The sequence below is a fragment of the Sphingobium baderi genome (assembly GCF_001456115.1).
GTDB lineage: Bacteria > Pseudomonadota > Alphaproteobacteria > Sphingomonadales > Sphingomonadaceae > Sphingobium > Sphingobium baderi_A.
Genome location: NZ_CP013264.1, coordinates 2,353,175 through 2,576,791 on the forward strand (window position 1 = coordinate 2,353,175; position 223,617 = coordinate 2,576,791).

Genomic DNA, 223,617 nt, shown 5'->3' on the forward strand with positions numbered 1-223,617 from the left:
ACGAGCGCGCGCGGTCACTGCTCCGGCTCACGGAGGCGGTAACCGACACCAGTTTCAGTAAGGATATATTGCGGCTGATCGGGCGTGGCCTCGATCTTCTGCCGCAACTGGCGGACATAGACCCGCAGATATTGGACATCGGTCGAGCCGCCCCACACATGCTTGAGGATGTGCTGGTGCGTGATGACCTTGCCAGCGTGCTGCACGAGAATGCGCAGGATTTCGTATTCCTTGGGTGAGAGCTTCACCTCCTTGTCTGCGACCTTGACGATCCGCTTCACCAGGTCGACCGAGAGATCGCCGACCTGGAATATCGGGCGTTCGCCCTGCTGCTGGAGCTTGTGCCTGAGCGCCACCCGAATGCGCGCCGCCAGCTCGCGCATCCCGAATGGTTTGGTGAGATAGTCATCGGCACCCAGTTCCAGCGCCTTGACGATGCCCGTTTCATCGGTCCGGCTGGAGAGGATGACGATCGGCAGTTCGACAAGCTCGGCCCGCCACCTTTCAAGCAACTCATGGCCGGAAATATCGGGCAGCCCGAGATCAAGCAGAATGAGATCGGGCTTTTCCTCTGTGAGCAGCGCGACGGCGTCCTCGCCGTTTGCAGCCTCGACCATGGCATAGCCCTCGGCTGTCAGGCCGACGCGCAGAAGTTTCCTGATCGGCGGCTCGTCATCGACGACGAGAATCTTGACTACGGACGTACTCATATCCTTCCTTCCAAAGTCGAGGGCTCCGGTCCGATCGGAAACCGCAGCGTGAAAATGGCGCCGGGTCTGTCGGCCCGGTTGGTCGCGAAAATCGTTCCGCCCATCGCCTCGACAAATCCCTTGCAGATGGAAAGTCCAAGCCCGGTTCCAGCCTGGACGTGGTCCTTCTTCCGGACGCGATAGAAACTGTCGAAAATTCTGGTGAGATCGTCGGGCGGAATGCCAGGCCCTTCATCGACGACCTGCAATGTGACGTGGCTTTCGTCGGCCCACGCCCGAAGCCCGATCCGCGACCCTGAAGGTGCGTATTTGCGGGCATTGTCGAGCAGATTGAACAGCACTTGCTCAAACAAGACCGGATCGAGCCGGACCATCGGCAGATCGGGCGGCACGGCAAGGTCGACCCGATGGAGAGCCAAAATCTTCTCAGCTCGGCGCAGGGCGCTGCCGACGCTGTCACCGATGAACAGTGGCGTCAGCGACACCGCCGCAGCGCCGGATTCCAGCCGGGTCATGTCAAGCAGGTTCGCGATGAACCGGTTCAGCCGTTCGGCCTCTTCGACAATCGTCGTTAGCAGTTCGACCCGGCCGGAGTCCGTCAGGGACGTCGAATAGTCTCTCAGCGCTCCCGCCGAACCGAGGATCGACGCCAAAGGCGTCTTGAGGTCATGCGATAGTGACGTCAAAAGCGCGGAGCGCAGCTTGTCCGCCTCGGCGGCCAGACGCGCATTGTCGACATCGGCGACAAGTTGGATCCGCTCGATCGCCAGAGCAGCCTGATCCGCCAGAGAATCGAAAAGCCGCTGTTCTGCGGGCGTCAGAACCGGCCCTTGCTTGTCATTGTCCAGACCGATGACGCCGACCCGTGTTCTGCCGGTCTTCAGAGGGAGGTAAAGGCGCTTCGCTCCCGGCAGCGTATCCGCCCCACGCCCTGCAGGCTTGTCATGCTCCCAGGCCCACTGGGCCGCCGCAATATCGGCATCGTCGAGCGTGTCATCGGGCGGGAAACCCGCCTGGACCGCGATACGGCCGTTCTCAGGCAGCAGAGCGACGACCCTGACCTGAAGCATGGAAGCGATCTGATAGACCGTGGCCCAGAGAACGTCGCCCAAGGTCCCGGCGCCGGCGAGCTTCTTGCTGAAGAGATAAAGGCCCTCGGTCGTTTTGGCCCGCTGGCGCGCCGTCACGGCTTGCCTTTGCACCCGGCCCGCCAGATTGCTGGCAACAACCGCAACGCCGAGAAAAAACGCGAAGGCCACGACGCTCTCGGGATCGCCGATATCCAGCGTGTAGCGCGGTTCGAGGAAAAAGAAGTTGAAGACTAGCGCGCCCAATACGGAAGCGAACAGCGCCGGCCAGAGGCCGCCGCCCATCGCCGAGGCCAGCACGGCCATCAGAAAGACGAGGGCGATGTTGCGGACATCCAGAAAGCGCGACAGCGCCGTTCCAATACCCAACGCCATGGCGACGTAGAGCGAACTCCACAGATAGTCGCCGAAGTCGACTCGTCGTTTGGGCCGCGCGCTGACTGTCGCTGGAGATCGCGTTTCCTCGCCGTTGCCCGGCGAGATGACATGAACGCTCACATCCGTCTTGGCGCGGATCAGATCATGCGAAACGGAGCCCGCGAAGATCTCCCGCCACCTGGGCGAGGTCGGCATGCCGACGATGACGTGTGTGTAGTTGTTGGTGGATGCGTAGGCCAGGATCTCTTGCGCAACGTTCTCGCCGGGCAGGGTAACAGTCTCGGCACCGAGCTGCTCGGCAAGACGCAAGGCGCTGGCAATCTTGTCCTTATCCTGCTCGGAGAGTCGGGCGTCCTTGCTCGTCTCGACGTGAACCGCGGCCCATGGCGCACGAAAGCGGTCCGCCTGACGCCGGCCAGAGCGCACAAGCGCCATCGCTCCAGGGCGTTCGTTGATGCAAACCAGGACGCGTTCGCCGGCCGACCACGGCCCGGCGATCGCATGCGCCTGCATGTGCGTCACCAGTTGATCGTCAACGCGCTGCGCTGTCCGCCTAAGCGCAAGTTCGCGCAGCGCGGTCAGGTTGCTCGGCGAAAAGTAGTTCTGCGTCGCACGCTTCGCGGTCTTGGGCAGATAGACCTTGCCCTCGTTCAAGCGCTTGATCAGGTCGCCCGGCGTGATGTCGATGATTTCGATATCGTCGGCGCGGTCAATGATCGAATCCGGAACGGTCTCGCGCACCCGAATCCGTGTGATCTGCGCCACCACGTCGTTGAGGCTTTCGACGTGCTGGATGTTGAGGGTGCTGTAGACGTCTATGCCGTTCGCGAGCAGTTCCTCGACATCGAGATAGCGCTTCGGATGGCGACTGCCCGGCGCGTTGGTATGGGCGAGCTCGTCCACCAGGACCAGCGCCGGCTTGCGCGCCAGAATTGCGTCGATATCCATCTCATCGAGCACATGCCCTCGATACGGCACAGTGCGGCGCGGAACGATCTCGAACCCCTCGACCAGAGCCTCGGTCTCCGCCCGCCCGTGGGTCTCGACCACCCCGATGACAACATCGACGCCGTCTGCGCGCTGGGCCCGGCCCGACATGAGCATCTCGTACGTCTTGCCCACACCCGGCGCCGCCCCAAGAAAGATCTTGAGGTGGCCGCGCGTCTCCCGCTGCGCACTTTCCAGCAATGCATCGGGCGATGGACGGCTCTGCTCTCGTATTGGGTCGTCAGACACTTCATGAACTCCGGATCAACGGTCAGGACGGCTATTATAGCCGTCCTGACAACTTCATTCAGCCTCTATTGGCGCTGTCGAGCGCCAGGTTCAGCTTGAGAACGTTGACCACGGGTTCTCCCAGGAAGCCGAGTATGCGCTGCTCGACGTGCTGATCGACCAGTACGCGCACCGTGGCCTCATCGATGCCGCGCGCTCTGGCGACACGGCCCACCTGGAAGTAGGCGGCCTCAGGCGTAATATGGGGATCGAGGCCGCTGCCAGAGGCCGTAACAAGGTTCATGGGGACCGCTGCGCCACCGTTCGCGGCCCGCTGAGCCTCAGTATCGGCTGCGACGCGATCACGAAGCGCCTGGCTGGTGGGGCCAAGATTGGAGCCGCTGGAAGCGCCGGCATCGTAGCCATCTGAACCGGCAGCCGAAGGACGCGGGTGGAAGTAGCGCTCGCCGGCAAAGTTCTGGCCGATGAGTTCGGAGCCTATGACCACGCCTTCACGTTCAATGAGGCTCCCATTGGCCTGTTGGGGAAAAATGGCCTGCGCGATACCGGTCACGCTAAGGGGGTAGATGAGACCGGTGATGACGGTTAGTGCGACAATAAAGAAAATCGCGGGTCTGATTTGCTTGAGCATCGTTTCTGTCCTGAATGGTCCGCTGCTGATGGATATCGCTTCGCGGATTGTGTCTCTGGTGACCGCTTTCGACTAAACGAGGCCAGCGGCTGTGATGGCCATGTCGATGAGCTTGATACCGGCGAAGGGCACGAGAATGCCGCCCAGCCCGTAAATCAGGAGATTCCGGGACAGCAGCGAACCGGCTCCGATCGCGCGATACTTCACGCCTTTCAGCGACAGCGGGATCAGCGCCACGATGATGAGGGCATTGAAGATGATCGCCGACAGGATAGCGCTCTGCGGTGAAGCAAGGCCCATGATGTTGAGCGCACCAAGCTGCGGATAGAACGCCAGGAACATCGCCGGGATGATCGCGAAATACTTCGCGATATCGTTGGCGATCGAGAACGTCGTCAGCGCGCCGCGCGTCATCAGCAACTGCTTACCGATTTCCACGATTTCGATCAGCTTGGTCGGATCGCTGTCGAGATCCACCATGTTGCCGGCCTCGCGGGCTGCGACCGTGCCGGTGTTCATGGCGACGCCGACATCCGCCTGGGCGAGCGCCGGGGCGTCATTGGTGCCGTCGCCGCACATGGCGACCAGCTTGCCCTTGGCCTGTTCCTCACGGATCAGGGCCAGCTTGTTCTCCGGCGTCGCCTGCGCCAGGAAGTCGTCGACACCGGCTTCGGCAGCGATAGCCGCCGCGGTCATCGGGTTGTCGCCGGTGATCATCACCGTGCGAATGCCCATGCGGCGCAGCTCGGCGAAACGTTCCTTGATGCCGCCCTTGACGATGTCCTTGAGATAGATGACGCCGAGCAAGCGGCCATCCTTCACCACGGCGAGCGGCGTGCCGCCTGCCTTGGCGATCTCGTCGGCGATAGCCTGGAGCTCACGGACGCTTTCAGCAGAAGCACGGGGGCTGCCTGTCGCAACCGTGGCAAGCTCGACATGCTTCAAGACCGCATCGACCGCGCCTTTACGGACGGAAGAGCTCTCCAGGTCGACGCCGCTCATGCGGGTCTGCGCCGTGAACGGCACGAACGTCGCGTTGAGGCTCGCCATGTCGCGTGCGCGGATGCCGTATTTTTCCTTAGCGAGCACGACGATCGAGCGGCCTTCGGGGGTCTCGTCGGCAAGCGAAGCAAGCTGCGCTGCATCGGCGAGTTCCTTTTCGGTGACGCCCCGGATCGGCCGGAACTCGCTCGCCTGACGGTTGCCGAGCGTGATCGTGCCGGTCTTGTCGAGCAGCAGCGTGTCGACGTCGCCGGCGGCCTCAACGGCGCGGCCGGACATGGCCAGAACATTGAAGCGGACCAGCCGGTCCATACCGGCAATGCCGATGGCCGACAGCAGCGCGCCAATGGTGGTCGGAATCAGCGTGACGAACAGGGCGACCAGAACGATGATGGGAACATACCCGCCCGCATAGGTCGCGAAGCTCGGAATGGTCACCACGGCCAGGACGAAGATCAACGTCATTCCCGCAAGCAGGATGTTGAGCGCGATCTCGTTCGGCGTTTTCTGGCGTTCGGCGCCTTCGACCAGAGCAATCATCTTATCGATGAAGGTCGAGCCGGCCGCAGCCGTGATCCGGACCTTGATCCAGTCGGAAAGGACCTGGGTGCCACCTGTGACGGCAGAGCGATCCCCGCCAGACTCGCGGATGACCGGAGCTGACTCGCCCGTAATCGCCGCTTCGTTCACCGAGGCCACACCCTCGATGACTTCGCCATCAGAGGGGATGATGTCGCCCGGCTCGACGAGAACGACGTCACCGACCTTCAGCGTGGCGCCCGGCACCATTTTGTAGTCGGAGCCGCCGTTCGAGAGCAGCTTGGCCTGGGTCTCCGTGCGGGTTCGCCGAAGCGATTCAGCCTGCGCCTTGCCGCGCCCTTCGGCCACGGCCTCTGCGAAATTGGCGAACAGCACGGTGAACCAAAGCCACAGCACGATCTGCAGAGAGAAGCCAACGCTTTCGGCTCCTGTAGCAATGTCCTTGAGCAGGAGCACCGTCGTCAGGACCGACACGACGGCGACGACGAACATGACCGGGTTTTTAGCGAGGCTTTTCGGATTCAGTTTCCGAAACGCATCTCCTATGGCCGGAACGAGTATGCGAGCGTCCAGCATGCTCGCGGATTTGGACTGGTTCATAAGAAACTCCAGCGAGTTTGTTCTTGGGGGCCAACCACTCGGTCACGCCGCCGCGAGCAATTCAGTGATAAGTTTGGCGAGGAGCACCACGCCCCCCAAAGCCAGTGTCATGCCGAGAATGATCGTCGATGCCCTGGGCGGTCTGGCCGCCCCTCGCTCCTCAAACCAGGAGCGAGGGTTCACGACAAATCGGATCGATCTCAGCCATTTGGCCGTCATCGCGGCTCTCAGAAAGTCTGGCCCGCCAACATGGCGAAGTGCTCGACGATCGGACCCAACGCCAAGGCAGGGAAGAACGTCAGGCCGCCGACGATCAGGATCACGCCCACCAGAAGACCGACAAACAGAGGCCCGGTCGTAGGCAGGGTGCCGCTGGATTCAGGAACCGTTTTCTTGGCGGCCAAGGAGCCAGCGATAGCCAGCGCCGGAACGATCACCATGAAGCGTCCCATCAACATCGCCAGGCCAATCGTGATGTTGTACCAGGGCGTGTTGGCGGAAAGACCTGCAAAGGCCGAACCATTGTTCGCCGTGCCGGATGTGTAGGCATAGAGAACTTCGGAGAACCCGTGCGGACCTGCGTTCGCCATCGAAGCCACGCCCGTGTCGAGCACTACGGCTATCGCGGTGAAGCCAAGTATCGAAAGAGGCAGGCACAAGACGGCCAGCATGGCCATCTTCACTTCCTTCGCCTCAATCTTCTTGCCGAGATACTCGGGTGTCCGCCCGACCATGAGCCCTGCCACGAAGATCGCGACGACGACGAACAGGATGATGCCGTAGAAGCCTGCGCCGACACCGCCAATGATGATCTCGCCGAGCATCATGTTGATGATCGGGATCATCCCGCCCAGCGGCATGAAGCTGTCGTGCATCGATATGACCGCGCCGCACGATGCAGCGGTCGTAACGACTGCAAAGAGTGCCGACGTGAGGATGCCGAAACGGGTTTCCTTTCCTTCCATGTTGCCGCCCTCAAGGCCAAGCGAATGGAGAAGCGGATTGCCCGCGGCCTCGGCCCAATAGGTGATTGCGACACCGGCGAGGAACAGAACGCCCATGGCGGTGAAGATGGCCCAGCCCTTCTTCTCGCTGCCGACCATGCGTCCAAACACGTTGGTCAGAGCCGCGCCAATGGCAAAGATCGAGACCATGTGGATGAGGTTGGTGAAGGCATTAGGATTCTCGAACGGGTGCGCGGCGTTGACGTTGAAGAAGCCGCCACCGTTGGTTCCCAGATGCTTGATCATCATCTGAGATGCGACCGGACCCTGAGCAATGGTTTGCTGCGCGCCTTCGACGGTCGTTGCGATAGTGTATGGGTTGAGGTTCTGCGGGACGCCCTGCCATACAAGCACCAGGCTGCCGACAAAGCAGATCGGCAATAGGACGTAGAGCGTGATGCGGGTGAGATCGACCCAAAAATTGCCGACCGTTTTGCCAGATGCCCGAGAGAAGCCGCGGATCAATGCGACCGCAATCGCGATGCCTGTCGCTGCCGACACGAAGTTCTGCACGGTAAGACCGGCCATCTGGGTCAGGTAGCTCATGGTGGTCTCGCCGCCATAGCCCTGCCAGTTGGTATTGGTCATGAAGCTGACAGCGGTATTGAAAGCGCTGGTCGGCTCAACCGCCCCCAGACCCTGAGGGTTGAACGGCAACCCTCCCTGGAGACGTTGAACGAGGTAGAGAACCGTGAAGCCGGCGAGGTTGAAGAGCAGCATGGCCAGCGCATAGGTCGTCCAATGCTGCTCCTCTTTCTCATTCGTTCCAGCGACGCGGTACAGTCCCCGTTCGAGCGGTCCAAAAATGACCGAAAGGAGTGTACGCTCGCCGTTCAGGACGCGGGTGAGATAGCCGCCGAGCGGCTTCACCAGCGCGATGATGATCCCGGCGAAGACCAGGATCTGTATCCATCCATTTATTGTCATCGGTGGTTTCTTTCCGAGCTACTGTCTTGATCAGAACCGCTCGGGACGAGCGAGGGCATAGAGCAGATAGCCAGTCACAAAGACCGCAACGGCTGCTCCGAGGAAGTATTCCAAGATCATGATTGATTTCTCCCGGTCAGAGCTTTTCGCAAACTCTGATGTATCCAAACATCAGTGCGAAAAATCCAACACCTATTGCCAGCACAATAACGTCCATTGCTTTCGCCTCCGGCGCCGAAGTTGATACGAATGACCAGCCAAGACGGAAGACCTGGCAAGCCACAGCTATAATTCTTCCAGCGCGCCCTTGCGTACGCACGGGTGCCGGAGGAGGAATTTGGCGGAAATATGGACGCGAACCGCATATAGGTTCGAGAGAGGACGGGGCCTCAAAAAATAGGAATCCAATAGTTATTTTGGCGGCGCGCATAAAAATTCCATAGGAATTTCTGCCAAACCGCCCATTGGCAAGCAAAAAGCCCGCCGACTCGGTAGAGGCGGCAGGCTTTGCTTATGTCAACGAGAAGAGTTACTTCTCCATCTCACTCGTCACGGTAACGTCAGCGAGCGTGAGCGGGTCATCGATAGCAACCGGCTAGGCGGCGGCCCGGCGTCCAAACAGCGGGTCAAGGCTCAGGCGCTGGCTTTCGGCCATGCAGATCACAGCCCCTGGCGCGTTATTGGTTTCCTGACGGGCGAAGTGAATCGCCGCATCCTTGCTGACAAAGCAGCCGCCGACGAGGTTACGCTCATCGCGGACGGTCCAGCATCCTCGGTTGTCCTGGCCGACGAAAAAATGGTTCAGAGGTTGGGGAGGCTCTTTCGGCTGAATGGCGCTTGCCATGGAAGATGATCCTGATTGTTCGTTGAAGAGTGAGCTGTGGACGTCGTTGGCGCGCTAGCCGGCCAACGCGGTGACTGTGGCGACAGCCGCAATCACGAGGGCCATCACGACTCCGAGCCGCAGGAACATTCCAACGTCGGCCATCGGCTCATCCGAGCGCACGGCAACCTTGGCTTCGCCATCCGTCCGCCCAGGGTTGGCCTTGTTCTGTTGTTGCATCGCATAGAAATAGTAACCACGAGGGTACATCGCAGACATCCTTTCTCGGTATCGGCAGGCCATTCCACGCGTCGAGTCAAATGATGCCTTTTGCCGATACGTTGAATTTAAAGATGTCGGGATTTGTTCTCCATTTCACGGACAGCCGGATTTCATAGTATTTTCATTGGAGAACACAGCAGCATCATGCTGTTCTTATAAGGAGACCCGGTCAGGCCGAGAGGGGGACGAGAGACCTCTCGGCGACCAGAGACGTATCGATCTCCAAGGAGTCGATCTCCGCCACGGTCGCGCGTATTCTTGCTGCGGTGCCATCGGAAACCTCGACCAGCGGAAGGCGGACGGCGGGCGAGTATCCGCGCGCGCAATGCAACGCGAGCTTGATCGGGCATGGATTGCTTTCAAGCTCCAGCGCCTCGATCAGCGGGAAAAGATGGGCGTTGATGCGCCGAGCTTCCAGATAGGCACTCTTCCGCACCGCGCCGATCATCGCCGCTGTCAGCATCGGGGCGACGTTCGACACGACCGAAATGGCGCCGTCGCCGCCGGTCGCCATGAAAGCCAGCATGGATCGGTCATGGCCGGAAAGCTGCGTGAAACGATCGCCGAAGCGGACGGCCATCGTGCTTACCCGCGTCGGATCTCCGCTTGCGTCCTTGACGCCGACAAGACCGGGCAGGTGCGCAAGGCGGTCGAGCGTTTCGATCTTGATATCGACGGCCGTCCGGGAAGGCACATTATAGATGATGATCGGCAGCTCGGCAGCTTGCGCGACGCTCTCGAAATGCCGGAACAGGCCCTCCTGGCTCGGCCGACTATAGTAAGGCGTGACGACCAAAGCTCCGTCCGCGCCAAGGCGAGCCGCCTCGCAGGTCAATTCGACGGTACGCCGGGTGTCGTTGGTGCCCGAGCCGGCGATCACCGGCACACGGCCATTGGAGACCTCGACGCACAAGCGGATCACCGCCGCCCATTCCGGATGAGACAGGGTCGGCGCCTCGCCCGTAGTGCCGCAGGCGACAAGACCCTGTACGCCCTGGTCGATCTGCCAGTTGGCCAGCTCCGCCAAGGCGTCGAAATCGATAGCCTCACCCCTGTACGGGGTGACAAGTGCGGTCATCAGACCGCCGAATAACGGAGGGTCGCCACTGGGTTTCATGCTGCCTCTTCTCCACCTTGCGAGAGTTCTTTCGGCCGGCGCCGGCGACGATCGAGGGAGCCCAGCAATGCGATCAGCATGGCAGCGGCCAGATCGTCGTGTCGGCCCACGCACCTGCGCAAATTGCCGCGATCGTTCCAGGCCATGCGACACCGCCACCGATCTCCCGAGCGGCCCATCGACCAAGGGTGCCGCGTTGGCTGCAGATGCGCTCCGAGTTCGAGAACCGCTTCAAGCAACGCATTTGCTTCGAGCAGATCCCGGAGCCGGCGGTGCCGTCGAAACTGCGGCTGGTCTTCGCGCTCCTCGATAATCCTCACAGCCAGCCAGATGTGGTGCTCCTTGAGGACTCTGGCCATCTCCAACTGCGTCCTCAGGCCTGGCAACTCAGCCAGACGGCTTTCACCGATAGCCCGCCTTCGGTCGTCGGGTTGGAGAGCGGGAGCAGCAGGGCGTGTCATGCCGCTCTCAGAAAAACTATGGCGACGACCTGCACCGCGGCACAGCTCGCAGCAAACATCAGAAGCAGGTATTCCGATCTACGGCGTCGCTCGCGTTTGCTGAACCTCGGTTTCGGTCGTGGCAACCTGGGGTGAGCAGGACGGCCCGAAAATCTGCATTCAGCCGCCATTTCTGAGCACCAGGTAGATGCTGGGGCCTGCGGAAGCAAGAACAGCGCAACCGGCGATCACCACCAGAGCGATGATCTCCACGGCGCAGCGGAAGACGTGTCGGGAGACTTGGCGCTTGCTTGGTACAGCCCGGCTCAATTTTCGCCCTCGCTCCCCATCTGACGCGGCTCGCGCCGCCGACTGAGGTTCATCATCTCCAGGCAGAAGCGACCGTCTGTCAGTTGAAGATAGAGGCGGTAGCAGCCGTAGCTCTCGCCTATCAGCCTTGCCGCACCGACCGCATCATTGCGCGTCGGGTGGCACCATTCGGAGTCTTCACCTTCAAGATGCACAGTCCAGCGATCATCATAGTTCCGATAGACCCAGAGAACGGGCAGGACCGGATACACAGTCGCTGTGGCTTGAGGAGCCTCCAATTTCGATATGATCTGTTCCAAACCCATGTTTCACCTAAGCTCGCAGTGGGTCTGCGGAGCCGGTGGCTCCGCATTTCCGCCCGCGCCCGTCCTAGAAAAGCACCCCGGCCTCAAACATCCCGCGTACCTGGTCGCGCTTGTCGAAGTTGGACCCAAAGCCGTAGCCTTCGGTGACCCGATCGATGCGGGTGTACGAAAGCTCGGTACGCGCGAAGAAGATCCCGCGCTGGTAGGTCGGCGTCACCGTCAGCGACCACGCCCTGCTTTTCGGCCCGTAGAGCAGATTGGTGGGGGCGCAGTCTGCGGCGACGCCGCAATCTCCTCCGCTTAAAGCGATGTACTCGGCACGTCCAGCGATCGAGAAATTCTCATTGATGGCATAGCGAGCCAGCAGCGCTCCGCCGAATGTTTCGGCCGAGCGATCAATACCGATGTCCCTGTTCGAGCGGACCGTTGTGTATTGCAGGTAGGGCTGGAGCGTCAGCGGGCCGTCGACATAGGTGTAGATCACATTGAAGATGCTGCTGTTGTTCTGCGCCAGTGGCGTCGCGGCGCCGGTCTTGCCCGACTCTGCAAAGTTGCCTGCGGCGACCAGCGTGATCGTGCTCGACGGCGTCGCCGCATAAGACACCAGACCGGATACCCAGTTGTAATCCCCTGAGTAGAAACCATCATTGACCGACACCGAGGCGTTGACCGGTCCATTGCTATAGTTCACCTGAACACCGCGGCTGATCGCCGGCTCCTGGTTCCAGAGCAGGCCGCGCGCGATATTCATATTCTGGAAGGTGAAGGTCGATTCCGCGCCGATCAACGTCGGCAGCAAACCCGCCTGCACTGAGAAATTCGGCGACAGCTCGAGCTTGCCATAAGCAACCGGCACCGGCCCGTACAACTGATCGGTGACGTCGGTTGCGCGGGTATAGGCCGAGCCCAAAGAAGGCAGCGAGTAGACACCGCCCTGGACGAAGAACGTCAAGGGCGCCCCGGTTGTCTGCACCTGAATTTGGGCATTGCCGATATCGACGAGGGGATCTGTCGTTCGCGGATCGACGCCGGGAATGCCGTTCGTCTGCGCATTCCCGATGCCTGTGAGCTGGCCGGTGATATGAAGGCGACCAAACACGCCCGCATCCATGCTCATCGGATCGGGGTTCGGGCGCAGAGGGCCACCAAAGCTCGGCGCGCTCAGGGGTTCGGCCGCTGCCTGGCCAAGACCCATCATCGAACCGGCCATGATCGCGACCGCGCCAACCGCGCTCCGGCAAAGCGTCTTCCGACGCTCCGACCCCGGTCTTGTTGGACGACCGGCCTCGGCTGTGGCCGTTGCGGCGGGTGCGAGGGACGGTTTAAGCGGCTTCATACCTTCAGGTCCTTCCGGTTTGGTGGGACCCTCAAGCTAGATAGAGCCGCATATTATTTCGACGGGAGCTCAGCCGCGCTGCGATAGTATTTTCATAAGAAAAGGACCTGACAAAAATATACGTACTTATATAGTCGGATTTTTATTTGACTGAGCACGACTTTGCGCCCTTTCTCGCGCGGGAGTGTGCTTCTATGATTGACCAGAATCTCGACTATCTCGCTAACTTGCTTTGCCAAAACCGTCGGCAGGGAATTACCTCAGATATCCCGTTCGATCTGCTTCGAAGCGAGGATGACGCCTGGGCGGTGCAGTCAGCAGCAATCTCGGCCTTCGCCAATGACGCGGTAGGCTACGCCCTGATAGGCACTTGCCCCGCCATCCGCGGCACGCTTGGCCTTGCCAGTCCCATCTACTGCCCGATCCCTGTCGGAACAGTTCTTCAGGACTCCCACGGGCCGTTCCGGCTTCCCCAAGGCTTCATCGGGGCACAATGCGAAATCGTCTTTACGATGGGCGGTCCCCTGGGGGCGGACCATTGGCCCATCACTCGCGATCAATTTTGCAAGGCGATCCTGAGCTACCAACCGTCTATCTGTCTTGTCGGGCGACGTGGTCACCTGACTGGGCAACCACACCTGGCCGCCATTGCTGACTATGCGTTCCATGTTTCGACGATCGTCGACAAATATCATGAGCCAACAGGCCTGGAGGCCATGGACAGAATCGACATGCGAGCGTCGATCAACAACGTTCCAGTGTTTCAGTCGGCATCGGGAGAGGGGCTGGTTGATCCGATCAACTCTGCGCTCTGGCTCGTGAATGACCTGATCGCCAGAGGCAATTATCTCAGCGCCGGCGATATCGTAGCAACCGGATCGATCATCCCGATGCTGCTGCAAGTCCTTCCTGGTCAGGAACTGAAGGTCGAGTTGTCAGGCGTTGGCGACGCATCCGCACGGTTTCTTTGAACCAACAGAAGCAGCCGATCAGACGGCCAACTGATGGCCACTGAAAATGTAGAGACCCAACGCCGTCGCCGCCAACCATAGAGCCTCATCCCAATAGGTGAACCTGGTCTTGCCGAATCGTTCGCCGCGATGAACTGCGTAAGCGACGGCCATTACGCCGTATATGCCGGTCCACAGCGCGAATGTGGCAAGGAAGTTCTCGCTCTTCAGAATGTAGGCGATTGCCGCAGCGACGACCAGCTTGATGCCATAGCGCCCAATGTGCTCTCGCGACTGCTCGTCTAACCGCATAACACGCCTGGATCGTTCGTTAGATCAGGCCGAAGACGAGGGACAGCCGGTAGCCGACATACCCAACGCCGATCGCGGTAATCGCCAGGACAAGCAGCAAGCCAAGCCCACCATTCCCTGGCTCTTTCTGAGGGTGCGGCGCCTCGTTCTGATTCTTCCGGACCCTATCATTTCCAGCCATTTGCGATGAGCGCTCCCTCGGCGCTCCAGTGCGCAGCTATTTCTAGGATGCTGCTGCATAGGAATTCGAGAGGGACGGCACGTCAGCGAAGTAAATGGATTTTACTTCTGAGCCAGCGTATGACTTTACCGGAAAAAGCTCATTGGGCGGTGCCGATATCCCACGATTCGTTGCTGTCGAGCCGTCGCGTATATGTGCTTGGCAATGCTCACGCGCGCATAGCAGCGGCTAAAGCAATCCGCAGTTTCCACGGCCAGCTTTGGTCACGCTAAGGGAGCGCCATCAACGGTTCGCTCACCTGGGTGGACGAAGCCGTCGAATGAAAACACGCATTTCGCAAGCCTTCACATTCTGACAGGCTGACGAGCATCACCCGCAAGTGCAATCAGCGCGGACTGGCCCTCTGGGACGCGAAGCGATGACTCGATTGAAGAGATGGTGCGGGTGGTCGGAATCGAACCGACACTCCTTTCGGAACCGGATTTTGAATCCGGCGCGTCTACCAGTTCCACCACACCCGCACACTTGCCGCCGATTCTAGCCGACGCTCTTTGCACCTATACTGCACCTAGAGCGAAAACCGAATATCCGCAGCGAATTTTCCTTCTTTCCCAAGCCCCTGAAAATACGACGCTTTAAACTCGCCGTGATTTTTTGTGGATTGGTAGACAAACCCCTTTTTGAGTCCGGCGCGTCTACCAATTTCACCACGCCCGCGCATGGTTGGGGAGCGCCAGATGGCAAAAAGCGCGGCAGGCGTCCAGCCAAAAATCATCCTGCGGGATTTGAAGGGATAAATGCCGCTCCTCATATTGCGGGAGCGGACGCGGCCCGATAGCCTGCGCGTGTCTCGAAAGCGGCCCATTTGGCGGCACGCTTCGCGTAGACCTGACACTCCAACGGAAAAGGGCGTCCCTTTTGACCGAACCGTCTGCCACATTCCTGCTATTCGGCGCCACTGGCGATCTCGCGCACCGGATGATCTTTCCCTCGCTCTACAATCTGCTGGCGGACGGATTGCTGCCGGACGACTTCCTCGTCATCGCGTCGGGCCGTTCCGAGATGAGCGACGATATGTTTCGCGCCGACATAAAGGACAGCCTGCCCAAATTCCTGCCGGCGGATCGTTATGATGCCGCCGTGGCCGACCGGCTGACCGCCATCATCTCCTATCAGCCGGTGGAGGCGGGCAATGCGGAGCAATTCTCGGCGCTGGCCAGGCGGCTGGACGGGCGGCTGGATCGCGGCCTTTGCGTTTATCTTTCGACTCCGCCTTCGCTATTCGCGCCCACCGCGCAGGGGTTGGCGCAAGCGGGGATCATCACGCCTAAAACCCGCATCGCCATGGAAAAACCCATCGGCAAGGATCTGGCATCCTCGAAACAGGTGAATGACGGCATCGGCGCGCTGTTCGCGGAGGATCAGATTTTCCGCGTCGACCATTATCTCGGCAAGGAAACGGTGCAGAACCTGCTTGCGCTGCGGTTCGGCAATGTGATGTTCGAGCCGCTGTGGAACGCCAGCGCCATCGACCATGTGCAGATCACCGTGGGCGAAACGGTCGGGCTGGAAGGCCGCGTCTCCTATTATGACGGCGTGGGCGCGTTGCGCGACATGGTGCAGAATCATGTGCTCCAGATCCTGTCGATCATCGCCATGGAGCCGCCCGCGCGCATGGACCCCACCTCCGTGCGTGACGAGAAGGTGAAGGCGCTGCGCTCCCTGCGTCCCATGACCGCCGAAACGGTCAAGACCCACAGCGTGCGTGGCCAATATACGCCCGGCGCGGTCGGCGGGCAGATCGTCACCGGCTATGCCGACGAATTGGGGAAGCCCTCCGACACCGAAACCTTCGTGGCCCTGAAAGCCCATATCGACAACTGGCGCTGGCAGGGCGTGCCCTTTTACCTCCGCACCGGCAAGCGGATGCCCGCCCGCCAGTCGGAAATCCTGATCCAGTTCAAGCCGGTGCGTCATTCCATCTTCGGCCGCGACGGCCACGGATCGGGGCTGGAACCCAACACGCTCATCATCCGCCTTCAGCCGGAGGAATATATCCGCCTGCTCATCATGAGCAAACGCCCCGGCCTCGAACGGCAGGTGCATCTGGAGGAGGTGACGCTGGACGTGTCGCTGACCGCCGCCTTCGCCGGGCAGCGCCGCCGCATCGCCTATGAGCGGCTGATCCTGGACCTGCTGGCGGGCGACCAGACGCTGTTCGTCCGCCGCGACGAGGTGGAGGCGCAATGGACCTGGATCGATTCCATCATCGACGGCTGGAAAGCCGCGGGAATGAAGGTCGCTTCCTATGCATCGGGGAACTGGGGGCCGTCCTCAGCCATTGCCCTTATCGAACGTGATGGAGCAAGCTGGCATGACTGACCTCAACCCGGTGATCGCCAAAGTCACCGACCGCATCATCAGGCGCAGCGCCGCGCGCCGCCGCCAATATCTCGACCTGATCGAGCGGGGCCGCGACGCGGGCACCAACCGCGCGCAGCTCAGTTGCGGCAACCTCGCCCACGCCTTCGCGGCGAGCGGCGACGACAAGCCCGTCATCCGCACCGGCCGGGCGATGAACATGGGGATCGTCACCGCCTATAACGACATGCTCTCCGCCCATCAGCCCTATGGCCGCTATCCCGAAGCGATCAAGATCGCCGCGCGCGAGGTCGGCGCCACGGCGCAGGTCGCAGGCGGCGTCCCCGCCATGTGCGACGGCGTGACGCAGGGGCAGGCGGGCATGGACCTGTCGCTCTTCTCCCGCGACACCATCGCGCTGGGCACGGCGGTGGCGCTCAGCCACGCCATGTTCGAAGGCGCGCTGCTGCTCGGCATCTGCGACAAGATCGTGCCGGGCCTCCTGATCGGCGCGCTGCGCTTCGGCCATTTGCCCACGATCCTGGTTCCCTCCGGCCCCATGCCGTCGGGCCTCGCCAACAAGGAAAAGGTCCGCATCCGCCAGCTCTATGCCGAAGGAAAGGTCGGCAAGGAGGAACTGCTGGAAGCCGAAAGCGCCAGCTATCACGGCGCGGGCACCTGCACCTTCTACGGCACGGCGAACAGCAATCAGATGATGATGGAGGTGATGGGCCTCCACATGCCCGGCGCGGCCTTCATCAACCCCGGCACGAAGCTGCGGACCGAAATCACCCGCGCCGCCGTCCACCGGCTCGCCGATATCGGCTGGGACGGCGAGGATTATCGCCCGCTCGGCCATTGCATCGACGAAAAGGCTATCGTGAACGCGATCATAGGCCTGATGGCGACCGGCGGCTCCACCAATCACGCCATCCATGTGCCCGCCATCGCGCGGGCGGCGGGGATCAGCGTCGACTGGACCGATTTCGCCGAACTGTCGGACGTGGTGCCGCTGCTGGCGCGTATCTATCCCAATGGCTCGGGCGATGTGAACGCGTTCGAGGCGGCGGGCGGCATGGCCTATGTCATCCGCGAGCTGCTCGACAATGGCCTGCTCCACCGCGACATATTGACCGTCGCCCGCGCCGACCTCACCGACTATGGCAAGGAACCCGTGCTGGAGGATGAGGCGCTCTTGTGGCGCGACGTTCCCGCCTCCCGCGACGAAGCGATGCTGCGTCCCGTCTCCAGCCCCTTCAGCCCGGACGGCGGCATGAAGCTGCTGTCCGGCAATCTCGGCCGCTGCGTCATGAAGGTGAGCGCGGTCGATCCGTCGCGCTGGACCATCGAAGCACCCGCGGCGATCTTCCACGATCAGGACGATGTGCTGCGCGCCTTCAAGGCCGGGGAACTGGAGCGCGACGTGGTGGTCGTGGTCCGCTTCCAGGGGCCGCGCGCCAACGGGATGCCCGAACTGCACAAGCTCACCCCCGCGCTCGGCGTGTTGCAGGATCGCGGCTTCAAGGTCGCATTGGTGACGGACGGCCGCATGTCCGGCGCGAGCGGCAAGGTGCCCGCCGCCATCCACCTTTCGCCCGAAGCGCTGGGCGACGGCCCCATCGCCCGACTGCGCGATGGCGATATGGTCCGCGTCTGCGCCCAGACCGGCTCTATCGAGGCGCTGGTCGATGCCGCGCAATGGGACGCCCGCACCATGCCCCAAGCTCCGCCGCCACCCTATGACACAGGCCGCGAATTGTTCGCCCTCTTCCGCCAGCACAGCGATCTGGCCGAAGCAGGCGCGTCGCCCATCCTCGCGGCGATGGAAAGTGAGCTTGGATCATGACGGACATCATCGCAGCCGACATCGGCGGCACCAACGCCCGCTTCGCCCGTGCGAAACTGGACGCACAGGGCGTGCCGACGCTTGGCGAAATCCGGAAATATAAGGTCGCCGACTTTTCCAGCCTGCAAGCCTGCTGGGCGGCCTTCGCGGCGGAGGAGGGGGGCGACCTGCCCAAAGCCGCCTCCATCGCCTTCGCCACCGCCATCGGCCGCGACGTCATCAAGCTCACCAACAGCAACTGGGTGATCCGCCCCGACACGCTGGACGAGGAACTGGGCCTCGACCAGATGCGCCTCGTCAACGATTTCGAGGCGGTCGCCCATGCCGTCACGCGCCTGCCGCCTGAAAACCTGCCGCTGCTTTTCGGTGAGGACCGGCCTTTCCCCGCCGATGGCGGCGTGACCGTGATCGGCCCCGGCACGGGCCTTGGCGTCGCGATGATCGCCTATGACGACGGCGTCCCCCATGTCATCGCGACAGAAGGCGGCCATCTGGATTTCGCCCCGCTCGACACGATGGAGGAGAAAATCCTCGCCTACCTCCGCGACAAGTTCCTCCGCGTATCCGTCGAGCGCATCGTCTCAGGCCCCGGCCTCAACAATATCTACAAGGCGATGGCCACCATCGGCCATGAACGCATCCTGCTGATGGAAGACGCCGAACTGTGGCAGGCGGCGTTGGAGGACAGCGACCCGTTCGCCCGCGCCGCCTTCGACCGTTTCTGCCTCTGCTATGGCGCGGTGGCGGGCGATCTGGCGCTGGCGCACGGCCCTCATGCGGTCGTGCTGGCGGGCGGTCTCACGCAGCGGATGCGCGACCTGTTGCCGCCAAGCGGTTTCCACAGCCGTTTCATCGCCAAGGGCCGTTTCGAAAGCCTCATGAAATCCGTGCCCATCCGCCTCGCCCTGCATGACGAGATCGGGCTTTTCGGCGCCGCCGCCGCCTTTCGGGAGAAGAAGTGAATGTCGCTCAGCGTTGAACAGGTGATGGCGCTGGCCCCGGTGATCCCTGTGCTGGTGGTCGAACGTGTGGAGGACGCGCTCCCCATCGCGCAGGCGCTGGTGAAGGGCGGTCTTCCCGCGCTGGAAGTGACCCTGCGGACCCCCGCCGCGCTGGATGTCATCCGCGAAATGGCCAAGATCGAAGGCGCTGTCGTCGGCGCGGGCACCGTCCTTAACCCACGTCAGCTCGACGCCGCGATGGAAGCAGGCGCGCGCTTCATCGTCAGCCCCGGCCTCACCGATCCGCTGGGCCGGGCAGCCATCGCCGCGAAGATCCCCTTCCTCCCCGGCACGGCGACGGCAGGCGACATCATGCGCGGCATGGACATGGGCCTCACCCACTTCAAATTCTTCCCGGCGGAAACCTCCGGCGGCCTGCCTGCATTGAAGGCGCTCGCCGCCCCCCTCCACGAAGCCCGCTTCTGCCCCACCGGCGGCATCTCGCCGGAAAGCGCGCCCAAATGGCTGGCCGAGCCCTTCGTCCAATGCGTCGGCGGAAGCTGGGTCGTGCCCAAAGGCCCCATCGACCCCGCAAGGATCGAGGCGCTGGCGCGGGAGGCGGCGGCGCTGCCGCGTTAGGCGGGATGTTGAGGACGAGCCGCTGCTTTAAGGACCGAGAGTGACTAGTTTCAACCTTCGGCGGACTCCATCACCACGCCCATAAACTGCCGTTTCATCCTGCCGGTAGTGCCCATCGAAGCTTAGTCTGAAATCGTACCCCAAGCGCGCTTCTACCATCCTTTAGCTGCTCCTTGATGATCGCACCTCTAAATAGGTTTTCAGCTTCGCCAGCGAAATACGACGCGTTTTCCGGCGGTTCGAATGACTCACCGCGACAGATGACCGAACGGTCTAATTGAACTTGGCATTCTGCCGTCTGAACACCCTGTCGCTTTTCACGCATGGCTCGCGCCGGGTAATTCATGCTGCCTCTGACTTTGCCGGATTGGATGTCGATTTGCATCATATCAACCAACGGACCCGTGGTGAGGTTAACGGACAACGGGACTGCGTCGATCAGCACCGTTAATCTTGCCAACCTGAAAAATGGAGGCGCCTTACCGGGTGCGGCAGCAAAGCGCACCAGTTTGCTCCATAGAGGATCGGCACCTGCCGGGCTAAGACCAAGTGCTGCGCGATCAATGGCGGGAAATTTCGGGAATGCTGATGGTGGTGAAGCACGTGCCACCATCATCGCTAGTATCTGCTCGCGGTTTCGCCAACTCTCAGCCTCGCAGGTCGCCTGTTTTACCGTGCCATCATCCGCGATCTCACAGACGAGATTTGTATTAAACGCTGGAATTGATCCGCCCCACTTGGCGGTTTGACGGTATCGCTCCGCAATGGGCAAAATTTGCAAGCTGAGCTCAGTCGGCTTCGCTTCATAAGTCTGCGTCCTAAACGGTGCGCCGGTACTATCCTTGTTAATTTCGATTGGCGGTTCTGCAACTGTGGTTCCCGAAACGGGAAACGCAAATGCAAAGAATAGAGGCGTGAGAATAACCCGCTGTCCAATCACTTGTGCTGCCCCCTGCCGATCGAACCAAAAGATAGCTGCTTTGCATACCGATTTAGCGTCAGTAAAAGGGAATATCCGGCGCGAAGCGGATTTTCCGCTCTCCACCCGAACCATGTGCCCCAATTGCCGCGCATACAGGCTCAATCGCTGATCCACACCTCCACCGGCACCTTGTCCTGACAAAGCGCCAGCCGGATCGGCAGTTCCTCGACAGACCCTCCCGCCAGCGCGCGGTCATAGACGGCTTTCTTCGCCGCCCCGCCGATCTGGAGGAAGATATGACGGCTATCCACAATCGCGCCGGCGCTCAGCGTCATGCGCTGGTGCGGTGCGGCGGGCGGCGTCACCGCCAGCACCCGCGCTTGCGTGGAAAGCCCCTCCGCCAGTTCCTTCGCCTGCGGGAAAAGCGAGGCGGTATGTCCATCCTCTCCCATGCCCAGCAGCACGATGTCCAGCGGCCAGGGCAGTGCCTCAAACGCCACCTCGCAAGCCGCCGCGCCGGCATAGGCATCCGCCGCGTCATTCTTCATCGGCACGAACCGCGCCTTGGTCGCCGCTCCGGTCAACAGCGTCTCGCGGATCAGCTTTTCATTGGAATCGGCATGGTCCGGCGCGACCCAGCGTTCGTCCACCAGCGTCACGACCACCTCGCCCCAGTCGAGCGGCAGTCCCGACAGCGCCTTCAGCACCGGCCGGGGGGATCGCCCGCCCGACAGCGCGATGCCCGCCACGCCCCGCGCCGCGATCGCTTCGCCCAGCACCGCGCCGATCCGCCGCGCCAGATTCTGCGCCGCCGCCGCGCCATCGGCAAAGACATGCTCCACCGGTCTGCTCAAGCCACTTCCTCGGGCAGTGTGCAGGCGTCGATCCACCGCGCGTCCGTCAGTTCCGCCAGCCGCGTCGGCGTCAGTTCCACCGAAGCGGTGCGCGATCCTGCCGCCGGAAACACCGTTTCGAACGCCTGCAAGCTCACGTCGCAATAGACGGGCAGGGGGGCGGCCAGCCCAAAGGGGCACACGCCCCCCACCGGATGCCCGGTGATCGCTTCGACCTCTTCCGCGCCCAGCATCCGGGGCTTGCCGCCCAGCGCCGCCTTCGCCTTGCCGTTGCTCAGCCGCGCATCGCCCCGCGCCACCACCAGCGCGACCTGGTCGCCCACCCGCAGCGACAGCGTCTTGGCGATCCGCGCCGGTTCCACGCCCAGCGCGGCGGCGGCTTCCACCACCGTCGCCGTGCTCATGCCTTGGTCGATGATCGGCACATCGGGCGCATGGGTCGCGAAAAAGGCCCGGACGCTCGCTTCGCTCATGCCCCGCGAATCTCACTGAGCTTGCGTTCCCACGCCAGAGCGTGCGTCACGATCTGCTCCAGATCGGCATGACGCGGCTCCCACGGAAATTCATTCATAATCGCCCGGTTATCGGAAATCAGCGAGTCCGGATCGCCCGCCCGCCGTCCTTCCATCCGCCGCTCGATCTTGATGTTGGTCACGCGGTCCACGGCGTCCAGCACCTCCAGCACGGAAAAGCCCCGGCCATAGCCGCAGTTGAGGAGATAATTCTGCTCCGGCTTCGCCATCAGCGCCTCCAGCGCCAGCACATGCGCGGCGGCAAGGTCAGTCACATGGATATAGTCGCGCACACCCGTCCCGTCGGGCGTATCGAAATCCGTCCCGAACACGCTGACGCCGTCGCGCTTGCCCAAAGCGGCCTCCACCGCCACCTTGATGAGATGCGTCGCGCCAGCCGTGGATTGCCCGCTGCGCCCCTGCGGATCGGCCCCCGCCACATTGAAATAACGCAGCGCGCAGAAGTTCATGCCATGCGCCGCGCTCACGTCGCGCAGCATATATTCGGTCATCAGCTTCGACATGCCATAAGGGTTGATCGGTCGCTGCGGCGTCGTCTCCCTGACCGGGCTTTCCTCCGGTATCCCATAGGTCGCCGCCGTCGAGGAGAAGATGAAATGCGGCACGCCAACCCGCACCGCGCTTTCGATCAGGTCGCGAGTCTTGGCGCTGTTATTATGATAATATTTCAACGGGTTTTCGACCGACTCTGGCACCACGACTGAACCGGCGAAATGCATGATCGCCTTGACGCCATGGTCCCGCAAAGCCGCCTTCACCAGCGGCTGGTCGGCGATGTCGCCCCGCACCAGCGGCACGCCATCGGGCACCGCCCAATCGAAGCCGGTGACGAGGTTGTCGATCACCACCACGCCATAGCCCGCGTCTTTCAGCGCCAGCACCGCATGGCTGCCGATATAACCGGCCCCGCCCGTCACCAATATCGTCGGCTTTTCGCTCATAAAAAGAAGGTCTCCCCGGATGTTCCGGGAAGACCTAGCCGAGGGGGAGGGGGATTGTCAGCCTGTTTATGCCGCGGCGCGGGACGGAGCGGGGCGATAGAAGGTCGCGCCGCTCGCCGCCATCTCCCGCAATTGCTTCGTCGGCGCGAACCGTTCGCCATGCGCTGCCGCCAGCCGGTCCAGCACCGCCACCACATGCGCGATGCCGACCGTATCCATATGGCTGAACGGCCCGCCGGTCCAGGGCGCAAAGCCCCAGCCGAAGATCGCGCCGATATCGCCATCCTCCGGCGTCTCCAGCACGCCCTCCTCGAAACAGCGGGCACATTCGATCAGTTGCCGATAGAGCAGCCGCTCCTTCACGGCCTCCACATCGGGCTGATCGGCGGCCAGCGGGAACAGATCGGCCAGACCCGGCCACAGATGCTTCTTCCCGCCTTCGGGATAGTCATACCATCCCTTCGCGCTCTTGCGGCCCAAACGGCCCAATTCCACCATCTGCGCCATCAATTCGTCGGACCGCTGCGGGACATAGGCATCGCCCAGTTCCTTCTTCGCCGCGAGCACGATCTTGTTGCCCAGCTCGATGGACACCTCATCGCCCACGGCCAGCGGCCCCACGGGCATCCCCAATTGCCGCCCGCCATTTTCGATCAGCGCCGGATTGACCCCTTCGGCCACCATCTCCACACCCTCCTGCACATAGGTGCCGAAGCAGCGCGAGGTATAGAAGCCGCGCGAGTCATTGACGACGATGGGCGTTTTCTTGATCTGCGCCACGAAATCCAGCGCTTTGGCGATGGCGGCGGGGCCGGTTTCGCGCCCCAGGATGATTTCTACCAGCGGCATCTTCTCGACCGGCGAGAAAAAGTGGATGCCGATGAAATTCGCCGGCTTGCTCCACGCCTTCGCCAGCTTGGTGATCGGCAGCGTCGACGTGTTGGACCCGAAGATCGTGTCCGCGCCCAGCACTTCCTCGACCTTTTTCGTGACTTCCGCCTTGATGGCGACATCCTCGAACACCGCCTCGATCACGAAATCCGCCCCGGCCAGCGCCGCATAGTCGGTCGTCGGCGTCACGCGGGCCAGCGTCTCCGCCATCTTCTCCGGCGTCATGCCCTTGCCGAGCCGCTTGCTTAACTGCTCCTCGACATGCGCCTTGCCTTTTTCCGCATAGGCCAGATCCCGGTCGAACAGCACGACCTCCATCCCCGCCTGAGCGGCGACCGTGGCGATGCCTGCGCCCATCATGCCCGCGCCCAGCATGGCGAGCTTCCTCGTCGGCGCCTTGGGCTGGTCCTTGGGGCGGCGCGCGCCGCGTTCGGCGGCCTGCTTGTTAACGAACAGGCTGCGGATCATGTTGCTCGCCTGCGGGTCGGCGGCGACCTTGGCGAAATATTTGCTCTCGATCCGGATCGCCTGATCAATGGGCAGTATCGCGCCTTCATAGACTGCTGACAGCAAAGCGATGGGCGCGTTCATGTTGCGCTGCGTCTGCTTGAGGGTCATCGGCACGGCGCCCGCCATGGTCTGCACGAAAGCGGGGTTGAACCCACCCGCGCCGCCCGGAATTTTGAAGCCCTTCACATCCCATGGCTGCACCGATGCGGTCGGATTCGCCTTCACCCACGCCTTTGCCGTGTCCAGCGCCGTGCCCTGCGGCACCACTTCATCGACAACTTTCAGCATCGCCGCTTCGGCGGGCCGGAACAGCTTGCCTTGCAACATATACATCAGCGCCGCCTGCACCCCCATCAGGCGCGTCATGCGCTGCGACCCGCCACCGCCGGGAAACAGGCCGATCAGTATTTCGGGCAATCCCAACTGCGTCTTGGGGCTATCCCCCACCACGCGCCGATGACAGGCCATCGCCAGTTCCAGCCCGCCGCCGACGCAGGTGCCCTCAATGGCGCAGGCGACCGGCTTGCCGCAGGTTTCCAGACGGCGGAAAAGCTGGTTCAGCACGAACACCTTGTCGAATATATCGGCGGGGGCGGGGCGTTCGCCTTCCGCGCTTGCCAGCATCGCGCCCAGAAATTTCAGGTCCATGCCGGCCATGAAGCCGCTGTCCTTGCCCGACGCGATGACGGCGCCCTTGATGGCTTCTTCCGACGCGATGCGCGTGATCGCCGCGTCCAGATCGGTGATGAAATCCGGGCCGATGACGTTCATCGACTGACCGGGCACGTCGATGGTCAGCGTGGCGATGCCGTCGCCGTCAATGTCGAATGCGATTGTGCTCATATCCTGTCTCCTTCCCATTCTCCGTTCGCCCTGATCCTGTCGAAGGGCGCTCGCAAACCGGGCTTCAACAGCCCGAACGGGGTGTTTTGAATGCCTCAAATACGCTCGATGATCGTGCCGGTGCCCATGCCCGCGCCCACGCACAGGTTGACGAGCGCGGTGCCCTTGCCCGTCCGCTCCAGTTCATCCAGCGCGGTGCCCAGCACCATCGCGCCGGTCGCGCCCAGCGGATGCCCCATGGCGATCGCGCCGCCATTGACGTTGATCAGGCCATGGTCGAGGTCCATCGCCTGCATGTAGCGCAGCACCACGGCGGCAAAGGCTTCGTTCAGTTCCCACAGGTCGATGTCGGCCTTGCTCATTCCCGCGCGCTTCAGCAGCTTGCCCGCGACGAACTCCGGCCCGGTCAGCATGATGAGCGGTTCGGACCCGATGGAGGCCGCCGCGCGGATGCGCGCGCGCGGTTTCAGCCCATATTTCTCGCCGATCGCCTTGCTGCCGACCAGTACGCCCGCGGCGCCGTCGACGATGCCGGAACTGTTGCCTGCATGGTGGACATGATCGACCTTCTCCAGTTCCGGGTAGCGCAGCAGCGCCACCGTATCGAAGCCCGGCATGTCCTCGCCCAGCGCGGCGAAGCTGGGTTTCAGGGCGGCGAGCGACTGCATCGTGGCGTCGGGCCGCATATGTTCGTCATGGTCCAGCGCGATGCGGCCGATAATGTCTTTCACCGGCAGGATGGATCTGGCGAAGCGCCCTTCGTCCCATGCCATCTTCGCGCGCCGCTGGCTCTCCACCGCATAGGCGTCGACATCATCCCGCGAAAAGCCGAATTTGGTCGCGATCACGTCCGCGCCGATGCCCTGCGGCGCGAAATAGGTTTTGTAGGCGACGGCCGGGTCCATGGCCCATGCGCCGCCATCCGACGCCATCGGCACCCGGCTCATGGATTCGACGCCGCCCGCGACGACGAAATCCGCTTCGCCCGATACGACCTTGCCCGCGGCCATGTTCACCGCTTCGAGTCCCGAAGCGCAAAAGCGGCTGATCTGTACGCCCGGCGTGGTCTGCGCGTAACCCGCGTTCAGCACCGCGACGCGCGCGATGTCCGCGCCCTGCTCGCCCACCGGCGTGACGCAGCCCAGTATGACGTCGTCCACATCTGCGGTGTCGATGCCGTTGCGATCACGTATGCCTTCCAACACCTGCGTCGCAAGCTGGATGGGGGTGATCTCATGCAGCGACCCGTCGGTCTTGCCCCGGCCCCGGGGCGTCCTGACGGTGTCGTAGATATAGGCTTCCATGGATTAAGTCCTCTCCGATGACCGGGACGCGATGCGATTTATACCCGCAAAATGTATTTACGTTTACGTAAAGTGCAAGGGGAAGATGCCCGAACGTCCCGCTTCCCAACCTGCCGTAGGGTCAGCAGACTAACAGGAACCCCGTTCCCTTCTTCATCTCCCTCTTGGTCTCCCGTGATTCGCCGGTTTGACGCCTCCGCCATTTTCGGCTTCACCGTTGATGTGTCCGAGGCTGATTCCCCCACCGCGCCGTCGCCCCTTTCCATTCCCATCTTCCGCGCCATCTGGCTGGCCAGCCTTTCCTCGAACTTCGGCGGTCTCATCCAGTCGGTCGGCGCGGCGTGGATGATGACCTCGCTTTCCGGCTCTTCGATGATGGTGGCGCTGGTTCCCGCCGCAACGACGCTGCCGATCATGCTGCTATCGCTTTGGGCCGGGGCGGTTGCGGACAATCTGGAACGGCGCAAGGTGATGCTGGCCTGCCAGTGCTTCATGCTGGTCGTCTCGGCCGTTCTCGCCATTGCCGCGTGGCAAGCCATGCTGACTCCGTGGATATTGCTGGGCCTGACCTTTTTGATCGGTTGCGCCACGGCGGTGAACGGCCCGGCATGGCAGGCGTCGGTGGGCGACATGGTGCCGCGTTCGGTCCTGCCTAGCGCGGTGAGCCTCAACAGCATGGGGTTCAACCTGGCACGCAGTATGGGTCCAGCCTTGGGCGGCGTCATCGTCGCCGCGGCTGGCGCGGCCGCCGCCTTTCTGACTAACGCTATCAGCTATATCCCGTTGATCTTGGTTCTGGCCCGCTGGAAACCGGAAAGAGCGCCGCAACTACTCCCGCGTGAGCGTCTGGGCGTGGCGATGCGGGCCGGCGTGCGTTATGTGGCGATGTCGCCCAATATAAAGCTTGTGCTCGTGCGCGCGCTGGCTTTCGGATTTGGCGCTAGCGCCGTATCGGCCCTCATGCCGCTTGTCGCTCGCGATGTGTTGGGCGGCGGCGCGCTTACCTTCGGTTTGCTCAGCGGCGGCTTCGGTATTGGCGCGGTAGGCGGCGCGTTGAGCACTAGCCGCCTGCGCGTGCGTTATTCCATAGAGCGGATCGTGCAGATCGGGACATTCTCCCTCGCTGTCGGTACAGCCATCATGGGGTTGAGCGCCTGGTTGCCGCTTGCCATCCTGGGTTATCTGGTGGCCGGTGCGGGCTGGGTGGTGGTGCTCGCCACTTTCAACGTGTCGGTGCAGATGTCCGCACCACGCTGGGTGGTGGCGCGCGCCGTTGCCTTTTACCAGATGGTGGCTTTCGGCGGCATGGCGGTTGGCGCATGGATATTCGGAACCGTCGCCGAAGGGCACGGCGTTGTCCTCGCGCTCCATGCCGCCGCGGCCGCGCAATTCGCCGTCATGCTGATTGGGTTGGTCCGCCCGTTGCCGCAAACCAGCGAGGACAATCTCAACCCTCAGAATCTCTGGCGCGAACCTGAAACGGCGGTGCCGGTGGAAGCGCGGAGCGGGCCTGTGGTGGTGACGATCGAATATCGCATTCCGCCCGGTTCGATCGTGCCGTTTCTTACAGCGATGAGCGAACGCCGCCGGATCAGGCGGCGGGACGGCGCGCATGGATGGTCGTTGATGCGCGATCTGGGCGACCCGGAATTGTGGATCGAACGCTATCATGTGCCCACCTGGCTCGATTATGTTCGGCACAACCAACGCCGCACCTTCGCCGATCAGGCGAATAGCGAGGCGATACATGCGCTGCATAGCGGACCCAACCCGCCCACCGTTCATCGCATGCTGGAGCGGCAGACGGGTTCGCTACCGCTCAGCCGCGCGCCCGATCCGCGTGAAATGGGCGATCCGATGACCGACCCCACCCGGTCGAGTTAATCAGGCCCGTCCGTCGCGGGTTGCCAAGCCATCAGATCCTCTGGCGTATCGATGTCGCGCAACAGATTGCCGTGGGTTTCAATCTGCACCCCGTGGCTCAGCAGCGCGCGTGCCCCCTGATCGCCGCGCAACGTCAGCAATTCCCCAAAATGTTTCCGGCCGATGAAGGCAGGCGGGGAGGAGGAAAAGCCATCGGTGCTGGCGACGACGGACCGGATGTCGATCGCGGCCATGCATAGGCGGTTATAATGGGTCTGCGGCACTTCCGGCATGTCGGCCAGGCATATGAGTATGCCGCGGATGCGCCGGATCGGCATGACATGTTCGACCGCGCGCACGATGCTGCTGGAAATGCCCTCTTCGGGCTGTTCATTGACGAGAATGGTGTATCCGCGTCTCTCAAGCTTGCGATGGATGACCGGCGCTTGCCCGAGGGGGCGAGTCACCGCGATCAATTCGCCAAAGGCCATGGAGGCGACTGTTTCCAGCACATGCTGGACGACTGGTTTGCCGCGCAGGTCGGCCATCAACTTGTCTTCCTTGCCAAAGCGGGAGGAAGTGCCCGCCGCCAACAGCACGGCCGCGATGCGTTCAGTTCGCATGGAAGGCCGCAATGGATGGCATATGCTCGATCAAGCTCCTTGAACTCCCGGATTTGCCACTGAAGCGATCCGGTGTCCAGCATGCCCGAAAGGGCTGGCCTTCGCGAGTACGAGACGCCATATGCAGGGCCGAAACCAAGGAGCGGTCTTTATCATGATATATGATCCCGATGCGGAATCCGTTGGGGAATCCTCGAAAGAGCCCGTGCCGACCGAGGTGTCCGATGCGATCCGCACTCTGATCAGATGGTCTGGTGACAATCCGGAGCGGGAAGGGCTGATCGAAACGCCCGAGCGGGTGGCCCGTGCCTGGCGGGAATATTGCCGCGGCTATGGAGACGATCCGGCCTATCATCTATCCCGCATTTTTCATGAAGTCGGCGGTTATGACGATGTCGTGCTGCTCAAGGACATTCCCTTCCAGTCGCATTGCGAACATCATATGGCGCCGATCATCGGAAGGGCGCATATCGCCTATCTGCCCGGCGATTATGTCGTGGGCATATCGAAGCTTGCACGCGTCCTGCACGCCTTTGCCCATCGCTTGCAGGTGCAGGAACGGCTGACGTCCGAAGTCGCCAATTGCATCTGGGAAAATCTGAAGCCTCAGGGCGTAGCCGTGGTGATCGAAGCGACGCACGGATGCATGACGGGCCGTGGCGTGCGAACGCCCAACGTCATCATGAAAACCAGCCGTATGCTTGGTGTATTCCGCGATGATGAAAAGAGTCGCGAGGAAGTGCTGAAGCTCATCGGCTCGTGAGTGGACGGGACGCATCCTATCGTCCGCTGGGACGTGCGCGGCGCGAAGGTGAAGGGGGCGCGGCCCCTCTCGCCGGGAAGCGGCTTGCACTGGTCACAGGCGGGCATCGCAGGTTGGGCGCCCATATCGCCGCCGCGTTCGCCGGAGCGGGATTTTCGCTCGCCATTCATGGCAGCCACGATACCCGGCTCGACTCTCACCTTGCCCTGGCACTGGAGGAGAACGGGACGGAATGGGAAGGCTTCGTCGTCGATTTCTCCGATCCCGAAAGTGCCGAGGAACTGATCGCGCAGGTCGCGGAACGCTTTGGCCGTCCGCCCGATGTGCTGGTGAATGGTGCGGCGCTGTTCGGGCAGGACCGGCTGGGCGACGTCACGGCCGATGATCTGATGCGACATTATGCCGTCAATTGCGCGGCTCCGACCTTGCTGACCAAGGCCTTTGCCATGGTTCCCGCAGGGACGGGCGATCGATGTATCGTCAACATACTCGATCAGAGGATCGATCATCCGCATGAAGATCAACTGGCCTATACGCTTTCCAAACTGGCATTGGCGGGCCTGACCCGATTGAGCGCCAACAATCTGGCGCCCCGGATCAGGGTGAACGCGGTGGCGCCGGGGCTGACTATTCCGACGCCGGATTATAATGAAACGCAGATGGAGCAACTGAAGAGCCTGATGCCGCTGGACAGCCTGCCGCAGCCCGAACAGATCGCCGAAGCGGTTCTGTATCTGGCGCGGGCGACTGTCGTGACGGGGCAGACCCTTTATGTCGACGCCGGCGCGCATATGCGGAGCTATGACCGGGATTTCATGCATTTGTACCGTTAAGATTTGCGGCTTTGCAGAGATTTTTTGGTGGTGATGGGAAAAGAGCCCGCCTAGAGCGCGGGGCATGGTGGGCGCTTTCGCGCTGTGGGCAGATCGAAGGAGACAGCAATGGCTTATGAAACGATTTTAGTGGAACAGCGGGACGCGGTGACGCTCATCACCCTGAACCGTCCGCAGGCGCTGAATGCGCTCAACACCCAGGTGCTTGCCGACCTCGGTGCGGCCTTTGCGGCTTTCGATGCCGATCCGTCTCAACATTGCGCGGTCGTGACCGGCAGCGAAAAAGCCTTCGCGGCAGGCGCCGACATCAAGGAAATGGCGGACAAGCCTGCGGCGGATTTCTTCCTGGAAGATTTCTTTTCAGGCTGGCAGTCAAAGGTAGTGGCGACGCGCAAGCCATGGATTGCCGCCGTGGCCGGCTTCGCCTTGGGCGGTGGCTGTGAGCTGGCGATGATGGCCGACTTCATCATTGCCGCCGACACGGCCAAATTCGGCCAGCCCGAAATCAAGCTGGGCGTTGCGCCGGGCATGGGCGGGTCGCAGCGCCTGACGCGCGCGGTGGGTAAGGCCAAGGCGATGGAAATGTGCCTGACCGGCCGCATGATGGACGCGCAGGAGGCGGAGCGTTCCGGCCTGGTCGCGCGGATCGTGCCGGCGGCGGATTTGCTCGACGATGCCTTGAAAACAGCGACCACCATTGCGTCCATGCCCCCCATGGCAGCCATGGTGAACAAGGAAATGATCAACGTCGCGTTTGAAACGGGTCTGGCGCAGGGATTGCTGACCGAGCGCCGCTTTTTCCAGATACTGACCGCGACGGAAGACAAGAAGGAAGGCATGGCTGCTTTTGTCGAGAAACGTCCCGGCGTTTGGAAGGGGCGTTGATTCACATTCGGCCCGCCACGATCTGTAGATGGTGGCGGGCTGATCGCTTTGGCCCGTGGAATGGTTAATTGACTGGGGCCATGCCGAAACAGAATCGACGCGGCTTTATCTCACGGTTAAGAGGGCTCGCAACGGAAACGGAGCGGTCGCATTTCGCCCATGCAGCATAAGTCAAAGCGCAGTCGGGCGATCGCTATGCCCCAGAGCGAATTTCGCACCCGTGCATCCGAATATCTGGATTTCCTCGGCGCCTGGTTGAAAAAGCCGCGCCAGACGGCGTCTGTCGTTCCGAGCAGTCGTTATCTGGCGCGTCTGATGGTGTCGCATATCGACCCTGCAGATGGCCGTGTGCTGGAATTGGGCGGGGGCACGGGCGTCTTTACGCGGGCCATATTGGAAACCGGCCTCCCGACGGAAAAGCTGGAAGTAGTGGAAATCAACCCGGCATTCGCGAGAGGATTGCGGCGGCACTTCCCCCATGTGGAGATTTTGGAAACCCCCGCTCAGGTCGTGTCGACCGTCGCTGCTGGAGAACCGGGCGAATATCAGACGGTCATCAGCGGGCTGCCACTGCTGGCCATGGATCGCGCCATGCATGTGGACATATTGACCGAAGCCTTCCGCATGTTGCGTCCAGGGGGCTGTTTCATCCAGTTCACCTATGCCATGCGCCCACCAGTCAATCGGGACATTCTCGATATGCTGGACCTGGATGTCGTTCGGGTAGGGCAGACGGTCAGGAATTTTCCTCCCGCGACGGTGTTTCGGTTTTTCCGCCGGGGAGAGTGAGCGGACGCTTGTCTGGCGGAGCCAAGCGCCTATGTTCCCGGCAAAGCGAAAGGGGCCTTGCCGCACATGGCATCGATCATCACTATTTCCGGCCTGACGAAAAGCTATGCGTCGGGCTTTCAGGCGCTCAAAGGCGTGGATCTTTCGATCGAAGAGGGTGAGATTTTCGCGCTACTGGGCCCCAATGGCGCGGGGAAAACGACCCTCATCTCGATAGTGTGCGGCAATGTGCGGCCTAGCGGCGGTTCTGTATCGGTCGCGGGTCATGACATTATCCGTGACTACCGCGGCGCTAGGTCCGCCATCGGTCTTGTGCCGCAGGAATTGTCCACCGACCAGTTTGAGCGCGTTTTGGACACGGTCGCCTTTTCCCGCGGCCTGTTCGGAAAACCACGCAATGACGTCTTTATCGAAAAGGTGCTGCGCGACCTGTCCTTGTGGGAAAAGCGGCACAACAGGATATTGGAGCTGTCGGGGGGCATGAAGCGTCGCGTCATGATCGCCAAGGCGCTCAGCCATGAACCGCGGGTCCTGTTCCTGGATGAGCCGACGGCGGGCGTGGACGTGGATTTGCGGCGTGACATGTGGAAACTGATCGGGGAACTCCGCCAGATGGGCGTCACCATCATCCTGACCACCCATTATATCGAGGAAGCCGAGGAGATGGCGGATCGCGTGGGTGTCATCAACAAGGGCGAACTGGTGCTTGTCGAGGACAAGGTCGCCCTAATGCGGAAACTCGGGAAAAAGACGCTGACGATCACCCTCGCGGAACCGCTTGCGAAAGTGCCGGACGAACTGGCTGAATGGAGCGTATCCCTGAAGGCCGAGGGGAGCGAAATGGAATATCTGTTCGACACGCGGGTCGAGCGCACGGGTGTGTCTTCCCTGCTTCGCAAGCTCGGCGATCTTGGCATAGCCTACAAGGACCTCAACACGCAGCAGAGCAGCCTGGAGGATATTTTCGTCAGCCTGGTGCATCAGGAGAAGGCGGCATGAGCGGCCCCAATCTGCGCGCCATATGGGCGATCTACAAATTCGAGCTGCACAGATTCCGGCGCACGCTTCTGACCGGGCTTCTGGTGCCGGTCATCACGACATCGCTCTATTTCGTAGTCTTCGGCGGTGCGATCGGTTCGCGCATGACGGAAATCGACGGCATTCCCTATGCCGCCTTCATCGTGCCGGGCCTCATCATGATGTCCATGTTCACGGAAAGCATTTTCAATGCCAGTTTCGGGATATACATGCCGAAATTCACCGGCACCATCTATGAACTGCTGTCCGCGCCGGTTTCAGCGACGGAAACCGTGACCGCCTATGTGGGGGCGGCGGCGACGAAGGCCTTCATCGTCGGCATCATCATCTTCGCGACGGCGCATCTGTTCGTCGATCTACCCATCGCGCACCCCTTCGCCATGGTCGCTTTCATGGTTCTTATAGCGATCAGTTTCTGCCTGTTCGGTTTCATTCTGGGCATATGGGCGCAGAGTTTCGAGCAGTTACAGGTCATTCCCATGCTGCTCATCATGCCGATGACCTTTCTGGGTGGCGCTTTTTATTCCATCCACATGCTGGGCGAGCCGTGGCGAACGATTACGCTGTTCAACCCGATCGTCTATCTGATCTCCGGCTTTCGCTGGACCTTTTTTGGCAAGGGCGATGTGGGGATCGAATTCAGCATCGCGTTCATCGGGGCGATGCTGGTGCTGTGCATTGCGATTGTGGGATGGATATTCAGGACGGGCTACCGCCTGAAGAAATAGCCTCCGGCGGATCAGGCCGTCGCGTTTTCGGATTGGACAGCGAACAGGGTCACGCCCTTATATTTGTCGTCCGTTTCATCATAAAGGCCATGCATGGCTTCAAACGGCTCATCGACTACGCCGATATTGCCCAGGCCCGACAATTTGAACGTGCCCAGCTTCAATTCCCGCGGAGACCTGCCATCCCGTTCGATCGTCACCGCGTCGATGAACATTTCATCATGGCGGGTATAGAGGATGTGCGGCGCCAGCTTCACGACCATCTTGTTATAGGTCGCGATCAGGCATTTCTGCAGGGCTATGGCTTCAAAGATGTTAGTCGGCGCTTGCATGATGCCGCTGAGCATTACCGATTCGTCCGGGTGTCTTCAATTGTTTTGTGCGCTGCGTCATTGGGTCGCGGGAAATCGTGATTTATCACTCCATCGCTTTCGCTAATGGGAAAGAAGGCCCAGTTTTTCGCGCCTTGTCCAGCGAATCACCAGCAAAACCGCTACGACGCTGAGCCCGCTCGCAAGACCGATCCAGATGCCAAGGCCGCCCAGGCGAAGGGGAAAGGCAAGGAATGCGCCCACGCCGATACCGATGATCCAATAACCGATCAGCGCGAAGACCATGGGAATCTTCGTGTCCCGAATACCACGCAGCACGCCTGCTCCAACGGCCTGTGTCGCGTCGACGAGCTGGAACAGGGCCGCAACACCCAGAAACGTGACGGCAAGGGCGATGGTCCGACTATTGGCGGGATCCTGAACGTCAAGGAAAATGGCTATCAGCGATCGCGGGAAGATGACCAGTAGTGCAGCCGCGATGAATGCGAAACCGACGCCGATCATCAATGAAAGCCAGCCGGACCGGGCGATCGCCGCTTTGTCCCTGCGACCATGGGCGAGGCCCACTCGCACGGTTGCCGCCTGTCCCATGCCCATCGGCACCATGAACAGCAGGGACGCGATCTGGATGGCGACGGCATGAGCTGCCAGCGTTTCCCGGCCAAGAAGGCCCATCAGCAGCGCCGAGGCGTTGAATACAGCGCTTTCCAGCCCCAGCATCACCGCTATCGGTAATCCCAGCCGCCATATTGCGCGAAGCCGTTCCTTGTCCCTCTTCCAGAAATGGCCAAGCAGCCGGTAACGGCGGAAACCCCGGTCGCGCAAGATAACGAACAGCAGGGCGAAGAACAGGAAGGAGGAGGAGAAGGTGCTCGCCAGGCCCGCGCCCAATATGCCCATGGCAGGCAATCCGAGATGGCCGAAGATGAGGACCCAGCCCATCAGAATATTGAACGGAATCGCGCACAGCATGATGATGACGGCCCATATTGGCCGTTCGAGTGCTGAAATGAAATTCCTGAGCGTCGAAAAGCCGAGAAATGGCAAAAGCGCCCATTGCAGGCCATGCATCAACTCGCCTGCCTTCTGGGCGAGAGAGGCATCCTGCCCCATGGCCCGCAGGATGCCTTCGCACTGCCAGAGGATGACCCAGGCCGGCACGGCGAAAATCAGGGCGGCGCGCAATGTCTGATGAACGGTGCGTCGAACATCCCGCACCGAATGGCGGCGGCGTCCGCGTTCCTCGGCGATCAGTGGTGCGGCGGCCGTCACCAGTCCCATGCCGAAAATCAGCATGGCGGCGAACAGGTTGATGGCAAGTGCGCCCGCAGCGACCGCATCGGTCCCCAGCCAGCCGAGCAGCAGCAGGTCGGTGGCGGCAATCGCGGACCAGGCGATGTTGCCCGCTATCATGGGCAGGGCAAGCGTCAGCAAAGCCCGCGTTTCATAACGCCATGCCAGATTCATCGCCAGGGCTTCAGTGCTTTGCGGGGAGAAGATGGAGCAGCGCGACGATGATAGCGCCAATCGCCAGTCCCACGATGCCAGACCCGATCGCGCTGACTACCCATTCGATCACAGCGCCCATGGCGGGAAGAGCGAGGGCGGCGCTTTCAGCCATGCGTTGAATGGCGCCAGGGATCAGATCCCAGTGGAATTCATGAAGGCCATGCACGATCAGGCCACCACCCACCCAAAGCATCGCGGCGGTGCCGACGACGCTCAATATCTTCATGAGGACCGGCATGGCCAAGACCAGCCCACGTCCCAGCATCCGCGCAAGGGCGGAAGTCCGTTGCGCCAGATGCAGGCCGATATCATCCATTTTCACGATGAAACCGACGACGCCATAAACGCCTGCCGTTATCAGGACGGCCACGACCAGCAGGATGATGGCCTGCTCCCACAGCGGTTCGGTAGCGACCGTTCCGAGCGCGATGGCCATGATTTCTCCCGAAAGGATGAAATCGGTGCGGATGGCTCCGGAAACTTTCTGGTCTTCCAGTTCCTGCGAACTATGCGTCGCGAGCGCTTCCTCAGCCAGATCATGATCGCCCCGCAACGCCTCGACCAGCTTTTCGGTCGCTTCGAAACAGAGAAATGCGCCGCCCAGCATGAGAAGCGGAGGGAGTAGCCAAGGGGCCAGCGCGCTGAGCACAAGGGCGGCTGGAAGAAGAAAAAGCAGCTTGTTACGCAGCGAGCCCTTGGCGATCTTCCATATGATCGGAAGTTCGCGATCCGGGGTCAGCCCCATGACATAGCGAGGCGTCACCGCCGTATCGTCGATCACGACCCCGGCGGCCTTGGTTCCGGCCTTTCCCGCCGCCGCCGCGACATCATCCAGCGACGTTGCCGCCAGTTTCGCTATGCCCGCTACATCATCCAGCAGCGCGATCAGACCCGAGGGCATGAATTTTCAGCTTTCCCCTGTGGGAAGCTGGCAATCAGCTTCCCTGCTTCGCGGTCATAGAAGGGTGTGGGGAAAGGAGCAACGCCGCAACGCTGCCTCAGGCCACCCCACGGAAATTGGCGGGCGGATCGCTCGCGGGGAAGGATTCGTCGGATTGTTCGTCCACCAGATCCCAATCTTCGGCATTTACATGTTGTTCGGCCGGGCCGGCGTCCCGGATGATACCTGACGATCCGGCACCGCCCCGATCGTCGCGACCCCGTTTCGCTTTCCAATCCCGCCAGCCTTTCCAGGCCACCGTTCCGATGCCCGTCAGGAAAGCCAGCTTCAACAATGATTTCATGGTCATTTCTCCCGCGATTTTTGAAGGTGAATCCAATCCGCCGGATCGCCGCCAACGGCCTTCTCCGATAGCGTAAGTTCGCCTTCTTCATCCGCCCCGGCAGGCAGTTCTGGATGGGCTTTTTCTCTTGTCGGTGCTGCTTGCCAGCGTTGACGCAAGGCCGCCTCAATCATGGAGCGCCAGATCTCGCCAGCACCCGCTTCCATCATGGCGGCGTCCGGTTCCTTGAGGATGGCGAGGATGCTGGCCGCATCTTCCAAGCGGTCCGTCCATCGGTCCGGCTGATCGGCGGAAAGATGACGGGCCAGGCGTTCGATGAGGGCGCGTTGCTCCATGACGGGGGAACGTCCTTGCCCTGCTCCTGTTCCGATCATTTTGTGACGCGGTCGCAGCGATGTGAACCGATGCGCGTCTCACGGGTTCCGCTGGGGTCGGGGCTGGCAGGAGAATGACGATGCCGCAGGGCGACAAGAGCAGCTACACGGACAAGCAGAAGCGCAAGGCCGAACATATTGAGGAAGGCTATGAAAAGCGCGGCGTATCCAACAAGGAGGCCGAACGGCGCGCATGGGCCACGGTGAACAGCGAATCGGGCGGCGGCAAGAAATCCGGATCGGGACGCGGCAAGCCCGAAAACCATGCCGCTTCCCGCAAGGGCGGCCGCAAAGGCGGTGGGGCATCGGCGCGGCGTTCTGCGGCCGATCGCTCGGCCGCCGCGAAAAAAGGATGGGAAACCCGGCGCAGGAAAGCAGGCGGATGACTACGGAAGGGAAGTCTGGACGAGTGATGGAAACATTCCCACTCAGTTAGGAAATGTCACCTTGTGGCTGAAAGCAACCATCCCAGGATCGGGAGGCGTGAACTATTCAATAAAAAAAGCCGCCCGGAGAAGGGCGGCTTCTTTTTTGTCCCGTCGGGAAGCTCAGGCTTCCTCGACCGGAGCCTCTTCGGCTTCCGCGGCGATTTCGCCCGGTTCGGCGTTCGGATCATAATCTTCGGTGAAGCCTGCCTCGTCCTTTTCGAACAGGTCAGCCATCACGTCTACGCCCTGCGCCTGCAGATCGGCTTCTTCCGGCGAGCGGGCGACGTTCACCTGAATGGTGACGGCCACTTCCGGGTGCAGCGCGACCTTGACGTCGAAAACGCCCAGCGTCTTGATCGGACGTTCCAGCACGACCATCGCCTTGGTGACGTTGTTTACGCCATCGGCATGCAGTGCATCCACCACGTCGCGGACGGCGACCGAACCGTAAAGATGGCCGGCGTTGGACGACTGGCGAATGAGGACGATCTGCTTGCCGTTGACGCCTTCGGCAGCCTTTTCGGCGTCGGTGCGGCGAGCGGCATTGTCAGCCTCGATCTTCGCGCGGTTGGCTTCGAAGACCTTTTTGTTGGCGTTGTTGGAACGCAGCGCCTTCTTGTTGGGCAGCAGGTAGTTACGGGCGTAACCGTCCTTCACGGTGACGACATCACCGATCGCGCCCAGCTTCTCGATCCGTTCGAGGAGAATGATTTCCATGATTTCTACTCCCTCACTTCACGATGTAGGGCAGCAGGCCCAGATGACGGGCGCGCTTGATGGCCTGGGCCAGTTCGCGCTGCTTCTTGGCGGACACCGCCGTGATGCGGCTGGGAACGATCTTGCCGCGTTCGGACACGAAGCCCTGCAGCAGACGAACGTCCTTGTAATCGATCTTCGGCGCATCCTTGGCGGCGAAGGGGCAGCTCTTGCGGCGGCGGAAAAACGGGCGTGCCATTGTTCAGATCTCCTTATTCGCCAGCCGGGGCTTCGTCGCGGTCGCGACGCGGACCACGATCGCCGCGGTCGCCACGGGGGCCACGCTCACCGCGTTCGCTACGCTCTTGCTTGCGCATCATGACCGACGGGCCGGTTTCCAGCTCATCGACCTTGATGGTCATATAGCGAATCACGTCTTCGTTGATCTGGGTCTGGCGCTCCAGCTCGGCGACCACGCCAGCAGGGGCGTCGATGTTGAGCATGACGTAATGCGCCTTGCGATTCTTGGCGATCTTGTATGCGAGCGAACGCAGGCCCCAGGTTTCAACCTTGGTCACCTTGCCCTGCATATCCTCGACGATCTTGGTGGCGGTTTCCGCCAGCGCGTCCACCTGCGCCTGTGCCAGATCCTGGCGCGCAAGGAACACATGCTCGTAAAGAGCCATGGGTATTGCCTCATCTGTTGGCCGATCGCTGACGTGCGCCCCATGCGCAGCGCCCCTCCGGCTGTCGTCTCAAGCATTCTTCCGCACGCGATCGAGTCACCCCTATCCCGTGCGAAGCGGCGCCTATGACGGAAATGCAGGGGAAAGGCAAGGAGGAGTTGGCTTGCGCCGCCGCACGGCATAGATAGCCGGATCGGAAGAGCAAGGAAGAGGGAGGGGGCTATGGCTGTCGGCATTGCGGCGCTGTCGCTGATATTGTTGATGCTGGCGGCCTATCGGGGGATGAGCGTCATATTGATGGCGCCCCTGCTGGCGATGCTGGCGGTGTTCCTGACGGACCCGTCCGCCGTGCCCGCTGTCTTTTCCGGCCTGTTCATGGAGAAGGTCGCCAGTTTCCTTAAGCTGTATTTCCCGGTTTTCCTGCTGGGCGCGCTGTTCGGCAAGCTGATCGAGATTTCGGGCTTTTCCCGCGCCATCGTTACGGCCGTGATTGGCTTTGTGGGAGCGGAGCGGGCGATTCCCGCCATCATGCTGGTGACGGCCCTGCTGACCTATGGCGGCGTTTCGGTTTTCGTCGCGGTGTTTGCGGTTTACCCCTTCGCGGCGGAGATGTTCCGGCGCGCCGACATTCCCAAGCGGCTTGTGCCCGCGACCATTGGTCTCGGCGCGATCACCTTCACCATGGACGCCATGCCGGGCACGCCGCAGATTCAGAACATCATCCCCACCAGTTTCTTCGGCACGACTGCCTGGGCCGCACCTGTGCTGGGGTTGATCGGATCGGCCTGCATCATGGGGATGGGGCTGGCCTATCTGGGCTGGCGCCGCCGGTCGGTCATGGCGGCCGGGGAGGGGTATGGCGCGCCAGAAACATTGCTCAACGAGCCGGAACCGGTCGCTGACGATGTAAAAACACCCGCGCTTATCGCCCTGCTGCCATTGCTGGTGGTGGGATTTGGCAATCTGGCGCTAACCATATTGATCCCGCGCATCTGGGCCGGAGATGAAATCAGCGTGCCGCTTGCTGGCCTGGCCGAACCGGTAACGGTCAAAGTGGCGCAAATGGCGGCGCTTTGGGCGGTGGAAGGCGCGTTGCTGCTGGGCATAGCGACAATCCTGCTCTTCGCCTTTCCTGTCGTGGCGAAGCGTTTTGCCGAAGGGTCGAAGGCGGCGGTCGGTGGCGCGCTGCTGGCGGGTATGAATACGGCGGTTGAATATGGGTTTGGCGCGGTAATCGCTGCGCTGCCTGGTTTCCTGATCGTCAAGGAGGCGCTGAAATCGGTGCCCAATCCGCTGCTCAACGAAGCGATCACGGTCACGTCGCTGGCCGGGATTACCGGATCGGCCTCCGGCGGACTTTCCATCGCGCTGGCCGCGATGGCGGACCAGTTCATGGCGGCGGGCGATGCAGCGGGCATTCCGCGTGAAGTGCTGCACCGGGTGGCGTCCATGGCGTCGGGAGGGATGGACAGCCTGCCGCACAATGGTGCGATCATCACCTTGCTGGCGGTGACGGGCCTGACCCACCGGCAGGCTTATAAGGACATATTCGCGCTGACGCTCATCAAGACGCTGACCGTGTTCATCGTCATCGCCGTTTATTATCTGACCGGATTGGTGTGATACGCAAAAGCGCCCCGGGGAGGAGAATCCCCGAGGCGCTTCCCGCCGCTCGGAAGGCTGATTAACGCAGGGCGCCTCCGATCACCGCGCCGATGATGCCGCTGGTGATCGCAACCAGCACCGCATCATTGCCCGACCGCACCCAGTGATAACCACGCGGCGGAGTGGAGAGGCGATAGTTGCGGTAGTTGTCGACCACCCGATAGTTGTTCGCATAGCGGCGGTCGAAACGCTGACCCTTCGCCCAGTGGCGGTTGTTGTTGCGATAGTCGTTCTTGCGGACGACGGTCTTTTGCCGAACCACGGTGCGGCCGTGTGGACCCTGCTTCACGACGCGGTGGACTTCGCGATGAGGGGCGGCCTGCGCCTGTGCTGTGACCATCGGGCTGGCGATCATGGTGGTGGCGGCCAGGGCCATCAGGAACTTCTTCATCATCGTAACTGCTCCTTCTTCGATCTCGGGCGCCGTTCCGTGGCGTCGAAGACAGAATTAGGATGGGCTTGTCGCAAGCATGTGCCGGGCGGAGTGCGATTGTGTCGGAAATTGTATCAGGAAGCGATCCAGTCTGAATGGATGTTCATAAGTCCGCGAAATCTGCGGGATAGCTTGCGTCTTCGCCGCAAACAGGCGCAAGGGAAACGCCCCGGAATGTTCACCGGGGCGTTTCCTGCAAATGTCGAAACCATATCGCCCCTATTCGTGGCGCAGCGCGTCTATGGGATTGAGCGCGGCGGCGCGCCGGGCAGGGAAATAGCCGAACACAACGCCGATCGCCGCTGAAAAGAGGAAGGCGATAAGGTTTACCTTCACGTCGAAGATGAAGGGCACCTGCATCAGCGGCGCGATGGCGATGGATGCGATCAGGGCGAGGAACAGGCCGATGACGCCACCCAGGCAGGATAGCACGATCGCTTCCACCAGAAACTGCATCAACACTTCCCGCGCGACCGCCCCGATAGCGAGGCGGATGCCGATTTCCCGTGTCCGCTCCGTCACGGACACCAGCATGATGTTCATGATGCCGATGCCGCCGACCAGCAGGGAAATAGCCGCCACCGCCGCCACGATCTGCGTCAGGATGGTGGTGGTGCCGGTCAGCGTGTCCGAAATCTGCTTGGTGTCGAAGACGTTGAAATTATCCTCCGCCCCTGCCTTGATCTTGCGCCGTTCGCGCATCAGTTCCTCAAGGCTGCTCTGCACGGCGGAGGTGTCATAGGCGTCGTCCACCGCGATCATGATCTGGCTGATGTCGCGGTCGCCGGTGAAGCGGCGCTGCACGAACTTGATCGGCATGACGACGACATCGTCCTGATCGCCAAAGCCGCCTTGGCCACGCGTGGCGAGCACGCCGATGACCTGGCAAGAAACGCCCTTGATCCGCATCCGCTTGCCGACGGGATCATTGCCCTGGAACAGGTTGGTGCGGACGGTATTGCCGATGATGCAGACGGGTTTCCCGGCCTCTTCCTCATCCGGCATGAACAGGCGGCCTGCATCGGCCTTCCAGCTTTGCACCTCGAAATAGGCAGCGGTGGTGCCGTAGACGGTGGTGGACCAGTTGCTGCCTTCATAGATGCCCGTGCCGCTCGACTGCACCAGCGGCGCGACGGCGCGCACGCCGGTGAGCTGGTTTTCGATGGCGGTCAAATCCTGCGGCTTGAAATCGGGCGGGCGAGGACCGCCACCGCCGCGGCCGAAGCCCTGGCCGGGACGCAGTTGCAGCACATTGGCGCCCAGCGAACTGATCTGCTCGCGCACGGCCGCCGTGGCGCCATTGCCCAGCGTCACCATGGTCACGACAGCGGCGACGCCGATGATGATGCCGAGCGTCGTCAGGAAAGATCGCATCTTGTGCCGGTTGATTGCGCGAAGGGCGAGGATGACGGTGGTGCCCAGCATCAGGCTGCCTCTCCTTCCTGAATCCGCTCGACCAGCCCGTCCTTGAAGTGGACGATGGTGTGGGCAAAGGCGGCCATGTCCGGCTCATGGGTGACCATGATGACCGTGATGCCGCTGTTGCGGTTGAGGTCGGTCAGCAGCTCCATGATCTCCACCGACCGTTCGGAATCGAGATTGCCGGTCGGTTCGTCGGCGAGCAGTACAGCGGGCTGGGTCACGATGGCGCGCGCTATGGCGACGCGTTGCTGCTGCCCTCCTGAAAGCTCAGCGGGCGTGTGGTCCCACCACTCCTTGAGGCCGACCTTGTCCAGCGCGGCCATGCCCGCTTCGTAGCGCATTTTCTTGTCCTCGCCCCGGTAGAGCAGCGGCAACTCCACATTCTCCAGCGCGTTGGTGCGGGCAAGCAGGTTGAACCCCTGGAACACGAAGCCCAGATAGCGGCGGCGCAGCAATGCGCGCTGGTCGCGGTCAAGCGTTTCGACATGTCGCCCCTTGAACAGGAATTCTCCCGCCGTCGGCACATCAAGGCAGCCCAATATGTTCATCGTCGTCGATTTGCCGGAGCCGGACGGCCCCATGACGGCGACAAAATCACCTGGCCTTATGTCGAGGTCTATGCCTTTGAGTGCCTGAAACGCGGTGGGGCCGCTGCCGAAAACCTTGGTGATGCCGCGCAGCGAAATGATCGGCGCGGCGGTGCGATCCGGAGTCATGCCGTTAAGTCCCGTTGCCCCGGCTCGTGCCTCGTTGTTCATTCCGCTGGCCTTGCGGCGTGGCGGGGGAGGGGCTGACCGGAGCCGTTTCCGGCGGCGAATCGCCGGAGTTGCCGAGTTTTCCAATCGTGGCGGGACTCCCGTCGGCCGCCTTGTTGCGGGGCGCGGCCTTGCGCGCGCCATCGCCCTGATCGGCCCTTTGATCCTCGGCGGGCTGCTGCTGCCCGGCGGCAAGCTGACCCGTGATGACCCGCATCCCGGCTTTCAGGTCGCCCCCGATGATGGCGGTGCGGGAACCGTCGCTTGCCCCGATCGTGACCTGCACGGCCTTGGGCTCGCCATTCTCATCCTGGACATAGACGGTCTGGCTGCTGCCTGTGCCGAAGCTCACCTGCCGGGTGTTGCCGCGACGGAAACGGCGCGGACCGGGCACGATCTGGCTGGTGATGCCGCCGCCCTGGCTGGCGCCGGTGCTGGGCTTGAAGCGCAGCGCGGCATTGGGAACGAGCAGCACGTCATGCAGTTCCTGCGTCACGACATCAGCGGTCGCCGTCATGCCGGGGCGCAGCGTTTCATCCTGATTGTCGACTGCAAGCACCGCCGTATAGGCGACGACCGTGCCTGCGATGGTGCTTGTCGTGCTGCTGGACGTGGAGGATGAGGATGAACTGCTGCTGTTCGATCCGACATTCACCCGCGTGACCTTCGCCGGGAAGGTGCGGCCGGGGAAGGCGTCGACCGAGAAATTCGCGCTCTGGCCTTCCTTCACCTGTCCGACATCGGCCTCGTCGACCGACACCTCGACCTCCATCTTGGTAAGGTCTTCGGCGATGGTGAACAGGACGGGTGCGTTCAGGGACGCTGCGACCGTCTGGCCCGGTTCGATGTCGCGCGACAGCACCACGCCGGTGACGGGCGAAACGATCTGCGCGATCGACAGGTTGGTCTGCGCGGTGGAAAGCTGGGCCTGCGATACGCGGACCTGCGCCTGCGCCGAATTGAGATTGCTGAGCGCGGATTGGTAATCGGCGCGGGCCGCATCCAGTTCCGTCTTGGCGGGGACGCGTCCGCCCGACAGCTTGAAGACGTTCAGTTGCCGGTCCAGCGTCGCTTTTGCGAGGGCGAGTTGGGCCTGCGCCTGCGACACGCCCGCCTGCGAGGAAACGACCTGCGCGCGATTCTGGTTGATGGTGTCGACCAGACGGCGCGTATCGAGTTCGGCCAGTTTCTGGCCCTTTGTCACGCGATCATTCACATCGACATAGACCGCCGTGATCTTGCCAGATTGTTCGGAACCCACATCCACCTGATTGATCGGCTTGAGGTTGCCGGTGGCGGAAACGGTGACGGTCAGGTCGCCCTTGCGTACCTCGCGGGTCGCATAGTCGGGCTTGTCATCGCCTGAAAAGCAGCGCGCCAGCAGCAGGATCACGATCAGCAATACCAGGCCGATGCCACCCCGGATCGCCCATTTGCGCCACGGCTTTTCCGGCTTGGCGCCAAGGAAGTCGTTCAGATCCTGATCCTGATCCGTCGTCACATCATTGCTCATGATTTTGCTCATTGGGGGGACGGTTTTCCATGTTCTGCCAGCCGCCGCCCAGCGCATTATAGAGCTGGGCGATGGCGAGCACTTCATCGGCTTGCGCGGAAGCAAGACTGTTGCGGGCGTTCAAAAGCGTGGATTCGCTGGTGGAAAGCGTCTGAAAATCGATCAGTCCCGACTGATATTGGCTGCGGGCCATGATCGCGGCGTTGTTCGATGCTTCGAAGGCGGTGGCAAACTCCGTCTTGCGGGCTTGCGCGCTGCTGAGCGCCGCCATGGCGTTTTCCACATCCTCCAGCGCGGTCAGCACGCTTTGCTTATAGAAAGCAAAAGCGCCATCGGCGGCCGCTTTCTGCGACCGGAGTTGTGAGGAAAGACGGCCACCATCGAAGATCACCTGCGCGACATTGGCAAAGACGCCGCCCGTCACCAGATCGAACAGGTTTTTGAACGCGTTGGAGGTGGTGCCGATATTACCGCTGATCCCCAACGAGGGATAAAGCTGCGCCTGCGCCACGCCGATCCGCGCAGTGGCGGCCGCCAGAGCGCGCTCCGCCGAACGCACGTCAGGCCGCTGACGCAGCGTGTCGGCGGGAATGCCCGTGGCGATCTGTGTCGTGGCGGCCGGAATGGGGGAAGGGGCTTCAAGCGTGCGCGTCGCTTCGCCGGGTGCTTGTCCGGTCAGGACCGCGATGCGGTTGAGGCTGCCTTTCAGACTGGCCTCGAGCTGGGGGATGGATGCTCTGGTCTGCGCCAGTTGCGCCTTGGCCTGCTGTTCGTCGAGGGAGGAGACAAGCCCTGCCTGCAACCGCCAGTTGGCGATGTCGTAATTATCCTGCTGGATGGTCTGCGTTTCCCGCGCCACCTGAAGCTGCGCCTGCGCCAGCCGCGCCTGCACATAGTTGGTGACCAGTTCGGAAATGATGGTCATTCGCACATTGGCAAGATCATAGCCGGAGGCGGCCAGATCGGCGCGAGCGGCTTCTGCCGAGCGCGAGAGTTCGCCGAACAGGTCGATCTGCCAGCTTGCATTGGCGCGCAGGGAATAGCTGCTTGACCAGTTGCCCGTTCCGCCGCCGATGGGATTGCCGCTGCTGTCGAGCCGTCCGCCCGCATCCTGGCTGCTGTAATTGCGCCCGCCGCTGCCTGACGCGTTCACTTGCGGCAGAAAGGACGCATTGGCCTGCCGCAGCGATTCCCGCGCCTGCCGCAGCCGTGCCTGCGCCTGCACTATGTCGAGATTTCCGGCGATCGCCTGATCGATCAGGTGGCTGAGCGCGGGATCGTTGAGTTGGGTCCACCAGCTTGCCAGATCGGCCTCGCTGACCGGGGCGGACGTGCCCTGACTATAGGCGGCGGGAAGCCCGAGCCCCGCCGTTTCAGGCGGGCGATAATCGGGGCCGGCGGCGCAGGCCGCCAGCGTCAGCGTCGTTCCGGTGATCCAGGCTATGCGATATCGCACCTTTTCCTTGCACTCCGTCATCGTTAAAGGGGCCGCAGACAGCTGCTCAGGGGCGATGTTGCGGCGCTTGGCGAAATAACTGCCTAAATCGCGAGGGCGCCTCAACGACAATGTTGTCGTAAAGTGTAACGGTCTTGGAAAACAGCGTTTTCCGCCATCGGGTTCAGAAGGTGAAGCATGAGGGCATTTCTATTTCCGGGTCAGGGGAGCCAGTCGGTTGGCATGGGCAAGGCGCTGGCCGATGCGAGCACGGCGGCGAGGGAATTGTTTCAGGAAGTCGATGACGCGCTGTCGCAAAATTTGTTCCGCATCATGGTGGAAGGACCGGAAAGCGACCTGACGCTTACCGAAAATGCCCAGCCCGCGATCATGGCCAATGCGCTGGCGACGCTGCGGGTGATGCAGAGGGAAGGAGGCTTTTCGCTGGCCGACAAGGGCGATTATGTCGCCGGGCACAGTCTGGGCGAATATAGCGCCCTTTGCGCGGCGGAGGCGTTCGATATCGCGACCGCGGCGAAGCTGCTCAAGCTGCGCGGCCGGGCGATGCAGGCTGCCGTGCCGGTGGGTGAGGGCGCCATGGCGGCTCTGCTGGGCGCGGACATTGAAAAAGCGCAGGCTCTGGCCGATGCCGCCGCGCAAGGCGAAGTCTGCACCGTCGCCAATGACAATGATCCCACGCAGGTCGTGATCTCCGGCCACAAGGGCGCGATCGAGCGGGCCGTGGCGCTGGTCAAGGATCATGGCATCAAGCGCGGTGTTCTCCTGCCTGTATCGGCTCCCTTCCACTGCCCGCTGATGCAGCCCGCCGCCGAAGTGATGGAAGAGGCGTTGTCGAAGGCGGTGATCCATGCGCCGCTATTGCCGGTTTACGCCAATGTCCTGGCGGCTCCCATTGCCGACCCTGCCGAAATCAGGGCGCGACTGGTGGAGCAGGTGACGGGCCGCGTGCGCTGGCGCGAATCCGTGGCGGCGATGTGGGACGCGGGCGTCTCCGAATTTGTCGAACTGGGCGGCAAGGTGCTTGGCCCGATGGTGAAGCGCATTGCGCCCGACGCCACCGTCCGCAGCATCGTGACGATGGACGATATCGAAGCGGCTCTGGCCGAATTCTGACGAGACGGGGATAAAAAATGATGTTCGATCTGACAGGCATGACCGCGCTGGTGACGGGCGCTTCGGGAGGCATCGGCTCCGCTATCGCAAAATCGTTGGCAGCGCAGGGGGCGACGCTCGCTCTTTCGGGCAGCAATGAGGAAAAGCTGAAAGCCTTCGCGGCGGAGCTGGGCGGCGATCATAAGGCGCTCGTCTGCAACCTGTCCGACGCGGCTTGCGTCGATGCGCTGGTGCCGCAGGCGGTGGAGGCGTTGGGCGGCAGGATCGACATCCTCGTCAACAATGCGGGCATCACCCGTGACAATCTGATCCTTCGCATGAAGGACGATGAGTGGTCAGATGTGATCGCGGTGAACCTCGAAGCCGTGTTCCGCCTTGCCCGCGCCGCCGCCAAGCCGATGATGAAGGCGCGCTTCGGCCGTATCATCTCCATCACCTCGGTCGTGGGCGTCACCGGCAATCCGGGACAGGCCAATTATGCGGCGTCCAAGGCGGGCATCATCGGCATGTCCAAGTCGCTGGGGCAGGAACTGGCGAGCCGCGGCATCACCGTGAACTGCGTCGCTCCGGGTTTTATCCGCTCCGCCATGACCGATGCGCTGAACGAAGCGCAGAAGGGCGCGATCCTCCAGAAAATCCCGGCGGGCGATCTGGGCGCTGGCGAGGATATCGGCGCTGCGGTCGTCTATCTGGCGAGCCGGGAAGCAGGCTATGTCACTGGCCAGACGCTGCATGTGAATGGCGGCATGGCGATGATCTGAGATTGGCGAGCGCGCCGTCGAACCGGACGGCGCGCCGTAATGCGATGAAGAGCACGGCGATGGCCGCGATCATATCCACTGGAATACCGGTCGTCGCATTCATCCAGCGGCCAAAAAGGGGCGCGACCCAGGCATAGGCCAGCGCCGTGCGTTCCCAAGGCAATTCGCCGCGTTTCAGCATGTCCGCCGACAGGAAGGCGATGGCGACGCCAAGCAGCACGAAATCATAGTCCAGCACATAAGGGGTGCACAGCAGCGCGGCGGACAGGGCTGCGCCTCCGCGTGCTTCCACGGACCCGCGCCGCGTAATGAGGGCAGCGGTTGCAATCGCGGCGAAGGTCACGACCCCCTGAACGGCATAAGCCGCTGGAACTGAGCCACCCCATTGCCGTATCGCGGAAAACGGGCTTGGAATCTTCTCCCAGCCCGTATTGCCGCTTTCGATGACGATGTGGCGCGTCAGGGGCAGGGAATCGAGGAAGGCTTGCCAAACCGGCCAGCCCCAAATGGCGAAAGTCAGCAGGCAAAGGCTTACGCTGGCCATCCCGGCGGCGGCGAACGCCCGCCAGTTTCCCCGTGCCGCGATCAGCACCGGGATTAACACGGCAAATTGCGGTTTGTAGACGAGCGTTCCCAGCAGGATGCCGGCAATCCACGGACGCCGGTCAAGCAGTAACATCCCGCCGCCCAGCAGGCTGGCCGTAAGAAAAGCATTCTGCCCATGGGCAAGGCAAATCAGGACGACAGGCGCTCCTATCGCCGCCAGCCACGCGTCGCGCTCTTTGGGAAGGATTTGGCGGATGAGAAGGAATGCGAACGCGAGCGTCGATCCCTGCCACAGGATCAGCGCAGCGATATAGGGAAGCTGCGCGAGCAGGACGGCCAACAGAAGGAAGGGCGGGGGATAATGCCAGCCATAGAAGGGGATGGCGGCGTCCTGGTGCAGCGCCTGCTGGACAGCATAGTGGGCGCGCCAGTCCCAGACATCGGCGGCGCGGCCATGATCGGCCAGCCATCCGGCAGTCCAGACGTTGGAAAAATCCGTTCCGATCGGTCGCCCCAGAAAATCCACGGTTCCTTGCGCTGTCAGGAAAAGAATCGCGATTGCCCCGATCGTCATGACGGCCATCAAGCTGGCCGTTATCCGGATACGTTCGCGCGAAATATGGCGGTCTGGGCAAAGCCGTTCGATCATGCGCGATATGTCGCAAATTCGATTGAACTTTTGGTAAATAGACGGTTATCGCCTTGATTTCGGGATTGGGTGTCGCCGGATTGCAGCCCGTAGTGCATGTAGGCACTTGGCTCTGTTGCCTCTTGCCTCTATCGGAGCTTGGCTTTAGGGCATCCCTTAACGGATATTCATACCAACCAACGATACCCAGTAAAAAGGACCACTCATGAGTGAGACCGCGGATCGCGTAAAGAAAATCGTCGTCGAGCATCTGGGCGTCGAAGCCGAAAAGGTGACTGAGGACGCAAGCTTCATCGACGATCTGGGCGCAGACAGCCTGGATATCGTCGAGCTGGTGATGGCGTTCGAGGAAGAGTTCGGCGTCGAGATCCCTGACGATGCGGCTGAAAAGATCGCTACCGTCAAGGACGCGATCGACTATATCGACAGCAAGCAGTAAGGGCGTTTTGCGGCTCGCCCCACCGGCAGGCCGCTGCGCTTGAAGGAAAACGGCTCCTCCTGTCCGGTCTTCCGGGTCTTGGGGAGCCTTTTCGTATCTGGCGCGCTGGTTCCCCGTGTCAGCTTTCGACAATCGGTTCGCAAGCGGCTAAAGGGACTGGCGGAAGCCAATAAGGAATTTCGGAGCAAGATATGCGTCGTGTCGTCGTAACCGGTCTCGGCATGGTGAGCCCGTTGGGAGCGGATGTCGAAACCACCTGGAAGAATATTCTCGCGTCGAAGTCCGGCGCGGCCACGATCGCGCGCTTCGATGCTACCGATTACAAATGCCGCATCGCCTGCGAAGTGAAGCCGGTTGGCCATGAATATGGCTTCGATGCGAATCTGGAGGTCGATCACAAGATTCAGCGTCAGGTCGATCCCTTCATCGTCTTCGGCATCGCTGCCGCGAGCGAGGCGCTCAAGGACGCGGGCCTGACCGACATGAGCGAGGAGGAACGCCTGCGCGCGGGCTGCTCCATCGGTTCGGGCATCGGCGGCCTGCCGGGTATTGAAAGCGAATCGCTGGTTTTGGCGAACAAGGGGCCGAGCCGCGTTTCGCCGCACTTCGTTCATGGTCGCCTTATCAACCTGATCTCCGGTCAGGTGTCCATCAAATATGGTCTGATGGGGCCGAACCATGCCGTCGTCACCGCCTGTTCGACTGGCGCGCATTCCATCGGCGACGCGGCGCGCATGATCGCGATGGACGACGCCGACGTCATGCTGGCGGGCGGCGCGGAAAGCGCGATCTGCCCCATCGGCATTGCCGGTTTCGCCCAGGCGCGGGCGCTCTCGACCGGCTTCAACGACACGCCGGAAAAGGCTTCGCGGCCCTATGACGTCAACCGCGACGGCTTCGTCATGGGTGAAGGCGCGGGCGTGGTAGTGCTGGAAGAATATGAGCATGCCAAGAAGCGCGGCGCCAAAATCTATGCGGAAGTCGTGGGCTATGGCCTTTCGGGCGACGCCTATCACGTCACCGCGCCGCATCCCGAAGGTTCGGGCGGCTATCGTTCGATGGAAATGGCGCTCAAGAAATCTGGACTGTCGCTGGCCGACATCGATTATGTGAACGCGCATGGCACATCGACCCCGCTGGGCGACGAACTGGAACTGGGGGCGGTCAAGCGGCTGTTCGGCGACAATATCGCCACCATGTCGATGAGCTCGACCAAATCCGCCATCGGACATTTGCTGGGCGGCGCGGGCGCGGTGGAGAGCATCTTCTGCATCCTCGCGATGCGCGACCAGATCGTGCCGCCGACGCTCAACCTTGACGAACCGAGCGAAAGCTGCGCGGGCGTGGATTTGGTCCCGCACGTCGCGAAGGAACGCAAGGTGCGCGCGGTGCTGAACAACAGCTTCGGCTTTGGCGGCACTAATGCATCGCTCATCATGAAGGCGGTCTAAGGACATAATCATGCGGCGGCTGGGCTGTGGCATATTGCTGATCGGCCTTGCCATCGCGGCTTTCGTCGCGTTCCGCTTCGTCCATGGATGGTCGGAAGCGGGACCGGCGACGCAGAATATCACGATTGCCGTGCCGGAAGGGGCAACCCTTTCCGATGCGGCGGTGCTGTTGAAGCAGGCAGGAGCGGTGCGTTCCGCCGATGCGTTCCTGACCCGCGCCAAGGTTTTCGGGCGGGGGACGCCGATCAAGGCCGGTGAGTTCGTAATTCCCAAGGGCGCGAGCAATTCGGAAATCCTGACGCTCCTTCAGGGCGGCAAGACGCTTACCCGTCTCGTCACCATTCCCGAGGGGATGCCCTCGATCCTCGTCTATGAGCGGTTGATGGCGAATGACGAACTGACTGGCGAGATCCAACCCCCGGCGGAAGGCAGCGTCCTTCCCGACAGCTATGCCTATGACAGGGGCGAAAGCCGCGCCGCCGTGCTGAAACGCATGCAGGCCGCGATGGATCGCACGCTCGCAAAGCTATGGGCGGAACGCGCGCCGAACACGATGGCGAAGTCGCCGCAAGAGGCCGTCACCTTGGCCAGCATCGTGGAAAAGGAAACCGCTCTTGCCAAGGAAAGGCCCATGGTCGCGGGCGTTTACGGCAACCGCCTCAAAGCCGGAATGATGTTGCAGGCCGATCCGACCATCATCTATCCCATCACCAAGGGAAAGCCGCTGGGACGCCGCATCAAGAAATCGGAAATCGCCGCCGTCAACGATTACAACACCTATGCGATGGTCGGACTGCCAAAGGGGCCGATCGCCAATCCGGGGCGATTGTCCATATTGGCCGTGCTGCACCCCGCTGAAACCAAGGCGCTCTACTTTGTGGCGGACGGCAAAGGAGGGCATATCTTTGCCGACACCTATCAGGAACATAATGAGAATGTGCGTAAATGGTTCGAAATCCGCCGTGCGCGCGGCGAGCTTTGACCTTTAGCGCGCGGCCTTGCCGGTGCCGCTGATCTCATGATCGGCCCCCCGTCCGTGCCGATCATCGTTACCGCGTTGATGGGAAGCGGAGACTTTGCCTGGCTGGATCGTCAACGCCGGGCTTACTATCCCCCGGATCGTAACATCCTGCCCGCTCATCTGACGTTATTTCGCCATTTGCCGCCGTCGGCGCTTGAAGAGGTGATAACGCTTATCAGGCGCCTGTGCGCGATGCCTCCGCCTGAAGCATCGCTGGCCGCGATCCTGCTGCTGGAGCGGGGCGTGGCCTATCGGGTCGAAAGCCCGGCTCTCATGGAAATATGGTCGGAACTGGCGGAGGCTCTTTCCGGCCTTCTGATGCCCCAGGATCGCGCGTGTCCTCGTCTGCACGTCACGGTGCAGAACAAGGTCACGCCGATGGAGGCAAAGGCTCTTGCCGGGCGGCTGCGGGCCGGATTCCGCCTGCGTCCGCTTGCAATCACGGGACTGGCGGCCTGGCGCTATTGCAATGGCCCGTGGGAACTGGCCGCCCAGGCGTCCTTTCGCGGCTAGGCCAGCCCGACTTCCTTGAGCGGCACGGATGAGTCAGCCAACTGCGCCTGATCGAGCAGGGCGCCGGACAGGACATGGGCGCGTCCCTGGACGTAATCCTTGACTGCGTTGACGCAATCCAGCGCGATGAGTTTCCCGCCCTTGAGGTAAAGCACGGAAAAGCTGCGCGTCGCCGGGTTGCCGCGCAATATCGTCTGGTCGTAGCCGATCGAAAGTCCGACCGTTTGCAGCTTCAGATCATATTGATTGGACCAGAACCAGGGCACCGCATCATAGGCATCTTCCTTGCCCAGTATGTGCGTGACGGCCGTTTTTGCCTGATCATTGGCGTTCTGAACGGATTCGAGGCGAAGCTGCGCGCCCCGCGCAAAGCGGTTGGCGTGCGCGGCGCAATCGCCCACGGCATAGATGTCGGGCAGGCTGGTGCGGCAATATTCATCCACGTCGACGCCATTGCCGCCGACGGCTCCCGCCGCGATCAGAGGTCCGGTTTCCGGTACGATGCCGATCCCGACGATGACCATGTCCGTTTCGATGCGCTCCCCGTCCGCCATCAGCACGGCGGTCGCCTTGCCGTCCTTGACCTCGATGCAGTCCATTTTGGCACCGGTCCGCAGATCCACGCCATGAGCGCGATGTTCGGCTTCGTAAAAGCGCGAGAGTTCCTCTCCCGCCACGCGGGCGAGTACGCGATCGAGCGCTTCCAGAAGGACGACCTTCTTGCCGAACTTGCTCAGGACGGCAGCGGCTTCCAGGCCGATATAGCCGCCGCCAATGATGGTCACATGGCTGATCTGATCCAGCTTCGCCATCATGGCATCCACATCGTCGCGACGGCGCACGGCATGGACATTGGATGCGTCGGCGCCATTGCAGGTCAGCATGCGCGGACTGCCGCCGGTTGCCCAGATCAGCTTGCCATAGCCGATTTCCTCATCCCCGGCCGTCACGAATTTGCCGGATGGATCGACATGCTTCACGCGCTTGCCCAGCAGCATGTCGATCTTGCGTTCCGCCCAAAAGGTCGCGGGCCTGATGAGAATGCGATCGAAGCTCTTGTCGCCCGCGAAATATTCCTTGGACAGCGGCGGACGTTCATAGGGCGGATCCTTTTCGTCGCCGATCATGCCGACCGACCCTTCGAATCCAAGCTGCCGCAGGGCAATGCCTGCCTGCGCCCCGGCATGGCCGGCTCCTACGATCAGAACGTCATAATAGCTCATCCGCGCTCATCCTCTGCACTGTCGAGCGCGTGATTGAACGGCTTTGGCTCTGCTTTCAAGAGTGCAAACGTAGATTTTCGTCCGGTCCTGTTCGCGAAAGGGAACGCATCGGTTGTCCTAGGCTGCACGGCTTGCGGCGCCCGATCATGAATCATCCATTAGTTTGACTCGAACTTCTTCACATGCCAAGGCATGAAGCCATGCACATGTGGGCTGATTATATACGCTTCCGCCACCAAGGGGGGCAGCTTCTAGCGGGCACCTAGCCCCGGGTTCTGTGCGCTATGCTCCGAACTCGGGGCACATCGAAAGAGTGACTTGTGCCCTCATGTAGGCGCGCGATTGTTCCTTCTCGAAAGCCAGCAGCACCATGACAAAAAGCACCAGAACGGGGCGCCCCCCCGTCCATCTCATCAGCACCGAAGCCGACAATCTGACCAATCTTGCATTGGGCGTGGCCGAAACCATGCCGCAGGTCAGCGAACTGCTGTTGCGTGAAATTGCCCGCGCCACAATCCATGGCCCAGCGCATATACCCTCCGACATCGTCACGATGCATTCGACCGTCCAGTTCAGGGATGAGGCGAGCGGTGCCGAACGCACGGTCCGGCTCGTCTACCCTGCGGAAGCGGACATATCGGCCGGACGAATCTCGATTCTCACGCCGGTCGGCGCGGGCTTGCTTGGATTGCGCGAAGGCCATTCGATCAAATGGCCCGATCGCGAAGGTCGCGAGCGGCGGTTGACCATTCTAAAAGTCATACAGCCAGACCGGGGCCTATAGGGCTTTATTGAAAGTCCGTTTGCGGCGCCGTCCGATCAGCGGGCGGGCCACGAGCCTGCCCTTTTTTCATGACAGCATAGGAGCCGAAATTTGTCCCGAATCGACGAGAAACTTGTTCCCATTTTCGAAGATGTCCTGAGAAGAAATGCAGGCGAGACGGAATTTCATCAGGCCGTCGAGGAGGTGCTGGAAAGTCTTGGCGCGGTCGTCGCCAAGCATCCGGAATATATCGACAATGCGTTGATCGAGCGGATTTGCGAACCGGAAAGGCAGATCATCTTTCGGGTGCCCTGGGTCGACGACAAGGGGCAGATTCAGATCAATCGCGGCTTTCGCGTTCAGTTCAATTCGGCGCTCGGCCCCTATAAAGGCGGCCTGCGTTTCCATCCGTCGGTCAATGTCGGGATCATCAAGTTTCTCGGCTTCGAACAGACTTTCAAAAACGCCCTGACCGGCCTTCCCATCGGCGGTGGCAAGGGCGGGTCCGATTTCAATCCGCGCGGCCGTTCCGATGGCGAGATCATGCGTTTCTGCCAGTCGCTCATGACCGAACTTTACCGTCATTTGGGCGAATATACTGACGTCCCCGCTGGCGATATCGGGGTAGGCGCGCGGGAGATTGGCTATCTGTTCGGCCAGTATAAGCGTCTGACCAACCGCTATGAAGCCGGTGTTCTGACGGGCAAGGGGTTGATCTACGGCGGCTCGCGCGCGCGCACCGAGGCTACTGGCTATGGCACGGTTTATTTCATCGACCAGATGATGAAGACCAGGGGCGAAAGCCTGGAGGGTAAGCGCGTCGTCGTTTCGGGATCGGGCAATGTCGCGATCTACGCGATTGAGAAGGTCAATGCATTTGGCGGCAAGGTGGTCGCATGTTCGGATTCCTCCGGTTTCATCGTCGATGATGCGGGGATCGACCTCGAACTGCTCAAGGAGATCAAGCTCAGCCGTCGCGAGCGGATTTCAGACTATCCGCGTCTCAGAGGCGGCGGCGCCTGCTTCTCTGAGCAAGGCTCGATGTGGGAAGTGCCATGCGACGTGGCCGTCCCCTCGGCGACGCAGAACGAACTCAACGGCAATGACGCGGCGGCGTTGATCCGCAATGGAGTGATGGCGGTGGGCGAGGGGGCGAACATGCCATGCACGCCTGAGGCCGTCCGCCTTTTCCAGGCGGCGGGCATCCTTTTCGGCCCGGCAAAGGCGGCCAATGCCGGGGGCGTCGCGACATCGGCTCTGGAAATGCAGCAAAACGCGTCCCGCGACAGCTGGACTTTCGAGGAAACCGAAGCGCGTCTGGAACTGATCATGCGCCGTATCCACGATAGCTGCGCGGAAACCGCCGAATCCTATGGTGCGCCGGGCAATTATGTTCTGGGCGCCAACATCACCGGCTTTGTGCGCGTTGCGGAAGCCATGCAGGCAATGGGGGTCATTTAGGGCCGTCGGCCATTATGTTCGCACCGCGCGGAAAATCGCATTCCGCTTTTCCGCGCGGTGGTATGAAGATGTTGAGGCTGGTCACGCCGGAATCGCCCACCGACGAACTGGCCGAACAGCGGCTTTCAGGATGCCAGCATCGCCTCAAGGCCTAGCATCACGCATTGTTCCGGCCGGTCGGGAATATGGACGCGAAGACCGGTTTCCTGCGTGATGGCTTGACCGATGCAGGGAATTGTGGCGCTCCCTCCGGTAAGGGTCAGCCCCTTTTCGTAAATATCGTGGCTGAGTTCGGGCGGGGTCTGGTTGAGAATGTCGCGCACGACTTCCACGATTTGCATCACATGCTTGGTCACAACCGGCCGCAATTCGTTGACCGGCACCTGTTGAACGCCGGGGATGCCCGACGTCAGGCTGCGACCCTTGGCTTCGATCATCTGGTCATCGCCGTCGGGAGTGCCCAGCAATCGCACCAGATCGCATTTCAGGCGTTCCGTCGTGATCTCGCCGATCAGGAACTTTCTTCGGAAGTGGAAGTGATCCGCGAGCGCGGCGTCCAACGCAGCGCCGCCGACGCGGACTGATCGGGTGAGGCAGATTCCGCCGAGGGAAATGACGGCGACCTCGGTGGTGCCCGCGCCACATTCGACGATCATCGAGCCTTCTGGATGATGCACGGGAAGGCCTGCGCCGAGTGCAGCTGCAAAAGGTTCGTTTATCAGGTTGACAGGGCCCAGCCCTGCGTCCCCTGCCGCCGTGAGCAGCGCGCTCCGTTCCGCCTGCGTCGCATCGGCCGGAATTCCGATCGCCACGGCTGGTGATCTGAGGCGACGGCGACTGAGAGATGACGAGGTGGCATAGGCAAGAAGTTCGCGGGTGGCGTCGATGTCCTGGAGAACGCCTCGACGAAGCGGGCGCGTAACTTTGAGGGAATCCGGAGTCCGGTCGACCATGGGGCGAACGGCTTCGCCCGCCGCCACAAGCCGGGGCCGGGTGCCGCCGCTTGAAAAGCAGCACAGCGACGGTTCGTCGAACACCATGCCCGATCCTCGGGCGACGACGCGCGTATTCGCGGTTCCCAGGTCGATAGCTATATCTGCGCGCCGACCATTCCATGAAATCATATGAGCCATGGATGTGCCTTAGCGGCGAATATCGCAATTGTCTCGCAGACCTGTACCGATAGACGCGCGCAGCAAAGCCCGTTCTACGCGCTCGATGATCCGGCCCTGACGAAACCCAAGGCCAGTCTTTGTCATGACTCCAAAGGGAAGCTCAGCTCCACCATCACATCGTTAGGATCGCGCACAAAGATCAGATGCATGGCGATGGCGGGCACGTCCTGCCGCGTGAAGTCGCAACCATGCGCTGTCAGCCGCTCAACATACGCCTCCGGATCGACGCCGCGCAGGGCAAAATGGTCGATCATGCCGCGCTGGGCAGCGCCCCGCACCGGCTCCGAACCCTCGATAACCTTATCGGTCCCTATCAGGTGGACGATGGCAGCGCCGCGTTCGTCCAGAACATAGGCGCCCCGCGTCAGGTCACTGGCCATTGGCGGAGGCGCGATCGTCAGGCCCAGAACATTGCCGTAGAATTCCACGCATTCCGCAAGGCGCGCCGTGCGGATGTTGACATGATCCAGCTGAACTGCGGCCATGATGATCTTCTCCTGTGATTGCCGCTCACGCTTCGGCGGCGGCTACAACCTTGCGCGCTCCTTCAACGGCAAGGCGCACGCGTTCCGTTTCGGACATGCCCGCCTCTTTCAGCGATCGCATCGGCACTTCTATGCTGACGATGATATCCCGCCGCATGGCCCGGATCATTTCGACCAAAGGCATCTCTCCGGTGCCCGGCACCATGCGTTCGTTCATCGCTTCGTTCATGTAGTTTAGCGGATCGGGAACGGACAGGGGGCCATCGCTGATCTGCACATAATCAATCAGCATCGGATCAAGGCGGGCGATATCCCCGCTCTCCCCTGAACGAGTGATATGCATGGTGTCGATCAGTAACTTGAAGTTCGGCAGGTTCACGGCGGAGATGACCTCCAGCGCCTGAGCCAGCGTTTTGACGGTCAGCATGGGACAGGATTCGATCGTCACCGTGACATCATATTCCCGCGCCATGGCGACGATCTCCGCCGTTTTATCGATCATGCGCGACCAGTCTTCATCGAAGGAAACCGTGTTCACTCTTCGGACGCCCAGCTCAGCGAGTATTTCGAAAGCCTGACGGTGATTTTCCGTGGGTTGGCCGGGATAGACCGCAAAACCGTCCACAAGCGCAATGGACACGTCCCGATCGCGGAGGCATGTCACCGTTTCCCGCCGCAGCGCCGCATCATCGATCAGCGAGAACCAGGGGTATCCGTCCGGATTATAATCCGGCCGCGTGAGGATGAGGCTGATGTTGTGGCATCCCGCATCCGCCGCTGCTGCGATCATCCCCAGCGGCGATATGCCGATCAGGCTGATATAGTCTACGCCGATCCTGTTCATCTCAATCATCCTGTCCGGCCATAACCCCTCCGAACAATCAGACGGGACGGCATCTTATGCAATCGTCCATCAATAGGGATGGAGCGCCATATTAGCGTGAATCCGCCAAATGCAGCCGGTCTGGATTGACGGACGCGCTACCGTCTTGTCTGATACTCATAATCAGGTCTGGAGGGGATCGGGATCATGCGATCTGGGCGATATGTGTCAGCGGCGATCATTTTCGCAGCGGCTTGCGGTGCTTATCCCACCCATGCCGCGGATAGAGCGATAGGGGGGCTTCCAAATATCGAGGACATGGTTGTCGCCCCCGATCACTCCTGGGTCATCGCCAGCTCGATGGTCGGCGGCACGCAGTCGCAGGGCGCGCTCTATCTCGTTGATGTCGAAACCAGCAAGCCCACCAGGATAGCATTGACCGCCGCCGAAGGGACGCCGCTTTGCCCCGGCGGCTTTCAGCCCGAGTCGCTCGCGCCGCACGGTCTGGCGCTTCGGGCTGAAGGGAAGGAGTGGGCGCTCTATGTCGTCAATCATGGTGGGCGGGAATCCATCGAGCGTTTCAGAGTGAAGGCGCAAGGTTCCACGCTCTCCGTCCGATGGAAGGACTGCATTCCCCTTCCAAAGGGTGGCTTTGCCAACAGTGTGGCGGCCGCTGGCGATGGCACGATTTTCGTCACCAATATGGGCCAGGCGTTCAAGGCGCAGGAGGGCGAAACGGGAGATCTGCTGAAATGGTCGGCCGAAACAGGCTGGCAGGCTCTGCCCGGCAGTCAGCAGCCCGGTTGGAACGGCATTATAGTCTCGAAGGATGGGAACCGCATTTACGCCGCCGCATGGCCGGACAAGCAAGTGGTGGAATTCATGCGCGGTCGCTCAGGGCCGGTGCGATCGGTTGCGGTCGATTTCCTCCCGGACAATCTCCATTGGGCCGATAACGGAACGATCATTGTCGCGGGACAGGATTCCGCAGCCAAAGCCGCCACAGACTGTTACTTTTCAGCGGCGACAACATGCGGTCTCAATTCCGGTATCGCGCGTCTTGACCCCGGCAGGATGCGACTGACGTGCGCGCACAAGCTCAAGGCCGCTGACGGCTTTAACACAGCCACCACCGGCATTGCAGTCAAGGGTGCGCTTTGGTTGGGTACGATGCGCGGCCAGTCGATCCTTGTGACGGATGCGTGCGCTGCGGATGTGCCGCCAAGGCCCGAAGAATGAAAGTGGAGATCGGCGCTGGTGCCGGAAGGGAGGGATGCCAAAAGCGCGGTGGGTTCTGTGGCGCTTTTTCATCGACGTGTCTCTCTGCCTGTCGATCACAGCGGGCTTTGCTGCCCTGACTGAAGAGCGCCAGCCATGAACGTGAGCAATGAAGCGCGACAGGCCGCTGCACGTTGGGCAAAGATCAATGGTCGTCACCATCAGGCCGCTAATATCCCGCGCGGCAGTTGCGATGGTGCGCCTATCGTCCAAGACTTCGCCAAGTTCGAAGCCGAGATAGCGCAGCGCGACCGTGACGAGGCGCTGGAGGCGGCGGCGAAGGTGGCCGATAGCTGGTGTGCGTCCGATTACAGCGAAGAATGCCATATCCTGGCCGATAGCATCTCAGGAAATCCGCCAGATGATCGGAAGCAGGGCACTATGGGGGCCCGAACGAGATTTGGGACGTGGTGCGTGAAATAGCTAACCGCCTCAAGTTGGCCGAGGCGTTCGCCAAATACTCCATCGTAGAATCCTGATAATCACCATGAGGCGCACAACGCATCCCCTTTCGCGTTGTGCGCCTCGATCTCCTTCTTCACCGTCGCATCCGATCCGCCTTGTTCCCCGGATCGTCTAGGACGCCAGCAGGAAGCTGAGCATATGCCCGGCTGCTGCTCAGCGAGGTGCGCGTGAACGACCGGAAAATCCGCACAGCGGCTCGAAAGCCGTGCTGGCCCGGACTGCTGCAGGGGGCGTGGCCAACACCACGCCCGCAGTTCTCTCTTTTGTTCGAGATTGGCGCACCCAAGAGGATTCGAACCTCTGGCCTCTGCCTTCGGAGAATTAGAACATGGGCCACGCCACGGTTTGATGTTCTATGCCAAACTACGAAAATCTACGCTAATACGCTATATTAATTAGGTTTTTTATCAAATAGAATGCGCCGCTGGTACGCTGTTCTAACCGGGACTTTGCTCCCACCTGCTTCCGTGGTGCTTCCGCGGAAGCAGGCCAGATGCCGGAGGTATTTCGCAATGGCCAAGATCAACAAGCGCAATGTGGATGCTGCTGAGGTCCGTGAAAGGGACTATTTCGTATGGGACGACGATCTTCCCGGCTTCGGGTTGAGGGTCTTCGCGTCCGGCAAACGCAGCTATCTCGTTCAATATCGTGCGCTTGGTCGAACGCGACGGTTCACGATCGGATTGCACGGCGTCTGGACGCCCGAAATGGCGAGAAAGGAAGCCAAGGTTCTTCTTGGTCGGATCGCGCAGGGCGAGAACCCGGCTGAGGCGCGGCAGCTCGACCACAAGTCGATCACGGTCAAGGAACTGTGCGATCTCTACCTCAAGGATCTGGAGGAAGGGTTGATCCTGGGCAAAGGCGGTCGGCCCAAGCGGCCCGGAACAATCGTGTCCGATAAGGGACGCATTCTTCGGCATATCGTGCCACTGATCGGCACGCGCCGGGTGAAGGATTTGACAAAGGCCGACGTCACCAAGGTTCTGAAAGACGTGATGGCGGGCAAAACCCGCCGCAACATCAAGACCAAGAACTTAAGAGGTCGTTCCATCGTCAAGGGCGGTGCCGGAACAGCGAACCGCACGGTCGGCCTGCTCGGCGGCATCCTGACCTATGCCAAGGACGCGGGCATTATCGATGTCAATCCGGCAGCGGGCGTGAAGAAGCCGAAGGACCAGGTCCGCACTCGGCGCCTGACCGAAGCCGAGTATCGCCTTTTCGGCGAGATACTGAACGAAGCGGGCCGAAACCCCAACTATGCGATGACGGTAGAGATCGCTCACAACATCGCACTGACGGGCGCGCGTCGCAGCGAGATTATTGGGCTGGAATGGAGCGAGTTCGACGGAGATGAAAGCTGCCTGCGATTGATCGATAGTAAGGAAGGCGCATCGGTGCGGCCAATTGGATTGCGCGTGATCGAACGGCTTGAAAATCTACATTACGCTGAGGGGCAGACATTTGTCTTCCCCGGAATCAGAAGGCGCGATCAGGCATTTGGCGGATTCCCGCGGCAATGGCGGGCCATTTTCAAGGGAACCGACCTGGAATGGATGACTCCTCACGTCCTGCGTCACAGCTTTGCCAGCATCGGCAATGACCTCGGTTTCACCGAAGCGACTATTTCCGCGATCGTAGGCCACTCGCGCAACAGCGTGACGAGCAAATATATCCATACGCTGGACACGGCGCTCATCATGGCCGCAGATACCATCTCCGGCTACATTCATGGCCTGATGGACGGCATGGCGCTGAAGCACACGTCGTACGCATTGGATCGCTTTTCACGCCAAGCCGCCCTGTCGCGATTCCTCGGGCTGGGCGAGGTTGACATCGAGCGTGGCGCTAATGATGCAACAGGGCTGCCGAAGGCAGCCTAGCTGAGCCAACTGGAACTGAGGTATGACCGAAGTTCAGGGCTGATTTTCAATTCAGACTGGCGGAAGACAATCTGGATTATGGCCGGTAGACGCACACTTTTGAGCGAGTGTCAGTCGTTGACCTTGTCCTTGAGCGCCTTCGCGGCGGTGAAGGTCACACGCCTGGACGCACGGATCGTTATCGTTTCACCGGTAGCGGGGTTGCGGCCCTCACGCGCAGCTGACTGCTTTACGCGGAACTTCCCGAACCCGTTGAAGGAAACTTCCTCTCCATTGGCGGCCGCATCGCCGATCAGCCCAAGGATGGCATCGAAATATTTCTTGGCATCAGCTTTCGAAATACCCTGCGAGGCGGAAAGGGCTTCTACAATGTCATTTCCAGTCATTCGCACTCATACTTTCATTGGTGATGAAAATCTCTTCGGTAGCGGCCCGCGGGAGAGAGGTCGGCGCGCCTTGAAGCGGGCCCGCTTCAGCGCCTCGTCGCCATAATCGCGCTGGATCTCGTCCAGCGCTCGGGCAACGGCCTCGTCGAACCGAGGGGAATGACGCCAGCGGTAGCGATCAAGCCAACAGGACAGCATGATCGCAAAAGGCCGATAAGGAAAAGAGCGAGGGTCATGTCCGGTTGAGCGACGCACTCTGGCCATCGGTGGGAGCAGAAGCTGGTGTCGGCGCATCGAGCTGGACCGCGATGCGCATCGGCAGCAGCATATCGCGCGGCGGTATAGAGGCGAGCTTCTGGCCGACGATGAGCGCCTGCATATCCGCATTGGCCTGCTCGTGTGCGAAAGGTGGATAGTCGATCCGCGACACCATTCCCTCGCCATCGACCCAGATCTTAACAACCAGCAGCGCGGTGGGCTGATAGGGCGCGGGTCGCGTCGCATCGAGGTAGGTCCGCAGCCGGCTGGCAATTTCGCTATCAGCCTGAAGCAGCTCAGTGATGCTCCTCGTAGCCGTTTCGGCATAGGCGATCCATGCTGCGGGCGCCTGTTCAGGAGAGACAGGCTGCGCGGCAACAGGTGCGCTGGCAGCAAGCCCGACACCGACAAGCGCCGCCGTCCAGCGGCCGATACGCGCAAGGATCGAAGGATTGTGCATGGTCACGCCGTGCCTCCCAAAATGAGATACCCATAGAGAAGGGCAACGCCACAGGTTAGCAGCCCGTAGAACCATAGCTGTACTGGCGTGATTGGCTGCTCCCGCTTGCGCAGGCTACGGCGTTCTTGTTCGGCACGACATGCGCGATGGCTCGTCTGTATGTCCCGCCACCAGCCTGACAACCCGCTCGCGCTGGAAAGGGGCTGCTCGTAGCGGATCAATTTACTGGTTGGCATGGGACGATCCCGACGGGGTTGCTTTTCCGGCCGCCGAATGAAGAACCATGGGCGCCGCCATTGCGAACATATGGCTGTCGACGATCCGCACCGCCTCGCGATGGATGACGCCAATCACCAAACAGGCCCCGGCGCCCGCGAGAAGAACGCCCAGCACGAATCCGACAACGACCAGGCCGATGGCCGACAGCATGATGTTTTCCTTTCCCGTCGCGGCTTACTGGACCGTCGGCGTGACGGGCTGCTGCGGCAGTCGCTCGCGTTCGAAGGTGATCGTCTGGATGCGGCCATCGAGCGCGCGCACGACATCGGCGGTCAGATCATTGGCGAAATTGCCGCCAAGCGCCGCGCCGCGATCGAACAGCAGGCCGCATTTCTTGCTGCCATAGACCTGGGCGATCACTGGCTGTGCTTCATTGGCGATGCGTTCCAATGCCTTGGCGCGGGTCGCCTCGATCTCGCGGCTGGAATGAGCGGCCTGCTGCTGGAGCGTCTGCCAACGGGTCGCCAGAGCCTGACGGCGCTGCCGCATTTGCGCGTTGTCCGGCTGCCCTTCGAGCGCCTTGGCTTCGGTTTCGAGCGGCGTGCGCTGCTGGTCGATGCCGGTCTGTGCGGCGCGGGTCAGTTCGGCAAGCCGGGCCGACGCCGCCTTGCCGACCGCAGCATTGGCGAAGATCGCCTCGCGCGAGAGCAGGCAGACGCCGGGGATCACGGGGCCGCCGAGCGGCTGCGCGGCGGGCGCCTGTGCGGGCTGGGCGCCGCCCACGGTCTGCGCCGACGCGGCCGAAGCGGAAGCAAGAAGAATGGCGGAGAGGATAAGTTTACGGGACATCAGGAAGCGACTTTCTTGGACTTGGTGGATGCGGGCACGGCGGCGGGATCAGCAGAAGCAGGTGCTTGTGACTCCGGCGCGACAGCCACGGCGAGCGCCTGGCGATTGAGCAGCGCGGTGAAGCGATCGAGCGAGGCCATGTGGAAATTGATCCAGGGGAGGTAGCCGTTGTTGTGCCACTCGAGCACCACCTCGTCGGGGAGCTGGGAGTATTTGGCCGGGTCAATGACCTGAAAGCCTTCGAGCCCCAGCTTGCGGCCATCAGGCAATGTCGCGTCGGCACGGCGGTCGACCAGCAGGTTCTGTTCACGCAGCGCGTTGGCGAACGCCATCGTGTCGCGCGCCTCGGCCTGGAAGGCGTTGCAGAAGTCCAGCGCCTGCTTGGTCAGCGCCGAAGGCGCGCCATTCTCGAAAAGCGCGGCGCCATCACTGCCCGTTTGCAGGACGCGGTCTGACCCGGTGTCGATCGCCAGCGCAAAGCCGTTGGGTCCGTCCTTGCCGGCCTCCATTGTGGCGAGAAAGCCGAAGGGATAGCGCCGCACGTAGGCCGGGACATAGGCGTCCGCGATCCAGCGGCCATCCTCGATGAAAAGATTGCGCCGTTCCAGACCCAGAATGGCGATCGGCTGCGCATCACCGGCAGCGAACACGATCGGGTAATCGCGCGCGGCCTGCGCCAGCTCGCCCACAACGATTGGCACATAGGGCGCTTCAGCCGCAAAGGACGCATCGCCCTGCGCCAGCCGCCAGTCTGCGTGACGCTCGATATGCAGGGGTGCGAGCGCCTTGTAGAACAGCGGGAGCCGCGGCGCGGTGCTTGTCGCCGCTGTGGTGGCGGATTGGTCAGTCATATGATCTCCAGGAGGAAAATGGCGGGGCGGCAGCGCCGCCCCGCAGGGGATTACTCGCCGAAGCCGAGGAAACGGACGTTGAGGATCGTCGGAATCTCGGTGCGCATCTGCGGGCGCGCCCGTTCCGCGAGGTCCGCTGCCTGATTGGCGACGGCGCTCGCAGCCGAGCTAGCCGAGGTGAGGGCGCCTGTATTGACCGCGACCACTACCGGGATGCCGGTCGCTTCGCCCTCAACCTTGATGTTGGCGGCGTTTAGGATCTGCAAGGCCGCCAGATTGATGTCGCCCGACACGCGGATGCCCGCTTCGCCCGCGTCGATCACGCCCAGCGGCGCGATCAGGTCGATATCGCCTGGCGGGATTTCCGGGATCGGCGCCAGCGTGGCGATGCCCGCCCCGGTGTTCTGCGTCGGTGGCGACAGGGTGACGTTGCCGAACGTGTCATAGACCCGGCGCGGCGGCTGATAGACCACCGTGCTCTTGGCCCCGCGCCCGGCGTTGATGTCGCCCTGCGCCGACCACATCAGCAGATCGCCGCCGAATGTCGTGAACACGCGGCTTTTCCCCAGCAGGATCGAGCCCAGCGAATAGATGTCGATATTGCCCGATCCCATGGAGAGCACGCCCGCCGTGGAAGGCGGCGCGATGCCGCCCACGCCCAGCGTCGTCTGGCCGCCGGCCACCAATATCTCGACATCGCCGCCGAATTCGGTGCGCGTGCCCGATGCGCCGAACATCGTCAGGTTGCCGCCATAGGATATGGCGTTGCCGTCCGCGTCCGTCTCCGGGAACAAGGCGGCGATGGCCAGACGGCTGCGCAGATAGCTGCTCAGGCGCCCGCTTTCGATCTTGCCGCTATATTCCCGCCCGCCGATCTTCAGCTCGTCGAAATAGACCTCCCGGGCGAAGATCGCCTGCTCCTGTTCGGTGCGAGTGGCGAAGAAGGCGCGCGCATCCTCCGCATCCGTCGCTTCATAGCCGAAGCGCGCCTCCAGCCATGCGGCCAGTTCCTCGCCATAATTCTTGGCGACCTTCTGCACGTCTTCGACGAAGCCTTCGTCATTGACGACATTCTGTTCGCCAAGTCCGCGACCAGCGTCCGCCAGATTTTCCGGGTTCAGATAGAGGTCGAGGAAGCGGGCATAGTCCGGCCCGCCCGCGCCCACGCCGGTCAGCACGGTGATGGCCGCGCCGCCGTTGCGGGTTTCGGGCGACAGGTCGAACAGCGGGCCGACGCTTTTGAACATGCCGCGATCGGCCTGATAGATGTCGCGCCCCGCCTCGATCACCAGATTGCCCGCCCCGGCGACATTCATGCTGGAATAGATGATGTCGCGCCCGGCGGACATGATCGAGATGTCGCGCGGATCGTTGTGGACCACAAGGCCCCGGATCATGCCCACGCCGGTCAGATAGTAATTGGGCGTGGTCCGGCAACTGGCCGGGCCGCCATAGCCGCAGCCCAGTTGCGGGTTGGAGCCGAAGTTCACGATATCGCGCCCGGCGCGGATTTCCGCCGGTCCGGCCCCGATATAATGGGGCATCATATCCTGCCAGCCCATGAAGCCGACGCTGAAGTTGGAGATATCGCCATCCACCGCATAGAAGCGCATCGGATCGCGCTGGCCGTCATAGAGCCGACCGAGCGCTGTATCGCGCTGGAACGCCACCAGGCTGTTGGCAGCGGTGCCGGGAGCGTTGAAGAGCGTCGGCAGGCCGTGATTGGCGGGCGCGCCCCAGGTGCGGACATAGTGGCTTTCCCAATTGGGCCGGAACGGATTGGGCACATCATTGGGGTTGAGCGCCATGCCCGACATGCCGACCGCGAGACCGGATGCGTGAATATTCTGTTCCGTGCCCGCCCCGCGGATCGAGCCGCCGATCAGGAATTCAAGGCTGCCATTGGGCGATGGCGCCAGTTCCAGCACCGGCAGGCCAGAGCCAGTGGGACCGCTGGAACAGGACGAACTGGACGCGCTGCAAGAGCCGACATCGACAAACAGATCGCCATGGGCCGCGATCACGCTGAGCGTGCCGGGGAACCAATAGCGGCCATCGTCCATCTTGCTGATATTGCGGGTGCTCACATTGGCCGTGTTGTCATACACCAGCGGCGTCAGATCGCCACCGGCCGAGAACAGGCTGATCGAGGTATCTTCCCGCCACAGGCTGAAGCCGGTGCGCAATATGTCGCCGGCGACGCGCCCGAAGGTCGGATCGCCATCGGGATCGAAAGTTTCGATGGTGCCCATGACACAGGCGCCCGGATACAGGTCGCAGACTGGGAAGCCGGGGTCGAGCGCCCATTCCTCCACAGGCTGGCCGGCCGTGCCCCACCCGCTGTTATTGTTCGACCAGACGAGGGTCGGGACGAGGGTGGTCGGTGGCACGAACCGCCCGAAGGAAACGCCGGCATTGGCCGACTGGCCGACGCGGCCCGGATCGACGACGCCCGCGATCACCATGTCGCCGCGTGTGTTCACGCTCACATGGCCGTCACCCGGCGCCAGCCCGATGCCGCCCCGGCTGTAGGCGTTGGCCGGGTGCAGCGGATCGGGAACGCGCGGGTCGATCGTCGTGGTCAGGATATAGGGCTGGATGACGCCGATGGAGCCGGCGGCGATGTCGATATCGCCGCGCAGATTGACGAACGTGCCGTTGAGATCGCCGGCATGATTGGTGCCCGAGCCGGGGTTGAGCCCGCCGCCGATCTTCACGATCATGTCGCCGCCGCCGGTCTGCACCAGCGTGCCGCCAGTCACGCGCCCTTCCACCATCGTCACCTGCGTCACTCGCCCGGTGCCGCCCACCGAAAGGTTCAGCCCGCTCGATGCGATCGCGCCGAGCCCATTGTCGTTGGTGCCAGTGGCAGTGGTCGCCCAATTCTCCATCACGCCAGCATTGCCGCCCGCCGTCACGGTAAGATTACCGCCGCCCAGCGTACCGATGCCCATGAAGCCTTCCAGCAGCGGCCCATTCTGGTTGTTCGGGGCGGTCGCGCTGTTGGCATAGGGGTTATTGGCCACATAGCCGCCAAAGTTGATCCACCAGGCCGTGGGCGTATCCGCCCCGCCCATGATGTCCGCCTGGCTATAAGCGCCCTGCCGCCACAGCCAGTTGCCCATGGCGGCGCTGCCCACCCGCATATAGGCGGAAGTGCGCGTGGTGGTGTAGGATCGGATATCGCCCTGCACCGCCAGCAGCAGATCGCCGCCGTGTTCGGGATACCAGGCGCGATAATCCTCCATCGCGGTGCGATATCCGGCGAACGCTGCATCGCCCAGCCATGGGTTGGCGGGATCGCCGCCATTCAGCGTGGCGCGCGGCTGGTTGAACTCATTATAGCCATCCGGCGTCAGCCCGCCGATATCGGCCGTGGGCGTGCCCGCCGTATAAATGCCGTAGAGCGAGGATTGCTGATAACCGCCGCCCGCCAGCAGATCGAGCGATCCGGTGCCGGTGCGGATCACCGAGAAATTCTGCATCCGGTTGAGTGCGAGCGCCCAGGTGGGGCTGATGCCGAAATCCGTCTCCGCATTGGGGTTCACATAGTGCCGGTCCGACAGCAGGAGATCGCCGGACAGCCCCTGTTCCGCCAGCGCGGTTTCGGAGCTGAGCGTGCGGCCATCGGCGGATGCGATATCCGCTCCCGCCACCAGCCGCATCGACCAGCTTTCGGAGCCTTGCGGCAACATCGGGGCCACGGCCCAGATGCGTCCCTGCGTGCCATCGGGCAAAGTGGGCCGCATCGACGCGCCGCCGATCTGCCGCACAGTGGTTCCGGCGGGCAGCACCGTGCCGGCCGCTACCGTTACCGGCGCATTGAGGTTGATCGCCTCGCTGAAGACATCGAGCGGCGTTCCGGCGGGCAACGTCATGGATTCGATATTCATGGTGCCGGGGCTGCCTGCGTTCTGCCGCGGGAGCACCGTGCCCGCTCCAAAGCGTGAGCCGGACGGAATGTTGAGCGTAATCAGGTCGCCCGGCCGATAGAGGAGCGTACCTTGGGCGTTCCAGATATTGGCCGTCGCCACCCAGCCATCGGCCATCCATGACGGCTTCGACATCGAGATGCTGCTGACGAACTCGAACGGGATCACCACATCGCGCCACAACCGCGAGGATCTGCGTATCTCGATATCGAAATCGAGCGTGCCGCGGTTGGCGAAGCTGCTGACCACGCCCGATGTCCCGCCGGCCAGCGTCAGTTCGCTGTCAAGCGTCAGCGGGGCCGCAAGCAGGCCGGAGATCCGGTCCAGCGCCACATTGCTGTTGCGCGGGATGATGTCGCCGGCCTGCAATTGTGCCGGGCCTGACAGGGTGAGCATGGCGGGCAGTTCCGCGCCCGCCGGCCATGTCATCGCTTGCAGGCTCACCTGCTGCGGCAGCACCGTGCCCGTGCCCAGCACCGTATCGGCAGGCAGCAGCGTGCCCGCCGGCAGGATCGCGCCGCGCGCGTGAATAGTGCCATCGGGCAGGGTGACGGGGGCCGTCAGCACCCATTCGCGGTTCAGCGTCAGCGCGGTGTTCAGTCGGCTTTCCGCGCCGATCACCCGGTTGGCGACGACGTTGAAGCCGTTGACCTCAATGTCATAGCCCAGCACCGCGCCCAGCGGCAGCACCGCGCCGGCGCCCAGCCGCATCGCGCGGGGCACATGATAATCGGCGGGCCAGGCGTTGCTGGTGGCGTTCTGCCCCCCGGCATAGAGCACCCAGCCATTATCGTCCGGCGTGCGCGCCGGCTCGGCGAAACCATCGGTGATGGAGCCGAAGATATTGAGATCGTCGGCCGCGCGCACCAGCAGCACGCCCGCCTCGCCCGAACCGTAAACGGCGGTGCGCTGCGTGTCGACGTTCAGGCTGGCATAGCGATACCCGGCAAGGTTGAGATCGCCCGAGACGCTGAGGCTTTCGCCTGCCGCGCTCACCAGCTCCACTCCGGGGCGCAGGTGGAAAGCATCCGCATAAGCGCGCAGGCCCGCCATGCGGCCCAGCAGCGCGGCATTGCCGATGGCGGCGTTGATGAAGGCGTCGCTATCGGCATGGATACCGTCCATCAGCGCCTGATTGATGACGCCGCCCGCCGGTTCATAGCTGCGGAAAGCATTGACCGCGATGCTGTCCGCGCCGCTGATATTCACCGCCTGCGCGGCGGCGATCGCGACATCGTTGCTGCCTCTGCGCTGCGCGTTCAGCTCGATCCGCCCGCGCGCCACATCGTCGGCGGAGGACAGGTCGATCGTCGCGCCCTGTTGCAGCGCCAATGTGCCGCCCGCCGAAGTCAGTTCGACGAGGCCGCGATTCTGCGCCTCGACCGGCGCGCCATAGCTGTCCACCCACAGTTCGCTGGCGCTGGCGTCCAGCACCGCGCTGCCGGCCAGCGTCAGATCGTCCCTCGCGGACAGGCGGATGGTGCCGGGCTTCGCGCCGCTGGCGTCGATCCGGCCGTTGACCGTCAGGCTACCGCCATCGGCCGAGATGGTGACATTGCGCGCCACGATCTCGTCGCCGATCGCCAGATCGCCGGTCTTGACGATGAAGCTGCGGCTATCGGTGACGCCGCTTTCGGTGAGCCCCGTGTTGAGGCCCGCGAAATCGGCGATGGTCCCCGCGCGGATGTCGATGGAGCCGTTGCGCAGTTCCGGGTCGGCTTCGTCGTCCGCGCCCGTCGCATGGCCGGTGATCGCGCCGTCCAGCGTGACCGTGCCTTCCACCGCCGTCACCTTGAGAGTGCCCGCATGATTATGCTGCGCGCCGATGGCGATGCTGGCCCCTTGCGCCAGCGAAACATCGCCATGCGCGCTTTCCAGCACCACGTCGCCGCCCCAGCTATAGCGGGTCTGGTCGAAGAACTCGGTCGGACGCCCGGCCATGTCGATGACCGCGCCGTCGCCCAGCACAATGTCGCCCTGCGTTGCCGTCATCACCAGCCGCCCGCTGGGCAGCGCCACATGGGTATCGGCGGCGATGCTGGCCCCGGTCAGGCGGATTTCCCCGCCAAGTGCCGCCTCGGCGCTTTCCGCCGTGCCGCCTTCGGGCGCGCTCAGCGTCAGCGCGCCGCCGGTGCGGTAATCGAACACCGAACCCGCCTTGCCGGTCACGACCGGCGCGACGAGGTTGAGCGTGCCGCCCGTCCCCGCCTCGCCATACACGGCCTGCGATTGCCAGACGGACAGGCTGCCCTTCTCGCCGGTCACGATCCGGTCGGCCGCCACCAGGTTGACGGTGGAGAAGCCCAGCGCCAGCCGGTCCAGAGTCTCGTCATGATAGACGGCCGACCCGTCCTGATAGCCGAGCAGGATGGTGTCGGCGATCAGGTTCAGCGTGCCGCTGCCATGGCCGGGGCCGTTCAGGATCGGCGCGCCGGGCTGAATGGAGCCATAGTTGGCCGAGGCCCCGTTGCCCGCCTGCGTGACGATGCCGTTCCACACCAGGGTCCCGGCGCTGATCGACACCGCATCGCCATCGCCGCCATGGCCATAGAGCGCCGGCGCGTTCAGCACCAGTTGCAGCGCTTCCTCGCCCGATCCATTGCCGGTGTCGAGGTCGACCGAGCCATAGAAATTGATCTGCTGGCTGGCGGTCAGGATCAGCCGTTCCACCGCCGGCACGCCGCTGGTGCTGCTGCCTTCCATCAGCCGTGTCAGCACATTCTGGTTCAGGCTGATGCCGAAGGGCATGATGCCATCGGCTTCCGCATCGGCCAGCGCGTCGCTTTCACCGATGTTGAAGCTGCCGGTGGACAGGCTGACATAGCGGCCGCCATAATCGGCCTCGCCGCTCAGTTCCACCGCGCCGTTGGAAACGAAGGCCAGCGTGCCGTCGCTGTGCAGTTGCGCGCCGTCTTCCACGCGGATGGTGCCGGCGGTTGCCGTCACCGCCGTCACGGAAAGGTCCAGCAACCCGTTCGACACCGCCAGCACATTCGCGCCGGTCTGCGCGACATAGCCGGAGGCGGCGTCATAGGCCGGCTCGCCCTGGCCGATGCTGCTGATGCGCGCGCCGTCCTCGACCACCACATGATTGTTCGCACCGGCGATCAACATCACCTGCGGCGCTTCCAGCACCGCGCCGTCGCGCAGGGCGACGGTCGTGAAGCCGGAACTGTCGACGATGTAGGAACTCAAAGTGCCCGTGGCCAGGAACAGGGGAAGCGAGCCGCCCCCCGCGCGGATGTTCATGATCTGCGGCTGCAACGCGGACAGCGGCTCCATCTCGCCGCCGATGGTCACCAGCGTCGCGCCGATGGCGTTGAGGTCGGACGCGTTGAGGGCGATGAAGCCTTCGCTCGCCACCGCGCCATCCGCCACGATCTCCAGCCCGCCGTTGAAGGCATTGCTGGCCACGCCCTTCACCACCGCCAGCGATCCGCCGCGCCCGCCTTCGCCCGCACCGAACAGGCCGGTGCCGTTGAAGCTGAGGACCAGGCGGTCGCTGTCTTCCTTCTGCGGCGTCACCGCCAGCAGCAATTGCTTGCCGTCCTGCGGCAGCGCCGGCATCGGATGGTCGAACAGCGCGCCACGCGGCGCCTGCGCGAAATAGGTGGCCAGGTCGGTCTGGTTATACTCCGTATAGGTTTTCACCACTTCGGCCGGCGTCAATATGGCGGAAAGCGGCTGGCCGTTCCGCTCTCCGGTCAGTGCGTTGGCGCTGTTCACGGCGGCGAAGAAAGACCCGTCCGCCAATTGCGAAACCGCCGCGCCGGGCTTGATCGCCGCGCCCAGTTCCACCCGGAACGCGCCTTCCATCAGCGCATATTCGCCCGGCAGCAGCGTATAGGTGCCGGCGGGAAGCCCGGCGACGCCGTTGGGCACCACGATCTGCTGACCCACGCCCGGCTGGTTGCGCCCGGCCTCCGCCACCGGCGCGGTGGACGCGCCATAGGACGGCACCAGCGCATAGACCTTGTTGCCGGGGCTGCTCAGGTCGCGATAGGCGGGGCTGATATTGTAAAACGGGTTCGACAGCACGTCGATCGAGCCGCCACGCCCCGGAATGAAGCCCGCGCCCGCCACCGTGCCGCCGCCCGACAGGTCGAGCGTGGAGCCTTCATCGGCCCGCAGCGATCCGATGATCGCAATGCCCTGATGGGCCAGCGTCGTGTCCATTTCGCCATCTTCGGCGGGCAGATCGTTCACATCCCGGCGCACCCAGGTCAGCCCGTCGACCGTACCGCCATAGGGGATGACCAGATCGGCGGCGCTGACGGACGTGACGCTGCCGGGCAGCAGATTGACCTCGCTGGTGCTGACATAGGGGCCGTTGTAGGTATAGCCGTCGCCATTTTCATTCGGCACCGGCAGCGGTGCGTTGAACTGGTTATGCGCGCCCGATCCCAGCACGATCTTGCCCAGCGGCGCGCGGATGTTGCCTCCCTGCTCGATGATGTCGGCGGACAGCGTCAGTTGGCCATAGAGCGACAGCGGTGCCGCAGGCGTGACGCCTTCGATGCCGTTGATGGTCAGCGTGCTGCCCGGCAGGATGGATTGATAAGGCGCCGTCTGGTTGGGGCGCACATATTCCAGCCGGCCGGCATAAAGCGCGGCGGTCGCGTCCGTCAGCGGATAGACTTGCGCGGCGGTCAGCGTCAGGTCGCCCGACGTGCCGATCCGGCCGCCGGTCAGGCGGATGTCGCCGCTGCTGGAAAGATGCACATCCTTCCACGACGCATATTCGAACGGCAGCATCTGCGCGTTGTTGCGGAAAATCTCGCCATTGGCGCCAAAGCGCGCATGGCCGGCGTCGATCAGACTGCCCTCGATAGTCAGCGTGCCCTTGCCGATGGACGGCCAGTCGCCTTCCAGCGCGGACTTGCCCGATTCCCGCACCGGGTGAAGCTGAAGGCTGGAGGGACGCGCTCCGCTGCCGTCCATACGGACATAGCCGGCGCGAAGGATGGAATCATTGTCGGCATTGGTCGCGCCGCTAAGGTCGTCTTCACCCGGCAATGCGCCGCGCAGATCGCCATCCGCCGCGCCGATCGCGCCATCCAGCGTCAACGTGCCGGCCAGCGTCAGGTCCACCGCGCCGTTGATCAGGACCACGTCCTGGGCGCGCAGCGTCAGGCTGTCGAAGCCGGAATCCTCGATCTTGTCCGCCCCGATCCGCGCCAGCAACAATATGTCAGGTGTGCCTTCATTGGCGGCGTCTGCTTCCGCCAGCGTCTGCCCCGGCGTCCAGCAGGCGGCGATACAATCGCCGAAATCTATCTCGCCCATGTCGGTGGCGACATGGCTGACGTCCAGCACCGTCTTCGACAATTCGCGCAGATAATCGGGCAACGGATAGGTGGGCAGTTGGGGGCCGAATGTCAGCCCCAGCGCCCGCTGGTCGATCGACAGCAGGCCGCCGATCGCCCCTTCGCCGCCGCCGGCGGCGCGCAATTCGGCATCCAGCACGATTGCCCGCGCCGACGTCAGTTCCAGCGAACCGCCATTGGTTGCAACGTCGGCCGTCCCCGACCCGCCCAGGACCCCGGCGACCGCATAGTCGATCTGTGCCGCCGCGCCCGAAATGTCGATCAGCGCGCCCGGCCGGGTGATGAGGAAGGCGTGGCCATTGGCGGCCAGCTGCACCGCGCCGCCCGCCGAAACATCGGCATAGCGGCGGCCGAAACGGTCGCTGGCCGTCTGCGCGCGGCCCGATACGTCGAGCACGGCGCCATCGGCGATCCACAGCGATTGGGTGGGATCATAGCTGGCATGGTTGTCCCCCACCGCCGGCGGTGCGCCCAGCGCCTCCAGCGACAGCGCGCCGCCATGCGCTTCCAGCCGCCCTTCAACCAGCATGGAGGTATAGGAATGGAGCGCGATGGACTGTCCGTCATCGACGCGCAGGGTGGAATCCCTGCCGACATAAAGCGCGCCCGCCGGCGGCGGCGGGTTGCTGCCCGTGCGCTGGTTGCTGGCCGTCAGGCTGATGCCCGCGCCCGTGCGCTGGATGAAGCGGCCGTTCGCCATGTCCTCGCGGAACATCTCCGGCAACCACAATTCCAGCGCCTCGCCGGGCGCGGCGCCCGATGCAACATCGGCGCTGTCGGCGGTGAAGCGGCGAACCGGGGCAGCCACTTCGATCGTCGCGCCATCCGCGACGGCGATGTCGCCGAAACTGCGGACATCATATTGGCTGAAGCCCTGCTGGAAGAAATCCTGTGTCAGCACGGTTTCGCGCACCTTCGCCGCCACGCCCAGCGCGTTGCCGCGCTCGATCGCCGTGCCCGCGGGAACCGTTAGATCCTCTGCCAATATCGTGCCGGCCGCATAAGTGGTGCTGACCGGCGTGGTCAGCGCAAGCCCGGTGGGATAGAGCAGTTCGGGAAGCGGCGTGCCGATGGGTATGGTGCCCGATATCTGCCGGACGTCGGTATTGGCCTCGATAAAGGTGCCAGCCCGATATGATAGCTGATTATGGCCATAGACCGTCACGCCGGTCGGAACCGTCCAGCCGCCTTCGGGGATGAGGAAACTGCCCGGATTCATGTGAAAGATGGAAACCCGCGTGATTTCCGTCGTGATCTCGCCGGGGCCGACCCGCATTTTGGTGACGGTGACATCGGTGGGCAGTTCCAGCCCGGCGGGCAGCACCGTATCTTCCGTCAGAGCCAGCGCGAAGGGCGCGCGTTCGCCCGCCCCCAGCACGCCATTTTCGGCCAGCATGGAACCGCCGATCACCACGGCATCGTTGGTGGCGAGCGTCAGCGTGCCCCCGACGCCATCCTCGCTGCCATAGGAGCGGATCGTGCCGTCCATCTGCACCCGGTTGTGGCTGCCGACCGGCGTGCTGGCGACGGACAGCGTCACGTCGCCGCCATCGGCGCCCCGCATCTCGCCGTCGATCAGGATCGCGCCGCCCGCCGACGCATCCAGCAGGCTGCCCGCGCCCAGCACGATATCGCCCTGATTGCTGGCGATATGGATGTCGCCGCCCGCGATATGGGCGACATCGGCCGCATTGCCGCCATCGGGCAGGTTCACCCACAGACCGCTGGTGTCCAGCGCCACGCCCTCGCCGATGATGACGCTGCTGGCGCTTTCGGAACCGATGCTGCCATCCTGCGTGCCGAACAGCGCGATCAGCCCGCTGCGCGCCGTCACATTCCCCTGCACATTGATATCCTGCCCGCGCAGGCGCAACTGGCCGCCGTCCTGCAACGTCAGGGATTCCGCGATGGTGATCGAATCGCTGGTCAGCACCCGCAAGTCGCCCAGGCCGAAACGGTTGAGATCGGCAGCGGAAAATTCGATCCGGTTCACCAGATCGTCGGACAGCGCCGTGTGGCTGTCGAGCGAGCCGGCAACATCGCTGCCCGCGCCGATAACGACGGTGCTTTCGAACGGAATCGCATTCTGGTCCAGGCTGCTCAATACGCCCTTGAAGCCACCCACCCCGACATAAAGCTGCCCGGCCAGCGGCGCGACATCTTGCGGCACCTTGTAACCATCGACCCGGTCCGGCAGCATGTTCTGTTCCACCGGCTTGGGATAGCCGGGCCGCTCGGCGGTCTGCCGGTCGCCGGCGATGACATCGGCGACGATCTCGCCCTCGAACACCACGGTCGGCGCGCGCAGCGTCAGCACGCCGGCGTCCCGCCCCACGGTATAGCCTTCTTCCCAGCGGGAGATGCCCCGGCTGCTGAACAGCGGGTTGGACCAGACCTGCGTATAGGCGTCGCCCCAGCGTTCATGCTTGCGGACGAAGGCATCGCCCCAGGCGACCATTTCCATGCCGGCGGGCGCATTGGCGATGTCATAGAGCTTCCCGTCCGCGCCCATCACGCGGGTGGAGCGGATCAGCCCCGCCTGATAATCGATGCTGCCGCCGGAAATATCGAAGATCGCGCCCTTCTGCGCGACGATCTCGTCGGAATAGATGGTGATGTTGCCGCCCTGCGCCGTCCATTCGCCGATGCCGCGTTCGACATTGCCCAGATGGCCGCCGACTTCGAGGAAGCCGTTGCCGGTATAATAGCGGTCGCCATCATGGCCGCCGGTGCCGTCGGGCATCAGCACCAGGCTGCGCACATCGACCCAGATGTCGGTGCTCTTGAGGTTTTCATTTTCCCGGTTGAGCGCGCTGTCGCGCATCTCATAGGGCTGGATGTTCACCAGCAGGCTGTTCGATTCCATCGACAGCGCCACGCCTTGCGAGCCGGATACGTCGAGCAGCGCGCCGTCTTCCACGAAGACGCGCTTCAGCGCGGTGATCGCCATCTGCCCTCCGGTGGCGATGGTCTGCGAATCGCCCTCGAAAGTCACCGTCCCGCCAGTACGGATGTCGATGCGCGACAGATCCTTGCGATCGGGCAGGGTATAGACGAGGTTGCCGATCGCCTTGTTGTTCCAGCCCCGGCCATCGACATCGACCCCGACCTGCTCGTTGGTCATCGCATTGCGCTGGGCGTCGGTCGCGGTCGTCTCGCTGTCGTAATCGGGGACGACCAGCGTCAGGCTGTTTCCGGTGAGCGTGACGCTCGCTTCGCTATCGGAAAGATCGGTCAGCAGATGGACGCTGCCGCGCGCAGCGACGGTGGTGGTGGCCACGGCCACGCCATTCTGCACCACATGCTTGCCGACCAGCGTGATATCGCCTTCGGCCGCTTCGATGATGCCCCGGTTCGTCACCGTGCCGCCATCGGCATTGACGCTCAGTTCGTTGCCGCGCGTGGTCGCCCACAGATTAGCGTCGGTGCCTTGCCCGGCGCGGACGGCGAACTCACCGCCGGCGGCCAGCAGCGCCTGGCCGCGCGGCGTGGTGATCGTGCCTTCATTGACCGTTTCCGCACCCATCAGCAGCACATAGCCGCCGCCCTCGACGACGGAGGCGGGTTTGATGGTGTTGATCTGCGCGCCGGCCTCCACCTTGATCGCGCCCAGCGCATCGGTGAAGCTGGAATTGAACCGCAGCGAGGCGTTCGCGCCCGTGGTGCCCGAATAGTAAATCCCATATTCGTTGAACTGCGTGTCGGTCATCAGGGCGGCGGCGGCGACAAGGTTGCGGACATTGACCGTGGACGTGCCGCCGAACAGCACACCGTTCTGGTTGAGGATCAGCACGGTTCCCGGCGCGGTGATGCTGCCGTGGATCTGGCTGGCGCTGGCGTCATGGACGCGGTTCAGGACCACCCAATCGGAGCCGCCCTGCTGGAAGGCCAGATCAGTTTCGCGGCCGACGTTAAAGCTGTCCCAGTTGAGGATGGCTTTCTGCTCGGTCTGCTCGACCGTCACATTCGTGCGCCCGTCTTCACCGGCGCTCTCGATCGGGCCGTTCGCGCCGACCCACAGGCTGGGGTCCAGGTCCACGCCATTGGCAATCTGCAACCCGCCGGGTTTCAGCCCATTGGCGATCATATTCTGTGCCGCCATCGCGGCGGCGCGGGCCTGCACCTGCGCATCCATCGCTGCGCGACGGGTTTCAGCGGCGCGGCGGAAGGTTTCGATCGCTCGCTTGCTCGCGGAATTGGTCTGCGTGGCCCGCACGGCCTCGGCCTGCGCGGCGCGCGCGGCGGCGGCGGCCGGATCGGCGCCGCCCCGACCCGAGAAGACGCGACCCGACCGGGCCTCGGCCACGCCGGTCATCAGCATGGCGCTGAGCGATGCGCCGATGAGGAGCTTGCGGCGGAAGGAAGAATTAGTGGTCATCGGGTCATCTCCGGCAGGCTGATGGCCGCCTCCGCAAAGCGGGCGGCTGCATTATGGGTGGTGTTCGGAAAGGCTTGGCAACGGGCAGGGACGCAGCCGCCCCGACCGGAAAACTCGTGGATCATGGCCGGCTGCCTCTCGGCGGCCGCGATGGGGGACGTTCGGAATGGACCGAACGGCCGAGCGCATCACCCATGCGCAGGCGCGTCGCGCCCTGATGGGCGACGCCGGTCTGGATATCGGGCGATCCCGCGCCGACGACCGGCGCGTCGATCCCGGCGCGGGCCTGGCTCTGCGCGGTATCGGCGGCGGCTTGCAGGCGATCGGTGGCGCAATCGAGATGACCGGCCTTGTGACCGGCGATATCGACGATCACGCAGGGCGACGCCCCGGGCGCTCCACCGATCCGGCGGGCCGGCTTCGGCTCGGCCTGACGATCGGCTTCGACGACAGCCGGAGTCAGAATGAGCATTGGCGCATTGTCAGTCTTTCGCTCGCCTTCTTGCCGGGCGGCAGCGCTCTGCGTGGGCAGCAAGGGGGCGAGAATGAAGGCAAGGCTGGCTGTGATAAGGGTGCGGATACGCGGAAAGGGAAAACGCGTATCCGCACAGGCCAGTGGACGATACCGCGTGCCGGGGAGTTGTGGCCGCGGTGCCTTGCCGGCATTGCTGCGCCGGATTGGGTTATGACCAGGCGCGCTCCGCGTGGCCCGGCTCCGCTCACCGAGGGAAGCGGTCGGAGCCGGGCGTCGATTCCCGTCTGCCTGTGCGATCTGGCGCAGACGGGTCGCGAGCATTAGGAGCGTTGCGGTGGACATCAGGATCGCGCCGCCCCTCAGAACCGCGTCATCAGGTCGATGAAGCCGCGATCGACGCTGAACGGCACGCCGGCGATTTCCTCGGCCGCCAGCCAGCGGAAGCCCAGGACCGTATCCTTGGCGATCGCGTAATTGCCACCGATCTGCCAGCCGCGATTGTTGGTGCCGCCGATGTGGAAATCGCTGTCGGCAAAGGCATCGACCACCGCGTCGCTCTCAAGGCGGCGGTAAGCGATATTGGCGTTCCAGTCGCCAGCCTTGGCCTGCCATGCGCCGGCGCCCGCGAGGTTCAGCAGGGACCCGACCGTCAGGCGCGCCTGCCAGCCGGTATCGCCGCCTTCATAGGGACCATCGACGGTCAACGTGCCGTTGGTGTTGTCCGGGTCGGGAATGGTGATCTGCGGCCCGAGATTATTGACCGCGCGCGCCATCAGCGTGGAACGATCCCAGCCGAGATTCTTGACGAAATCGCCTTCGAGGCGGACGCCGAAGCCGTTGGTCGGCCTGTATTCCACCTGACCCCGCACATGCAGAATCTCGAATTTCGACGCTAACCCGAAATACTGGTTGTTCGGCGACTGCGGAATATTGTTCGGATTGGGGATGACGTTTCGGATCGGGAACAGGGTGTTGCCGAACTGCTGGAACGCGGGACGGGTGATGTCGGTCGAGCAGACCAGTTCGTCCCAATAGCAGGGCTCGGAGACCTTGCCCGCGATATTATCGAAGTGGAAATAGCCGCCGGCGAGGCTCAGCGTGACCTGATCGCTCGGCTTGAACTCGATGCCCGCCTGCGCGGCGAACAGATATTTGTCCTCGCTCTTGAACGGGCGGCCGGTGCCGGTTTCTGCGCCCGTGTCGGGATCTCTTAAGGTGGGCGCGTTTTGCGTCCCGAAATTGAGATCGGTGTTGAACACCGGGAAGGCGCCCAGCGTGCCGAACAACCGCACGCCGTCCGAAACCGCGCCTGCCGCCGAGAGGGCGACGCCGTCAAAGTTCATGTCATTGTCGAAGATCAGGTCGCTCGACCAGAAGGGGTTGGCGAAGCGGCCAAGGTCGATCGCGACCCCCTCGACCGGCGCGAGCCGGATCGAGGCGCGGTCGAGCCACAGACCATAGTTGCTGGTGCCGTCGCCACCGAGCGTCTGGTTGGTGGAGATCGGCGAGCGGCCATTGCCGGTGGCGATCCGCAGGTCGGCAGTGATCCAGTCGGTGATCTGCGCCTTCAGCCCCAGACGCGCGCGCAGCTGGAAGCGCTGCCGGTCCTCCAGGCTGTTGATATAGGGCGGGCCGACATAATCGGGCGAGGCGTCATTGATGTTGAATGGGTTGCCCGCGTTGATCGCGCCATAATTGGGGAAAGCATCCAGATTGGCGTCGTCATAGCGCAGTGCCTCGCCGCGCACGCGCACATCGCCGTAAAGCTGGATGCGGCGGGTCCATTCCGGCGTCTCGCCGGGGCGCGACCAGCCCTCGGCTTGTGCCTGCTGGCCCAGCTCGCGCTTCAGGTCTTCCTTGATCTGTTCGCGCACGACCGGCGAGACATAGGTGACAGTCTGGGTGCCGTCGGCGGCTACGCCGGCCTGCGGCAGCGGTGCGGGCGCCGGAACTGCCTGTGCAGCCTGGACCTGCTGAACCGGAACGGTCGCCTTCTCGATCATCCGGTCGGCCTGGGCCTGGGTAATGATGCCTTCGGCGACAAGCTGCTCGACGAGCAGGCGCGGATCGACGGCGCTGTCCTGAGCGAGTGCCGGCGATGCGACGAGCGCGCCGCCGAATGCGCAGGCCATGAGCGCGGCCCGAAGCCGCCGTTTATGCGTGGTAAGACTGGTCATGTTGATCCCTTTTGAAAGAATGTAGGTCGCTTCGCCCATGCTCAGCTGCGGGCATCGAGCTGGATGCGCATCACCGGCAGACCGGCGGGCGGACGTCGCGAAAGCTGAAGGCCGGTCAGCACCGCGCGCAGCCGCGCGTTGCGCTTCTCGTCACCGCCATCGATGATGCGCACATCGGTGATGCGGCCATCGCTATCGACGCTGACGGCAAGCTGGACCGTATAGCGGCCGCGTGACAGTTCCCGGTCGGACTGCGCCGCCTGACGGATGCCGTTCAGCGCGACCGCCGCATAGGCCCGGAACGCGTCGCCGCCGCCGGGACGTCCGCCGATCCGGGTGCCGCCGCCATCGCCTGCGGCGAGGCCGTAGTTGGACGGCCCCGCACCTTCGCGGGCGGTCAGCGCGCTGTCGCCCTGAACCGGATCGTTGCTCGCGGCTTCGGGCGGTGGGGGAGTATCGAGCGGCTGCTCGATCGGCGGGGCGACCGTCGGTTCGGGCGGCTGTTCGACCGGCTTGGGTTCGGGCGGTGGCAGAGGTGGAGGCGGCGGCAGGATGACCTGCGTCGTCTTCATCTCGTTGGGCCGGTCGCTGACCGATTGCCAACTGAGCATGTTATAGATCACCGCGATCGCCATGGCGACGCCAATGGCCGCGATCACACGGCCGAAAGTGACCGGGGAACGCTTGCGGCGACCGCCCGGACCGCCCGCCATGAAGGTAGCGGCAGCCATCACAGACCTCCCAGCGACGCGTCGCGCTCTTGGTCGAAGCCCGCCAGCCACAGGCGAAGGCCTGTCCAGTCCGCGTCCCAGCCCGAGACGCTGACGCCATGCCGGAGCGCTTCGCGCCGAAGGTCGACGCCGGCCGTCATGGCGAGTCCGGGCTGTTGTCGGAGGGCGCCTGCGATGCCGCCGGAGCCGATGCGGCGGCAGGCATCTCCTCGATGGCCGTTGCCGGAGGGAGCACCAGCAGGATCGTGCCGATCAGCGCCAGCATCAGAGCGAGCAGGCGCCAGGCCCGACCGCTGCGCCGCCACCAGGGCTTGCGGAAGCTGTGCCGCGAACTGCGCACGACCGGTCTGCGGTCGATCATGCGGTCGAGAAGGCGGCGGATGGGGAGCATGATGCATCTGTCCCTCCCGGCTCACGCGCCACTCGGCGGTCGCGTGGACGCCATGCCGAGGCTCGGCACGCCGACCTTGGAGCACAGGTCGAGCACCTGCATGATGCGATCATACTGAACGGCGCGGTCGCCGCGCAGGATGACCGCCAGGTCGGGCGTGTTGGCGATCGACGTGCGCAGCTGGCTTTCCAGCTCGCTCATCGACACCGGGATGGCATCGATCGACACCGTGCCGTCATTGCTGACCGCGATCACCCGCGACTTTTGCGCTTCGAGCGCCTGGGCCGAGGAGGCGGACGGCAGGTCCACCTTGATCCCCTGCACGGCGGCGGTGGTCATCAGGATGAAGATGATCAGTAGCACCAGCACCACGTCGACGAACGGAGTGATGTTGATCTCGTTATAGGGCTTCTTCCTGCCCCCGACTTGCATGGCCATGGCGTGAGCCTCCTTCCTGTCCGGGGCTCAGGCCGCCTGGGCCGCGGCGGGAACGTCCTGCCACGTCTCGGCGATGCGCTTTTCCAGCTCGTCCACGAAGATGTCGTGATCGGCCTGGATCTCTTCGATGCGGGAAAGCAGATAGTTGTAGCCGAACAGCGCCGGGATCGCGACGGCAAGGCCGGCAACGGTGGCGAGCAGCGCGGCGGCAATACCCGGCGCAATCGCGTTGATATTGACCTCACCGACAGCAGCCACGGCCGCGAAGGTGATCATGACGCCGAGCACCGTGCCGAGCAGGCCGATGAAGGGGCCGCCGGAGATGGCGATGGTCAGGAGCACGAGCCGCGCGTTCAGCTTCTGGCCCTCACGCACCCGGCCGGCATCGAGCGCCGAGCGGATCGCGGCGATCGACTGGCCGCGCAGCGCGAAGCGGCTGCCCGTCGCCTTGCCTTCGTTCAGGCGCTCCGTCAGTTCGCGCCGGCCGATATTGTAGAGCCGGCCCAGCGTCGAATCCGCCGCCGTCGCGCCCGGATCGAAAGCGGGCAGCCCGTCATGGTCGCCGGAACGCCGCGAGATCTGGCGATAGGCGTCGAGAAAGGCCTCGTTCGCCTGCCGCACCCGGCCGATCAGCAATCCCTTGCTGATCATGATCGCAATAGATAGCGCGAGCATCAGCCCGCAAATGAGGATGACGACCCAGGCGTCGAAGGTCAGCGCCGAGAACAATATGCCCATATAGCCGTGACCGCCGCCGGTCTCGACCTGCTGCGCGGTGTCGGTGGTGATAAGGCGCGCATTCTGGCCTTCCGATGCGGCCGCCAACTGGAATGCGGACTGCGGCAGCGCCGCGCCCGCAACACGCAGTTCGTCGATCTCGCCGGCAAAGCCCTGGCCGAGAAGCGGCGCAGCGGTCGCAGGGGCAAGCGCGCCTGCGACTTCGCCGGCAGGCTGGCCGTTGATGAAGAGCAGGCTCTTGCCGCCGTCATTGACCAGCGCGACATTGGCCCAGCTATCCGCCGCCAGCGCCGCGCCGTTGCTGCGCGTGCCGTTCGCGTCGATGAAGAGCTGGCCGCCTTCGTTCACGAGGCTGATGCTGCCCGGCAGGTCGAAGATGGCGCCATCGCCACCCGGCTTGACCCAGAAGCTCAAGGACAGCGGGCCGCCGGAAAAAGCGGACGCGGGCAGCGTGACCGGGGTGGTGCCGTCCAGGACGAGACTCGATCCGATCAGGCCGCCCGCGTTCCGCGCCTCGCCGCCGCTGGCATTGTTGCCGTTGGCGGTTGCGTCCCGAGGGCTTCCTTGTTCGTTGAAATGATAAACCAGCCGGTAATCCGGCCCGAAGGTGCCCGCGACGTCCTGGCCAGCGCTTGCCGCTTCATTGCCGTAATAGGCATAGATGGCGCTCGCCTGGCCCGGCTGAAGACCCTGCACGTCGACCCAGACCAGCGCCTGTTCTTCGGCCGGGCTCCACTTCTCGACATGGAACTTGAGCGGCGTGCGATCGTCGCCCGCGACAAAGCGCAGGTCGGAGCCGTCGGCCTTCACATCCTTGAAGCTGAAATTGCCGCTGTGCAGGCGGATGAGCACCGGCGCACGCGCGACCTCGCCAGTGACGCCGGCGGCGTCGACATTGAGGTTGATCTTCGTGCGGTAGCTGAAATCGCTCTCCCACCAGGCATGAGCCGGTGCGGAAAAGGCGGTAAGGGCGGCAAGCGCGACGGCGCCCGCCACCGCGCCCTTACGGGCACGCTGGATGATCGACATTAAAATTCCCCCATGATGCGGAAGCGGACGAAGATGTCGCCGGATTCGGTTTCCGGCCCGGATGTCAGCGGAACGCCCACGTCGAGCGCGCCGGTGAGATGATTGAAGAGTTTGACGCGGCCACCGATGCCGGTGCTGACCAGATGCTGGTCGCGCGTTGCGCGCTGGCTGGGCAGCGGCAGGTGGATGCCCGAATAGCCGCTGTCGAGAAATGCGTGGAAGCGCAGTTCGTTGACGAGATCGGCGCTCAGCAGGCTCGCGAGGTCGGGCGTGCGCAGTTCCGTCTGGAGCGCAAACCCATAGTCGCCGATGGCCTCGGACTCATAATAGCCGCGCACCGAGGACATGCCGCCCAGGCTGAATCCTTCGTTCGAGATCAGCGGATCGGGCGACCACTGGCTGGTCAGCCGTGCATTGAGCTGGATGTCGCTGGCGGCGGTCTGGGTCGTTTCGGCGTCGAGCTTCAGCGCAATGAAGCTCTGGCGCGCCATGTAGCGCTTGGCGTCGAACCGCTCCCAGTTGTCGCCAAGACCACGGATACCGAAGGTGCCCGAGAAGGTAATGCTGCTGGTCGAGCGCTCGCCCATCCAGTCACCGCGCCATGACGCGATCAGCGGTGCATATTTGATCGGCGCCGAGGCCCGGTCGGAGCCGAGCAGCACGTCTTCTGAGAAATCCTTCCAGTCGATCCCCAGCGTCAGGCTGTGATAAAAGCCCTCGCTCGACCCCAGCGACTGGATCAGTCGCCCGCCGAACAGATAGCCCTTGCCGACCACGCTGGTGCCGCCGACCACCGCGATGTCGCTATCGGAATGGACGCCATAGAGCAGAAGCTGCGTGCCCTGGCCGAGCCGCATCAGATAATTGCCTGAAATTACCGTGCCGTCATCGGTGCGCTCGGGCGCGGTCTGGGCGGAGAGGCTTAAGGAGTCACCTCGACCCCACATATTGTCATAGCGGATCGTGGCCGAGGCGCGCAGGTCCGTGGTCGCCGACGAATGGAAATTGTTGAGTTCGGCGGAGGCGTGGAAAGGCGAGCTTTCCTCGACGTTCAGCACCACATCGAGCGTGCCCGGCGCTTCGCCGGCGCGCAGTTCGGGCGTCACCCGCCGCGTGGGATTGCTGTTGAGCGCCACGACATCGCGCTGAAAGTCCTGAAGATTGGGCGTCCGGCCCGGCGCGACCGAAGGCGCCAGCGCACGCACGGCATCCGCATTCTTCGTATCGCCTTGCACCAGCAACTGGCCGACCGCCTGCGGCTGCACTTCCAGTTGCAGCACGCCGCCATCCACCGACTGTTCGGGGATGAACACCGAGACGGCGACATAGCCCTGGTCCTCAAAGACCTTCTGCAGGGCAGCGCGGGCGCCCTCGACATCGGCCTCGCTCTTGCCCGGCCCCATGAACGGCAGGATTGCGCGCTCGACGTCATCCGGTTCAAGCAGTGTGTTGCCGCGCACCTGGAACGCCAGAATGTCGAAGCGTGCGCCGTCTGCCGACGTTGCGGGAGCGCTCGCATCCACGCCTGCGTCCTGCGCGAAGGCAGGCGAAGCGGCCAGCGCCATGAACAGTGCGAGCGCGGCATGGCTCGGCGCCTGTCGCCAGTGATTATTCTCGAACCTCAAAACCTTCACCCCCTGCCGGAAGCGCCGCCACGGCGCTGTGGCCGGACGGCGATCGGTCGCTGTCATCGCAAAGCTGGCGCACACTTCGAGTCGTGCTGCGATGCAGCGCCAGTTGTCGATTGAGGTCTTAGGAAGGGTGCAGGCCTAATCTCAAGCTGAAATGCCTACGCCTATGCGTTTCGTCTCGATTAGGGCGGGTAGTGTGTAAGTTGTGTTACAAATAGAAATGACTTATGGATTTCTGTAAGATACGATTCGAGTCATATGTAAGCGAGTTATGCTAACAGATACTTTATTATTATTTACAAGCAGCACAAATAGCGCCCTGATGTTTAATCAGGACGCTCAGGGTATCTCGGTTCCTCCCCAGCGGGAGGAGCTGCTAGCCGCGCGTTGCGCGAAAAGTCCGTGTGCGGGTCTGAGTCGGCGTTTCCCCAAATCGGCGTTGATAGGCCCGGCTCATTCCGACCGGCGTTCCGAAACCCACGGCCAGCGCGATCTCGCTGATCGAGCGGCTCTCATTCACGCTTTCGAGGCGCAAACGCACCCAGTCGACGCGAATGTCCTGAATGAGCTGAATGACGGTGAGGCCAAGGCAGGTCCGGAAGTTCCGGCGCAGTGTCCCAGCGGTGACGCCTGCGATCTGCCCCAGTGCGTGAATGGTCCAGGCCTGCTGCGGATGGGCGCGGATATGCTCAACCGCCCGCTGCACCGATCGCGCGACCGGAAACAGAGTTTCGGCCTCCGGGTCCGCCTGAAGCGTTGCGACCAGCCCTTCAAGCGTGCGCTTCTCAAGCAGCACGTCGTCGAAACTGGCGCGGGGTCCGGGGCCGGGTATGATCGCGCACGGCAGTTTGACGCCCAATTGTTCAATCGACCAGCGAAACAGATGATCGGCGGCGGCGAGCCGCCGAGGTTCGCCCGATGCGCGCGAAGCCTGCACCTGGATGTCCGCGCGAGGAATATGCAGGAAGAGCGCGCTCGACCCGGCATCCCAGGCCATCGACTTGCGCTCGCCCGCGGCGAGCAGCAAGGCGGACCCCGGTCCGAGAGGCTGGCGGCTTACGCTCTCCACTTCGACGAAGCCGCTCAGTGGCATCACAATGTGGACCATCGTATCGGTGGAGGCGAACGTCACGCTGCGTTGGCGGGGAAAAGCACGATAGTCGAATTCCAGCGATCCCAACTTGAATCGCTGGCGCTGGATGGCCGGGCGCACGGGATGCCGCGCGGGCAAGGTCTGCTGCCGCGCCTTCGGAGTGCGCGCGCAAACCGGGACATTCGTCCTGTTTTCCGCATCCTGCGCGTCTCGTCTTGTGGCCAAAATCGTGTTCATGGTCATGGTCCTCGACTGGAAGACCAATCTCGCGAAATCGAACGAAAGACTTTTTCGCCCGATGACATTTTTTTATCCGCGGCTCACTGCGACCCGCGCATCGGCTCGGTGTGCTGATCGACTTGTCACATAGACGCGATAAGTGCGCCCTAAGGGTCGATAATTTGAATGACGGAAAGGTGACAAAATCGCGATGAGTCGAGAACTCTCGACACGGCTGATGAGCGGTTTTCTCTCGCTTTCCCTGCACGCCGCGGCGGGTCTTGCCCTGTTGTGGGCGTGGGACGAGGGATTGTCGGTGCGCGACCAGGCTGGCGGCGACAAAGGATCAGTTCTCGTGGTCGAACTGATCCCGCTCGAACCCAATGACGGAATTGCGCGAGAAGACCGCGCACAACAGGGGGATGAACCCGCGGCCATGCCGGAGGAGCGGCCACCACTTGCACCGGCCGGGACCGGCAATGAGGAGCCAATGCCACGCGCCGCCGGCCCCGACTCAAATGCGGTCCAAGCCAGCGCCGCTGCACAGGGCGATGCCCAAGACCTTGCCGATCTGCCCAACGCCGATGTTGTCGCCTACCGCCGCCGCCTCGAGGCGCATCTGGCGCGCTACCGTATCTATCCGGCGCGTGCACAAGATGCCGGGCGAGAGGGCGTCGTTATGCTGCATTTTGTGATGTCGAAGGACGGCAGGGTGATCCAGGCCTGGGTCAGCGAGAGTTCCGGTGAGTCCGATATCGACCGGGAAGCCGTCGCCGCCGTCATGCGCGCGCAGCCGCTCCCCGCCTTTCCCCAGGGCTGGCCCGGCCAACTGAGCGTCATCCTTCCCGTGACCTTCAGGCTCGGATGAGGACGATTGCGCGATACGGGTTCATGTCAGTGCGAAGCTTGCGGCTTCCGGCCTTGCTGGCCGGGACGCTCTGCGCGCTTTGGCTCGTCTTCGCGCAATCCGCGTTCGCCCAGGCCGCAAACGCCATGGATGAGCGCCGCTATGATATCCCGGCGCAGCCGGTCGCGCAGGCGCTCGCGGAGTTTGCGACCGTGAGCGGCGTCAGCATCCTCTATCGCCAGAGTCTTGCCGGCGACCGCCATTCGACCCCGCTCGAAGGCATCTATGCCGCCCCCGCCGGCCTGCGCCACTTGCTGCAAGGAACCGGGCTGTCCGCCCGCTTTACCGGCCCCAATTCCGCGGTCATCTTCGTTGAAGGCCAGCAGCCGCCGCCCATTGCTCCTGTCCCTGGGACGGCCGCAGGTCTGACTGCGCTTCGTCTCGATATGGCGGAAGTGCGGGCGCCGCGTACCATCGGTGGAACGGATACAGGCGCCTTCAGCCGCTACGCACGGCGCGTCCAGGCTGAAATTTTCGAGCGTCTGAAGCGCGATGGCGCCTATGAAGGACGGAGTTTCAACATCGAGATCGCGGTGCGCGTCGATTCCGCAGGCAGGATCGATGATGTCGCCTTTCTGCGCGGCAGCGCGGAACCCGATTGGGACACGCGCGTGCGAGACATATTGGTCGGGGCGCATCTAAGCAGCCCGCCACCCGCCGGGTTCAACCGTTCCATGCGTTTCGAAGTCGAGACCGATCGGCACGCCAGCCGCAATGCGCCACGCCGAGGGAGATCACGGCCATGAGCGCGACGCGGTCCAGCCTGAAAACCTCGCTTGCGACGCACTATACGCAGCTTCGCGACCGCCTCGCGTCCCGACTCGGTTCGCAGGATCTGGCCGGCGAAGCGCTGCACGAGACCTGGATCAAGCTCAGCGAGTTGAACGATGACGCTCCGGTCTCCGACCCGGACGCCTATATCTATCGCGCCGCGATCAACATGGCGGTGACTATGGCGGCCCGGCACCGCCGGGTTCTCGGCAGCCAGGATATCGAAGACATATTGAAGATCGCCGACGATGCGCCGGGCCCCGAGCGGATCGCCATCGCGCGGAGCGAGCTCGCCCATGTCTGGAAGGTGCTGGGCGATCTGACACCCCGCCAGCGCCATGTGTTCATCGAGAGCTTCACCGGCACGATGAGCCATGACGAGCTGGCAAACCATTATGGCGTCAGCGTCAGGCTGATCCAGATGGACCTACGCAGCGCAATTTTGCACTGCGCGCGACGCACAAGGCGAAAAAATCCTTTCGCTCAGCGGGCCTCTCGCGTGTCTACCCGATAAGGAGGATTGGAAGTTTGAGGATGTCAGCCGCGCGCGAGCCGCGCCAACAGGCCAGAAAATGCGGATGACGGATCGCGAGATCCAGGATGATGACGCCGACGAGCTGCTCGTCGAGGCGGCGGATTGGCTTGTGTGCCTGACGTCAGGCACGGCAACGCAAGAGGATGCCGCCCGGCTCGAGGCCTGGCGCGCGACCAGTCCGGCTCATGAAGCGGCCTTCCGCGAGATCGCAGGGGTCCACCGATACGCGGCGGTGGCGAAACAGCACAAGAAGCCGGCGATGGTCAGCCGGCGGGCGGTGCTGGCGGGCGGAACCACCGCGGCGCTCGGCGCAATGATGTTCGGCATCGCCCGGCCGCCCTTGGGGTTATGGCCATCCTTCGCGGAACTCACCGCCGACCATCGCACAGCAGTCGGCGAGCGCTACGCCTTCGCCCCGATACAGGGCGTTAACGTCGAGATGAACTCGCGCACGGCCCTGTCGCTGATCGACAGCGTTGCAAAGGGTGCTCATGGCGTCAGCCTCGTGACCGGCGAGGCTTATGTGACGGCTGCCCAACTCGGAGAGCCATTTCGCGTCAAGGCGGGGAGCCTTGTCGTCGCCACTCGCGCAGCCGAGTTCAATGTCCAAAGCCTTGAAGGCGGCGTGCGCGTCGCCTGCGTGTCGGGCCAGGTGGAATGCAGCGGCACCGGTCGCCCGATCACGCTTCGCGCCAACGAACAGATATTTGTCACGGTTGACGGCGCGATCCAGCGTAGCGCGATCGATGGCGGCAAGGCGACAGCCTGGCGGCGCGGCCTGCTGATCTTCGAGGGCACGCCCCTCGGCAATGTGGTCGATCAGATCAATCTTTACCGCTCTGGCCGGATCGTTCTCGCCAATGCATCACTCCGCACCTTGCCGGTCAATGCTGTCTTTCACACCGACCGGATCGAGGAAGCCGTGCCGCAGATCGAGCTGCTTCTGGGCCTACGCGCCCGCGATCTGGCCGGCGGGGTAGTGGTGATGAGCTGACACGGTAAAATATTTCAGATTAATGACAAAATCTGTTTCGTTCGGAACAGCCGGCACGGGTCTTCCAAGGAGGAGGAAGCAAAGACGACGAACGGGGTATGGCCGCTAAGGGCCTGCTTCCCAACGTCCATCTTCCTCCTAGGGAGGTTGCCCGTGCCGCTTGAGACCAAACAATTGCGCTATGCCGTGCTTGCCGCGGAGACGAAGAGCTTTTCGAGGGCCGCGGCATTGCTGCGGATCAAACAGGCGACCCTCAGCCGCAATGTGCTGAATCTGGAACATCGCCTGGGCGTGAAGCTGTTCGAACGCCGGACACGCGGCGCGATCCTCACGCCCGAAGGGATGCCGATCATCGACACAGCCCGGCGAATATTGACCGAGGTTGACAATCTCAAGGATCGCGCGCGGGCGATGCGCAATGGCGACGCAGGCGAACTCACCATCGGCTTTTGCAGTTCGCTCACAGCAGGCGACCTGCGCTTCGCCATTGTCGAGTTTCAGCGCCGGTTCCCCAACGTGCGGTTGAACGGGGTCGAGCGCGACCGGGGCTTTCTCCACCATGCGCTCCACGCCGGGGTGATCGATTTGGCCGTCGTGACCGGCGATCTCGTCGACCCGGAGGTCAAGCGACGCTCGCTCTGGTCCGAGCGGGTGCTGGTGGCTTTGCCGGAACACCATCCGCTTGCCGAGGTCGAGCGGGTTCATTGGCACGATCTTCGCCGCCAGACCTTTGTGCTGGGAACCCAGGACCCCGGCCCTGATCTGATGAGGCTGCTGCGCGCCCGTCTCGCGGAACCTGGATATGAGCCCGATATCGAAGTGCAGGATATCAGCCGGGAGAATGTTGTCGCGATGGTTTCGGCGGGCAGGTTCCTGACCCTTGTGTCGGAATCGGCGCTCGGCTTCCATCATCCCGGTAGTGTCTTTCGCGAGGTGCATGAGCCGACCGGTCAGGCGCGCATCGACTATGGCTGCTATTGGCGCAGCGACGACAGCAGCCCGGCGCTACGCCGTTTTCTCGGCCTTATCCGCGAGCGCTATCCCGACACCTGATCCAGACGCTCAACCAGGGGCGTGCCCCCTGACAGTATCGAAGGAGTGACCATCATGAACGGCAAGACAATCTTCATCGCCATCGCCGCGCTGGTGATCGGCTTTGGATCGGGTTTTGTGCTGCGCCCGGTCATTGTTCCGCTCGACGTTACGCCAGGCGCCAGTCACGGAGCGGGACTAGCCGCGCCCCTCGGCGAAGGGCGCGGCACGCAATATTTCGAAGCCCATCTCGAAGAGGCCCGCGAGGTCGTCGCACAATGCGCTGTTGGCGCGGTGCGTGGCCAGGAATGCGCCAATGCCGAGGTTGCGATCGTCGAGGCCGAAGGCAAGGAGCGGTTCGACGCCTTCATGGGGCGATAGGCATCCGCCTTGCTCAGTGGTTCGCCACAGGTGGCCGTTGCTCCCTGTCAGCGACCAGAAGATAGCTGGTGCTACGCCCGCCTGCGCTCATGTCCTTTTCCAAAATGCCGCGATGGACGAGGTCATTAATGTCTCGCAGCGCTGTGTCCGACGCCGTCTTCGTCAGCGCAGCCCATTTGGCATTGGTGAGTTTGCCGTCAAATCCATCGAGCAACCGGTTGATGACTTTGCGCTGCCTGTCATTCAGCGGCATTTGCGTAACGCTTTCCCAGAAGCGCGCTTTTCGCATCACGCTGGCAAGCGTTGTTTCCGCGCCATCGAAGGCTCGATCAAGACAGGCAATGAACCAGGTCAGCCATGGCGTGACGTCAAGTGGGCCTTTCTGGGTCGTCTCGAACATATTGTAATAGTCTTTACGCTCAGCCCTGATCTGCGCCGACATGCTGTAGAACCGCTGGGGCGTCCCATCCCCTCTCGCGAGCGCAAGGTCGGCAATCGCCCGAGCAATGCGTCCATTGCCATCATCGAATGGATGAATGGTCACGAACCACAAGTGAGCCAAGCCGGCCTTGATTACGGGATCAATTGACGCGGCCTCGAACCAGGCGAGAAATCGGTCCATTTCTTCGCCGAGCCGTTCCGCTGCCGGCGCCTCATAATGAACCCGCTCGCGCCCAATCGAGCCGGAGACCACCTGCATCGGACCATCCTCCCCGGTCCGCCATGCACCCACCGTAATCCGGGATATCCCACTACGCCCCGTGGGGAACAATGCAGCGTGCCACCCATGGAGCCGCTCCGCGGTCAATAGCGTTCCGGCGTTCTGTGTCGCATCAAGCATCATTTCGACGATGCCCTCGACATGGCGATCCGCCTCGATCAGACCCCCAATGTCCATGCCGAGCCGGCGGGCAATGGAGGATCGGACCTGCTCGCGATCGAGATGCTCGCCTTCGATCTCGCTGGATTTGATCACATCTTCGGTCAGCGTCCGCAAAACGGCTTCTTCCCGAAGGGGAAATCCGAGCGCCTCCATATATCCGATCAGGCGTCCCTGACGGTGGCGTACCTTGGCCAGGGCTTCGGTCAGCGCCTCGCCCCGCCAGGTCATATCTGGCCAGCCTTCACGTTGATGGATATAGACCATATTCGCCGCATCCTCTGCGGGGATAATAACTGCCATTCACCGCAAAATGCAATTGTTATTCACCGCATCATATGCAGCGCTAATCCAGTTTAATCCCCGCACAGGCGTTACGCCGGACCTGATGGCGCGGACTGACGCCGGGCCTTAGCGAACGCCCGGTCCGTCGCCATGAACCGCTCCAGCATCGGCGCGATCAGGCGCGCGGGCGCGACAGGCTGGGCGCCGTCACCCGCCAGCACGCGGCCATAGGCTTCAAGGTCGCGGTGGACCGACGCCGGCAGTTCGATGGTGAGTCGCACGGGCTTATCCTGAGCAAGATCGCCAAGTTTGAGTTTGGTCATCGTGTCGGTCTCCAGGGGGCCAGTACGAGGTCGCGGCTGATCAGCACGCGGACCGGATAGCCGGGCCGCACGGTTAGCGTGGGCTGGATGTTGAGCTGGCGGCGGACGATCTCCTGACCCGCCTGATTGAGCGTGTTTTGCCCGCCGTCCCGGATGGCGCGGGCGATATCGTCCTCGGAATCGGTCCCCAGTTCGGCGCCGATGCTCAGCAGCGTCGAAAGACCGGCGGCGCGCAAGATGCCGCCCCAATGTTCATCGACCCGGTCCTCCAGCCCGGCATAGCCGGCAGGGTCGCCGGCAGGCTGGCGGTCGAGGGTGATCGATCGTCCATCAGGCAGGATCAGGCGGTTCCAGACCAGCAGCACGCGGCGCTGCCCGAAAGCGACGTCCGCATCATAGTCGCCGATGAGTCGGGAACCTTGCGGAATGAGCAGGATGCGGCCTGTCGGGCTGTCATAGACGCTTTGCGTCACCTGGGCTGTGACCTGGCCGGGAAGATCGGAGCTGATGCCGGTAATGAGCGCGGCCGCGATCACGCTGCCCGCCTGCACGACATATGGTGAGATCGGCCCTGCCAACTGACCGCTGTTGATCGTGCGGCTTTCGGGTGACCGCTCCATGAATTCACGCTTTGCCCGCTGCATATTGGGACCGTCCGGAGCTTCTGGAGCGGCGGGCACGGCAGCTCCCAGCGCCGCGAGATCGAGACCGGGCGCCGCGCCACCGGCGGCGCTCACCGTTGCCGGGCTTGCAGCTTGGCCACCCAGGAACAGCCGGCTCGCAAGGGCGGCCTCACGTTCCTGCGCCGCACGCTGCGCCGCCAGTTCCTCCGGCGTCATTGCCTGCGTGCCGCCGGGTGGCGACGCGGTGGGATCGACCACCGCGTCGCCCTGCTGGGCAGCAAGGATCGGACCGCCGAGATCGCCGGGAAGCGGTGCGCCGAGCGGCGGCACGCCAGGCGGCAACTGGCTATAGTCGCTCGGCGCGGTTGCAACCTGCTCGGTCACAGCGCGGCTATCGGTGTTGTAGAGTTCCTCAGGTGCGGCCTTGTCCCGGCTCTGGAGCGCGAAAGTGAGCGCACCGCCGACCGCCAGCGCGCCAACAGCGCCGAGCGTCGCCATGGCTTTGCGCGAGAGACGCATCACGCGCGGCGGCTCACCGCGCAGCTTGAACCCCGTTGGGTCCGCCAAGGTTTCCGGCCCCTCAAGCGGTGCTGCATCCTCCCGTCCGTCCAGCCCGCTATCGGGCTCATGGCCGCCATCGGCCTCCGCCGCCTCCGGCGCGTGCAGCGCTGACGCGCCTTCCTCCCGTTCCGGTTCATCGACCGCGGAGCGCCGGTTCTCGTCGCTGCTCATCGCGGGTTCCTGCGCTCGGTCCGCCCATCATTGCGGACGATGCGGACACGCTGTTGCCGCTCGCCCCCAAGGCGGAGTTCAGCGGCGGCGAAGAGGCGATCGACAATGATATGACGTTCGGCGACACGGTAATTGACCAGTTCACCGCCGCCTTCGGGTCCGATCACGAACAGGGGCGGCATCTCGCCCTGCGCGATGCCGGTGGGAAACTCGATGAACACCTGCGCCCCATCATCGAACGCGCGCAGCGGCCGCCAGGGCGCGTCGTCGCCTTCGATACGGTAACGGAAATTGAGCCGGGCGACGTCGACGCCGGTGGCGACGGGCGCCGCTCCGGCGGCCCGGCTGTTCTGCCCGCGCAGCGCGATCAGCCGGTCGTGTGGATAGGCCCATGAGACCGAAGCCATCCATGTCGCGCGGGTGGCGCGCAGTTCGACATGGTAGGTTCGCCGGTCGGTATTGATGACCAGATTGGTCGCGAGGTCGGGCCGGGTCGGCTTGACGAGGATATGGACCCGTGCCGATGCGCCGGACCCGCTCACCGTGTCGCCGATGATCCAGCGCACCGTATCACCGGCAGCGACCGGTCCCGGTCCCACGAGCTGCTCGCCGTCCTGCAAGGCGATATCGGTTACTTGTCCGGGCGCTGTATAGACCTGATAGAGTGCGCCGTCCGACCAGGGATAGACCTGGATCGCATTGATGAAGCCGTCGCGCACCGGCTGCATCCGCGCCGCGGCATTGGCCTGATTGACGCGGGCCGATGGATCGCCGGCTTCGGGCGCGGGCGTGCGATCGCCAACCGGCTTCAACTGGCCCGGCAGGGGCAATGGTTCGGGGATGGTGACGATTTCAACGGGCGCGGCTGCTGCGGGCGTCTCGATCGCGGCGATCGCCGGCGCATCGTCATAGCGTATCGCGGGCGGTTTCGCGGAACTGGTGGCGCAGGCGCCGAGCGTGGACGCGGAAATCAGCAAGGCCGGAAATGCGTAGATACGCAAAGGCGCATGGCGGTGTGCTGGGGACAGGGTCATTGGCCAAGCTCCTTCGACCAGTTGATTGCGTTGACGTAGATGCCGAGGGGATTCTTCCGCAGCCGCTCGGGATCGCGGGGCGGCTGCACGGTGATGGTGAGGATGGCCGACCAGCGCTCGGTGGCGGCGAGGCTGCCATCCTGAAAGCGGCGCTCGACCCAGGCGACCCGGAAACTGTCGGGCGAAGCCCGGATGACGCTGGAAATTTCCGTGGCGATCTGGATGCGATCAACATTGGCGAAGGGATCGTTCGTTCGCGCATAATCATTGAGCGCCATGGCGCCGCGGTCGGTCGTGAAGTCATAGGCGCGTAGCCAGTTCTCGCGCACGATCACCGGATCGGCGGGGGTGCCGCGGACCTGCTCGATAAACCGCGCGAGATGAAACGCGATCTGCGGGTCGCTCGGCCGATAATCGGCATTGGCCGGAGCGACCGTCTGGGCCTGGCCGAGCTTATCGACCTCGACGATCCACGGCGTGATCGTGCCCCGCGCGCCCTGCCAGACGAGACCGCCCGCGAGCCCTGCCGAGACGGCGAGGCAGCCAAAGGCGATCAGCCGCCAGTTGCGGGCCTGGATGCGCGCCGAACCGATGCGGTCATCCCAGACCTGGGCGGCGCGCTGATAGGGTGTTTCCGGTTCGGCGGCTTTGCCATAGCGGATGGAGGGTCGCTTGAACATGAGCGGTCAATCCCTTTCCTTGATGTCAGGCGACATGCCGCCGCCACCGCGATCTCCCGATCGCACCGCGTGACTGACGGAGGACATGCCGCGTTGCAGATTCTGCTCGCGTCGGAGCGATCGCGCCCAATCGGGCGCGGACCGTGCGCCGGACGCGGCAGAGGCGGTCGATGCTCCCGCGGCTGACGAAGCAGCGCTTCCCGAAGTGCTTCCACCCGTGACGGACAATCCCGCGCGCGCTCCGGATCGGAAGCTGGATTTGACGGCATCGCCTGCCTTGGCGGCAGCATTTCTGATCGGCGCTGCGACGGCTTTCGCTGCTCCGCCGGCCGCCTGCTGGCCTACGGCGGACAGCCCGCCTGCGACCGCTCCCGCGCCGCTCTTTCCGTGGGAGCCGAGACTATAGCTGCTGGCGGCGGCGCCTGCGGCAAAGGAACCGCCGCGTACTGCTGCGCCGCCGGCCTTCATACCGCCGCCAATGGCCGAGGCCGCGCCGCCTGCCGCCATCCGCGCGCCCATTGCGCCGCCCACTGCGAGACCACCCGCCGCAAGCACCGTTCCGACCGCTGCGCCAGCGCCAAGCTGCGGCGCACCCGAGACGAGTCCGGTCGCAATGCCCGGACCGAAGATCGCAAGACCAAGCAGCGCCAGTGCCGCGAGCGCGACCGACATGGCCTGTTCGGCGCTCGGCATTTCACCGAAGGCGCTTTCGAATTGCGCGAAAAGGCCAGTCCCGATGCCGATGATGACGGCCAGCACCAGCACCTTGATGCCGGAGGCGACGACATTGCCCAGCACCTTCTCGGCGAGGAATGCCGTCTTGTTGAACAGAGCGAAGGGCAGCAGGACAAATCCCGCCAATGTGGTCAGTTTGAACTCGATCAGCGTCACGAAGAGCTGGACGCTCATGATGAAGAAGGCGATCAGGATGATAACCCAGGCGATGAGCAGGATGGCAATCTGAACGAAGTTGGTGAACAGGCCGACTGGCCCGGTCAGCTCGCCCGCGGATTCGAGCAGCGGTTCGCCGGCATTGAAGCCTGCCGCCGCGACGCTTCCCGGCCGCATGAACTCTGAGAGGCTGATCCCGGCGCCACTGGCCTTGAGGCCGAGGCCCGCGAAGCTTTCGAAGATAATTCCGGCCAGCGCTGAAAAATTGCTGATGATGAAGGCGAAGAAGCCGACATAGAGCACCTTCTTCACGAGGCGGTGCATCACGTCTTCGTCCGCGCCCCAGGCCCAGAAGAGTCCGGCAAGCGTGATATCGATGATAATGAGCGTGGTGGTGAGGAACGCGACCTCGCCGCCGAGCAGCCCGAAGCCGGAATCGATATAGCTGTTGAAGGTATCGAGGAAATTATTGATGACGCCGGTATCGTTCATGGCCGTTGATCCTCGCGGCCCAGAAACCGGCGGCGATGCTCCTCCCATGCGGCGTCGCAGCCGGAATCGGGCATAGTGATCGTTCGGCAGCGGGCGAGTTCGTCGCGCAGCCCGTCGCTGGACGCCGGCACTGCGGCCGGCGTTAGCGGTGCGGCCTGCTTGCGCTCATCGACGGCAATCGCGATCGCGGTCGCCATCAATATGCCCCCGGCAAGGGCGACCCCGGCTATTCTGGCGCTGCGGCTCATCGTCCATCCTCTCCGATCAGCGCGGCGTCACTGACCGCTGCGCTTCATGAAGCGGCGGAAATGCTCGCGGCCCTGTTCTTCGGTCGCAGCATTGCGCGCGGATTCGAGCGCCTGCGCGCGTCCCTGGGCGGCGAGCAAAGCAGTCAAGTCAGCGATCTGGCGTGATTGCAGGGCGAGAAGCTGATTGCCGGCCTGTGTGGCCTGAAGCGCGCCGGTCGCCGACTGGCTGGCGCCGGCGATATTAGCCATAGCGGTCTGCGACCCGTCGATATTGCCGACGACGCCGGCCTGCACGCGAAGCGCATCCTCGAAACTGCCGACGCTGTCTTTCCAGCGGTCGCGCGCATTGGCGATCAGAGTCGCATCCGACGCGCTCATATCGACATTGCGGTAGCGCTGGGTGAAGGCGTCCTCGATCGTCTGCACATCATAGGCGATGCGCTGGGCTTCGCTCAGCAACTGCCGGGTCTGCTGGATCTGGGCTTGAAGCTCATTGAGGCTGCTGAACGGCAGCGAGGCGAGATTGCGCGCTTCGTTGATGAGGCTCGTCGCCTGCTGTTGAATCTGCTGGATCTGATTGTTGATCTGCTGGAGCGAGCGCGCCGCTGTCAGCACATTCTGGGCATAATTGGTGGGGTCATAGACGATGCCGCCGAAGCCGAGCTGGGCGCTGGCCGGAGCGGAAACCGCACTCAATCCCAGCACGGCGATGCCGGCAATGAGGCTGCGACGAACATTATGGCGGGTCATGACAGTTTCTCCTCGGTGAAGGCTGGCAAAAGGTCGGCGGCCCAATGGAGGCCGCAATGCCGCAGCCAGGCGGCCGCGAACCCGTCCGCCCCATGGGCGTCCATGAGGTCGCCGATGGCGATCTGGTCGGTCTTGGAAGAAGCGGCGGCGAAGGCGAGTGCGACATCGCCCAGGCCCAGCTCGAACAGCCGGTTGCCGCGCGGGGACTGACAATAATAATCGCGCTTGGGCGTCGAGCGCGCGAGTATCTCGATCTGCCGGTCGTTGAGGCCGAAGGCGCGGTAGATGCGGGCGATCTGCGGTTCGAGCGCGCGTTCGTTCGGCAACAGGATGCGGGTCTTGCAGCTTTCGATGATCGCGGGCGCGACGCTGCTGATCTCGATCTGGGCGAGCGACTGGGTCGCGAAGATGACGCTCGAATTCTTCTTGCGGAGCGTCACCAGCCAGGTCGAAAGCTGGCGGGCGAAGGCCGGAGAATTGAGCGCGAGCCACCCTTCGTCGATGATGATCAGCGTCGGACTCCCGTCGAGGCGATCGGCGATGCGGTGGAAGAGATAGGCCAGAACCGCGGGCGCCGCGCCGCTATCCATCAGCCCCTCGGTTTCGAACGCCTGCACCGTTGCGCTACCGAGGCGTTCCAGCTCCGCGTCGAGTAGCCGGCCCCATGCGCCGCCGACGCACCAGGGCGCGAGCGCCTGCTTCAGTTCCTGTGACTGGAGCAGCACGGCAAGGCCGGTGAGCGTGCGCTCGCCCGGCGGCGCGCTGGCGAGCGAGGTCAATGCCGACCAGATATGGTCCTTCGCCTGCGGATCGATCGTCGCGCCTTCGGCCTCGAAGATGCCGGCCAGCCATTCGGCCGCCCATGCGCGTTCGGCGGCATCGTCGACTCGCGCCAGCGGCTGCAACAGGACGCTGCCATCCTCTTGCCTATCGGCCTCATTCGCGAAAAGGCTGCCGCCAAGATCATGCCAGTCGCCGCCCATGGCGAGCGCGGCCGCGCGGATGCTGCCGCCAAAGTCGAAGGCGAAGATCTGGCTGCCGGGATAGCGGCGGAACTGGAGCGCCATGGTGGCGAGCAACACGGATTTGCCCGCCCCGGTGGGACCGACGATCAGCGTATGGCCGACATCGCCGACATGGAGCGACAGCCGGAACGGCGTGCTGCCCTCGGTTTTCGCGAAGAGCAGCGGCGGTGCCTTGAGATGCTCGTCGCGCGCCTGTCCTGCCCAGATCGCCGAGAGCGGGATCATATGGGCGAGGTTCATTGTCGAGAGCGGCGGCTGCCGCACATTGGCATAGACATGGCCGGGGAGCGATCCGAGCCAGGCCTCGATCGCATTCATGCCTTCCGGGATGCAGGTGAAGTCCCGGCTCTGGATGATCTTTTCAACCAGCCGCAGCTTTTCAGCCGCGATGCCGGGATCTTCATCCCAGACGGTCACGGTCGCCGTCACATAGGCCTGGCCGACATCATCAGCGCCCAGCTCCTGTAACGCTGCATCGGCATCGGCTGCCTTGTTCGAAGCGTCGCTGTTCATCAGCACGGACGCCTCGTTCGTCATCACCTCCTTGACGATGGCGGCGATCGACTTGCGCTTGGCGAACCATTGCCGCCGGATCTTCGAGAGCAATTTGGTTGCATCGCTCTTGTCGAGCATGATCGCGCGGGTGGACCAGCGATAGGGGAAGGCGAGCCGGTTCAGCTCGTCGAGAATGCCCGGCCAGGTCACCGTCGGAAAACCGATCACGGTCAGGACGCGCAGATGATGCTGTCCGAGCCGGGGTTCGAGACCCCCGGTCAGCGGCTCATCGGCCAGCAGCGCGTCAAGATACATCGGCGTCTCCGGCACGCGCACAAGCTGGCGCCGTGTCGAGATCGTCGAGTGGAGATAGGTTAGCGTTCCGGCGTCATCGAGCCAGGCCGATTCCGGGACGAACCCGTCGATCAGATTGAGTAGCTGGGCGCAGCGATCGGTGAAGCTCTTGACCAGTTCCCAGGGATCGATCCCATCGCTGGCCTTGCCTTCATAGAGCCAGCTCTCAGCGCGCGCGGCGTCCTCGGCGGGCGGCATCCACAGTAGCGTGAGATAGTAGCGGCTCTCGAAATGCGCTCCGGCATCGACGAACTGAGCGCGGCGCTCCTCATCGACCAGTGCCGAGACCGGGTCGGGAAACAGCGATGCGGGATAGTCGTCGGAGGGGATGCGCTGGGCTTCGACAAAGATCGACCAGCCAGAACCCAGTCGGCGCAGCGCATTGTTGAGCCGGTGGGTGACGCCGACCAGCTCGGAGGGTGTGGCGGAATCGAGATCGGGGCCGCGAAATCGCGCGGTGCGCTGGAAGGAACCGTCCTTGTTGAGGACGATGCCCTCGGCGATCAGCGCGGCCCAGGGCAGAAAGTCGCTGAGCCAGGCGGCGCGATGGCGATATTCGGCGAGGTTCATCATGGTGTCGGCTCCTCGTCACACGCGCAAATGGGCGGGGTATCGAAGATGGCGGCGGGCGACGTCGGCGAACTGCGCGTCGCGCCGCGCGGCCCAGACGGCGGAGAGATGGCCGACCAGCCAAAACGCGCCGCCGGCGATCCAGAGCTGGAGGCCGAGACCGATCGCGGCCGCCAGCGTCCCATTGGCGATGGCGAGTGTACGCGGGGCGCCGCCCATAAGAATGGGCTCGGTGAGCGCCCGGTGGACGGGGGCATAGAAGCCCGCCACCTCATCGCCGCTGCCCTGCATCAGATAACGGCCCCGCCGCCGAAGCTGAAGAAAGAGAGGAAGAAGGAACTGGCGGCGAACGCGATGCTGAGACCGAAGACGATCTGGATGAGCCGCCGGAAGCCGCCATTGGTGTCGCCGAACGCCAGCGTCAGACCGGTGACGATGATGATGATCACTGCGACGATCTTGGCGACCGGGCCTTCGATCGACTGGAGGATCGACTGAAGTGGCGCTTCCCAGGGCATTGAAGAGCCGGACGCTTTCGCGGCGCTGGACATGGCAAGTGCGACGGCGACGCCGATGATGGCGGTGTTCGCCGTGCTGCGCATACGGGAAAGTGCGTTGGTCATGCGAGTTCTCCTGGCTGATGGATCGGGAGTTCTGCCGCGGTGCGGATGGGTTCGAGTGGCCCCGGAAGTTGACGCAGCGCATATTCGCCAGCGGCATTGAGCCCATCGACGCGGGCGAGTTCCGACAGGCGGCGGCCATGGCCATCACGGACGAGGACCGCGACGAAATTGATGGTCTCGGCGATCAGGGCGCGTGGCACGGTCACCACCGCTTCCTGGATGAGCTGCTCCATGCGCCGCAGCGCGCCGATCGCGGTGCCAGCGTGGATCGTGCCGACGCCGCCGGGATGACCCGTCCCCCAGGCTTTCAGCAAGTCGAGCGCTTCGGCGCCGCGCACTTCACCGATGGGGATGCGATCAGGACGCAGGCGCAGCGAGGAGCGGACAAGATCGGAGAGGCTGGCGACGCCATCCTTGGTCCGCATTGCCACCAGATTGGGGGCGCTGCATTGCAATTCGCGCGTATCTTCGATCAGCACCACCCGGTCGCCGGTTGTGGCGATCTCGGCGAGCAGCGCATTGGTGAGCGTGGTCTTGCCGGTTCCGGTGCCGCCCGCGACAAGGATATTGGCCTTGTCCGCGACCGCGATGCGAAGCGCCGACGCCTGCAGCCGCGTCAGAATCCCGTCGGCGACATAATCATCGAGAGTGAAGACGGCGACGGCGGGCTTGCGGATCGCAAAGGCCGGCCCCGCGACGACAGGTGGCAGCAAGCCTTCGAACCGCTCGCCGCTTTCCGGCAGTTCCGCCGAGACGCGCGGGCTGCCCGCATGAACCTCCGCGCCGACATGATGCGCAACCAACCGGATGATTCGCTCGCCATCCGCGGGTGCGAGCCGATCGCCGGTATCGGAAAGCCCTTCGCCCAGCCGATCTATCCACAGGCGGCCATCGGGGTTCAGCATCACCTCGACGGTCTTAGGGTCCGCCAGCCAGCCCGCGATCGAAGCGCCCAGCGCTGTGCGAAGCATTCGTGCGCCGCGAGACAAGCTCTCCGATTTGAAACTGGTGGCCAAGTGATCGTCCCCTGATTGCGCCTGCGTGCAGCCCGCGCGTGGGCATGGGGACAGTTAGAAGAGACAGAAAAAATGCTATCGCAACAATAATTTGCGTTTAGCGTAGGACGTCGAAGCAATAGAAAGACGGGCGTAGGCCGCGATCAGTCCTCGAACCCGGACGCGGTACTTTCTCGCTGCGAATTCACGTCGAGCGATATTTCCCGCGCCAGACTCGATCCCGTTTCAACACGGCGACCCAGAGCTTCGATGAAGCCCTTATAGCGCTCATTGCCACTCGCCTTGGCAGCGGCCTGCGCCGAGTCCGGCAAGGGCGGCGTGGTCGTCAGCCAGAAGCGAACGAAGAGCGCGACCGCCTCATTGGATATGGTGATATTCTGCTCCAGGCGATCGAGCTGGCGCGACAGCCGGTCCAGCCGCCGGGCCAATGCGGCTTCGAGACGTTCGGGGCCATCCGGCGACAGGAAGGACAAGAGCGCCGCTTCGAGGATGCGGGTCTGCGGCACACGTTTGCGGGCAGCATAATCCTCGATCTGGTCCGCGAGTTCCGGCGGCAGCCGATAGGTGCGTTTGACGCGCATGATCTATGGTCTCCCCATCAGAGTTGAATCCCGTCATCGGGATCGAGGCTCGCGATCCGGGCAATTCGGTGCATCCGACGCTGCGCGGCGGCATCGTCGGCGCTGGCGTCTGGCTCATCGAACTCGAATTCCTGCACGGGCGCGGGTTGCTCGCGCACGATCTCTTCATGATCGGGCAATCCCGGCTCGCGCCTTATATTGGCATTGGCATTGTCGCTGTCCGCCGCGTCCGCAGGCTGTGCCGCAGCCCCGGACTGGCTGGGGGGATTGTCGTCAGGGGACGGCGGTGGTTCGATCCCGGTCCAGTCGTCGGGACGTGGCGGCTTTGGCGACCGATTGGGTTTGGGCGCCGGGAGCAATCGACGGGTCAGGCGCGGGTCCGTGAAATAGCGCGCCTTCTTCGCTCGGACCGGCGGCGTGCCTGCCAGCATCACGATTTCATCGTCGGGCGGAAGCTGCATGATTTCGCCGGGCGTCAGGAGTTGACGCGCGGTTTCCGAGCGCGAGACCATCAGATGGCCGAGCCAGGGCGACAGCCGATGCCCGGCATAATTCTTCATCGCCCGCATTTCGGTCGCGGTGCCGAGCGCGTCGCTCACGCGCTTTGCGGTTCGTTCATCGTTGGTGGCGAAGGACACGCGCACATGGCAGTTGTCGAGGATCGAGTGATTGACGCCATAGGCTTTCTCGATCTGGTTGAGGCTCTGCGCGATGAGGAAGGATTTGATCCCGTATCCCGCCATGAAGGCGAGCGCGGACTCGAAGAAGTCCAGTCGCCCGAGCGCCGGAAACTCGTCCAGCATCAGGAGCAGGCGCTGGCGTTTGGCGGTCGAGGCCAGTTCTTCGGTCAGCCGGCGTCCGATCTGATTGAGGATGAGCCGCACCAGCGGCTTGGTGCGGTTGATGTCTGAGGGCGGGACGACAAGATAGAGCGAGACCGGATGCGGACCGCTTACGAGATCGGCGATGCGCCAGTCGCATTGCCGGGTGACGGCCGCGACGACCGGATCGCGGTAGAGCCCCAGGAAGGACATGGCCGTCGAGAGAACGCCGGAGCGTTCGTTGTCGCTCTTGTTGAGCAGTTCGCGTGCGGCCGAGGCGACAACGGGGTGAACCCCGGCCTCGCCCAGATGCGGGGTCAGCATCATCGCGCGCAGCGTTGTCTCGATGGGGCGACCCGGATCGCTGAGGAAATTGGCGACGCCGGCCAGCGTCTTGTCGGGTTCGGCGTAGAGAACATGGAGAATGGCGCCGACGAGAAGCGCATGGCTGGTTTTTTCCCAATGGTTGCGTTTCTCCAGCGACCCTTCGGGATCGACCAATATGTCGGCGATATTCTGAACGTCGCGGACTTCCCATTCGCCCCGGCGCACTTCGAGCAACGGGTTGTAGGCCGCGCTTGCCGCATTGGTCGGGTCGAACAGCAGCACCTTGCCGAAGCGGCGGCGGAAACCCGCGGTCAGCCCCCAGTTCTCGCCCTTGATGTCGTGGACGATGCAGCTACCCGGCCAGGTCAGCAGACTGGGTACGACCAGCCCGACGCCTTTGCCCGACCGCGTCGGCGCGAAACAAAGAATATGCTCCGGCCCATCGTGGCGCAGATAGTCGGTTCCCAGCTTTCCGAGGATCACCCCGTCTTCGCCGAGCAGCCCGGCTGCGCGCGCCTCCTTCTCGGTCGCCCAGCGCGCGGACCCATAGGTCTCGGCGTTTTTGAGTTCGCGCGCGCGCCACACCGACATTCCGATGGCGACGGCGATCGAGATGAACCCGCCCGATACGGCGATATAGGCGCCGTGCAGGAAGGTTTTGGGCGCATAGGCATCGAAGGAAAACCACCACCAGAAGAAGGCGGGTGGCGGATAGACAGGCCAGTCGCCTATGGTGAACCAGGGCGATCCGAGTTGGGGCTGATGAGCAAGGGCAGCGGCGGTCCATTGCGTCGCGGACCAGACCGACACCAGCACGATCGAGAAGACAGCGAGTATCTGACCCCAGAGGATCTTGGTCGCGGACACGTCCTTTCCTTTCCGGCCAAAAGCCAGAAAGTCGGGACTTGAAATGTGGAATTACAATGCCTTAGAAAAGGATGGCGAAGTAATAGAAAGGGCGTCGCGTAAATAGAAACCATGGCGTAGACGTGGGACTGACCGGAACGGCAGCTGTAAATGGCCAGAAGATGCACAGTGGACATTCGGATGCCTCGGTATTGGCTTCCGCTTCCGATCAAAGCCGGTCGCTCGGATCGCAATTCCCCGCTCCTGCAAGCAATTGCTTTTCCGCCGTTAGTTTTCCTGTGTCGTCGCCATGCGCGTTTTGCGGCAGGTTCGCCCGCTGAGGCTGAGCTTTCTGCTGCGGCAGGTGTAATAGGTTTCGAACTTTGCGGCCAACGCTGTTAGAAATCGAGCAGCTCTGCCACGCGGACTTCCACCGGGATGACCTCTGCCGGATCAGTAGTGGAGGCGAGCGCAGAACCGAGTCTCGTGGTTGGCACCGTTCGCCCTTCATACCGGCACAGAATCTGCGAGAAGGCGGCAAACCATCGGGCCAGCCGTGTCGCTCAGGTCGATGCCATGAGTGTGGTTCAGCGTCCCGCGGCTACTTGGTCCGCCAACCATTGGTCCGCCGCGCGATATCCGCGAGCTTTCATGATACGACCATACTCGCGGTGATGGCGCCTCATTGCTCTGTGGCGGGCCTGGCCAGAAATCGGCGGGTCGTACCGCTTGTCGGAGGTAGACGATTTGGAAGCGGTCGCCTGCTCTTGTTGATGCCGGCGCATAGCCTCTTCCCGGACCGTATCCAAGTGTGTGCCCAAATAATCCTGTGCCGCTACAGGAGCAGACAATACGCAGGATGCGGCAATCAACAAGGAATCAAAAAGTCTATTCGTCATTAGTCTCTCCTCCCCGCGAGGAGTGCAGGGCAGCGTCTTAACTCGAAATTAATCGCGCTGTTCCCCATCAGTCTGTCCGCAGTTCCGACCAGCGACCATTGATCTCTGTATGATCCCGTGGAGGACCTACCTGGCATCTTGCTTCTGTCTCTCATCCCAATTTACGTTCCTGATAGGTGCCGTTCCGGATCGTCCCAATAGGCGGCGATTCAAAGCCTCACGGACTGACGGCCGCTGTCGGCGAACCCGCCATTCGACGGCTGATTTGGCAACGGCGGCTATGTCCCGAAATTGGGGGATCGCAGCGCGGGGCCGGATGGGTGAACGAACGGCAGGTTCCAAGGAGCCAGATCCGAGCACCGAGCGGCGGCTGTGTCGGCGGCAACTGCCGATCCAGACCCGGCCGTCGGAGAACCTGCAAAGAAACGACAGCTTCTGACAGATACAGTCATTCACGAACGTAGTTTTCCGGGGATACCGTCGAAGACCGGGATGCCCTCCTTACCGGATCGGCCAATGTGGATGCAGTTCGTCAATCACGAAGGCATGGACGGCTTGGCCGCGCGGATGCCCTTCTGCGAGATGCGGGTGATCCGGCGGCAGATCGTCATGAGCGTGCGCCACAATTTCGGGGTCTTCAACCGGCCAGATGCGGAACGCGATCACCGTGCCGATCAGCGCCAGCAGGGCGGATACGCCAAAGGCGATACCCATGTTGCCGATTGCGCCAGCCTGGCCCGCGAGCGGATAGGCGACCAGCCAGCAGACATGACTCAAGGCAAATTGCGCCGCGAACAGCGCGGGGCGGTCTTCCTCGCCCGATGAGCGGCGCAACAGGCGGCCCCCCGGCGTGATGCTCGCCGAATAGGCGATGCCGAGCACCAGCCAGCCCGCGAGGATCCCGCCCCAATAGTCCGGCGTGGCATGATATTGCCATGACCACGCCAGTGCCGCCAACGCGACCGTCATCGCGCACGCGGCCGAGACCATCACTTTCCGATCGGACAGCCGGTCGAGGAGGCGCGGTAGCAGCAGAGCGGCCAGCATCGAACCGCCACCGAAAGCGGCGAGCGTGATCGCGACCTCCCGTTGGCCAAGTCCGAGCGCGGCTTGCACCAGCACCGGCGTATTGACGATCACCATCGCGCTCGCCGCCGCCGCCGCTAGCGTGACGGCCAGCAGCCCGCGTAGCCGGGGCGTCTTCAGATAAAGCCGGGCGCCGCGCGTCGTGTTGTCATAGATGCCGCCTTTGGCTTTGACGGCGGTGGAGCGCGGCAAAACCGTCGTCAGCACCAGCAGCGCCGAGCAGGCGAATCCAATCGCAGTGCCCGAGAACAACCAGTGGAAGTTCATCACCGTTAGCAGGGCTGCGGCCAGCATTGGGCTGGTCAGGCTCTCCATGTCGTAGGCGAGGCGCGAGAGCGACAGCGCCCGAGTATAGTCTTTCTCCTCGGGCAACACGTCGGGGATCGTAGCCTGAAAGGTCGGCGTGAACCCGGCCGATGCCGATTGCAGCACGAAGATCAGCGCATAGACTTGCCACACCTGATCCACGAACGGCAGCGCGAGCGCGACCAGCCCGCGGATCACGTCCATCGCCACGAGGAAGCTGCGGCGCGGCAAGCGGCTTGCATAAGCGCCGACGATCGGTGCGACGCCGATATAGGCGACCATCTTGATCGCCATTGCCGTGCCGAGCACGGCGCCCGCATCGGCCCCGGCGATGTCATATGCGAGCAGGCCGAGCGCAACCGTGGCGAGGCCGGTGCCGACCAGCGCGATGATCTGCGCCAGGAACAGGTGGCGATAGGTTCGGTTGGCCAATACAGAGAGCATCAGAACCTCGTTCGATCTTAGGGGTTTAGCGGGTTGGTCATGCCGTCAGATAGCCGTGAGCGGCCATCAGGACGGCGTAACGTCCGACCTTTGCGATGGTGACGAGCAGGAGAAAACGCGAAAGCGGCGTGCGCAGGACGCCGGCGATCAAGGTCAACGGATCGCCAATGATCGGCAGCCATGACAACAGCAGGGAAAGCTCGCCGAACCGCCGATAGCGCCGCTCCGCCCTTATCATCGCGGTCTTCGATACTGGAAACCAGCGCGCGCCGCGATGATGCGCCAGGAAGCGCCCCAACGCCCAATTGATCGTCGAACCCAGCACATTGCCCAGGGATGCGACGAGAAAAAGCAACGCCGGATCGAAACGGCCCGAGGCCAGCATCGCTAGCAATAGCAGCTCCGATTGGGCAGGCAGCAGCGTCGCGGCGGCCAGCGCGGCGAGAAAAAGGCCAGGATACCCCAGCACCATCAAATCGACGTTTGGCAGCAGAGTGCTCCGGGGCATTTGACAAAGCGCCTGCCGCCCCGCCGCGTCGCACAAGTCGCGCTGCGAGGCGGGGACGATTCAGACGAGAGGTGGCGTCGTCAGACAACCCGCTTGACCTCGCTATATTCGCCCTGGGTGCGAAGCGTGATCGTGACCGGAGCGCCGGACCGGTTACGCCAGAACCAGCCGTGCTTGCCGTCGAACGCCGCGACCAATTCACCTTGCTCGCCCGTCGATTCCCGGCCCTTGCCATAACCGTGGTAAGAGATGCCCGGTGCATCGGCGTGCGTGTCAAAGTTGACATGCCCGCCTTCAACCGACCAGCCGAACGCGATCCGCGTGCCTTTTGCGGCTGTCAGCTTGATCTCCGCGCCTTCGTTCGGCGCCAGCGTCAGTCTGGTCGTGTCGTTGCGGCCGGCAACTATGCTCGGCGCCGCTGGTGGCGCCGATGTCGATTGCGCACCGCCATTGGCCGCCTGAACAACGAGCGCGCGCGCATTTTCCGCTCTGGCTGCGGCATCGGCGACCGCATCGGCCGCGGCTTCCTCGGCGAGTTGCATCTTGATCTCGCCCATCTCGGTCAGACCGAGAACCTTGCCGGCGCCAGTTGGATCGACCCCATATTCGGAAGGCAGGATCACGATGGCCAGGATCGCTCCCGCAGTCGCGGCGGCGATAATCGTGGAGCGGATGAGTTGCTTTGAAGTCGGCAAATCTTCGAGGCGGGGCATCTGGGAATTGAACATTTGCATTACTCCTTGTTACGCGACCGCGAGGCCGGTGAGCTGGTAGCCGACGAGGATGAAGCCGGCGGTCATGAGAGCGACGTTGGCGACGAAGGCGTGGCGATGGAAACTGCTCGTCCGGCGCCAGAAGCCCATGAGAATCAGGATCGTGGCAAGCGCGAGGAGCTGGCCGATCTCGACGCCGATGTTGAACGCAATCAGGTTCGGCAGCAGGCCGTCCGGCGAAATCTCGAATTCAAGGATCTTGGTCGCCAGACCGAAGCCGTGGAAGAAGCCGAAGATCAGCGTCGCCCATTTCGTGTTGGGCTGGAAGCCGAACCAGCGCTGGAATGCGCCCAGGTTGTCGAGCGCCTTGTAAACCACCGAAAGGCCGATGATCGCGTCGATGACATAGGCGTTGGAGCTGATCCCGGTGAGGACGCCGAACAGCATCGTCGTTGAATGGCCGATCGCGAACAGCGTCACGTAAAGGCCGATGTCCTTCATCCGGTAGAGGAAGAAGATCACGCCGAACAGGAACAGCAGATGGTCGTATCCCGTGACCATGTGCTTGGCGCCGAGATAGACGAAGGGCATGAACAGGACGCCGGTGCTTTCCTGAATATAGCCCTGATCGCCTTCCGCCACGCCATGCGCAAAGGCCTCGAAACCGAAGCAGAATGTCAGCGCGATAAGGCCGAGCGCAAGACTTAGCCTGTTTCGCAAGGCATTCTCGAAACTGATTGCGTAGAAACTCATGAAAAACTCCTTTCCGGTCTCCCACGCGCCGGGGGCATGTGGCGCGTGGGAGTGGCTGACTCAGGCTTGCGCCAGAGCCGAATCGGGGGATGGATGTTCGTCTTCCGCGCGCTTTTCGCGACCGTGCACGAGGCGATAGAGCGCGGGCAGGACAAGGAGCGTCAGCAGCGTCGAGGAGATGATGCCGCCGATCACCACTGTCGCCAGCGGTCTTTGAACCTCCGCGCCCGCGCCGACGTTGAACGCCATCGGCACGAAGCCGAGGCTCGCCACCAGCGCCGTCATCAGCACTGGTCGCAGCCTTGTAAGCGCGCCTTCGCGGATCGAGTCCTCAAGACCGCCGCCGGTGGCGCGGAGTTGGCGGATGAAGCTCAGCATCACCACGCCGTTCAGCACCGCCACGCCCGACAATGCGATGAACCCGACGCCTGCCGAGATCGACAGCGGCATTCCCCGGATCAACAGCGCCGCCACGCCGCCGGTCAGCGCCAGCGGCACGCCCGAAAAGACGATGGCGGAGTCCCTTGCGGATCGGAACAGCCCGTAGAGCAGCCCGAAGATCAGCAGCAGCGCGGCGGGCACGACCAGGCGCAGCCGTTCGGCCGCCGAGATCAATTGCTCGAACGTGCCGCCATAGCTCACCCAATAGCCGGACGGGACTTCAACCTCCGCATCGACCTTCTGCCGCAGTTCCTCGATGAAGGAACCGAGATCGCGGTCTCGGACATTGGAAGTCACGACCACGCGCCGCTTACCGTCCTCGCGGCTGATCTGGTTCGGGCCGATCACCACCTCGACCCTGGCCACATCGGCAAGCGGCACAAACCCGCGCGGATCGGCGCCATCGCCTGACAGCGGAATCCGCAACCTACCGATCTCGTCGGCCTTGCTCCTGATGTCCTCGGGCAATCGCACGATCACCGGAAAGCGACGATCGCCCTCGAATATCCGGCCGGCTTCCCGGCCGCCGATCGAGACGGCCACCACATCCTGGATGTCGCCGATGTTGAGACCAAGCCGCGCCAGCGCCGGCCGGTCGGGCGTGATCTGGAGGACAGGCAGGCCCGTCACCTGTTCGACGCTCACATCCTGAGCGCCCTCGATCCCGCTCACCACGCCTTCAATCGACTGGCCGACCTCCAGAAGCCGATCGAGATCATCGCCGAACACCTTGATCGCCACATCGGCCCGGACGCCCGACAGCAGTTCGTTGAACCGCATCTGGATGGGCTGGGTGAACTCATAATTATTGCCGGGGATGGCGGCGACAGCTTCCTGCATCTCGCGGACCAGTTTCGCGCGGGGTTTGCGCGGGTCCGGCCATTCGCTGCGATCCTTGAGCATGATGAAGGTGTCGGCGACCGAAGGTGGCATCGGGTCGGTGGCCACTTCGGCAGTGCCGATCTTGGAGACGATCCGTTCGACCTCGGGGAACCGCTTCAATCGCGCTTCGAGCGTGGTCTGCATCTGGATCGCCTGGCTGAGGCTGGTGCCGGGGATACGCAGTGCATGAAGCGCGATGTCGCCCTCATCGAGATTGGGAACGAACTCCGATCCCATGCGCGTCGCGGCAAAGCCTGCGATGGCGACCAGTGCCACCGCACCCGCGATGAATACGACCCGCAGCCGCAAGGCGGCATCGAGCGCGGGCGCATAGAGTTTGCGCGCCCGGACCATGAGGCGGCTTTCCTTCTCCTCGACCTTGCCGGTGACGAACAGCGCCACCGCCGCCGGCACGAAGCTCAATGACAGGATCAGCGCGAAGGTGAGCGCCATGACGACGGTGATCGCCATCGGGTGGAACATCTTCCCTTCGACGCCGGTGAGCGCGAAGATCGGCACATAGACCAGCGCGATGATGAGCATCCCGAACAGGGACGGCCGAATGACCTCGGACGTAGCCGACGCCGTGAGAGCGAAGCGTTCCTCGCGTTCGAGGAGGCGCCCTAACCGGTGTTGCGCCTCGCCGAATCTGCGCAGACAGTTCTCCACGATTATGACCGCCCCATCGACGATGAGGCCAAAGTCGAGCGCGCCCAGGCTCATGAGGTTGCCCGAGACGCCTGCGCGGAGCATCCCGGTGATCGTCATCAGCATGGTGATCGGGATGACCGCCGCCGTGATGAGCGCCGCGCGGATATTGCCCAGCAGCAGGAACAGCACGACGATGACGAGCAGCGCGCCTTCGAGCAGGTTCTTCTCGACAGTCCAGACCGCCCGTTCGACAAGATCGGTGCGGTCATAGATCGCCACTGCGTTCACACCCGCCGGGAGTGCCTTGGCCGCTTCCTCAAGCCGCGCGGCCGCCGCGCGCGCGACGATCCGGCTGTTCTCGCCGGCCAGCATGAACACGGTGCCCAGCACCACTTCCTGCCCGTTCTCGGTCGCAGCCCCGGTCCGCAACTCCTCGCCCATCCCAACATCGGCCACATCGGCGATGCGGATCGGCACGCCGCCGCGATTGGTGACGATGATCGACTTGAGATCGTCGATGCCCGAAGCCTGACCCGGCACCCGGACCAGATATTGCTCGCCATAGCGTTCGACATAGCCGGCACCGACATTGGCATTGTTGCGGCCGAGCGCATCGACCACATCATTGAGCGTCAGGCCATAGGCCGAGAGCCGGTCGGGCAGCGGCGTCACATGATATTGCCGCTCATAGCCGCCGATACTGTTGACCTCGGTGACGCCGGGCGTGTTGCGGAGTTGCGGCCGGATCACCCAATCCTGAAGCGTGCGCAAATCCTCTGGCGTGTAACGGCTGCCATCGGCCTTGCGGGCGTTCGGCGCCGCTTCGAGCGTATACATGAAGATTTCGCCCAGCCCGGTCGCGATCGGTCCCATTTCCGGGATAACGCCTTGGGGAAGCTGGTCGCGCGCGGTCTGGAGCCGCTCGTTGATGAGTTGGCGGGCGAAATAGATGTCGGTGCCATCCTCGAACACCGCCGTCACCTGGGAGAGACCGTAGCGTGACACCGAGCGGGTATATTGGAGGCCCGGCAGGCCGGCGATCGCCGTCTCGACCGGAAAGGTCACGCGCTGCTCTGATTCGAGCGGCGAGAAGCCGGTCGCCTCGCTGTTGATCTGCACCTGGACGTTGGTGATGTCGGGCGTCGCGTCGATCGGCAGCCGCTGAAAGGCCCAGACGCCGATGCCGCACAGTAGAAGGACGATGGCGAGCACCGCCCAGCGAAAGCGGATCGCGCCCGAAATGAGGAGTTCGAGAAGCTCGGAACGCACGGGCGTTTCGTTCTCAATGGTCATGGCTGGCCCCCGACTTGTCGATGTCGGCACGGATCAGGAAAGCGCCATCGGTTACATATTCGGTGCCCGGCTCAAGGCCGCCCAGCACCTCGGTCCATTCGGGCGTGCGCCGCCCGATCTCCAGCATTCGCACTTCATAGGTGTTGCCGACCTTGGCATAGACCACCTCGAAATCGCGGAAGCGCTGGATAGCTTTCGTCCGAACCGCAAGGGGCACCTGCGCCTCGGCAACGGCAAACGATCCCTCGATCCCCATTCCAGGCCGGAAACCGCGACTGAGGGACGCCGGCACGTCGACATGCGCCATGACCGTCTGGCTGGCCGCGTCCGCCGTTGGCAGCACCGCTTCCACCTTGCCCTGAAAGCTGTTGTCGCCAGCAAGGTTGCGCACGCGCACGCTTTGCCCAACGCGGACGCGTTCCGCGTCGCGCGGATACACGAAGAACTCGGCATGAAGTTTTGTGGGATCGGCGATCACGAATATTGCTCGATCGCCGGTGGTATCGCCGACATTCGCGTTCTTTTCGACGATGACGCCGCTGATCGGAGCGGACACCGTGTAGGTTTGTAGCGAATGACTGGATTCAACCCGGAACAGGGTTTGTCCGCGTTGGATCGCTTGTCCCAACTGGCCCGACATCGACACTATTTGTCCGGGCAGGCGCGCTCGCACCTCGGCCCGACCTTCCGGCGTGGTTTCAATCCTGCCGGCCATGTCGATTAGCTCAGCTACACTGGCGGAACCCGCACGCTCGGTCTGCACGCCTCCGGCCCGCGCAGCCTCGGCCGAAATCGTCGTGCGGCCCTCATAGGAAGCATAGGACCAGTTGTGTGTTCGCCCGCCTTCGACAGCGCGAACCTTCACATCGAAGGAGTGCGGTTCAGTGACGACGCCATTGCCGCGCAGGAAATCTTCCTGCGGCTGGAAAGCGAAACGATCCACCTTGCCGCCAAGACGCTTCTGCTCAAGTGTGAGCCGGACTTCGCTCGGTGAAAGCGGTTTACCGTCCCGGTAGGGATAGAGCCGATATTCCGGCTCGACGCCATCCTCGAAGATGGTGATCTCGACCGCGAAATCGCCATCGCGCAGCATTCGCCCGCGATGCGGCCCGCGTTCATAGTCGTCGGCCGCAGCGGCCGCAGCCGTGGGTTCGGCGGCCTCGTTGGTGGTATTGGATTCGCCGCATCCAGCGAGCAGGGAAAGCGCGAGCAGCGAGCTTGCGAAAAGGAAGGATCGTTTCATCAGCGGTTCTCCGCATTGGAAAGCAGGGAAACATGGCGGCCGGTCAGCCGGTCGAGGCGAGCACCCGCGAGGTGGAAGCTGCGCAGCAGCTCAACACGGCGGGAGCGCGCGTCGAACAGCGCCTGCTGGGTCTGGTTCACTTCGAGAAAGGTGAAGGCGGTGCCGCCACGCGCGAAGCCGTCACGAACGAGCGTCACCGCACGCTGAGCGCTTGGCAGCACCTCTCGATCTATTCGGGTGATCTCGGCAACGATCGTGGCTCGCTCGGCAACGAGGCGGTTGACCTCTCGTTCGATCTGGACGCGCGTGACGGCGATCTCTGCTTCGGCCGCCTGGGCCTCGGCGTTGGCGCGCAGGACATTGCCGCGATTGGCTGTGCGGCTACCCAGCGGAATGAATCCGCCGATCATGATCGCGACATCGTTGCCCTGACCAAAATGACGGACGCCAACGCGGGCAGTCGGATCACTGACATTACCCGTTTCAGCAAGCCGAATTCGTGCCCCGGCGGCGTCCCGTTCGGCGCTGAGCAGTGCGAGGTCAGGGCTGTTCTCGGCATCCGCTGGCGTCGCCGTGAACGTGGCGAAAGCTGCGTCATCGAGGCTGTAGTCGGCGGTTCCCCCCCAATATGAGGCCAGCGCGGCACGGGCAATTCGTGCTCTTTCGCGCGCCTGATCGAGAGCGATCCGCGCTTGCGCCACGGCTGTCCGGGCGCGTTCAGCGGAAAACAGCGGATCGAGCGCGCGCCCGACGCGGCGCCCTACCTCCGCCTCAACGCGCAGGGCTGCGGCCTGTCGTTGCTCCGCGATGGAGATTTCGGCTTCCGCTACCTGGGCTTCGACCCATGTGGCCTGGACCTGTGCCAGCAAGTCCAGCATCCGCAGGCGATTGCGTGTCGAAGCGACACCGATCTCCGAGCGGGCTGCGCCAATGCGGGCTTCCCGCTTGCCGCCCCGTTCCCAGGTCCGCTCATACCATGCGGTCGTCTGTGACCGTTCGATGGGCGAATAGGGGCCGGTGCCCGCGAAATCCTCGGCGTCAACGCCGATGACATCGCGCGGTCGCACATCGGCCTGAGTAACAGCGGCCTCAGCCGCCTGGAGGCGGGCCGCATTTACCGCCACCGTGGGGTCGCCAGTGGCGACCTTCGACAGAGCGTCGGATAGGCTAAGTTCCTGCGCCGCTCCGATGGATGGAGCGGACAGGGCCGCGAACGCCGCGCTTATCGCAAGCGCGCGCCGCAAACGCGCCGACGGGCGCGCAACGATAACTGAAAACATGACAAATCGGCCTCACGAACAGGCGTGGCATAAGCCGCGCCTAATTCGACGCGGCGGTTCTAGATGCGATTTGCGATGTTTTTAGGCGGCCGTTCAGGCCCGTAAATCAGGATATCAGGCAATCGGTCGTCAGCCGTAAGAGGCTGAGACAATGATGCCTGGAAAAGCCCAGAATCGCCCTGCGATGCAAGAGCCGGCAACGACGATCCCGCATCGCCATGATGGTGATGCCCAGCACCGGACTGATGATTGGGCACGCTTCCGGTATCATCCGGGTTCGTAGTATCCGAATGCCCATCACCATGATCGCTCATGTCGGAGGCGATAATGCTGAGCGGCAGATGTTCGTGATCGGCGCTCACACCAGTTTGATGTTGAAAGCGATCGACGATGCTGGTCATGCCCGCACCCGCAAAGACGAGCGTCAGCGCGATGCACAGCATCGAGCAGAGCCGAAATGGCGGAAACTGAATCAGGCGAGCCACAGACGTCTAGCTATAGAGTTAGCCGGAAGCGCACAAGCATCATGCATCGTAGTATTTTCGGTGCGCGGATCGCGCCGATCAAGCCTTTCGCAGCCAGAGCAATCCACTGCGTGGGCGGTAGGGCATGTTCTTTTGCGATTGACTCGATCTGGCGCAGGCGATCTATTGTCGGGCATGGGGAACGCGATCTCCCCACGAGGCGACAGGCTGAAGAATCGCGTCCTGCTTCTTGGAAGGACGCATCATGCCTGTTTTGAATACGATCTCTTCGGATAAGTTCGCTCGCCTGATCGGTATCCCGACCGGACCAGTGCTCGTTGATGTCCGGCCGGATGACGCGTTCGCGGCCGAACCACTTCTCGTCCCCGGAACATTGCGGCGATCCGCGACCGACGTCGCGACGTGGGCGGCGGCATTTCGCGGCCGCTCTGCCGTGATCGCCTGCCGTGACGGTGGCTCGCTCAGCCAGGGCGTCGCAGCGCGCCTGCGCCATGAGGGGGTTTCGGCGGAGGCGCTCGAAGACGGCGTTGCCGGTTGGGCTGCTGCCGGCCTGCCGATGGTGCCGGAAACCGTCCTGCCTTCGCGTGATAGGGAAGGCCGCACGATCTGGGTGACGCGTGGTCGGCCAAAAGTGGACCGGATCGCCTGCCCCTGGCTGATCCGCCGCTTCGTCGATCCGCGGGCTATCTTCCTGTTCGTCCCACCCTCTGAAGTCGAAGGCGTCGCCGAACGCTTCGCCGCCGCGCCCTTCGATATCGAAGGCGAAAATATCCTCTGGAGCCATCGCGGCGACGCCTGCACCTTCGACGTGATGGTCGAAGCGTTCGGCCTTGGCGGCTATGGGCCGCTAACGCGCCTCGCGCCGATCGTGCGCGGGGCCGATACGGGTCGCCCCGATCTCGTGCCGGAAGCGGCGGGCCTGCTGGCCGCATCGCTCGGCCTGTCGCGCATGTTCAACGACGATCAGGAACAGCTCGAAGCCGGGATGCTGCTCTATGATGCCTTTTTCCGCTGGTGCCGCGATGCGACCGACGAGACCCACAACTGGGTCTCTCACCAGCCCGCCAAGGCGCGCGCCAAAGGCAAGGTGCGGCGGTGAGCGGCGCGGTGACGGAAATGACCGCAAGTGTCGGGGCCCCCCCGAAGGATCATGGCATCCCCTTCAGTGAGGCGGTCCGCGTCTGGGCACGCATCGCAGCACTGAGCTTCGGCGGACCTGTCGGCCAGATCGCGGTGATGCACCGCATTCTGGTCGAGGAGAAACGCTGGATCGGGGAGGAGCGGTTCCTGCACGCCCTTAACTATTGCATGTTGCTGCCCGGCCCCGAGGCGCAGCAGCTAGCAGCCTATATCGGCTGGCTTCTCCACAAGACGAAGGGTGGCCTCGTCGCGGGAGCCCTGTTCGTGCTCCCCGGCTTTCTCTCCATTCTGGCTCTCAGTTATCTTTACGTCTTGCTTGGTCACGCGCCGGTGATCGCTGGCCTGTTCTTTGGCCTCAAGGCAGCGGTCCTGGCGGTTGTGATTCAGGCCGTGGTGCGTGTGGGATCACGCGCGCTGAAGAACGGCGTGATGCGTGGTATCGCGGCGGCGGCGTTCATTGCGATCTTCTTCTTCGACGCGCCGTTTCCACTCATCATCCTGGCCGCCGGCATCATCGGCTATATCGGCGGACGCAGCGGGATCGCGGCGTTCAGGGGCGGTGGCGGGCACGGTCCGGCTGCCGGCGAGGTGATCCACGACCGCGATACCGCGCTCGGTGAAGGTCTGCCCGATCATGCCCGCCCCAATCTGGTCTGGTCGCTCAAGATATCAGGTGTGTTTCTGTTCCTCTGGCTGGCGCCGGTCGCGGCCTTGCTGCTTCTGCTTGGCCCCGATGACGTGTTCACGCGCATTGCAACCTTCTTCAGCCAGATGGCAGTCGTGACTTTCGGTGGCGCGTATGCCGTGCTCGCCTATGTCGCGCAGGAGGCGGTCAATACCTACGGCTGGCTGAGGCCGGGCGAAATGCTCGATGGCCTGGGCCTTGCCGAGACGACGCCGGGGCCGCTCATCATGGTGACGCAGTTCGTCGGTTTCCTGGCTGCATTCCGCCAGGCGACCGGGCTGCCGCCGCTGGTCGCCGCAACCCTCGGCGCGGCTCTCACGACCTGGGTGACGTTCATGCCCTGCTTTTTGTGGATTTTCGCTGGGGCGCCGTTCGTGGAGCGGCTGCGCGGAAACCGGGCGCTGTCGGCCGCGCTCGGCGCGATCACCGCGGCGGTTGTCGGCGTGATTCTCAATCTCGCGTTATGGTTCGCGTTTCACACGCTGTTTCGTGATGTGCGCGAGATCCGGTTCGCCGGACTCGTCTTCGAGGCACCGATGGTGGCCTCTCTCTACATTCCAGCACTGGTATTGGCGGCTGCGGCGGCGATCGCTGTATTCCGTTTCAAGGCCGGCATGATTCCGACGCTGGTGGCCACGTCGGCAGCCGGCGTCCTGCTCTATCTGTCCGGGGTAATCGGTTGAAGTCCTGTCGAAAGGAGATCGAGATGAAGGGTTTGGTTGTATTCGGCCTCGCCGGGATTCTCGGCATGGTCTCGCCCGTTCACGCGGCGGAGCCTTGGGAACAAACGGTCAGCACTGCGATCGGCAAGACCGGCACTGAAATGCCCGACGGGGTCTATCGCATTGGCTTGCCGCGCAGCGATCTTAAAGTGACGCTGGACGGCGTGATGCTGAAGCCGGCGCTCGCGCTCGGCTCGTGGCTCGCCTTTGTTGGACATGGCCAGAATCAGGTGATGGTCATGGGAGACCTGGTGCTCACCGATACCGAGGTTAATCCCGTAATGGCGAAGCTGATTGCCGGCGGGATCGAGATCACCGCGCTCCACAATCATCTTCTGCGAAACACACCGCACACCATGTATATGCATATCGCCGGGCACGGTGATCCAGCCCAGTTGGCCAAGACAGTGCATGATGCGCTGGCACTGAGCGGAACGCCGCTTTCGCTAGCGCCAGCAACCAACCCGGCAGCGCCGGAGACACTTGATTTCGACACCGCCGCGCTTGACCGCCTCCTTGGCCACAAGGGCAAGATCGGGGGCGGCGTCTATGCCTTCGGTATCCCCCGCGCCGAGACGCCGCGCGATGGAGGCATGGCGCTGCCACCAGCGATGGGTGCGGCGATCGCGATCAACTTCCAGCCGACCGGCGGGGGCAAGGCGGCGATCACCGGCGATTTCGTGCTTACGGCCGCCGAAGTTAACCCGGTTCTCAAGACACTGCGCGAGAACGGCATCGAGGTGACGGCTCTGCATAACCACATGCTCGATGATGAGCCGCGCCTGTTCTTCATGCATTTCTGGGCCAATGACGATGCGCAGAAGCTCGCCCGTGGCTTGGCGGCGGCGCTCGGCCATGTGGCGATCACCAGGCAATAAGCGATGCGATGAACATCAAAGATATTTGGCCAATTCGCCGAGCTTCGCCAGTTCGTCGCGTGTAGCCTTGGGCAACGGCCCAACCAATTCCTCCAAGTGATGCTCGATATGATTGCGCCGAGCCAGTTATTCGCAAGGAGAACCATGTATGACCCAGGTCGACGCCTTCATGGGTACGAGATGGCTACAGCGTGAAGGTGCGGGACAGCGAAAGCATAGCCTGCGCAAGGCATCAACTAACTAATTTTTGCCATCAGCCGTCCGGCCGTTTGATGATCGTAGAAAAGCGTTTTGCCTACATCAAACTCCGTAGGTGTTCCCATGCGATCATCAAACCCGCTGGTGGCGCAACGGCAAAAACTTCCTGAACCTACGACAAGTTCAGACGACTGACTCATGGGAGGGAACGACCGCTTAGTCGGTGAAACTGTCCTTTGATTACAATCCGAGTCCGCGCTGTTTTCCAAACGACCAATCCACGCCGCCACCCGGCGTCATTGTACCGGAGACATGGCGACCGATATGCTGCTCGAGCGCCGGCCGCCAGGGGACAAGCTGGAAACCCAGCCCATTGTCAATCATGGCAAACCGGCCTGAGGCCAACGTGACGCGCTGGCGATAGACACCCGCGACTTGATCGCCGGACGTTGCCTGCTGTGGCGCGAGACCTGTCTGGGCGGCGATATTCGCCTGCGCCTGCTGCATCTCACGAGACTTCAGCGTCCCGATCAGCGCGCGGACGAAGATGATGCGCTGCCCCCTGCGTTGCGCGAGGCCATCGCGTTCAAGGTGATCGCATCGGGCCTCCATTGCCGCGGCCACTTCCGCGCCAAAGCCACCGCCCAGAATGGGCGGCTCGCGGGCGACGAGGTTGCGATCGAGCCAGGTCGCGCCATCGGATGTGATCTGCTCGCCAAGCGAAAGGTCGGACCGGGTCGCGAGCGAATGGCGCTGCTGCCCCCTGGCATCCTCCCAGGCGCGAAGCTCGACGATCGCCCCCGGCTTTGCATCTCCCGTCATTTCGATGTCGTTGAACCGCAGATGATGGGTGCGGCCATCAATGCCGTCGACGACGGCATAGGCGCTGCCTTTGAGTTCATCATAGAGTCCACGATCGACCAGACGGCCCACGACCGGATCGGCCGGAGCCGTGCGATGGATTGCAAAACGCGACACGTCCGGGTGCGGCGTGTCTTTCGTCATCGCCTTGTGCATCGTTTTGATGATATCGCCGCGAGTGCCGAGATCGCGCAGCTTGTCTTCCAGACCTGGCTTGATGGTCCAGGCCGCGGGCCCGAGTGAATCGGCCAGACCCATCGCCTCCAGCTTCTGCGCGCGGCCGACCAGAAGGTGCCGGTTCTCAGGTCCGCGTCCATCTGGACCGGGGCGCAGATCGACAATGCCGCCATGACGGTCGGCGATATCCCTCAGTGTTCGATCGAGGCCGGTCCAGCGATCGGCCTGAACATCGCGGGCGAGCACCGCCTGTATCTCGCGCTGGCTTCGCGGCCCGAGTTCCAGTGTCACCCGATCTTCGGCGCGCTGGCGAAAACCCTCGCGCACATAGTCGCGCCGAATGACAAGGTCGCCGCCATCATCGGCCCGGCCGCGGACGAGAACATGGATGTGCGGATTGTCGGTATTCCAGTGATCGACCGCGACCCAGTCGAGCGTAGTGCTGAGGTCGCGCTGCGCGTCCGCCATCAGCTCACGAGTGAAGGCTCGCAGATCCTCCATCTCCCCGGCGTCTTCCGGCGAAACGATGAAGCGAAAATGGTGCCGATCGTCGTTGCAGCGATCCGCGAAGTCATTCCCGTCGGCCTGATCGCCAATCGCATCGAACAGCCGGCCCGGCGCGCCGTCGCGGGTGACGCCCTCCCGTTCGAGATAGCTGGTGTGCCTCGCAAGCGGCGCTGCCCGAAATTTGGCGCCCTGATGCCGAACGATCCGCATCTTGACGACGACGCGCCGATCCGATGCCTGGCGCGCGCGACGCGGGGCGGTCACCATGCCGCGCCCGAACCGGGATACGCCACCCCCACTTCGGCGATGACCATAAGCGCGACCGCCGCGACCGCCCTTGTTGGCAGCGCGCATGACCTGGCCGACGAGCGACTTCGCCTGCCGGCCCTTTGTCCCGCCATCGCGGGAGCGTCCCGGCCTGACCTGAAAGTCGTCGTCGTGACTGCTCATGGGAGGCAAAATCCAGCGGGGAAAGATCGTGCCAGACGCGGGCCGACGGCTATATCGGCAGTTTTGCCAAAACAAGCTGGCAGACCGCTCCGGGAGCCATACGCAAAAACCCAGTCAAACCAACCATATGGACCGAGCCTGCTGGCGGTCCTTTTATCTTGCCGTGCTCCCTTCCTTTCCCTGCCTCCACAGCAGTTTACACGATACAGAACGCTATTGCGCCCGTGCCTGCGCGATATTGCGACGCACTGCATCATGACGGTTCCTGACCGGAAAGAGGGACGAACAGGCGGTCGTGGTCGCCGGACAGTGCTGCGTCGGACTCCGCCGCGACGTCATCGTGCTGCGCGTCGCGGATCGCCAGTGATGCACCGGATTCAACGCTTGCCGGACGCGAAAAGAGCGGCGCGTGGGTCCAGGCGAGCGCATCGGCGGGCGCGCTGGCGACAGCGCGAGCAGGCGCTCCGCCGACCATCGGCGCGAGCATGGCGAGATAGGCGCGCGTCTCTCGCGGCAGCACCCGACCGGTCGCCAGATGCTCATCATAGCGACCGGGACCGGCATTATAGGCGGCCAGCATCGCAGTCGGATTGGCGTAGCGGTCAAGCAATTCGCGCAGATAGGCGGTGCCCGCAATGATGTTGTCGCGCGGGTCGTAGGGGTTGCGGCCAAGGCGATAGCGCGTGCGAAGTTCGGCCCAGGTGCCCGGCATGATCTGCATCAGGCCCATGGCGCCGGCGTGCGAAATCGCGTTCACGTCGCCCGCGCTCTCGACGCGCATGACGGCCCATATCCAGCGTTCCGGGATAGCGAAGCGGCGCGATGCCTCGGCGACGTGGGCGGCAATCGGCGACACGGTCGATGCCGACTCTGCTACTTCGGGTTCATCACGCGCACTGGCCATCGCCGGCGCGCTCGCAAGACAGGCGAGCAACGCCAGCGACACCGCCCGGCGGTGCGATTTCCAGCAGCGCGGGCGCACCGGATCAGCTCCGTTCTTCGCGGACACGCGGGCGGCTTATCGACAGACGGAAGGTCGTGCCTTCGTCGTCGGCGCGGAACAAATGGACGCGCAGATTTTGGCCCGCGAACAGCGGACTCTCGATCTCCAGCGAGACATAGTCGCCCGCGCGTTCGCCGACATCCTTCCACGCGGCGCCGACCCTGGGGCCGTGTTCATTGTCGAGCAGCACTCGAAAATCAGGCGCTTTCTCGGCTTCGCTCGGCTCGGCGGGAACGAGGGCGACAACCTCGTCGATGCCGAACAACCGGATGCGGCCCGTATAGCCATCATCGGTGGGTTTGAAGATATTGGGTTGCATTGCCAGTCTCCTTTGCTTGGCGGGGTGAAGGCGGAATGTCGGTGATGTGCGCTCACATCGGCGTCGCGCGCCCGGTCACAGTTGTTGCGGGAAGCGGCCCAAAATAGCGGCCGTCGAGGCTGTCCTCGCGGTCGGCGTTGAGGAAGAAAAGCTGGTCCGCGGCAAGCGTTCGGCAGCCCGACCAGACCGGCAGGATGCGGCCAAGCCGGTCGGTGTTCCGGGCCAGTGCGACCGCATCGCCGTCGATGCTGATCATGTCGCCGGTCCGGCAAACCGTCTGCCCGGGAAGCGCCGCGACGCGCTTGAGGAGCGGCAGGCCCAGTGGCAGATAACCGCCTTTGTCGAGGAACCGGGCCATGTCCGGCGGCGGCATGACGACGGCAAGGTCGCCGCGCGATACAGGGTAGCCAATACGCACCTGGTAGAAGCCGATCGGCACGCTCGGACTGGCGTTCCAGATCAGTCGTGGCGGCGGATCGATCCACATCGAGATGGCGATGAAGCTGACCGCGACGGCGGCCGCCGAGAGCGTTTTCCAGGGATAGGTCATTGCAGGGAGCCTTTGCGGGCGATCCAGGCGCGGTGGCGCTTCAGCGTGTAGGGACGCGGCGTTTCGCGGGCGGCGAGACGATTGTGGACGTGGCGCCAATGGTCCGGCGCTACGTCAGCAGGGTCGATGCCGAGCGCGTCCACCGCGTCGATCGCTTCGAACACACGCTGCACCTTTGGCCAGCCGGAAACCCGCAGCAGACTGTCACCGCCGGGGATGACACCGGGGACGGTCTGATGGGGTTCGCCGGGAGACACGGCGCGCAGGATGTCGATGCGGGAGACGACCGTTCCGAAGTCGTTGGACGCCCAGCGCACAAATGCGAATATGCTGTCAGGCGCGAAGCCGAGCCGGCGACGGCGACGGTCGAGAATCTGGTCCTCGATCGGTCGCCCGAAGCGTATCCAGCGCTCGATTTTCTTTTCGATCCACAGCAGATCGACGCGCGTTCGATCATCGGGAAACGCGATCATGGCGCGCTCTCCTGCTCATCGTCCGGGAAGGCTTCGGCCAGCATGGCGCGCAACAGATCGGCCAGCGTCAGGCCGCGCTGGAGCGCCGCAAACTTGATCCGTTTCCGCAATTCGGGGGTCACGTCGATGGTGAGACGCGCCGTATTCGCGCTGCGCGGCGGCTGTTCGATTCGTTCGCCGCCGCCAGCCGATACCCAGGCTTCGGCACCGCGCGGTCGGGCAGCGAAGCGTCGGGGAATTTTGCTCTGACCGCTCATGACTGCATGGTCCCGACCTGCTGGGCGAGCGCGGCAATCTCGCGCGCGGCGATGCTGTCCGGGTCCATTTCGGAGGCGAGGCGACCGGTCCGCAGCGCATCGGCGAAGATCACCCGCTGGCCGACATAAGCGGGCAGCAATGGCGGATCATGGGCTTCGAGACTGTCGGCGGTGGCGCGGCCGATCAGGGTACGGGCGGGATAGCGATTGAGGATGAAACGCGCGGCGATGGCGGGTTTGAAGATGCGCGCCTGATCGAGCAGCGCCAGCATCTCGGCCGACGCCCAGCCATCGAGCGGCGATGGCTGCACCGGCATCAGGACGAGATCGGCGGCAAGCAAAGCCGAGCGTAGCAACCCGGCGACGCGCGGCGGCCCGTCGATCACCACATGGTCGACGCTGCGGGCCAGCTCCGGCGTCTCGTGATGCAGCGTGTCGCGTGCGAGACCGACGACGCTGAATAGCCGTGGCAGACCTTGCGATGCGCGCTCTTGCGCCCAGTCCAGCGCAGAGCCTTGCGGATCGGCGTCGATCAGCAGCACGCGCTTGCCGGTGATCGCCCATTGGCCAGCCAGATGCAGCGCGAGTGTCGTCTTGCCGACGCCACCCTTCTGATTGAGGAACGCGACGATCATCGCGTTTCGTCCACAGGCGCGCAGCCCGTTAGCATGAATCCGAAGGATTCAGAGTTAGCAATGTTAAGGGGTAGAATCGTGCAATGATTCCATAATGTTATATATGGTTTCGGTTCCTGATAGTCCGAGGATCGGGTTCCCGATCGTCCGATAGTCGCGGTTCCTGATAGTCCGTGTCTCATGGCAACTTATCCACAGGCGGATAGCCCAATCGCTTCATGGCAGCGTCGAGCGGATCGATGGGGAGCGGAACGAAGTTCAGCCGCTGGCGACCGAGTTCGAAGTTGAGCGTCAGCTGGTATCCGGGGAGCGGTTGGCGGCGGACGATATCGCGCAGTTCGAAACTGAAGCGCTTGAGCGGCGAGAGGACGCCCGACTTCAGATGGAGATGAGCGACATCGAAACTCCACCCATGCTCCTGGCGCCCGCCATGTTTGCGGCAGATACGATAGAGCCAGCGCTCCAGTCCGCCGGTCAGGCTGAAATAGGCCCGGTCGATAGTGAGAACGAGCGCTTGATCCAGCACCCCGGCGTAGAACCAGTCGGGCACGATCATCTCGATGCCGAGCGCGCGGCCCTTCCCGTCGAGACGCTCACGCCATTCGTTGATCCAGGAGAAGCGATGGCGGCGGCGCTGGACGGGCTGACGGATGCTGGTCGCGATCGTGGTCGACTGGAGCCGGTCGAGACCGGCGCGAAGTCGCTCATAGCTGGCTTTGCCGGTGCCGCGCCGCGTGAACGTCAGAATGTCATAGGGCGTCGCGGCGATAAGGCGCGAGGTCGGGAGGCCCGCATCATGCGCCTCGACAATCTGGCTTGCCGCCCAGATCAGGATATCGGCGTCCCAGATGGTCGCCATCCCATGCTCGGGCGTGGCTTCGACATTGATCGAAACCTCGCCCATGCGGAAGAGGATCGGTGCAACGCGTTTGCTCTTGGCAAGCGAGAAGAAGGGCCAGCTCATCAGATCCTGGGCGTCGCGCGGGGCAATGTCCCCTGCGATCGGGCGGAACAGGTCGAGCTGCCGGGATGGGAGCCGTGGGGCGGGCATGATTACCGTCCGCGATTCGTTGCCGCCGATCGTCTCGTCGTGGCGATGCCCGGTCCCGGATCGGATGTGGAGCGCCGCATCCCGGCCGCAGCCCAGTCGTCGATGTCGGCGACAGTATAGACAATGCGACCGCCGAGCTTGTGGTAGATGGGGCCGGTGCCGAAGCAGCGATGCTTTTCCAGCGTGCGCGGTGAGAGGCCGAGGCGCTTTGCGGCATCGGGCGTTCTCAGAAAGCGGGGCGCGCTGTCGGGGCTATTGGGCTGCATTGTCGGTCTCCGTCGAAGCGCAGGCCGCACGGGGCGAGCGCGTAGTTGCGAAGACAAGGCTGGCGTATGCCGCTCGGACCGGGAGAGTGGCTAAAACCGGCAGCCGATAAATGTCGCACCGGGGCGCCGGGCTATCGACCGCGCAGCAGGTCGAGATAGCCCGTTTCGGTGAGGTGCATTGCTTCGTCCCGTAGCCGCTGCACCTGGCGGCGTTCGTTTGCCGATCGCCATTCGGAGCCATGAAGACCAAGACCAGGATAGACCGTCTCATCGGCCAGCTCGCGGGTGCTGAGGCCGGCGGCGAGCAATTCGAGCAGGCGCAGCAGCATGGTCAGGCGATGGCGCTGGAAATCGGTTGGCAGAAACGCGCGCGGTTGTCGGCCCGCCGGCGCGCCCTGCAAGCGGCGCGCAACACGGTCGGCGACGGCGCGGCGCAGCGGATAGTCGGCATCGGGCGCGACGAGGATGACGAGACCAGAGTAGTGCCGCGGTTCGACCAGCCACAGCCGTATGCGCCCACCGGGATCGTCGATCACAAGATGGCGACCGTTCGCACCTTCATGGTCGGCAAGGACAGGGCCAAAACCGGCGACGTCGAACCGGGCCACCGACGGATAGCCACTCGGGGCCGGATGAAGCGAGACTGTGCCGGGCGCGATCTCGGGCCGCCAGAGCGCCGGCGACCGGGCAGCGGGGACATAGGGGTCAAAAGGGAAACACCAACCCCCATCGCCGGGCGAACGCCGTGCAATCGGCATCCCCCGGCGCGCCTGGCGTCCGGGCACAGGCCATGTCGTCATATTCACGCCGGTAGTCCGCGTTATACCGCAGGAACTCCTGCGCGAAATCGGCATAGTCGAGATCGGCGGTTTGCTCGGCGATCGCTTGCGACCGCCAATCGCTGGCAGTTGGCATCGCACCTCTCCCTGTATCCCGCTATGACGGGGTCAGACGTAGGAGCTTGCCTGCGTGACGGCGCATCGGAAGGACTGTGACGCCGCGCAAATCCGCCGTTTGACGGGGGAGCCTCGCGCCCTTGCAACCGCTGATTTTCCCCGTGGCAGCGCCAGGATCATTGAAGGCGCGGTTCGAGCAGGTGCCGATAGCCCGCCTCGGTCATCCACCTGGCGCGGGCGAGATGAGATTCATAGACGACCCTGGCGCGATCGGGCTCGGTCCGGGCATCGAGGCCGAAGATTACAGCGACGATCTCGTGCCAATCGGCGCCTTCGGCATCGGCTTCCAGCAAGCGCAGATAGGTAACGAAATGGCGTTCGTCATAGCTGTTCACACGCAAGGTCTGGGGCGGACGGTCATCGAAAGGCGGGATGGTCACTGGACCGGACCACTGCGGGTAAAGCGCTGCGACTTCGCCCGAAGACGTGGCACGATTACACCATGAATGGAATAAGCCCGGCGGGTCATTGCCGGCTCCCGGTCCAGCGTGGATTGCCGAAAATGCCATCAGAAGCCGAGTCGCATCCAGCGAGATTCCGGGAACACTGGCGGGTTGATGCGAAGGTTTCAGCTTCTCCGGCGAAAGAATTCGATCGGATCAGCGTCGAGGACGATGGCGATACGCTCGAGCATGTCGACGGTCGCGGCATTCTCTTCGCGTTCGAGCATACCGATATAGTTGCGGTTGATGCCTGCACGGTCCGCCAGTTCCTCCTGCGACAAGCCCTTGGCATGGCGCAAATGACGCAAGTTGGTGGCGACGATTCCCCGCAAGTTCATGCGGGGGGAAGTCGCCGCTCTACCTAACCCAAGACCACCCAATATACTAGGGAATCGTATCGGCGTATCGGCGTATCGACGCAAATCCGCCGATACGCAGGTGGCGGGGCGAAACCGAGCGAATCGGCTCCGCCCGACGCTTACCAGGCGAAGGGGTCAAATTCGTGAATGACGCTTGCGGGATCGCCGTCCCATTCGCTGGCCGGCATAGCGCTGAAGAGGCCGCCTTCGGTGCGGAATACGACGATGCTGACCATGAGACTGCGCGCGAGGTTCCAGGCATAGGCTTGAACGGTCTTGAGCGACTTGGACATTGTGGGCTCCTGTCATTCGTCGCGGGGCTCATCCCCGCTCGACAGGCTCCCGAAGCGTCGGGCGCATGGCCGCAATCACCGCACAGGCGCAGCCTGAAGGCCGCACGCAAAGCGTAGCGGACCCTTTACGGGTTGATGGCGTCAGGCCGTGGGTCTGACCAAGGACAGAGCCAATGAGAGCGGGGTGAGGCCCGTGGTGAAACGACCTAGAACCGCAGTGTCGCTCAATCACCCGCGAGCTGGCGAAATGGAGCGCAGCCCTGTCGGTTGAGGACGTTGTGCCAAGGGCGCGATTGTTTGGCGCCATGCCGAAAGATACGACGACGTACGATCGCGCCGATAGTTCGATTTCCCGGCAAAAGCATTGCGTTGCGCGATCAGCGCCTGCGAAAGCACTGAACTGCGAGCGCGAGAAAAGGGCCGCCGCGCCATGCACGGCGGCCCGACCGTTCAGCGGGCGGATCGACGATCCAGCAGGCCGTAGCGTTCAGCGACGCTCTTGCGTGCCGGCCGGGCGGCTTCCTGCGCTATCGCGTCGATCATAGCGGCGTTGAGTCCGGCGATTGCGAACCCGCGTTCGGCGATCGCGTGCAACAAGGCATCGAGGGTCGCCATTTCATTGATCCGCAGACCGAGCCAGAGATCCGGCCCGTCGGTGTCGGCATCGAAGAACGCTTGGACGAAATAAGTCCTGAGCGGCGGGTCATAACCGATGATGGCCTGATTGTCGGTGCGTGCGGGCGAGTGGATGGTGATGGTGTAGCGGCTCATCCTGGCCTCCTGTCGTGCATGAATTTCAGATGACGGCGCGCTGGTGAAGCGGCCGGATAAGGTACGGCCCGGCGGTTTGCACCGCCGGGCCGCTGCCTCGATCAGAACGGGACGTCGTCGTCGAAGTCGTCGTTGAACGGGTCGTTGCCGCCGTTGTCATTATTCTGGGCGGGCTTGCCTCGGCTGAGGAAATCGACCGTCTCGGCGATGATCTCGCAGCCGTAGCGGTCATTGCCCTGCTGGTCGGTCCATTTGGTGTAGTGGATGCGGCCGCGGACAGAGACCCTCATCCCCTTGGTGCAATATTCCTGCACCGTCTTACCGAGGCCGTTGAAGCAGGTGATGCGGTGCCATTCCGTGTCCTGCTGGCGGCGTCCCTGCTCGTCGCGAAGAACCTTGCCGTCCTTGTAGCGCGGCCGCGAGGTGGCGAGGCGGACGGTGGTGATGGTGGTGCCGGTCGGGGTGTCGCGGGTTTCCGGGTCCGCGCCGATATTGCCGGCGAGAAAGACGATGTTCTGCATGATATGTCTCCGTTGCTTCAGGTCCGAGGGGCCGTCCCTCCGACGAAGCCCGAAAAAAGGCCGTCGAGATCGGTCCGCATCGCCGCGCCCGCGCGGCGGCTCGACCCCAAAGGCAAAGGAGTGGTGCGGGCAGCCGCTTCAGCGGCAACACGGTCCGGCGCCGCCGGGGTTGCTGACCGGGATCGAACGGACTTAGGGATTCGCCAGTCGGAAGGGACCGCTTCCCTCGGCAAGGCAGGACGGAGACAACTGTCGATCGATTAGCTCGATCTCGCCCGGATCAGGTCGCCCGGATGCCAACTGCGCCCGGCGCAATCATTCGCCTTCGATGGTCACACCGATCCGCGCCATTCACAGAGCAGGTTTTCGGGAACTGGCAGGACTTCCGGTCTGGATATCCTGGCCCGCAGCGGCCTCAACCTGGCCTCCCCGGTGCGAATTGTGACCCGGAATGAGAGGCACGGTCCCCGCCACTTTCACGGAGCCATTGGGCTGACCAGCAGGGCAATGACCAAAATGGCCGCAGGCAAAAGAGATCCGGTGGACAGATGGCAGCAGTCCGGGTCAAACGCCGATGGCGGTCATGGGCCCGCAGCTCCGTCAGCAGAAACGCTCGATATCCGGTTTGGCCGAGGCAGCGGTATCGCTCGGGCAACCCGCCGATTTACGGAAATACAGTTCTACGGGAGTATGATTCTACGCAAATCAGGATGCCAGCGCGCTGGTGCATGGATCAGCGGGATCAGACGGCTTTTGACAGTGCCGAGACCTTGATCTCGTCCTCATGGCTGCGCGCCTGGGCCAGATCATAGGCGCCCTGCATCCGAATGAGCGTATCCGCCTTCAACCCGAAAGCCTTTTCGAAGCGGATCGCCATATCGGCGGTCAGGCCGGTATGGCCGTTCAGGACATTGCTCAGATTCTGGCGCGAGACGCTGAAATGCGCTGCCAGATCCTTCACATTGATGCCATGCGGCTCCACGATCTGCCGCTTGAGCCAGGGACCGGGATGCACATGGATCGAGAGGTGAACTTTGATCGCCATCAGTGATAATCCTCCAAGTCCAGATCGGCGATGGTCGCGTCATCGGCCAGAGTGAAAGTCAGCCGCCAGTTCTTCGTCACCGTCATGGCATATGTGCCCTTGCGGTCCCCGGTCAGGGGGTGAAAGCCGAAATTTGGCGGTATGGCGACTTCCTCAAGTCCCGACGCCGAGACGAGGAAGGCGATCATATCGACCACACGCCCGGCCTCGATCACAGCTTTGACGCTGCCCTTCTCGATCAGCTCTCGCAGCGCCTTGTGCTGGATGCTCTCGATTTCCACCTGTCAACTGATGATTGACACGCGCGCCTGACTGGAAGAACAAGGAAAGGGCGGCGCTTACGCGCCGCCCAGGTGACGGAAATCCCAGACCTTGATGCCCATCGACCGAGCCTTGTCGTGCATATTGCCCTGGATGCCGGTGCCCGGAAAGATCACGACTCCCACCGGCATATCCTCAAGGATCTGGTCGTTGCGCCGGAACGGAGCCGCGCGGCCAAGGCCCCAATCGGGTTCGTAGGGCACGCTCGGCACCTTGCGGCTCTCGGCCCAGCAGACCGCGATGCGCTCGCCGCCGGTATCGGTCGCGCCATGCAGGAGAACCATGTCCGGGAACTTGGACTTGATCTTGTCAAAGACGGAATAGATGAAGGCGACGTCGTTGAACTTCGCGCCCGAAGAGACCGCGATGCGCGTGCCGGTCGGCGCCAGCACCTGAGCGTCGGCCCATCTGCGGGCCTTTTGGAAGTCGCGGCTGCTCACCACCGAGGCCGTCAGCGCCTTGCGATTGACCTTCGAACCGGACCGGGGGAGCCAGGGCTTCTTCGCATGGACCTTGAACTGGTCGGCGGCGGCGTCGCGGAAATACTCCATCGTGTCGCGCCGCTCGATCATGCTGATGCCCTCGGCGATCGTGCGCTCCAGCTCGACGGACTTGACCTCGGAGCCATCCTGTTCGCGCTGCATCCGCTTCTGCGCCTGCTCATTGTCGTCGAGTTCGCGGTCAACCCGCTCGACGGCGCGCTGGAACACATTGACGACGCCCCAGAGCAAGTCTTCGAGGTCCGGCTCGATGCGGGTGTCGATCAGGGACGAAACGAGCCCGTCGAACATATCGGCCACCGCGCCGTCCACGAGGCGGGATTCGGGCAGCGGCCGCTGATCGGGTTCATCTTCGAAGGGACGATAGCCATAGAGCTGCATCTCCTGAATGAGGCTGACCATCTGGGATTCCTGGGGCTCGGGTTCATCGGCGGGAGTATCATTGTGGTCGGACATGGGTGTCGCCTTTTCGATCTGGACCGCGACCCTCGCGGCCTTCGTGGCGACGGAAGGCGGCAGGCCGGACGGCGCGCGCACCGCCAAGCGCCAGCGGGTGAGCGCCCCTTGCGGGCGCGCACCGGCGGCCGTAGCGAAGCAAAGGACGGACAGGCGGGGGCTATTTTGCTTCGCGATGCAAAGCGGCCGCTCGCGGCCGCGGCGGAAAATAGTCCCCGTCTGTCCGTTGCACGCGGCGAACGCCTGCTGCTCCTGTCGCCCTCTATGAAGGCCGGGGCGCGGTCTCTTCAGTCGAAGAGGCGTCTCGCAAACGACGCACAGACCTGCGCGGTGATCCCATGCAGACATCTCTTCCCGGAGGTCAGCCGCTTGTCCGCAGGAGATATTCCGCATCATCGTCCCGAAGCTGGGGCAGCAGATGACGGCCGAGCGCGTCTGCTCCTGGGCCGCACAGATCCGAATTGAAATCGTCGAGTATCGGATCGAGCGGCGCCGTCTCGATGCCGGCTTCCAGAGCTCTGCGCGTGAGGATCGTTTCAGCCGCGGCGCCTGCCGGGTCAGCGTCGCGGGCGACATAGAGGCGCCGGAGGCTCGGCGGGAACTGGATGGCTGCAAGATGGGCTCCCGAGAGCGCTGCGATCGCTGGCATGTCCGGCATCACCATGCGGAGCGACAGGATCGTCTCGACGCCTTCGCCGGCGACCATGACCGGTCCAGCCATGCCGAAGCGAACCCCGTTTCCGAGCAGATGGCCCATCGCGCGCCGGGGATAGGCGACAGGTGCCTTGTCGAAGGTCGCCGGGTCGAGCCAGGTGCGATGCGCTCCGTCGATCCGGCCCGCGAGGTCGGTGACGATCGCGATCATCGCCGGCCAACTCCGCCGCACATCAGGCCGATCCCGCTTCGAGGGTCTATAATGGCTGCGGGGATGAAAGCGCAGCGGATCGCCGGGCCGTAGCAGGGTAATGCTGCGGCCGTAGAGATAGGACTGGACGATGCTTCGCTGGACGGGCTGGCACATGGCGACCAGACGCCGGGCGGCCTCCGGCGAGCCAGTTGGCGCCTTGCCTTTGCGGACACGGCCGGGGCCATCCTTGCGGACAGGCGGTTGTGGCAGGCTGAGGAAGCGCCGGGCTTCGTCCAGCGTATCCCTGAGATGCGCATGGCCGCAGGCGATAGCGATGATGTCGAGCAGATCGCCATGCTCGCCGGTTGCGGCATCGGTCCATTTGCCTGCCGCGCCCCGGCCATCCGGGGACGCGACAAGGCGGACATAGAGGCTTTGGCCCGGCGTGTTGCGGGCATCGCCGACAAGCCAGTATCGGCCCTCGCGATGCCCCTTCGACAGATAGCGCCGGCAAACGCCCTCGGCATTGTCAGCCAGAGCTTGCGCGATTTCGGTGGCGGAATTGTGCATGGCTCCGTCTCCTTACGCCGCGTGGCGTTCGCCGATCTGCCGGAGCGGGTAACACTCCAGCAGACGGGCAAGCACGGGAACGCCGTCGGCGCCGATCGGCACGAACAGGCGCAGCTTCCACGAGATGATCTCGGAGATCAGCCCCATGGCCTTGAGCCGATCGCGCATCCCCTCGTCGAAACCCTCCAGTTCGATCCGATTGACAGTCATGACGCGGGCGCGGCGCAGTTGAAGCCCCTCCGACAGGCGCAGAATGGCCTGCCCATCGGATAATGCGCGGTGCGCGGCCTCCGGCGAAAGCGCGATCGGCGCATTGTCTTTGGCGGTGGCTGACGCCGCCCAGGCAGGCGATACGCGGCGGCCGACAATACGCTCTCCCGCGTCGGTCTGGAGCCGATAGACCCGCGTGGAGTCTTCGGGAAGCTGCTTCCAGATCGGCAGGAGCAGGCCGGTGACGATGTGCATGGTGCTGGTGCGGAACTCCGGGATCTCGGCAAGCTCGGCTTCCCAGCAACGGGCGAACGCGGCGCGGTCGGCCTCTGTCCAGTGGGTATCGGCCATCGCCGCCAGCGGCACCGGCGTCGATTCCATCGGACGCACGAGCCGGATGCGCTTCTCCATGCTGCCATCCTCCAGTTGGAGCGCGCGTGTCGGAATCTGCACGGCGGCACGGCCCGATTGTGCGTTGACCAGCAATCTGGCCCGCCGGTCGCTGAGATGGTCAAAGGCTTCGTCGACGGTGAGCGGGCGGTTGCGATCCTGGCGTTCGATCGTCAGCAGCCGGGTTTGGGCGCTGGTGCCGGGGTGCGTGTAGATGACCGCGGCGTCGGCGATGGCGAAGCTTTCGGCCTGAAGCGTCTCCAGACCCAGCTCATAGGTGCCAGATGCGATCGCACCCTCGATGCGGGCCGAGAGCAGGTCTTCGAACACCGTGAACAGGATGTTCTGAAGCTCGATGGTCAGCGCCAGCATCCGGTTGAGGAAGGTGGTGATCGGCGGCAGATCGTCCTTGAGACCGGCCGCATCACCGAGCGTCAATCCCGTCGCCGCCTCGAACCGGTCGAGCGAGCAGCCTTCGACCTTGCCGCCATGGATCAGCCGGTAGAGCTGGCGCAGCGCGTCGCGCGCATACCAGGATTCCAGATTATCCTCCGGCCGGAACAGGCCCTGGCCGCCGGTCTGGCGCTGGCCGCGCGTGATGGCGCCGAGCGAATCCAGGCGCCGGGCGATGGTCGAGATGAAGCGCTTCTGCGCTTTCACATTGGTCGTCACGGGGCGGAACAGCGGCGGCTGCTTCTGGTTGGTGCGGTTGGTCCGCCCGAAACCCTGGATCGCGCTGTCGGCCTTCCAGCCCGCTTCGAGCAGATAATGGACGCGCAGCCGCTGATTGCGCGCGCCGAAATCGGCATGATAGCTGCGTCCCGTGCCACCCGCGTCGCTGAACACGAGGATGCGCTTGAAATCACTCTGAAAGGCGTCGGTTTCAGCGATGTTGGCCGAGCCGGGGCGGTTCTCGACGACGAAGCGGTCGAACCCGTCCGAACCGTGACGCTTGACGATACGGCGCGAGCGGCCCGTCACTTCGGCCACCATATCGGTGCCGAAATGATGGATGATCTGGTCGAGCGCGGCCGGAACCGGCGCCAGCGACGCGATCCGTTCGATCATCTGGTCGCGCCGCGCCTCGGCCTCGCGCGAGATGACGGGATTGCCCTCGGCGTCCGTGACCGGCCGGGAGGAGAGATTGCCCTCGCTGTCGGTGAACATCTCGTAGAGCTGCACCGGGAAGCTATGCTCGAGATAGGACAGAGCATATTCGCGGGGCGTGATATCGACCCGGATATCATCCCACTCATCGGTCGGAATGTCCGCGAGCCGCCGTTCAAGAAGCGCTTCGCCGGTCGAGACGATCTGCACCACAGCGGCGTGGCCGGCCGCGAGATCCCGCTCGATGCTGGCGACGACGGCGGGCGTCTGCATCGAAGTGATGAGGTGGTTGAACAGCCTCTGCTTCGCGGATTCGAACGCGCTGCGCGCGGCGGATTTGGCCTGGGAGTTGAGATTGCTGTTGGCGGCGCGCATCGCCGCGTCGAGATTATTGTGGATGACCTGGAAGGCGTCGGCGAAGGCGTCGTAAATCTTGATCTGCGCCGGAGTCAGATCATGCTCGACCATCTCATATTCGACGCCGTCGAATGAGAGCGAACGCGCCGAATAGAGGCCGAGCGCCTTCAGGTCGCGTGCCAGCACCTCCATCGCCGCGACGCCGCCATTATCGACAGCGGAGATGAATTCGCCGCGCGTGGCGAAGGGAAAATCCGCGCCGCCCCACAGACCGAGGCGCTGGGCATAGGCGAGATTCTGCACGGTGGTCGCGCCGGTGGCGGAGACATAGACGATGCGGGCATCGGCCAGCGCGTGCTGGAGCCTGAGGCCCGCTCGGCCCTGCTGCGAGGGCGCCTGATCGCCGCGCTCGCTTTTGCCGCCAGCGGCATTGGCCATCGCATGGGATTCGTCGAAGACAATGACTCCGTCGAAACCGGCGCCGAGCCAATCGACGATCTGCCGGACGCGGCTCGCCTTGTCGCCGCGTTCCTGCGAGCGCAGGGTCGCATAGGTGACGAACAATATGCCTTCATCGAGCGTGATCGGCGTGCCCTGCCGGAAGCGCGACAGCGGCGTCACCAGCAAACGCTCCTGACCGAGCGCTTCCCAGTCGCGCATCGCGTCTTCATGCAGGGTTTCCGAACGGCTGACCCAGACGGCGCGACGGCGACCCCGGAGCCAGTTGTCGAGAATGATGCCGGCGACCTGGCGGCCTTTGCCGGCCCCGGTGCCGTCGCCCAGCATCCAGCCACGGCGAAACCGAATGGCGTTCCCGGCATCGTCCGCGGCCGCCGTCACCACATCCCAATGCTGATCGACGGTCCACGCCCCGGCGAGGTGATCGCTATGGGCCTCGCCGGCGAGAATGATGGATTCGAGCTGGGCGTCGGACAGCACGCCGTCCGCAACGAGACGCCGGGGCAGCATCGGGCAATAGCCCGGCCGGGGCGGAGCGACCGACGCCATTGCGGCGGATTGCACCAGCGGGGTCGGATGCGGCTTTGCGCCGGGGATGCGGGTCGACTGAAGGGCATAGGGTTCGTAGATCGCGTCGGTCAGCGTGCCCGGACCGGACGGCGTCCAGTCGCACGTTTCATACTGGAGTTCCTTCGCATCCTCGCGGTCCACGGTGATGGTCGCTGCGACGGTCCGCTTCACCGGACGCGCGACCGGCTTCTTCGTCATTGTCTGGATGGCGAACGGTGCGGCAGGTGGTGTATCCGGCGCGGGTGCGCGCGGCGGCACCTGTTCGATCACCCAGGCCAGCAAAGTGGCGGTATCGGGCGCAACGCCTGGCGCTTGCGGGAACTGGCGGGGATCATCGGCGGGAATCCGGTCGATCACCGTGAGGCGCGTATCGATCGTGGTGCCGTGTTTGCGATAGGCGCGGCCGTCGATCGCGGCTGAAAACAGCACGCGCCCGTTGTCCTGAAGCGCGGCAAAGGCGTCGGTCCATTCGGGATTGTCGGGCGCGCAGCCCGCGCCGGTGATCGCAACGAGCCGGCCTCCGGGACGCAGACGGGCCAGCGACGAGCGAATATGGCGCAGCGCCGTGTCCTTCATGCGCTTGTCGACATTGACCATCGCGCTGAAGGGCGGGTTCATCACCACCACGTCCGGCACGATCGCCGGATCGAGATTGTCATGGATATGGGCGGCGTCATGCGTGGTGGTGACGACGCCGGAGAACAGACGGGGGAGCAGCGCCGCGCGCAGGTCCGCCAGTTCGTTGAGCGCCAGGCGGGCGCCAGCGATCTCGGCCTGCACGGCGAGCAGTCCAGTGCCGGCGGACGGCTCCAGCACAAGATCATGCGAATACATGGAGGCAGCAACGCCCGCGACATAGGCAAGGCCCGCAGGCGTCGAGAATTGCTGAAGCGCCTGCGACGATTCCGAGCGGCGCGTGTGGGTCGGCATAAGCGCGGCGATTTTTTCGATAAGCGCGAGCCGGTTTTGCGGATCGGCGTGCTTACGGAAAAGCGGAGTGGCGTATTTACGCAGAAACAGGATTTGCACGGCCTCGCAGGCGTCGTAAGCCGACTTCCAGTCCCAGACGCCTTCGGCATCGGAACCGCCGAAGGCCGTCTCCATCGCGTCGCGCAAGGCGCGGGCATCTACCGCGCGTCCGGCTTCCAGATGGGGGAGAATGAGCTGTGCGGCAGCAAGCAGCTTGTCGGCGATGTCGGTCAACGAAGGAGCGGCGCAAGGCGGAACGGCGGCAAGCGCCGCGGAACGGGTCGAGGTCATGGGAGGTCTCCGGTAGAGTCGAAATGGGTGCAAGTCGGCGGGTGCTCTCTCTCAAACCCGCCAGGCTCATCCCGTCCCGGCCCTCCTCTCACTCTCGCTGCTACGGGCCGAAGCGGCGGCACGCGCGTTTCCGGACTAACCCCACACTCCAGATTTTCTTGCCGTCATTGTCGCAGGCGCCTATATATGACCAACTACATGGTCAGGAGCGATCAATGGACGGCATTAATCTGGCGGACGCCAAGGCGCATTTCAGTGAGTTGATTGATCGTGCCGCTGCTGGCGACACGATTGACATCTTGCGGCGGGGCAAGCCCGTGGCCCGTCTCGAAGCCGCCAAACGCCCAAGAAAGGCGATCGACGCTGCGCGCCTGCGTAAGCTGACGGATTCCCTGCCGGTGCAAACGGAAAGTGCGGCAGATTTCACGCGCGCCATGCGCGATGACGATCGCTACTGATGCTCTATCTGGACACGTCCGTTGTCATCACGGCGCTCACGAATGAACCTCGAACGGCGGAAACGCAGACGTGGCTGGCGGCGCAAAACCCCGACGAGCTGATCATCAGCGACTGGGTCGTCACGGAAATCTCCTCAGCGCTGTCGATCAAGCTGAGGACCGGGCAACTCGATGCCATGCAGCGGGCCGAGGTGTTGAGCCAGTTCCAGCAGCTTTCCAATGACAGCCTGACGATCGTGCCGGTTTCTGGTGCCAATTTCCGCACGGCGGCGCGGTTCGCCGATCAGTTCGCCCTTGGCCTGCGCGCAGGCGATGCATTGCATCTGGCGATTGCGGCCGAGCGCGGCGCGACCCTCTGCACTCTGGACCGCCGTCTGGCGGAAGGCGGGACGGCGCTTGGCGCGATGACCCATATGCTGTGACGCGGCATGATAGGAAGCTCTGACCGGAAGGCAAAAAAGGGGCGACCCCGTGACAGGGTCGCCCAATGGATCAAAGTTCGCGGTGGCGGGCCTCGTCGATCACGAAGCCGAAGCGGCCGGCGCTATATTCGCCGGAAGGAACGAGGAACCTGCGTTGGACGCCGGCCGAGCGCACACCACCAAGCCGTGCGATACAATCGGTCAGGCCGGGATGTTCGTCCGACCGGATTGCGGAAACGACGATCCAGTCCCGCGCGTGCTTTTCACCGAACAGTCGCCGATCATTCTCGTGCGATTCGCCCGGTTTCAGGAAGCGGTCGTTGGTCGCTTCCCAGCAGTTCGGATAATAATTGCGCAGGGTCTTCTCCGCGTGGCGGCGTTCATAGGCCGTGAACAGGTCGGGAAATCCCGTCGCGACCTTCGCCCATTCGGCATCCTCTTCATACCAGCCTCCCAACACGCGCAAGGCGACAGGCATGAGCGCATTGCGAGCACGATCGAGCTTGAACCCGCCATGGCTCGCGGTTGAGTGGAAGATGACGCCATCGGCGTAAATCTCACTCGATTGAGATTGGCCCCAGGGCGTTGAGACGCGAGCCGAGCCGGGCTTGCGACGCAGATCGCGCAATTCCGTCTGATGCTGGACCTGCTCGGCGATATGATCGTGGAATCCGGCTTCATCGCCGACGATAGCGCTTGCGCCATAGAAGTCGTCGCGGGTCCATTCGCTCATCGGCTTGCCGGGACGCCAGGATGTCGCGACCCGCAAACCCCGCGCGCCGGGGATGGCCGCATAGGCGATATCGCAGACGAGCGCCGCGAGATCGCCATCGGCGGTCCGGCCGTAGGTCGCCGGGATCGAAGCTACTGGGTTCATGCCGCCCTCCCGATCTGAACCGCCGGCGCATCGTCGGCAACCGGATCGAACACCAGATTGGAATAGCGGTTGCGCGCGGCCCAGGCTTCGGCATCCGCCATATTGGCCGCGAGGTGCTGGAGTTCATCCCGCCCATTCCAGCGGGTCAGCACCCGGACCATGCCCGGCTGCGGCAATTCGATCACTTCGAAGTGCAGATCGGTGGACACAAGATAGTGGCGACGCACGACAAGGACTGGCGTGCCGTTGGACCCGTAAGTGCCCTCATGCAGAACGAACCCTGCGGGATAGGTCGAACGGCCGGTGTCCGCGGGAGCGGTTTTCTCGACCAGGCGGCCCGACGCATTACGATTCTGCCACGCGCGCAGCTTCTTCGTAAACCTCTCGGGTGGCCGCTTCGCGCCATCGCTGTAGCGCAGGACCGCGCCGAGCGGCACATCGGCGAGAACGGCGTGGCCGTCGAGCGGGCCGGTGGGATTGATTGTCATGGAACGTCTCCGGGAGAGCAGCGAGAAAGCGAGCTGCCGACCGCTCTCTCTCAAGCCGGGCAACTCACCCGCTTCCCGCTGCCCTCTCACTCTCCCCGCCGGTCCGGCACGGGACCGGCGGCTTTTGGATCATTCCCGGAGCCTGCCGGCCGCCACGTCGGCGATCCACTCGGCGGCTTCCTCGACGTTGTCATCATCATGTTCAACGAGGCTGGCGAGCGCGACTGCGCCATTGCGGCCGAGCTGGCCGAGCCGCTGGATGGCGGCGAGCAGGATGGGCGCCAGCGCCTCCGGGCTCGCGGTTTCGATTTCGGATATCTTCATGGGTCAATCTCCTGGCTAAAGGGCGAATGGAATGATCCCGGCGCCGACGCCCTGACCGGGACGCCGGGAAGGACGAAAAAGAATTGCCGGTCAGCGGCCCTCCTTCGTTCGATCGGCCGCGATCTGGATGGCGCGGCAGGCAGCCCTGAACGCCGCGTCGCTTTCCTGGTGCGAGAGGTCGAGGCTCGCTTTCAGATCGAGCGCCCCCTGGCGAATATCGTTGGCGGTCACGTCCGCTAGCGTCACCCCGCCGGGCGCCTCACTTTCGAAAATGACGGCGACCGTCGCCTGGATATGTTCCTCGCACAGGCTGAGAAGGACGTGCGATCCCAGACCCGGTTCGACGCCAAGCGGGCCATATTCGGCAATGCCCAGCATCTCATCGAGCATGGACTCGGTGGAGCGCGCCATGATGTCGTCGGCGGTGATGAGGATCGCCATGCCCCCGAAGCCATCCGGGCGCATTTTCGTGCAGGTCCAGGCTGACAGGGCCGAAACATAGGCCAGGGTCGGATGGCGGCGGACAACGCTCTGGAAGAATGTTTCCCAATGTGATTCCGTAAGATCGAGGTGAAGAATGGCGTCGTCATCGTCGAGATTTGCCAGCGCTTCGCGGACAACATCGGCAGCGATGCTTTCGGTCTCGCCGGACTCCTCCAGCGCCGCTCGAACCGCGTCGATCGGGAAGGCGGGCATATCGCTGACGCCCTGCTCGGCGTAGAAATAGAGGCCATCGCCATCCGGTTCGCAGGTGAAGATGTGCGAGAGGAGCAGCCGTTCAAGCGGCGTCATGGCGCCGAGCGGAATCGTCGGCTGAATGACGGTGGGCGAGAAATAATCAGCCATATGAGGTCTCCGTAAAACGCGAAAGCCCGGCGCGAGGCCGGGCTGTGAAAGGAAATGAGAACAAGGCGGTGCGGGACGAGAGGGCAGAAGCCTTTCCCGTCCCACACGCGCGTTCAGGCGGCGATGTCGTAGTCGGCGTCGCCCTCCTGGTCATTGGCCGCAGCTGCGCCCTGCGCGGGCTCATCGCCGTCGAGGAAGGCCGGCAGCGCATCGGTCTCGGCGCCGAGCGGCAGCGGTTCCTCGATCACCGGGGTGCGCAGCGGTTCGGGCAGCCAATCGCTGTCGGCGAGCAACCGCTCGGCCTCGCGGGCCATGTCGCCCTTTTTGAGGTGGTCGATCAGCCCGGCCGTCTGCGGCCCCTTCGCTTCGGCAACAGCCTCAAGGATGCGCGGCTTCGCGACCCGGTTGAGATAATTGTCGAAGGTCGGACGCCAGCCAGCACCGATCATGTCGAGCCCGACCGCCCGCGCCAGCACATTGGCATGGTCGATCCGGCGCGCGACGCCATGCACGGAGATGCGGCCACCGCCATGCCTGGCAACCGGCTCCCACTGCGCGTTCACCGAATAGGCCGCGCAATGGGCGAACAGGCTGGCCTGCTCGCTACCGTCGAGCTGCTGAACCGTGTCCCAGACATCCCTGTCGGAGCTGGGCAGACGTTCCTTCCAGCGCACATGACGTTCCTGTATCGCGGCCGCGGACGGGCTGCCGCGAAGATCCGCGCTCTGGAACGGCATGGTGGCGCGATTGACCGCCAGCTCCATGCAGCTTTCGGTCCGGCTGTGGTAGAACAGCGACAGCACCATCGCGTGCAGCACGGCGGCAAAAGCCACCGAAGGCGATTGCGCGAAGGCATCCTGAAGCGCCAGGGTGCGCGCGGCGGTCAGTTCGGCGACGAGCCTGTCGGGGAGCGGCTTGATGACTTCGCCGTCCTCATCCTCCTCGGTCGGCGTGCTACCCGATACATCGGGCGATGCAGTGCCACCCTCGGCACCAGTCCGTTCGGTCCTGGTCTCGCCGGAAGGATCGACGGATGCGACTGCGGCGGCGACATCGTCATCTCCATCATCGGCTTCTTCGATATCCGCTTCATCCCCGGCGCGAACATAGCCGCGATCGATATAAAGCGTACCGTCGTCCTCAAGGCCGATGAACACGCCGGCATTGTCCATGTCGGCGGGATCGAACACGCGGTTGCCTTGGGCGAGAACGGCCAGTTCGCTGTCGATGGCCGAGATGCGCAGCTCGACCTCATCCGGCATATCGGGCTTGCCGTCCCATTCGGCTTCGAGCGCATCGGCCTCGGCGCGCAAAGCGACGATCCTGGCCTCCTGCTCTTGCGTGAGCGGCTGAACAACGCTGGGAATCGCCCGGCACTCTTCGTCATAGCCATAGGGCAGATCGACCAGGGCCTCGACCCACTTCCAGCCCTCGGCTCCGACGGTTTCAGCCGCGGAACGCAGCTTCTCGTCGACCAGCCGGTCCAGCAGCGCCGGATCGGACAGCCAGCCACCATCGTCCTGCTCGAACAGATCGCGGATCGGGCCAGCGCCGCCAGCGGCGATATAGGCCTCGACGCCGACGAACCGGACACGCTTGTCGGTAACCTCGACCTTGTCCTCAAGCAGCTTTGTCTTGATGAACCAGGACGATTTGTTGCTGCTGTGAACAAGCTGGTCCCAGAGTTCCTCCTGGCGCTTGTGATCGTCGCTGACGGTGAACGCCATGAGCTGATCGAGCGTTATGTCGCCTGCGGCATAGACTTCGTGCAATGCAGGCGAGACGGACGCCAGTTTCAGGCGCTGGCGCACGATGGCCGGCGTCACCCGGAAATGCGCCGCGATCGCCTCGTCGCCTTCGCCCTTTTCGTTAAGGCGCTGCATCGCGCGAAATTCATCGAGCGGGTGCAAGGGCTCGCGGAAGGTGTTTTCGGCCAGCGAGTCCTCCTCGGCCAGAACGGTGTCGTCGGCCGACTTCACGACGCACGGCACCGGGACCGTCTTCAGCGCGCGCTTGCGTTTTACCAGCAGTCCGATCGCCAGATAGCGACGACCGCCGGCGGGGATTTCATAGAGGCCGGTTTCATCGCCATGCTCGTCGAGCTGCGGTCGGACATTGAGGCCGGTAAGCAGGCCGCGTCGCTCGATGTCGTTGGCCAGGTCCTCGATGGTCACGCCGTTCTTCACGCGCCGGACGTTGGACTGCGACAGGACCAGCTTGTCGAACGGAATATCCCGCGACTGGTTGAGGGTGATTTTCGGTTGGGCTTTTGCCATGACACGTCTCCGTGACGGGCGGCCGGAAGACTCTCTCCCAGCCTCCAACCCGTCACAAAACCAAGTCCACCCTCTCACTCTCCTGATGTCCGACGCGGCGGGAACGCGGCCCGGTCGCATATGAGGTCATGTGGATTTCATGGTTTCCTGCAATCCGTATCGACAGATTCACGGATTTGCGGATTTCAAGACAGGGACGGAGAGGATGTGACGACGCTCTATCGGTGCCGGACGGCGCTCAGCGAGGTGCGCGACCAGTTCAGAGCGATAACGCCGGATCGCGCAAGCTGGTCGGCCGAAGTCTGGCCAGAGCGCGTGGGTCTCGTTGTGTACCGCAAAGGCAGCAAGCGCATAGCGGAGCCGATGCGCTGGGGCATCCCGAGCACGATCCTGAATGGCGGCCGCAATCGGCGCGCGGTTTCGACGAGCATCAGGTTCAACCGGGTGAAGGTCGAGAAACTGGCGCGGTTCGACAATCCCTGGCGTTGCCTGATCGTCATGGATTCCTTCGCATACCCCTCAGGACCGCCGGGCGCCCGCACCCGGACATGGTTCGGGCTGGACAGCCGGCCAGTCTTCGCCTGGACTGGAGTCTGGGCGCATATCGGGGAAGAGAAGAGATATTGCGGCCTGTTGGCCGAGGCGAACCTGGTCGTTGCCGGACCATCCATGCCGGTTATACTCGACCCTGATGACTATAAACTTTGGCTGGGCGGCCGGTTCGATCGCGCAACGCCGCTTGCGAACCGGCCTTATTCAGAGGAACGGATGTATACGGAGGCGCTGGGGGAACCCTGGAACGCCGTCGTCGAAGAAGCATGACGACGACTTCCGAGATCATACCGTTCGCGTGACCTGACCTGCTTTGCGGGCGTGGACGGCGGCGATGAACTTGTCGCGCACCTCGTTGAAAATACCGGCGGGAAGCAAGCCATAGGCGGCGCTGGCCGGGTCGCCCGGCCGCGTGAAACGAATATCGGGACCGGGCCAGAGGAAGCGATTGGCGTCGGTGACGACGATCCAGGAACGCGCATCATCGAGGCCAAGACGGCGTTTGGTTGCATGAGGCAATTCGACGGCAAGCCGATCATCGCGCGGTGGCGTGTGCGTGATGGGCAAGACAGTAACCAGCGGGCTGCCGTCTTCGTCGTTTTGCGTCACGAGAATGACCGCACAGGGCCGATCCTTGCTGGCTTCTTCCTGACCGCGTGTAGCCTCCTCACGCCATAGGAATGCGTAGCGGATCACCAGACCCGCCACGGGTGTCGGGAGCGGCACGGTCAGTTGCGTTCGTCGTCGAAGGCGGCGGCATCGATCGGCGCCTCAGTCGCAGCGATGGCGGCGATATCAGCCTCGCTGAAATCGTCTAATCCCATCACGCGCCGCTCGCGTCGCTTCAAGCGCCGATATTCTTCGGCCGACATCAGCACGAGACTGTCGCGACCATGATTGGTGATGGTAACAGGTTCGCGGAGCGCGGCTTCGCGAAAACGCCCGAAGCCTTTCTGAAACTCGGCCGATGTCACACTGAGATTGGGCATGGTAACCTCCTAATTCCATGTAATGCGGATTATCCGGATTTTCAACTTCCCTCAGTGCCGTAATTCCGGCGCTGCATCAGCGATATTCGTCGGGAAGGTCTTCCTCGGTGCCCTGCCAGACAATTTCCTCGCCTTCGTAGATGCACGAGCACGCCGCGCCGGGGGCTTTCGGCCGGCGCCCTCAGCACCCGGTCGCAGGCGCCGGCCGGCCGGTTCACGCGGCGGCGCGACACGCCGAGCCGGAAATACTCATAGGCGCGCTCCTCCCATTCGCGAGGAAACGTCCAGTGTCGATACCGGCAGATGCGGATCGTTACAGCCGGTTCATCTTCGAGCGGCGGCCCGCCATTGTGCCCACCGCCCGATGCCCCGCGTGGGGAAGACATAGGTCAGCCCTCCCGTTCGAACCGGGCAATGATGCTCGCGGCCGCGCGGATGCTGCCGGCCTCGTTGGCGATATCGAGCCACACCGAGATCGGCGCTGTCGTCTCGAACAGGATGTCCCGTTCGATCCCAAGGCCGAGCCCGACGTCGAGACATTGCAGCTCGATCAGGCTGAACGGCCCATATTCCGGGCAACCGACTTCAAGATCACCGATTCCGAACAGGGTCTGACCATCCTCGTGCAGGAAAGCCGGCAGCCAGACGCCGGGACCAAGCGGGTTGAAGAATTTGGCGACCGGCACATGATCGCCCTGCGGATCGTCTGCATTGGCGATGAGCTGCGCGCGCAGCTCGGAGGTCAGGAGGGTCATGCCGCCCTCCGTTCGTCCAGATCGCCCGTTTCGGCGGCGTCGCGGAAAGCCAGAAGATAATCGGCGGCCCTGGACGCGGCGCTGGCGGCCCGCACGATCGCGCGATCATCCGCGCGGATCACTTCGAGCCAGGCGCCGATATAATCGGAATGGCGGACGGTCGGCACGATGCCGAGCGCGGCGCAGACGAAAGCCCCGGCCATTTCGGCAACCAGCTCTTCGCGGGCATATTTGTCGGAACCGAACCGGCCGCTCTGATCCCGGTCGAGTCTCGTTTGGTGGCCGGTCCAGTGCCCCTTATGCCGATATCGGCATAAGACCCATAATGCCGTGATCCGGATTATGCCGCATGGGTTCCGCTGGAAGCTGGATTTCCGGGCATCGGCCATGCGTCTGTTCGGCATAATCAGAGCCCTTCCAAGAACGCGAGGAGTTGATCGTCGGGCCGGAACCGGCCTGACGGGGTGGGCGGAGCCGCGACGCGAGCGAGCGCCTTCTCCTTCATCCGCATGTCGGCGTGGATGTAGATCTGGGTTGTCTCGACGTTCTCGTGACCAAGCCAGAGCGCGATCACCGCAGGATCGACGCCGTGGTGAAGCAAGTCCATCGCCGTGCTGTGGCGCAGCGTATGCGGCGTGACCCGCTTGGCGCCGATGCTCGGACACGCGCGCGATGCCGTGAGGCAGTGCTTGCGGACCAGATGTTCGAGTGCGTCGCGGCTCAGCCGTTCGCCCCGGATCGACGGGAACAGCGGTCTGCTCTCGTCCTTGTCGTTGCCGATCCACGCCGCCAGCAGCTTGGCAGTCTCGCGACGAAGCGGTGTGGCGCGCTCCTTCCGGCCCTTGCCCATGCAACGGATGTGTGCGCCACTTCCGAGCACGACATCCCCGCGCGTGAGGCCAACCAGTTCGGATGCCCGAAGGCCCGTCTGGACCGCGAGCAGCAGCAGCGCATGATCGCGCCGCCCTGCCCATGTCGTGCGGTCCGGCGCTGCCAGCAACGCCGCGATCTCGTCGGCGTCGAGGAACGTCACCGTGCGCTTCACATAGCGTTTGTTGGGCATCGCGAGGATGCGCTGGCAGTGCAGCAGCCAGGTCGGATCGCTCATCGCCACGTAGCGGAAGAACGAGCGGATCGCGGCGAGCCGGGTGTTGCGGCTGCGCGCGCTGTTGCCACGCGCCGTCTCGGTATGGACGAGGAAGTCGGCGACCAGATCGGCGTCGATATCCTCGACCGTGAGCCTGACCGGCGGCTTGCCGTGGTGGGCGCTCGCATACCGGAGCAACAGCCGGAACGTGTCGCGATAGCCTGCGACCGTATGACGGCTCGCCTCCATCTGGACGCACAGCCGGTCGGTGAAGAAGCGCTGGATCAGCGCAGGCAAGGCAACCGCGCTCATTGGACTGCCTCCCGGCCATCGGCCGTTGCTCGCGCCATCGCCAGATCGAGCAGTTCCGGGACCGCTTCCAGATACCAGTATGTGTTGGAGGGATCGCTATGGCCCAGATAGGTCGTCAGCCGGATCATCTCGCGCGCCGGGTCTTTGCCTGTGCGATACCAACCGATCATCGTCTTCACCGCGAAGGTGTGGCGAAGGTCGTGGATGCGCGGCCCCCGGCCATGCTTGCAGTATGGCTGTGGAGTCCGAAGCCCGATCTGCTGGCAAGCCCGCGCGAAGTTGTAGCGGGCCGCGCAGTCAGTGAGCCTCGTCCCCTTGTCTGTGACGAACAGCGGCTTGGCCGGATGGCCGAGCAGCCGGTCGCGTTCGGCAAGATAGTCGATCAACGTCGCGACGACGCTCGGATCGAGCGGCAACAACCGCTCTTTGCCGAGCTTGCCTTGCCGGACGCGCAGCACGCCATGATCGGTATCGAGGTCATCACGATCAAGCCCGAGCGCCTCGTTGATCCTCAGGCCCGTGACCGCGATCAGCCCGAACAACGTCGAGCAGGTCAGCCCGCGCAGGCCGTAGATCGATGGCAGCGTCTCGGCCGCTGCGATGATCGACCCGATCTCGGCATCGGTGTAGATATGCGGGCGCGACCGCTGGAAGCCTCCCGGCAAGAGGCCGCGCGGCGGCGGTTCGTGCCCCGGATCGAAGCTGCTCAGCCACTGCGCGAACAGCCGCACGATGCTGAGCCTCGCCGCTCGCGTCGATGGGCAGGCTTCGGCCAGCGTGGCGTGCCAGCGCAGGAACAGCGCCGTATCGATATGGGCGGCGCCCTCGTGGTCGGCGAACCGGGTGAAGCGACGCAAGATGCGCTCGCTGGTGCCAAGGTCGTAGCCGAGGCTGCGGCGAACGCTCAGATAGCGGTCGAGCTGGGAGGCGAGGCTCATTGCGCGCCTCCCGCCACCGGCCAGGGCAGCGCGACCGATCGCAGTCCGTCGATGTCGAGCCGGGCATATATCATTGTCGATGATCGGGAGCGGTGCCGCAGCACGTCGCCCACCTCGTCGAGCGACGCGCCCGTATTCACGAGCTGGGTGGCAAGGCTATGACGCAGAAGGTGCGATCCCACATAGGGCGTCGCCGGCTTCTGGCCGGTCGCCTTGAGGGCATCCTTGAGGATGGCGTTGACGATCTGCCCATCCTTGAACGGGCGATGAGGCGCGCGATGGGTGACGAACATCGTGCGGCAAGCCGCCGGTCCTCGCTCCTCGCGAAGATAGCGGCTCAGCGCGTCGCCGACCTCCACGGTGATCGGCACGCGGTCGTGCAGTTGGCCCTTGCCACGCACCGTAAGCTCGCCCGAGCGCCAGTCGATATCATCGAGCTGGATCGCGATGACCTCGGCCGCGCGCAGGCCAAGCCGGGCCATGAGCAGCAGCATCGCATAGTCCCGCGCGCCATGTCGGGGATTGTCGCGCACGCAAGCCAGCACCGCCTCGACGCCTTCCGGCGACAGGTGGCGCGGCAGTCGCGCTCCCCAGACCTTCGCCGTCTTCGGCACGCTCAGCGCCAGATTGGTCGCCGTGGCCCCGCAGCCGAACAGATATTGAAGGAAGATACGGACATGGGTGGCGACCGTCTTGTCGCGACGGGCGCTGGTCAGCACATGCTCCATGAAGCCGATCACGTCAGCGGGACGCAGGCTGCCCGGATCGATGATCGTCTCGCCGAAGCGATAGTCGAGGAAGCGGCGCGCGAAGCCTATCGTATGGGGGATGCTCCGCGGACTGAGGCCGCGCTGTTTGACGAGATAGGTCTCGAAGTCCGCCAGCAGTGTCGCGCGCGCCTGCTGCACCTCGGTCAACGGCACCGGCTGCGTCACGCCGATATCGAGCAGATGCTGCGCGAAGCGACGGGCCAACTTATACGGCCATGCCGTGCCCGCATGCTTGCGCGGCACCTGGCGGCCCACCTGCTCGGCCATATCGAGCGTCAACGCCGAAGGACTGATACCCTCAGCATCCATCACGCGGCCCACTTTCCGCAGGATCAATCGATAGGCATTGATCGTGGCGGGCGTGTAGTTCTCCGCCGCAAAACTCTCGGCGAACGAGTCCAGATAAGGCTCGATGCTGGTCTGCAAATATTCAGGCATGATCGTCGTGCTCCATGTTGTTGGAGCGACGAAGATTATGCCGAATGGGATTGGCGCGATCATACTGCCAACCGCGCGCTGCCGACCAGATGCGGCATAATCCGGATCACGGCATTATGACCCAGCTCGTGAAAAGCCGTGCGATTCCAGTTGATCGGCTCAAAATAACGCGACGGCGGCGGCACGCAGACGCAATCGTCGGTGACATTGTAGAAAGCCTGATCTCCCCCAATACGGAAATCCGCGCCGGTCGCCGCGATCAAGGCTTCGGCCTGCGGCAGGATCTCGCTGGGCTCGGGCGCCGGAACCGCCGTCGTATAGCTGTCGGGCAGACCCTCGCACTGGTCGAGGTTGAACACCGTGAAGCGCTTGAGGAACGGGATCGTGCCGGGCGTGCGGCCTTCCTCGGCGGCCTGGCGCCGTTCGTCGCCTGGCGTGAAGCGATGGGCATAGACAATGGTGGTGCCCTTCGCACCCTTGCAGACATTGCCGCCCAGTTCGAGCGCCTGGCGGAAGGTCAGGAAGGCATTGCTGGAAAAGCCGCGCGAGACGACGGCATCCCAGAGGATCAGAATATTGATGCCCGAATAGAATCGTCCGCTGAGCGCATTGCGCGGCATCTGGAGCGGGGCATTGGCCGAGGCCCAGGGCTGTGCCCAGGGCACGCGGCCGGCTTCCAGTGCGGCGATGATCTTGTCGGTGATGTCCTGATAAAGCGTCGGCCGGTCGCTGCCTGCGCGCCGGCGGGGGGATGAACGTGCCATCGCATATCTCCGCGACGGGCTGGTCCAGAGCCTCTCTCCAGACGCTCAACCCGTCAAGAAAATCCAGCCTTCCTCTCACTCTCACGGGGGCGTTGCGGGGGGCGTAACCCCGCTCGAAGGGGTGGCGCGAGACCGCGAAGCGGGCTGGCGGTCAGGGGACGTCTTTCCCCGCCATGGCGGGAGCCACGGATTTCGGACAGCCCACGGCCAGCGTTACGCGCTGGCGGGTGACGGCGCTCCCGTCCGAACCGCTGCCTGTCCCCGGTATCAGGCGAGCGCGCTGGCTGGTCGAATTGATCCGGGCACGCGCTGGCGATTGCGCCGACTTCGAACTAAAGGCGTGCGATGACGCGGGCCGTCTCGGTCTTCCTTCCGACCTGGCCTACGGACCGGCTGATGCGCAGCCTCGGCGCATTGGCGCCACCGCCTGATCGGCCGCTGGTGCTGGTCGGTCGGGAGGGCCGCAAGCGCCAGATTATCGCGGTGAACAAGGCGGCCCACACGGAAGGCATCGAGCCAGAAATGGCGGTCGCCAAGGAGCAGGCGCTGGTCACGGGACTTGATGTGCACGAAGCCGATCCAGATGGGCGATGCCGCCGGACTTGAGGGTCTCGCGATCTGGGCACTGCGGCGATATTCGCCGATCGTCGCGGCCGATCCACCCGGTGGCCTGCGCCTCGACATGGCGGGCACGGCGCATCTGCTGGGCGGCGAAGCGGCGTTCATGGCCGATCTGGACGGGCGCCTAGCCGACAGCGGGATCAGCGCGCGCATCGCGATTGCGCCGACCTATGGCGCGGCGCACAGTCTGGCGCGCTTCGACCCCACCATCGTTCAGTCGCAGGATCTCGACACGCGCCTTGCGCCGCTGCCCATCATGGCCCTGTGGCTCGATGGCGGCACGATCGACGGATTGCGCCGGCTTGGCGTGGATACGGTCGGAGAGCTTGCGGCCATGCCGCGCGCGCTGCTCACCACAATGCGTTCGGCACCTTTCCCAAGCACTGGCACAAGATCCCGGCGGGTGCTGAGTTGGAGGGTATCACTCCGCACATGCTGCGGCACACCTTCGCGAGCATCGGCAACGGCGGACCGCTTGCCCGGCGTCCCCTGGATGCCTTGGGGCTTTTGACCCCGCGCTTACCGTGCTTGGCAGTTTTCGCGTTTTGGTGCCAAACAACCGAACATTCAGGCTTAAGCTGGCCGTTGCTCGTCATCTCGAACTAAATGAACGGGCGCCCGCCGGTTACCGGCACAGTCGCGCCAGTAATATAGCTCGCTTCATCGGTTGCGAGCATCACATAGGGCGGCGCCAGTTCACGCGGCTGTGCGGCCCGGCCGATCGGCGTATTCTCGCCAAAGCTCTTCACGGCTTCCGGTGGCATGGTCGAAGGAATGAGCGGCGTCCATACCGGGCCGGGTGCGACACAGTTCACCCGGATGTTCTTGTCAGCCAGCATCTGCGCAAGGCCCATCGTGAAGTTCTGTATCGCGCCCTTGGTGGTTGCATAAGCAAGGAGATGGGCATTGGGTTGATCGGCATTGATGGACGTGGTGTTGATGATCACTCCGCCGCCTTCAAGATGCGCCGCCGCGGCCTTGGACAGATAGAACATCGCATGGATATTGACGTCGAAGGTCAGTTTCCATTCCTCGTCCGAGATGCTGCCGATGTCCTCGAAGCTGGCTTGATGGGCGGCATTGTTGATGAGAATGTCGAGGCCGCCAAATTCCTTGATCGCCCTGTCGATAATCGCCCGGCAATGCGCGGCGCTGCTGATGTCGCCGGGCATGAGCACCGCCTTGCGGCCCGCCTCTTCGACCCATTTCTGTGTCTCGCGAGCGTCCTCGTCCTCTTCGAGGTAGGAGATAAGGATATCCGCCCCCTCGCGGGCATAAGCGATCGCGATTGCCCGCCCGATGCCACTGTCGCCGCCGGTGATGATTGCGCGCTTGCCGGCGAGCCGGCCGGAGCCGACATAGCTCTTCTCACCATGATCGGGCCGGGGATTCATCGCCTCCGTCTTCCCGGGCATCGCTTGCTGCTGTTCGGGATAAGGCGGTCGCGGATCGTCCGTCATGTCTCGTCCTTCAAGCTGCGATGAGATGCACCGCGGCCGGCTTGGCCAGCGGTAGTCCGGCCGATTTCGCTTGTGCCATCAATTCCTTCTTGCGTGCCAGCATCTGGTCGCGCAGCGCGACGAGGTCGACATCGGTCTTGCGGCACTGGGCGAACATGCCTTCCGATGGCATCTCTTCCTCATGGACATGGTGTTTGATTTCTTCGGAAAGCACCTTGACCTTGGCGTCATAGAAATCATCGTCCGGGCTCCCGGCGTCTATGTCATTGACCAAGACCTTGGCGCCGTCATGTTCGACATAGGCTTCATCGAGCGTCTTGTCTTTGATCTTGCCCCGAAACGCCGGATAGAAAATCTCCTCCTCGATCAGGGTGTGGATTTTCAATTCCGTGCAGATCTCGTGCGCAAGCTTCTGCTTGCGGCTCGCCGATGTGGCTTTCTCGAACTGTTCGAACAGATTTTCAACCTTGCGGTGATCGGCTTTGAGCAGGGCGATGGCGTCGGTATAATTTTCGCTGGCCATGATTTTTCTCCGCGGAAGTCCCATCCCGGAAATCGGCGGAAGGCCCTGTCCGTTCCCTGCGAACGACTCGCAGTGCGGTGAAGCGCTTTCTGGCTTCCGATCAACGTCTACACCGTCTTGTCATCGTCTTCCTGCCTGGCAGGCCCGTCTTGTGTTCTGGCGATGAAACTGATCTTGCCATTGGGTTCCAGTATGGCCCAGGCGACCTCGGCGATCCGGGCGATCCCGGCCAGCCGCATTTCGATCTCAAGTTCGGCGCGGGTGATCCGGTCGCGGCGCATATTTGGTGCGATCAGCGCGCCATCCTTGACGAGCACGCGCGGCACGCCTTCCAGTATCCGTTCGGCGCGCGGCGAGAGATAGGTGATCCAGCTCAGGGTCAGCGCCCAGAAAGCGATGGTGGAAATGGCAAGCGCGGCGCCCGTCATGCTGAGGTCGTTATGGGTGATGCCCTGCTGCACGAGGTCGCCCATTACGATCAGCAGCACCAGTTCGAACGGCGTAACCTGACTGAGCTCACGCTTGCCCAGCAGCCGGAGCAGAAAATACATGATGAAGAACATCACGCTGGCGCGCAGGATGATATCCATCAGGGAAGCACCTTCACGTCGACGGAGACTCCAGTGAGCCTGCGCTCGCCGTCATAGGCGGCGATCTCGCCGCTGGTGCCGGCAAAGAGCGGAGGATTGATCTGGCCGTCGATCTTGAGACGGACGGTTTCGCCTGGCCGTGCTGGACCGAAAGAGAAGCGATGATAGCCTTGCCTGTGACTCTCCTCTCCAGCCGCCGGTATCATCGTGTTGATGGTCATCTCCCGCCACAGGCCGTCCGATATGGCGACGACAAGGTCGGTGACCGGCCGGACCGGCGTCACCTCGATAATGGTCTCGAAAACCATGCCGCTGCGCAGCCGCTCGGGGGTCTGTACGCGCAGATCGACAGCAGGGGTGCTGGCTTGCCGTATCGATGGCGCCTGGCCGCCCAAAAGGCCGGTCAGCCCCGCACCCAGCAGCGCCGCCAGCAGAACGAGCGGCCATGGGTTAGCGCGCCGGCTATTGCGTTCATGGTCCTCGGTGATGCCGTCGGGCGCCTGCATGGAGCGCGAGCCTTCAGGCCGTGCGTGGTGGAGAACCCACCACGGCCGGCAGCATCTTGGCGAGCATGTCAAGTGCCACGCGCAGACTCTCGATCCTCGTCGCGCCGCGTCCGATATCGCCGAAATGCCGGACGCAATGGCGTGTCTCTACCCCTTGGCCCGCACAGGCGAAATGAACCAGTCCGGGCTCGTCATCGGGTTCGCCGGGGCCAGCAAAGCCGGTGATCGCGATCGCCAGCCCCGCGTTCGACCGGCGCAACGCGCCTTCCGCCATGGCGCGCGCGACTGGCTCGCTGACCGCGCCGCAATCGTCGATCAGCTGATGACTGAGGCCCAGCAGATCGCATTTGGCTTCCTTGCTATAGACGACGAATCCGCGATCGAAGGCATTGCTGGCGCCCTCGATGTCGGTCAGCAGGGACGCGAGCAGTCCGCCGGTGCAACTTTCCGCTGTCGCCAGGCCGATTTCGGCGTCGCTTGCGGCTTCCAGCAATGCCATCGCCGCCTGGATGATCTCGTCTGGCAAGGCCGGCGACAGAGTGTCGGCATCCACTGCCTGTTTAGCGTTCCGCGGCGATGACATCGGCTTTTCCATCATCGGGCAAGGGTGTCGCGCGGCAGCCCGAGAACGATCTCGAAGGCGCCGTTGTGCCATTGTCTCTCGATCGTTCCTCGCAGGCCCTTGAGCGTCGCCTCCAACAGGCTGGTGCCAAAGCCGGCATGGGGGTGTTCCGGTTGCTGCCCGCCGGTTTCCCGCCAGTGGATGGACAGTTTTTCAGGATCGGCGGCAACTTCGACGCTGAGAGTTCCGTCAGGATTTGACAGTCCGCCATATTTGACCGCGTTGGTCGCCAGTTCGTGAAACAGCAGCGCCAGCGATGTCATGGCGTGTTGTCCGACCACGGCATCGCAGTCCGTCAGGACGATCCCGTCCTCACCATAAGGCGCGAGAACGGCGGCGAGTATCGCGCCCAATGTCGCGCAATCGCCTTCGGACTTTTCCTCGCTTTCAAGCACCAGCGTCTGGGCGGCGGCGAGCGACGTAATGCGCCCTGTCAGTTCCTTGATAAATAGCTCGAGATTATCGGCGCGGCGGCCGCCGACGCTGACCAGACCCTGGACGATCGTCAGGAGGTTTTTGATCCGATGCCGCATCTCGTTCAACAGCAGCGCCTGTTCACGCGCATGGCGTAACCGATCGCCGATATCCCGTGCGATGGTGGAGGCGCCGATGATCCTCCCGTCCGCGCTTCGCAGCGGGGATATCGTCACCTCGACATGAACCGGCGTCCCATCACGTGTCAGCCGGATCGTCTCAAGCCGGCCGATCCGTTCACCCCGGCGCAGTCGATCAAGGATGCCGGCTTCCTCGTGCAGGCGGTCTTCCGGGATGATCAGGCCGATCGGCTGGCCGATAGCCTCTTCTTCCCGGAATCCGAACAGGCGCTCGGCGCCCGCATTCCAGCTGGTGATCGTGCCATCGAGCGTCTTGCTCAGGATCGCGTCGGTGGAGTCATCGACAATCGCCGCCAGCCACGCCGCCGCATCGGCTGCCGAGTCTGGGCTTGTCTCGGAATATAGGCTCGCCAAAAGCACGTTCCCTCCTTCTTGCGGCGGCGCAGCGAGGGAAGGATGGGTTGCCCGCGCATGAACTTCGCGGCCGACTTTCTACCGTGCGTTGGCCGTCGGCCAGACGTGCTGAATAACAGACCATGATCCTGCCGACAAATCCGCGCAGATTTGTTTCGATATGATAATTGTCATTCGCGCCCGAGGTTTGATTATTCGCGTTCGGCAAGTTTGCGCGCCTGCTCTCCGGCCTCGATCAGGCTTTGGCCCGTGGCTATCGCGGCCTCTGCCGTCATGGTGACGGCAACGCCGCCCGGGCCTTCGAGAATGACATGGCCATCCTCGGCCGTGGCGATGCCGGGATCGGCAAGGGGCTCGGTCGGCGAATGGCCAGTCATGACGAAATTTCCTTGTTGAGCGCCTGCGGGAGAGGGGCGAGATAGAGATAATCGGGCGAGAAATTGCCGCGCCGCGCGAGAGCCTCGCAATCCTCGATTTCCACCAGCGACGCGCGCATCTGGCAAAGGCCGGCTTCCCTGAGCTGGCGCAGCACCCGGTTGATATGCACGGTGGTCAGCCCGCAGATCTCGGCGATGTCGGTCTGGGTGAGCGCCAGCACGAAGCGATGCCCATCCGACAGGCCCACCGCATGAAGCCGGGCATTCATCTCGCACAGGAAATGGGCGACCCGTCCGACCGCATCGAGCCGGCCGACCCGAAAGAGCCAGGCGCGGTGCATGGCCGCGTCGATCAATGTCGAGAACCAGAGCTTGCGGGTGAGATCGGGCCGGGGACCGAGGATGTCCTTGAGCGCCCGGTGAGGGACGAGCGCTACGGTGACGGCCGTGAGCGTGCCGATCGAATGATCGAGTTCGCGCATGGGATAGGCGTGCAGGTCAACGAACTCGCCGGGAACATGGATGGAAACCAGCTGTCGCAGGCCTTTTCTGTCTTCGATGAATCGGGACATGATCCCTTCGAGGAGGAAGGTGCTGACGTCGATGTGCTTGCCAGCCTCGATGATCGTCAGGCGGGGATCGAATGTCCGGACCTCGCTGATCGCGCCCTCCAGCCGTGCCCGCTCCTCCGGCGTCAGTGAAACGCCGCGACGGTTGGCGAGAAGGCGGTCCATGAACATCGATCGGTTTACCTGGTTTGGGCTGCTGTGTCCTGAACGGGCGATCCACCTCCTGCGATCCAGCTTCCGCGAAGTTTCGCTATGATCGTTGTTAATCGCCGCGTCTGACAGGAACTCATGTGGCCGGGACGGGTTCGGTGCACATGGGCCTGATGCCCGCTCGAAAATCAGCAGAAAGCGAAGAAAGCACGATGGCGAAGAAACCGACGCGTGCCGCGGCGACCCGCGCGCCTTCCAATTCCAGTCAGGCAGGGGCGGCCGCCGCCTCATCGGTTACGGAGATGCCGGTGTTTGACGCCCCGCAGGGTCAAGGCGGCGAAACACGCCAGGTCGCGGGAAACGGGGTTGAAGCGCTGACCACCGCGCAGGGCGTTCCCGTCGCCGACGATCAGAACAGCCTCAAGCAGGGCGCGCGCGGCCCGACGCTGATGGAAGACTTCCACTTCCGCGAGAAGATTTTCCATTTCGACCATGAGCGCATTCCCGAGCGTGTCGTGCATGCCCGCGGCTTTGGCGCCCACGGCTTTTTCGAACTGACCGAAAGTCTCGCCGACATCACCCGCGCGGATATCTTCCAGCGCGTGGGCGAGCGAACCGAGGCGTTTGTACGCTTCTCGACCGTCGCGGGATCGAAGGGATCGTTCGATCTTGCCCGGGATGTGCGCGGTTTTGCGGTCAAGCTCTACACCAAAGAAGGCAATTGGGACATTGTCGGCAACAATATTCCGGTGTTCTTCATCCAGGATGCCATGAAGTTCCCCGATCTCATCCATGCCGCCAAGCCCGAACCCGATCGCGGTTTCCCGCAGGCCCAGACCGCGCACGACAATTTCTGGGATTTCATCAGCCTGACGCCCGAATCAATGCACATGGTCATGTGGATCATGTCCGACCGGGCGATCCCGCGATCCTTCCGTTTCATGGACGGCTTTGGCGTCCACACTTTTCGTCTTGTCGATGCGGATGGCCGGTCGACCTTCGTCAAGTTCCACTGGAAGCCGAAGCGCGGGCTGCAATCGGTGGCGTGGAACGAAGCGGTCAAGATCAACGGCGCCGATCCCGATTTCCACCGCCGCGACCTCTGGGCCGCGATCAAGGCTGGCGACTTCCCGGAATGGGAACTGGGCCTTCAACTCTTCGATCAGGATTTCGCGGACAGTTTCGATTTCGATGTGCTCGACGCAACCAAGATCATCCCCGAGGAACTCGTGCCGGTTCGTATCGTGGGAAGGCTGGTGCTCGATCGACGGGTCGACAATTTCTTCGCCGAGACCGAGCAGGTCGCCTTCTGCACCCAGAATATCGTGCCTGGAATCGACTTCACCAACGATCCATTGCTCCAGGGCCGCAACTTCTCCTATCTCGACACGCAGCTCAAGCGCCTCGGCTCACCCAATTTCACGCATCTGCCGGTGAATGCGCCGCGCTGCCCCTTCGCGCATTTTCAGCAGGACGGGCACATGGCGATGCGTAATCCGGCGGGGCGCGCCAATTATGAACCCAATAGCTGGGGCGCGGCGATCGGCGGCCCGCGCGAAGATCCCGAGCGTGGTTTCAAAAGCGTCGCCGCGTCGCCCGAAGGCGACAAGCTGCGCATCCGCCCCGAAAGCTTTGCCGATCATTATAGCCAGGCAGTGCAATTCTATGTGAGCCAGACGCCGATCGAGCAGAAGCATATCGGCGACGCACTGGTCTTCGAGCTGTCCAAGGTCGAGAGGCCGGACATCCGTTCGCGCATGGTCTCGCATCTGCTCAACATCGATGGGGATCTTGCCGGGACCGTCGCAAGGGGTCTGGGGCTGGCCGTGCCGAAGCCAGCACAGGCCGCCGTGCAGCCGCGAACCGACCTGCCGCCCTCCGATGCGCTCAGCATCGTCAAGCGCGGCCCGCAAAGCTTCGCTGGCCGAAAACTGGGGTTGCTGGTGACCGACGGGGCCGATGCAGCTCTGATCCAGGCGGTCCTGGCAGCGGTCGACAAGGCGGACGCCATGGTCGAGATCATCGCGCCCCGGATCGGGGGCGCGACGTTGTTCGATGGCAATATCCTCGGCGCGCATCAGAAGATCGATGGCGGACCTTCGGTGCTTTACGACGCGGTCGCGATCGTCGCATCGGACGAGGGCGGAAAGATGCTGGGCCGCGACGCTGCCGCCAAGGATTTTCTGACCGACGCCTTTGCGCACTGCAAGTTCATCGGTCTTGGACCTGGCACCGAAGCTCTGGTCAGCGGGACGGGCCTCGCCGGGGACCTCGACGATGGCTGCTTCGCGCTCAAGGAGGCGGCCGACGCGACGGCATTCGTCGCGGCGCTCGCGCCTCTTCGCTTCTGGGAACGCGAACCGCTCGTCGACCTCGACGCCTGAGGTTCATGAATGCTCATCTGACCCGATCTGCCCAAGACGCCGATGGCCCGCAGCCAGAATGCAAAGAGGCATGAGCCGGGGTCAGGCCGTGATGGACCGTGCTCGCCGCCGGAACGGCATTGGCGACAACACCGTTTTTCAGTTGCGCTCCGAGCTTGAGAATTCGGGCTGGAAGAACAAGCGGCAGGTGGCGGCGGCCGATGTTGCATCGCGGCATGGCCGAACCGGGCATTGGAAAGGATTAAGCGATGACGAAGAAATGGTCGCAGGACGTCACCGAGCATTCGGACGCGCTCGACCTCGAGGAGGGCGTGTTCAAGCAGGACGATCCCGCCAGGATCGCCGCCTCGCTCAAGCGCTCGGCCGAACAGAGCAAACGCCGCAAGGGCACGCCGCTGCAATCGGCCATGGGCATGCTCAACTTCTACATCAACCGCGCCGGTGACAATCTAGGCAAAGGACAGCGGCAGGTGCTGGAAGCGGCCAAGGACGAGTTGCGCAAGGCGTTCGGCAAGGAGCCGCATTCCTCTCACAAGGAGAAAGTTCATGGCTAACCGCAGCAAGACGCGGGACGTGCCGGCCGACATCACCCGCAACGTCAATATCTCCACTGAAAATCAGCCCAAGGGTGCCGCACGGAATCCGAGCGATACGCTGGATCGGGACGAGATGCCGCGCGGCCCGCTCGGCGACGCGCGGCCGGATTCCGCGAAAGGCAAGGGCACGACCAAAGGTGGACAGCCGCCGGAGGATGTGGAGAACCGGCCGGGCGTGAGCACGGTCAAGCCCGAGGACTACCCGTCCCAGCAGTAATGCAACGCAGGAAGGAGCATTTCACATGGCCGATCTTAGCCAGGTCAGGCAGCATATGGAAATCGTCGGCGCCGATGGCGTCCATATCGGCACGGTCGACAAGGTCGAGGGTGATCGGATCAAGATGACCAAAGCCGACAACGGGTCGCATGGCGACCACCATCACTATCTCTCGGGCGGCCTCGTCGCTGCCGTCGAGGGCGATCGGGTGCGCCTTTCGGCCGCGGGATCGGCCGCCGTTCTCCTGGAAGAGGAAGACGGCGGCGAACCCCTGACCGACAGGACGCCGTGACGGGGCCGGCGCAAGGCCCGGTCACGCAAAGCGATACGGACTGAAGCAGTCACGATCCGGGTCGTGCACCCCGTTCAGTTCCCGCTCGAATATTTGCGCGGCGAGATTGGCGAAGGCGATGCCGTTTCCCCCGAATCCCGCCGCGAGCCAGACATGCGGCATCGCCGCCGCCGGACCGATTGCGGGAAGGCCATCCGGCGAAGAGCCAAAGAGCGCCGCCCATGCGCGATCGATCGGAATCGGCCCCGCGCCCAGCATGGCTTCGAGCTTTGCTGCGATCGTGCCCGCCTTCACGGCGATCCGGGCGTCCCGCGTCTCTTCGTCGGAAGAATCCTGGTCTTCACCGCCCGCGATGATCCGGCCCAGACGATCGGCGCGCACATAAAGATAGGGATCGGATGCCTCCCAGATCATCGCCTGCTCGCGCCATGGCGGCGCATAGCCGGGCGGCGTGGCGATCGCGAAAGTCGAATGCAAAGCGAACGCAGGCGGCAGGAAAAGCGACGCCCGCTCGTAGCCCGTGGCGAGAATGACGTTCCTTGCCCGGCACTTGCGTTCATCTGCCGTTTCGAGAAGGACGCCGCCGTCAATGGGATGGAGCGCCGTGATATCGACCGGCCAGGTCACGCTCGCGCCGTTTCGACATGCGCGCTCGAGCAAGGCATGGCAGAGGCGCACCGGCTTGATTTCAAAGCCGTCCGCCGAGACGATTGCCGCGCGCGGGGCGATGCCGAAGCGCTGCGCCATTTCGTCCGCCTCCAGGAAGGTCGATGGCAGCCCATGGCGGCGATGCATCTCCGTTTCCGCTGCAAGTCCCGCCTCATCGAGGATGGTGCCGGCGAGATAGAGCGTCGGGCGGTCAACCCTTCCGCAATCGATGCCAAGTCCATCGATCCGCTTTCCCAGGTCCAGGACGGCATCATGTACGCGTCGCCATCGCCGTGCGGCCTCCGCTTCGCCCAGTGTTCGGGCAAGATCGCTCATCGGCACGTCCATTGCCCACATGATCTGGGCGGTCGACGCCGCTGTGCTGCCACAGCCCGGCGGACGACGATCGAACAGTGCGATGCGCTGTCCTTTGCCGCTCAACCGCTCCGCGATCAGCGCGCCGACGATGCCCGATCCAAGGATGGCAATGTCGACAGGCTCGTCTGGAAAGGGGTTCGACGGCGGCGCCGGCCATCCGGACTCGCGCCACGGCACGGCACCGCTGCGCAGATCATGCGACTCCGTAAGCGTCACGGGAAACGCGCAGGGCTGGGCGACGGGTCGGTCATCCAGGATAGTTGTGTTTGCCGAGCAGCCCGGCAAGATGCGCGGCATTGCTCGCAAGCATCTTCGCCGTCTTGCTCACCATCTTGGGCGTTGCGTCCAGATCCTTGAAATCAGTCGACCCCATCGCCTCGCCGACCCAATAGCATGCGGCGACGGCGGGTATGGTCCAGCCCACATCGTTGAGCGCCTGGAAGATTTGTGCCGAGCAGAAATGCGCGCCGTCTTCATTCCCCACGATCGCGGCAACCGCCACCTTGCCGTAGCTCGGCATCCTGCCCTGTTCGTCGGTCTCCGAGAGGAAAGCGTCCATACGCTCCAGCACGCGCTTGGCGACGCTGCTGATCTGACCCATCCACACCGGCCCACCAAGTATCAGTATATCATGGTCGAGGATTTTCTCGCGCAAGGCGGGCCAGTCGTCGCCCTCTCCCTCGTCCGACGTTACGCCGGGCTTGATATTCAACCCGGCCACGCGAACCTCGTCGCTGACAGTGACGCCCTGCTTATCAAATGCCTGTGCCAGGACAGCGATCATCGCACTGGTCGACGAAGGTTTGTTCCGCTCAGCCTTCAATGTGCAGTTGAGCGGCAATGCCCTGATTGCCATCGTCCAATCTCCTGTAGGGCGCGCAACGGACGCCGCGCCTGGCTTCCACGAAACCAGTTGCTCCGGCCATCGTTCCTTGAGGGCGAGGACATTCGCGCGAGCGAGGCCGGACGATCGAATAGCTGAGAGCCCCCCGCCGCGATCTTCAGCCGCAGCGCCGGCGTCCGGCATCGCAGGTCCCAAAGCCCAACCTGGATTCGAGCTGATTGAGCCCGGAACGCGGTGGCCGCATTTCGCCATCAAGTGTGGAGCAATTGAAAATCGCCGTCGGCGACCTATTTTGCTTTGGCGGGCCGGGCCCCTCTGACGATCCTCATCGATCGTGATGTCGGACCGCATCGAGAATTCTCGATGCTGGCTCGACCTGACCCCCGGTTTGGGCAGCATCGGTTTCTCGGTTGGACAAACCGGGATTTGTCGAATGGCAGGCTGGGCCCCGCATGGGTGCGCCGGCGCCGCCCTTTGTCGGATCCCCAGGTGACAAGGGAATTATCAGCTATGACAGGACCGGCGGTGGGAATGCCCTGCCCAGTATGCAAGGTGCCGCTCACAATGAGCGACCGGCAGGGTGTGGAGATCGACTATTGCCCGCAATGCCGTGGCGTTTGGCTGGATCGCGGCGAACTCGACAAGATCATCGAACGAAGCGCCGGGGAAGCGCAACCCCGAACCGCGCCAGCCCCTCAGCAACCTTCTCGCGATTCCGGCTGGACCGGACACCAGGGCTCACATTACGATCAGGGCTCGCATTACAAGGGCTATCCGAAGAAACGGCGGAAATCCTTCCTGGAGGAACTTTTCGATTAGCGTCGATGGCGCGCTCGGCGGTGCTCCTGCCGGGGAGCAATGCCTGCGGGCGGTCGCTGATCGATCGCCCCGGCCGCAAAATCCGACATGATGGACGATATTCAATGATGGCGGATGCGGCTCTGATCGATCTCTTCGATATGCCCTTGCTTGCCGGTTTCGCTTATCGCGATGGTGACGTCACAGCCGAGGAGGAACGCGGCCTCATCGCGCATATCGACGAGAGCGCGCTCAGCCTATTTCGCTTTCAGCAGTGGACTGGCAAGCGGCTGACCCACAGCTATGGCTGGAGCTACGATTTCGCGAATGGCCGGTTTGCGCCGACCGAACCCATGCCCGGCTGGTTGGAGCCGTTCAGAAGCCGCGCCGCGCACTTTGCCGGACTCGATCCCGCCGACCTCGTGCAGGCGCTGCTCATTCGCTACGATCCGGGCGCCGGTATTGGCTGGCATCGTGATCGACCCGTCTTCGAGCATGTCATCGGCATCTCGCTGGGCGAGCCAGCCAAAATGCGCTTCCGACGCCGAATGGGCGGGAAATTCGAGCGAACCTCCGCGCTGCTCGCGCCGCGTTCGATCTATCATCTGAGCGGCGAAGCCCGGCACGGTTGGGAGCATAGCATCTTGCCGCTGACCCGCCCCCGCTGGTCGATCACCTTCCGCAGCCTGTCGAGCGCCATGTCCAGCGCTCGTTGAGCGGATTTATCCTTCTGCCCGCCACGCCCGCATGGCCCGCTCATATCTGCCGCGGGCGCTTTCCAGTCGACGTCCGAGCGCCCGCAACGCGCGCGCCTGTTCGGCCTCCAGCTTTCGCCGTTCGCGGTCCAGTTCGGCCTGGCGCCGCGCAAGGTCCGCCTTCGCTGCATCATGTCGTCCTTCGGCTTCGCTCAGTTCCGCTTCGGCGCGATCCAGCGCGGATCGGTCAGGACGCGGCTTTGGCGGCGGCACGCGCTTTGGCTTTGGAGATGGCCTGGACGCGGCTTTGGGTGGCGGGGATGTTTTGGCGTCAGACTTACGCATCCGGCGCGGCCTGTCTTTGGGCAAGGCGGCCATATGTTCGGCCGGCGTGCCGCGCGTCCGGGGTATGACCTTGCCGGGGTTGGCGAGGGGTTCGCGCATCAACTCGGGATCATCCACCTGTTCGGCCGCGCCCGAGGCGAAGAGATTGGTGTCGCTGCCCCAGGCGTCGAGCGCCGCCTTCTGGCTCGGTGCGGCGACATAGGCATCGTGAAATCCGATCGGGGTGCGGAAAACCTTGAGCTTCTGCTTGCGCGTCACGCGGCGATGCCCCGGCGCTTCTTATAGTCGCGTGGCGGCATGCCGAGCAGTTCGGTCGCGGCGCGGTCGAAATCGGCGAGGACGCCGTCGCAGTCGAGATAGAGCTGCATCTCAGGGCGACCAGCGTGTGGGTTCGAGTCGGATCGCGAGCGGTGGATTGATCGCGCGCCAGCCATGATCCCGAATGACGTCGTTGCTTTCCCGGGCCTGCCGCCCATCAGCCAGGGACCAAGTGATGTGAAAATGGCTGCCGTCACCGCGCTCGGTGGTACCGCCGATCCGTACGACCAGCGCCTGCACACCGGCGCCGTCATCCGCCTCGCCAATGACCTCGCCACGATCGGCCGTGGGCAGTGGCGTATCGGCATCGGTGCCAAAGCGCAACGTGACGTGATCGGCGACGGTGCGGCGGTAACGGGCCGGAAAGCGGGCAAGCAGCACAGCTCGATCTTCGCGCTGGAGTTTCCAGCCTGCGATAGAGCGCGCCATCGTCACGCCTTCCTTTCCGCTTTGATTGCGTGTCTGGCTCTGCGCTTGCCGTTTTCGGTCAGTTCGATCCAGACCGGCGCATGGTCGCTGGTCTTCTCCCAGCCCCGCACGCGCGTATCGACTTCGGCAGCGGCAAGCTGCGCGACGGCAGGCGGATTGAGCAGGAAATGATCGATCCGCAGGCCGGCATTGCGCTCGAAGGCGCCGCGCCAATATTTCCAGAAAGTATAGAGGGTGTCGCGAGGGTGGAGATGCCGGATGGCATCGACCCAGCCCTGGTCGAGCAAACGCTGCCAGGCGGCGCGGACTTCGGGGGCGAACAGCGCATCGTCGCGCCAGCGCTCCGGCGCATAGACGTCCTGATCGGTCGGCATGACATTATAATCGCCGGCAATGATCACCGGCACGTCGAGGTCGATCAGCGTCGCCAGATGCGCGTGTAGCCGATCGAACCAGCGCAGCTTGAAATCATATTTCGGGCCGGGCCGTGGATTGCCGTTGGGAAGATAGAGCCCGGCGATCAGCACGCCGTTGACGGCGGCCTCGATATAGCGGCTCTGTATATCCTCCGGATCGCCCGGCAGACCGCGCCGCGTCTCGTGGATCTCGCCGATGCGGCTGAGCAGCGCGATGCCGTTCCAGCGGCTCTGGCCGTGCCAGATTGCCCGGTAGCCCGCGTCCCGGATAGCGATTTCGGGGAAACGCTCCTGCGGCGCCTTCAATTCCTGAAGACAGACGATGTCGGGCTCGGCCAGCTCCAGCCAGCGCAGCAGCACGGCCAGACGTCCATTGATGCCGTTCACATTATAGGTCGCAATCTTCATGGCCGCGCACCGCAGGTCAGGCAGCGCTTTGTTGGCGCGACCTTGTTTGCCTGCCATGATGCCGGTTGCGCCATTTGTTGAATACTCGCGATCGGAACAAACTGTTCCGGTTACGATTGCTTCTTCAGTCGGCGCCGTACGGAATGGCGATGCTGGCACGGGCTGAACAACGCGATTCGCCAACCGGAGGAGTGGTGGCCGTGATCGAATTTATCAGTAGCGCCGATGATGTGATCGCCATCAAGGTGACGGACAAGGTCATGGGGCCTGACCTCGACGCGGTGATGGACCGTCTGGATAACGTTATGGCGCGGCACGACAAGATCCATGTCTTCGTCGAGGCTTACGGCATCGACGGAATCGAACTCGCCGGCCTGCCTTCCTATATCGCCCGCGCGATGCCGCTGTTCGGCAAGCTGACCCGGTTCGGCCGTGTCGCCGTGGTCGCCGATCAGGCCTGGCTCCGGATCGGAACGCGCATCGAAAGCGCTGTGCTGCCATTCATCAGCTACAAGGTCTTCGAGCCGCATCAGCGCGACGAGGCGCTCGCCTGGGTGGAGGGCAAGCCCGCGCTCTGAGGGCAGCGACCCAGCGCGTCGAACGGCGCAACTCTGTCCTCGGCTGGGCTCTAACTTCGCCGGGAATTTCGGCCCGGCTGGCCAACGACTCGAAGCCTTCTCTGCCCAACGTCGGCGTCCTCCGGGAACCGGCCCGCGCATGGCAACATTTACTGTCGAGGCTCGGCGACGGTTCCGGGCCAACTGAAGATCGGACATCGATGATGCCGGCTCGACCTGCATAGGAAGAAAGGAGGGCCGCGAAATGAGCAAGAGGTGGGATCGGGGAAAACGCCGTTCGGGCGCGGAAGAGCTTCGCACCGGCCTTCCTGTCCCCACCCAGATTGTTGCGAGCGACGAATTCGTGCCCACGCCGCAGACCGAGCGGCAGCGGATGGTCGAACGCAGGCTGCTCGATATCGCCGACAGCTTCGCGCCGCGCCATGGGCTGGACCGGCGTGGCTTTCTCCGAACATCGGGGGGCATGGCCGCTGCCTTTGCCGCCATCAACGGCGTGTTCGGTCCACTTTTTGCGGTGGACCCCGCCGAAGCGGCCGAACCGGGCGCGGCGGCCGCGCGAAGCTCGGCGCTTCGCGACCAGCACATCGTTGACGTGCACACCCATTTCCTGCGCGATGACACCCGGCTGCTGCGCTTTGTCGACATGCGCAAGGATGCCGCCGCCAAGGGCTGGAATCCGGCGCTCAAGGGCAAGCCGCAGAGCATCGAGCAGCTCAAGTTCGGTAACTGGTTCAAGGAGATGTTTCTCGACAGCGACACCAAGGTGGCGCTGATCTCCGGCGCGCCGTCGGAGATCGAGCGCGACTGGTTCCTGACCAATCCCATGGCGATGGAAGCGCGCGATCGCGTCAACCGCGAGGCGGGATCGCGCCGTGCCATGGCTCATGCGATTATCCAGCCCGGTGCGCCGGGCTGGCTCGATGCCATCGATCGGGACATCGCGCTCAAGCCCGATGCCTTCAAGGGCTATACGATCGGCGACAACACCCACAAGGATCTGGCGAAGCCCTGGCGGCTGGATGACGAGGCCTTGGTCTATCCCTTCTATGAAAAGGCGGTGAAAGCCGGGCTCACCAATATCTGCATCCACAAGGGCCTGTTCTCGACGGCGCTGGAAAAGCGCTATCCGCATCTTCGCCGCTTCGCCGACGTAAGCGATGTCGCCAGGGCAGCCAGCGATTGGCCGCAACTCAATTTCCTGATCTACCATGCCGGCTATCGTCATGTCGGCGGCGAGCCCGGCGAGGCATGGGCGGAATTCTCCCGGACCGGCCGGCTGTCCTGGGTCAGCGACCTTGCCGACATTCCGCAGGCGCATGGCCTGACCAACATCTATGCCGATATCGGGCAGAGCTTCGCGAATACGATCGTCGACGATCCGCGCGTCGCCGCCGTGATGCTGGGCATTCTCGTCAAGGGGCTCGGACCCGAACGGATCGTCTGGGGCACCGACGCGGTCTGGACCGGATCGCCGCAATGGCAGATCGAAGGACTGCGGCGGCTCGAAATTCCCGAGGAGATGCAGCGCGTGCATGGCTTTGCACCGCTTGGCGCGGCAGAGGGGCCGATCAAGACGGCGATCTTCAGCGGCAATGCGTCGCGCCTGTTCAGCCTCCTGTCTGGACGAACCGCCGACCGCTTCGACGCTCACAAGGCGCGTTATCTCGCCAGGGGCGCGGCGCCAAGCAACCGGCGCTATGGTTACGTCGCGTGAGGTGAGGGGGGTGTTCACCCCAGGCGCCCGGCTCTAGCGCCGCCTGCCGAAGCTGGTGCATTCGTTTGGGCCGATCCGCTCGGCCGATATCCTGCGTCGCCGTGGCACGCGGCAATATCTGGAACGCCGTCCCCTTTGCGCAGTTTGCTTCCAATGCCCCTCGCAAATGCCGCCAGTTACCCGCTATGGGTCAATCTCCTTATCTTCGTGGTTGCGGCCGCGGTGATCTGGCGGGCGGGCGGGCGTCTGACACGCGCGCTCGACGCCATCGCCACCCGGACGCGGCTCGAGCATGTGTTCGTCGGGATGCTCCTGCTGGGCGGGATCACGTCGCTGCCCGAACTGGCCAATGTGGTCACCGCATCGGCGCTCGATCATCCCAGGCTCGCGATCAACAATCTGCTCGGCTCCGCCGCGATCAATATCCTGCTGCTCGCGGTCGCCGATGCGTTCGTGGGCCGGAAGGCCGTGACGTCCATCGTGGCGCAGCCATCGACGATGATGATGGCCGCGCTGTGCATGATCATCCTGATGATGATCGCGGCGCTGGTCGTGCTGGGCGACATATCGATCGGCCCGCTGGGTCTGGGGAGCCTGTTCATCGGCGCTTGCTGCCTTGGCTTTTTCTGGTTGGCGGCGAGCCATGACAGGCGTTCGCGCTGGAAGGTCGAGGATGAGGAACCCCGGCGGGGAGAACCGGATGACGGTGGCATTTCGCAGGCGCCGCTCGCTGCGCTGTGGACGCGCGTCACGCTCTATGGAGCCTGCCTTTTCGCGGCCGGTTACAGCCTTTCGCAAACCGGCAGCGCGATCGCCGAGCAGACGGGGATGACCAGCGCGATCGTCGGCTTTGCGCTGATCGGGACCGCGACATCGCTGCCCGAACTGGTCACGGTGGTCACCGCCCTCAAGCTTCGGCGGCCCGAAATGGCGTTCGGCCAGGTGCTGGGCACCAACTTCGTCAACCTCTCGCTTCTGCCTGTGGGGGACTTGATTTATCAGGGCGAGCCGGTGGTGCGCACATTAGGGGCGTTCGAGACGGTTTCCGCGTTGCTGGGCGCCGTACTGATCGGCGTCTTCATGGTCGGCCTGCTCGAACATCGCAATCGCACGATCCTCAAGATGGGCGTGGACTCCGCGGTCGTCATCGTCGCTTTCGCGCTTGGCGCCGCACTGCTCGCAGGACTTCCTGCCAGGGAATAGGCACGTGTCCAAGGGGACGATCGGGGGCCAAATAGCTTAAGCGATTTTCGTGGCTCATGGTTTCTCATCGCCTCCTGATCGTCGCGGCACTTTGGGACATGCTGAACGGATGGCGTCGGGAAGGCGCATGCGGCGCCTTATGACGCAATTCCACGGTCCGCGCCCGGCTGAAGGATCAGGCGAGAATCTTCCCGCCTTTGCCGACAGCGCTCGACAAATGGCAAGTCATCGAGCGGGTTCGCGGCGAAGCGGTCGAACATGGCATCGTCTATCCGGTAATATTTCTCATAATCGACGCGCTGGTTGGTCACGGGGATCGAGAGATATTTTTCACGCGTTGCGCCGATGACGCCGATCGAAAACCGATGTTCGCGCGACACCAGATGATCGATGAAGGTGAGCTTTTCTGTCATCCTCAGTCGCACTTTCGCCCGTTGCTGGCAGTCATGGAACCATCCAGACTTGTGACCGGGCCATATCCTCAACCGCGATCAGCTGGGCATGGGATAGGCGACTTTCCCCTCGGCGGTCAGCTTCGCGCCTGGCGTCGGTGCCGCCTTTTCGAGCCGTCCCGGCGTCATCGCATGGTCGACCGCATGCCCATTCAGGAGAAGATAGTCGGCGATGATGCGGCGGTGGCATCGCCACCAGACCGCTTCCGAACACATCAGCACGAGGCGCTGGTCGTGGCCAAGCGCCACCAGTTCCTCGAAAGCGGCGGCAAATTCGCGGCCCAGCGCGTAATCCGCATAGTTGTGAAAGCTCTGCACGCGCCACAGCGCGTTGACGCTTTCGTCGACGCCGGGCTGCCGCGGGCGCCGTCCGCCAAAGGCAGGCCAGTGGCGATAGCCGATCTGCAGGCGGGCCAAGTCTTCGGGCAGCGTGTCGATATTATAAATCGGGTTGGTTCGCGATCGCGGAAATGTCCGGACGTCGATCAGCAGGCCAATGCGCGCGGCGCGCAGCATGTCGAGGAATTCGTCGAGAGGCCGGCTGGAATGACCGATGGTGACGAATTGCGCGGTCATCACTTGATTCTGGTCAATGCCGCTTCCTTGTGGGCCGCTATGTGATCAGTCTTGTCGCTCTCGATCTCATATTGCGGATCATCCCGCGACGCGCGATGCCGATGGCCCTTATAGTCGAAGTCGGCGCGGTGAACCCGAATGATCCGGCCGGCCACGCGGCCAGCCTCGGAATTCCAGCTCACATGATCGCCAACGGCAAATTTCGCCAAACCATCCTCCTCTCGGCACCCTTCGGTCAATCGTCAGGACAAGCCATTGGTTCCTGACCATCTTGCCATTCCCGCCATCCGGCCACATGCTCAATAATGGGTGCGCGCGATGGCCCAGGGGGAGGGCAAGTCAATGACAATATCGCTTTATGACCTGAGCGTGCCGACCTTCCTTCAGACCGTAAGGGCTGTCCGCGGCTTTCTTGATCGCGCGGTCGCGCACTGCATGAATAGGGGCACCGACCCGGACGATTTCGTAACCGCCCGCCTCTTCGACGACATGGCCCCCTTTCATTTTCAGATCGAAGCGGCCTGGCACCATGCAGTGTGGGGGCTTGAAGCTGCGAAAACCGGTATGTTCGCCCCGCCCGCTCTGGTTGGCCCGGTCCCCTTTGCTGATCTTCAGGCCATGATGGGCAAGGCAGAAAAGGCGCTGGAGGCTTTCACCCCTGATGAAGTCAACGCTTGGGCGGGCAAGAAGTTGGATCTTCAGATCGGCTCGCGAATGCTCGCTTTCACGTCCGAGACCCTCATTCTCTCGTTCTCGCTACCGAACTTCCACTTTCACGCCGTTACCGCCTACGACATCCTGCGTTCGAGGGGCGTGCCGATAGGCAAACGCGACTATGAAGGTCGGCTGCGTACCAGATCGGCCAAATAATGGACGGCTCTCGCCGGCATTTTGGCTATTCCAGCACCAATAGATAATCGCGGAAGCTGCTCTTCCCTCAGTCTGACCGCGGCGCCTTTATGACGACTGGTAGGCTCGACCGCACGCCATTTTGCGCGAACTTGCTCGTCGCAACCCTGGAAAAGCTAGTCGATCCAAAGACCGTGCGCTCGGTGCCAATCCTCTAACGCGTTGTCTGGATACTCCTCGAAACACTGGTCGTGTGGGCCGATCTCAGGCTCGACCCAACTGGCTTTTGACGAGAGCATCATGTGAACGAGCGATGGAGGCTTCGGCAATTCGCTGTCGATCGCCGATGCGAAGGGGTGGCAGAGATCGGGATATTCCGCGTCGAACACCCACAGCGCACTGGCGCATGTAGGGCAGAAATGCCGCTCGCCCGAGCTGACGCGACATCCGCCCCGGCCATCGTCCAACTCGGCGTGATACACGGCGGTTCTACCTTCTACTTCCAGCGTCCGCTTGTCGGCGTGAAGATTGATCGCGTATCCGCCGCCGCCTGCAGTTTTCCGGCATATTGAACAATAGCATCGCATGAACGGCACGGGTGCGTGGCTGTCGGCGGAGAAGCGAATCTTGCCGCAGCGGCACGACCCGAGGAGCTTCAAGGGCATGGCCAGATCCTTTCGCACGACGAACCGCTAAGTGATGGGCAAGTTCCGCCAACAGAGCCGCCGTTCGCAGCCCCGAAATCGTCCGTCGGTAGCTGCCGTTCATTCAACCGCCAGAAATTGCGGCAACTGGGTCGGTAGCTGCAAGGCAGCTTTCAGCTCGAGAAACAAGGAAGCAGACATCTGAGACACTGACCCTCTCGTGTAAACGAGATGCTCGGCATACGGCTCAGAAAGGACCGAAAGCGGGTGAACAAGTTCCGGGTGGCAATTATCGACTAGGGGCACACAACGGAGGGAGCTAATTAAAGAAGCCATCTTGCTCCATAGTCTCTGTCAATCGCGCAGCCTTCTCTGGGGTATCAACATAGGGCGACAGAATGGGCCGTTTCCCAAATAGATGCCGCCAAATCATTCGCAGATGGCCAGGCTCGAACTCTACATCGACGTGCACCGTGGGCACGGTCGCGGCGTAATGCCGCACCAGGTCGTCGCAAGATCGGTCCCGAGCAATATAGAGCCGATAGCCGAACTGGGCGACCGTCCTGTTGATCTTGCGAACCTTCGCCTTGTCGCTCAGCACACGGTGCCGCATAACGCTGTTTACCGGACGAAGGCGCGTCGATCCGCGTAGCACCATACCTGCATCGATTGGGAAAATGAGCTCGATCTCTCCATCCTCGGGGTAAGGTATGCGAGCATGAACTGGTTGGTCGGGATCGTAGAAGCAAACTGGATTGTCGGTAGTCAGGAACGGCAAGTCGGTCTTGTTGTGGAGGACCTCAAAGCCCATTCGGAAGGCCAAATCGCCACTACCCATAATGTCCTGGGGCATATTGGCTAGGCTCTGCTCGGGATTGATGCCAACGGGGACGTGGTCGAGCTTCCCAGCATATTCCGCCAGATCCGCAGGCAGCGCCCCGACCGCTTCTAAAGTCTGGATCTCCGCGCGCATCTTTTGTGCCAGCAGATATTCACGTCGTTCACGCGCCGCCGGCACACGCGCCATTAGGATCGCAACCATCCCAAGTAGATTGAAGGAAATAGCCGGCGACAGGCGCTTCGCACGCGCGGCGGCGACAGTGATAGGCCACACAGTCTCCACACGATTCCAATGATCTTCCCACGACGTGTCATCACGTCCGCCATCTTTGGATGGGAGCGAATAATATAGTTTGCGATACGCGATCGAGCCAGGCTGTGATGGCTGCGGATCATCAGGTTTGTCGTCAAAGTAAGCCCAGACTCGGCCGTCCGGGCCTGTGAAACCAGCCATATAGGTGATCGACAGATAGTGATGTTTGCGAAGCTTTCTCCCCGCCCCACCGCTACCGGCCTTGAGTCGGCTGAATGGAACAACGTCGCCATCGGTAGGGACTAGCCCCCAATTCCAACGAAACATCGATCCTCGAGGAAAATGCATTTAGTTATCGACGTCCTTCAAATGGTAACAGGGCTGGCGCAGCCCAGTGATCGGCGATTGACCTCGCTGTTCTAATTTTTCTCGATTAGCGAAGCGCGAACACCCATTTCCTCGATGATGGCACTGATCCGATCGATCACAGGGCCGAGCGCCACAGCCCGAGCACTGGCTTTGTCAGCAGTTGCATAGGGAAGCGGCGTCAGACCCTTGAAGTCGGACGGCAGTGTCACATCGGTGCGTTGCGGCACCAGCAACAGAGTCCGATGGCGGCCAAGGCGGGACATGAAAAAGCCGAGCTCGAAGATGACGTTGTCGCGCGGGACCGCCGATGTCTTGCCGCGAGCTGTGACGAGATCATCGGGCTCGCAGAGCGCAACGCCGAAGTCTGCAATGTTGACCTGCTCCTCTAGGGCTTCGATCGGATACCCGCCGGCCGGAAAGATCATGTCGTCGCTCCAGATCTCAATGTCCGCATCGTGGGAAAGCCCGACGCGAATGGACTTTGCGATCGGTAGCGCCTCCGCAGAGCAGATCATGAACACCCGGGGACGTATATTGGCACGGTTGACGAAGCGATTCCTCTGTTCGAGCCGCCCAGCAAGGTCCTGGGCGACGAGGCGCCACATCTCGGGATGCGCTTCGCCGACCTCGGCAAACTTCTCATAGCCAACTTTCAACGTGACCACGTCCTCGACCGCTTCGATGGACGCGGATCGACCGATACTGGGATTTATGGCCGACATCTCGCCGATGGTGCAGGGTGGCTCGCGGTGATAGAGGCGCACCCCGTTGATGATGATTAGGCCTCGGCCGGACAGCAGAAAATGTACCGACCGATCGCTGTCACCTTGCTCGATGATATTCTTGCCCGCGGCGAATTCGACCAAATCGCCGGCATCGGCAAAGGCTGCAGCGATCGTCTCGTTGCCGCGAATAATCTTCTGGCCGAGCAGCGCGTCGATCAACACCGCGCGATCCTCATATCGTTTCTTCAAGCTCAATCGTTCCTCCTGTTGATGTCTTGCCTGCGCCACCAGCCTGACCGCTGCCAAGACCATAGGGTGGGCTTGCCGGAAAGGGTCGGATCATCGGCCGGCCTCGGCTGAACGCGGATCTCGACCCGCGTCGGCGACGATCCTGGCGTGAAGGCCGTTGCGCCAAGTTCGATACGCTCGCCGCCGTCGAGGCGGATGATGAGCAGGACCGCGAACAACGGCGCGTCGGAGCCGTCTTCTACGATCAGCTGCATCTGCGCCAGATCGGTGGTGCTCGGAACCGGCAGGTATAGGGGATGGGAATGCCACTCGCCCAGATAGTTGAAGCGCGCATAGTCGGCGCCGGTTCGGCGGAAGAAGCTCCGCATGAAGCGACGATGTTTCTTGGGATGGCGAACGAAGCAGCTCTCAGTTCCGCCCGAACGCTGAACCGACAGATCGACCACGCGGAATTCTTCGTCTGCGACGTGCTCGCCCACAAGCACACCGCCAATTTCACGGGTGCCGGCGCGCGACAGCGCTTTTTCGAACTTCGCGATGAGATCAGGCGGCAGCGTTACGATCATGACGTTCCTTGATCAGGCGCTGCACGGTGGCCAAGCCGTTTGGATCCATTGCCGGCGTGACTTCCGGCTCCGGTTGGCCGAGGTCTACCGGAAAGGTGTGAAACGGCTGTAAGAAGAGCCATTCCGCCTTCAGCCCGAGTAGATAGGCAGAGACGGGAAAAGCCGACTCGCCGGGCGACAGGAGTGTGTCGATAGCGAAGCGCGTGGCGTGCGCTGCGATCACGGCAACGTCGGCATCATCGGCGATCATCGGGCCACTCAAAGCGTCGATCCCGTACCCCGCGGTTGCACGCGGCGCGACGACGTTCTTCTCCGCGCACACCGCTTCGATCCGCGCTCGCGCGATCTGCGGCGCAGGATCGAGACCGGGCCGCGACCGGGCGATCATTCCGCCGAACCCGCCACCATAAATCTCCAGCCACAGGAGCGGCTTCCGGGCTGCGGCGACAACCGATCCGAGCAAGTTAAACACGCGCGCATTGGCGGTCGCGTCGATGATCAGGTCACAGGTCTGCAAAAGCGCCAGCACGCCGTCGATACTGCCGCTGCTCTCCTGTCCGGCGAGCTGCTGACGGCGCACGGTGCACTTGGCGGCCGGCGCGATCATCTCGATCCGGCGCCTCAGCCCCTCTGCCTTGTGATCGCCGACCGCGTCCCAGTCGAGATCGTGCCGAACAAGATTTTCGGGAAGCATCACATCGTCATCGACAAACAGGAAATTGCCGACGCCGCTGCGGGCCAGGCTGGTCGCGATCTTGCCGCCAGCCGAGCCGCACCCGACAAGACCCACGGTCATGGTCCCAAGGGCCGCGCGAGATGGCTCCATGCGACCGCCGCCGCCCTCGGGAAGGCATTTGAATTCTGTGACGGTGTCGGCCCCGTCCTTCACCCAGAACAGACGGGCGACGCCATCTGCATGCACCAGGCACATATCTAGCACGTCAGAGACATAGCCCTCGGGATAGCTGCAGCCCGCATCGGCCAGAGCCTTCTTCAACCCGGACGCAGTTCCCAGCGCAGGAATCGGCATTCCGGCTGGTAGAATGGCGACATGCCCTTTCAGGGTCAGGCTAGACGCCTTCAGGGCTTCCGGGACCGTCGGGTCGCGCCAAACAGGGTCTTCATCGCCGACAGTCAGCGGGATCACGACGTGCGTCGTTGAGCGCATCAAAAAGTCCATCGGGAGCAGTTGCGGGCCCAGCGTTGCATCGAGCTTGCTCGCAAGCGCCCGGGTCAGGACAAAGCCCACGGCCGAGGCGCGCAGTTGCTGACCCAGGCTTTCAACATGGCGCGATGGCAGGACCGGATGCGCATCGGCATCATTCGGCGTCTCACCGTGCAATAGCCGGTAAGCACTCTCGACCATCTGGGCACCCGTGATGTCGGGCGTCCAATTGTCCGGGCCCCATTCGAGGCAAAGTTCGCCGCGCCCCCATTGGTGCTCCGACCAGCGCTCGGGGGATTGGGGAAGAACCGAGATCGGGGTGTAAGGAAATGTCTGCGGATATGTCAGCCGGATCGGATAGCGCTTCGCGCCGATCTCGATTTCGGCATCGAAGCAAAGCCGGACCTGATCGTCGAAATACACGCTGGCGACGGTGAACCAGGCCTCCCGCCCTTCAAGGTCGGCAAGGGCCGCCTGTTCGGATGCCAGGCGGCCCAGATCACGCATATACCACATCAGGCGAAGCCTGCCGGCTTGGTCGGCGTGGCATCGCGGTTCGGAAAGCGGAATGCGCTCGGCACCGCATCGGCCGGCGCGGCAATGACCGGCTCCAGAAGCGCCATCGACATCGCGGTCTTCGCGACCTTGGCGGCCGCAGCCGTCGCATCCCCTTCGTCCGCAAGCTCCTCGAGCGCCACCTCATAGGTCAGGCCCGAGCGCTTCCGGCTGGATCCGAAAATCTCCTGTCCAGCGGCGGAGCACCATCCATAAGCGACCGACCCGACCGCGGTCTCGTCCCCCGCGCAACGACGTTGTTCAAGTTCCGAAGCCAGAATCGCCCGTCCCGTCGCGCAGCGGATCATCGACCCCTTCATGCCCAGGCGCGTCAGCGCGACGGGGCCGGCATCCAATCCGATCGCGATCCCGAGACCGGCAACGTCGATGTCCTCGTCCTCAAGCAACTCCAAAGCGCGGTCGAAGCCGCTGCGCAGTCCGCCCGCACACAGGATTGCCGTGCTCGCGCTTGCTTCGGTATCGGTGGTCTGCGCGGTGCCTTCACCGATGACGCCGTGGACGCAGTCGCCGATGAACCGGATTTTCCGCCCACCGAAATCCTCGGTGAGGACGGCGTCGAGTTCAGCACGCAGCACATGCAGTGCTCGCACGACGTCCATTGCGTCATCGTCGTCGTCGATATGGTCGGCAACATAAGCGGTGAAGCCGTCAATGTCCGCATAGACCGAGATCGCGTTGTTGCGGCGCGAATTGCCCGGGGTCAGCACCTCCAGATCGAGATCGGCGAACGGCGGGGTATGCCCGCTAAACGAAAACTTGCCGATCGGATTTGCTTCCAGGTCCTTTTTCCAATCCCGAACGATACCATCGGCGGTCACGGCGAGCGCCGCTTCTTCCTGGCTGTCGCCCACCTCGACTGCGGTCAGCGCGCTGACATCTTCGTCATCCACCGCATCAAGACCGATCGCGCCGCGCGCTTCATTGGACAGATAGATGCCGGTGGCCGTTCCGCCCCCGGCGCGTTTGGCGGCATGGTTTGCCGGCACGCCCAGGAAGAGCGGCTCGGAGCTGCCACGGCGGCCGTTCCGCACCGCCAGGGCCAGGCCCGTATCAATGCCGACCCTGACCTTTGCCGCTGGAATCTTCTCGTCACCATCCTCGCCGGTCTTGGCCAGGACATCCATGATCAGCTGACCGATCGCCACCGCCTTGTGCACGCGCGCGGCCTCATCGCCATACGGCTTGGCGACCACCAAGTGCAGCCGCTGATTGTGGAAATCGACCTGAATCGCATCCACCGCGGCGATGATCCGGTAGACGGCGCGATAATGGAGGTTGAGGAAGCGAAGGGTCCGCTTGTGGCACGTCTCGCCTTCGACCTCGGTCGACTGCAGCATCTCGCCCAAGTTGAGAATGTCCGCATAAACATGGACGCCGTCGACGCGATACGCCTTGTTCCGCGCGAGCCCATGCAGGTCGGTATCCCGCACATAGTCCTTGATCTCGACCGTCTCGACCTCCTTCAAGCGAGTCGCCACCCGCTTGTCGGTCGTCTCGCTCTTCCACACCTTCTTCGCCATAATACTGAAATCCCTGTTCCTTTTTCCGCTTAAGCCGATTGCCAGCAGATTTGTTGGCGATCTGTAAACCATGTTTTTCCGTTTGCCAACAAAATTGATGGCAGCTAGGAATGCGGATCGGTGTAAGTCAGGAGGGACGCGGACGATGGCGTATAAATTCAATCCGGCCTTTCAGTCCGATGACGAGGCCGTATCGAATTTTATCGTTCGACAGCCCGAACTTGCAGAAACCCTGACGATCCTGCGCGGCGAGACGGCAGCGCCGCGGGTCATTCTGGTCGCACCGCGAGGTGCTGGAAAAACCACCCTGTGCCGGCGCGTGCTGGCTGAAATCAGGACCGATGAAGCGCTGCACGCATCCTGGCAGCCAATTTTTCTTGGTGAAGAAAGCTACACGGTCACCACGCCGGGCGAATTCTTCCTCGAATGCCTGTTCTATCTCGCCGATGACGCCGGCGATGCGAGCCTCAAGGCCCGGTACCGCGAAGCGGTGACGATCGCCGACGAGACGCTCCTGCTGCAGCGCTGCCTGGAGATCCTGCGCGACGTCGCGGCAGCGAGCGGCAAGCGGCTGCTTGTGGTTGTCGAAAACTTCCACATGCTGCTGAACGATCAGATCGGCAGCGACCGCTCAATCCTGCTCGCCGCCTTGGCCGACGATTCACTCTTCGGCGTACTTGCAACTTCCGTTGCGCAATCGAGCGACGAGAGTTCGGGCCGCCCCCTCGATGGCTATCGCATCCTGCCGCTCAGACCGCTGACGCTCGAAGAATGCCATGCGTTATGGGCCTCCCTCACCACGCACGACGTGCCGCGCGCCCGAATCCGACCGTTGCAGATCCTGACCGGGGGTAGCCCGCGGCTAATCCATATTCTTGCGGATTTCATGCGCACGCCCTCGCTTGGCGATCTCATGGAAAACCTCAACCAGCTGATCGATCAGAACACCGAATATTTCAAAAGCCAGCTCGACATGCTCCCAGCAGTCGAGCGGAAGGTGTTCGCCGCACTGCTCGACGCATGGGATCCGAGCACCGCAAAGCAGATCGCGGAGGCAGCGCGGGTCAATGTTAACACGGCCTCCGCCATGCTTGGTCGGCTGAGCGACCGCGGTTCGGTGATCAAGGAGCAAGGTCGCGGACGATCGGCGCTATATTACGCCGCCGAGCGGCTGTTCAATATCTACTATCTGATGAGGCGACGCAGCCATCCTTCGAGCCGGGTCCGCGCACTTGTCGCTTTCATGACCGAATATTACGATCGTGACGAACTGGTCGCGACGACAGCCAAACTCGTCGATGAAGCCTGCCGATTTGAGCCCGCCAAGCGGGCCGACTATCACTGGGCCTTCGACGCCATTTTGACGGGGCAGCCCGAGACGGTCCGCGCACGTATCTTGGCGCAGACGCCCGCTGATTTCCTCCAGTCGCTGCGTCAGGACGGTTTGCCGGCGGAAGTCGCGCCAAGCTTGATCGAAGCGGAATTCCACGAGAGCGACGGCGATGCCGCTGTCGACAGACTTCTTCGCGAGGCACACGACGCGCTCGAGAGCGAGGATGCCGACCGGGCAAAGGCTTTGCTCGTTGAGGCCGCCACTATCAGCCCATCGAACCCAATGCCGTTCATACAATTGGCGTTCACGCATCTTCAACTCCACGAACACGAGGAATCGGTTCGCGCTGCCGAGCGCGCCGTGGAACGCGAGCCCGAGAATCCGGGCACGCATTCGATGTTCGGGCTGATGCTGTCGTTCGCCGACCAGACCGAAGCGGCCGAGGTCGCCTTCAATCGCGCATTGGAAATCGACCCCAGCTGCGCGCCGGCGATCCTTCATTTGGCGCATTTGCGCGCTCGGAATGATGATGCAGATGGTGCGCTCTATTTGTATCGCAGGGCGGCTGCGCTCGGCGAGTTGACAGATGACGCGACCGCGCACTTTGCCAGAATCCTGATGCGTCAGGACAAGGAGGATGAAGCCGAGGCGGTGCTTCGTCAGGCGCTCGAGGATCATTCTGATCGTTCCGAAGCCAGGCACCTCTTGGCCAGCTTGCTGAGCGGAACCGGTCGTGCGCCAGAGGCGATAATGCTGCTCCGGGATGTGGCCGAGCACGGCGACGATTGGATGGCCTGGGCCGATCTCGGCGCCTTTCTCTCAGCCGAGGAAGAATTTGCCGAGGCCCGCGCTGCACTAGATCGGAGCATTGCGACCGGCGCCGATAGTCCTGTGATCTACCGGATGCTGGCAAATGCCATGCGCAATTTGGGCGAACCTTTCGAAGCGATTGCCAAGTTAGTCGACGCCATGCTGGAAAAGCATGCCGACGATGCCTGGGCATGGATTGCGGCCGGAGATATTTATAGCGCGAGCCGTCAGCGAGATCGCGCCGAGAAGGCCTATCGCCACGCCACGACCATCGAGGATGGCGAGCCGGCCTGGGTCAGGCTGGCGCGCCTGCTGATGGAGAAATCGGCTTCGGATGCCGAGGCGGAGTCGGCACTGCGGAAGGCCGTCGAGGCAGTTCTTGAAAGCGGTGCATGCGGTCCGATGCGAGAAGTTGCCGAGCTACTCGTCCATCATGGCGACGATGACGACGCGCTCGAATTGCTGAACGAGGCGCTTGCCGCAAATGAAGACTGCTATTGTAGCCTTGTACTCCAGGGGGACATCGCGGCCCGTCGGCATAACGAGGATGGTGCGCGCGAACATTTCGAAGCCGCCCTAGCCCTGAATGACATTGGCGTATCGGCGCTGACGGGACTCGCTCGTATCTCTGCGCCTTCCGAAGCGCAGGCATTGATTGGCCGGGCGATGGAGGCTGACCCCGACAATCCCAAATGCCTTTTAGCGCGTGCGCAGTTGACCGATCGCGAACTGCAGTTCCGGATCGAGGACGGCTCCGAAGCGCTCAAACGCGACCCGGATCTGACCGAGGCACGGCTATTTCTCGCGCCGCTCGAAGCCAAGCGTGGCGATATCCAGGCGGCGATCGCCCATCTCGGTGCCGCACTGCCGGAATTGGAGACGCGCCGTGAGCTCATTCCGAGCTTTGTCGACACAAGCCTGGAGCTTGCCCGTGCTGGCCTTAGTAATGAGTTGAGCGCACTGCTCGACTCCGAAGAGGGCAGAACGGTGGAGCCGCTCTCGATAGCGCTGAAGCTTAATCGAGGCGAAACGCCAGCTGTTGCCAAGGAAATTCGGGAAGTTGCACTTGATATTCTGGACCAGCTTCACGCCGCCGAACGATAATCGATGGCTTCTTCAAGAGGACGATCCTGATCGAGATAAGGTACGTTGAACGCCGTTACGGCGTCCACTCGTAATTTGAGCGATAGACGGCCTCGTCACCGCCAGCGAACTTCATGCTTCGCTTTTCCCACATATTAACGCCTTTGCTCAGCTTCGCTTCGTCTAACATCGCATCATACACTGCGGCCGAGATGAAGGTACAGTAGGGATATTCTCGATTATCGGAGAGCTTCGCCGCAAAGCTTGGCGGGCGGCCAATCCAAATTAGGTCGTTATTGTTGCGGATGCCCGCGCGTACCGCCCTGGAGATGCCGACATCGATACCGCAGGCTTGCCGAATCTTCACGTCATTGTTCTTTACCGAGTTGAACCGGGCGGTTGCCTTTTTCTGAATTAGATTTTCGGTCGCCCATTGTATCTTAAGCGCGGCCTTCACGGAGTTCGTTCGCTTCCTATCGCCGATAAACACGCCCATCACACGATCGCCATCGAAGCTTCGAATCTCGCCTCCTTGCGCTCGGATGATGCGTACCGAGCAATCCAGATAGGCGCGGATGATTTTCGCTGTGGTGTCCCAGGGGCAAACCTTTGCGATGACGCCCGATCCCGCGAGATCGGCATAGAGGAACGCGGCATCCAGCTTCACGGCGCCGTTTGACAAGGCGATGTCGTCCGATGTCGGTATTTTCTGACCGTCGCGCTCCTCGAACGCTGTTCCTAGAATGCCGTCGACGGCATTAGTGAGATCGTCTTTCAATGCCATCTGACTTACCCGCGAAACACGGGTATCCGGCTATGTTCGATTGCCGTCATCACCAGAAAGATCGCAAAAGGCAGGAAGGTCGCCAGCGTAATACGGATTGCGACAGCAATGGCCCGGTATTTCTCGCACAGAATGTGGGAATTGCGCCAGACTTGACCAAGCATGTCAGAGCGATAGTCCGCCTCGCTAGCCGCTTCGAACTCGTCCTTGAATTTGGTTTCCGTGCGGTCTCGGATTGCGGCGAAATAGATCAGGCTGCCCTGGCCGCCCTCAAGATCAGGAAAGTTGCACCGATAGAGAAATGTGTAGGACCCGACTAAGCCAAGGACCAGAAAAACAGCGGGAATGGCGATGTACCATTGTTTGAGATCACCAGCTTGTACATTGAGCGCACTGACCGTCAGTACAGCAGAATTGACGGTGAAGAGCCCAGCGACCTTGGTGTCAACGCGGGGGAAAAAGTTCAAGACGCGCGTCAACTGTGCTTCAATGACGGTCAGATCTTTCATGCTACCCCTCCGATAGGAGACGGTAACAAGTTCCGTCGGCGTAGCAAAGCGTGTTGTCTGCGCGACGCTTGGACGACGAGCGCGGATGAACAAACGACTGCTTTCGGGAGGATCGCAATTGGCCATGAGCTCCCGGGATGGACGCCAAAGCCAACGCGCCGTTTCGCTACCGGGAGTGTCCGCTAGTCTAATCGCGCTCCCGAAAGGAGCCTTTCCGGACTGTCCGATGAACGGTCGAGGGGAGACGTGAAACTGCCGCCATTAGGGGGATGTACAAAGGCGATTTTTTGCGATTGGTCCTGTTGGCTGAGTGATCGCGATAGCCGCCTGAACTGACCTGATCCCGCGAAGAGATGCAAATCCACGGCAGGCCGAACGCAAATTTCGACACGTGCCATTTCATTCTGTCGACATCGGGGCACGATCGCTCACCCGGAGCGTTAGGAGGAGGGGGCGATCGAAGGAGAATGTCATGCCCCGCGGAGATAAGTCGAGCTATACCGACAAGCAGAAGCGCAAGGCCGAGCATATCGAGGAAGGCTATGAGGACCGCGGCGTCAGCCATAAGGAAGCGGAACGCCGCGCCTGGGCTACCGTGAACAAGGAATCCGGTGGAGGCAACAAATCCGGATCGGGGCGTGGCAAGAAGGAAAGCCATGAATCTTCGCGCAAGGGCGGACGGAAAGGCGGATCGGGCCAGAGCCATGAGAAGCGCTCCGCCGCCGCCAAAAAGGGTTGGGAAACCCGGCGCAAGCAGGCGCACGGCTGATGTCTATCCACAAAATGATCGCACTTCATCCCAACGTGGGTGATGACTTCAACGAAATGCTCGCGACGGCCGCTCGCCACGCGATGTTCTGCGCCGAGATGTGCACTTCATGTGCCGACGCCTGCGTGGCCGAGCCGATGGACATGACGCAGTGCATCCGCTCCTGTCTCGACTGCGCGGACATATGTGCCGCGACGGCCCGCCTCGGCGTCAGGCGCACGGGGCAGAACATCGAGGTTCTGCGATTGATGCTCGAGAGCTGCGCGCGCGTCTGCGATCTCTGCGCCGAGGAATGCGCGCGTCACGAGCACGGCCATTGCCGGCTTTGCGCCGAGATGTGCCGCGAGTGCGCATCCGACTGCCGGACGGCGCTGCCGACTGTTCAGTAAGGCGGGGCCGATGTCCGTCACCGGATGGAAGCTGGACGAAGGCCAGCGCGCCGCTGCCGGCCGAGGTAAAGGCAAGCTCATCGGTGGGATCAACGACGATGGCGTGCCGACCGGCTTCGAAACGGGCGCGATCGAACGGAATCCGGAATGACGGCAGCAGCAACAGGAGGCGCTCATGGCGGACTTTGACGCCCTGCGCGACCGCATGGTCGATATCCATCTCGCCCGCCGTGGCATCCGGGACGAGCGCGTTCTGGCCGCAATGCGGGCGGTGCCGCGCGAGCGCTTCGTCGGCGAGGGCCTCGAAGAGTTCGCCTATGAGGATTCCGCGCTGCCGATCGAGGACGAGCAGACCATTTCGCAGCCCTACATCGTTGCCGCGATGATCGAGGCGGCCGAGATCGCGCCGGGCGACCGCGTGCTCGAGGTCGGTGCCGGTTCGGGCTATGCGGCCGCCGTCATCGGCCGGATCGCATGCGAAGTGATCGCGATCGAGCGTCATGCCCGGCTCGGCAAGCTGGCGGCGGCGAGGATGGCCAGCCTCGGCTACGACAATGTCGATATCCGTGTCGGCGATGGCACCAGGGGATCGCCCGAAGAGGCGCCGTTCGATGCCATCCTGGTCGCCGCCGGCGGCCCGAGCGTTCCCGAAAGCCTGCGTGAGCAGCTTGCCGTCGGCGGTCACCTCATCATCCCCGTGGGCGATCCGGGCGACCAGAAGCTTTGCAAAGTGAGCCGGGTGAGTGAGGATTGCTTCGAGACCGAGAATCTCGGTGCGGTCATGTTCGTGCCGCTGATCGGCGCGCAGGGCTGGCGCGAGGACGGCAGCCGCGCGGCCAGCAACCATGTACCGGGCGCCGCGCGCCAGCTGTCACTGCCCGAGATGATCGGCGAGGCCGCCGAACCGCTGCCGGCTTTCGATGATCCCGCATTCGGGACATCGTTCGATCGCTTCGCCGGGCGCCGCGTGGTGATGCTGGGCGAAGCGAGCCACGGCACCAGCGAATTCTACCAGGCGCGCGCGGCCATCACGCGGCACCTCGTCGCCCATCACGGTTTCACCATCGTTGCCGTCGAGGCCGACTGGCCCGATGCCGCAACCGTCGACCGCTACGTCCGCCATCGCCCTGCGCGCGAGGGCATCGAGCCGCCGTTCCAGCGCTTTCCGACATGGATGTGGCGCAACACCGATGTCGCGAATTTGATCGAATGGATGCGCAATCACAATGGCGCGATCCCCGACATGGCACGCCGCGCCGGCTTCCACGGTCTCGACATCTACAACATGTCCGGTTCGATCGGCGCGGTGCTCGATTATCTCGACCGGGTCGATCCCGAGGCGGCAGCCGTCGCGCGCGAGCGCTACGGCTGCCTGACACCCTGGCAGCGCAACCCCGCAACATATGGCCGCGCCGCGCTCAGCCGGGGCTATGCCGAATGCGAGGCGGCGGTGATCGCGCAATGCCGCGACCTGTTCGGCAAGCGGCTCGATTATGCCAGGGCGGACGGCGACGACTTCCTCGACGCCGCGCAGAACGCGCGCCTGATCGCCTCGGCCGAGCGCTACTATCGCGTCATGTATTATGGCGGCGCGGAGAGCTGGAACCTGCGCGACACGCATATGTTCGAAACGCTCGAGAATCTGCTGGACGCCAGGGGTCCGGACGCGAAGGCGATCGTCTGGGCGCACAACAGCCATATCGGCGATGCGCGCCATACCGACATGGGCATGGCGCGCGGCGAACTCAACATCGGCCAGCTCGCCCGCGAACGCTGGGGGGAGGGGGCGGCACTGATCGGGTTCGGCACGCACACGGGCACTGTAGCAGCCGCGACCGATTGGGACGGCGACATGGAGGTAAAGCGCGTCAATCCTTCGCGGCCCGACAGTTATGAGCGCCAATTCCACGACAGCGGCCGCAATCCTTTCCTTCTCGACCTTCGCGCCGAGGGTAATGAAGCTTTGCGCCGCCGCCTTGCCGAGCCCCTGCTGGAAAGGTTCATCGGTGTGATCTATCGGCCGGAAACCGAGCTATGGAGCCACTACAGCCAGGCTATCCTGCCCGAGCAGTTCGACGCATTCGTCTGGTTCGATGAGACCCGCGCCGTGACGCCGCTCGGTCCCGAGCATCACCGGGGTATGCCGGAGACTTATCCCTTCGGAGAATGATCGGGGTCGGATAGTGTGAGAAGATGCAGCCGGATCGATGCCCGGCTGCACCAGATTGGGTCAGAAGGGGTAGTTGATCCCGTAATAGCCATAGACCCCGCGGCCATATTCCCGGTCGAACGTGGGTTCGTTGCCGCTCGCATAGCGCGGCGCCTTCTCGAGGACGGCCTTGTCGAGGCCGACGACATAGCCGCCCTGGTCAGTGTCATATGTGAGTACGTCCCAAGGAAGCGGGTAATAGTCGCTGCCGATGCCAAGCAGGCCGCCGAACTGAAGCACGGCGTACTCGGCCTTGCCCGATCGCTTGTCGACCATGAAGTTATAGATCGAGCCCAGCTTCTCGCCCTCGCGGTTGTAGACGGTTGTGCCCTCCACCTTGTTCGAGGCGATCAGCCGGTTGGTCTCGTCCGTAGCGATGTCGGTCTGTGTCATGGTGTATCTCCTGCGCTGCTATTCTGGTCAAACGCAGAGCCGGGCATGATTTTCCCACCGAATAGCTATTGATCGCCGGAGCGAGCTTTCGGGCGGATCAGGTGAGCGGACTGAGTCCATCCGACACTAAGGCCCGTGATGTTTTACGGAAAAGCCTCTTTCGTCCGGCACTGCCCACAATGACCCAATATTGCTCGAGCCCGGTTCCGCCGGCAGCCGGGCGCCAGTGGGCTTCGATGGCCGGCACCGGGACGCGATCGCATGCTGCCGCTGTCTGCTCGGCGCTCATAACTCATCGACCCGATGGGCGGCGCCGGGCATATCCCGCGACGGCTCGCCCGACAGTTTCGGCCCCAGCCGGGTAAGAGCGTCGAGAAATCCTTCGTAGCGATCCTTCCCAATCGCCTGGGGTAGCCACCTGCGCCGTGTCGGGGAGCGGCGGCGTGCTGGTCAGCCAGAAGTGCACGAACAGCGCCAAAACCTCGTTCGACACCTCGATATGATAAGTGAGCCGGTCGGCCGACTGACCGTTGCCTCGATCCGGTTCGAGCCATCGGGCGAGAAGAAGGACGCCAGTGCCGCCTCGACAATCTGCGCCTGGGCAACGCGCTTGCGCAGCGCAAACTCGGCGAGCTGGGCCGACAGGTCGGGCGGGAGGCGGAAGGTGTGTTTGAGTCGTTTGGCGGTCACCGGTCTATTCCGTCCTTCGGGTCGAGCGATGCCTGGCGCGCGACATGGCGCATCCGGTCGGCCAGCTGGGCCAGCCGCCGATTGCGCGGCGTCCTCATTCCCGCCATCCTGGTCGCCGAAATCGAACTCACCGGTTAGCGCGAGGGGTTGCAGTGCAATCTCCTCATGGAGCGGCAATTCCGGCTCGCGGCGGATGCCGCTATAGGCCGGGTCGGTCGCCGGGGTCTTGGCCTAGCCCGTCTCCGCGCCACCGCACCGTGAGCGTGCATGGTTCCCCTGCCGGATGTAATCCCGGCCAATGACGAGATGCTCGCCCGTTTCGGCGACGCCGCGCACGAGGATATGGACATGGAAGTTATCGGTGTTCCAATGGTCGACCGCGACCCGTCGAGCCGGGCGCGGCCAAATTCTCGGCTTCTGCGGCTTCAAGCCGATGCGTGTCACGAAATTCGGCCCCAGGGCGGTAGAGAAGGATATCGAGACATGGCGCCGCAGCGCGTAGCGGCCTGCCGATTGAACCGGCGACTGTACGCCTGAGAGGTGATCGTCGTCTGGGCGACCGTCTCCGGCATAGCCACATCCTGCCCGAGCACGCTGCGGATGATGAGGCGGGCCGAGCGCGCCGCGATCTGCAGCGGCGCCCTCAGGCCCCCGCCGCGCCGCATGCCAGGACAATGGCGCGGGCTTTTTTTCGCGCAGGCCGAGAAGCCGATGCTCATCGTCGGTCAAGGTCCGCCGCAGCCGGGCTGCCGGCGCGGCGCAGTTCGAGACGTGCGAACAGGGTCGGCAGGACGACGCGGCCGTGATCGCGCGTTTCGCGCCAGCATCGATCCGTGACCCGCTGGATGGAACGCCAGTCATCGGAATTCGCGGCCGCGATTCCCACGAGCGGTCACTTCGCCTGAAATCACGAAACTTTCAGTAGGTCCGTGAGCAGGCTGCGTCGGAACCATAGCGCTGCTGAGCGGAGCGAGGCGGAGACTCGGCGAATCCCACTCTCCAGATGGTCATCGAATGACGCGCTTCCGCGTGGAATTGGCGTTTTGTCCGAAATTGCTTGGAAAAAGAAGCCTATCCTACGCCGGGTGCTTCCGTGAGCAATTCTCGGTGACGAAAAACCTCGCGCGCCCATTCGGGCAATACTTTGATTTATAAGGAGAAAATGGCGCACTCGACAGGATTCGAACCTGTGGCCTCCGCCTTCGGAGGGCGGCGCTCTATCCAGCTGAGCTACGAGTGCATCCTGTCCCCCGTAAATGGGGCCATGAAAATCGTCAATCTGCCGACTGCTTCCGTGGTGCTTCCGTGAGGATTTTTCCTCAAATTTCCGCTTCCGCAAGCTTCCGTCTAAAGTATTGTTTCTTCAACCCTTTTTTCGTCGTCACGCACCCCAAATTCAGCTTGACTTCCGCCTTCGGAGGGCAGCGCTCTATCCAGCTGAGCTATGGGTGCGTGGTGCAGGCCGCTTAGCAAAGGGCGGCGGCCCGCGCCAGCACCAAAATGGGGTCGCAAGCAATCTTATTTCGGGGCCTTCTGCATGGGCTGGAATTTGCCGAGGCCGCAACTCGCGCCGCGTTGTAGGCCGGGGCCGCTGCTTTGGAGCACAGTTATGATATCCACGGAACAAAGCTGGGACAGGCTGGTCGCATAGGAAAATTTCCTTTCGAAACCCAGGCTGGGGCAGCTGTCGGGCAAGGTGTTGCGATAGATTTTCCCGCCATTCATCATGAAATCGATCGTCTTGTCGTCCCGCACATTGGTGGACTGGATGGCGACGATCTGGACGCAATCGACCGGATCGCCGGCGGCGACCAGATTATCCGGCTTGGTCTTGGCGATCGCGGGCATGGCGGAGCAGATCAGGGCCGCGCCCAGGGCCATGGATGCAAGGCGGCGATAGCTGTTTTGAGCAGGCATGTTCATTCTCCTGTGTCGTGCCATAAGACGATGCGGAGCACGGCGATCCGTCAGCTTTTGCCATAATTCAACTGAACCGGACGATAACGAATCTCAACCTGCCTTGGTTGCGGGCGCGGGCGTCTTGGGCTTGTAACGGCACAGATCGGCAACGATGCAGCGCCAGCATTCGGGCTTGCGCGCCTTGCACACATAGCGGCCATGCAGGATCAGCCAGTGATGCGCGTCCCGCCGGAACGGCCCCGGCACCCGCTTTTCCAGCTTTTGCTCCACGGCAAGCGGCGTCTTGCCGGGCGCCAGGCCCGTGCGGTTGCCGACGCGGAAGATATGGGTGTCGACCGCGAACGTTTCTTCCCCGAAGGCGGTGTTCATCACCACATTGGCGGTCTTGCGCCCGACGCCGGGCAGGGTGGTCAGGACGTCGCGTTCCCGCGGCACTTCTCCGTCGAAATCGCGGACGAGTATTTCCGACAGGGCAATGACGTTCTTCGCCTTGGCATTATAGAGGCCGATGGTTTTGATATGCTGCTTCAGCCCTTCCTCGCCCAGGGCCACCATTTGCGCGGGCGTCTCGACCTCGCGGAAGAGGGCGCGGGTCGCTTTATTGACCCCCACGTCCGTCGCCTGCGCGGAGAGCACCACCGCGATGAGCAACTGATAGTCATTGCCATATTCCAGCTCGGTTCGTGGAGCTGGATTGGCCTCCGCCAGGCGGCTGAAAAATTCGAATATCTGCGTCTTGTTCATGCGCCTAGAGGCCCAGCACGGCCTTCATGTCGTATCGCCCGGCCGGTTGCGCGCTCAGCCATTGCGCGCCCTTCACCGCCCCGCGCGCGAAGATGACGCGGTTTTCCGCGCGATGGCCGATCTCGATCCGCTCGCCTTCCGTCGCGAAGATCACCTGATGATCGCCCGCAACCGATCCGCCCCGCAGCGCCGCAAAGCCGATCGCGCCCTTGGCCCGCGCGCCGGTGATGCCGTCGCGTCCCCGCTCGCTATGCTCGGCCAGCGCGATGCCGCGTCCCCGCGCCGCAGCTTCGCCCAGCAGCAGGGCCGTGCCGGACGGCGCATCGACCTTGTGCCGGTGGTGCATCTCCACGATTTCGATGTCCCAATCGTCCCCCAGCCGTGCCGCGGCCTGCTCCACCAGCGCCGCGAGCAGGTTGACGCCCAGCGAGGTATTGCCGGTCTGGAGCACGGCAATGGCCTGCGCGGCCTTATCGATCAGCGCATGATGCTCGCTCTCCAACCCCGTCGTGCCGATCAGGATAGGCTTACCCACCGCGACACAGGCATCGAGATGCGACGAAAGAGCCGCTGGCACCGAAAAGTCGATCAACACGTCGCTGATCTGGGCCAGCGCGACCGGATCGGACCCGATGGCGATGCCAGGCGCAAGCTCCCCGCTGCCGTCCCGATCCGTCCCGCCCGATATGGCAATGCCCGCTTCCGCCGCCGCCTGAGCGATGGCGCGTCCCATGCGGCCTGCCGCGCCGAAAATGCCTATGCTGGTCATGTCAGTTTCCGAATGTGGATTATGATCCGCCGATGCCAGAGCGGGCAGGCTTTGTCATCCCCCGCGCATCCGCTAAATCCGCCCGATGGACAGGGATATTCGCAACATCGTGATTCTCACCGGAGCGGGCATTTCCGCCGAAAGCGGTCTTGCCACCTTTCGCGGCCCCGACGGGCTGTGGGAAGGGCACCGGGTCGAGGATGTCTGCACGCCTGAGGCGCTGGCCCGCAATCCGGCTCTTGTCCACCGCTTCTATGACGAGCGCCGCGCCAGGCTCGACGCGGTGAAGCCGAACCCCGCGCATGAAGCGCTGGCCGCGCTGGATGCCGAATGGCCGGGAGACCTGTTGCTGGTCACGCAGAATGTCGATGACCTGCATGAGCGGGCAGGGACCAGGCGCCTGATCCACATGCATGGCGAACTGCGCTCCGCCCTGTGTGCCGCCTGTGGAAAGGCCGTCCCCTGGAGCGCGCCCTTGCCGCCGGAAACGACGTGCGCCGGTTGCGGCAAGCCTCGGCTTCGCCCTGACATCGTGTTCTTCGGGGAAATGCCCTATGAAATGGATGTCATCGACGAAGCGCTTCGCCGGACCGATCTTTTCGTGTCGGTCGGAACGTCGGGCGCGGTTTATCCGGCTGCGGGTTTCGTCCAGACCGCACGGCATGTCGGCGCACATACGCTGGAACTCAATCTGGAGCCTTCCGCGGGTAGCGTCTATTTTGACGAAAGCCGCATGGGACCGGCCAGCCTGTTGGTGCCCGCATTGGTCCGCGAGTTGCTCATCTAGTCCGGCGGCACTTCGGCAGGCGCATTGTCGGGCTGGTCGAAATCGGGCTGCTGCGGCTGGACTTCGTCTGGCTGGCCGGCGGGTGTTTCGTCAGGGGCAATCGGCGGCGGCGCTTCGGGCGGCGATTGCGGTTCGATGGTGTCGGGGGGCGGAACCCCGTCTGGTTGCGTTGCCACGTTTGTTTCTCCGGGAAAAAGGTTTGTTTCAGGTTTACGCACCGGGGCCGAACAGGGTTCCCGCCTTTTCTCGATTGCCCTCTACCCTTGGCGCTTGCCCTTGGACGCGCTTTTCTCTATGCCGCGCCGACCGGCGACCGATGCGGGCGTGGCGAAACTGGTAGACGCGCCAGATTTAGGTTCTGGTATCGCAAGATGTGGGGGTTCGAGTCCCTTCGCCCGCACCAGTGCGCCAGGCCCTTCACATCGCAGGCGCCAACGATATTCAGCTTAGAAAGCGTTTGAGAGAAAAGATGCAGACTGTCGAGACGTTGAACGAAGGCCTGAAGCGCGCCTACACCGTGACCATCACGTCGAAGGACATCGACGCCCGCGTCGATAAGGAAGTGCAGGCGATCGCGCCGCAGGTGCGGATGCCCGGTTTCCGCCCCGGCAAGGTGCCGGCCAATCTGGTCCGCAAGATGCACGGGGAATCGTTGCAGCGCGACGCGCTCAACAGCTCGATTCAGGATAGCATCCAGAAGCTGATCGCCGACAACAAGCTGCGTCCCGCGATGCAGCCGTCCGTCGAACTGGATGAGACGTTCGAATTCGGCAAGGACGCCGAAGTGAAGGTCGAACTGGAAGTGCTGCCCGAAATCGCGGCGCCCAGCACCGACGGGATCAAGCTGGAACGCCTGACCGCCGAAGTCAGCGACGCGCAGGTCGATGAAGCCGCCGGCCGCATCGCGACCCAGCAGGGCGCTCTGGAAGAATATGCCGCCAGCCACAAGGCGAAGGACGGCGACACGCTGACCATCGATTTCCTGGGCAAGATCGACGGCGAGCCTTTTGAAGGGGGCGCGGCCGAAGACATCAAGCTCAAGATCGGTTCCGGCCAGTTCATCCCCGGCTTCGAAGAGCAGTTGACCGGCGTCAAGAAGGGCGATGAGAAGACCATCGAAATCACCTTCCCCGAAGATTATGGCGCGGAGCATCTGGCCGGCAAGGCCGCGACCTTCGACATCACCGTCAAGGCGATCCTGAACGGCGACAAGCCCAAGCTGGACGATGATTTCGCCAAGTCGCTGGGTCTGGAAGGTCTGGACAAGCTCAAGGAGCTTTTGAAGGGCCAGATCGAGCAGGAACATAACGGCCTGACCCGCACCTATATGAAGCGCAAGCTGCTGGATCAGCTCGCCGCTTCGCATGATTTCGACGTGCCGCCCAGCATGGTGGAAGCCGAATTCAACCAGATCTGGGCGCAGCTTCAGCATGAAGCCAGCCATGAGGAAAATCCCGAAGCCGCCCTCAAGGAAATGGAAGCGGAAAAGGAAGACTATCGCGCCATCGCCGTGCGCCGCGTCCGTCTGGGCCTGCTCCTCTCGGAAATCGGCCAGGCCAATGGCGTTGTCGTATCCGATCAGGAAATGAACCGCCTCGTCATGCAGGCCGCGCAGCAATATGGCCCGCAGGACCGCGAGCGTTTCGTGCAATATGTCCGTCAGGATCCGATGGCCGCCGCTCAGCTTCGCGCCCCGCTCTATGAGGATAAGGTCGTCGACTTCCTCTTTGACAAGGCCGAAGTCACTGACCGCACGGTCAGCCGCGAGGAACTGGAAGCCGCGATCGAGGCCGACGACAGCGATCTGAAGCCGCACGTCCACGGGCCGGATTGCGGTCATGACCATGATCATGCCGAAAAGCCCAAGGCCAAGAAGGCTGCGCCCAAGAAGGCCGCTGCTGAAAAGGCTGAGGAAGCTCCGGCTGCCAAGGACAAGGCCGAAGCCGCTCCCGCCAAGCCGAAGAAAGCGCCCGCCAAGAAGGTTGCTGCTGCGGAAGCCGAAGCCGAACCCGCTGCCAAAAAGGCGCCCGCCAAGAAGGCCGCGCCCAAGAAGGCAGCCGCCAAGGCTGAATGATAGGGCGTCCGAGCCCTGACGAGAAGAGCGCCCGGCTTCCTTGAGAAGCGCGGGCGCTTTTCATTTCTGCCGCATCGTGGCAGACCGAATCTTAATCATGTTCGTGCATGGCGGGCCATGAACGGGCAGGGGGTTTAGGATCAGATGAAGGAATTTCCGGCAGTGAACAGCGGGGAGGGGATCGCCACGCCGCGCATCGCGGTCATCCTGCCCTGCTATAATGAAGCGGGCGCCATCGTGCGGACGGTGGAGGATTTCCGCCGCGCGCTGCCTGACGCCGACATCTATGTCTTCGACAATAACAGCACCGACGGCAGCCGGGAACTGGCGGCCGGGGCAGGGGCCATCGTCCGCCGCGTGGCGCAGCAGGGCAAGGGCCATGTCGTGCGCCGCATGTTCGCCGATGTCGATGCCGACATTTATGTCATGGCCGATGGCGACGCCACCTATGAAGCCGCCGCCGCGCCCCGGATGATCGCCGCGATGCTGGCTGACAATCTCGACATGGTGGTCGGTTCCCGCAAGAGCGAGGTGGAGGAAGCCTATCGCCGCGGCCACCGTTTCGGCAACTGGGCGCTCACCAGTCTGCTCAAACAGCTTTTCGGCCGCAGTTTCACGGATATCCTGTCGGGCTACCGCATCTTTTCCCGCCGCTTCGTGAAGAGCTTCCCCGTCCTGTCCGCCGGATTCGAGATCGAGACGGAAATCTCCGTTCATGCCCTCGAACTCGCCATGCCGGTGTCGGAAATCGTGACCGCTTACGGCGCTCGCCCGGAAGGTTCGGAGAGCAAGCTTTCCACCTATCGCGACGGCTGGCGCATCCTGCGGACCATCATCACCCTTTATCGCATAGAGCGGCCGATTCTTTTTTTCGGCGTCATCGCCGCGTTGCTGGCGCTTGCGGGCCTCATCCTGGCGGAACCCCTCATCGTCACCTATGTGCAGACGGGCCTCGTCCCGCGCTTTCCTACGGCGATTCTCGTCACCGGCCTCATGATCCTCGCCACGCTGTCGGCCATGTGCGGCCTTATCCTCGACACGGTGGTGCGCGGGCGCAGGGAGGTGCGGCGGCTCGCCTATCTGGCCTTCCGCGCGCCCTCCGATTTCGTCCACCGCGACTGAACGGGCCAAAGCGCGCACGCACCCCCTTGAACCATTCCGCTTTTGTGCCGATGTAGGGATCGGGCAAAAGCACCTGACTGAAAGAGCAAAATGACCGATATCATGTCCGATCCCATGGCCGCGCTGGTCCCCATCGTCATCGAACAGTCCAACCGGGGCGAGCGCAGCTTCGACATCTTTTCGCGGCTGCTGCGTGAACGGATCATCTTCGTCACCGGCCAGGTGGAAGACCATATGGCCTCGCTCATCGTGGCCCAGCTCCTGTTCCTCGAATCGGAAAATCCGAAGAAGGACATCTGGATGTATATCAACTCGCCCGGCGGCGTGGTGACGTCCGGCATGGCGATCCACGACACGATGAAATATATCCGCCCGCAGGTCGGCACCGTCTGCATCGGCCAGGCCGCTTCCATGGGCAGCTTTCTGCTCGCGGCGGGCGAACCGGGCAAGCGCATCGCGCTTTCCAATGCGCGCATCATGATCCATCAGCCCTCGGGCGGCGCGCAGGGCATGGCCAGCGATATCGAGATCCAGGCCAAGGAAATCCTGCGTATCCGTCAACGGCTTAACGGCCTTTATGCGGATTATACCGGCCGCCCGTTGGAAGAGATTGAGCGCGCGATGGATCGCGATACCTTCCTCGAAGCGGAAGAAGCGAAGGCGTTCGGTCTGGTCGATGAAGTATTCGATCGCCGGCCGGCCATCGCGGAAACTTCCGAGGGTTGATGCTTTGTCTTTACCGCGGCCTATCCATTTTCACCTCTTGTGAAACGGTCGCGCCGCGGTTTAGGATGACCCTTGGACCAATATCCCTCGCTTGAAGCGGCTTTTCGCGGGCGGCAGGGAAGGAAGAATGACGAATGACAAAGCTCACGGGCTCCGATTCTAAAAGTACGCTTTACTGCTCCTTCTGCGGCAAGTCGCAGCATGAGGTGCGTAAGCTGATCGCGGGGCCGACCGTGTTCATCTGCGATGAATGCGTGGAACTGTGCAACGACATCATCCGGGAGGAGACCAAGGGCGGTCTCGTCGGGCGGAAGGATGGCGGCGTGCCGACCCCGCAGGAAATCTGCGATGTGCTCGACGATTATGTGATCGGCCAGAACCGCGCCAAGCGTGTCCTGTCGGTGGCTGTCCACAACCATTACAAGCGCCTCAACCACGGCTCCAAGCCGGGCGAGGTGGAACTCGCCAAGTCCAACATCCTGCTCGTTGGTCCCACCGGCTGCGGCAAGACGCTGTTGGCGCAGACGCTGGCCAAGACGTTCGACGTGCCCTTCACCATGGCGGACGCGACGACGCTCACCGAAGCAGGCTATGTGGGCGAGGATGTGGAAAACATCATCCTGAAGCTGCTGCAGGCGTCCGACTATAATGTGGAAAAGGCGCAGCGCGGCATCGTCTATATCGACGAGATCGACAAGATCAGCCGCAAGGCGGAAAATCCTTCCATCACCCGCGACGTGTCGGGCGAAGGCGTGCAGCAGGCGCTGCTCAAGCTCATGGAAGGCACCACCGCCAGCGTTCCGCCCCAGGGCGGCCGCAAGCATCCGCAGCAGGAATTTTTGCAGGTCGATACGACCAACATCCTGTTCATCTGCGGCGGCGCTTTCGCGGGCCTCGAAAAGATCATCGGCGATCGTCTGGAAGCCAAGTCCATCGGCTTTGGCGCCCATGTCGCCGCGCCGGAAGAACGCAAGACCGGAGAACTGCTGCGTCAGAGCGAGCCGGAAGATCTGCTGAAATTCGGCCTGATCCCTGAATTTGTCGGCCGTCTGCCGGTCATCGCGACGCTGGAAGATCTCGACGTGACCGCACTGGTCAAGATTCTGGTCGAACCCAAGAACGCGCTGGTGAAGCAATATCAAAAGCTGTTCGACATGGAGAATGTGGAACTCAGCTTCACCGAAGATGCGCTGACCGCCATCGCGAAGAAGGCGATCGAGCGGAAGACCGGCGCGCGCGGTTTGCGGTCGATCCTCGAATCGATCCTGCTCGACACCATGTTCGACCTACCCTCCATGGAGGGCGTGGGTGAAGTGGTCGTTGACAAGGATGTCGTCGCGGGCAGCAAGGAACCGATCCGCGTATTCAGCGACAAGGAAAAGCGCGCCGAAGACGCAGCCTGACCGGTCTATGACATGATCGAAAAGGCCCGCCGGGAGCGATCCGGGCGGGCCTTTTTATTTTCCGGGTGAGGAGACCGGCTGATCTCCCCGCCAATGACGCTAGGGAACGGCCCGTTGCCTATCCTCGTCGCCTTTGGCTTGTCGAAGGCGCGCAGATGGGCCTGATAGGTTAGGACCATTAAGGGCCGCTGCCGCCTCTATCATTTGCAGCGGCAGGATCGGATGATCTTCGACCTTGGTGCTGCTTTGCGGTAGCGAACCTTTTCCGTCACATAGGTCGTGGTTGTCGTGGTCGTCGTCGCGGGATGAACCACTACCGTCGTCACCGTGGGCGCGGGATAATAATAGCCGTTCGCGTAATAACCGCCTCCGCCATGGCTGGTGACGCCTCCATCCGACCAATGCGACGGGCCGTCATAGGGCGGTGGCGCGTAATCCACGCCGGGCTCCCCTTCGACCGTGCCTTCGAAGCGGCCTTCATATTCCCCGCTATAGGCCTTGCCATCCTTGTCGCGCCAGGTGCCGACCCAACGGCCCTGATAGGCATTGTCATAGGTGACGGCATCGTCCGGTGCGCCCGGATCATAATCCACGCCGGCGCGTGGCGGGGGAGGAGCATCGCGGCCCCGATCCTCCGCCTTGTCGACGGCATAGCCCGCGGCCGCACCGACGCCTGCGCCGATCAGCGTGCCCGCCGTGCGATTGCCTCTGCCCGCGATGAGATTGCCCGCGACTCCGCCCACGACGGCGCCTGCAACCGCGCCACCCACGCCATTGTCCCGGCGTTCGGCGCGATCCTCTGCATATCCGCCTTCATGACGGTCCCAGTCGATGCCGCTGCGGCGATCATAGACGCGGCCATAGCGATCCGTCATGACCGCATCGTCATAATAACGGGACCAGCCATAGCCATAGGCCGGGGCGGGCAGGCCATAAGCGCCGTAATTGCCGATATAATAGGCCGGATTGATCCAGTAGCGCGGCAGGATATAGCCATAGACGGGACGGCGATAGGCGCCCCAGCCGCCCGGCGCCTGCCAGCCCGCATACCAGCGCCCGGCATGGCGCGGTCCCCAGCGGTGCCCGCCATTCCATCCATGGCCGGGCCGGGGGCCGGAGTAACTCTTGCCCATGACCGGCAGCGCGGCGCTGGTCACGCTCGTGCCGGTGCCCGATGCCATGGCGGGCGCGCTGGCCCCGCCCAACAGCATCGCGCCGAGGATAAGAATGCTCCGGGTCCGCATGTCCAAACTCCCTGTTCGCCGGGCAGGTGCGCGGCGCCCCCCGCCCAAATTACTAACAGCCTGTTTAGCATGGTGATCCGCGCCTTTCCAAGGATGGAGGGCGCACTGACCTGTCCCGAAACGGGTCAGGAAGGGAGGGTGGATGTCAGCCGATACGCGCGGCGATCCGGGCCACCAACGCTTCCAGTCCCGCAGCATCGCCTCTGTCGAACCGGGCGACAAGCGGACTGTCCAGATCAAGGACACCGATCAGCTCACCCTGATGCACGATGGGCACCACGATTTCAGAGGCGCTGGCGCCGTCGCAGGCGATATGTCCAGGGAAGGCGTGGACATCATCCACCAGTTGCGTCTGCCGCGTCTGCGCCGCCGTGCCGCAAACGCCCTTGCCCAGCGGTATGCGGATGCAGGCGGCTTTGCCCTGAAACGGACCAAGCACCAGTTCGCCGTCGACCATGCGATAAAAACCCGCCCAGTTGAGGTCGGGCAGCCATTGCCAGATCAGCGCCGCGATATTCGCCATATTGGCGATGGCGTCCGCCTCTCCGCTCGTCAGGGCATCGGCGGCGGAAAGCAGGTCCGCATAGAGCGCCGGCTTGTCGCTGTCTGCGGTGGGGGCAAAATCGAACATGGCGCGCATATAGGTTCCGGCCCGTGGGAATGCCACCATGACTTCGTGCGCGTGAACGCCCGGTTTCGGCTCAGGCCCCGCCGCGTCTAATCGACTGGCTTGCGGCGCAGGCTCTTGACCGCGCCCCGCTTGGCCTTCCCATCCATCCGCCGCGTTTTCGATGCCTTGGTGGGTTTTGTAGCCTTGCGATTCTTGGGCACGATGGTCGCTTGCCGGATCAGGTCGACCAGCCGCGCCGTCACCTCCTGCCGGTTCATGAGCTGGGATCGCGATCCTTCCGACCGCAGGATCAGGACGCCCTCCGCCGTCATCCGCCGACCCGCGATCGCGGCCAGCCGGTGCTTGACCGCTTCGGGAAGGGATGGGCTGTTCGCGACGTCGAAGCGCAGTTGCACCGCACTGTCGGTCGTGTTGACATGCTGGCCGCCCGCGCCCGTCGAGCGGACGAAAGTCTCGGAAATCTCATCGCTGTCGATGGCAATGGATCGGGTGATCTGGATGGCGGGCATAGCCGCGATGTAGCGCAAAGCGGGCCGATGCAAAAGAAGCGGAAAAATGACCCGGCAGCGAGGGGGAGGGGAGGAGCTGCCGGGCCATCCAATGTGCGCCATGGGACGCCGCAACAGATATATGCCGCGACTTGTCCGTTTCAATAAGAAACCAGAAAATTTGCGTCAGCGGCGCGGGTCAGGCGCCGTCGTCCAGATAATTCTCGCCAAATCCCGCCGCTTCGAATGTCGGCGGCAGCGGAGCAATGGCCTCGACGGCGGGCTTGCCGCTGCGCGGGACGCTCAGGAACCGGCCATGGAGCAGCATGGGTTCTCCAGCCGTGCCATAGACCGGATCGCCCACGATCGCGGCTCCAAGCGCTTGGGAGGCATGAACGCGGATCTGGTGCGTGCGCCCGGTGCGCGGCGTGAAGGCGATCAGCGCGCGGCCATCCTTTTCCGCGATCTTGCGCCAATGGGTGATGGCGCTCTTGCCCTTGGGATCGGCCACCATGCGCCAGCCCTCCGCCGCGCTGCTGATCTTGTTCAGCGGCATGTCGATGATGCCGCTTTCGTCCGTAGGCACGCCCTCAAGCACCGCAAGATAGCGTTTACCCACCGTCCCGGCCTCGAACGCGGCGGCAAAGCGTTTGTGCGCCTTGGGGTTGCGGGCCAGCAACAGGCAACCGCTGGTGTCCCGGTCCAGCCGATGCACCGCCAGTGGCCAGCGCTGAAAGCCGAAGGTCAGTGACGACAGATAATTTTCGAGGCTGAGCGATCCGTCGCGGGGCGCATCGACCGGCATCCCGGCGGGCTTGTTCAATATGATGGCTTCACCGTCGATGAAGAGGACTTTGTCATTGAGCAGGGACAAGGTAACGATCCGTTCGGAAAGGAAGGCAGGGGCGGGCGGGCCCTCCTATAAGGGGTGGAGACGATGAACAACAGCACTATGGCGCCCGCATGAAGGGGGAACGCCTGGAATGGGTCGATGTCGCGCGCGGCGTCGGCATCATCGCGGTCGTCATTGCCCATATATGGACGCGGGGGGGCGTGCGGGATGCGCTCTACAGCTTTCATATGCCGCTGTTTTTCCTGTTGTCGGGCTATCTCACCCGGCCACGCCCTGCCGGAAAGTTCGCATGGGCGCAGGTTGAAGGGCAGATGCGGCCCTATTTCGCCTTTCTGCTGCTGCTGATCGCGGCGGACCAGTTGATCGAGCCGCTGAAGGGCAACCGCCCTATCTTTCATCAATGGCCGCACGATTTGATGCCGATCCTGCTGGGTGGATCATGGCTGCGCGGTCCCTATACGATCTTCTGGTTCGTGCCGTGCCTGATGTTCGGACGGATCGCGTTCAATGCGCTGCTGGTTCGATGGCCCGATCCGCTGGACAGGCGATGGGGCGTGGCTGCGGCGATCAGCCTGATCGCGGCTTATGCGCTGGGTTGGGCGACCGATATATCGCCGCTGGGCCTGCTCACCGTGCCGATGGCGTTCTTCCTGCTCTGGACAGGCGCGGCGTGGCGGCGCATCGGCGGGAACCGATGGATGATGGCGCCGCTGCTCCTGTTGTCGGCCTGCGGCCTGCTGTCGTTATTTCCCACGCTCAACATGAAGGCCGGGGATTACGGCTGGCCGATCCTGTCGATCGCATCGGCCATCGCGACGTCGCTCATCCTCTTTCGCCTGTCACCGGTGGTGCCGAAAATATGGAAAGGTCCGTTGGTGCTTCTGGGGCAGGCCTCACTGGTCATCATGTATCTGCACGTCGCGCTGATTCACTATCTGACGCCCTATCTGCCCAAGGTATGGCTGCTGCCCGTTGCGCTTCTCGTGCCGCTGGCCTGCTGGCAACTTATCCGCAAATCGCCTTTCGCCCGCCGCATCTTCCTCTGAAAACTCAGTGCAGGTGGCGCAGCTTGTCGGGGTTGCGCGTCACATAGATAGCGCGGACCTGCCCATCCTCTATGTCGAGGGCGGTGGTCTGCAATTCGCCGTCCGCCTCGCGCGTGATGAAGCCGGGCAGGCCGTTCACCATGACGGTGCGGACCAGCGCCGATCCATATTTGCCGAACATCACCGCCAGCGCCTTGTGCAACTGGATCACCTGCTTCCATCCCAGCACCGGCCGGAGCGCGGCGGGACGCTTGCCGCCGCCGTCGCTGTGCATGCTGACATCGGCGGCCAGCATGGCGCCCAGCTTTGTCATGTCGCCGCTGCGCGATGCGGTGAAGAAAGCCTGCGCGATTTCCAGCCCCCTTTCCTGTTCGATCTGGAAGCGGGGCCGTGCCTCCCGCACATGACTGCGCGCCCGCGCGGCAAGCTGGCGGCAGGCGGCGGCATCGCGGTGAATGGTGAGGGCGACTTCCTCAAAGCCGACACCGAAAACGTCATGCAGCAGGAAAGCCGCCCGCTCCAGCGGGGACAGCCTTTCCAGCGCCAGCATCAGGGGAAGCGTAACATCTTCTTCCACCTCATCCTCGCCGACCACCGGATCGGGCAGCCATGGGCCGACATAGCTTTCCCGCTGCCGCCGCGCCGACTTCAATTGATCAAGGCAGAGCCGCGTCACCGTCCGGCGCAAAAAGGCTTCCGGTTCGCGCACCAGTGCCCGATCCGTGCCCATCCAGCGGAGGAAGGCGTCCTGCACGACATCCTCCGCATCGGCGACCGATCCCAGCATCCGGTATGCGACCCGGACCAGCCGGGGGCGCAGCGGGTCGAAGCTGTCCGCCGCATCCCGCTGCGCCCGGGCGGTCATCAGGCGGCGACCTTCGCGGGTACGTGATCGTACCAGAGGTCGAAGCCGACGGCCAAACGGTTCCACCCGTTGATGACGTTTATCATCAGCGTGAGTTTCACCTGTTCCTCCTCCGAAAACTCGGCTCTCAACGCCTCATGGGCTTGCCCGTGGCCGTGCCCTTCCGAAAGGCGCGTCAGGGCTTCGGTCCATGCCAGCGCCGCGCGTTCGCGGGGGGTATAGCATGGCGCTTCCCGCCAGGCCGACAACAGATAGATGCGCTGTTCCGTTTCCCCCTGCGCGCGCGCGTCGAGCGTGTGCATATTGATGCAATTGGCGCACTGGTTGATCTGCGACGCGCGGATTTTCACCAGTTCGATGAGGCTCGGCTCCAGGCTGGCGTTCGCGGCATTGGACGTCGCGAACCAGCTTTTCATGAGCTGCGGCGCGGCGGCGAAGGGATCGAGCTTGGCGGTCATGACAGTTCCTTTCCTTGGGGTTGTGCAGTCATGACGATCGGGAAAGGCGCGGTGTGACATGACGAGAGAAAAAAAGGAGGGACGGTTCTGGGAAATGCAGTTTTCGGCCAGCAACAGCCCAAGCATGTGTTCATGCTGAGGCGGGCAGCGCCACGCCTGCGCGGGCGCTGGCTCTAAGCCAACGGAAAAGGCCAGCGCTCCGCGAGGACCGCCGGCCTTTCCACCCCCCTGCTATTTCAGGACATTCAGGCGACCTTGGTCTGAACCTGCGTCTCTTCCTCGGCATCGCGCAGCACATAGCCGCGGCCCCAGACCGTCTCGATATAATTTTCGCCGCCGCAGGCCAGCGCCAGCTTCTTACGCAGCTTGCAGATGAAGACGTCGATGATCTTGAGTTCCGGTTCGTCCATCCCGCCATACAGGTGGTTCAGGAACATTTCCTTGGTCAGCGTAGTGCCCTTGCGGAGCGAAAGCAGCTCCAGCATCGCATATTCCTTGCCGGTCAGGTGAACGCGGTTGCCGTCCACTTCCACGGTCTTGGCGTCCAGGTTGACGGCCAGCTTGCCGGTGCGGATGACCGATTGCGAATGGCCCTTGGACCGGCGGACGACGGCGTGGATGCGCGCGATCAATTCTTCGCGGTGGAACGGCTTGGTCACATAATCGTCTGCGCCGAAACCGAAGGAGCGGACCTTGCTGTCCATCTCCGCCACGCCCGACAGGATCAGCACCGGCGTCTGCACCCGCGCCGCGCGCAGCTTCTTGAGCACGTCATAGCCGTGCATATCCGGCAGGTTCAGGTCCAGGCAGATGATGTCGTAATCATAGAGCTTGCCAAGATCGAGGCCCTCTTCACCCAGGTCCGTCGTATAGACGTTGAACCCTTCGGTGGTGAGCATAAGCTCGATCGCCTTGGCCGTGGTCGGTTCATCTTCAATAAGCAGGACGCGCATGTGAAGCCCCTTTTGGTAACAGGTCCGTTCACCCCACCAGAACGGCATCTGCTGTAATTCATTAACCAAAAAACTTCTGAAGGACAAAGGTTAATTTTTCGCTAACCCGCAGGATTCCACGAGTCGCGCTCAAAAGAATCTATTTACAAAGGGTTGAGGGGCGAAACGACAGGCCCGGAGTCAAGCGTGATTCACCTGTGAAACAGAATGTCAGCAGCCATGGTGCCGCGCCAGGAAATCAAGCAGCGCCTCGACCCGCGCGGGCCGCAGGCGCGATGGCGGCGTGACCAGATGCAGGCCAAAGGCGGGTGGGCGCCAGTCGGATAATATCTCCTCCAATTCGCCCGAAGCCAGTGCGTCGCCCACGATGAAATCGGGCAGCCGCGCGATGCCGACGCTGTCCCGCAACGCGGGCAGCATCGCTTCGCCGCTGTTGACGGTGATGCGCGAATGGACCTGCACCACCACATTCTGCTGCCCCGGCCCCGAAAAACGCCACACATCGGGCGTGGGCGCATTGGCATAGCACAGGCAATCATGACCGCTCAGGTCGGATGGATGGGTGGGCCGCCCCCGTTCGGCCAGATAGGCAGGCGACGCGACGACATGCAGGGTCACATCCGCCAGCTTGCGCGCACGGAGCGAACTGTCCGGCATGTCGGCGATGCGGATGGTCGCATCCAGCCCCGCTTCCACAAGGTCGATGCGGGCGTCGGACAGGTGCAGGTCCACATCCACCAACGGATGTTCCTTGCAGAATTGCGCGATCAAAGGCGCGATCCGCAAAAGTCCGAAGGTCATGGGCGCGCCCAGGCGCACGGTGCCGGACAGTTCGGCCGTTTCATCGCGCGCCGCTTCTTCCGCCGCGACGCCTTCGGACAGGATGCGTTCGGCATGGGCGGCGAGCCGCTTCCCGCTTTCCGTCAGCGAAAGGCGGCGGCTGGTGCGGTTGAAGAGGCTGGTGTCCAGATGCTGCTCCAGCCGGGTGACCGCCTTGGAAACCGTGGCTTTCGAAACGCTGAGCGCCTTGGCCGCGTCGGTGAAGCTGCGATGCTCCACCACGGCGGCGAACATGGCCCAGGCTTCGAAATCGGGGAGACGCATAAGGGAAACAATCCGTTTCAATGCTGCTTATTCAAGAAACGATCCTGATCGCTAGATTGTCGGAAAGCAAGCCGGAAACCCTCCGGCCGAATATTGAAAGGCAAGCATATGAGCACGAACACCGCGAGCCGCATCGAGCGCCGCCCCTTCGCGTCGCTCGGCCATGCCGACCATGGCTGGCTGAATGCGCGGCATCATTTTTCCTTCGCGGACTATCATGATCCCGACCGCATGAGCTGGGGCAAGATCCGTGTGTGGAACGACGATGAAATCGCCGCGCGGTCCGGTTTTCCGCCGCATCCTCATGCCGACATGGAGATTATCACCTATGTCCGCCAGGGCGCGATCACCCATCAGGACAGCCTTGGCAACAAGGGCCGCACGGAAGCGGGCGACGTCCAGGTGATGAGCGCGGGCACCGGCATCCGCCACGCCGAATATAATCTGGAGGACGAAACGACCACGCTCTTCCAGATCTGGGTCATTCCGCGGGCGCGGGGCGGTTCCCCAAGCTGGGGGGCGAAGCCTTTCCCCAGGGGCGACCGTTCCGGCAAGCTGGCGGTTCTGGCCAGCGGTTATGAGGATGACGCCGAAGCGCTTCGTATCCGGGCCGACGCCCGCCTGCTGGGCGGAACGGTAAAGGCCGGGGACAGCGTGACCTATGAAAGCGCGCCGGGCCGCCACCTTTATCTCGTCCCCGCCACCGGCCGGATCGAGATTGACGGCGAAGCCTTCGAGGCACGGGACGGCGCCGCGATCATCGGCGGTCAGCCGATCACCATCACGGCGATCGAGGACAGCGAAATCGTCCTGGTCGACAGCGAATAGGCCCGCCCTCCCACGGGCCGACAGGCCGCCCGCGTCTCCCTCCCCCTGACGCGGGCGGCCACTTTCCCCTTCATTCCATCAAGGAGCACTGACATGGCAAAGGTTCTGGTTCTCTATTATTCCACCTACGGCCACATCGAAACCATGGCGAAAGCCGTCGCGGAAGGCGCTGCCAGCGCGGGCGCGCAGGTCGACATCAGGCGCGTGCCCGAAACCGCGCCACTGGAAATCGCGCAGAAGGCCGGATTCAAGCTGGATCAGGATGCCCCCATCGCCACTGTCGCGGACCTGGCCGAATATGACGCGATCATCGTGGGCACCGGCACGCGCTTTGGCCGCATGTCGAGCCAGATGGCCGCTTTTCTCGATCAGGCGGGCGGCCTGTGGGCGCGCGGCGCGCTCAATGGCAAGGTCGGCGGCGCCTTCACCTCCACCGCCAGCCAGCATGGCGGGCAGGAAACGACGCTTTTTTCCATCATCACCAACCTGCTGCATTTCGGCATGGTGATCGTGGGGCTGGACTATGGCTTTGCCGAACAGATGGGCGTGGACAAGGTGCGCGGCGGCGCGCCCTATGGCGCCACGACCATTGCGGATGGTGACGGCAGCCGCCAGCCGGGCGAAGAAGAACTGGCGGGCGCGCGCTATCAGGGCTGCAAGATCGCGGAAACGGCGATCAAGCTGCACGGTTGAAAAGGCCTCTGCGACGTTACGGGAAAGGGTTCGGCGCGTCGGGCGCCGGCCCCTTTCCGGCATTTAGGGTTGGCAGGGGCAAATGGTAAGGCGAAACCCGCCACCAAAGCCCGGTGGCAGCCGCATCCTCTTTCAAGCCGCGCACTCCACCCCCGTCTGGAGGAACCAGCGCGCTGTCCCCTGCAACCCTATCGCCGTCAGTCGCCCGGATCGATAGGCGCCGGTGTCTATGCCGATGCGGTTGGACCGTTCGTCCACATTCTCGCTGATATTGTGGCCATGGACGATCATCTTTTCATGCCCGTCCCGGTGGTCGAGAAATTCGGTCCTGATCCAGCGCAGGTCGTCGGGAGACTGGGCGTGGAGCGGAACGCCCGGCTTCACCCCGGCATGGACGAAGAAATAATCGCCGATCGTCACGCTGTCCTCAAACCCGTCGACGAAATCGACATGGGCGCGGGGCACATTGTCCAGCATCCAGTCCGCAAGCGCCGCATCGTCCATCGCATCGCAATCCGACAGGGCCAGTCCATAGCTGGCCGCCGTTTCCGTTCCGCCATATTGCCGGAAATAATGGGTTGCGCGCACATGGCCGCGCGCCGCCATCAGGAACGCTTCCTCATGATTGCCCTTGACGAAGCGGGCGAGGGGATTGGTTCGCGCCAGCTCCATCGCCCGTTCGATCACCTGCGCCGACCAGCGGCCGCGATCGACCAGATCGCCCAGCAGGATGAGGTATGTGGGAATGGCTCCTCTCGCCTCGCTGTCCCGCGCGATCAAGGCCAGCAGATCGCGCAGCAAGTCGTCCCGGCCATGAATGTCGCCAATGGCATAAACCCGCCGGTCGTCGCCGACGCTGGGCGAGGGCGGCGCTGATATCGGCGCTTTGCGGCGCAGCCATGCGGGCGGTGCGATCATGCGGCCGATTGTCGCACGGCTTTAGAGGCGCGGCAATGTCACCCCTTGCTGGCCCATATATTTTCCCGCCCGGTCGGCATAGCTGACCTCGCATGGTTCATTCCCCTGCAGGAACAGGAACTGGCATGCGCCTTCATTGGCGTAGATTTTCGCGGGCAGCGGCGTGGTGTTGGAAAATTCCAGCGTCACATGCCCTTCCCAGCCCGGCTCCAGCGGGGTGACGTTCACGATGATCCCGCACCGCGCATAGGTGGATTTGCCAAGGCAGATCACCAGCACGTCGCGCGGCACCCGGAAATATTCGACCGTGCGGGCAAGGGCGAAGCTGTTTGGCGGGATGATGCAGCAGTCGGTCTTGCGGTCGACGAAGCTGTTCGCGGCGAAATCCTTGGGGTCCACCACCGCGCTGTCGACATTGGTGAAGATCTTGAACTCGTCCGCCACCCGCGCGTCATAGCCATAGGAGGACAGGCCATAGCTGATGCACCCGTCGCGCCGCTGGCTTTCCACGAAAGGCTCGATCATGCCGCTGTTCAGGGCCTGCTCGCGAATCCACTTGTCCGACTGGATGGCCATTGGTCCTCAGCTTCTCTTCTTCGTTGTGACGCCCAGGTCCGCAGGACCGAAGGCATAAGGCAGCAGCGCGGAAACGCTATGCTCTATCATGGCCTCACCGCTTGCAGCAGCGCAATAGACGGGGAGGGGCCGGCCTGCAATCTGCTCCGCTTCATGCATGACCTGACGGCACCGGCCGCAGGGCGCGACGATGGCGCCATCCGCTCCGCCCGCCACGGCGATCGCCTCCACGTCGGCCAGCCGTCCCTGCGAATTGACGGTCGCCAGCGCCACCGTCTCGGCACAGAGCGACAGCCCATAGCTTGCATTCTCGAAATTCGCCCCGGTAACGATCCGCCCATCGGTCAACCGCACGGCCGCGCCCACGGCAAAGCCGCTATAGGGTGCATGGGCATGGGCCATCGCTTCCCGCGCCGCATCCACCAGAGCCTTTGCCACCAGAGCCTTTGCGGATGCATTTTTCGTCATGGCGCGACCACGCTCCACCGTACCGGGCCGTCCACGCCGTCGATATGCCGCATGTTGCTGGCGGTCCACACCACCCATGGCCGCGTCGCATAATCGGGCGGAAAGAAATTACCGTCCAGCCAGAGCGTGCGATTCACGCCTGATCCGATGTCGTAATCCGTGTCGAAATCCTTCGTCACATTGAGCACCACGGTCTTGCCCGCATGGCTTTCGATCAAATTGACCAGCGTGTTGAGTTCCGAAAGCACCTTGTCCCGGTCCGGCCTGGCCGTGCAGCCCGGATCGAAAGCCAGCCGGATCACGGGGGGCAGGGCGGCATTGTCGCGCGGCACCGTCGTGATGAAGGGGGTCGCCTGGCTGGAGGCGCTGCGGCACAGGCTGAAGTCCAGCAACGCGCCATAGCGCATCCCGGCCCTGCGCGCTTCGGCCCAGTTGGTTCCAAAGGCGGGATCGCGCTGTCCCCGGCCGTTCGCGGCGCGGATATAGGCGAAATCCGTCCCCTGCGCCGCCAGCGTGCCCCATTCGATGACGCCATTGCCCGCACCCACCGACACGCCCTGCATCGGATAATGCTCGCGGTCCGGCGCCCAGCCGCGCGCGAACAGCCACAGCGCCGTCACCAGCGCCGCGCTCACGGCCAGCGCAAAGCCCATGCGCGCCAGCCATTGCCGCGAAGTCAGCCCCCTGATTGTCCCTACCCCTTGATATGCAATACGCAGATCAGCGTGAAGAGCCGCCGCGCGGTGTCGAAATCCACCGCGATCTTGCCCTCCAGCCTTTCCATCAGCATTTCGGCCGCCTGATTGTGGATGCCGCGCCGGGCCATGTCCACCGTTTCGATCTGTTGGGGCGATGCATTGCTGATCGCCTGATAATAGCTGTCGCAGATCGCGAAATATTCCCGGATAGGGCGGCGGAACCGCCCCAGGCCCAGGATCACGGCTTCCAGCGGACTGTCATCCTCCCGCCGCATTTCCACGACCAGTCGCCCGTCCTCGACCCGCAGCACCACCCTGTAGGGACCGGCATAGCCATCTTCATGCACCCGCTGCGGCGCGAAGTGGTTATCCTCCAACAGGTCGAAAATCGCGATGCGCCGTTCCTGCTCCACATCGGCGTTGCGCCACAGGATCGTGCGCTCGTCGAGCTTTATGTCTATGATGCGCGGATCGGCCATGGTGCAGGCTTCCGTCACTGCGGCGAGGGACGGCGAAATGCAAGCGGGACTTATCCACAGATCGTTTCGAACTCGCATCTTGCGCGGGCGCTCCAGCGGCGCGATGAGGGGGCAATGGTTGAACTGGTGAAGATCAATGCCGCCGCCGAAGCGGGTGGCCCCGAATTGCCGCGCAATGTGGAGGCGGAGGCGGCGCTGCTTGGCGCGCTGATGATCGACAACCGCATCGCCGAGGATATCCAGCTCAAGCTCAAGCCCGAACATTTCTTCGAACCGCTCCATGGCCGCATCTACGAAGCGGTGATGCGGCTGGTCGAGCGTGACATGGTGGCCAATCCGGTGACGCTCAAGCCCATGCTGGATCAGGACCCCGCGCTCAAGGAACTGGGCGGCGCGGCCTATCTGGCGCAGTTGACCGGCAATGGCGCCGCGCTGCTGGGCGCGCGGGACTTCGCGCAGCAGATTTACGACCTCGCCTTGCTGCGTCAGCTTGTGAATGTCGGGCGGGAGCTGGTTGAAAATGCGCTGGATACCAGCGAGGATGTCAATCCACGCGAACAGATAGAGCAGGCTGAAATCTCGCTCTACAAAGTATCCGAAGGGGAGGGCGAAGTCGGCTCGGTCAAGAGCTTCGCCGCCGCCACGACCATGGCCGTGGCCGTGGCCGAACGCGCGCTCAACAGCGGCGGCCATGTGTCGGGCATCACCACCGGCATCAACAGCCTCAACGAGAAGATCGGCGGCCTGCACAATTCGGACCTTATGATCCTGGCCGGGCGTCCGGGCATGGGCAAGACCTCGCTCGCCACCAACATCGCCTATAATGCCGCGTCCCGCTGGCTGCGCGATAATGCCGACGGCATCCCGCCGGAAAAGAATATGGGCGCGAAAACAGCGTTTTTCAGCCTCGAAATGTCGGCGGATCAGCTTGCCACCCGCGTCCTTGCCGAACAGTCGGGCATCAGCGGCGAAGCGCTCCGCATGGGCAAGATCAGCCGGGCCGATTTCCAGAACCTCTCCCGCGCCGCCCGCGAGTTGCAGGAACTGCCGTTGTTCATCGACGACACGCCCGGCCTTACCATCGCCGCCCTCCGCACGCGCGCCCGCCGCCTGAAGCGCCGCCACGACATCGGCTTCGTCATCGTCGACTATCTCCAGTTGCTGCAAGGCACCGGCAAGGGCGGCGACAACCGCGTGCAGGAAATTTCCGAAATTTCCCGCGGCCTCAAGACCTTGGCGAAGGAACTGAACTGTCCGGTTTTGGCCCTGTCCCAGCTCAGCCGCGCCGTCGAACAGCGCGAGGACAAGCGCCCGCAGCTATCGGACCTGCGCGAATCCGGCTCTATCGAGCAGGACGCCGACATGGTCTGGTTCGTCTTTCGCGAGGATTATTACGTCGCCGCCAAGGAGCCGGGCAACAAGGAAAGCCCCGAGCATCTGGAATGGGCGCAGGAAATGGAACGCATTTACGGCCTCGCCGAACTGATCGTCGCCAAACAGCGCCACGGCTCCACGGGCCGCATCCGCATGAAGTTCGACGCCAAGATCACCCGCTTTTCCGACCTTGCGGAGGGCAGCTACATGGAAAGCTACGAGTAGCCCGAGGAAGTCAGCCCCGGAACAAGGGCGTCAGCACCATCGCCAGCCCGACAAGGCTGACCGCATAGGCAAGCGTCCGCACCATCGGCACGCCAAGACCGTAAAGCGGCAGATACGCGACCCGCGCGCCCAGCCAGATCCAGCCGCCCAGCGCCGTCCATTCACTCGTTCGGCCCGCCACGACGACACCGATCAGCGCGACGATGGCGATAGGGAAGGTTTCCTGGAAATTGGCCTGCGCCCGCACGAAACGACCGACCACGGGCCGCAGCGGCGGCAGCGTTTCGTCCCGCGCGCCCATGTTCCACCGGGGGCCAAATTGTCTGGTCTTGAGGTGCGCCGCCGCGAAGATGTGAACCAGCAGCAAGACCACGCCCCAGGCCAGGATCTTGAGTTCGACGGGCATGACCCTCTCCTTATGGCAAAGGGCCATTCTAACCATTTGCGCGCAAAGGGAAAGCCTCCACCCCTACACGCCATGGCGGGTCGTTTCAGAACACGGGCTGGTTGGCCGGATCGTCGGGATCGATCGCTGGCGCGATGGGCGAAACCGGCGTGTGGATGCCGCATTCCACCTTTTCCCACCCGCGCCAGCGGCCTGCGCGCGGATCTTCGCCCGGCAGCACCTTGGACGTGCAGGGTTCGCAGCCGATGGACAGATAACCCTGCGCCTCCAGCGGATGGCGCGGCAGGTCATGTTCGGCGAAATAGGCTTCCAGATCGTCCTTGGTCCAGTCGCCCAGCGGATTGAGCTTGAGCCGCCCGTCCTCGACCTCGAAGCGGGGCAGGTTCTGCCGCGTGACCGACTGGAACGCCTTGCGCCCGGAAATCCACGCATCCAGCCCATCCTTGGCGCGGGCCATCGGCTCGACCTTGCGGATGTCGCAGCAGCCGTCCGGGTCATAGGACCAACGCAGGCCCGTCTCGTCCTTCGCCGCGATCACCTCGGGCTTGGGCGTGATGACCCGGCTGTCGGTGAAGCCGAACGCGCGGATCAGCGTGTCGCGATAATCCAGCGTCTCGCCAAACATCTTGAGCGTATCGACGAAGATCACCGGCACGTTGGGGTCCGCCTGCGCCACCAGATGCAGCAGCACCGCGCTTTCCGTGCCAAAGGAGGAGACGACGGCGACATGGCCCGCCAGCCCTTCGGTAAAGACGGTCCGCAACATCGTCATCGTGTCGACGCCTTCGAAACGCGCGTTCAGCGCGTCGGCTTCCGCCTGCGTAAAGGCGGGGCGGGCGTCGATCAGGTCGATTTCACGAGCGGCTTTAGCCATCCACTGTCTCCGGGTGCCGTTTCGCCCAAACCGGGCGGCGGCCGTCGACGGTCTTTTGATAGACGTCGGCATAGCGATTGAGCGCACGTTCGACGGCGGCATCGTCCAACGCCTTGTCGGGGCGGAAGCTGTCGAAGCCGCATCGGCGCATGGGGACGATCTGGTCCACCAACACGTCGCCTACCGCGCGCAATTCGCCCGCATAGCCCGCTTCGCGCAGGATGCGGGCCGCCGAATAGCCGCGCCCGTCGCCAAAAGCCGGGAAGTTCACCTCCACCAGCGAAAGGCGGTCCAGATAGGGCAGCAATTCCCGCGCATCCTCGCCCGCTTCTATGCGGACGGCGGTGGAATTGGACTGGCCAGTGAAGGATTCCACCGTCACGGTCGGTTCCTGCGTGGCTTCGCCTTCGCGGAAGGACAGGAACTCAACCATAGATCGCCTCCTTGAAGGGCTTCATGCCGATGCGGCGATAGGTGTCGAGGAAGCGTTCGCCTTGCTCCCGCTGCGCCAGATAGATGTCCGTGACCTTCTCGATCGCGTCGACCACGCCGTCTTCGGAAAAACCGGGGCCGGTGATCTGGCCCAGCGAAGCATCCTCCGCGCCCGATCCGCCGAGCAGGAGCTGGAAATTCTCCACGCCCTTCCGGTCCACGCCAAGGATGCCGATATGGCCCGCATGGTGATGGCCGCAGGCGTTGATGCAGCCGGAAATCTTGAGCTTCAGTTCGCCCAGATCCTTCTGCCGCTCCGGCGAAGCGAAACGCTCCGACAGCTTCTGCGCCAGCGGGATCGACCGCGCATTGGCCAGGCTGCAATAATCGAGACCGGGGCAGGCGATGATGTCGGTGATCAGGTCCAGATTGGCCTCCGCCAGTCCCGCTTCGTCCAGCTTCTGCCAGATGGCGTAGAGGTCGGCTTTCCTGACATGCGGCAGGACGAGATTCTGTGCATGGGTCACGCGCAGTTCGTCCAGCGAATATTGCTCCGCCAGGTCCGCGACCAGATCGATCTGCTCGGCCGAAGCGTCGCCGGGGATACCGCCCACGGGCTTCAGGCTGATATTGACGATGGCATAGCCCGGCTGCCGGTGCGCCGCGACCTGCCGGTCGACCCACAGTGCGAAGGCCGGATCGCTGCGGTCGATGGCGTCGGACAGGCCCTGCTCATAGGCCGGACCCGCGAAGAAGGGGCGGATGCGGTCCAGTTCCTCGCGGGGCGGGTTCAGCCCCAGCGTCCGCATATGGGCGAACTCTTCCTCGACCTGCCGCTTATATTCCTCGACGCCCAGTTCATGGACCAGGATCTTGATTCGCGCCTTGAACTTGTTGTCGCGGCGGCCATAGCGGTTATAGACGCGCAGGCACGCTTCCAGATAAGACACGATCTCATCTTCGGGCACGAAGTCCCTGATTTGCGGCCCGACCATCGGCGTGCGTCCCATGCCACCACCGGCATAGACCTCCGCGCCGATCTCATCCCCGCGCTTCACCAGCTTGAGGCCGATGTCGTGCAGGCGCATCGCCGCGCGATCGTCTTCCGATGCGATCACGCAAATCTTGAACTTGCGCGGCAGGTAGGTGAATTCCGGGTGGAAGGTCGACCATTGCCGCAGCAATTCGGCCCAGGGGCGGGGGTCCGCCACTTCGTCAGCGGCCACGCCCGCATATTGATCCGAAGAAATGTTGCGGATGCAATTGCCGCTGGTCTGGATGGCGTGCATCTCCACCGTCGCCAGTTCGGCGAGGATGTCGGGCGCGTCGGCCAGCTTGATCCAGTTATACTGGATGTTCGTGCGGGTCGTGAAATGGCCGTAGCCGCGATCATATTTGCGCGCGATCTCGCCCAGTTTCCGCATCTGCCTGCCCGACAGCGTGCCATAGGGGATGGCGACGCGCAGCATATAGGCGTGAAGCTGCAGATAGAGGCCGTTCATCAGCCGCAGCGGCTTGAACTGGTCCTCGGTCAGATGCCCTGCCAGGCGGCGCTGGGTCTGGTCGCGAAACTCCTCGACGCGGGCGTCGACGATGGACTGGTCGTAGCTGTCGTAACGATACATGGTTCAGATCACCCAGTTGCCGGCATCGGCGTCATTCGGTTTCAGCGTCAGGTCGGGGCGCACCGTCGGTCCCAGCGCGCGGATGCGGTCCTTGATATGCGCGGGACGGATACCTTCGTCCGTCACGGTGGCGTCGATCACATAAGCGCCGACCACGCGCTGCGCGGCCTCCTCGGCGCGGACCAGTTCGTCGCCTTTGTCGCCGACATCGGCCGAATCGCCCACCTGCCGCGACCAGCCGTCGCCTGCCCACCAGATCACGTCGCCGGTGCCAAGGTCATTGCCGGTCAAGATCTTCACTTATGCATCTCCGAAACCATTTCCGCCTGCGCGCTCCATCCCGCCAGCACATCGCGCGCCAGCGCGTGTGCCGCCACTTCCCCGACGACGATCAGCGCCGGGCTCTTCACCTGTTCCCGCGCCACCATCTCGCCCAGATCGGCGAGCAGCGTGCGGAGCGTCCGCATATCGGGACGCGTGCCATTTTCCAACACCGCCACCGGAATCCCCGGCGCGACGCCATCGGCCATCAGCTTGTCGGCGATGTCCGCCGCCGTCGCCACGCCCATGTAGATGACCAGCGTCCGTCCCTTGCCCGCAAGGCCGGACCAGTCCTGATCCGTCAGCCCCTTGCACTGACCCGCGACGAAGCTGACCGCGCTCGATGCGGCGCGGTGGGTGAGGGGGAGCTGCGCCTGCGCCGCGCTGCCGATCGCCGCGCTGATGCCGGGCACCACTTCCACCGGCACGCCGGCTTCGCGGCAGGCGTCCACTTCCTCGCCGCCGCGCCCGAAGATGAAGGGATCGCCGCCCTTCAGCCGCACAACGGGTTGTCCGCCCTTCGCCAGCCGCACCAGCAGCGCGTTGATCTCCTCTTGCGGCATGGAATGGCGGCTGCGCTGCTTGGCGACAGAGATCAGCTTCGCCCCCGGCGCGGCCATCGCCAATATCTCGCGCGACACCAGCCCGTCATGCACGATCACCTGCGCCGCGCCGATCAGGCGGGCGGCGCGCAGCGTCAGCAGGTCCGGATCGCCCGGTCCCGCGCCGACGAGATAAACGGTGGCAGGTGCATGTTCGGCCATGCTGGCCCACATGGCGAAGGCGCAGCCCAACTGCAATCCAGAATGCTTTTACCGGGGCGTAGGAAAAGTTGCGGCCGCAAAAGCCCCGCCTTTTCAATCCCCCATCGCGCCCGTGTCGATGGGCTTCAATCCCACGCCGATGGAGGCGCGCGGCTGCTCGATTTCCGATGAAACCACGGGATAGGCGCAATAATCCGCTGCATAATAGGCGCTGGGCCGATGATTGCCCGAAATCCCCACCCCGCCAAAGGGCGCGGCGGATGAAGCGCCGTTGGTGGGCCGGTTCCAGTTGACGATCCCGGCGCGCACCTGGGTCCAGAACTGATTATACTGCTCGGGCGATCCCCCGATCAGCGCGGCGGACAGGCCGAAACGGGTATTGTTCGCCTCTGCGATGGCGGCATCGAAATCGGGCACGCGCACCACCTGGAGCAGCGGCCCGAACAGCTCCACATCCGGCCGCTCCGCCATGGCCGTCACGTCGATGATGGCGGGCGTCACGAAGGGCAGGCCCTTCACCGGGCGGACCATATGCTTGATCGGCTTGCCGCCATTGCTCATCAGATAGAGGAAGCTTTCCGTCAGCCCGTCCGCCGCCGCTTCGTCGATCACCGGCCCCATATAGGGCGCGGGGTCGGCATGGGGATGGTCGATGATCAGACGGTCGGCGATCTTCTTGACCTCCGCGATCACGGCGTCGGCGATGCTTTCCTTCACGATCAGGCGGCTGGCGGCGGTGCATCGCTGCCCGCTGGAGAGAAAGGCCGACTGCGCCACCAGAGTCGCTGCGGCGTTAATGTCGGGCGTGTCCCAGACGATCGCCGGATTATTGCCGCCCATCTCCAGCGCCAATATCTTGCCCGGTTCGCCCGCGAACTGGCGGTTGATCGCGATCCCGGTCTGCGCCGACCCGGTGAACAGCACGCCCCCCACATCGCCATGGGCGGTCAGCGCCTTGCCTTCCTCCGCCCCGCCCAGCAGCAGGCGGATCGCATCCTGCGGTATCCCCGCCTCATGATAAAGCTTCACCAGCATCTCGCCCACGGCGGGCGTCTTTTCCGAAGGCTTGAACACGACGCTGTTACCCGCCAGCAGGGCAGGGACGATATGACCATTGGGCAAATGCGCGGGGAAATTATACGGCCCCAGCACCGCCATCACTCCATGCGGCTTGTGCCGCACGGACTGGCGCGCGCCCATGGCGGCATCCAGCCTTTTCTGCCCCGTCCGCTCGGCATAGGCGGACACGGAAATGTCGACCTTGCCCATCACGGCGGCCACTTCGGTCTGTGCGTCCCACAGCGGCTTGCCGGTTTCCCGCGCGATCAGGTCGGCCAGCTTGTCCTCATGCGCGCGCACGACATTGACGAAGCGGCGCAGCGTTTCGATGCGATAGGCGATGGGCTGGGCGGCCCATTGCGGCCATGCCGTAGCGGCGCGCGCCACTTCCTCATCCACATTGCCGGCTGCCCCTTGCCATAAAAGCGCGCCGGTGGCCGGTTCGAACGAGGTTAATGCGGAGCTCATGCTGCCCCGATATGGCTGAAAAAGGTGGGAGAGGGAAGGGGTGACGCTGAATGGCGGTTATGGGCGGTTGCCCGAACTCGGCCACCCATCATGGCACCTTCGGCGCGTCTCCATGCGCCTCGCCCATGCGCCGGATCGCGGCAACCTTGTCGTAAAGCGGTTGCCAGTCGTCCTCCCGGTCGATGGCGCTCCAGATCGCCTCCACTTCCTCGATATGCATGGAGCAGGGATTCTCGTCCGTCCAATAGGGATGCGTCCGGTCGCCATTCGCCTCGAACCCACTTGCGACTTCGCGAAAAGGCGCCCAGCTTTCATCGGCATAGCGTCCCGCCGCCCGCGCCTTGCCACCGCGCCAGTCATGGAAAAAGCGGTCTATCTCCGTCCCCGTCTCGATCATCCCTCGCACGGCGGCCTGAACCAGCGCCGATGCATCGCCGTCGTCCGCAACCCCCAGCCGCCAGCAGAAACGCCGCGTCAGCGCCTCGCTGAACAGGGCCGGAAACCGCTCCATCTGCTCGACCAGCGGCTCCGCCTCCACCAGCGGGCGCAGCGACACCGCCAGTTGCGCGGCGTCCCAGTGGATCGCTTCGGCCTGTCGCCCGAAGGCATAGAGACCTGTCTCGTCGAAATAGGCGGCGGTGAAGCCGTTGTCCCATGTGGGAGCGAACCGCCACGGCCCATAATCGAAACTCTCGCCCGTCACATTGATATTGTCGCTGTTCAGCACGCCATGCACGAAGCCCGCGACCATATAGCTTGCCGCCAGATCGGCGGTCCGCTCGATCACCCGCGTCATCAACTGCACCGGCGGATTATCTCCCGGCGTTTCCCCGTAAAGCCGGGTCAACGCATAGTCGGTCAGCTTCTCCAGCAGCGCCTTGTCGTCGAAATAGGCCGCGCGCTGGAAAGTCCCGATGCGGATATGCGAATGGCTGAGCCGCACCAGCACGGCGGCGCGGGTAGGGGACGGTTCGTCATGGCGCTCCAGTGCTTCGCCCGTCTCGATCAGCGAGAATGTCTTGGACGTGTTGACGCCCAGAGCTTCCAGCATTTCGGTCGCCAATATTTCCCGCACTCCGCCTTTCAGCGTCAACCGGCCGTCGCCAAAGCGGCTATAGGGCGTCTGCCCCGAACCCTTGGTGCCCAGGTCCAGCAGCCGTCCCGCGCCGTCCCGCAACTGCGCGAACAGGAAGCCGCGTCCGTCCCCGATCTGCGGATTATAACTGCGGAACTGATGCCCATGATATCGCAAAGCCAATGGGTTGGGCATCGAACCTGGCAAGGGATGGAAACGGCCGAAATGCCTGGTCCATTCCTCATCGTTCCATGTTTCCAGCCCGACGGCCTCCGCCCAGCGATCATTGCGGAAGCGCAGGATGGTTTGCGGGAAGTCCGCCGCTTTGACCGGATCGCCGATGTCGGGCATCAGCGCGGCGATTTCATGGGCGGGGCTATATTTGGCGGGTTGCAGGGGCGCGTTCATACGGCGATATGGGGGACACTATGCGGAGGGATCAAGGTTGAGCGGCTATACCGATGGATTTTGGTGGTCCCCCGATGGCCTGCGCCTCCATTATCGCGACTATGGTGGCGAGGAAGCGGGGGGCAATGACGGGCGGCCGCCTTTGCTCTGCCTGCCCGGCCTCACCCGCAACGCCCGCGATTTCGAGCCGCTTGCCGAAAGGCTCGCGGGCCAATGGCGGCTGATTTGCCCCGACATGCGCGGGCGGGCCGAAAGCGCCTATGCCAAAGACCCGATGACCTATGTGCCGCTCACCTATCTTCAGGATATAGGGCGGCTGCTGGCGGACCTTGCCGTCACGCGCTTCGTCGCCATCGGCACCTCGCTGGGCGGGCTCATCACCATGCTGATCGCCGCGACCCATCGGGAATGGCTGGCGGGCGCGTTGCTCAACGATGTGGGGCCGACGCTGGAGGAGGCGGGGCTGGCGCGCATCCGCACCTATGTGGGCATCGGCCAGTCGCATCCCAGTTGGGTCCATGCCGCCCGCGCGCTGGAGGAATCCAACCGCGACATCTACCCGGCTTATGATCTCGAACAATGGATCGCCATGGCGAAGCGTCTTTACCGCCTCAACTCGGGGGGGCGTATCGTGCTGGACTATGACATGCGCGTCGCCGAACCCCTGCGCCTGACCGGCGGAGAGGAAGCGGCTCCCGACATGTGGCCCGTCATGGCCGCCTTTCGCGGCATTCCGACGCAGATATTGCGGGGGGAGCATTCGGATCTGCTGAGCGACGCCACCGCGCGGCGCATGGTCGCGGAAATAGGCGAAGGCGCGGAGCTGACCGTCGTGCCCCGCGTCGGCCATGCTCCCGCGCTGGACGAGCCGGAATCGGTGGCGGCGGTCGACCGTCTGCTTGCCCGCGTCCTCCGTGGCTGAAGATTTGGCGCGGCCGCCCCGGCTGCTTCATGTGCATGGCAGCTTCTCGCTGGGCGGCAAGGAAGCGCGGGCTGTCCGCCTCATGAACCTCTGGGGCGATCGCGCCCATCACAGCATCGTCAGCGCCGCGCCGGACGCCATGGGCGCCCGCGACGCCATCGACCCGGCGCTACAGGTGGACTTCCCCACGCCGCCGCCTCTCATGGGCCGCCCCGGCCTGCGCCGCTTTCGCGAGATAGCGAACTTCCTGAAAAGTTTCGATTTGATACTGACTTACAACTGGGGCGCGATGGACGCCGTAATATCCCATCGCTTCGCCACCTCATTCATGCATTTGCCTCCCCTCATCCATCATGAGGACGGCTTCAACGCCGACGAAGCCAATGGATTGAAGCCCCAGCGCAACCTCTACCGCCGCCTCGCCCTCCAGCGCGCCGAGGCTCTCGTCGTCCCCTCCGTGCGCCTCGAAAGCATCGCCCGTCAGGTCTGGCGACAACCGGAGGACAAGGTCCACCTCATCCGCAACGGCATAGACGTGGCCCGTTACGTCACGCCGCCCGCGCCCGATGCCATCCCCGCCCTTGGCCGCACGCCGGGCAAACTGCTCGTCGGCACACTGGCGGGCCTGCGCGCGGTCAAAAACATTCCCCGTCTTGTCCGCGCGGTCGCCGCCCATCGCGACCGCCTGCAACTGGCGATCGTCGGCGAAGGCCCGGAACGCGACGCCATCCTCGCCGAAGCCGCTTCCCATGGCCTGGACGATATCTGCCTTGCCGGTTTCATGACCGACCCGTGGCGCTTCGTCGGCCTTTTCGACATCTTCGCTTTATCCTCGGACAGCGAACAATTCCCGATCTCACTGGTAGAGGCAATGGCGGCGAGCGTCCCCGTCGCGGCGATGGATGTCGGCGACGTTGCGAATATGGTCGCGCCTGAAAACCGCCCCTTCATCGTGCCGGATGAACAGCAGCTTGCCGCTGCCTTGGGTGCGCTGGCGGATGATGCCGGACTGCGCGCCCGACTGGGCCGTGCGAACCAGGAACGCGCCATTCGCGATTTCGACGAAGCGCGAATGGTCGATGCCTATGCCGCGCTTTACGGGAAGGCGCTGGCCCAGCCGGACATTTTGCGCTAGGGGCCGCGCGAAAATTCGTTATCCGGCCAATAATCTGCTATGGGTCGGCCTTTACGTGGCTGGGGGAGCCACTTGCTGTTGTGCGGGAGATGTCTTTGTTCAAGGGTTTGAAACCCATCGTCTATGGTGGTCGTGAGGTTTGGCCGCTGGTCGAAGGCGGAAAAGGCGTGGCGGTTTCCAACCACGCCAGCTCCGGCGCATGGGCTGCGGCAGGGGGAATCGGTACCGTGTCCGCGGTGAACGCCGACAGTTACGACAGCATGGGCAATGTCATCCCGCAAATCTATCATGGCCGCACCCGTCGCGACCGGCATGAGGAACTGATCGCCTATGCCATAGACGGCGCGGTGGAACAGGTGAAGCGCGCCTTTGAAATCGCGGGCGGCAAGGGCGCGATTAACATCAACGTCCTTTGGGAAATGGGTGGCGCGCAGCGCGTTCTGCACGGCGTACTCGAAAAGACCAAGGGCATGGTGTCGGGCGTTACCTGCGGAGCGGGCATGCCTTACAAGCTGAGCGAAATCGCGGCATCCTATGGCGTGAATTATCTGCCTATCGTCAGTTCTGCCCGCGCTTTTCGTGCTTTGTGGAAGCGTGCCTATTCCAAGGCGTCCGAATGGCTCGCCGCCGTGGTTTATGAAGATCCGTGGTTGGCAGGCGGCCATAACGGGCTTTCAAACGCGGAAGATCCGCGGGAGCCGCAAGATCCTTATCCCCGCGTGAAGGCGCTGCGGGAAACCATGCGTGAGGGCGGCATTTCCGATGATGTGCCGATCGTGATGGCAGGCGGCGTCTGGTATTTGCGGGACTGGAACGATTGGATCGACAATCCTGAATTGGGCGCCATCGCCTTCCAGTTCGGCACCCGGCCGCTCCTGACTCAGGAAAGTCCCATCCCGCAGCCGTGGAAAGAAAGGCTGATGCAATTGGAATCGGGTGACGTGCTGCTTCACCGTTTCTCGCCCACCGGCTTTTACAGCTCGGCCATTCGAAATCCCTTCCTCCGCAATCTGGAGGCCCGATCGGAACGGCAGATTCCTTTCAGCACCGAGCAAGCGGGCGATCACACGCATCAACTCGACGCGGGGGTGAAGGGCAAGAATTTCTGGGTAACCCGCAACGACCTTCTGCGTGCTCGCGAATGGGTGGGGCAGGGGTTTTTATCTGCGCTGAAGACGCCGGACAACACGCTTGTCTTCGTGACGGAAGAGGAAAGGGCCGAAATCCGCAAGGATCAGACCGATTGCATGGGTTGTCTTAGCCAATGTGCTTTTTCGAGTTGGATGGACAGCGAAACTAATTCGACCGGGCGCCTCGCCGATCCCCGCAGTTTCTGCATTCAGAAATCCTTGCAGGAAGCTGTGCATGGCGGATCGCTGGATGCCAATCTGCTGTTCGCGGGCCATGGGGCCTATAATTTCAAGAAAGACCCTTTCTATTCCAACGGCTTCGTTCCGACGGTGAAGCAATTGGTCGATCGGATTCTTACGGGCGACTGATGGCGGATATTCAAGGACTTGCGGTGCTGCACTATGATACGCCGCATTTCGAAGTGGTGCGTCCGGGACAGTTCGTTTTATGCGCTGTTTCCGGCGCGCGCATCGATCTTGAGGATCTGAAATATTGGAGCGCTGAATTCCAGGAAGCCTATAGAGGGGCGGATGAAGCTACCCAATCCTTTATTCGGCATCGGGGTTTGGCTTCCTTAACCAGCTAAATTATTTGGGGATGGTTGTTCCAGATTGAGGCAAGGAATGGCGTTGCGCTGCTTCAATGGTTTGCGCTCACCGCTCGTCGTCAATTTCGTGCATTTCATCGTATCTTTGCTATTCCTTCCCGAGGAAAACTGCTGTAGTCTGGGAATAAGGCGTCAGAAATGAGAGCGCCTGACTGGAAGGATGTCGAGATGTCGCGAATTGACGTGTTTGGCGATCGGGTGTGCATAGTTACGAGCCTGCTTATCGTGGGCTGGTTCATCTACACAGCGGTCTTCTAATCCCGTCCCGATGGAGGACGGGCTGGAGGATGTTCGTCTAGGCGTTCTGGTATTTTGTCGCTCTCTCCCGTAAAAACGTGCGTTAATTTTCAGAGCGATTTTTCCTCAACGGAATATAACGGTTTTCCTGCCGTTCAGCAGCACGCGGCGATCTGCGATCCACCGAACTGCCCTTGCCAATACCTGTGTTTCTATGTCGCGTCCTATGCGGACCATGTCTTCCGCCGTTGCGCGATGATCGATCCGCTCGACTGCCTGTTCGATGATCGGTCCCTCGTCCAGATTCGCCGTCACGAAATGAGCGGTTGCGCCGATCAGTTTGACACCGCGTTCATGCGCTCGATGATAAGGACGCGCGCCCTTAAAGCCCGGAAGAAAGCTGTGATGGATGTTGACGCATCGACCCACCAGCTTTGCGACCAGTTCTTCCGATAGAACCTGCATGTAGCGCGCCAGAATCAGGTAATCAGAGCAGGTGCGTTCGAAAATATCGAACAGGGCCGCTTCCTGAGTGGGCTTATCGCCATTGGCAGGCAATTCATGATAGGAGATGCCATGCCATTCCGTGATGCGGCGCATGTCGGGATGATTGGACACGACGCCCATAATATCGACTGCCAATGTGCTCGTTTGCCAGCGATGCAGGAGGTCGGCGAGGCAATGAGACCCCTTGGACACGGCGATGAGAATGCGTGGACGTTCATCAACGTCGGTAAGCCGCCAATCCATAGCAAAATAATC

The 223,617-nt window shown here is 63.1% G+C and carries 228 protein-coding genes, 4 tRNA genes and 1 pseudogene (1 of these 233 running past the window's edge); 69 read left to right on the forward strand and 164 right to left on the reverse strand.

Annotated features, from left to right (window positions below; genetic code table 11):
* Window positions 1-14: 14 nt before the first annotated feature.
* The 12 genes from ATN00_RS11610 to ATN00_RS11660 all read right to left on the reverse strand — a co-directional run bounded on the left by ATN00_RS11610 (window position 15) and on the right by ATN00_RS11660 (window position 12,749).
* Window positions 15-710 (reverse strand): response regulator transcription factor, encoded by a 696-nt coding sequence (locus ATN00_RS11610; protein ID WP_003168927.1) that lies wholly within the window; start codon window positions 708-710, stop codon window positions 15-17.
* Window positions 707-3,412 carry a sensor histidine kinase gene (locus tag ATN00_RS11615; RefSeq protein ID WP_231746267.1) on the reverse strand — a complete coding sequence of 902 codons (2,706 nt, stop codon included), beginning with the start codon at window positions 3,410-3,412 and terminating at the stop codon, window positions 707-709. The genes ATN00_RS11610 and ATN00_RS11615 overlap by 4 nt, the downstream gene beginning before the upstream one ends.
* A 58-nt stretch (window positions 3,413-3,470) precedes the next feature.
* Complete coding sequence (gene kdpC, locus ATN00_RS11620) at window positions 3,471-4,043, reverse strand: potassium-transporting ATPase subunit KdpC (RefSeq protein ID WP_003168929.1); 573 nt, start codon at window positions 4,041-4,043, stop codon at window positions 3,471-3,473.
* Window positions 4,044-4,115: 72 nt separating this feature from the next.
* Window positions 4,116-6,185, reverse strand: a complete 2,070-nt coding sequence (gene kdpB / locus ATN00_RS11625; protein WP_003168930.1) for a potassium-transporting ATPase subunit KdpB — start codon at window positions 6,183-6,185, stop codon at window positions 4,116-4,118.
* A gap of 227 nt (window positions 6,186-6,412) precedes the next feature.
* Window positions 6,413-8,116, reverse strand: a complete 1,704-nt coding sequence (gene kdpA / locus ATN00_RS11630; protein WP_003168932.1) for a potassium-transporting ATPase subunit KdpA — start codon at window positions 8,114-8,116, stop codon at window positions 6,413-6,415.
* 30 nt (window positions 8,117-8,146) lie between these two features.
* The gene (kdpF, locus tag ATN00_RS22920) at window positions 8,147-8,236 is read right to left on the reverse strand and encodes a K(+)-transporting ATPase subunit F (protein WP_067179871.1); all 90 of its coding nucleotides are present in this window, start codon (window positions 8,234-8,236) and stop codon (window positions 8,147-8,149) included.
* A 475-nt stretch (window positions 8,237-8,711) separates the two neighbouring features.
* Window positions 8,712-8,960 (reverse strand): hypothetical protein, encoded by a 249-nt coding sequence (locus ATN00_RS11635; RefSeq protein WP_003168933.1) that lies wholly within the window; start codon window positions 8,958-8,960, stop codon window positions 8,712-8,714.
* Window positions 8,961-9,014: 54 nt separating this feature from the next.
* Window positions 9,015-9,218, reverse strand: coding sequence for a hypothetical protein (locus tag ATN00_RS11640; protein WP_003168934.1), 204 nt, complete (start codon window positions 9,216-9,218; stop codon window positions 9,015-9,017).
* 172 nt (window positions 9,219-9,390) lie between these two features.
* Window positions 9,391-10,299 (reverse strand): 4-hydroxy-tetrahydrodipicolinate synthase, encoded by a 909-nt coding sequence (gene dapA / locus ATN00_RS11645; RefSeq protein ID WP_003168936.1) that lies wholly within the window; start codon window positions 10,297-10,299, stop codon window positions 9,391-9,393.
* A gap of 35 nt (window positions 10,300-10,334) precedes the next feature.
* Window positions 10,335-10,697, reverse strand: coding sequence for a hypothetical protein (locus tag ATN00_RS11650; RefSeq protein WP_062068714.1), 363 nt, complete (start codon window positions 10,695-10,697; stop codon window positions 10,335-10,337).
* A gap of 407 nt (window positions 10,698-11,104) precedes the next feature.
* A complete protein-coding gene (locus tag ATN00_RS11655) occupies window positions 11,105-11,413 on the reverse strand; it encodes a hypothetical protein (protein WP_003168941.1) in 309 nt (102 codons plus the stop codon).
* A gap of 64 nt (window positions 11,414-11,477) precedes the next feature.
* Complete coding sequence (locus ATN00_RS11660; RefSeq protein ID WP_231746268.1) at window positions 11,478-12,749, reverse strand: porin; 1,272 nt, start codon at window positions 12,747-12,749, stop codon at window positions 11,478-11,480.
* 194 nt (window positions 12,750-12,943) lie between these two features.
* On the opposite strand from ATN00_RS11660, the gene ATN00_RS11665 reads away from it, so the two are divergent.
* On the forward strand, window positions 12,944-13,720 hold the full coding sequence (locus ATN00_RS11665) for a 2-keto-4-pentenoate hydratase (RefSeq protein ID WP_003168943.1): 777 nt from the start codon (window positions 12,944-12,946) through the stop codon (window positions 13,718-13,720).
* Window positions 13,721-13,738: 18 nt separating this feature from the next.
* On the opposite strand, the gene ATN00_RS11670 is transcribed toward ATN00_RS11665, so the two are convergent.
* Window positions 13,739-14,011 (reverse strand): hypothetical protein, encoded by a 273-nt coding sequence (locus tag ATN00_RS11670; RefSeq protein ID WP_003168944.1) that lies wholly within the window; start codon window positions 14,009-14,011, stop codon window positions 13,739-13,741.
* Window positions 14,012-14,628: 617 nt separating this feature from the next.
* Window positions 14,629-14,713 (reverse strand) — tRNA-Leu (locus ATN00_RS11675).
* A 397-nt stretch (window positions 14,714-15,110) separates the two neighbouring features.
* Here ATN00_RS11675 and zwf point away from each other — a divergent pair.
* Genes zwf through eda form a run of 4 tightly spaced genes read left to right on the forward strand, consistent with a single transcriptional unit; the run spans window position 15,111 to window position 19,979 of the window.
* The gene (gene zwf / locus ATN00_RS11680; protein ID WP_062064765.1) at window positions 15,111-16,574 is read left to right on the forward strand and encodes a glucose-6-phosphate dehydrogenase; all 1,464 of its coding nucleotides are present in this window, start codon (window positions 15,111-15,113) and stop codon (window positions 16,572-16,574) included.
* The gene (gene edd, locus ATN00_RS11685; RefSeq protein ID WP_062064767.1) at window positions 16,567-18,399 is read left to right on the forward strand and encodes a phosphogluconate dehydratase; all 1,833 of its coding nucleotides are present in this window, start codon (window positions 16,567-16,569) and stop codon (window positions 18,397-18,399) included. The genes zwf and edd overlap by 8 nt, the downstream gene beginning before the upstream one ends.
* Window positions 18,396-19,361 carry a glucokinase gene (glk, locus tag ATN00_RS11690; RefSeq protein WP_062064769.1) on the forward strand — a complete coding sequence of 322 codons (966 nt, stop codon included), beginning with the start codon at window positions 18,396-18,398 and terminating at the stop codon, window positions 19,359-19,361. The genes edd and glk overlap by 4 nt, the downstream gene beginning before the upstream one ends.
* On the forward strand, window positions 19,362-19,979 hold the full coding sequence (gene eda, locus ATN00_RS11695) for a bifunctional 4-hydroxy-2-oxoglutarate aldolase/2-dehydro-3-deoxy-phosphogluconate aldolase (RefSeq protein WP_062064771.1): 618 nt from the start codon (window positions 19,362-19,364) through the stop codon (window positions 19,977-19,979).
* 94 nt (window positions 19,980-20,073) lie between these two features.
* Here the strand turns inward: eda and ATN00_RS23430 are convergent, their stop codons facing one another.
* The 6 genes from ATN00_RS23430 to ATN00_RS11725 all read right to left on the reverse strand — a co-directional run bounded on the left by ATN00_RS23430 (window position 20,074) and on the right by ATN00_RS11725 (window position 26,777).
* Window positions 20,074-21,033, reverse strand: a complete 960-nt coding sequence (locus ATN00_RS23430; RefSeq protein ID WP_156415272.1) for a hypothetical protein — start codon at window positions 21,031-21,033, stop codon at window positions 20,074-20,076.
* 26 nt (window positions 21,034-21,059) lie between these two features.
* On the reverse strand, window positions 21,060-21,755 hold the full coding sequence (gene pgl, locus ATN00_RS11705) for a 6-phosphogluconolactonase (protein WP_062064775.1): 696 nt from the start codon (window positions 21,753-21,755) through the stop codon (window positions 21,060-21,062).
* Window positions 21,752-22,228, reverse strand: coding sequence for a YbaK/EbsC family protein (locus tag ATN00_RS11710; protein WP_062064777.1), 477 nt, complete (start codon window positions 22,226-22,228; stop codon window positions 21,752-21,754). The genes pgl and ATN00_RS11710 overlap by 4 nt, the downstream gene beginning before the upstream one ends.
* A complete protein-coding gene (galE, locus tag ATN00_RS11715) occupies window positions 22,225-23,229 on the reverse strand; it encodes a UDP-glucose 4-epimerase GalE (protein WP_062064779.1) in 1,005 nt (334 codons plus the stop codon). The genes ATN00_RS11710 and galE overlap by 4 nt, the downstream gene beginning before the upstream one ends.
* Window positions 23,230-23,295: 66 nt before the next feature.
* The gene (locus ATN00_RS11720; RefSeq protein WP_062064781.1) at window positions 23,296-25,473 is read right to left on the reverse strand and encodes a 3-hydroxyacyl-CoA dehydrogenase NAD-binding domain-containing protein; all 2,178 of its coding nucleotides are present in this window, start codon (window positions 25,471-25,473) and stop codon (window positions 23,296-23,298) included.
* Window positions 25,474-25,568: 95 nt separating this feature from the next.
* Window positions 25,569-26,777 carry an acetyl-CoA C-acetyltransferase gene (locus ATN00_RS11725; RefSeq protein ID WP_062064783.1) on the reverse strand — a complete coding sequence of 403 codons (1,209 nt, stop codon included), beginning with the start codon at window positions 26,775-26,777 and terminating at the stop codon, window positions 25,569-25,571.
* A 222-nt stretch (window positions 26,778-26,999) separates the two neighbouring features.
* Here ATN00_RS11725 and ATN00_RS11730 point away from each other — a divergent pair, with 222 nt between their 5' ends.
* Window positions 27,000-28,661, forward strand: coding sequence for an MFS transporter (locus tag ATN00_RS11730; RefSeq protein ID WP_062068716.1), 1,662 nt, complete (start codon window positions 27,000-27,002; stop codon window positions 28,659-28,661).
* Here the strand turns inward: ATN00_RS11730 and ATN00_RS11735 are convergent.
* Window positions 28,658-29,263 carry a nucleotidyltransferase family protein gene (locus ATN00_RS11735; RefSeq protein WP_062064785.1) on the reverse strand — a complete coding sequence of 202 codons (606 nt, stop codon included), beginning with the start codon at window positions 29,261-29,263 and terminating at the stop codon, window positions 28,658-28,660. The two genes, ATN00_RS11730 and ATN00_RS11735, sit on opposite strands and share 4 nt — an antisense overlap.
* Before the next feature lie 154 nt (window positions 29,264-29,417).
* Between ATN00_RS11735 and folE the strand changes: the two genes are divergently transcribed.
* From folE to ATN00_RS11765, 6 genes are all read left to right on the forward strand, one after another.
* A complete protein-coding gene (gene folE, locus ATN00_RS11740) occupies window positions 29,418-30,026 on the forward strand; it encodes a GTP cyclohydrolase I FolE (RefSeq protein ID WP_062064787.1) in 609 nt (202 codons plus the stop codon).
* A complete protein-coding gene (locus ATN00_RS11745; protein WP_062064789.1) occupies window positions 30,023-30,859 on the forward strand; it encodes an SDR family oxidoreductase in 837 nt (278 codons plus the stop codon). The genes folE and ATN00_RS11745 overlap by 4 nt, the downstream gene beginning before the upstream one ends.
* 108 nt (window positions 30,860-30,967) lie before the next feature.
* Window positions 30,968-31,744, forward strand: a complete 777-nt coding sequence (locus ATN00_RS11750) for an enoyl-CoA hydratase (RefSeq protein ID WP_062064791.1) — start codon at window positions 30,968-30,970, stop codon at window positions 31,742-31,744.
* A gap of 159 nt (window positions 31,745-31,903) precedes the next feature.
* Window positions 31,904-32,533, forward strand: coding sequence for a class I SAM-dependent methyltransferase (locus tag ATN00_RS11755; RefSeq protein ID WP_062064793.1), 630 nt, complete (start codon window positions 31,904-31,906; stop codon window positions 32,531-32,533).
* Between the two features lie 66 nt (window positions 32,534-32,599).
* On the forward strand, window positions 32,600-33,532 hold the full coding sequence (locus ATN00_RS11760; protein ID WP_062064795.1) for an ABC transporter ATP-binding protein: 933 nt from the start codon (window positions 32,600-32,602) through the stop codon (window positions 33,530-33,532).
* Entirely contained in the window at window positions 33,529-34,299 is a 771-nt protein-coding gene (locus ATN00_RS11765; protein ID WP_062064797.1) for an ABC transporter permease, read from the forward strand. The genes ATN00_RS11760 and ATN00_RS11765 overlap by 4 nt, the downstream gene beginning before the upstream one ends.
* Window positions 34,300-34,310: 11 nt before the next feature.
* Here ATN00_RS11765 and ATN00_RS11770 read toward each other — a convergent pair whose 3' ends face one another.
* The 5 genes from ATN00_RS11770 to ATN00_RS11790 all read right to left on the reverse strand — a co-directional run bounded on the left by ATN00_RS11770 (window position 34,311) and on the right by ATN00_RS11790 (window position 37,644).
* Entirely contained in the window at window positions 34,311-34,631 is a 321-nt protein-coding gene (locus ATN00_RS11770; protein ID WP_062068717.1) for a hypothetical protein, read from the reverse strand.
* 102 nt (window positions 34,632-34,733) lie between these two features.
* Window positions 34,734-36,098 (reverse strand): MATE family efflux transporter, encoded by a 1,365-nt coding sequence (locus tag ATN00_RS11775; RefSeq protein WP_062064799.1) that lies wholly within the window; start codon window positions 36,096-36,098, stop codon window positions 34,734-34,736.
* 10 nt (window positions 36,099-36,108) lie between these two features.
* Window positions 36,109-37,041, reverse strand: a complete 933-nt coding sequence (locus ATN00_RS11780; RefSeq protein ID WP_062064802.1) for a DUF808 domain-containing protein — start codon at window positions 37,039-37,041, stop codon at window positions 36,109-36,111.
* Window positions 37,042-37,138: 97 nt separating this feature from the next.
* Entirely contained in the window at window positions 37,139-37,384 is a 246-nt protein-coding gene (locus ATN00_RS11785) for a hypothetical protein (RefSeq protein ID WP_062064805.1), read from the reverse strand.
* 2 nt (window positions 37,385-37,386) lie between these two features.
* Window positions 37,387-37,644 (reverse strand): hypothetical protein, encoded by a 258-nt coding sequence (locus ATN00_RS11790; protein ID WP_306812054.1) that lies wholly within the window; start codon window positions 37,642-37,644, stop codon window positions 37,387-37,389.
* A gap of 194 nt (window positions 37,645-37,838) precedes the next feature.
* Between ATN00_RS11790 and ATN00_RS11795 the strand changes: the two genes are divergently transcribed.
* Complete coding sequence (locus tag ATN00_RS11795; RefSeq protein WP_062064809.1) at window positions 37,839-38,144, forward strand: hypothetical protein; 306 nt, start codon at window positions 37,839-37,841, stop codon at window positions 38,142-38,144.
* A gap of 162 nt (window positions 38,145-38,306) precedes the next feature.
* Here ATN00_RS11795 and rplI read toward each other — a convergent pair whose 3' ends face one another.
* The 3 genes from rplI to rpsF are packed head-to-tail and all read right to left on the reverse strand — an operon-like array spanning window position 38,307 to window position 39,568.
* A complete protein-coding gene (rplI, locus tag ATN00_RS11800) occupies window positions 38,307-38,903 on the reverse strand; it encodes a 50S ribosomal protein L9 (RefSeq protein WP_062064811.1) in 597 nt (198 codons plus the stop codon).
* 13 nt (window positions 38,904-38,916) lie between these two features.
* Entirely contained in the window at window positions 38,917-39,141 is a 225-nt protein-coding gene (gene rpsR / locus ATN00_RS11805; protein WP_004212076.1) for a 30S ribosomal protein S18, read from the reverse strand.
* A 13-nt stretch (window positions 39,142-39,154) separates the two neighbouring features.
* Window positions 39,155-39,568, reverse strand: coding sequence for a 30S ribosomal protein S6 (gene rpsF, locus ATN00_RS11810; RefSeq protein WP_062064813.1), 414 nt, complete (start codon window positions 39,566-39,568; stop codon window positions 39,155-39,157).
* A gap of 222 nt (window positions 39,569-39,790) precedes the next feature.
* Between rpsF and ATN00_RS11815 the strand changes: the two genes are divergently transcribed.
* Window positions 39,791-41,191, forward strand: coding sequence for a GntP family permease (locus ATN00_RS11815; RefSeq protein ID WP_062064815.1), 1,401 nt, complete (start codon window positions 39,791-39,793; stop codon window positions 41,189-41,191).
* A 61-nt stretch (window positions 41,192-41,252) separates the two neighbouring features.
* On the opposite strand, the gene ATN00_RS11820 is transcribed toward ATN00_RS11815, so the two are convergent.
* The 5 genes from ATN00_RS11820 to ATN00_RS11840 all read right to left on the reverse strand — a co-directional run bounded on the left by ATN00_RS11820 (window position 41,253) and on the right by ATN00_RS11840 (window position 46,833).
* The gene (locus ATN00_RS11820) at window positions 41,253-41,627 is read right to left on the reverse strand and encodes an RcnB family protein (protein WP_062064817.1); all 375 of its coding nucleotides are present in this window, start codon (window positions 41,625-41,627) and stop codon (window positions 41,253-41,255) included.
* A gap of 258 nt (window positions 41,628-41,885) precedes the next feature.
* Window positions 41,886-43,091 carry an ABC transporter permease gene (locus ATN00_RS11825; protein ID WP_062064819.1) on the reverse strand — a complete coding sequence of 402 codons (1,206 nt, stop codon included), beginning with the start codon at window positions 43,089-43,091 and terminating at the stop codon, window positions 41,886-41,888.
* The gene (locus ATN00_RS11830) at window positions 43,091-43,804 is read right to left on the reverse strand and encodes an ABC transporter ATP-binding protein (protein ID WP_062064820.1); all 714 of its coding nucleotides are present in this window, start codon (window positions 43,802-43,804) and stop codon (window positions 43,091-43,093) included. The genes ATN00_RS11825 and ATN00_RS11830 overlap by 1 nt, the downstream gene beginning before the upstream one ends.
* A 4-nt stretch (window positions 43,805-43,808) precedes the next feature.
* Window positions 43,809-45,356, reverse strand: coding sequence for an efflux RND transporter periplasmic adaptor subunit (locus tag ATN00_RS11835; protein ID WP_062064822.1), 1,548 nt, complete (start codon window positions 45,354-45,356; stop codon window positions 43,809-43,811).
* Complete coding sequence (locus ATN00_RS11840) at window positions 45,346-46,833, reverse strand: efflux transporter outer membrane subunit (protein ID WP_062064823.1); 1,488 nt, start codon at window positions 46,831-46,833, stop codon at window positions 45,346-45,348. The genes ATN00_RS11835 and ATN00_RS11840 overlap by 11 nt, the downstream gene beginning before the upstream one ends.
* A 156-nt stretch (window positions 46,834-46,989) precedes the next feature.
* On the opposite strand from ATN00_RS11840, the gene fabD reads away from it, so the two are divergent.
* Both fabD and fabG read left to right on the forward strand, forming a co-directional pair.
* On the forward strand, window positions 46,990-47,925 hold the full coding sequence (fabD, locus tag ATN00_RS11845; RefSeq protein WP_062064825.1) for an ACP S-malonyltransferase: 936 nt from the start codon (window positions 46,990-46,992) through the stop codon (window positions 47,923-47,925).
* 20 nt (window positions 47,926-47,945) lie between these two features.
* Entirely contained in the window at window positions 47,946-48,686 is a 741-nt protein-coding gene (fabG, locus tag ATN00_RS11850) for a 3-oxoacyl-[acyl-carrier-protein] reductase (protein ID WP_062068719.1), read from the forward strand.
* Here fabG and ATN00_RS11855 read toward each other — a convergent pair.
* Entirely contained in the window at window positions 48,640-49,806 is a 1,167-nt protein-coding gene (locus tag ATN00_RS11855) for a glycosyltransferase family 87 protein (RefSeq protein WP_420496683.1), read from the reverse strand. The two genes, fabG and ATN00_RS11855, sit on opposite strands and share 47 nt — an antisense overlap.
* A gap of 280 nt (window positions 49,807-50,086) precedes the next feature.
* Between ATN00_RS11855 and ATN00_RS11860 the strand changes: the two genes are divergently transcribed.
* The 4 genes from ATN00_RS11860 to ATN00_RS11875 all read left to right on the forward strand — a co-directional run bounded on the left by ATN00_RS11860 (window position 50,087) and on the right by ATN00_RS11875 (window position 53,305).
* On the forward strand, window positions 50,087-50,320 hold the full coding sequence (locus ATN00_RS11860; RefSeq protein WP_007689016.1) for an acyl carrier protein: 234 nt from the start codon (window positions 50,087-50,089) through the stop codon (window positions 50,318-50,320).
* A 191-nt stretch (window positions 50,321-50,511) separates the two neighbouring features.
* The gene (fabF, locus tag ATN00_RS11865) at window positions 50,512-51,771 is read left to right on the forward strand and encodes a beta-ketoacyl-ACP synthase II (RefSeq protein ID WP_062064829.1); all 1,260 of its coding nucleotides are present in this window, start codon (window positions 50,512-50,514) and stop codon (window positions 51,769-51,771) included.
* Window positions 51,772-51,781: 10 nt separating this feature from the next.
* Complete coding sequence (gene mltG, locus ATN00_RS11870; RefSeq protein ID WP_062064831.1) at window positions 51,782-52,753, forward strand: endolytic transglycosylase MltG; 972 nt, start codon at window positions 51,782-51,784, stop codon at window positions 52,751-52,753.
* 36 nt (window positions 52,754-52,789) lie between these two features.
* The gene (locus tag ATN00_RS11875) at window positions 52,790-53,305 is read left to right on the forward strand and encodes a 2'-5' RNA ligase family protein (RefSeq protein WP_082635189.1); all 516 of its coding nucleotides are present in this window, start codon (window positions 52,790-52,792) and stop codon (window positions 53,303-53,305) included.
* On the opposite strand, the gene ATN00_RS11880 is transcribed toward ATN00_RS11875, so the two are convergent.
* Window positions 53,302-54,528 (reverse strand): NAD(P)/FAD-dependent oxidoreductase, encoded by a 1,227-nt coding sequence (locus ATN00_RS11880; protein ID WP_062064834.1) that lies wholly within the window; start codon window positions 54,526-54,528, stop codon window positions 53,302-53,304. The genes ATN00_RS11875 and ATN00_RS11880 overlap by 4 nt on opposite strands.
* 370 nt (window positions 54,529-54,898) lie before the next feature.
* Between ATN00_RS11880 and rnk the strand changes: the two genes are divergently transcribed.
* A complete protein-coding gene (gene rnk / locus ATN00_RS11885) occupies window positions 54,899-55,312 on the forward strand; it encodes a nucleoside diphosphate kinase regulator (protein ID WP_062064836.1) in 414 nt (137 codons plus the stop codon).
* 90 nt (window positions 55,313-55,402) lie between these two features.
* A complete protein-coding gene (gene gdhA, locus ATN00_RS11890; RefSeq protein WP_062064839.1) occupies window positions 55,403-56,752 on the forward strand; it encodes an NADP-specific glutamate dehydrogenase in 1,350 nt (449 codons plus the stop codon).
* Between the two features lie 125 nt (window positions 56,753-56,877).
* On the opposite strand, the gene ATN00_RS11895 is transcribed toward gdhA, so the two are convergent.
* From ATN00_RS11895 to ATN00_RS11905, 3 genes are all read right to left on the reverse strand, one after another.
* On the reverse strand, window positions 56,878-57,885 hold the full coding sequence (locus ATN00_RS11895) for a rod shape-determining protein (protein ID WP_335338072.1): 1,008 nt from the start codon (window positions 57,883-57,885) through the stop codon (window positions 56,878-56,880).
* 122 nt (window positions 57,886-58,007) lie between these two features.
* Window positions 58,008-58,412, reverse strand: coding sequence for a VOC family protein (locus tag ATN00_RS11900; protein ID WP_062064841.1), 405 nt, complete (start codon window positions 58,410-58,412; stop codon window positions 58,008-58,010).
* A 25-nt stretch (window positions 58,413-58,437) separates the two neighbouring features.
* Window positions 58,438-59,256: a sugar phosphate isomerase/epimerase family protein gene (locus ATN00_RS11905; RefSeq protein WP_062064843.1), complete on the reverse strand. Its 819-nt coding sequence runs from the start codon at window positions 59,254-59,256 to the stop codon at window positions 58,438-58,440.
* Between the two features lie 297 nt (window positions 59,257-59,553).
* On the opposite strand from ATN00_RS11905, the gene ATN00_RS11910 reads away from it, so the two are divergent.
* From ATN00_RS11910 to ATN00_RS11920, 3 genes are all read left to right on the forward strand, one after another.
* Entirely contained in the window at window positions 59,554-60,474 is a 921-nt protein-coding gene (locus tag ATN00_RS11910; RefSeq protein WP_197413588.1) for an SMP-30/gluconolactonase/LRE family protein, read from the forward strand.
* 135 nt (window positions 60,475-60,609) lie between these two features.
* Window positions 60,610-60,936 (forward strand): hypothetical protein, encoded by a 327-nt coding sequence (locus ATN00_RS11915; RefSeq protein ID WP_062064847.1) that lies wholly within the window; start codon window positions 60,610-60,612, stop codon window positions 60,934-60,936.
* Window positions 60,937-61,490: 554 nt separating this feature from the next.
* Window positions 61,491-62,858, forward strand: coding sequence for a tyrosine-type recombinase/integrase (locus ATN00_RS11920; RefSeq protein ID WP_062064849.1), 1,368 nt, complete (start codon window positions 61,491-61,493; stop codon window positions 62,856-62,858).
* Window positions 62,859-62,968: 110 nt separating this feature from the next.
* Here the strand turns inward: ATN00_RS11920 and ATN00_RS11925 are convergent, their stop codons facing one another.
* From ATN00_RS11925 to ATN00_RS11950, 6 genes are all read right to left on the reverse strand, one after another.
* On the reverse strand, window positions 62,969-63,244 hold the full coding sequence (locus ATN00_RS11925) for an HU family DNA-binding protein (protein ID WP_062064851.1): 276 nt from the start codon (window positions 63,242-63,244) through the stop codon (window positions 62,969-62,971).
* Window positions 63,245-63,476: 232 nt separating this feature from the next.
* Complete coding sequence (locus tag ATN00_RS11930; RefSeq protein WP_062064853.1) at window positions 63,477-63,962, reverse strand: hypothetical protein; 486 nt, start codon at window positions 63,960-63,962, stop codon at window positions 63,477-63,479.
* Between the two features lie 222 nt (window positions 63,963-64,184).
* Entirely contained in the window at window positions 64,185-64,391 is a 207-nt protein-coding gene (locus ATN00_RS11935; RefSeq protein ID WP_062064855.1) for a hypothetical protein, read from the reverse strand.
* Between the two features lie 24 nt (window positions 64,392-64,415).
* Window positions 64,416-65,030, reverse strand: coding sequence for an OmpH family outer membrane protein (locus tag ATN00_RS11940; protein WP_062064857.1), 615 nt, complete (start codon window positions 65,028-65,030; stop codon window positions 64,416-64,418).
* The gene (locus ATN00_RS11945) at window positions 65,030-65,881 is read right to left on the reverse strand and encodes a SapC family protein (RefSeq protein ID WP_062064859.1); all 852 of its coding nucleotides are present in this window, start codon (window positions 65,879-65,881) and stop codon (window positions 65,030-65,032) included. Before ATN00_RS11945 ends, ATN00_RS11940 begins: the two co-directional genes overlap by 1 nt.
* A gap of 50 nt (window positions 65,882-65,931) precedes the next feature.
* Window positions 65,932-79,518, reverse strand: a complete 13,587-nt coding sequence (locus ATN00_RS11950; RefSeq protein WP_062064861.1) for a filamentous haemagglutinin family protein — start codon at window positions 79,516-79,518, stop codon at window positions 65,932-65,934.
* Between the two features lie 166 nt (window positions 79,519-79,684).
* On the opposite strand from ATN00_RS11950, the gene ATN00_RS11955 reads away from it, so the two are divergent.
* A complete protein-coding gene (locus tag ATN00_RS11955) occupies window positions 79,685-80,317 on the forward strand; it encodes a hypothetical protein (RefSeq protein ID WP_062064863.1) in 633 nt (210 codons plus the stop codon).
* A 35-nt stretch (window positions 80,318-80,352) separates the two neighbouring features.
* Here ATN00_RS11955 and ATN00_RS11960 read toward each other — a convergent pair whose 3' ends face one another.
* From ATN00_RS11960 to ATN00_RS11990, 8 genes are all read right to left on the reverse strand, one after another.
* Window positions 80,353-82,170, reverse strand: a complete 1,818-nt coding sequence (locus ATN00_RS11960; RefSeq protein ID WP_062068725.1) for a putative porin — start codon at window positions 82,168-82,170, stop codon at window positions 80,353-80,355.
* A gap of 41 nt (window positions 82,171-82,211) precedes the next feature.
* Window positions 82,212-82,901, reverse strand: a complete 690-nt coding sequence (locus ATN00_RS11965; protein WP_062064865.1) for a hypothetical protein — start codon at window positions 82,899-82,901, stop codon at window positions 82,212-82,214.
* Window positions 82,901-83,041, reverse strand: coding sequence for a hypothetical protein (locus tag ATN00_RS23435; protein WP_156415274.1), 141 nt, complete (start codon window positions 83,039-83,041; stop codon window positions 82,901-82,903). Before ATN00_RS23435 ends, ATN00_RS11965 begins: the two co-directional genes overlap by 1 nt.
* Entirely contained in the window at window positions 83,038-83,292 is a 255-nt protein-coding gene (locus ATN00_RS11970) for a hypothetical protein (protein WP_062064866.1), read from the reverse strand. Before ATN00_RS11970 ends, ATN00_RS23435 begins: the two co-directional genes overlap by 4 nt.
* A 21-nt stretch (window positions 83,293-83,313) precedes the next feature.
* The gene (locus ATN00_RS11975; RefSeq protein ID WP_082635192.1) at window positions 83,314-83,730 is read right to left on the reverse strand and encodes an ExbD/TolR family protein; all 417 of its coding nucleotides are present in this window, start codon (window positions 83,728-83,730) and stop codon (window positions 83,314-83,316) included.
* A 27-nt stretch (window positions 83,731-83,757) separates the two neighbouring features.
* Window positions 83,758-85,497 carry a DUF2341 domain-containing protein gene (locus ATN00_RS11980; protein ID WP_062064868.1) on the reverse strand — a complete coding sequence of 580 codons (1,740 nt, stop codon included), beginning with the start codon at window positions 85,495-85,497 and terminating at the stop codon, window positions 83,758-83,760.
* Window positions 85,497-87,188 (reverse strand): ShlB/FhaC/HecB family hemolysin secretion/activation protein, encoded by a 1,692-nt coding sequence (locus ATN00_RS11985; RefSeq protein WP_231746269.1) that lies wholly within the window; start codon window positions 87,186-87,188, stop codon window positions 85,497-85,499. The genes ATN00_RS11980 and ATN00_RS11985 overlap by 1 nt, the downstream gene beginning before the upstream one ends.
* A 316-nt stretch (window positions 87,189-87,504) precedes the next feature.
* On the reverse strand, window positions 87,505-88,458 hold the full coding sequence (locus ATN00_RS11990) for a helix-turn-helix domain-containing protein (protein ID WP_197413590.1): 954 nt from the start codon (window positions 88,456-88,458) through the stop codon (window positions 87,505-87,507).
* 193 nt (window positions 88,459-88,651) lie between these two features.
* On the opposite strand from ATN00_RS11990, the gene ATN00_RS12000 reads away from it, so the two are divergent.
* From ATN00_RS12000 to ATN00_RS12025, 6 genes are all read left to right on the forward strand, one after another.
* Window positions 88,652-89,308, forward strand: coding sequence for an energy transducer TonB (locus tag ATN00_RS12000; protein WP_082635194.1), 657 nt, complete (start codon window positions 88,652-88,654; stop codon window positions 89,306-89,308).
* A 23-nt stretch (window positions 89,309-89,331) separates the two neighbouring features.
* On the forward strand, window positions 89,332-90,093 hold the full coding sequence (locus ATN00_RS12005) for an STN domain-containing protein (RefSeq protein ID WP_197413591.1): 762 nt from the start codon (window positions 89,332-89,334) through the stop codon (window positions 90,091-90,093).
* Window positions 90,090-90,632 carry a sigma-70 family RNA polymerase sigma factor gene (locus tag ATN00_RS12010; protein WP_062064878.1) on the forward strand — a complete coding sequence of 181 codons (543 nt, stop codon included), beginning with the start codon at window positions 90,090-90,092 and terminating at the stop codon, window positions 90,630-90,632. Before ATN00_RS12005 ends, ATN00_RS12010 begins: the two co-directional genes overlap by 4 nt.
* A gap of 64 nt (window positions 90,633-90,696) precedes the next feature.
* The gene (locus tag ATN00_RS12015) at window positions 90,697-91,647 is read left to right on the forward strand and encodes a FecR family protein (RefSeq protein WP_062064880.1); all 951 of its coding nucleotides are present in this window, start codon (window positions 90,697-90,699) and stop codon (window positions 91,645-91,647) included.
* Between the two features lie 153 nt (window positions 91,648-91,800).
* Entirely contained in the window at window positions 91,801-92,700 is a 900-nt protein-coding gene (locus ATN00_RS12020; RefSeq protein ID WP_062064882.1) for a LysR family transcriptional regulator, read from the forward strand.
* Between the two features lie 54 nt (window positions 92,701-92,754).
* The gene (locus ATN00_RS12025) at window positions 92,755-93,060 is read left to right on the forward strand and encodes an EexN family lipoprotein (RefSeq protein WP_062064884.1); all 306 of its coding nucleotides are present in this window, start codon (window positions 92,755-92,757) and stop codon (window positions 93,058-93,060) included.
* Window positions 93,061-93,073: 13 nt separating this feature from the next.
* On the opposite strand, the gene ATN00_RS12030 is transcribed toward ATN00_RS12025, so the two are convergent.
* The 22 genes from ATN00_RS12030 to ATN00_RS12140 all read right to left on the reverse strand — a co-directional run bounded on the left by ATN00_RS12030 (window position 93,074) and on the right by ATN00_RS12140 (window position 117,556).
* Window positions 93,074-94,207 carry a Fic family protein gene (locus ATN00_RS12030; protein WP_062064886.1) on the reverse strand — a complete coding sequence of 378 codons (1,134 nt, stop codon included), beginning with the start codon at window positions 94,205-94,207 and terminating at the stop codon, window positions 93,074-93,076.
* Window positions 94,208-94,314: 107 nt separating this feature from the next.
* Window positions 94,315-94,548: a DUF2274 domain-containing protein gene (locus tag ATN00_RS12035; protein ID WP_062064888.1), complete on the reverse strand. Its 234-nt coding sequence runs from the start codon at window positions 94,546-94,548 to the stop codon at window positions 94,315-94,317.
* On the reverse strand, window positions 94,545-95,783 hold the full coding sequence (locus ATN00_RS12040; protein ID WP_062068731.1) for a TraB/TrbI/VirB10 family type IV secretion system protein: 1,239 nt from the start codon (window positions 95,781-95,783) through the stop codon (window positions 94,545-94,547). The genes ATN00_RS12035 and ATN00_RS12040 overlap by 4 nt, the downstream gene beginning before the upstream one ends.
* A gap of 116 nt (window positions 95,784-95,899) precedes the next feature.
* Window positions 95,900-96,937, reverse strand: a complete 1,038-nt coding sequence (gene trbG, locus ATN00_RS12045; protein ID WP_062064890.1) for a P-type conjugative transfer protein TrbG — start codon at window positions 96,935-96,937, stop codon at window positions 95,900-95,902.
* Complete coding sequence (gene trbF, locus ATN00_RS12050) at window positions 96,934-97,617, reverse strand: conjugal transfer protein TrbF (RefSeq protein ID WP_062064892.1); 684 nt, start codon at window positions 97,615-97,617, stop codon at window positions 96,934-96,936. The genes trbG and trbF overlap by 4 nt, the downstream gene beginning before the upstream one ends.
* Window positions 97,618-97,623: 6 nt before the next feature.
* Window positions 97,624-99,000 (reverse strand): P-type conjugative transfer protein TrbL, encoded by a 1,377-nt coding sequence (gene trbL, locus ATN00_RS12055; RefSeq protein WP_062064894.1) that lies wholly within the window; start codon window positions 98,998-99,000, stop codon window positions 97,624-97,626.
* Window positions 98,997-99,248, reverse strand: a complete 252-nt coding sequence (gene trbK-alt / locus ATN00_RS12060) for a putative entry exclusion protein TrbK-alt (RefSeq protein WP_062064896.1) — start codon at window positions 99,246-99,248, stop codon at window positions 98,997-98,999. Before trbK-alt ends, trbL begins: the two co-directional genes overlap by 4 nt.
* Window positions 99,249-99,275: 27 nt before the next feature.
* On the reverse strand, window positions 99,276-99,998 hold the full coding sequence (gene trbJ, locus ATN00_RS12065) for a P-type conjugative transfer protein TrbJ (RefSeq protein WP_062064898.1): 723 nt from the start codon (window positions 99,996-99,998) through the stop codon (window positions 99,276-99,278).
* The gene (trbE, locus tag ATN00_RS12070; RefSeq protein ID WP_062064900.1) at window positions 99,995-102,445 is read right to left on the reverse strand and encodes a conjugal transfer protein TrbE; all 2,451 of its coding nucleotides are present in this window, start codon (window positions 102,443-102,445) and stop codon (window positions 99,995-99,997) included. The genes trbJ and trbE overlap by 4 nt, the downstream gene beginning before the upstream one ends.
* Window positions 102,446-102,460: 15 nt before the next feature.
* The gene (locus ATN00_RS12075; RefSeq protein ID WP_062064902.1) at window positions 102,461-102,733 is read right to left on the reverse strand and encodes a VirB3 family type IV secretion system protein; all 273 of its coding nucleotides are present in this window, start codon (window positions 102,731-102,733) and stop codon (window positions 102,461-102,463) included.
* Window positions 102,733-103,065, reverse strand: coding sequence for a TrbC/VirB2 family type IV secretion system protein (locus ATN00_RS12080; protein WP_062064904.1), 333 nt, complete (start codon window positions 103,063-103,065; stop codon window positions 102,733-102,735). The genes ATN00_RS12075 and ATN00_RS12080 overlap by 1 nt, the downstream gene beginning before the upstream one ends.
* Window positions 103,062-104,036 (reverse strand): P-type conjugative transfer ATPase TrbB, encoded by a 975-nt coding sequence (gene trbB, locus ATN00_RS12085; protein WP_062064905.1) that lies wholly within the window; start codon window positions 104,034-104,036, stop codon window positions 103,062-103,064. Before trbB ends, ATN00_RS12080 begins: the two co-directional genes overlap by 4 nt.
* Window positions 104,037-104,224: 188 nt before the next feature.
* Entirely contained in the window at window positions 104,225-104,662 is a 438-nt protein-coding gene (locus ATN00_RS12090; RefSeq protein WP_062064906.1) for a CopG family transcriptional regulator, read from the reverse strand.
* 17 nt (window positions 104,663-104,679) lie between these two features.
* Window positions 104,680-106,677: a conjugal transfer protein TraG gene (locus tag ATN00_RS12095; protein ID WP_062064909.1), complete on the reverse strand. Its 1,998-nt coding sequence runs from the start codon at window positions 106,675-106,677 to the stop codon at window positions 104,680-104,682.
* Window positions 106,678-108,056: 1,379 nt separating this feature from the next.
* The gene (locus ATN00_RS12105; RefSeq protein ID WP_062064912.1) at window positions 108,057-109,391 is read right to left on the reverse strand and encodes an MFS transporter; all 1,335 of its coding nucleotides are present in this window, start codon (window positions 109,389-109,391) and stop codon (window positions 108,057-108,059) included.
* A gap of 37 nt (window positions 109,392-109,428) precedes the next feature.
* Complete coding sequence (locus ATN00_RS12110) at window positions 109,429-109,899, reverse strand: YqaA family protein (protein ID WP_231746270.1); 471 nt, start codon at window positions 109,897-109,899, stop codon at window positions 109,429-109,431.
* Between the two features lie 80 nt (window positions 109,900-109,979).
* Entirely contained in the window at window positions 109,980-110,627 is a 648-nt protein-coding gene (locus ATN00_RS12115) for a hypothetical protein (protein ID WP_062064914.1), read from the reverse strand.
* A gap of 15 nt (window positions 110,628-110,642) precedes the next feature.
* Entirely contained in the window at window positions 110,643-111,365 is a 723-nt protein-coding gene (locus ATN00_RS12120) for a HupE/UreJ family protein (RefSeq protein ID WP_062064916.1), read from the reverse strand.
* 60 nt (window positions 111,366-111,425) lie between these two features.
* The gene (locus tag ATN00_RS12125) at window positions 111,426-114,632 is read right to left on the reverse strand and encodes an efflux RND transporter permease subunit (RefSeq protein WP_062064918.1); all 3,207 of its coding nucleotides are present in this window, start codon (window positions 114,630-114,632) and stop codon (window positions 111,426-111,428) included.
* Window positions 114,622-115,875, reverse strand: a complete 1,254-nt coding sequence (locus ATN00_RS12130) for an HlyD family efflux transporter periplasmic adaptor subunit (RefSeq protein WP_062064919.1) — start codon at window positions 115,873-115,875, stop codon at window positions 114,622-114,624. Before ATN00_RS12130 ends, ATN00_RS12125 begins: the two co-directional genes overlap by 11 nt.
* Window positions 115,875-117,155, reverse strand: a complete 1,281-nt coding sequence (locus tag ATN00_RS12135) for a TolC family protein (protein ID WP_062064921.1) — start codon at window positions 117,153-117,155, stop codon at window positions 115,875-115,877. Before ATN00_RS12135 ends, ATN00_RS12130 begins: the two co-directional genes overlap by 1 nt.
* A 59-nt stretch (window positions 117,156-117,214) precedes the next feature.
* Complete coding sequence (locus ATN00_RS12140) at window positions 117,215-117,556, reverse strand: hypothetical protein (RefSeq protein ID WP_156415275.1); 342 nt, start codon at window positions 117,554-117,556, stop codon at window positions 117,215-117,217.
* A gap of 328 nt (window positions 117,557-117,884) precedes the next feature.
* On the opposite strand from ATN00_RS12140, the gene ATN00_RS12145 reads away from it, so the two are divergent.
* The 3 genes from ATN00_RS12145 to ATN00_RS12155 are packed head-to-tail and all read left to right on the forward strand — an operon-like array spanning window position 117,885 to window position 121,065.
* A complete protein-coding gene (locus tag ATN00_RS12145) occupies window positions 117,885-118,739 on the forward strand; it encodes a chromate resistance protein ChrB domain-containing protein (protein ID WP_062064925.1) in 855 nt (284 codons plus the stop codon).
* A gap of 17 nt (window positions 118,740-118,756) precedes the next feature.
* A complete protein-coding gene (gene chrA / locus ATN00_RS12150; RefSeq protein ID WP_062068734.1) occupies window positions 118,757-120,148 on the forward strand; it encodes a chromate efflux transporter in 1,392 nt (463 codons plus the stop codon).
* Window positions 120,149-120,171: 23 nt separating this feature from the next.
* On the forward strand, window positions 120,172-121,065 hold the full coding sequence (locus ATN00_RS12155) for a DUF1259 domain-containing protein (protein ID WP_062064926.1): 894 nt from the start codon (window positions 120,172-120,174) through the stop codon (window positions 121,063-121,065).
* Window positions 121,066-121,503: 438 nt separating this feature from the next.
* Here the strand turns inward: ATN00_RS12155 and ATN00_RS12160 are convergent, their stop codons facing one another.
* The 21 genes from ATN00_RS12160 to ATN00_RS12255 all read right to left on the reverse strand — a co-directional run bounded on the left by ATN00_RS12160 (window position 121,504) and on the right by ATN00_RS12255 (window position 139,247).
* Window positions 121,504-123,258 carry a relaxase/mobilization nuclease domain-containing protein gene (locus tag ATN00_RS12160; RefSeq protein ID WP_062064928.1) on the reverse strand — a complete coding sequence of 585 codons (1,755 nt, stop codon included), beginning with the start codon at window positions 123,256-123,258 and terminating at the stop codon, window positions 121,504-121,506.
* A 253-nt stretch (window positions 123,259-123,511) separates the two neighbouring features.
* Entirely contained in the window at window positions 123,512-124,162 is a 651-nt protein-coding gene (locus ATN00_RS12165) for a lytic transglycosylase domain-containing protein (RefSeq protein ID WP_062068736.1), read from the reverse strand.
* A gap of 82 nt (window positions 124,163-124,244) precedes the next feature.
* Window positions 124,245-124,580 (reverse strand): DUF736 domain-containing protein, encoded by a 336-nt coding sequence (locus tag ATN00_RS12170; RefSeq protein WP_062064930.1) that lies wholly within the window; start codon window positions 124,578-124,580, stop codon window positions 124,245-124,247.
* Window positions 124,581-124,632: 52 nt separating this feature from the next.
* Window positions 124,633-125,130 (reverse strand): S26 family signal peptidase, encoded by a 498-nt coding sequence (locus tag ATN00_RS12175; protein WP_062064932.1) that lies wholly within the window; start codon window positions 125,128-125,130, stop codon window positions 124,633-124,635.
* Window positions 125,127-125,603: a DUF2840 domain-containing protein gene (locus ATN00_RS12180; protein WP_062064934.1), complete on the reverse strand. Its 477-nt coding sequence runs from the start codon at window positions 125,601-125,603 to the stop codon at window positions 125,127-125,129. The genes ATN00_RS12175 and ATN00_RS12180 overlap by 4 nt, the downstream gene beginning before the upstream one ends.
* The gene (locus ATN00_RS12185; protein WP_062064936.1) at window positions 125,600-125,860 is read right to left on the reverse strand and encodes a ribbon-helix-helix protein; all 261 of its coding nucleotides are present in this window, start codon (window positions 125,858-125,860) and stop codon (window positions 125,600-125,602) included. The genes ATN00_RS12180 and ATN00_RS12185 overlap by 4 nt, the downstream gene beginning before the upstream one ends.
* Window positions 125,857-126,495: a ParA family partition ATPase gene (gene parA, locus ATN00_RS12190; protein ID WP_062064938.1), complete on the reverse strand. Its 639-nt coding sequence runs from the start codon at window positions 126,493-126,495 to the stop codon at window positions 125,857-125,859. Before parA ends, ATN00_RS12185 begins: the two co-directional genes overlap by 4 nt.
* A 178-nt stretch (window positions 126,496-126,673) precedes the next feature.
* Entirely contained in the window at window positions 126,674-127,546 is an 873-nt protein-coding gene (locus ATN00_RS12195; RefSeq protein WP_062064940.1) for a replication initiator protein A, read from the reverse strand.
* Window positions 127,547-127,548: 2 nt separating this feature from the next.
* Entirely contained in the window at window positions 127,549-127,812 is a 264-nt protein-coding gene (locus tag ATN00_RS12200; protein ID WP_062064942.1) for a helix-turn-helix transcriptional regulator, read from the reverse strand.
* A 131-nt stretch (window positions 127,813-127,943) separates the two neighbouring features.
* Complete coding sequence (locus ATN00_RS12205; RefSeq protein ID WP_082635198.1) at window positions 127,944-128,612, reverse strand: DNA -binding domain-containing protein; 669 nt, start codon at window positions 128,610-128,612, stop codon at window positions 127,944-127,946.
* Window positions 128,518-128,727 carry a transcriptional regulator domain-containing protein gene (locus ATN00_RS12210; RefSeq protein ID WP_062064945.1) on the reverse strand — a complete coding sequence of 70 codons (210 nt, stop codon included), beginning with the start codon at window positions 128,725-128,727 and terminating at the stop codon, window positions 128,518-128,520. The genes ATN00_RS12205 and ATN00_RS12210 overlap by 95 nt, the downstream gene beginning before the upstream one ends.
* A gap of 157 nt (window positions 128,728-128,884) precedes the next feature.
* Entirely contained in the window at window positions 128,885-129,148 is a 264-nt protein-coding gene (locus ATN00_RS12215; RefSeq protein WP_062068738.1) for a DNA -binding domain-containing protein, read from the reverse strand.
* A gap of 188 nt (window positions 129,149-129,336) precedes the next feature.
* Window positions 129,337-129,549, reverse strand: coding sequence for a helix-turn-helix domain-containing protein (locus tag ATN00_RS12220; protein ID WP_062064947.1), 213 nt, complete (start codon window positions 129,547-129,549; stop codon window positions 129,337-129,339).
* Window positions 129,550-129,689: 140 nt separating this feature from the next.
* A complete protein-coding gene (locus ATN00_RS23700) occupies window positions 129,690-129,863 on the reverse strand; it encodes a hypothetical protein (RefSeq protein WP_197413593.1) in 174 nt (57 codons plus the stop codon).
* Window positions 129,864-130,313: 450 nt separating this feature from the next.
* Complete coding sequence (locus ATN00_RS12225; RefSeq protein ID WP_062064949.1) at window positions 130,314-130,634, reverse strand: hypothetical protein; 321 nt, start codon at window positions 130,632-130,634, stop codon at window positions 130,314-130,316.
* Window positions 130,635-130,735: 101 nt separating this feature from the next.
* The gene (locus tag ATN00_RS12230; RefSeq protein ID WP_062064951.1) at window positions 130,736-131,155 is read right to left on the reverse strand and encodes a single-stranded DNA-binding protein; all 420 of its coding nucleotides are present in this window, start codon (window positions 131,153-131,155) and stop codon (window positions 130,736-130,738) included.
* Between the two features lie 742 nt (window positions 131,156-131,897).
* Window positions 131,898-132,200 (reverse strand): HigA family addiction module antitoxin, encoded by a 303-nt coding sequence (locus tag ATN00_RS12235; RefSeq protein ID WP_062064953.1) that lies wholly within the window; start codon window positions 132,198-132,200, stop codon window positions 131,898-131,900.
* Complete coding sequence (locus tag ATN00_RS12240; RefSeq protein WP_062064955.1) at window positions 132,200-132,481, reverse strand: type II toxin-antitoxin system RelE/ParE family toxin; 282 nt, start codon at window positions 132,479-132,481, stop codon at window positions 132,200-132,202. The genes ATN00_RS12235 and ATN00_RS12240 overlap by 1 nt, the downstream gene beginning before the upstream one ends.
* A 57-nt stretch (window positions 132,482-132,538) precedes the next feature.
* Window positions 132,539-133,477: a DUF2493 domain-containing protein gene (locus ATN00_RS12245; RefSeq protein WP_062068740.1), complete on the reverse strand. Its 939-nt coding sequence runs from the start codon at window positions 133,475-133,477 to the stop codon at window positions 132,539-132,541.
* A gap of 361 nt (window positions 133,478-133,838) precedes the next feature.
* Complete coding sequence (locus tag ATN00_RS12250) at window positions 133,839-134,894, reverse strand: DUF7146 domain-containing protein (protein ID WP_062064957.1); 1,056 nt, start codon at window positions 134,892-134,894, stop codon at window positions 133,839-133,841.
* A gap of 12 nt (window positions 134,895-134,906) precedes the next feature.
* On the reverse strand, window positions 134,907-139,247 hold the full coding sequence (locus tag ATN00_RS12255) for a bifunctional class I SAM-dependent methyltransferase/DEAD/DEAH box helicase (RefSeq protein WP_062064959.1): 4,341 nt from the start codon (window positions 139,245-139,247) through the stop codon (window positions 134,907-134,909).
* 215 nt (window positions 139,248-139,462) lie between these two features.
* Here ATN00_RS12255 and ATN00_RS12260 point away from each other — a divergent pair, with 215 nt between their 5' ends.
* Both ATN00_RS12260 and ATN00_RS12265 read left to right on the forward strand, forming a co-directional pair.
* Window positions 139,463-139,705, forward strand: a complete 243-nt coding sequence (locus ATN00_RS12260) for a type II toxin-antitoxin system Phd/YefM family antitoxin (protein WP_062064961.1) — start codon at window positions 139,463-139,465, stop codon at window positions 139,703-139,705.
* The gene (locus ATN00_RS12265) at window positions 139,705-140,127 is read left to right on the forward strand and encodes a type II toxin-antitoxin system VapC family toxin (RefSeq protein WP_062064963.1); all 423 of its coding nucleotides are present in this window, start codon (window positions 139,705-139,707) and stop codon (window positions 140,125-140,127) included. Before ATN00_RS12260 ends, ATN00_RS12265 begins: the two co-directional genes overlap by 1 nt.
* A gap of 70 nt (window positions 140,128-140,197) precedes the next feature.
* Here the strand turns inward: ATN00_RS12265 and ATN00_RS12270 are convergent, their stop codons facing one another.
* The 5 genes from ATN00_RS12270 to ATN00_RS12290 form a co-directional block, all read right to left on the reverse strand.
* Window positions 140,198-141,004, reverse strand: coding sequence for a DUF7007 domain-containing protein (locus ATN00_RS12270; protein WP_062064964.1), 807 nt, complete (start codon window positions 141,002-141,004; stop codon window positions 140,198-140,200).
* Entirely contained in the window at window positions 141,001-141,492 is a 492-nt protein-coding gene (locus ATN00_RS12275) for a hypothetical protein (protein WP_062064966.1), read from the reverse strand. The genes ATN00_RS12270 and ATN00_RS12275 overlap by 4 nt, the downstream gene beginning before the upstream one ends.
* A gap of 129 nt (window positions 141,493-141,621) precedes the next feature.
* Window positions 141,622-141,816 carry a hypothetical protein gene (locus tag ATN00_RS12280; protein WP_062064968.1) on the reverse strand — a complete coding sequence of 65 codons (195 nt, stop codon included), beginning with the start codon at window positions 141,814-141,816 and terminating at the stop codon, window positions 141,622-141,624.
* 90 nt (window positions 141,817-141,906) lie between these two features.
* On the reverse strand, window positions 141,907-142,662 hold the full coding sequence (locus ATN00_RS12285) for a hypothetical protein (protein WP_062064970.1): 756 nt from the start codon (window positions 142,660-142,662) through the stop codon (window positions 141,907-141,909).
* Window positions 142,663-142,775: 113 nt separating this feature from the next.
* The gene (locus ATN00_RS12290; protein WP_062064971.1) at window positions 142,776-144,938 is read right to left on the reverse strand and encodes a ParB/RepB/Spo0J family partition protein; all 2,163 of its coding nucleotides are present in this window, start codon (window positions 144,936-144,938) and stop codon (window positions 142,776-142,778) included.
* Between the two features lie 207 nt (window positions 144,939-145,145).
* Between ATN00_RS12290 and ATN00_RS12295 the strand changes: the two genes are divergently transcribed.
* Window positions 145,146-145,760 (forward strand): SOS response-associated peptidase family protein, encoded by a 615-nt coding sequence (locus tag ATN00_RS12295; protein ID WP_062064973.1) that lies wholly within the window; start codon window positions 145,146-145,148, stop codon window positions 145,758-145,760.
* 15 nt (window positions 145,761-145,775) lie between these two features.
* Here the strand turns inward: ATN00_RS12295 and ATN00_RS12300 are convergent, their stop codons facing one another.
* The 8 genes and pseudogenes from ATN00_RS12300 to ATN00_RS12335 all read right to left on the reverse strand — a co-directional run bounded on the left by ATN00_RS12300 (window position 145,776) and on the right by ATN00_RS12335 (window position 151,543).
* A complete protein-coding gene (locus ATN00_RS12300) occupies window positions 145,776-146,216 on the reverse strand; it encodes a type II toxin-antitoxin system PemK/MazF family toxin (protein WP_062064975.1) in 441 nt (146 codons plus the stop codon).
* A 2-nt stretch (window positions 146,217-146,218) separates the two neighbouring features.
* Window positions 146,219-146,479, reverse strand: coding sequence for a type II toxin-antitoxin system prevent-host-death family antitoxin (locus ATN00_RS12305; protein WP_062064977.1), 261 nt, complete (start codon window positions 146,477-146,479; stop codon window positions 146,219-146,221).
* A gap of 389 nt (window positions 146,480-146,868) precedes the next feature.
* Entirely contained in the window at window positions 146,869-147,234 is a 366-nt protein-coding gene (locus ATN00_RS12310) for a DUF2958 domain-containing protein (RefSeq protein ID WP_062064979.1), read from the reverse strand.
* Window positions 147,231-147,533, reverse strand: a pseudogene (locus ATN00_RS12315) (zincin-like metallopeptidase domain-containing protein); the annotation flags it as partial. The pseudogene ATN00_RS12315 and the gene ATN00_RS12310, both read right to left, overlap by 4 nt.
* A 107-nt stretch (window positions 147,534-147,640) precedes the next feature.
* Window positions 147,641-148,633, reverse strand: a complete 993-nt coding sequence (locus ATN00_RS12320) for a tyrosine-type recombinase/integrase (protein WP_062061480.1) — start codon at window positions 148,631-148,633, stop codon at window positions 147,641-147,643.
* Complete coding sequence (locus tag ATN00_RS12325; RefSeq protein ID WP_062061477.1) at window positions 148,630-149,571, reverse strand: tyrosine-type recombinase/integrase; 942 nt, start codon at window positions 149,569-149,571, stop codon at window positions 148,630-148,632. Before ATN00_RS12325 ends, ATN00_RS12320 begins: the two co-directional genes overlap by 4 nt.
* Window positions 149,568-150,779, reverse strand: coding sequence for a tyrosine-type recombinase/integrase (locus ATN00_RS12330; protein WP_062061472.1), 1,212 nt, complete (start codon window positions 150,777-150,779; stop codon window positions 149,568-149,570). The genes ATN00_RS12325 and ATN00_RS12330 overlap by 4 nt, the downstream gene beginning before the upstream one ends.
* Before the next feature lie 59 nt (window positions 150,780-150,838).
* On the reverse strand, window positions 150,839-151,543 hold the full coding sequence (locus tag ATN00_RS12335; protein WP_062064983.1) for an ArdC family protein: 705 nt from the start codon (window positions 151,541-151,543) through the stop codon (window positions 150,839-150,841).
* A gap of 345 nt (window positions 151,544-151,888) precedes the next feature.
* On the opposite strand from ATN00_RS12335, the gene ATN00_RS12340 reads away from it, so the two are divergent.
* Both ATN00_RS12340 and ATN00_RS12345 read left to right on the forward strand, forming a co-directional pair.
* On the forward strand, window positions 151,889-152,149 hold the full coding sequence (locus ATN00_RS12340; RefSeq protein ID WP_062064985.1) for a DNA polymerase Y subunit UmuC family protein: 261 nt from the start codon (window positions 151,889-151,891) through the stop codon (window positions 152,147-152,149).
* On the forward strand, window positions 152,127-152,675 hold the full coding sequence (locus ATN00_RS12345) for a DNA polymerase Y subunit UmuC family protein (protein ID WP_082635200.1): 549 nt from the start codon (window positions 152,127-152,129) through the stop codon (window positions 152,673-152,675). The genes ATN00_RS12340 and ATN00_RS12345 overlap by 23 nt, the downstream gene beginning before the upstream one ends.
* A 91-nt stretch (window positions 152,676-152,766) precedes the next feature.
* Here the strand turns inward: ATN00_RS12345 and ATN00_RS12350 are convergent, their stop codons facing one another.
* From ATN00_RS12350 to ATN00_RS12385, 8 genes are all read right to left on the reverse strand, one after another.
* Window positions 152,767-153,624, reverse strand: coding sequence for a glucose 1-dehydrogenase (locus ATN00_RS12350; RefSeq protein WP_062064989.1), 858 nt, complete (start codon window positions 153,622-153,624; stop codon window positions 152,767-152,769).
* Window positions 153,625-153,634: 10 nt separating this feature from the next.
* Window positions 153,635-154,147, reverse strand: coding sequence for a hemerythrin domain-containing protein (locus ATN00_RS12355; protein ID WP_062064991.1), 513 nt, complete (start codon window positions 154,145-154,147; stop codon window positions 153,635-153,637).
* Window positions 154,148-154,254: 107 nt separating this feature from the next.
* Window positions 154,255-154,737, reverse strand: coding sequence for a DUF421 domain-containing protein (locus tag ATN00_RS12360; RefSeq protein ID WP_062064992.1), 483 nt, complete (start codon window positions 154,735-154,737; stop codon window positions 154,255-154,257).
* On the reverse strand, window positions 154,737-155,243 hold the full coding sequence (locus ATN00_RS12365; RefSeq protein ID WP_062064994.1) for a hypothetical protein: 507 nt from the start codon (window positions 155,241-155,243) through the stop codon (window positions 154,737-154,739). The genes ATN00_RS12360 and ATN00_RS12365 overlap by 1 nt, the downstream gene beginning before the upstream one ends.
* A gap of 13 nt (window positions 155,244-155,256) precedes the next feature.
* Complete coding sequence (locus ATN00_RS12370) at window positions 155,257-155,826, reverse strand: CinA family protein (RefSeq protein WP_062064995.1); 570 nt, start codon at window positions 155,824-155,826, stop codon at window positions 155,257-155,259.
* An 11-nt stretch (window positions 155,827-155,837) separates the two neighbouring features.
* Window positions 155,838-156,839 carry a sensor histidine kinase gene (locus tag ATN00_RS12375; protein ID WP_062064996.1) on the reverse strand — a complete coding sequence of 334 codons (1,002 nt, stop codon included), beginning with the start codon at window positions 156,837-156,839 and terminating at the stop codon, window positions 155,838-155,840.
* 185 nt (window positions 156,840-157,024) lie between these two features.
* Window positions 157,025-157,210, reverse strand: coding sequence for a hypothetical protein (locus tag ATN00_RS12380; RefSeq protein ID WP_062064998.1), 186 nt, complete (start codon window positions 157,208-157,210; stop codon window positions 157,025-157,027).
* Window positions 157,207-157,950, reverse strand: coding sequence for a Crp/Fnr family transcriptional regulator (locus tag ATN00_RS12385; protein ID WP_062065001.1), 744 nt, complete (start codon window positions 157,948-157,950; stop codon window positions 157,207-157,209). The genes ATN00_RS12380 and ATN00_RS12385 overlap by 4 nt, the downstream gene beginning before the upstream one ends.
* Before the next feature lie 191 nt (window positions 157,951-158,141).
* Between ATN00_RS12385 and katE the strand changes: the two genes are divergently transcribed.
* The 4 genes from katE to ATN00_RS12405 all read left to right on the forward strand — a co-directional run bounded on the left by katE (window position 158,142) and on the right by ATN00_RS12405 (window position 161,418).
* Window positions 158,142-160,313, forward strand: a complete 2,172-nt coding sequence (gene katE, locus ATN00_RS12390; RefSeq protein ID WP_062068742.1) for a catalase — start codon at window positions 158,142-158,144, stop codon at window positions 160,311-160,313.
* A 248-nt stretch (window positions 160,314-160,561) separates the two neighbouring features.
* A complete protein-coding gene (locus ATN00_RS12395; RefSeq protein WP_062065003.1) occupies window positions 160,562-160,867 on the forward strand; it encodes a DUF3175 domain-containing protein in 306 nt (101 codons plus the stop codon).
* A complete protein-coding gene (locus tag ATN00_RS12400; RefSeq protein ID WP_062065005.1) occupies window positions 160,860-161,126 on the forward strand; it encodes a hypothetical protein in 267 nt (88 codons plus the stop codon). Before ATN00_RS12395 ends, ATN00_RS12400 begins: the two co-directional genes overlap by 8 nt.
* A 25-nt stretch (window positions 161,127-161,151) precedes the next feature.
* Window positions 161,152-161,418: a DUF2171 domain-containing protein gene (locus tag ATN00_RS12405; RefSeq protein ID WP_062065007.1), complete on the forward strand. Its 267-nt coding sequence runs from the start codon at window positions 161,152-161,154 to the stop codon at window positions 161,416-161,418.
* A gap of 21 nt (window positions 161,419-161,439) precedes the next feature.
* Here ATN00_RS12405 and ATN00_RS12410 read toward each other — a convergent pair whose 3' ends face one another.
* On the reverse strand, window positions 161,440-162,660 hold the full coding sequence (locus ATN00_RS12410) for an NAD(P)/FAD-dependent oxidoreductase (protein ID WP_062065009.1): 1,221 nt from the start codon (window positions 162,658-162,660) through the stop codon (window positions 161,440-161,442).
* Window positions 162,661-162,691: 31 nt separating this feature from the next.
* A complete protein-coding gene (locus tag ATN00_RS12415; protein WP_062065017.1) occupies window positions 162,692-163,300 on the reverse strand; it encodes a flavodoxin family protein in 609 nt (202 codons plus the stop codon).
* Between the two features lie 498 nt (window positions 163,301-163,798).
* Here ATN00_RS12415 and ATN00_RS12420 point away from each other — a divergent pair, with 498 nt between their 5' ends.
* Window positions 163,799-164,107 carry a TFIIB-type zinc ribbon-containing protein gene (locus ATN00_RS12420; RefSeq protein WP_062065018.1) on the forward strand — a complete coding sequence of 103 codons (309 nt, stop codon included), beginning with the start codon at window positions 163,799-163,801 and terminating at the stop codon, window positions 164,105-164,107.
* Between the two features lie 104 nt (window positions 164,108-164,211).
* Window positions 164,212-164,802, forward strand: coding sequence for an alpha-ketoglutarate-dependent dioxygenase AlkB (locus ATN00_RS12425; RefSeq protein WP_335338073.1), 591 nt, complete (start codon window positions 164,212-164,214; stop codon window positions 164,800-164,802).
* Between the two features lie 6 nt (window positions 164,803-164,808).
* Here the strand turns inward: ATN00_RS12425 and ATN00_RS12430 are convergent, their stop codons facing one another.
* From ATN00_RS12430 to xth, 3 genes are all read right to left on the reverse strand, one after another.
* Complete coding sequence (locus ATN00_RS12430; RefSeq protein WP_062065020.1) at window positions 164,809-165,384, reverse strand: hypothetical protein; 576 nt, start codon at window positions 165,382-165,384, stop codon at window positions 164,809-164,811.
* A 111-nt stretch (window positions 165,385-165,495) separates the two neighbouring features.
* The gene (locus ATN00_RS12435) at window positions 165,496-165,873 is read right to left on the reverse strand and encodes a hypothetical protein (RefSeq protein WP_062065024.1); all 378 of its coding nucleotides are present in this window, start codon (window positions 165,871-165,873) and stop codon (window positions 165,496-165,498) included.
* A gap of 2 nt (window positions 165,874-165,875) precedes the next feature.
* Window positions 165,876-166,697, reverse strand: a complete 822-nt coding sequence (xth, locus tag ATN00_RS12440) for an exodeoxyribonuclease III (protein ID WP_062068746.1) — start codon at window positions 166,695-166,697, stop codon at window positions 165,876-165,878.
* 200 nt (window positions 166,698-166,897) lie between these two features.
* Between xth and ATN00_RS12445 the strand changes: the two genes are divergently transcribed.
* The 3 genes from ATN00_RS12445 to ATN00_RS12455 all read left to right on the forward strand — a co-directional run bounded on the left by ATN00_RS12445 (window position 166,898) and on the right by ATN00_RS12455 (window position 170,192).
* On the forward strand, window positions 166,898-167,275 hold the full coding sequence (locus tag ATN00_RS12445; RefSeq protein ID WP_062068748.1) for a SpoIIAA family protein: 378 nt from the start codon (window positions 166,898-166,900) through the stop codon (window positions 167,273-167,275).
* A 244-nt stretch (window positions 167,276-167,519) separates the two neighbouring features.
* Window positions 167,520-168,989 (forward strand): amidohydrolase family protein, encoded by a 1,470-nt coding sequence (locus tag ATN00_RS12450; RefSeq protein ID WP_062065027.1) that lies wholly within the window; start codon window positions 167,520-167,522, stop codon window positions 168,987-168,989.
* A 153-nt stretch (window positions 168,990-169,142) separates the two neighbouring features.
* Window positions 169,143-170,192, forward strand: a complete 1,050-nt coding sequence (locus tag ATN00_RS12455) for a sodium:calcium antiporter (protein ID WP_062065030.1) — start codon at window positions 169,143-169,145, stop codon at window positions 170,190-170,192.
* 137 nt (window positions 170,193-170,329) lie between these two features.
* On the opposite strand, the gene ATN00_RS12460 is transcribed toward ATN00_RS12455, so the two are convergent.
* From ATN00_RS12460 to ATN00_RS12470, 3 genes are all read right to left on the reverse strand, one after another.
* Window positions 170,330-170,605: a hypothetical protein gene (locus ATN00_RS12460; protein WP_062065033.1), complete on the reverse strand. Its 276-nt coding sequence runs from the start codon at window positions 170,603-170,605 to the stop codon at window positions 170,330-170,332.
* 78 nt (window positions 170,606-170,683) lie between these two features.
* Window positions 170,684-171,220 carry a DUF488 domain-containing protein gene (locus ATN00_RS12465; RefSeq protein WP_062065036.1) on the reverse strand — a complete coding sequence of 179 codons (537 nt, stop codon included), beginning with the start codon at window positions 171,218-171,220 and terminating at the stop codon, window positions 170,684-170,686.
* Window positions 171,220-171,429, reverse strand: a complete 210-nt coding sequence (locus ATN00_RS12470) for a hypervirulence associated TUDOR domain-containing protein (RefSeq protein ID WP_062065038.1) — start codon at window positions 171,427-171,429, stop codon at window positions 171,220-171,222. Before ATN00_RS12470 ends, ATN00_RS12465 begins: the two co-directional genes overlap by 1 nt.
* A 109-nt stretch (window positions 171,430-171,538) precedes the next feature.
* Between ATN00_RS12470 and ATN00_RS12475 the strand changes: the two genes are divergently transcribed.
* Window positions 171,539-172,090: a DUF1993 domain-containing protein gene (locus tag ATN00_RS12475; RefSeq protein WP_197413594.1), complete on the forward strand. Its 552-nt coding sequence runs from the start codon at window positions 171,539-171,541 to the stop codon at window positions 172,088-172,090.
* 155 nt (window positions 172,091-172,245) lie between these two features.
* Here ATN00_RS12475 and ATN00_RS12480 read toward each other — a convergent pair whose 3' ends face one another.
* The 6 genes from ATN00_RS12480 to ATN00_RS12505 form a co-directional block, all read right to left on the reverse strand.
* Entirely contained in the window at window positions 172,246-172,734 is a 489-nt protein-coding gene (locus tag ATN00_RS12480; RefSeq protein ID WP_062065041.1) for a GFA family protein, read from the reverse strand.
* A gap of 298 nt (window positions 172,735-173,032) precedes the next feature.
* Window positions 173,033-174,133, reverse strand: a complete 1,101-nt coding sequence (locus tag ATN00_RS12485; RefSeq protein ID WP_062065044.1) for a DUF4238 domain-containing protein — start codon at window positions 174,131-174,133, stop codon at window positions 173,033-173,035.
* Window positions 174,134-174,225: 92 nt separating this feature from the next.
* Window positions 174,226-175,155 carry a TIR domain-containing protein gene (locus tag ATN00_RS12490; RefSeq protein WP_197413595.1) on the reverse strand — a complete coding sequence of 310 codons (930 nt, stop codon included), beginning with the start codon at window positions 175,153-175,155 and terminating at the stop codon, window positions 174,226-174,228.
* The gene (locus ATN00_RS12495) at window positions 175,152-175,715 is read right to left on the reverse strand and encodes a Mov34/MPN/PAD-1 family protein (protein WP_062065050.1); all 564 of its coding nucleotides are present in this window, start codon (window positions 175,713-175,715) and stop codon (window positions 175,152-175,154) included. The genes ATN00_RS12490 and ATN00_RS12495 overlap by 4 nt, the downstream gene beginning before the upstream one ends.
* On the reverse strand, window positions 175,693-177,387 hold the full coding sequence (locus ATN00_RS12500; protein ID WP_197413596.1) for a ThiF family adenylyltransferase: 1,695 nt from the start codon (window positions 177,385-177,387) through the stop codon (window positions 175,693-175,695). The genes ATN00_RS12495 and ATN00_RS12500 overlap by 23 nt, the downstream gene beginning before the upstream one ends.
* 8 nt (window positions 177,388-177,395) lie before the next feature.
* A complete protein-coding gene (locus tag ATN00_RS12505; protein ID WP_062065056.1) occupies window positions 177,396-178,976 on the reverse strand; it encodes an adenylate/guanylate cyclase domain-containing protein in 1,581 nt (526 codons plus the stop codon).
* 145 nt (window positions 178,977-179,121) lie between these two features.
* Here ATN00_RS12505 and ATN00_RS12510 point away from each other — a divergent pair, with 145 nt between their 5' ends.
* Window positions 179,122-182,223 carry a tetratricopeptide repeat protein gene (locus ATN00_RS12510; RefSeq protein WP_062065059.1) on the forward strand — a complete coding sequence of 1,034 codons (3,102 nt, stop codon included), beginning with the start codon at window positions 179,122-179,124 and terminating at the stop codon, window positions 182,221-182,223.
* Between the two features lie 55 nt (window positions 182,224-182,278).
* On the opposite strand, the gene ATN00_RS12515 is transcribed toward ATN00_RS12510, so the two are convergent.
* Window positions 182,279-182,986, reverse strand: a complete 708-nt coding sequence (locus ATN00_RS12515; protein ID WP_062065061.1) for an adenylate/guanylate cyclase domain-containing protein — start codon at window positions 182,984-182,986, stop codon at window positions 182,279-182,281.
* 5 nt (window positions 182,987-182,991) lie between these two features.
* The gene (locus ATN00_RS12520; protein WP_062065065.1) at window positions 182,992-183,495 is read right to left on the reverse strand and encodes a Pycsar system effector family protein; all 504 of its coding nucleotides are present in this window, start codon (window positions 183,493-183,495) and stop codon (window positions 182,992-182,994) included.
* A gap of 472 nt (window positions 183,496-183,967) precedes the next feature.
* On the opposite strand from ATN00_RS12520, the gene ATN00_RS12525 reads away from it, so the two are divergent.
* From ATN00_RS12525 to ATN00_RS12535, 4 genes are read left to right on the forward strand one after another with little or no spacing between them, the layout of a single operon-like run.
* Window positions 183,968-184,264, forward strand: a complete 297-nt coding sequence (locus tag ATN00_RS12525; RefSeq protein WP_062065068.1) for a hypothetical protein — start codon at window positions 183,968-183,970, stop codon at window positions 184,262-184,264.
* Window positions 184,264-184,653, forward strand: coding sequence for a four-helix bundle copper-binding protein (locus tag ATN00_RS12530; RefSeq protein ID WP_062065071.1), 390 nt, complete (start codon window positions 184,264-184,266; stop codon window positions 184,651-184,653). Before ATN00_RS12525 ends, ATN00_RS12530 begins: the two co-directional genes overlap by 1 nt.
* Window positions 184,654-184,663: 10 nt before the next feature.
* Complete coding sequence (locus ATN00_RS23440) at window positions 184,664-184,804, forward strand: hypothetical protein (protein ID WP_156415276.1); 141 nt, start codon at window positions 184,664-184,666, stop codon at window positions 184,802-184,804.
* 24 nt (window positions 184,805-184,828) lie between these two features.
* The gene (locus tag ATN00_RS12535) at window positions 184,829-186,823 is read left to right on the forward strand and encodes a protein-L-isoaspartate(D-aspartate) O-methyltransferase (protein WP_062065074.1); all 1,995 of its coding nucleotides are present in this window, start codon (window positions 184,829-184,831) and stop codon (window positions 186,821-186,823) included.
* Window positions 186,824-186,883: 60 nt separating this feature from the next.
* On the opposite strand, the gene ATN00_RS12540 is transcribed toward ATN00_RS12535, so the two are convergent.
* From ATN00_RS12540 to dapB, 8 genes are all read right to left on the reverse strand, one after another.
* Window positions 186,884-187,255, reverse strand: a complete 372-nt coding sequence (locus ATN00_RS12540; RefSeq protein ID WP_062065076.1) for a PRC-barrel domain-containing protein — start codon at window positions 187,253-187,255, stop codon at window positions 186,884-186,886.
* Between the two features lie 921 nt (window positions 187,256-188,176).
* The gene (locus tag ATN00_RS23445) at window positions 188,177-188,674 is read right to left on the reverse strand and encodes a hypothetical protein (RefSeq protein ID WP_062065079.1); all 498 of its coding nucleotides are present in this window, start codon (window positions 188,672-188,674) and stop codon (window positions 188,177-188,179) included.
* Window positions 188,661-188,831, reverse strand: a complete 171-nt coding sequence (locus ATN00_RS23705; protein ID WP_197413597.1) for a hypothetical protein — start codon at window positions 188,829-188,831, stop codon at window positions 188,661-188,663. The genes ATN00_RS23445 and ATN00_RS23705 overlap by 14 nt, the downstream gene beginning before the upstream one ends.
* Window positions 188,832-189,108: 277 nt before the next feature.
* A tRNA-Arg gene (locus ATN00_RS12555) sits at window positions 189,109-189,185 on the reverse strand.
* 144 nt (window positions 189,186-189,329) lie between these two features.
* Window positions 189,330-189,397, reverse strand: a tRNA-Arg gene (locus ATN00_RS12560).
* Between the two features lie 66 nt (window positions 189,398-189,463).
* Window positions 189,464-189,862 (reverse strand): hypothetical protein, encoded by a 399-nt coding sequence (locus tag ATN00_RS12565; protein ID WP_420496684.1) that lies wholly within the window; start codon window positions 189,860-189,862, stop codon window positions 189,464-189,466.
* A 93-nt stretch (window positions 189,863-189,955) separates the two neighbouring features.
* Window positions 189,956-190,609 carry an endonuclease III gene (gene nth, locus ATN00_RS12570; RefSeq protein WP_062065082.1) on the reverse strand — a complete coding sequence of 218 codons (654 nt, stop codon included), beginning with the start codon at window positions 190,607-190,609 and terminating at the stop codon, window positions 189,956-189,958.
* 4 nt (window positions 190,610-190,613) lie between these two features.
* A complete protein-coding gene (dapB, locus tag ATN00_RS12575; protein WP_062065085.1) occupies window positions 190,614-191,378 on the reverse strand; it encodes a 4-hydroxy-tetrahydrodipicolinate reductase in 765 nt (254 codons plus the stop codon).
* 85 nt (window positions 191,379-191,463) lie between these two features.
* Between dapB and ATN00_RS12580 the strand changes: the two genes are divergently transcribed.
* Window positions 191,464-192,165: an NAD-dependent deacylase gene (locus tag ATN00_RS12580; protein ID WP_062065088.1), complete on the forward strand. Its 702-nt coding sequence runs from the start codon at window positions 191,464-191,466 to the stop codon at window positions 192,163-192,165.
* Here ATN00_RS12580 and ATN00_RS12585 read toward each other — a convergent pair.
* Window positions 192,162-192,341 (reverse strand): hypothetical protein, encoded by a 180-nt coding sequence (locus ATN00_RS12585; RefSeq protein ID WP_021246784.1) that lies wholly within the window; start codon window positions 192,339-192,341, stop codon window positions 192,162-192,164. The genes ATN00_RS12580 and ATN00_RS12585 overlap by 4 nt on opposite strands.
* 142 nt (window positions 192,342-192,483) lie before the next feature.
* Here ATN00_RS12585 and ATN00_RS12590 point away from each other — a divergent pair.
* The 5 genes from ATN00_RS12590 (at window position 192,484) to clpX (ending at window position 197,490) form a co-directional block, all read left to right on the forward strand.
* Window positions 192,484-192,568 (forward strand) — tRNA-Leu (locus ATN00_RS12590).
* Window positions 192,569-192,634: 66 nt separating this feature from the next.
* On the forward strand, window positions 192,635-194,239 hold the full coding sequence (tig, locus tag ATN00_RS12595) for a trigger factor (protein ID WP_062065091.1): 1,605 nt from the start codon (window positions 192,635-192,637) through the stop codon (window positions 194,237-194,239).
* 144 nt (window positions 194,240-194,383) lie between these two features.
* Entirely contained in the window at window positions 194,384-195,361 is a 978-nt protein-coding gene (locus ATN00_RS12600) for a glycosyltransferase family 2 protein (protein ID WP_062065094.1), read from the forward strand.
* Between the two features lie 90 nt (window positions 195,362-195,451).
* Complete coding sequence (gene clpP, locus ATN00_RS12605; protein WP_062065097.1) at window positions 195,452-196,087, forward strand: ATP-dependent Clp endopeptidase proteolytic subunit ClpP; 636 nt, start codon at window positions 195,452-195,454, stop codon at window positions 196,085-196,087.
* A gap of 134 nt (window positions 196,088-196,221) precedes the next feature.
* Window positions 196,222-197,490 carry an ATP-dependent Clp protease ATP-binding subunit ClpX gene (clpX, locus tag ATN00_RS12610; protein ID WP_062065100.1) on the forward strand — a complete coding sequence of 423 codons (1,269 nt, stop codon included), beginning with the start codon at window positions 196,222-196,224 and terminating at the stop codon, window positions 197,488-197,490.
* 200 nt (window positions 197,491-197,690) lie between these two features.
* Here clpX and ATN00_RS12615 read toward each other — a convergent pair whose 3' ends face one another.
* From ATN00_RS12615 to ATN00_RS12630, 4 genes are all read right to left on the reverse strand, one after another.
* Window positions 197,691-198,734: an RcnB family protein gene (locus ATN00_RS12615; protein ID WP_062065103.1), complete on the reverse strand. Its 1,044-nt coding sequence runs from the start codon at window positions 198,732-198,734 to the stop codon at window positions 197,691-197,693.
* A 145-nt stretch (window positions 198,735-198,879) separates the two neighbouring features.
* On the reverse strand, window positions 198,880-199,365 hold the full coding sequence (locus tag ATN00_RS12620; RefSeq protein WP_062068754.1) for a GAF domain-containing protein: 486 nt from the start codon (window positions 199,363-199,365) through the stop codon (window positions 198,880-198,882).
* Window positions 199,366-199,451: 86 nt separating this feature from the next.
* On the reverse strand, window positions 199,452-199,874 hold the full coding sequence (gene arfB / locus ATN00_RS12625) for an alternative ribosome rescue aminoacyl-tRNA hydrolase ArfB (protein WP_062068756.1): 423 nt from the start codon (window positions 199,872-199,874) through the stop codon (window positions 199,452-199,454).
* 178 nt (window positions 199,875-200,052) lie between these two features.
* Window positions 200,053-200,727, reverse strand: a complete 675-nt coding sequence (locus ATN00_RS12630) for an RluA family pseudouridine synthase (RefSeq protein ID WP_062065106.1) — start codon at window positions 200,725-200,727, stop codon at window positions 200,053-200,055.
* 89 nt (window positions 200,728-200,816) lie between these two features.
* On the opposite strand from ATN00_RS12630, the gene ATN00_RS12635 reads away from it, so the two are divergent.
* Complete coding sequence (locus tag ATN00_RS12635) at window positions 200,817-201,752, forward strand: acyltransferase family protein (RefSeq protein ID WP_062065108.1); 936 nt, start codon at window positions 200,817-200,819, stop codon at window positions 201,750-201,752.
* A 4-nt stretch (window positions 201,753-201,756) separates the two neighbouring features.
* Here the strand turns inward: ATN00_RS12635 and ATN00_RS12640 are convergent, their stop codons facing one another.
* The 4 genes from ATN00_RS12640 to ATN00_RS12655 form a co-directional block, all read right to left on the reverse strand.
* Window positions 201,757-202,617, reverse strand: coding sequence for a sigma-70 family RNA polymerase sigma factor (locus ATN00_RS12640; RefSeq protein WP_062065111.1), 861 nt, complete (start codon window positions 202,615-202,617; stop codon window positions 201,757-201,759).
* Window positions 202,617-203,075 (reverse strand): carboxymuconolactone decarboxylase family protein, encoded by a 459-nt coding sequence (locus tag ATN00_RS12645; RefSeq protein WP_062065114.1) that lies wholly within the window; start codon window positions 203,073-203,075, stop codon window positions 202,617-202,619. Before ATN00_RS12645 ends, ATN00_RS12640 begins: the two co-directional genes overlap by 1 nt.
* Before the next feature lie 245 nt (window positions 203,076-203,320).
* Window positions 203,321-204,028, reverse strand: a complete 708-nt coding sequence (gene ctrA / locus ATN00_RS12650; protein ID WP_062065116.1) for a response regulator transcription factor CtrA — start codon at window positions 204,026-204,028, stop codon at window positions 203,321-203,323.
* Between the two features lie 210 nt (window positions 204,029-204,238).
* Entirely contained in the window at window positions 204,239-205,132 is an 894-nt protein-coding gene (locus tag ATN00_RS12655; RefSeq protein ID WP_062065119.1) for a LysR family transcriptional regulator, read from the reverse strand.
* 108 nt (window positions 205,133-205,240) lie between these two features.
* On the opposite strand from ATN00_RS12655, the gene ATN00_RS12660 reads away from it, so the two are divergent.
* On the forward strand, window positions 205,241-205,960 hold the full coding sequence (locus tag ATN00_RS12660; protein WP_062065123.1) for a pirin family protein: 720 nt from the start codon (window positions 205,241-205,243) through the stop codon (window positions 205,958-205,960).
* Between the two features lie 93 nt (window positions 205,961-206,053).
* Window positions 206,054-206,653: an NAD(P)H:quinone oxidoreductase gene (wrbA, locus tag ATN00_RS12665; protein ID WP_062065126.1), complete on the forward strand. Its 600-nt coding sequence runs from the start codon at window positions 206,054-206,056 to the stop codon at window positions 206,651-206,653.
* A gap of 132 nt (window positions 206,654-206,785) precedes the next feature.
* Here the strand turns inward: wrbA and ATN00_RS12670 are convergent, their stop codons facing one another.
* From ATN00_RS12670 to ATN00_RS12690, 5 genes are read right to left on the reverse strand one after another with little or no spacing between them, the layout of a single operon-like run.
* Window positions 206,786-207,571 carry a metallophosphoesterase gene (locus tag ATN00_RS12670; RefSeq protein ID WP_062065129.1) on the reverse strand — a complete coding sequence of 262 codons (786 nt, stop codon included), beginning with the start codon at window positions 207,569-207,571 and terminating at the stop codon, window positions 206,786-206,788.
* A gap of 21 nt (window positions 207,572-207,592) precedes the next feature.
* On the reverse strand, window positions 207,593-208,147 hold the full coding sequence (dcd, locus tag ATN00_RS12675) for a dCTP deaminase (RefSeq protein WP_062065134.1): 555 nt from the start codon (window positions 208,145-208,147) through the stop codon (window positions 207,593-207,595).
* 6 nt (window positions 208,148-208,153) lie between these two features.
* Window positions 208,154-208,615, reverse strand: a complete 462-nt coding sequence (locus tag ATN00_RS12680) for a cytidine deaminase (RefSeq protein WP_062065137.1) — start codon at window positions 208,613-208,615, stop codon at window positions 208,154-208,156.
* Entirely contained in the window at window positions 208,612-209,268 is a 657-nt protein-coding gene (locus ATN00_RS12685) for a GH25 family lysozyme (RefSeq protein WP_062065139.1), read from the reverse strand. Before ATN00_RS12685 ends, ATN00_RS12680 begins: the two co-directional genes overlap by 4 nt.
* A gap of 41 nt (window positions 209,269-209,309) precedes the next feature.
* A complete protein-coding gene (locus ATN00_RS12690) occupies window positions 209,310-209,792 on the reverse strand; it encodes a UPF0262 family protein (RefSeq protein WP_062065142.1) in 483 nt (160 codons plus the stop codon).
* Window positions 209,793-209,906: 114 nt separating this feature from the next.
* Between ATN00_RS12690 and ATN00_RS12695 the strand changes: the two genes are divergently transcribed.
* Window positions 209,907-211,391 (forward strand): replicative DNA helicase, encoded by a 1,485-nt coding sequence (locus ATN00_RS12695; RefSeq protein WP_062065144.1) that lies wholly within the window; start codon window positions 209,907-209,909, stop codon window positions 211,389-211,391.
* 10 nt (window positions 211,392-211,401) lie between these two features.
* Here the strand turns inward: ATN00_RS12695 and ATN00_RS12700 are convergent, their stop codons facing one another.
* The 8 genes from ATN00_RS12700 to ATN00_RS12735 form a co-directional block, all read right to left on the reverse strand.
* Window positions 211,402-211,797 carry an MAPEG family protein gene (locus ATN00_RS12700; RefSeq protein WP_062065147.1) on the reverse strand — a complete coding sequence of 132 codons (396 nt, stop codon included), beginning with the start codon at window positions 211,795-211,797 and terminating at the stop codon, window positions 211,402-211,404.
* Between the two features lie 85 nt (window positions 211,798-211,882).
* Window positions 211,883-212,671, reverse strand: a complete 789-nt coding sequence (locus ATN00_RS12705; RefSeq protein ID WP_062065149.1) for a phosphoadenylyl-sulfate reductase — start codon at window positions 212,669-212,671, stop codon at window positions 211,883-211,885.
* Entirely contained in the window at window positions 212,664-213,104 is a 441-nt protein-coding gene (locus ATN00_RS12710) for a DUF934 domain-containing protein (protein ID WP_062065152.1), read from the reverse strand. Before ATN00_RS12710 ends, ATN00_RS12705 begins: the two co-directional genes overlap by 8 nt.
* Window positions 213,097-214,728, reverse strand: coding sequence for a nitrite/sulfite reductase (locus ATN00_RS12715; protein ID WP_062065155.1), 1,632 nt, complete (start codon window positions 214,726-214,728; stop codon window positions 213,097-213,099). Before ATN00_RS12715 ends, ATN00_RS12710 begins: the two co-directional genes overlap by 8 nt.
* Before the next feature lie 3 nt (window positions 214,729-214,731).
* Window positions 214,732-215,028, reverse strand: coding sequence for a DUF2849 domain-containing protein (locus tag ATN00_RS12720; RefSeq protein ID WP_062065157.1), 297 nt, complete (start codon window positions 215,026-215,028; stop codon window positions 214,732-214,734).
* Entirely contained in the window at window positions 215,025-215,813 is a 789-nt protein-coding gene (gene cobA / locus ATN00_RS12725) for a uroporphyrinogen-III C-methyltransferase (protein ID WP_062068758.1), read from the reverse strand. The genes ATN00_RS12720 and cobA overlap by 4 nt, the downstream gene beginning before the upstream one ends.
* A 93-nt stretch (window positions 215,814-215,906) precedes the next feature.
* Window positions 215,907-217,340 (reverse strand): succinylglutamate-semialdehyde dehydrogenase, encoded by a 1,434-nt coding sequence (gene astD / locus ATN00_RS12730; protein WP_062065160.1) that lies wholly within the window; start codon window positions 217,338-217,340, stop codon window positions 215,907-215,909.
* 88 nt (window positions 217,341-217,428) lie between these two features.
* A complete protein-coding gene (locus ATN00_RS12735) occupies window positions 217,429-218,823 on the reverse strand; it encodes a protein adenylyltransferase SelO family protein (RefSeq protein WP_062065163.1) in 1,395 nt (464 codons plus the stop codon).
* A gap of 37 nt (window positions 218,824-218,860) precedes the next feature.
* On the opposite strand from ATN00_RS12735, the gene ATN00_RS12740 reads away from it, so the two are divergent.
* The 4 genes from ATN00_RS12740 (at window position 218,861) to ATN00_RS12755 (ending at window position 222,597) form a co-directional block, all read left to right on the forward strand.
* Window positions 218,861-219,745 carry an alpha/beta fold hydrolase gene (locus ATN00_RS12740; protein WP_062065166.1) on the forward strand — a complete coding sequence of 295 codons (885 nt, stop codon included), beginning with the start codon at window positions 218,861-218,863 and terminating at the stop codon, window positions 219,743-219,745.
* Window positions 219,738-220,880: a glycosyltransferase gene (locus tag ATN00_RS12745; RefSeq protein ID WP_257720643.1), complete on the forward strand. Its 1,143-nt coding sequence runs from the start codon at window positions 219,738-219,740 to the stop codon at window positions 220,878-220,880. Before ATN00_RS12740 ends, ATN00_RS12745 begins: the two co-directional genes overlap by 8 nt.
* 95 nt (window positions 220,881-220,975) lie before the next feature.
* Window positions 220,976-222,379 carry an NAD(P)H-dependent flavin oxidoreductase gene (locus ATN00_RS12750; RefSeq protein ID WP_062068762.1) on the forward strand — a complete coding sequence of 468 codons (1,404 nt, stop codon included), beginning with the start codon at window positions 220,976-220,978 and terminating at the stop codon, window positions 222,377-222,379.
* The gene (locus ATN00_RS12755) at window positions 222,379-222,597 is read left to right on the forward strand and encodes a DUF2093 domain-containing protein (protein WP_062065169.1); all 219 of its coding nucleotides are present in this window, start codon (window positions 222,379-222,381) and stop codon (window positions 222,595-222,597) included. The genes ATN00_RS12750 and ATN00_RS12755 overlap by 1 nt, the downstream gene beginning before the upstream one ends.
* Before the next feature lie 384 nt (window positions 222,598-222,981).
* Here the strand turns inward: ATN00_RS12755 and purU are convergent, their stop codons facing one another.
* Window positions 222,982-223,617, reverse strand: partial view of a formyltetrahydrofolate deformylase gene (gene purU, locus ATN00_RS12760; protein ID WP_062065171.1) — the 3' portion only. It continues 234 nt past the right edge of the window; only the last 636 of its 870 coding nucleotides appear in the window; its start codon lies beyond the right edge, outside the window; the stop codon is at window positions 222,982-222,984.

Coding starts and splice junctions, on each gene's coding strand:
- ATN00_RS11760 (WP_062064795.1), top strand. CDS start 32,600: ATGGCATCGATCATCACTATTTCCGGCCTGACGAAAAGCTATGCGTCG.
- ATN00_RS11825 (WP_062064819.1), bottom strand. CDS start 43,091: ATGCTGGGCACCACCGTCATCCTCGCCCTTCGCGCAATCAACCGGCAC.
- ATN00_RS11770 (WP_062068717.1), bottom strand. CDS start 34,631: ATGCAAGCGCCGACTAACATCTTTGAAGCCATAGCCCTGCAGAAATGC.
- ATN00_RS12485 (WP_062065044.1), bottom strand. CDS start 174,133: ATGTTTCGTTGGAATTGGGGGCTAGTCCCTACCGATGGCGACGTTGTT.
- ATN00_RS11900 (WP_062064841.1), bottom strand. CDS start 58,412: ATGGCCGCAGTTCAGCTGGATCATGTCAACATCCGCACGGCGCGCCTT.
- ATN00_RS12170 (WP_062064930.1), bottom strand. CDS start 124,580: ATGCAACCCAATATCTTCAAACCCACCGATGATGGCTATACGGGCCGC.
- ATN00_RS12380 (WP_062064998.1), bottom strand. CDS start 157,210: ATGACTGGCCATTCGCCGACCGAGCCCCTTGCCGATCCCGGCATCGCC.
- ATN00_RS11755 (WP_062064793.1), top strand. CDS start 31,904: ATGCAGCATAAGTCAAAGCGCAGTCGGGCGATCGCTATGCCCCAGAGC.
- ATN00_RS11835 (WP_062064822.1), bottom strand. CDS start 45,356: ATGAGCAATGATGTGACGACGGATCAGGATCAGGATCTGAACGACTTC.
- ATN00_RS11725 (WP_062064783.1), bottom strand. CDS start 26,777: ATGGAAGCCTATATCTACGACACCGTCAGGACGCCCCGGGGCCGGGGC.
- ATN00_RS12615 (WP_062065103.1), bottom strand. CDS start 198,734: ATGCGGACCCGGAGCATTCTTATCCTCGGCGCGATGCTGTTGGGCGGG.
- ATN00_RS11875 (WP_082635189.1), top strand. CDS start 52,790: ATGATCGGCCCCCCGTCCGTGCCGATCATCGTTACCGCGTTGATGGGA.
- trbK-alt (WP_062064896.1), bottom strand. CDS start 99,248: ATGAGCCGCAGCGCCAGAATAGCCGGGGTCGCCCTTGCCGGGGGCATA.
- ATN00_RS12120 (WP_062064916.1), bottom strand. CDS start 111,365: ATGAGTTTCTACGCAATCAGTTTCGAGAATGCCTTGCGAAACAGGCTA.
- ATN00_RS11735 (WP_062064785.1), bottom strand. CDS start 29,263: ATGCGAACTGAACGCATCGCGGCCGTGCTGTTGGCGGCGGGCACTTCC.
- ATN00_RS12405 (WP_062065007.1), top strand. CDS start 161,152: ATGGCCGATCTTAGCCAGGTCAGGCAGCATATGGAAATCGTCGGCGCC.
- ATN00_RS12280 (WP_062064968.1), bottom strand. CDS start 141,816: ATGAAGATATCCGAAATCGAAACCGCGAGCCCGGAGGCGCTGGCGCCC.
- ATN00_RS11990 (WP_197413590.1), bottom strand. CDS start 88,458: ATGAACACGATTTTGGCCACAAGACGAGACGCGCAGGATGCGGAAAAC.
- ATN00_RS11820 (WP_062064817.1), bottom strand. CDS start 41,627: ATGATGAAGAAGTTCCTGATGGCCCTGGCCGCCACCACCATGATCGCC.
- ATN00_RS12285 (WP_062064970.1), bottom strand. CDS start 142,662: ATGGCTGATTATTTCTCGCCCACCGTCATTCAGCCGACGATTCCGCTC.
- ATN00_RS11905 (WP_062064843.1), bottom strand. CDS start 59,256: ATGAACAGGATCGGCGTAGACTATATCAGCCTGATCGGCATATCGCCG.
- ATN00_RS12195 (WP_062064940.1), bottom strand. CDS start 127,546: ATGCCCGCCCCACGGCTCCCATCCCGGCAGCTCGACCTGTTCCGCCCG.
- chrA (WP_062068734.1), top strand. CDS start 118,757: ATGACCGCAAGTGTCGGGGCCCCCCCGAAGGATCATGGCATCCCCTTC.
- ATN00_RS12260 (WP_062064961.1), top strand. CDS start 139,463: ATGGACGGCATTAATCTGGCGGACGCCAAGGCGCATTTCAGTGAGTTG.
- ATN00_RS11920 (WP_062064849.1), top strand. CDS start 61,491: ATGGCCAAGATCAACAAGCGCAATGTGGATGCTGCTGAGGTCCGTGAA.
- ATN00_RS12180 (WP_062064934.1), bottom strand. CDS start 125,603: ATGATCGCGTTTCCCGATGATCGAACGCGCGTCGATCTGCTGTGGATC.
- ATN00_RS12620 (WP_062068754.1), bottom strand. CDS start 199,365: ATGTTCGATTTTGCCCCCACCGCAGACAGCGACAAGCCGGCGCTCTAT.
- ATN00_RS12640 (WP_062065111.1), bottom strand. CDS start 202,617: ATGACCGCCCGGGCGCAGCGGGATGCGGCGGACAGCTTCGACCCGCTG.
- ATN00_RS11780 (WP_062064802.1), bottom strand. CDS start 37,041: ATGCCCTCGGGTCTGATCGCGCTGCTGGATGATGTAGCGGGCATAGCG.
- ATN00_RS12255 (WP_062064959.1), bottom strand. CDS start 139,247: ATGACCTCGACCCGTTCCGCGGCGCTTGCCGCCGTTCCGCCTTGCGCC.
- ATN00_RS12565 (WP_420496684.1), bottom strand. CDS start 189,862: ATGCCTGCTCAAAACAGCTATCGCCGCCTTGCATCCATGGCCCTGGGC.
- clpX (WP_062065100.1), top strand. CDS start 196,222: ATGACAAAGCTCACGGGCTCCGATTCTAAAAGTACGCTTTACTGCTCC.
- ATN00_RS12130 (WP_062064919.1), bottom strand. CDS start 115,875: ATGAAACGATCCTTCCTTTTCGCAAGCTCGCTGCTCGCGCTTTCCCTG.
- ATN00_RS12025 (WP_062064884.1), top strand. CDS start 92,755: ATGAACGGCAAGACAATCTTCATCGCCATCGCCGCGCTGGTGATCGGC.
- ATN00_RS12000 (WP_082635194.1), top strand. CDS start 88,652: ATGAGTCGAGAACTCTCGACACGGCTGATGAGCGGTTTTCTCTCGCTT.
- tig (WP_062065091.1), top strand. CDS start 192,635: ATGCAGACTGTCGAGACGTTGAACGAAGGCCTGAAGCGCGCCTACACC.
- ATN00_RS12715 (WP_062065155.1), bottom strand. CDS start 214,728: ATGTATCGTTACGACAGCTACGACCAGTCCATCGTCGACGCCCGCGTC.
- ATN00_RS12110 (WP_231746270.1), bottom strand. CDS start 109,899: ATGCCCCGGAGCACTCTGCTGCCAAACGTCGATTTGATGGTGCTGGGG.
- ATN00_RS12140 (WP_156415275.1), bottom strand. CDS start 117,556: ATGACCAGCATCGTCGATCGCTTTCAACATCAAACTGGTGTGAGCGCC.
- ATN00_RS11855 (WP_420496683.1), bottom strand. CDS start 49,806: ATGACGATCGGGGCAATCGCGATTCTTTTCCTGACAGCGCAAGGAACC.
- ATN00_RS12475 (WP_197413594.1), top strand. CDS start 171,539: ATGGCCCAGGGGGAGGGCAAGTCAATGACAATATCGCTTTATGACCTG.
- ATN00_RS12200 (WP_062064942.1), bottom strand. CDS start 127,812: ATGCAGCCCAATAGCCCCGACAGCGCGCCCCGCTTTCTGAGAACGCCC.
- ATN00_RS12345 (WP_082635200.1), top strand. CDS start 152,127: ATGGGCGATGCCGCCGGACTTGAGGGTCTCGCGATCTGGGCACTGCGG.
- ATN00_RS11940 (WP_062064857.1), bottom strand. CDS start 65,030: ATGTCCCGTAAACTTATCCTCTCCGCCATTCTTCTTGCTTCCGCTTCG.
- trbG (WP_062064890.1), bottom strand. CDS start 96,937: ATGACCCTGTCCCCAGCACACCGCCATGCGCCTTTGCGTATCTACGCA.
- ATN00_RS11880 (WP_062064834.1), bottom strand. CDS start 54,528: ATGAGCTATTATGACGTTCTGATCGTAGGAGCCGGCCATGCCGGGGCG.
- ATN00_RS12270 (WP_062064964.1), bottom strand. CDS start 141,004: ATGAACCCAGTAGCTTCGATCCCGGCGACCTACGGCCGGACCGCCGAT.
- ATN00_RS12175 (WP_062064932.1), bottom strand. CDS start 125,130: ATGACCTATCCCTGGAAAACGCTCTCGGCGGCCGCCGTCGCGGTCAGC.
- ATN00_RS11750 (WP_062064791.1), top strand. CDS start 30,968: ATGGCTTATGAAACGATTTTAGTGGAACAGCGGGACGCGGTGACGCTC.
- ATN00_RS11935 (WP_062064855.1), bottom strand. CDS start 64,391: ATGCTGTCGGCCATCGGCCTGGTCGTTGTCGGATTCGTGCTGGGCGTT.
- trbB (WP_062064905.1), bottom strand. CDS start 104,036: ATGCTTCGCACAGCGCTGGGCGCTTCGATCGCGGGCTGGCTGGCGGAC.
- ATN00_RS12310 (WP_062064979.1), bottom strand. CDS start 147,234: ATGACCCTCCTGACCTCCGAGCTGCGCGCGCAGCTCATCGCCAATGCA.
- ATN00_RS12010 (WP_062064878.1), top strand. CDS start 90,090: ATGAGCGCGACGCGGTCCAGCCTGAAAACCTCGCTTGCGACGCACTAT.
- ATN00_RS23430 (WP_156415272.1), bottom strand. CDS start 21,033: ATGGTTCGGGTGGAGAGCGGAAAATCCGCTTCGCGCCGGATATTCCCT.
- ATN00_RS11985 (WP_231746269.1), bottom strand. CDS start 87,188: ATGACAGCGACCGATCGCCGTCCGGCCACAGCGCCGTGGCGGCGCTTC.
- ATN00_RS12165 (WP_062068736.1), bottom strand. CDS start 124,162: ATGGCCAGTGCGCGTGATGAACCCGAAGTAGCAGAGTCGGCATCGACC.
- ATN00_RS11795 (WP_062064809.1), top strand. CDS start 37,839: ATGCCGCAGGGCGACAAGAGCAGCTACACGGACAAGCAGAAGCGCAAG.
- ATN00_RS11635 (WP_003168933.1), bottom strand. CDS start 8,960: ATGGCAAGCGCCATTCAGCCGAAAGAGCCTCCCCAACCTCTGAACCAT.
- dcd (WP_062065134.1), bottom strand. CDS start 208,147: ATGGCCATCCAGTCGGACAAGTGGATTCGCGAGCAGGCCCTGAACAGC.
- ATN00_RS11670 (WP_003168944.1), bottom strand. CDS start 14,011: ATGCGGTTAGACGAGCAGTCGCGAGAGCACATTGGGCGCTATGGCATC.
- ATN00_RS11610 (WP_003168927.1), bottom strand. CDS start 710: ATGAGTACGTCCGTAGTCAAGATTCTCGTCGTCGATGACGAGCCGCCG.
- ATN00_RS12365 (WP_062064994.1), bottom strand. CDS start 155,243: ATGCAGGCGCCCGACGGCATCACCGAGGACCATGAACGCAATAGCCGG.
- ATN00_RS11660 (WP_231746268.1), bottom strand. CDS start 12,749: ATGAAGCCGCTTAAACCGTCCCTCGCACCCGCCGCAACGGCCACAGCC.
- ATN00_RS12005 (WP_197413591.1), top strand. CDS start 89,332: ATGTCAGTGCGAAGCTTGCGGCTTCCGGCCTTGCTGGCCGGGACGCTC.
- ATN00_RS11970 (WP_062064866.1), bottom strand. CDS start 83,292: ATGCTCCCCATCCGCCGCCTTCTCGACCGCATGATCGACCGCAGACCG.
- ATN00_RS11945 (WP_062064859.1), bottom strand. CDS start 65,881: ATGACTGACCAATCCGCCACCACAGCGGCGACAAGCACCGCGCCGCGG.
- ATN00_RS11895 (WP_335338072.1), bottom strand. CDS start 57,885: ATGGCTCATATGATTTCATGGAATGGTCGGCGCGCAGATATAGCTATC.
- ATN00_RS11830 (WP_062064820.1), bottom strand. CDS start 43,804: ATGACTCCGGATCGCACCGCCGCGCCGATCATTTCGCTGCGCGGCATC.
- ATN00_RS11840 (WP_062064823.1), bottom strand. CDS start 46,833: ATGACGGAGTGCAAGGAAAAGGTGCGATATCGCATAGCCTGGATCACC.
- rpsF (WP_062064813.1), bottom strand. CDS start 39,568: ATGGCTCTTTACGAGCATGTGTTCCTTGCGCGCCAGGATCTGGCACAG.
- ATN00_RS12275 (WP_062064966.1), bottom strand. CDS start 141,492: ATGACAATCAATCCCACCGGCCCGCTCGACGGCCACGCCGTTCTCGCC.
- ATN00_RS12145 (WP_062064925.1), top strand. CDS start 117,885: ATGCCTGTTTTGAATACGATCTCTTCGGATAAGTTCGCTCGCCTGATC.
- ATN00_RS11975 (WP_082635192.1), bottom strand. CDS start 83,730: ATGGCCATGCAAGTCGGGGGCAGGAAGAAGCCCTATAACGAGATCAAC.
- ATN00_RS11640 (WP_003168934.1), bottom strand. CDS start 9,218: ATGTCTGCGATGTACCCTCGTGGTTACTATTTCTATGCGATGCAACAA.
- ATN00_RS12080 (WP_062064904.1), bottom strand. CDS start 103,065: ATGACCAACGCACTTTCCCGTATGCGCAGCACGGCGAACACCGCCATC.
- ATN00_RS11930 (WP_062064853.1), bottom strand. CDS start 63,962: ATGCACAATCCTTCGATCCTTGCGCGTATCGGCCGCTGGACGGCGGCG.
- ATN00_RS12325 (WP_062061477.1), bottom strand. CDS start 149,571: ATGAGCCTCGCCTCCCAGCTCGACCGCTATCTGAGCGTTCGCCGCAGC.
- ATN00_RS12415 (WP_062065017.1), bottom strand. CDS start 163,300: ATGGCAATCAGGGCATTGCCGCTCAACTGCACATTGAAGGCTGAGCGG.
- ATN00_RS12135 (WP_062064921.1), bottom strand. CDS start 117,155: ATGTTTTCAGTTATCGTTGCGCGCCCGTCGGCGCGTTTGCGGCGCGCG.
- ATN00_RS11965 (WP_062064865.1), bottom strand. CDS start 82,901: ATGGCTGCCGCTACCTTCATGGCGGGCGGTCCGGGCGGTCGCCGCAAG.
- ATN00_RS12250 (WP_062064957.1), bottom strand. CDS start 134,894: ATGCACAATTCCGCCACCGAAATCGCGCAAGCTCTGGCTGACAATGCC.
- wrbA (WP_062065126.1), top strand. CDS start 206,054: ATGGCAAAGGTTCTGGTTCTCTATTATTCCACCTACGGCCACATCGAA.
- ATN00_RS11910 (WP_197413588.1), top strand. CDS start 59,554: ATGGTTGTCGCCCCCGATCACTCCTGGGTCATCGCCAGCTCGATGGTC.
- ATN00_RS12515 (WP_062065061.1), bottom strand. CDS start 182,986: ATGGCATTGAAAGACGATCTCACTAATGCCGTCGACGGCATTCTAGGA.
- ATN00_RS12385 (WP_062065001.1), bottom strand. CDS start 157,950: ATGTTCATGGACCGCCTTCTCGCCAACCGTCGCGGCGTTTCACTGACG.
- ATN00_RS12125 (WP_062064918.1), bottom strand. CDS start 114,632: ATGACCATTGAGAACGAAACGCCCGTGCGTTCCGAGCTTCTCGAACTC.
- ATN00_RS12645 (WP_062065114.1), bottom strand. CDS start 203,075: ATGACCGCCAAGCTCGATCCCTTCGCCGCCGCGCCGCAGCTCATGAAA.
- dapA (WP_003168936.1), bottom strand. CDS start 10,299: ATGACCGCACTTGTCACCCCGTACAGGGGTGAGGCTATCGATTTCGAC.
- ATN00_RS11950 (WP_062064861.1), bottom strand. CDS start 79,518: ATGACCACTAATTCTTCCTTCCGCCGCAAGCTCCTCATCGGCGCATCG.
- ctrA (WP_062065116.1), bottom strand. CDS start 204,028: ATGCGCGTCCTGCTTATTGAAGATGAACCGACCACGGCCAAGGCGATC.
- ATN00_RS12755 (WP_062065169.1), top strand. CDS start 222,379: ATGGCGGATATTCAAGGACTTGCGGTGCTGCACTATGATACGCCGCAT.
- trbE (WP_062064900.1), bottom strand. CDS start 102,445: ATGATGAACCTCGCCGAATATCGCCATCGCGCCGCCTGGCTCAGCGAC.
- ATN00_RS12695 (WP_062065144.1), top strand. CDS start 209,907: ATGGTTGAACTGGTGAAGATCAATGCCGCCGCCGAAGCGGGTGGCCCC.
- ATN00_RS11775 (WP_062064799.1), bottom strand. CDS start 36,098: ATGAATCTGGCATGGCGTTATGAAACGCGGGCTTTGCTGACGCTTGCC.
- cobA (WP_062068758.1), bottom strand. CDS start 215,813: ATGGCCGAACATGCACCTGCCACCGTTTATCTCGTCGGCGCGGGACCG.
- ATN00_RS11860 (WP_007689016.1), top strand. CDS start 50,087: ATGAGTGAGACCGCGGATCGCGTAAAGAAAATCGTCGTCGAGCATCTG.
- ATN00_RS12220 (WP_062064947.1), bottom strand. CDS start 129,549: ATGAACTTGCGGGGAATCGTCGCCACCAACTTGCGTCATTTGCGCCAT.
- ATN00_RS12710 (WP_062065152.1), bottom strand. CDS start 213,104: ATGGTTGAGTTCCTGTCCTTCCGCGAAGGCGAAGCCACGCAGGAACCG.
- ATN00_RS12305 (WP_062064977.1), bottom strand. CDS start 146,479: ATGCCCAATCTCAGTGTGACATCGGCCGAGTTTCAGAAAGGCTTCGGG.
- kdpC (WP_003168929.1), bottom strand. CDS start 4,043: ATGCTCAAGCAAATCAGACCCGCGATTTTCTTTATTGTCGCACTAACC.
- ATN00_RS12495 (WP_062065050.1), bottom strand. CDS start 175,715: ATGATCGTAACGCTGCCGCCTGATCTCATCGCGAAGTTCGAAAAAGCG.
- arfB (WP_062068756.1), bottom strand. CDS start 199,874: ATGCCCGCCATCCAGATCACCCGATCCATTGCCATCGACAGCGATGAG.
- rpsR (WP_004212076.1), bottom strand. CDS start 39,141: ATGGCACGCCCGTTTTTCCGCCGCCGCAAGAGCTGCCCCTTCGCCGCC.
- ATN00_RS12115 (WP_062064914.1), bottom strand. CDS start 110,627: ATGTTCAATTCCCAGATGCCCCGCCTCGAAGATTTGCCGACTTCAAAG.
- ATN00_RS11710 (WP_062064777.1), bottom strand. CDS start 22,228: ATGAGCGAAGCGAGCGTCCGGGCCTTTTTCGCGACCCATGCGCCCGAT.
- glk (WP_062064769.1), top strand. CDS start 18,396: ATGACGGACATCATCGCAGCCGACATCGGCGGCACCAACGCCCGCTTC.
- ATN00_RS12535 (WP_062065074.1), top strand. CDS start 184,829: ATGGCGGACTTTGACGCCCTGCGCGACCGCATGGTCGATATCCATCTC.
- mltG (WP_062064831.1), top strand. CDS start 51,782: ATGCGGCGGCTGGGCTGTGGCATATTGCTGATCGGCCTTGCCATCGCG.
- xth (WP_062068746.1), bottom strand. CDS start 166,697: ATGAAGATTGCGACCTATAATGTGAACGGCATCAATGGACGTCTGGCC.
- ATN00_RS23435 (WP_156415274.1), bottom strand. CDS start 83,041: ATGACGGCCGGCGTCGACCTTCGGCGCGAAGCGCTCCGGCATGGCGTC.
- ATN00_RS12155 (WP_062064926.1), top strand. CDS start 120,172: ATGAAGGGTTTGGTTGTATTCGGCCTCGCCGGGATTCTCGGCATGGTC.
- rplI (WP_062064811.1), bottom strand. CDS start 38,903: ATGGAAATCATTCTCCTCGAACGGATCGAGAAGCTGGGCGCGATCGGT.
- rnk (WP_062064836.1), top strand. CDS start 54,899: ATGACAAAAAGCACCAGAACGGGGCGCCCCCCCGTCCATCTCATCAGC.
- nth (WP_062065082.1), bottom strand. CDS start 190,609: ATGAACAAGACGCAGATATTCGAATTTTTCAGCCGCCTGGCGGAGGCC.
- folE (WP_062064787.1), top strand. CDS start 29,418: ATGATATATGATCCCGATGCGGAATCCGTTGGGGAATCCTCGAAAGAG.
- kdpA (WP_003168932.1), bottom strand. CDS start 8,116: ATGACAATAAATGGATGGATACAGATCCTGGTCTTCGCCGGGATCATC.
- ATN00_RS11655 (WP_003168941.1), bottom strand. CDS start 11,413: ATGGGTTTGGAACAGATCATATCGAAATTGGAGGCTCCTCAAGCCACA.
- ATN00_RS12660 (WP_062065123.1), top strand. CDS start 205,241: ATGAGCACGAACACCGCGAGCCGCATCGAGCGCCGCCCCTTCGCGTCG.
- ATN00_RS12580 (WP_062065088.1), top strand. CDS start 191,464: ATGGACAGGGATATTCGCAACATCGTGATTCTCACCGGAGCGGGCATT.
- ATN00_RS12700 (WP_062065147.1), bottom strand. CDS start 211,797: ATGCCCGTCGAACTCAAGATCCTGGCCTGGGGCGTGGTCTTGCTGCTG.
- ATN00_RS12225 (WP_062064949.1), bottom strand. CDS start 130,634: ATGAGCCGCTACACCATCACCATCCACTCGCCCGCACGCACCGACAAT.
- ATN00_RS11815 (WP_062064815.1), top strand. CDS start 39,791: ATGGCTGTCGGCATTGCGGCGCTGTCGCTGATATTGTTGATGCTGGCG.
- kdpB (WP_003168930.1), bottom strand. CDS start 6,185: ATGAACCAGTCCAAATCCGCGAGCATGCTGGACGCTCGCATACTCGTT.
- ATN00_RS12540 (WP_062065076.1), bottom strand. CDS start 187,255: ATGACACAGACCGACATCGCTACGGACGAGACCAACCGGCTGATCGCC.
- fabG (WP_062068719.1), top strand. CDS start 47,946: ATGTTCGATCTGACAGGCATGACCGCGCTGGTGACGGGCGCTTCGGGA.
- ATN00_RS12520 (WP_062065065.1), bottom strand. CDS start 183,495: ATGAAAGATCTGACCGTCATTGAAGCACAGTTGACGCGCGTCTTGAAC.
- katE (WP_062068742.1), top strand. CDS start 158,142: ATGGCGAAGAAACCGACGCGTGCCGCGGCGACCCGCGCGCCTTCCAAT.
- ATN00_RS12035 (WP_062064888.1), bottom strand. CDS start 94,548: ATGACCAAACTCAAACTTGGCGATCTTGCTCAGGATAAGCCCGTGCGA.
- ATN00_RS12690 (WP_062065142.1), bottom strand. CDS start 209,792: ATGGCCGATCCGCGCATCATAGACATAAAGCTCGACGAGCGCACGATC.
- parA (WP_062064938.1), bottom strand. CDS start 126,495: ATGATCGTCGCGTTCCTCAATCAGAAGGGTGGCGTCGGCAAGACGACA.
- ATN00_RS12335 (WP_062064983.1), bottom strand. CDS start 151,543: ATGGCACGTTCATCCCCCCGCCGGCGCGCAGGCAGCGACCGGCCGACG.
- ATN00_RS12210 (WP_062064945.1), bottom strand. CDS start 128,727: ATGCCAACTGCCAGCGATTGGCGGTCGCAAGCGATCGCCGAGCAAACC.
- ATN00_RS12510 (WP_062065059.1), top strand. CDS start 179,122: ATGGCGTATAAATTCAATCCGGCCTTTCAGTCCGATGACGAGGCCGTA.
- galE (WP_062064779.1), bottom strand. CDS start 23,229: ATGAGCGAAAAGCCGACGATATTGGTGACGGGCGGGGCCGGTTATATC.
- ATN00_RS12705 (WP_062065149.1), bottom strand. CDS start 212,671: ATGGCTAAAGCCGCTCGTGAAATCGACCTGATCGACGCCCGCCCCGCC.
- ATN00_RS12015 (WP_062064880.1), top strand. CDS start 90,697: ATGACGGATCGCGAGATCCAGGATGATGACGCCGACGAGCTGCTCGTC.
- ATN00_RS12230 (WP_062064951.1), bottom strand. CDS start 131,155: ATGCAGAACATCGTCTTTCTCGCCGGCAATATCGGCGCGGACCCGGAA.
- ATN00_RS12635 (WP_062065108.1), top strand. CDS start 200,817: ATGAAGGGGGAACGCCTGGAATGGGTCGATGTCGCGCGCGGCGTCGGC.
- ATN00_RS12290 (WP_062064971.1), bottom strand. CDS start 144,938: ATGGCAAAAGCCCAACCGAAAATCACCCTCAACCAGTCGCGGGATATT.
- ATN00_RS12525 (WP_062065068.1), top strand. CDS start 183,968: ATGCCCCGCGGAGATAAGTCGAGCTATACCGACAAGCAGAAGCGCAAG.
- ATN00_RS23700 (WP_197413593.1), bottom strand. CDS start 129,863: ATGTCCAAGTCGCTCAAGACCGTTCAAGCCTATGCCTGGAACCTCGCG.
- edd (WP_062064767.1), top strand. CDS start 16,567: ATGACTGACCTCAACCCGGTGATCGCCAAAGTCACCGACCGCATCATC.
- ATN00_RS12370 (WP_062064995.1), bottom strand. CDS start 155,826: ATGTCATCGCCGCGGAACGCTAAACAGGCAGTGGATGCCGACACTCTG.
- eda (WP_062064771.1), top strand. CDS start 19,362: ATGTCGCTCAGCGTTGAACAGGTGATGGCGCTGGCCCCGGTGATCCCT.
- ATN00_RS12400 (WP_062065005.1), top strand. CDS start 160,860: ATGGCTAACCGCAGCAAGACGCGGGACGTGCCGGCCGACATCACCCGC.
- trbJ (WP_062064898.1), bottom strand. CDS start 99,998: ATGACCCGCCATAATGTTCGTCGCAGCCTCATTGCCGGCATCGCCGTG.
- ATN00_RS11785 (WP_062064805.1), bottom strand. CDS start 37,384: ATGAAATCATTGTTGAAGCTGGCTTTCCTGACGGGCATCGGAACGGTG.
- ATN00_RS12450 (WP_062065027.1), top strand. CDS start 167,520: ATGAGCAAGAGGTGGGATCGGGGAAAACGCCGTTCGGGCGCGGAAGAG.
- kdpF (WP_067179871.1), bottom strand. CDS start 8,236: ATGATCTTGGAATACTTCCTCGGAGCAGCCGTTGCGGTCTTTGTGACT.
- ATN00_RS12360 (WP_062064992.1), bottom strand. CDS start 154,737: ATGGATATCATCCTGCGCGCCAGCGTGATGTTCTTCATCATGTATTTT.
- ATN00_RS12205 (WP_082635198.1), bottom strand. CDS start 128,612: ATGACGACATGGCCTGTGCCCGGACGCCAGGCGCGCCGGGGGATGCCG.
- ATN00_RS12245 (WP_062068740.1), bottom strand. CDS start 133,477: ATGTCCGACCACAATGATACTCCCGCCGATGAACCCGAGCCCCAGGAA.
- ATN00_RS12355 (WP_062064991.1), bottom strand. CDS start 154,147: ATGGCCAGCGAAAATTATACCGACGCCATCGCCCTGCTCAAAGCCGAT.
- astD (WP_062065160.1), bottom strand. CDS start 217,340: ATGAGCTCCGCATTAACCTCGTTCGAACCGGCCACCGGCGCGCTTTTA.
- ATN00_RS12680 (WP_062065137.1), bottom strand. CDS start 208,615: ATGACGAAAAATGCATCCGCAAAGGCTCTGGTGGCAAAGGCTCTGGTG.
- ATN00_RS11955 (WP_062064863.1), top strand. CDS start 79,685: ATGGACCGAACGGCCGAGCGCATCACCCATGCGCAGGCGCGTCGCGCC.
- ATN00_RS12425 (WP_335338073.1), top strand. CDS start 164,212: ATGATGGCGGATGCGGCTCTGATCGATCTCTTCGATATGCCCTTGCTT.
- ATN00_RS12685 (WP_062065139.1), bottom strand. CDS start 209,268: ATGGGCTTTGCGCTGGCCGTGAGCGCGGCGCTGGTGACGGCGCTGTGG.
- ATN00_RS11915 (WP_062064847.1), top strand. CDS start 60,610: ATGAACGTGAGCAATGAAGCGCGACAGGCCGCTGCACGTTGGGCAAAG.
- ATN00_RS12030 (WP_062064886.1), bottom strand. CDS start 94,207: ATGGTCTATATCCATCAACGTGAAGGCTGGCCAGATATGACCTGGCGG.
- ATN00_RS12530 (WP_062065071.1), top strand. CDS start 184,264: ATGTCTATCCACAAAATGATCGCACTTCATCCCAACGTGGGTGATGAC.
- ATN00_RS12480 (WP_062065041.1), bottom strand. CDS start 172,734: ATGCCCTTGAAGCTCCTCGGGTCGTGCCGCTGCGGCAAGATTCGCTTC.
- dapB (WP_062065085.1), bottom strand. CDS start 191,378: ATGACCAGCATAGGCATTTTCGGCGCGGCAGGCCGCATGGGACGCGCC.
- ATN00_RS11960 (WP_062068725.1), bottom strand. CDS start 82,170: ATGACCAGTCTTACCACGCATAAACGGCGGCTTCGGGCCGCGCTCATG.
- fabD (WP_062064825.1), top strand. CDS start 46,990: ATGAGGGCATTTCTATTTCCGGGTCAGGGGAGCCAGTCGGTTGGCATG.
- ATN00_RS12435 (WP_062065024.1), bottom strand. CDS start 165,873: ATGGCGCGCTCTATCGCAGGCTGGAAACTCCAGCGCGAAGATCGAGCT.
- ATN00_RS11720 (WP_062064781.1), bottom strand. CDS start 25,473: ATGAGCACAATCGCATTCGACATTGACGGCGACGGCATCGCCACGCTG.
- ATN00_RS12670 (WP_062065129.1), bottom strand. CDS start 207,571: ATGATCGCACCGCCCGCATGGCTGCGCCGCAAAGCGCCGATATCAGCG.
- ATN00_RS12340 (WP_062064985.1), top strand. CDS start 151,889: ATGACGCGGGCCGTCTCGGTCTTCCTTCCGACCTGGCCTACGGACCGG.
- ATN00_RS12075 (WP_062064902.1), bottom strand. CDS start 102,733: ATGCAGGGCAGCGGCGATGAGGTGGCGGGCTTCTATGCCCCCGTCCAC.
- ATN00_RS12735 (WP_062065163.1), bottom strand. CDS start 218,823: ATGAACGCGCCCCTGCAACCCGCCAAATATAGCCCCGCCCATGAAATC.
- ATN00_RS12090 (WP_062064906.1), bottom strand. CDS start 104,662: ATGCGCGTCAAACGCACCTATCGGCTGCCGCCGGAACTCGCGGACCAG.
- ATN00_RS12350 (WP_062064989.1), bottom strand. CDS start 153,624: ATGACGGACGATCCGCGACCGCCTTATCCCGAACAGCAGCAAGCGATG.
- ATN00_RS11980 (WP_062064868.1), bottom strand. CDS start 85,497: ATGTCGATCATCCAGCGTGCCCGTAAGGGCGCGGTGGCGGGCGCCGTC.
- fabF (WP_062064829.1), top strand. CDS start 50,512: ATGCGTCGTGTCGTCGTAACCGGTCTCGGCATGGTGAGCCCGTTGGGA.
- ATN00_RS12185 (WP_062064936.1), bottom strand. CDS start 125,860: ATGAGCGGTCAGAGCAAAATTCCCCGACGCTTCGCTGCCCGACCGCGC.
- ATN00_RS12455 (WP_062065030.1), top strand. CDS start 169,143: ATGCCCCTCGCAAATGCCGCCAGTTACCCGCTATGGGTCAATCTCCTT.
- ATN00_RS12655 (WP_062065119.1), bottom strand. CDS start 205,132: ATGCGTCTCCCCGATTTCGAAGCCTGGGCCATGTTCGCCGCCGTGGTG.
- clpP (WP_062065097.1), top strand. CDS start 195,452: ATGACCGATATCATGTCCGATCCCATGGCCGCGCTGGTCCCCATCGTC.
- ATN00_RS12320 (WP_062061480.1), bottom strand. CDS start 148,633: ATGAGCGCGGTTGCCTTGCCTGCGCTGATCCAGCGCTTCTTCACCGAC.
- ATN00_RS12330 (WP_062061472.1), bottom strand. CDS start 150,779: ATGCCTGAATATTTGCAGACCAGCATCGAGCCTTATCTGGACTCGTTC.
- ATN00_RS12420 (WP_062065018.1), top strand. CDS start 163,799: ATGACAGGACCGGCGGTGGGAATGCCCTGCCCAGTATGCAAGGTGCCG.
- ATN00_RS12235 (WP_062064953.1), bottom strand. CDS start 132,200: ATGGCGATCAAAGTTCACCTCTCGATCCATGTGCATCCCGGTCCCTGG.
- ATN00_RS11765 (WP_062064797.1), top strand. CDS start 33,529: ATGAGCGGCCCCAATCTGCGCGCCATATGGGCGATCTACAAATTCGAG.
- ATN00_RS12460 (WP_062065033.1), bottom strand. CDS start 170,605: ATGACAGAAAAGCTCACCTTCATCGATCATCTGGTGTCGCGCGAACAT.
- trbL (WP_062064894.1), bottom strand. CDS start 99,000: ATGAACGATACCGGCGTCATCAATAATTTCCTCGATACCTTCAACAGC.
- ATN00_RS12395 (WP_062065003.1), top strand. CDS start 160,562: ATGACGAAGAAATGGTCGCAGGACGTCACCGAGCATTCGGACGCGCTC.
- ATN00_RS11665 (WP_003168943.1), top strand. CDS start 12,944: ATGATTGACCAGAATCTCGACTATCTCGCTAACTTGCTTTGCCAAAAC.
- ATN00_RS12465 (WP_062065036.1), bottom strand. CDS start 171,220: ATGACCGCGCAATTCGTCACCATCGGTCATTCCAGCCGGCCTCTCGAC.
- ATN00_RS11925 (WP_062064851.1), bottom strand. CDS start 63,244: ATGACTGGAAATGACATTGTAGAAGCCCTTTCCGCCTCGCAGGGTATT.
- ATN00_RS12505 (WP_062065056.1), bottom strand. CDS start 178,976: ATGGCGAAGAAGGTGTGGAAGAGCGAGACGACCGACAAGCGGGTGGCG.
- ATN00_RS12105 (WP_062064912.1), bottom strand. CDS start 109,391: ATGCTCTCTGTATTGGCCAACCGAACCTATCGCCACCTGTTCCTGGCG.
- ATN00_RS11650 (WP_062068714.1), bottom strand. CDS start 10,697: ATGGCCAGAGTCCTCAAGGAGCACCACATCTGGCTGGCTGTGAGGATT.
- ATN00_RS12160 (WP_062064928.1), bottom strand. CDS start 123,258: ATGAGCAGTCACGACGACGACTTTCAGGTCAGGCCGGGACGCTCCCGC.
- trbF (WP_062064892.1), bottom strand. CDS start 97,617: ATGTTCAAGCGACCCTCCATCCGCTATGGCAAAGCCGCCGAACCGGAA.
- ATN00_RS23440 (WP_156415276.1), top strand. CDS start 184,664: ATGTCCGTCACCGGATGGAAGCTGGACGAAGGCCAGCGCGCCGCTGCC.
- ATN00_RS12265 (WP_062064963.1), top strand. CDS start 139,705: ATGCTCTATCTGGACACGTCCGTTGTCATCACGGCGCTCACGAATGAA.
- ATN00_RS12600 (WP_062065094.1), top strand. CDS start 194,384: ATGAAGGAATTTCCGGCAGTGAACAGCGGGGAGGGGATCGCCACGCCG.
- ATN00_RS12500 (WP_197413596.1), bottom strand. CDS start 177,387: ATGCGTGATCTGGGCCGCCTGGCATCCGAACAGGCGGCCCTTGCCGAC.